General features: G+C 47.7%; 190 protein-coding genes, 3 tRNA genes, 3 rRNA genes, 3 pseudogenes and 2 riboswitches (1 of these 201 only partly in view). Of the genes and pseudogenes, 101 read left to right on the top strand and 98 right to left on the bottom strand.

Annotated elements, in window-relative coordinates; all coding sequences use genetic code 11:
• The 10 genes from NQ565_RS10930 to NQ565_RS10885 form a co-directional block, all read left to right on the top strand.
• On the top strand, positions 1 to 437 hold the 3' portion of the coding sequence (locus NQ565_RS10930) for a glutamate synthase subunit beta (protein ID WP_005656729.1). 904 nt of this gene lie to the left of the window's left edge; 437 of the gene's 1,341 nt are visible here — the last part of the coding sequence; its start codon lies beyond the left edge, outside the window; it ends in the stop codon at positions 435 to 437.
• A 186-nt stretch (positions 438 to 623) separates the two neighbouring features.
• Positions 624 to 2,333 carry an asparagine synthase B gene (gene asnB / locus NQ565_RS10925; protein WP_005656730.1) on the top strand — a complete coding sequence of 570 codons (1,710 nt, stop codon included), beginning with the start codon at positions 624 to 626 and terminating at the stop codon, positions 2,331 to 2,333.
• A 120-nt stretch (positions 2,334 to 2,453) separates the two neighbouring features.
• Positions 2,454 to 3,218: a glycerophosphodiester phosphodiesterase family protein gene (locus tag NQ565_RS10920; RefSeq protein ID WP_005656732.1), complete on the top strand. Its 765-nt coding sequence runs from the start codon at positions 2,454 to 2,456 to the stop codon at positions 3,216 to 3,218.
• Between the two features lie 346 nt (positions 3,219 to 3,564).
• Positions 3,565 to 4,419, top strand: a complete 855-nt coding sequence (gene dapF / locus NQ565_RS10915; protein ID WP_005656734.1) for a diaminopimelate epimerase — start codon at positions 3,565 to 3,567, stop codon at positions 4,417 to 4,419.
• A gap of 78 nt (positions 4,420 to 4,497) precedes the next feature.
• Positions 4,498 to 5,730 (top strand): LL-diaminopimelate aminotransferase, encoded by a 1,233-nt coding sequence (locus NQ565_RS10910; RefSeq protein ID WP_005656736.1) that lies wholly within the window; start codon positions 4,498 to 4,500, stop codon positions 5,728 to 5,730.
• A gap of 107 nt (positions 5,731 to 5,837) precedes the next feature.
• Positions 5,838 to 6,557, top strand: a complete 720-nt coding sequence (locus tag NQ565_RS10905; protein WP_005656739.1) for a hypothetical protein — start codon at positions 5,838 to 5,840, stop codon at positions 6,555 to 6,557.
• A gap of 21 nt (positions 6,558 to 6,578) precedes the next feature.
• Positions 6,579 to 6,935 carry a P-II family nitrogen regulator gene (locus NQ565_RS10900; RefSeq protein WP_005656741.1) on the top strand — a complete coding sequence of 119 codons (357 nt, stop codon included), beginning with the start codon at positions 6,579 to 6,581 and terminating at the stop codon, positions 6,933 to 6,935.
• Between the two features lie 87 nt (positions 6,936 to 7,022).
• Positions 7,023 to 8,417, top strand: a complete 1,395-nt coding sequence (locus NQ565_RS10895; protein ID WP_040316227.1) for an ammonium transporter — start codon at positions 7,023 to 7,025, stop codon at positions 8,415 to 8,417.
• Between the two features lie 59 nt (positions 8,418 to 8,476).
• Positions 8,477 to 10,666, top strand: a complete 2,190-nt coding sequence (locus NQ565_RS10890) for a glutamine synthetase III family protein (RefSeq protein ID WP_005656745.1) — start codon at positions 8,477 to 8,479, stop codon at positions 10,664 to 10,666.
• 181 nt (positions 10,667 to 10,847) lie between these two features.
• Complete coding sequence (locus NQ565_RS10885) at positions 10,848 to 12,143, top strand: S28 family serine protease (RefSeq protein ID WP_016662817.1); 1,296 nt, start codon at positions 10,848 to 10,850, stop codon at positions 12,141 to 12,143.
• A 130-nt stretch (positions 12,144 to 12,273) separates the two neighbouring features.
• Here NQ565_RS10885 and NQ565_RS10880 read toward each other — a convergent pair whose 3' ends face one another.
• Positions 12,274 to 13,929, bottom strand: a complete 1,656-nt coding sequence (locus NQ565_RS10880) for an IS1182 family transposase (RefSeq protein WP_005656266.1) — start codon at positions 13,927 to 13,929, stop codon at positions 12,274 to 12,276.
• 138 nt (positions 13,930 to 14,067) lie between these two features.
• A complete protein-coding gene (locus tag NQ565_RS10875) occupies positions 14,068 to 15,411 on the bottom strand; it encodes a threonine/serine exporter family protein (protein WP_005656749.1) in 1,344 nt (447 codons plus the stop codon).
• A 250-nt stretch (positions 15,412 to 15,661) separates the two neighbouring features.
• Between NQ565_RS10875 and NQ565_RS10870 the strand changes: the two genes are divergently transcribed.
• Positions 15,662 to 16,384, top strand: a complete 723-nt coding sequence (locus tag NQ565_RS10870) for a DUF6064 family protein (protein WP_005656750.1) — start codon at positions 15,662 to 15,664, stop codon at positions 16,382 to 16,384.
• A gap of 150 nt (positions 16,385 to 16,534) precedes the next feature.
• On the opposite strand, the gene NQ565_RS10865 is transcribed toward NQ565_RS10870, so the two are convergent.
• The 15 genes from NQ565_RS10865 to NQ565_RS10795 form a co-directional block, all read right to left on the bottom strand.
• Positions 16,535 to 19,099 carry a glycosyltransferase family 1 protein gene (locus NQ565_RS10865; RefSeq protein WP_005656752.1) on the bottom strand — a complete coding sequence of 855 codons (2,565 nt, stop codon included), beginning with the start codon at positions 19,097 to 19,099 and terminating at the stop codon, positions 16,535 to 16,537.
• A gap of 37 nt (positions 19,100 to 19,136) precedes the next feature.
• Complete coding sequence (locus NQ565_RS10860; RefSeq protein ID WP_005656754.1) at positions 19,137 to 20,801, bottom strand: glycogen/starch synthase; 1,665 nt, start codon at positions 20,799 to 20,801, stop codon at positions 19,137 to 19,139.
• A 420-nt stretch (positions 20,802 to 21,221) separates the two neighbouring features.
• Complete coding sequence (locus NQ565_RS10855) at positions 21,222 to 21,686, bottom strand: V-type ATP synthase subunit K (RefSeq protein WP_005656759.1); 465 nt, start codon at positions 21,684 to 21,686, stop codon at positions 21,222 to 21,224.
• Positions 21,687 to 21,856: 170 nt separating this feature from the next.
• Positions 21,857 to 23,671: a V-type ATP synthase subunit I gene (locus NQ565_RS10850; RefSeq protein ID WP_005656761.1), complete on the bottom strand. Its 1,815-nt coding sequence runs from the start codon at positions 23,669 to 23,671 to the stop codon at positions 21,857 to 21,859.
• On the bottom strand, positions 23,668 to 24,273 hold the full coding sequence (locus NQ565_RS10845) for a V-type ATP synthase subunit D (protein WP_005656763.1): 606 nt from the start codon (positions 24,271 to 24,273) through the stop codon (positions 23,668 to 23,670). Before NQ565_RS10845 ends, NQ565_RS10850 begins: the two co-directional genes overlap by 4 nt.
• A 32-nt stretch (positions 24,274 to 24,305) precedes the next feature.
• Positions 24,306 to 25,634, bottom strand: a complete 1,329-nt coding sequence (locus NQ565_RS10840) for a V-type ATP synthase subunit B (protein WP_005656765.1) — start codon at positions 25,632 to 25,634, stop codon at positions 24,306 to 24,308.
• An 8-nt stretch (positions 25,635 to 25,642) separates the two neighbouring features.
• Positions 25,643 to 27,397, bottom strand: a complete 1,755-nt coding sequence (locus NQ565_RS10835; protein ID WP_005656768.1) for a V-type ATP synthase subunit A — start codon at positions 27,395 to 27,397, stop codon at positions 25,643 to 25,645.
• Positions 27,398 to 27,415: 18 nt separating this feature from the next.
• Positions 27,416 to 28,255 (bottom strand): DUF2764 domain-containing protein, encoded by an 840-nt coding sequence (locus tag NQ565_RS10830; RefSeq protein WP_005656770.1) that lies wholly within the window; start codon positions 28,253 to 28,255, stop codon positions 27,416 to 27,418.
• Between the two features lie 14 nt (positions 28,256 to 28,269).
• Positions 28,270 to 28,860 (bottom strand): hypothetical protein, encoded by a 591-nt coding sequence (locus tag NQ565_RS10825; RefSeq protein ID WP_005656772.1) that lies wholly within the window; start codon positions 28,858 to 28,860, stop codon positions 28,270 to 28,272.
• Positions 28,861 to 29,376: 516 nt separating this feature from the next.
• Positions 29,377 to 29,487: ribosomal RNA gene (rrf, locus tag NQ565_RS10820) — 5S ribosomal RNA — on the bottom strand.
• Positions 29,488 to 29,571: 84 nt separating this feature from the next.
• A 23S ribosomal RNA gene (locus NQ565_RS10815) occupies positions 29,572 to 32,452 on the bottom strand.
• A 112-nt stretch (positions 32,453 to 32,564) separates the two neighbouring features.
• Positions 32,565 to 32,638: transfer RNA gene (locus tag NQ565_RS10810), tRNA-Ala, on the bottom strand.
• Between the two features lie 94 nt (positions 32,639 to 32,732).
• A tRNA-Ile gene (locus NQ565_RS10805) sits at positions 32,733 to 32,806 on the bottom strand.
• A gap of 141 nt (positions 32,807 to 32,947) precedes the next feature.
• Positions 32,948 to 34,474: ribosomal RNA gene (locus NQ565_RS10800) — 16S ribosomal RNA — on the bottom strand.
• The 16S, 23S and 5S rRNA genes sit together here with 2 tRNA genes alongside, the layout of an rRNA operon.
• A gap of 82 nt (positions 34,475 to 34,556) precedes the next feature.
• Complete coding sequence (locus NQ565_RS10795) at positions 34,557 to 34,778, bottom strand: hypothetical protein (protein ID WP_005653013.1); 222 nt, start codon at positions 34,776 to 34,778, stop codon at positions 34,557 to 34,559.
• Positions 34,779 to 35,667: 889 nt separating this feature from the next.
• On the opposite strand from NQ565_RS10795, the gene NQ565_RS10790 reads away from it, so the two are divergent.
• Complete coding sequence (locus tag NQ565_RS10790) at positions 35,668 to 36,642, top strand: DUF5106 domain-containing protein (protein ID WP_005653016.1); 975 nt, start codon at positions 35,668 to 35,670, stop codon at positions 36,640 to 36,642.
• Between the two features lie 109 nt (positions 36,643 to 36,751).
• Here NQ565_RS10790 and NQ565_RS10785 read toward each other — a convergent pair whose 3' ends face one another.
• The gene (locus NQ565_RS10785) at positions 36,752 to 37,327 is read right to left on the bottom strand and encodes an HdeD family acid-resistance protein (RefSeq protein WP_005653018.1); all 576 of its coding nucleotides are present in this window, start codon (positions 37,325 to 37,327) and stop codon (positions 36,752 to 36,754) included.
• Between the two features lie 538 nt (positions 37,328 to 37,865).
• On the opposite strand from NQ565_RS10785, the gene trpB reads away from it, so the two are divergent.
• The 19 genes from trpB (at position 37,866) to NQ565_RS10690 (ending at position 60,238) form a co-directional block, all read left to right on the top strand.
• A complete protein-coding gene (gene trpB, locus NQ565_RS10780; RefSeq protein WP_005653020.1) occupies positions 37,866 to 39,047 on the top strand; it encodes a tryptophan synthase subunit beta in 1,182 nt (393 codons plus the stop codon).
• Between the two features lie 10 nt (positions 39,048 to 39,057).
• Entirely contained in the window at positions 39,058 to 40,458 is a 1,401-nt protein-coding gene (locus NQ565_RS10775) for an anthranilate synthase component I family protein (protein ID WP_005653021.1), read from the top strand.
• Between the two features lie 70 nt (positions 40,459 to 40,528).
• Positions 40,529 to 41,089, top strand: a complete 561-nt coding sequence (locus NQ565_RS10770; protein WP_005653026.1) for an anthranilate synthase component II — start codon at positions 40,529 to 40,531, stop codon at positions 41,087 to 41,089.
• A gap of 28 nt (positions 41,090 to 41,117) precedes the next feature.
• Positions 41,118 to 42,113, top strand: coding sequence for an anthranilate phosphoribosyltransferase (trpD, locus tag NQ565_RS10765; RefSeq protein ID WP_005653032.1), 996 nt, complete (start codon positions 41,118 to 41,120; stop codon positions 42,111 to 42,113).
• Between the two features lie 61 nt (positions 42,114 to 42,174).
• On the top strand, positions 42,175 to 43,035 hold the full coding sequence (trpC, locus tag NQ565_RS10760; RefSeq protein WP_005653034.1) for an indole-3-glycerol phosphate synthase TrpC: 861 nt from the start codon (positions 42,175 to 42,177) through the stop codon (positions 43,033 to 43,035).
• Between the two features lie 34 nt (positions 43,036 to 43,069).
• Positions 43,070 to 43,702 carry a phosphoribosylanthranilate isomerase gene (locus NQ565_RS10755; RefSeq protein WP_005653036.1) on the top strand — a complete coding sequence of 211 codons (633 nt, stop codon included), beginning with the start codon at positions 43,070 to 43,072 and terminating at the stop codon, positions 43,700 to 43,702.
• A 65-nt stretch (positions 43,703 to 43,767) separates the two neighbouring features.
• Positions 43,768 to 44,565: a tryptophan synthase subunit alpha gene (gene trpA, locus NQ565_RS10750; RefSeq protein WP_005653038.1), complete on the top strand. Its 798-nt coding sequence runs from the start codon at positions 43,768 to 43,770 to the stop codon at positions 44,563 to 44,565.
• A gap of 146 nt (positions 44,566 to 44,711) precedes the next feature.
• A complete protein-coding gene (locus tag NQ565_RS10745) occupies positions 44,712 to 45,752 on the top strand; it encodes an asparaginase (RefSeq protein ID WP_016662765.1) in 1,041 nt (346 codons plus the stop codon).
• Between the two features lie 247 nt (positions 45,753 to 45,999).
• Entirely contained in the window at positions 46,000 to 48,627 is a 2,628-nt protein-coding gene (locus tag NQ565_RS10740; protein WP_040315585.1) for an LruC domain-containing protein, read from the top strand.
• A gap of 202 nt (positions 48,628 to 48,829) precedes the next feature.
• Positions 48,830 to 49,189, top strand: coding sequence for a response regulator (locus tag NQ565_RS10735; RefSeq protein WP_005653045.1), 360 nt, complete (start codon positions 48,830 to 48,832; stop codon positions 49,187 to 49,189).
• Between the two features lie 20 nt (positions 49,190 to 49,209).
• The gene (locus NQ565_RS10730; RefSeq protein ID WP_005653047.1) at positions 49,210 to 50,376 is read left to right on the top strand and encodes a sugar transferase; all 1,167 of its coding nucleotides are present in this window, start codon (positions 49,210 to 49,212) and stop codon (positions 50,374 to 50,376) included.
• A gap of 29 nt (positions 50,377 to 50,405) precedes the next feature.
• Positions 50,406 to 51,245 carry a TolC family protein gene (locus NQ565_RS10725; protein ID WP_005653049.1) on the top strand — a complete coding sequence of 280 codons (840 nt, stop codon included), beginning with the start codon at positions 50,406 to 50,408 and terminating at the stop codon, positions 51,243 to 51,245.
• Positions 51,246 to 51,251: 6 nt separating this feature from the next.
• On the top strand, positions 51,252 to 53,411 hold the full coding sequence (locus NQ565_RS10720; protein WP_005653051.1) for a GumC family protein: 2,160 nt from the start codon (positions 51,252 to 51,254) through the stop codon (positions 53,409 to 53,411).
• Complete coding sequence (locus tag NQ565_RS10715) at positions 53,408 to 54,886, top strand: O-antigen ligase family protein (RefSeq protein WP_005653053.1); 1,479 nt, start codon at positions 53,408 to 53,410, stop codon at positions 54,884 to 54,886. The genes NQ565_RS10720 and NQ565_RS10715 overlap by 4 nt, the downstream gene beginning before the upstream one ends.
• Positions 54,883 to 56,073 carry a glycosyltransferase family 2 protein gene (locus tag NQ565_RS10710; protein WP_005653054.1) on the top strand — a complete coding sequence of 397 codons (1,191 nt, stop codon included), beginning with the start codon at positions 54,883 to 54,885 and terminating at the stop codon, positions 56,071 to 56,073. Before NQ565_RS10715 ends, NQ565_RS10710 begins: the two co-directional genes overlap by 4 nt.
• Positions 56,074 to 56,085: 12 nt before the next feature.
• Positions 56,086 to 57,210 carry a glycosyltransferase family 4 protein gene (locus NQ565_RS10705; RefSeq protein ID WP_005653057.1) on the top strand — a complete coding sequence of 375 codons (1,125 nt, stop codon included), beginning with the start codon at positions 56,086 to 56,088 and terminating at the stop codon, positions 57,208 to 57,210.
• 13 nt (positions 57,211 to 57,223) lie between these two features.
• On the top strand, positions 57,224 to 58,351 hold the full coding sequence (locus NQ565_RS10700) for a glycosyltransferase family protein (RefSeq protein WP_005653060.1): 1,128 nt from the start codon (positions 57,224 to 57,226) through the stop codon (positions 58,349 to 58,351).
• A 6-nt stretch (positions 58,352 to 58,357) separates the two neighbouring features.
• Positions 58,358 to 59,275: a glycosyltransferase gene (locus NQ565_RS10695; RefSeq protein ID WP_005653063.1), complete on the top strand. Its 918-nt coding sequence runs from the start codon at positions 58,358 to 58,360 to the stop codon at positions 59,273 to 59,275.
• Positions 59,276 to 59,284: 9 nt separating this feature from the next.
• The gene (locus NQ565_RS10690) at positions 59,285 to 60,238 is read left to right on the top strand and encodes a glycosyltransferase family 2 protein (RefSeq protein WP_005653066.1); all 954 of its coding nucleotides are present in this window, start codon (positions 59,285 to 59,287) and stop codon (positions 60,236 to 60,238) included.
• Between the two features lie 111 nt (positions 60,239 to 60,349).
• On the opposite strand, the gene NQ565_RS10685 is transcribed toward NQ565_RS10690, so the two are convergent.
• From NQ565_RS10685 to NQ565_RS10655, 7 genes are all read right to left on the bottom strand, one after another.
• A complete protein-coding gene (locus NQ565_RS10685) occupies positions 60,350 to 61,879 on the bottom strand; it encodes a lipopolysaccharide biosynthesis protein (RefSeq protein ID WP_040315577.1) in 1,530 nt (509 codons plus the stop codon).
• A 13-nt stretch (positions 61,880 to 61,892) separates the two neighbouring features.
• Positions 61,893 to 62,789, bottom strand: a complete 897-nt coding sequence (locus NQ565_RS10680; protein ID WP_005653073.1) for a glycosyltransferase family 2 protein — start codon at positions 62,787 to 62,789, stop codon at positions 61,893 to 61,895.
• A gap of 33 nt (positions 62,790 to 62,822) precedes the next feature.
• Positions 62,823 to 63,863 (bottom strand): glycosyltransferase family 2 protein, encoded by a 1,041-nt coding sequence (locus NQ565_RS10675; RefSeq protein ID WP_005653075.1) that lies wholly within the window; start codon positions 63,861 to 63,863, stop codon positions 62,823 to 62,825.
• Complete coding sequence (locus NQ565_RS10670; RefSeq protein ID WP_005653077.1) at positions 63,860 to 64,906, bottom strand: glycosyltransferase family 2 protein; 1,047 nt, start codon at positions 64,904 to 64,906, stop codon at positions 63,860 to 63,862. The genes NQ565_RS10675 and NQ565_RS10670 overlap by 4 nt, the downstream gene beginning before the upstream one ends.
• Before the next feature lie 11 nt (positions 64,907 to 64,917).
• Positions 64,918 to 66,090: a glycosyltransferase family 2 protein gene (locus NQ565_RS10665; RefSeq protein ID WP_005653078.1), complete on the bottom strand. Its 1,173-nt coding sequence runs from the start codon at positions 66,088 to 66,090 to the stop codon at positions 64,918 to 64,920.
• Between the two features lie 674 nt (positions 66,091 to 66,764).
• A complete protein-coding gene (locus NQ565_RS10660) occupies positions 66,765 to 67,433 on the bottom strand; it encodes a bifunctional 4-hydroxy-2-oxoglutarate aldolase/2-dehydro-3-deoxy-phosphogluconate aldolase (RefSeq protein WP_016662773.1) in 669 nt (222 codons plus the stop codon).
• A gap of 126 nt (positions 67,434 to 67,559) precedes the next feature.
• Positions 67,560 to 68,585, bottom strand: a complete 1,026-nt coding sequence (locus tag NQ565_RS10655; protein ID WP_005653084.1) for a sugar kinase — start codon at positions 68,583 to 68,585, stop codon at positions 67,560 to 67,562.
• Positions 68,586 to 68,818: 233 nt separating this feature from the next.
• Between NQ565_RS10655 and NQ565_RS10650 the strand changes: the two genes are divergently transcribed.
• From NQ565_RS10650 to NQ565_RS10640, 3 genes are all read left to right on the top strand, one after another.
• Positions 68,819 to 69,895, top strand: a complete 1,077-nt coding sequence (locus NQ565_RS10650) for a LacI family DNA-binding transcriptional regulator (RefSeq protein ID WP_231292977.1) — start codon at positions 68,819 to 68,821, stop codon at positions 69,893 to 69,895.
• Positions 69,896 to 69,965: 70 nt separating this feature from the next.
• Positions 69,966 to 71,456, top strand: a complete 1,491-nt coding sequence (locus NQ565_RS10645) for a UxaA family hydrolase (RefSeq protein WP_005653087.1) — start codon at positions 69,966 to 69,968, stop codon at positions 71,454 to 71,456.
• 246 nt (positions 71,457 to 71,702) lie between these two features.
• Positions 71,703 to 73,049: a Na+/H+ antiporter NhaC family protein gene (locus NQ565_RS10640; RefSeq protein ID WP_040315587.1), complete on the top strand. Its 1,347-nt coding sequence runs from the start codon at positions 71,703 to 71,705 to the stop codon at positions 73,047 to 73,049.
• Between the two features lie 35 nt (positions 73,050 to 73,084).
• On the opposite strand, the gene NQ565_RS10635 is transcribed toward NQ565_RS10640, so the two are convergent.
• Positions 73,085 to 73,963: a DUF6845 domain-containing protein gene (locus NQ565_RS10635; RefSeq protein WP_005653090.1), complete on the bottom strand. Its 879-nt coding sequence runs from the start codon at positions 73,961 to 73,963 to the stop codon at positions 73,085 to 73,087.
• A 405-nt stretch (positions 73,964 to 74,368) separates the two neighbouring features.
• On the opposite strand from NQ565_RS10635, the gene NQ565_RS10630 reads away from it, so the two are divergent.
• Positions 74,369 to 74,923, top strand: a complete 555-nt coding sequence (locus NQ565_RS10630; protein ID WP_005653092.1) for a 30S ribosomal protein S16 — start codon at positions 74,369 to 74,371, stop codon at positions 74,921 to 74,923.
• 120 nt (positions 74,924 to 75,043) lie between these two features.
• Positions 75,044 to 76,144 carry a TlpA disulfide reductase family protein gene (locus tag NQ565_RS10625; protein WP_016662779.1) on the top strand — a complete coding sequence of 367 codons (1,101 nt, stop codon included), beginning with the start codon at positions 75,044 to 75,046 and terminating at the stop codon, positions 76,142 to 76,144.
• Positions 76,145 to 76,438: 294 nt separating this feature from the next.
• Here NQ565_RS10625 and NQ565_RS10620 read toward each other — a convergent pair whose 3' ends face one another.
• Positions 76,439 to 77,407 carry a uroporphyrinogen decarboxylase/cobalamine-independent methonine synthase family protein gene (locus tag NQ565_RS10620; protein ID WP_005653097.1) on the bottom strand — a complete coding sequence of 323 codons (969 nt, stop codon included), beginning with the start codon at positions 77,405 to 77,407 and terminating at the stop codon, positions 76,439 to 76,441.
• A gap of 363 nt (positions 77,408 to 77,770) precedes the next feature.
• On the opposite strand from NQ565_RS10620, the gene NQ565_RS10615 reads away from it, so the two are divergent.
• From NQ565_RS10615 to NQ565_RS10575, 9 genes are all read left to right on the top strand, one after another.
• Positions 77,771 to 79,981 (top strand): anaerobic ribonucleoside triphosphate reductase, encoded by a 2,211-nt coding sequence (locus NQ565_RS10615; protein ID WP_005653099.1) that lies wholly within the window; start codon positions 77,771 to 77,773, stop codon positions 79,979 to 79,981.
• 10 nt (positions 79,982 to 79,991) lie between these two features.
• A complete protein-coding gene (gene nrdG / locus NQ565_RS10610) occupies positions 79,992 to 80,492 on the top strand; it encodes an anaerobic ribonucleoside-triphosphate reductase activating protein (RefSeq protein WP_040315578.1) in 501 nt (166 codons plus the stop codon).
• Between the two features lie 53 nt (positions 80,493 to 80,545).
• Positions 80,546 to 80,701: a hypothetical protein gene (locus NQ565_RS10605; RefSeq protein WP_153881361.1), complete on the top strand. Its 156-nt coding sequence runs from the start codon at positions 80,546 to 80,548 to the stop codon at positions 80,699 to 80,701.
• Positions 80,702 to 81,065: 364 nt separating this feature from the next.
• The gene (bioA, locus tag NQ565_RS10600) at positions 81,066 to 83,327 is read left to right on the top strand and encodes an adenosylmethionine--8-amino-7-oxononanoate transaminase (RefSeq protein ID WP_005653102.1); all 2,262 of its coding nucleotides are present in this window, start codon (positions 81,066 to 81,068) and stop codon (positions 83,325 to 83,327) included.
• A 60-nt stretch (positions 83,328 to 83,387) separates the two neighbouring features.
• The gene (locus NQ565_RS10595; RefSeq protein ID WP_040315579.1) at positions 83,388 to 84,551 is read left to right on the top strand and encodes an 8-amino-7-oxononanoate synthase; all 1,164 of its coding nucleotides are present in this window, start codon (positions 83,388 to 83,390) and stop codon (positions 84,549 to 84,551) included.
• Positions 84,552 to 84,652: 101 nt separating this feature from the next.
• Entirely contained in the window at positions 84,653 to 85,426 is a 774-nt protein-coding gene (locus NQ565_RS10590; RefSeq protein WP_005653105.1) for a pimeloyl-ACP methyl esterase BioG family protein, read from the top strand.
• Between the two features lie 13 nt (positions 85,427 to 85,439).
• The gene (gene bioC / locus NQ565_RS10585) at positions 85,440 to 86,399 is read left to right on the top strand and encodes a malonyl-ACP O-methyltransferase BioC (RefSeq protein ID WP_016662785.1); all 960 of its coding nucleotides are present in this window, start codon (positions 85,440 to 85,442) and stop codon (positions 86,397 to 86,399) included.
• Positions 86,400 to 86,581: 182 nt separating this feature from the next.
• Positions 86,582 to 87,244, top strand: a complete 663-nt coding sequence (gene bioD / locus NQ565_RS10580; protein ID WP_005653109.1) for a dethiobiotin synthase — start codon at positions 86,582 to 86,584, stop codon at positions 87,242 to 87,244.
• Between the two features lie 49 nt (positions 87,245 to 87,293).
• On the top strand, positions 87,294 to 88,466 hold the full coding sequence (locus NQ565_RS10575; RefSeq protein ID WP_016662787.1) for a glycosyltransferase: 1,173 nt from the start codon (positions 87,294 to 87,296) through the stop codon (positions 88,464 to 88,466).
• Positions 88,467 to 88,479: 13 nt separating this feature from the next.
• On the opposite strand, the gene NQ565_RS10570 is transcribed toward NQ565_RS10575, so the two are convergent.
• Together NQ565_RS10570 and NQ565_RS10565 are read right to left on the bottom strand one after the other, a co-directional pair.
• Positions 88,480 to 89,724 carry an ABC transporter permease gene (locus tag NQ565_RS10570; RefSeq protein ID WP_005653115.1) on the bottom strand — a complete coding sequence of 415 codons (1,245 nt, stop codon included), beginning with the start codon at positions 89,722 to 89,724 and terminating at the stop codon, positions 88,480 to 88,482.
• Between the two features lie 19 nt (positions 89,725 to 89,743).
• Positions 89,744 to 90,943, bottom strand: a complete 1,200-nt coding sequence (locus tag NQ565_RS10565) for a pyridoxal phosphate-dependent aminotransferase (protein WP_016662788.1) — start codon at positions 90,941 to 90,943, stop codon at positions 89,744 to 89,746.
• Between the two features lie 209 nt (positions 90,944 to 91,152).
• Between NQ565_RS10565 and NQ565_RS10560 the strand changes: the two genes are divergently transcribed.
• Complete coding sequence (locus tag NQ565_RS10560; RefSeq protein ID WP_022104675.1) at positions 91,153 to 92,388, top strand: hypothetical protein; 1,236 nt, start codon at positions 91,153 to 91,155, stop codon at positions 92,386 to 92,388.
• A 20-nt stretch (positions 92,389 to 92,408) separates the two neighbouring features.
• On the opposite strand, the gene NQ565_RS10555 is transcribed toward NQ565_RS10560, so the two are convergent.
• From NQ565_RS10555 to NQ565_RS10510, 10 genes are all read right to left on the bottom strand, one after another.
• Positions 92,409 to 95,012, bottom strand: a complete 2,604-nt coding sequence (locus NQ565_RS10555) for a sensor histidine kinase (RefSeq protein WP_016662790.1) — start codon at positions 95,010 to 95,012, stop codon at positions 92,409 to 92,411.
• Between the two features lie 92 nt (positions 95,013 to 95,104).
• A complete protein-coding gene (locus NQ565_RS10550) occupies positions 95,105 to 96,367 on the bottom strand; it encodes an ABC transporter permease (RefSeq protein ID WP_016662791.1) in 1,263 nt (420 codons plus the stop codon).
• Positions 96,368 to 96,376: 9 nt separating this feature from the next.
• Positions 96,377 to 97,657: an ABC transporter permease gene (locus NQ565_RS10545; RefSeq protein WP_005653128.1), complete on the bottom strand. Its 1,281-nt coding sequence runs from the start codon at positions 97,655 to 97,657 to the stop codon at positions 96,377 to 96,379.
• Between the two features lie 28 nt (positions 97,658 to 97,685).
• Complete coding sequence (locus tag NQ565_RS10540; RefSeq protein WP_005653130.1) at positions 97,686 to 98,924, bottom strand: ABC transporter permease; 1,239 nt, start codon at positions 98,922 to 98,924, stop codon at positions 97,686 to 97,688.
• 33 nt (positions 98,925 to 98,957) lie between these two features.
• The gene (locus NQ565_RS10535; RefSeq protein ID WP_005653132.1) at positions 98,958 to 100,250 is read right to left on the bottom strand and encodes an ABC transporter permease; all 1,293 of its coding nucleotides are present in this window, start codon (positions 100,248 to 100,250) and stop codon (positions 98,958 to 98,960) included.
• Position 100,251: 1 nt separating this feature from the next.
• Positions 100,252 to 100,875, bottom strand: a complete 624-nt coding sequence (locus NQ565_RS10530; RefSeq protein ID WP_005653134.1) for a GIN domain-containing protein — start codon at positions 100,873 to 100,875, stop codon at positions 100,252 to 100,254.
• Between the two features lie 29 nt (positions 100,876 to 100,904).
• A complete protein-coding gene (locus NQ565_RS10525) occupies positions 100,905 to 102,182 on the bottom strand; it encodes an FtsX-like permease family protein (protein ID WP_005653136.1) in 1,278 nt (425 codons plus the stop codon).
• Positions 102,183 to 102,195: 13 nt separating this feature from the next.
• Positions 102,196 to 103,470, bottom strand: coding sequence for an ABC transporter permease (locus tag NQ565_RS10520; protein ID WP_005653138.1), 1,275 nt, complete (start codon positions 103,468 to 103,470; stop codon positions 102,196 to 102,198).
• A 37-nt stretch (positions 103,471 to 103,507) separates the two neighbouring features.
• Positions 103,508 to 104,173 (bottom strand): ABC transporter ATP-binding protein, encoded by a 666-nt coding sequence (locus tag NQ565_RS10515; RefSeq protein WP_005653140.1) that lies wholly within the window; start codon positions 104,171 to 104,173, stop codon positions 103,508 to 103,510.
• A gap of 19 nt (positions 104,174 to 104,192) precedes the next feature.
• The gene (locus NQ565_RS10510; RefSeq protein WP_005653142.1) at positions 104,193 to 105,440 is read right to left on the bottom strand and encodes an efflux RND transporter periplasmic adaptor subunit; all 1,248 of its coding nucleotides are present in this window, start codon (positions 105,438 to 105,440) and stop codon (positions 104,193 to 104,195) included.
• Between the two features lie 111 nt (positions 105,441 to 105,551).
• Between NQ565_RS10510 and NQ565_RS10505 the strand changes: the two genes are divergently transcribed.
• Positions 105,552 to 105,698: a hypothetical protein gene (locus NQ565_RS10505; protein WP_153881314.1), complete on the top strand. Its 147-nt coding sequence runs from the start codon at positions 105,552 to 105,554 to the stop codon at positions 105,696 to 105,698.
• Positions 105,699 to 105,931: 233 nt separating this feature from the next.
• On the opposite strand, the gene NQ565_RS10500 is transcribed toward NQ565_RS10505, so the two are convergent.
• The gene (locus tag NQ565_RS10500; RefSeq protein WP_005653144.1) at positions 105,932 to 106,852 is read right to left on the bottom strand and encodes a glucosaminidase domain-containing protein; all 921 of its coding nucleotides are present in this window, start codon (positions 106,850 to 106,852) and stop codon (positions 105,932 to 105,934) included.
• Positions 106,853 to 106,951: 99 nt separating this feature from the next.
• On the opposite strand from NQ565_RS10500, the gene NQ565_RS10495 reads away from it, so the two are divergent.
• From NQ565_RS10495 to nudC (NQ565_RS10465), 7 genes and pseudogenes are all read left to right on the top strand, one after another.
• Positions 106,952 to 107,434, top strand: coding sequence for a cytidine deaminase (locus NQ565_RS10495; protein ID WP_005653146.1), 483 nt, complete (start codon positions 106,952 to 106,954; stop codon positions 107,432 to 107,434).
• Between the two features lie 242 nt (positions 107,435 to 107,676).
• A complete protein-coding gene (locus NQ565_RS10490; RefSeq protein WP_005653147.1) occupies positions 107,677 to 109,278 on the top strand; it encodes an ABC-F family ATP-binding cassette domain-containing protein in 1,602 nt (533 codons plus the stop codon).
• Between the two features lie 81 nt (positions 109,279 to 109,359).
• Positions 109,360 to 110,883, top strand: coding sequence for a 4Fe-4S binding protein (locus NQ565_RS10485; RefSeq protein WP_016662795.1), 1,524 nt, complete (start codon positions 109,360 to 109,362; stop codon positions 110,881 to 110,883).
• An 84-nt stretch (positions 110,884 to 110,967) separates the two neighbouring features.
• Positions 110,968 to 112,365, top strand: a complete 1,398-nt coding sequence (locus tag NQ565_RS10480) for an aldo/keto reductase (RefSeq protein WP_005653149.1) — start codon at positions 110,968 to 110,970, stop codon at positions 112,363 to 112,365.
• A gap of 64 nt (positions 112,366 to 112,429) precedes the next feature.
• Positions 112,430 to 114,322, top strand: coding sequence for a TonB-dependent receptor (locus NQ565_RS10475; RefSeq protein WP_040315580.1), 1,893 nt, complete (start codon positions 112,430 to 112,432; stop codon positions 114,320 to 114,322).
• Positions 114,323 to 114,484: 162 nt separating this feature from the next.
• Positions 114,485 to 114,997, top strand: coding sequence for a hypothetical protein (locus NQ565_RS10470; protein ID WP_005653152.1), 513 nt, complete (start codon positions 114,485 to 114,487; stop codon positions 114,995 to 114,997).
• A 69-nt stretch (positions 114,998 to 115,066) separates the two neighbouring features.
• Positions 115,067 to 115,441: pseudogene (gene nudC, locus NQ565_RS10465) on the top strand (NAD(+) diphosphatase); the annotation flags it as partial.
• 177 nt (positions 115,442 to 115,618) lie between these two features.
• Here the strand turns inward: nudC (NQ565_RS10465) and proS are convergent.
• From proS to NQ565_RS10425, 8 genes are all read right to left on the bottom strand, one after another.
• The gene (proS, locus tag NQ565_RS10460; protein ID WP_005653156.1) at positions 115,619 to 117,112 is read right to left on the bottom strand and encodes a proline--tRNA ligase; all 1,494 of its coding nucleotides are present in this window, start codon (positions 117,110 to 117,112) and stop codon (positions 115,619 to 115,621) included.
• Between the two features lie 396 nt (positions 117,113 to 117,508).
• Positions 117,509 to 118,513: an ISAon1 family transposase gene (locus tag NQ565_RS10455; protein ID WP_040315496.1), complete on the bottom strand. Its 1,005-nt coding sequence runs from the start codon at positions 118,511 to 118,513 to the stop codon at positions 117,509 to 117,511.
• 10 nt (positions 118,514 to 118,523) lie between these two features.
• Positions 118,524 to 118,874 carry an ISAon1 family transposase N-terminal region protein gene (locus NQ565_RS10450; protein ID WP_005652161.1) on the bottom strand — a complete coding sequence of 117 codons (351 nt, stop codon included), beginning with the start codon at positions 118,872 to 118,874 and terminating at the stop codon, positions 118,524 to 118,526.
• A gap of 258 nt (positions 118,875 to 119,132) precedes the next feature.
• On the bottom strand, positions 119,133 to 119,429 hold the full coding sequence (locus NQ565_RS10445) for a nucleotidyltransferase domain-containing protein (protein WP_005653159.1): 297 nt from the start codon (positions 119,427 to 119,429) through the stop codon (positions 119,133 to 119,135).
• A complete protein-coding gene (locus NQ565_RS10440; RefSeq protein WP_016662801.1) occupies positions 119,408 to 119,794 on the bottom strand; it encodes a HEPN domain-containing protein in 387 nt (128 codons plus the stop codon). Before NQ565_RS10440 ends, NQ565_RS10445 begins: the two co-directional genes overlap by 22 nt.
• Before the next feature lie 462 nt (positions 119,795 to 120,256).
• Positions 120,257 to 120,490 carry a DUF2442 domain-containing protein gene (locus tag NQ565_RS10435; protein ID WP_040315588.1) on the bottom strand — a complete coding sequence of 78 codons (234 nt, stop codon included), beginning with the start codon at positions 120,488 to 120,490 and terminating at the stop codon, positions 120,257 to 120,259.
• Positions 120,491 to 120,496: 6 nt separating this feature from the next.
• Entirely contained in the window at positions 120,497 to 120,754 is a 258-nt protein-coding gene (locus NQ565_RS10430) for a DUF4160 domain-containing protein (protein WP_005653166.1), read from the bottom strand.
• Positions 120,755 to 120,799: 45 nt separating this feature from the next.
• Entirely contained in the window at positions 120,800 to 121,060 is a 261-nt protein-coding gene (locus tag NQ565_RS10425) for a helix-turn-helix domain-containing protein (protein ID WP_005653168.1), read from the bottom strand.
• Between the two features lie 167 nt (positions 121,061 to 121,227).
• Here NQ565_RS10425 and NQ565_RS10420 point away from each other — a divergent pair, with 167 nt between their 5' ends.
• Together NQ565_RS10420 and NQ565_RS10415 are read left to right on the top strand one after the other, a co-directional pair.
• On the top strand, positions 121,228 to 121,527 hold the full coding sequence (locus NQ565_RS10420) for a hypothetical protein (RefSeq protein WP_005653169.1): 300 nt from the start codon (positions 121,228 to 121,230) through the stop codon (positions 121,525 to 121,527).
• 16 nt (positions 121,528 to 121,543) lie between these two features.
• Positions 121,544 to 121,726, top strand: a complete 183-nt coding sequence (locus tag NQ565_RS10415) for a hypothetical protein (RefSeq protein ID WP_005653170.1) — start codon at positions 121,544 to 121,546, stop codon at positions 121,724 to 121,726.
• A gap of 182 nt (positions 121,727 to 121,908) precedes the next feature.
• Here NQ565_RS10415 and NQ565_RS10410 read toward each other — a convergent pair whose 3' ends face one another.
• Positions 121,909 to 122,559 (bottom strand): hypothetical protein, encoded by a 651-nt coding sequence (locus NQ565_RS10410; protein WP_005653172.1) that lies wholly within the window; start codon positions 122,557 to 122,559, stop codon positions 121,909 to 121,911.
• 53 nt (positions 122,560 to 122,612) lie between these two features.
• Entirely contained in the window at positions 122,613 to 123,065 is a 453-nt protein-coding gene (locus NQ565_RS10405) for a hypothetical protein (RefSeq protein WP_005653174.1), read from the bottom strand.
• Positions 123,066 to 123,250: 185 nt separating this feature from the next.
• Between NQ565_RS10405 and NQ565_RS10400 the strand changes: the two genes are divergently transcribed.
• Together NQ565_RS10400 and NQ565_RS10395 are read left to right on the top strand one after the other, a co-directional pair.
• A complete protein-coding gene (locus NQ565_RS10400) occupies positions 123,251 to 123,541 on the top strand; it encodes a type II toxin-antitoxin system Phd/YefM family antitoxin (protein WP_005653175.1) in 291 nt (96 codons plus the stop codon).
• Positions 123,529 to 123,804: a Txe/YoeB family addiction module toxin gene (locus NQ565_RS10395; protein ID WP_005653177.1), complete on the top strand. Its 276-nt coding sequence runs from the start codon at positions 123,529 to 123,531 to the stop codon at positions 123,802 to 123,804. The genes NQ565_RS10400 and NQ565_RS10395 overlap by 13 nt, the downstream gene beginning before the upstream one ends.
• A gap of 267 nt (positions 123,805 to 124,071) precedes the next feature.
• On the opposite strand, the gene NQ565_RS10390 is transcribed toward NQ565_RS10395, so the two are convergent.
• The 4 genes from NQ565_RS10390 to NQ565_RS10375 form a co-directional block, all read right to left on the bottom strand.
• Complete coding sequence (locus NQ565_RS10390; protein ID WP_040315581.1) at positions 124,072 to 124,764, bottom strand: DUF4468 domain-containing protein; 693 nt, start codon at positions 124,762 to 124,764, stop codon at positions 124,072 to 124,074.
• A gap of 184 nt (positions 124,765 to 124,948) precedes the next feature.
• The gene (locus NQ565_RS10385; protein ID WP_005653183.1) at positions 124,949 to 125,188 is read right to left on the bottom strand and encodes a DUF2442 domain-containing protein; all 240 of its coding nucleotides are present in this window, start codon (positions 125,186 to 125,188) and stop codon (positions 124,949 to 124,951) included.
• A gap of 12 nt (positions 125,189 to 125,200) precedes the next feature.
• Complete coding sequence (locus NQ565_RS10380; protein WP_005653184.1) at positions 125,201 to 125,452, bottom strand: DUF4160 domain-containing protein; 252 nt, start codon at positions 125,450 to 125,452, stop codon at positions 125,201 to 125,203.
• On the bottom strand, positions 125,449 to 125,700 hold the full coding sequence (locus NQ565_RS10375) for a hypothetical protein (RefSeq protein ID WP_005653186.1): 252 nt from the start codon (positions 125,698 to 125,700) through the stop codon (positions 125,449 to 125,451). The genes NQ565_RS10380 and NQ565_RS10375 overlap by 4 nt, the downstream gene beginning before the upstream one ends.
• 322 nt (positions 125,701 to 126,022) lie before the next feature.
• Here NQ565_RS10375 and NQ565_RS10370 point away from each other — a divergent pair, with 322 nt between their 5' ends.
• Together NQ565_RS10370 and NQ565_RS10365 are read left to right on the top strand one after the other, a co-directional pair.
• Complete coding sequence (locus NQ565_RS10370; protein ID WP_005653189.1) at positions 126,023 to 126,787, top strand: Rha family transcriptional regulator; 765 nt, start codon at positions 126,023 to 126,025, stop codon at positions 126,785 to 126,787.
• A 194-nt stretch (positions 126,788 to 126,981) separates the two neighbouring features.
• Positions 126,982 to 127,161, top strand: coding sequence for a hypothetical protein (locus tag NQ565_RS10365; protein WP_005653191.1), 180 nt, complete (start codon positions 126,982 to 126,984; stop codon positions 127,159 to 127,161).
• A 108-nt stretch (positions 127,162 to 127,269) separates the two neighbouring features.
• Here NQ565_RS10365 and NQ565_RS10360 read toward each other — a convergent pair whose 3' ends face one another.
• The 13 genes from NQ565_RS10360 to NQ565_RS10300 all read right to left on the bottom strand — a co-directional run bounded on the left by NQ565_RS10360 (position 127,270) and on the right by NQ565_RS10300 (position 138,547).
• Positions 127,270 to 127,422 (bottom strand): hypothetical protein, encoded by a 153-nt coding sequence (locus NQ565_RS10360; protein ID WP_155817343.1) that lies wholly within the window; start codon positions 127,420 to 127,422, stop codon positions 127,270 to 127,272.
• Between the two features lie 29 nt (positions 127,423 to 127,451).
• Positions 127,452 to 127,976, bottom strand: a complete 525-nt coding sequence (locus NQ565_RS10355) for a hypothetical protein (protein WP_005653195.1) — start codon at positions 127,974 to 127,976, stop codon at positions 127,452 to 127,454.
• Between the two features lie 243 nt (positions 127,977 to 128,219).
• Complete coding sequence (locus tag NQ565_RS10350; RefSeq protein ID WP_005653197.1) at positions 128,220 to 129,056, bottom strand: hypothetical protein; 837 nt, start codon at positions 129,054 to 129,056, stop codon at positions 128,220 to 128,222.
• The gene (locus NQ565_RS10345) at positions 129,040 to 129,561 is read right to left on the bottom strand and encodes a hypothetical protein (RefSeq protein WP_005653198.1); all 522 of its coding nucleotides are present in this window, start codon (positions 129,559 to 129,561) and stop codon (positions 129,040 to 129,042) included. Before NQ565_RS10345 ends, NQ565_RS10350 begins: the two co-directional genes overlap by 17 nt.
• Positions 129,558 to 130,052, bottom strand: coding sequence for a hypothetical protein (locus NQ565_RS10340; protein ID WP_005653199.1), 495 nt, complete (start codon positions 130,050 to 130,052; stop codon positions 129,558 to 129,560). Before NQ565_RS10340 ends, NQ565_RS10345 begins: the two co-directional genes overlap by 4 nt.
• Positions 130,049 to 130,279, bottom strand: a complete 231-nt coding sequence (locus NQ565_RS10335) for a hypothetical protein (protein ID WP_005653202.1) — start codon at positions 130,277 to 130,279, stop codon at positions 130,049 to 130,051. The genes NQ565_RS10340 and NQ565_RS10335 overlap by 4 nt, the downstream gene beginning before the upstream one ends.
• 11 nt (positions 130,280 to 130,290) lie before the next feature.
• Positions 130,291 to 131,628 carry a phage major capsid protein gene (locus NQ565_RS10330; RefSeq protein ID WP_005653204.1) on the bottom strand — a complete coding sequence of 446 codons (1,338 nt, stop codon included), beginning with the start codon at positions 131,626 to 131,628 and terminating at the stop codon, positions 130,291 to 130,293.
• Complete coding sequence (locus NQ565_RS10325) at positions 131,625 to 132,383, bottom strand: HK97 family phage prohead protease (RefSeq protein ID WP_005653206.1); 759 nt, start codon at positions 132,381 to 132,383, stop codon at positions 131,625 to 131,627. Before NQ565_RS10325 ends, NQ565_RS10330 begins: the two co-directional genes overlap by 4 nt.
• Positions 132,364 to 133,677: a phage portal protein gene (locus NQ565_RS10320; protein WP_074713730.1), complete on the bottom strand. Its 1,314-nt coding sequence runs from the start codon at positions 133,675 to 133,677 to the stop codon at positions 132,364 to 132,366. The genes NQ565_RS10325 and NQ565_RS10320 overlap by 20 nt, the downstream gene beginning before the upstream one ends.
• 216 nt (positions 133,678 to 133,893) lie before the next feature.
• Positions 133,894 to 135,774 (bottom strand): phage terminase large subunit, encoded by a 1,881-nt coding sequence (gene terL / locus NQ565_RS10315; RefSeq protein ID WP_005653211.1) that lies wholly within the window; start codon positions 135,772 to 135,774, stop codon positions 133,894 to 133,896.
• The gene (locus NQ565_RS10310; protein ID WP_005653213.1) at positions 135,771 to 136,319 is read right to left on the bottom strand and encodes a terminase small subunit; all 549 of its coding nucleotides are present in this window, start codon (positions 136,317 to 136,319) and stop codon (positions 135,771 to 135,773) included. Before NQ565_RS10310 ends, terL begins: the two co-directional genes overlap by 4 nt.
• Before the next feature lie 789 nt (positions 136,320 to 137,108).
• Complete coding sequence (locus NQ565_RS10305; RefSeq protein WP_005653215.1) at positions 137,109 to 138,314, bottom strand: site-specific integrase; 1,206 nt, start codon at positions 138,312 to 138,314, stop codon at positions 137,109 to 137,111.
• A gap of 160 nt (positions 138,315 to 138,474) precedes the next feature.
• Positions 138,475 to 138,547: transfer RNA gene (locus tag NQ565_RS10300), tRNA-Gly, on the bottom strand.
• A 150-nt stretch (positions 138,548 to 138,697) separates the two neighbouring features.
• Between NQ565_RS10300 and cobU the strand changes: the two genes are divergently transcribed.
• The 4 genes from cobU to cobC all read left to right on the top strand — a co-directional run bounded on the left by cobU (position 138,698) and on the right by cobC (position 141,746).
• On the top strand, positions 138,698 to 139,213 hold the full coding sequence (gene cobU, locus NQ565_RS10295) for a bifunctional adenosylcobinamide kinase/adenosylcobinamide-phosphate guanylyltransferase (RefSeq protein ID WP_005653216.1): 516 nt from the start codon (positions 138,698 to 138,700) through the stop codon (positions 139,211 to 139,213).
• A gap of 37 nt (positions 139,214 to 139,250) precedes the next feature.
• The gene (cobT, locus tag NQ565_RS10290; protein WP_005653218.1) at positions 139,251 to 140,288 is read left to right on the top strand and encodes a nicotinate-nucleotide--dimethylbenzimidazole phosphoribosyltransferase; all 1,038 of its coding nucleotides are present in this window, start codon (positions 139,251 to 139,253) and stop codon (positions 140,286 to 140,288) included.
• Positions 140,289 to 140,395: 107 nt separating this feature from the next.
• Positions 140,396 to 141,196, top strand: a complete 801-nt coding sequence (locus NQ565_RS10285) for an adenosylcobinamide-GDP ribazoletransferase (RefSeq protein ID WP_005653219.1) — start codon at positions 140,396 to 140,398, stop codon at positions 141,194 to 141,196.
• 19 nt (positions 141,197 to 141,215) lie between these two features.
• Positions 141,216 to 141,746, top strand: coding sequence for an alpha-ribazole phosphatase (gene cobC, locus NQ565_RS10280; protein WP_005653220.1), 531 nt, complete (start codon positions 141,216 to 141,218; stop codon positions 141,744 to 141,746).
• Between the two features lie 3 nt (positions 141,747 to 141,749).
• On the opposite strand, the gene cbiB is transcribed toward cobC, so the two are convergent.
• The 10 genes and pseudogenes from cbiB to NQ565_RS10225 form a co-directional block, all read right to left on the bottom strand.
• On the bottom strand, positions 141,750 to 142,724 hold the full coding sequence (cbiB, locus tag NQ565_RS10275; RefSeq protein WP_005653222.1) for an adenosylcobinamide-phosphate synthase CbiB: 975 nt from the start codon (positions 142,722 to 142,724) through the stop codon (positions 141,750 to 141,752).
• A gap of 38 nt (positions 142,725 to 142,762) precedes the next feature.
• Positions 142,763 to 143,794, bottom strand: coding sequence for a threonine-phosphate decarboxylase (locus NQ565_RS10270; RefSeq protein WP_005653224.1), 1,032 nt, complete (start codon positions 143,792 to 143,794; stop codon positions 142,763 to 142,765).
• 13 nt (positions 143,795 to 143,807) lie between these two features.
• Positions 143,808 to 146,441: a cobyric acid synthase gene (locus tag NQ565_RS16975; RefSeq protein WP_005653225.1), complete on the bottom strand. Its 2,634-nt coding sequence runs from the start codon at positions 146,439 to 146,441 to the stop codon at positions 143,808 to 143,810.
• A gap of 9 nt (positions 146,442 to 146,450) precedes the next feature.
• Positions 146,451 to 147,485: an o-succinylbenzoate synthase gene (locus NQ565_RS10255; protein ID WP_005653226.1), complete on the bottom strand. Its 1,035-nt coding sequence runs from the start codon at positions 147,483 to 147,485 to the stop codon at positions 146,451 to 146,453.
• An 8-nt stretch (positions 147,486 to 147,493) separates the two neighbouring features.
• Positions 147,494 to 148,318 (bottom strand): 1,4-dihydroxy-2-naphthoyl-CoA synthase, encoded by an 825-nt coding sequence (menB, locus tag NQ565_RS10250; RefSeq protein ID WP_005653228.1) that lies wholly within the window; start codon positions 148,316 to 148,318, stop codon positions 147,494 to 147,496.
• Between the two features lie 10 nt (positions 148,319 to 148,328).
• Positions 148,329 to 149,990: a 2-succinyl-5-enolpyruvyl-6-hydroxy-3-cyclohexene-1-carboxylic-acid synthase gene (menD, locus tag NQ565_RS10245; RefSeq protein WP_005653230.1), complete on the bottom strand. Its 1,662-nt coding sequence runs from the start codon at positions 149,988 to 149,990 to the stop codon at positions 148,329 to 148,331.
• A gap of 32 nt (positions 149,991 to 150,022) precedes the next feature.
• Complete coding sequence (locus NQ565_RS10240) at positions 150,023 to 151,129, bottom strand: isochorismate synthase (protein WP_040315582.1); 1,107 nt, start codon at positions 151,127 to 151,129, stop codon at positions 150,023 to 150,025.
• A 319-nt stretch (positions 151,130 to 151,448) separates the two neighbouring features.
• The gene (locus tag NQ565_RS10235; protein ID WP_081448459.1) at positions 151,449 to 152,234 is read right to left on the bottom strand and encodes a DNA-binding domain-containing protein; all 786 of its coding nucleotides are present in this window, start codon (positions 152,232 to 152,234) and stop codon (positions 151,449 to 151,451) included.
• Positions 152,235 to 152,319: 85 nt separating this feature from the next.
• A pseudogene (locus NQ565_RS10230) lies at positions 152,320 to 152,880 on the bottom strand (leucine-rich repeat domain-containing protein); the annotation flags it as partial.
• A gap of 236 nt (positions 152,881 to 153,116) precedes the next feature.
• A complete protein-coding gene (locus NQ565_RS10225; protein WP_074713728.1) occupies positions 153,117 to 154,007 on the bottom strand; it encodes an Abi family protein in 891 nt (296 codons plus the stop codon).
• Between the two features lie 76 nt (positions 154,008 to 154,083).
• Here NQ565_RS10225 and NQ565_RS10220 point away from each other — a divergent pair, with 76 nt between their 5' ends.
• From NQ565_RS10220 to NQ565_RS10175, 10 genes are all read left to right on the top strand, one after another.
• Positions 154,084 to 154,425 (top strand): ISAon1 family transposase N-terminal region protein, encoded by a 342-nt coding sequence (locus NQ565_RS10220; RefSeq protein WP_005653242.1) that lies wholly within the window; start codon positions 154,084 to 154,086, stop codon positions 154,423 to 154,425.
• A gap of 10 nt (positions 154,426 to 154,435) precedes the next feature.
• Positions 154,436 to 155,404 carry an ISAon1 family transposase gene (locus tag NQ565_RS10215; protein WP_005654137.1) on the top strand — a complete coding sequence of 323 codons (969 nt, stop codon included), beginning with the start codon at positions 154,436 to 154,438 and terminating at the stop codon, positions 155,402 to 155,404.
• A gap of 384 nt (positions 155,405 to 155,788) precedes the next feature.
• Positions 155,789 to 157,747, top strand: coding sequence for a hypothetical protein (locus NQ565_RS10210; protein ID WP_005653249.1), 1,959 nt, complete (start codon positions 155,789 to 155,791; stop codon positions 157,745 to 157,747).
• Positions 157,748 to 157,760: 13 nt separating this feature from the next.
• Entirely contained in the window at positions 157,761 to 158,690 is a 930-nt protein-coding gene (locus NQ565_RS10205) for a hypothetical protein (protein ID WP_005653251.1), read from the top strand.
• Positions 158,691 to 158,703: 13 nt separating this feature from the next.
• Positions 158,704 to 161,238: an Hsp70 family protein gene (locus tag NQ565_RS10200; RefSeq protein ID WP_005653252.1), complete on the top strand. Its 2,535-nt coding sequence runs from the start codon at positions 158,704 to 158,706 to the stop codon at positions 161,236 to 161,238.
• Positions 161,239 to 161,245: 7 nt separating this feature from the next.
• On the top strand, positions 161,246 to 161,545 hold the full coding sequence (locus NQ565_RS10195) for a hypothetical protein (RefSeq protein ID WP_005653254.1): 300 nt from the start codon (positions 161,246 to 161,248) through the stop codon (positions 161,543 to 161,545).
• Positions 161,529 to 161,975: a hypothetical protein gene (locus NQ565_RS10190; RefSeq protein ID WP_005653256.1), complete on the top strand. Its 447-nt coding sequence runs from the start codon at positions 161,529 to 161,531 to the stop codon at positions 161,973 to 161,975. The genes NQ565_RS10195 and NQ565_RS10190 overlap by 17 nt, the downstream gene beginning before the upstream one ends.
• Before the next feature lie 11 nt (positions 161,976 to 161,986).
• Positions 161,987 to 163,771, top strand: coding sequence for an AAA family ATPase (locus NQ565_RS10185; protein WP_005653258.1), 1,785 nt, complete (start codon positions 161,987 to 161,989; stop codon positions 163,769 to 163,771).
• Between the two features lie 12 nt (positions 163,772 to 163,783).
• Positions 163,784 to 164,260 carry a tellurite resistance TerB family protein gene (locus tag NQ565_RS10180; protein WP_005653259.1) on the top strand — a complete coding sequence of 159 codons (477 nt, stop codon included), beginning with the start codon at positions 163,784 to 163,786 and terminating at the stop codon, positions 164,258 to 164,260.
• Between the two features lie 12 nt (positions 164,261 to 164,272).
• Positions 164,273 to 165,097, top strand: a complete 825-nt coding sequence (locus NQ565_RS10175; protein ID WP_139168194.1) for a hypothetical protein — start codon at positions 164,273 to 164,275, stop codon at positions 165,095 to 165,097.
• A gap of 66 nt (positions 165,098 to 165,163) precedes the next feature.
• Here the strand turns inward: NQ565_RS10175 and mobV are convergent, their stop codons facing one another.
• From mobV to NQ565_RS10130, 9 genes are all read right to left on the bottom strand, one after another.
• Complete coding sequence (gene mobV, locus NQ565_RS10170) at positions 165,164 to 167,197, bottom strand: MobV family relaxase (RefSeq protein WP_005653263.1); 2,034 nt, start codon at positions 167,195 to 167,197, stop codon at positions 165,164 to 165,166.
• Positions 167,198 to 167,386: 189 nt separating this feature from the next.
• Complete coding sequence (locus tag NQ565_RS10165; protein ID WP_005653265.1) at positions 167,387 to 168,409, bottom strand: DUF6371 domain-containing protein; 1,023 nt, start codon at positions 168,407 to 168,409, stop codon at positions 167,387 to 167,389.
• A 122-nt stretch (positions 168,410 to 168,531) separates the two neighbouring features.
• Positions 168,532 to 169,896 (bottom strand): DUF3987 domain-containing protein, encoded by a 1,365-nt coding sequence (locus NQ565_RS10160; protein WP_005653268.1) that lies wholly within the window; start codon positions 169,894 to 169,896, stop codon positions 168,532 to 168,534.
• Positions 169,897 to 169,900: 4 nt separating this feature from the next.
• On the bottom strand, positions 169,901 to 170,272 hold the full coding sequence (locus NQ565_RS10155; protein WP_005653270.1) for a helix-turn-helix domain-containing protein: 372 nt from the start codon (positions 170,270 to 170,272) through the stop codon (positions 169,901 to 169,903).
• A 108-nt stretch (positions 170,273 to 170,380) separates the two neighbouring features.
• A complete protein-coding gene (locus tag NQ565_RS10150) occupies positions 170,381 to 171,148 on the bottom strand; it encodes a hypothetical protein (protein ID WP_005653272.1) in 768 nt (255 codons plus the stop codon).
• A gap of 366 nt (positions 171,149 to 171,514) precedes the next feature.
• Positions 171,515 to 172,636, bottom strand: a complete 1,122-nt coding sequence (locus NQ565_RS10145) for a site-specific integrase (protein WP_005653273.1) — start codon at positions 172,634 to 172,636, stop codon at positions 171,515 to 171,517.
• A 128-nt stretch (positions 172,637 to 172,764) separates the two neighbouring features.
• Positions 172,765 to 173,715: a helix-turn-helix domain-containing protein gene (locus NQ565_RS10140; RefSeq protein ID WP_040315584.1), complete on the bottom strand. Its 951-nt coding sequence runs from the start codon at positions 173,713 to 173,715 to the stop codon at positions 172,765 to 172,767.
• 348 nt (positions 173,716 to 174,063) lie between these two features.
• A complete protein-coding gene (locus NQ565_RS10135) occupies positions 174,064 to 175,554 on the bottom strand; it encodes a leucine-rich repeat domain-containing protein (protein WP_005653278.1) in 1,491 nt (496 codons plus the stop codon).
• A 372-nt stretch (positions 175,555 to 175,926) separates the two neighbouring features.
• Positions 175,927 to 176,925: a tyrosine-type recombinase/integrase gene (locus tag NQ565_RS10130; RefSeq protein ID WP_005653279.1), complete on the bottom strand. Its 999-nt coding sequence runs from the start codon at positions 176,923 to 176,925 to the stop codon at positions 175,927 to 175,929.
• Between the two features lie 101 nt (positions 176,926 to 177,026).
• Between NQ565_RS10130 and NQ565_RS10125 the strand changes: the two genes are divergently transcribed.
• From NQ565_RS10125 to NQ565_RS10115, 3 genes are all read left to right on the top strand, one after another.
• The gene (locus NQ565_RS10125; protein ID WP_005653282.1) at positions 177,027 to 178,436 is read left to right on the top strand and encodes a TolC family protein; all 1,410 of its coding nucleotides are present in this window, start codon (positions 177,027 to 177,029) and stop codon (positions 178,434 to 178,436) included.
• 134 nt (positions 178,437 to 178,570) lie between these two features.
• Positions 178,571 to 179,557: an HlyD family secretion protein gene (locus NQ565_RS10120; protein ID WP_005653284.1), complete on the top strand. Its 987-nt coding sequence runs from the start codon at positions 178,571 to 178,573 to the stop codon at positions 179,555 to 179,557.
• Between the two features lie 312 nt (positions 179,558 to 179,869).
• The gene (locus tag NQ565_RS10115; protein ID WP_005653287.1) at positions 179,870 to 182,230 is read left to right on the top strand and encodes an ABC transporter permease; all 2,361 of its coding nucleotides are present in this window, start codon (positions 179,870 to 179,872) and stop codon (positions 182,228 to 182,230) included.
• 190 nt (positions 182,231 to 182,420) lie between these two features.
• Here NQ565_RS10115 and NQ565_RS10110 read toward each other — a convergent pair whose 3' ends face one another.
• Together NQ565_RS10110 and NQ565_RS10105 are read right to left on the bottom strand one after the other, a co-directional pair.
• Positions 182,421 to 182,990: a cob(I)yrinic acid a,c-diamide adenosyltransferase gene (locus NQ565_RS10110; RefSeq protein WP_005653289.1), complete on the bottom strand. Its 570-nt coding sequence runs from the start codon at positions 182,988 to 182,990 to the stop codon at positions 182,421 to 182,423.
• Positions 182,991 to 183,004: 14 nt separating this feature from the next.
• Positions 183,005 to 184,381, bottom strand: a complete 1,377-nt coding sequence (locus tag NQ565_RS10105) for a cobyrinate a,c-diamide synthase (RefSeq protein ID WP_005653290.1) — start codon at positions 184,379 to 184,381, stop codon at positions 183,005 to 183,007.
• Positions 184,382 to 184,495: 114 nt separating this feature from the next.
• On the opposite strand from NQ565_RS10105, the gene NQ565_RS10100 reads away from it, so the two are divergent.
• The 11 genes from NQ565_RS10100 (at position 184,496) to NQ565_RS10050 (ending at position 201,697) form a co-directional block, all read left to right on the top strand.
• A complete protein-coding gene (locus NQ565_RS10100; RefSeq protein ID WP_005653292.1) occupies positions 184,496 to 185,926 on the top strand; it encodes a RapZ C-terminal domain-containing protein in 1,431 nt (476 codons plus the stop codon).
• 24 nt (positions 185,927 to 185,950) lie between these two features.
• Positions 185,951 to 186,685: a nucleotidyltransferase family protein gene (locus NQ565_RS10095; RefSeq protein ID WP_005653293.1), complete on the top strand. Its 735-nt coding sequence runs from the start codon at positions 185,951 to 185,953 to the stop codon at positions 186,683 to 186,685.
• 67 nt (positions 186,686 to 186,752) lie between these two features.
• A riboswitch (cobalamin riboswitch) is annotated at positions 186,753 to 186,956 on the top strand.
• Positions 186,957 to 187,093: 137 nt separating this feature from the next.
• Positions 187,094 to 189,166, top strand: a complete 2,073-nt coding sequence (locus tag NQ565_RS10090) for a TonB-dependent receptor plug domain-containing protein (RefSeq protein WP_005653295.1) — start codon at positions 187,094 to 187,096, stop codon at positions 189,164 to 189,166.
• Positions 189,167 to 189,206: 40 nt separating this feature from the next.
• The gene (locus tag NQ565_RS10085; RefSeq protein ID WP_005653297.1) at positions 189,207 to 190,406 is read left to right on the top strand and encodes a sirohydrochlorin cobaltochelatase; all 1,200 of its coding nucleotides are present in this window, start codon (positions 189,207 to 189,209) and stop codon (positions 190,404 to 190,406) included.
• Between the two features lie 423 nt (positions 190,407 to 190,829).
• Positions 190,830 to 191,115: riboswitch (cobalamin riboswitch) on the top strand.
• A 52-nt stretch (positions 191,116 to 191,167) separates the two neighbouring features.
• Entirely contained in the window at positions 191,168 to 193,402 is a 2,235-nt protein-coding gene (locus NQ565_RS10080) for a TonB-dependent receptor (RefSeq protein WP_005653300.1), read from the top strand.
• A gap of 42 nt (positions 193,403 to 193,444) precedes the next feature.
• Entirely contained in the window at positions 193,445 to 194,395 is a 951-nt protein-coding gene (locus NQ565_RS10075) for a sirohydrochlorin cobaltochelatase (RefSeq protein WP_005653302.1), read from the top strand.
• A 110-nt stretch (positions 194,396 to 194,505) separates the two neighbouring features.
• Complete coding sequence (gene cobJ, locus NQ565_RS10070) at positions 194,506 to 195,930, top strand: precorrin-3B C(17)-methyltransferase (protein ID WP_005653303.1); 1,425 nt, start codon at positions 194,506 to 194,508, stop codon at positions 195,928 to 195,930.
• A gap of 36 nt (positions 195,931 to 195,966) precedes the next feature.
• Positions 195,967 to 197,205 (top strand): bifunctional cobalt-precorrin-7 (C(5))-methyltransferase/cobalt-precorrin-6B (C(15))-methyltransferase, encoded by a 1,239-nt coding sequence (locus tag NQ565_RS10065; RefSeq protein ID WP_005653305.1) that lies wholly within the window; start codon positions 195,967 to 195,969, stop codon positions 197,203 to 197,205.
• A 65-nt stretch (positions 197,206 to 197,270) separates the two neighbouring features.
• A complete protein-coding gene (gene cobM / locus NQ565_RS10060; RefSeq protein ID WP_040315597.1) occupies positions 197,271 to 199,127 on the top strand; it encodes a precorrin-4 C(11)-methyltransferase in 1,857 nt (618 codons plus the stop codon).
• Positions 199,128 to 199,130: 3 nt separating this feature from the next.
• Complete coding sequence (gene cbiD, locus NQ565_RS10055) at positions 199,131 to 201,026, top strand: cobalt-precorrin-5B (C(1))-methyltransferase CbiD (protein WP_005653308.1); 1,896 nt, start codon at positions 199,131 to 199,133, stop codon at positions 201,024 to 201,026.
• A complete protein-coding gene (locus NQ565_RS10050; RefSeq protein WP_005653310.1) occupies positions 201,023 to 201,697 on the top strand; it encodes an outer membrane beta-barrel protein in 675 nt (224 codons plus the stop codon). The genes cbiD and NQ565_RS10050 overlap by 4 nt, the downstream gene beginning before the upstream one ends.
• A 41-nt stretch (positions 201,698 to 201,738) precedes the next feature.
• Here the strand turns inward: NQ565_RS10050 and NQ565_RS10045 are convergent, their stop codons facing one another.
• From NQ565_RS10045 to NQ565_RS10020, 6 genes and pseudogenes are all read right to left on the bottom strand, one after another.
• A complete protein-coding gene (locus NQ565_RS10045) occupies positions 201,739 to 202,755 on the bottom strand; it encodes an ABC transporter ATP-binding protein (RefSeq protein ID WP_005653311.1) in 1,017 nt (338 codons plus the stop codon).
• 38 nt (positions 202,756 to 202,793) lie between these two features.
• Positions 202,794 to 203,858 carry an iron ABC transporter permease gene (locus NQ565_RS10040; protein WP_005653313.1) on the bottom strand — a complete coding sequence of 355 codons (1,065 nt, stop codon included), beginning with the start codon at positions 203,856 to 203,858 and terminating at the stop codon, positions 202,794 to 202,796.
• On the bottom strand, positions 203,858 to 205,024 hold the full coding sequence (locus NQ565_RS10035; RefSeq protein ID WP_005653314.1) for an ABC transporter substrate-binding protein: 1,167 nt from the start codon (positions 205,022 to 205,024) through the stop codon (positions 203,858 to 203,860). The genes NQ565_RS10040 and NQ565_RS10035 overlap by 1 nt, the downstream gene beginning before the upstream one ends.
• Before the next feature lie 89 nt (positions 205,025 to 205,113).
• A pseudogene (locus NQ565_RS10030) lies at positions 205,114 to 206,469 on the bottom strand (FAD-dependent oxidoreductase).
• Positions 206,470 to 206,473: 4 nt separating this feature from the next.
• Positions 206,474 to 207,064: a DUF417 family protein gene (locus NQ565_RS10025; RefSeq protein ID WP_005653317.1), complete on the bottom strand. Its 591-nt coding sequence runs from the start codon at positions 207,062 to 207,064 to the stop codon at positions 206,474 to 206,476.
• 88 nt (positions 207,065 to 207,152) lie between these two features.
• Positions 207,153 to 208,010, bottom strand: a complete 858-nt coding sequence (locus NQ565_RS10020; RefSeq protein WP_005653318.1) for an AraC family transcriptional regulator — start codon at positions 208,008 to 208,010, stop codon at positions 207,153 to 207,155.
• Positions 208,011 to 208,100: 90 nt separating this feature from the next.
• On the opposite strand from NQ565_RS10020, the gene NQ565_RS10015 reads away from it, so the two are divergent.
• The 9 genes from NQ565_RS10015 to NQ565_RS09975 all read left to right on the top strand — a co-directional run bounded on the left by NQ565_RS10015 (position 208,101) and on the right by NQ565_RS09975 (position 219,150).
• The gene (locus NQ565_RS10015) at positions 208,101 to 208,808 is read left to right on the top strand and encodes a precorrin-2 C(20)-methyltransferase (protein ID WP_016662095.1); all 708 of its coding nucleotides are present in this window, start codon (positions 208,101 to 208,103) and stop codon (positions 208,806 to 208,808) included.
• 91 nt (positions 208,809 to 208,899) lie between these two features.
• Positions 208,900 to 209,295: a DUF1573 domain-containing protein gene (locus NQ565_RS10010; RefSeq protein ID WP_016662096.1), complete on the top strand. Its 396-nt coding sequence runs from the start codon at positions 208,900 to 208,902 to the stop codon at positions 209,293 to 209,295.
• Between the two features lie 117 nt (positions 209,296 to 209,412).
• A complete protein-coding gene (locus NQ565_RS10005) occupies positions 209,413 to 211,404 on the top strand; it encodes an OPT family oligopeptide transporter (RefSeq protein WP_005653321.1) in 1,992 nt (663 codons plus the stop codon).
• 49 nt (positions 211,405 to 211,453) lie between these two features.
• Positions 211,454 to 212,323 carry an alpha/beta hydrolase gene (locus tag NQ565_RS10000; RefSeq protein ID WP_005653322.1) on the top strand — a complete coding sequence of 290 codons (870 nt, stop codon included), beginning with the start codon at positions 211,454 to 211,456 and terminating at the stop codon, positions 212,321 to 212,323.
• Positions 212,324 to 212,388: 65 nt separating this feature from the next.
• Entirely contained in the window at positions 212,389 to 215,604 is a 3,216-nt protein-coding gene (gene lacZ, locus NQ565_RS09995; RefSeq protein ID WP_005653323.1) for a beta-galactosidase, LacZ type, read from the top strand.
• Between the two features lie 12 nt (positions 215,605 to 215,616).
• Complete coding sequence (locus NQ565_RS09990; RefSeq protein ID WP_050759553.1) at positions 215,617 to 216,444, top strand: N-acetylmuramoyl-L-alanine amidase-like domain-containing protein; 828 nt, start codon at positions 215,617 to 215,619, stop codon at positions 216,442 to 216,444.
• A gap of 225 nt (positions 216,445 to 216,669) precedes the next feature.
• On the top strand, positions 216,670 to 217,290 hold the full coding sequence (locus NQ565_RS09985) for an HU family DNA-binding protein (protein ID WP_005653325.1): 621 nt from the start codon (positions 216,670 to 216,672) through the stop codon (positions 217,288 to 217,290).
• A gap of 7 nt (positions 217,291 to 217,297) precedes the next feature.
• A complete protein-coding gene (nudC, locus tag NQ565_RS09980) occupies positions 217,298 to 218,101 on the top strand; it encodes an NAD(+) diphosphatase (RefSeq protein ID WP_005653326.1) in 804 nt (267 codons plus the stop codon).
• Positions 218,102 to 218,529: 428 nt separating this feature from the next.
• On the top strand, positions 218,530 to 219,150 hold the full coding sequence (locus tag NQ565_RS09975; protein WP_016662100.1) for a DUF4858 domain-containing protein: 621 nt from the start codon (positions 218,530 to 218,532) through the stop codon (positions 219,148 to 219,150).
• Positions 219,151 to 219,216: 66 nt separating this feature from the next.
• On the opposite strand, the gene NQ565_RS09970 is transcribed toward NQ565_RS09975, so the two are convergent.
• The 3 genes from NQ565_RS09970 to NQ565_RS09960 form a co-directional block, all read right to left on the bottom strand.
• Complete coding sequence (locus NQ565_RS09970) at positions 219,217 to 220,959, bottom strand: phospho-sugar mutase (protein ID WP_005653330.1); 1,743 nt, start codon at positions 220,957 to 220,959, stop codon at positions 219,217 to 219,219.
• Positions 220,960 to 221,039: 80 nt separating this feature from the next.
• Positions 221,040 to 222,677 (bottom strand): C69 family dipeptidase, encoded by a 1,638-nt coding sequence (locus NQ565_RS09965; protein WP_005653331.1) that lies wholly within the window; start codon positions 222,675 to 222,677, stop codon positions 221,040 to 221,042.
• A gap of 51 nt (positions 222,678 to 222,728) precedes the next feature.
• Entirely contained in the window at positions 222,729 to 224,432 is a 1,704-nt protein-coding gene (locus tag NQ565_RS09960; RefSeq protein WP_005653332.1) for a M23 family metallopeptidase, read from the bottom strand.
• A gap of 187 nt (positions 224,433 to 224,619) precedes the next feature.
• On the opposite strand from NQ565_RS09960, the gene ald reads away from it, so the two are divergent.
• On the top strand, positions 224,620 to 225,726 hold the full coding sequence (gene ald, locus NQ565_RS09955) for an alanine dehydrogenase (protein WP_005653333.1): 1,107 nt from the start codon (positions 224,620 to 224,622) through the stop codon (positions 225,724 to 225,726).
• A 114-nt stretch (positions 225,727 to 225,840) separates the two neighbouring features.
• Here the strand turns inward: ald and NQ565_RS09950 are convergent, their stop codons facing one another.
• Entirely contained in the window at positions 225,841 to 227,055 is a 1,215-nt protein-coding gene (locus NQ565_RS09950) for an MFS transporter (RefSeq protein ID WP_005653334.1), read from the bottom strand.
• A 236-nt stretch (positions 227,056 to 227,291) separates the two neighbouring features.
• Here NQ565_RS09950 and NQ565_RS09945 point away from each other — a divergent pair, with 236 nt between their 5' ends.
• The 3 genes from NQ565_RS09945 to NQ565_RS09935 all read left to right on the top strand — a co-directional run bounded on the left by NQ565_RS09945 (position 227,292) and on the right by NQ565_RS09935 (position 230,679).
• On the top strand, positions 227,292 to 228,728 hold the full coding sequence (locus NQ565_RS09945) for a glutamate decarboxylase (protein ID WP_005653335.1): 1,437 nt from the start codon (positions 227,292 to 227,294) through the stop codon (positions 228,726 to 228,728).
• Between the two features lie 128 nt (positions 228,729 to 228,856).
• A complete protein-coding gene (glsA, locus tag NQ565_RS09940; RefSeq protein WP_005653336.1) occupies positions 228,857 to 229,822 on the top strand; it encodes a glutaminase A in 966 nt (321 codons plus the stop codon).
• A 119-nt stretch (positions 229,823 to 229,941) separates the two neighbouring features.
• Entirely contained in the window at positions 229,942 to 230,679 is a 738-nt protein-coding gene (locus tag NQ565_RS09935) for a potassium channel family protein (RefSeq protein ID WP_005653338.1), read from the top strand.
• Positions 230,680 to 230,686: the final 7 nt, after the last annotated feature.

Here is a 230,686-nt window from a genome sequence, read left to right as displayed (position 1 = left end):
GAGCTACGAGCGTGACACAAATAGAAATCATGCCACAACCACCCGTAGGCCACAATGACGCTACGCCCTGGCCGCAATGGCCCGTTGTCCTGAAAACCACTTCCAGTCACGAAGAAGGATGCACACGCCGCTGGTCACTGGCATCCAACAGATTCATCGGCAAGAACGGAAAGGTTTGCGGCGTGGAAGTGGAAGAAGTGGAATGGCTTCCGGCAAAAGACGGTGGCCGCCCCACCATGAAACCTACGGGTAAGAAAGAAGTCATTGAAGCCGATATGGTGCTGTTGGCTATGGGCTTCCTCAAACCGGAACAGCCGACATTTGCAGAGAATGTATTCGTGGCGGGAGATGCCGCCAATGGTGCAAGTCTCGTAGTACGTGCACTGGCTGACGGTCGCAAAGTAGCCCGGCGGATTGACCAATACTTCAACCGGTAGTTTTGCGGCAACGAAAAAAGTTTCAAAGAGGGATACCAAGAGTTTCAACGCATGAAACTTTCTGTCCCCCGGTGTGAAACGACTCGTTTCAACGCTTGAAACAATCCGTTCCAACGGACGAAACTGCCAGTCTCACCCGATACAACTAACATCATCCCGATATCAACTTCTAAAACAACTACAACCATGTGTGGAATAGCAGGTATTTTCAACATAAAATCCCAGACTCCGGAACTCAGGAGTAAAGCTTTAAAAATGGCACAGAAAATCCGCCATCGCGGACCGGACTGGAGCGGTATTTATGTAGGCGGCTCCGCAATCCTTGCACACGAGCGGCTTTCTATCGTCGACCCTCAATCGGGTGGGCAACCTCTGTACTCGCCCGACCGCAAGCAAATCCTTGCCGTCAACGGTGAGATATACAACCACCGCGATATCCGTGCACATTACGCCGGAAAGTACACCTTTCAGACGGGTTCGGACTGCGAAGTCATCCTCGCCCTCTACAAAGACAAGGGCATCAATTTCCTCGAAGAACTGAACGGTATCTTCGCCTTTGCCCTCTACGATGAAGAGACGGACGATTACCTCATAGCCCGCGACCCCATCGGAGTGATACCTTTATATATAGGCCGCGACAAGGAAGGCCGCATCTACTTCGGCAGCGAACTGAAAGCTCTCGAAGGCTTCTGCGACGAGTACGAGCCTTTCCTGCCCGGACACTATTACCGGGGACGTGAGGGTAAAATGCACCGCTGGTACACTCGCGACTGGATGCAATACCTTGCCGTAAAAGACAACTATCATACTGGTTACCCTGACGTCAATGCCACAACCTACCAAACTCAGGTTTCTGCCGTACATGATGCCCTCGAAGCCGCCGTACAGCGCCAACTTATGTCGGACGTACCTTACGGCGTGTTGTTGTCCGGCGGGCTGGACTCTTCCGTAATCTCGGCCATCGCCAAGAAATACGCCGGAAAACGTATTGAGACGGACAACAAGGCAGATGCGTGGTGGCCTCAACTCCACTCTTTTGCAGTAGGCTTGAAAGGTGCTCCCGACCTCATCAAAGCACGTGAAGTGGCGCAATACATCGGCACTATCCACCATGAAATAAACTACACCATTCAAGAAGGGCTGGACGCCATTCGCGATGTCATCTACTTCATCGAAACCTACGACGTAACCACTGTCCGCGCATCCACGCCCATGTACTTGCTGGCGCGTGTCATCAAGAGCATGGGCATCAAGATGGTACTTAGTGGTGAAGGTGCGGACGAAGTATTCGGCGGCTACCTCTACTTCCACAAAGCGCCCACACCACAAGCCTTCCATGAAGAAACAGTACGTAAGCTCTCCAAACTGTACCTTTACGATTGCCTGCGCGCCAACAAGAGTCTTGCCGCTTGGGGCGTGGAAGGACGTGTCCCGTTTCTCGACAAAGAATTTCTGGATGTAGCCATGCGACTGAATCCTGCCACGAAGATGTGTCCCGGAAAAGAAATTGAAAAGAAAGTGGTTCGCGAAGCCTTTGCGGATATGCTGCCCGAAAGCGTCGCATGGCGTCAGAAAGAACAATTTTCTGATGGTGTGGGTTACAGCTGGATTGATACGCTGAAAGCTGTCACTGCCGCTGCCGTCAGTGATGAACAGATGCGGAAAGCCTCCGAACGCTTCCCCGTAAACACACCGATGAACAAAGAGGAATACTACTACCGCACTATTTTCGAGGAGCACTTCCCCAGCGAGAGTGCCGCCCGCAGTGTACCCAGCGTACCGAGTGTAGCCTGTTCCACCGCCGAAGCATTGGCATGGGACGTCTCATTCCAAGGGAAAAACGACCCTAGCGGACGCGCCGTTGCCGGTGTGCACGAAGAAGCCTACAAGGACTGAACCTTAAAAAAAGTAACCACACGGCAAATGCAACGGATTTTTAATATACTTTCTGTTTCATATTCGTAAGCTTATGCTACCTTTGCGAAAGAACGATGAAAATAATTAATTCTAAAGCCCATGAAACTGAAAAGCCTTATTATCACTTCCGCCCTGCTACTTGCCGCTTGTGGCTATACACAGGCACAGTCCACCCAAGTCATTGCTCACCGCGGCTTCTGGAAAACAGACGGTTCGGCACAGAATTCCATTGCCGCACTGGTGAAAGCCGACTCCATAAATTGTTACGGTTCCGAGTTCGATGTATGGCTCACCGCCGACAACCAACTTGTAGTAAACCACGATAGCACTTTCAAGGGAGTGAATATGCAGAAATCCACCGCACAACAGTGTACCGCCGTCATACTGGACAACGGAGAGCAACTCCCCACCCTGCGGCAATACTTGGAGAAGGCCGGACAACTGAAAACGCGCCTTATTCTGGAACTGAAATCCCACAAGACACCCGAACAGGAAACACGTGCCGTAGAAAGTATCGTGAAGATGGTGAAAGACATGGGATTGGAGAACCGCATGGAATACATCGCTTTCTCGCGACACGCCACCAAAGAATTTATCCGTCTTACCCCCAAAGGAACTCCGGTATATTATCTGGAAGGCGACCTCTCTCCCAAAGAACTGAAAGAATGGGGATGCGCCGGACCCGACTATCACTTCAGCGTATTCAAAAGACATCCCGAATGGATTAAAGAGTCCCACGACTTGGGCATGAAAGTAAATGCTTGGACCATAAACGATGCCAAAGACATGAAGTGGTTGATTGACCACGGTGTGGATTTCATCACTACCAACGTCCCCGTAGAACTGCAAGAAATATTACAGTAAAAGCATCAGCTTACAATACATTTAGAAAGTTATTACAGACAAGCTGCTTCATTATGAAAACAATGAAGCAGCTTTTATATTTCAAAAAGGTAGTAATAAGCGAATAAAACAATCATTTTTATTATTTCCCCGCAAGAGTGCGAGAGCATTATATTACAATCTTTACGAATATAGCATCATATACTTTTAAATTGAAAGGGAAATCATATATATTTGCACTGAATGAAAGCAGGAATAGAAATAAATAGAAAACAGATATCAATATAGATAAAAATCATCCAAAACGTCGTATATTTGCATTGAAATAAGACAAAAGGATATAGTCAACTAACCAAGTAAGTACAAAATGACAAGAAGCATAAAGTTTACCAAGATGCATGGCGCAGGAAACGACTACATATATGTAGACACTACCCGCTATCCTATCGAGAACCCGGAGAAACTCTCGAAGAAATGGAGCGCACCGCATACGGGAATCGGCAGTGACGGTCTGGTACTTATAGGGCGCTCCGACAAAGCCGATTTCAGCATGCGCATTTTCAATGCGGACGGTTCGGAAGCCAAGATGTGCGGCAATGCCAGCCGGTGCATCGGCAAATACCTTTATGACTACAAGCTGACTTCCAAAACAGAAATCACACTCGATACCCTGTCCGGCATCAAGATTCTAAAACTACACGCGACAGGCGATAAAGTAGACACTGTAACCGTTGACATGGGTATTCCGTCTGACGAACCCGTGAACTATGACGGCAAGGGGAGCAAGCCGATGACAGAACATCCCATCGAAATAGACGGCATACGCTATACGGGTACTACCGTATCCATGGGAAACCCGCATCTGGTAATCTTCGTGAACGACATTACGAAGGTAGACCTCTCCTCTATCGGCCCCAAACTGGAGAATCACCCTCTCTTCCCCGACCGCACCAATGTGGAGTTTGCCCAAGTATTGGAAGAGGGAAAGATAAGGATGCGCGTATGGGAACGGGGTTCGGGCGTCACCCGAGCCTGTGGAACAGGAGCCTGTGCCACAGCCGTAGCCGCTTTCCTCACAGGACGTGCCGGAAGAAAATCAATCATCGGCATGGATGGAGGAACACTCACCATTGAATGGGATATAGCCACCAAGCACGTCTTTATGACGGGAGAGGCAACCAAGGTGTTCGAGGGAGAGATGGAGACGGATGAAGAATTATGAATGAATATACGCTTTTGTGCCACATGGCAATTCTTCATTATTAATTCATCATTATTAAATAATTAAACCAACAGAGATATGGCATTAGTTAATGAACATTTTTTGAAACTGCCCGGAAGTTACTTATTTTCGGACATAGCCAAAAAAATTAATACTTTCAGGATAACGCACCCTAAAAAAGAAGTCATCCGTCTGGGTATCGGAGACGTTACCCGTCCGCTGCCGCAAGTTTGCATCGAAGCGATGCACAAGGCAGTGGATGAGATGGCTGATGCCAAGACATTCCGCGGATACGGTCCTGAACAGGGTTATGACTTTCTGATTGATGCCGTTATCAAACACGATTACGCGACACGCGGCGTTCATTTCAGCCCACAAGAAATCTTCATCAACGACGGAGCCAAGAGCGATACGGGAAACATAGGCGACATACTCCGCCATGACAACAGTGTGGGAGTAACCGACCCTATCTACCCCGTCTACATTGACAGCAACGTAATGTGCGGACGCGCCGGCATATTGGAAAAAGACGGCAAATGGAGCAATGTAACCTATATGCCCTGTACGGCCGAAAACAACTTTATCCCCGAAATACCGGACAAACGTATCGACATCGTCTACCTCTGTTACCCCAACAATCCTACGGGTACTACCCTTACCAAACCCGAACTGAAAAAGTGGGTGGACTATGCCCTTGACAACGACACGCTTATCCTATTTGATGCCGCCTACGAGGCTTTCATCCAAGAGGACGATGTGCCCCACTCCATATACGAAATAAAAGGGGCGAAAAAATGCGCCATCGAGTTCCGCAGTTTCTCAAAGACAGCCGGATTTACAGGCGTACGCTGCGGCTACACCGTAGTACCGAAAGAACTGACCGCCGCTACGCTGGAAGGTGAACGTATCTCCCTCAACAAACTGTGGAACCGCCGCCAATGCACCAAGTTTAATGGTACAAGCTACATTACCCAGCGTGCCGCCGAAGCCATCTACACCGCAGAAGGCAGACGGCAGGTAAAAGAAACGATTGACTACTATATGAACAACGCCCGCACCATGAAAGAAGGACTGGAAACATCCGGGCTGGAAGTGTACGGCGGTGTGAACGCTCCATACATCTGGCTGAAAACCCCGAACGACATAAGCTCTTGGCGGTTCTTCGAACAAATGTTGTACGAAGCCAATGTAGTGGGTACTCCGGGTGTAGGCTTCGGGCCAAGCGGTGAGGGATATATCCGCCTGACCGCTTTCGGCAAACACGAAGACTGTGTGGAAGCCATAAAACGCATCCGCAACTGGCTGAAATAAAAGTGAAGAATATAAACATCCTACTATTTAATAGTTCAAGCACAATACTATACTAACAGAACCGGACTGATCATCCGCAATTTTTCTAACTAAAAAGGTAAGAAGGTATGAAAACAAGAAACACAAAATTAGGAGTAATAGCAATAACGTTACTATCAGCTGCAATGCCTTTCACGGCAAAGGCACAGGACAAAGTAAAAGCATCCGTAGGCGCAGACATCGTAAGCGGCTACATCTGGCGCGGACAAGACTTGGGCGGTGTAAGCCTTCAACCCAACGCATCCATCGCCTATAAAGGTTTGTCTTTGGAAGCATGGGGATCGGTAGGTATTGAAAAGACAGATGCCGACGGTTACGATGCTAAAGAGTTCGACCTCACACTGGGCTACTCCACCGGTGGTTTTAGCGTATCAATTACTGATTATTGGTATAATACCGGAGCAGGTTACTTCCACTACGGTGCCCACAATACAACCCACCTGTACGAAGCCCAAGTGGGTTACGACTTCGGACCGGTAGCAGTAAACTGGTACACCAACTTTGCCGGAGACGACGGTGTCAAGGAGAATGGTGACAGAGCCTATTCATCCTATATTTCCATAGCCGCTCCGTTCAAATTGGGCGGACTTGACTGGACAGCCGAAGTAGGCGCCACTCCATGGGAAACGGACTTCTACGGAGCAAGCGGATTTGCCGTATGCGACGTCAGCCTCGGAGCTACAAAGGATATCAGGATAACCAATTCATTCTCCCTGCCACTCTTTGCCAAAGCTACTTGGAATCCCTGTTCGGAAAGAGCATACTTCGTAGTAGGATTAAGTTTTTAAGAACAATAAAACACTTAAGGTATGAAAAAGATTGAAGCTATCATCCGCAAAACCAAATTCGAGGAAGTGAAAGACTCACTCCTCGAAGCAGATATCGAATGGTTCTCTTATTACGATGTAAGAGGTATCGGAAAATCCAGACAAGCCCGTATTTACCGTGGTGTACTGTACGACACCAGTTCCATCGAACGTATCCTCATCTCTATCGTTGTACGCGATAAAAACGCAGAAAAGACAGTACAAGCTATCATCAAAGCCGCACAAACCGGCGAAATCGGCGACGGCCGTATCTTCGTCATCCCCATTGAAGACGCTATCCGCATCCGCACCGGAGAACGGGGTGACATTGCCCTCTATAATGCCGAACAGGAAAGATAACCGGCAGCACTCAACCCACAGGATTTTCATTGAGCGGCGTGCTCAGTGAAAAACAAAATACAAGTACAACTAAAAACCCAAAAGATTATGGACAAATATATGAAACGCAGTTTCACAAAACTGCGTACGGCCCTTGCTATACTCATAGCTTGCTGCCTCACAACAGATATGTATGCACAAACCGCCGTAGCTGCGGATAGTGTGGCAACCGATACCGTCGCCCAGTTGGTTTCCGGTGTCAACACCGTCTGGATGTTACTTGCAGCCATGTTGGTATTCTTTATGCAACCGGGCTTCGCATTGGTGGAAGCCGGTTTCACCCGCACCAAGAACACCGCCAACATACTGATGAAAAACTTTGTGGACTTCATGTTCGGCTCACTTCTTTACTGGCTGGTAGGTTTCGGCATCATGTTCGGTTTAGGCGACTTCTTCGGAACTCCTCACCTCATGAGCCTGTTGTTCGATAGCAATGGCCTGCCCGACCCCGCTTCATTGCCTACCGAAGGTTTCCTCGTATTCCAAACCGTATTCTGCGCCACTTCCGCCACAATTGTTTCGGGAGCTATGGCGGAGCGTACAAAGTTTTCCATGTATCTGGTTTACACAATCTTCATCAGCGTACTGATTTATCCCGTTTCCGGGCACTGGACTTGGGGTGGTGGATGGCTGATGAACGGTGAAGCAGGTTCCTTCATGACGGAAACATTCGGAACTACCTTCCACGATTTCGCAGGTTCTACCATTGTACACTCCGTAGGCGGTTGGATTGCATTGGTAGGTGCAGCTATCCTCGGTCCGCGCATCGGCAAGTACGGCAAAGACGACCGGTCAAAAGCCATCCCCGGACACAACCTCACCATTGCGGCACTGGGCGTGTTCATCCTATGGTTCGGATGGTTCGGTTTCAACCCCGGCTCTCAGTTGGCGGCAGCCACTACCGAGGATCAGGTAACTGTCTCGCTCGTATTCCTCAACACTAACTTGGCAGCTTGCGCTGGTGGTTTCTTTGCCCTGGCCGTCAGTTGGCTGAAATACGGCAAACCGTCCCTGTCACTCACGCTGAACGGTATTTTGGCGGGATTGGTAGGCATTACGGCAGGATGCGACGCCGTTGCTCCGCTGGGTGCGGTCATCATCGGCGCCATCTGTGGCGTACTGATGATATATGCCGTAGAATTCATTGACAAAGTACTGAAAATTGACGACCCCATAGGCGCATCTTCCGTACACGGCGTATGTGGTTTCACGGGAACGGTACTTACCGGACTGTTCTCTACCAGTGAAGGTCTGTTCTACGGTGCGGGTGCGGGCTTCCTCGGAGCACAGATATTCGGTGCGGTAATTGTCGGACTTTGGGCGGCAGGTATGGGCTTCATCATCTTCAAAGTACTCGACAAGATACACGGCTTGCGTGTTCCGGCTCGCGTGGAGGAAGAAGGACTTGACATCTACGAGCACGGAGAGTCCGCTTACAACTAAAACAAGTTTTTTTATTCTATCATATATTTATAAACCAACAATTACAATTCTAAGGTATTATGTCAAAATTGAGATTCAGAGTAGTAGAGACGGCGTTCAAGAAGAAACCCGTTGCAGTGGCAGTCCCGGCGGAACGTCCGTCGGAATACTTCGCCAAGTATGTATTCAACAAGGAAAAGATGTTCAGGTATCTGCCGAGCAAGGTATATGCCAAACTGATTGATGTAATTGACAACGGTGCGCCGCTGGACCGCAGTATTGCTGATGAAGTGGCGGCGGGAATGAAGAAATGGGCGCTTGAGATGGGAGCCACCCACTACACGCACTGGTTTCATCCGCTCACCGAAGGCACTGCCGAAAAACACGACGCTTTTGTGGAACACGACGGCAAGGGCGGCATGATGGAAGAATTCACAGGCAAGTTGCTTGTGCAGCAGGAACCGGACGCATCCAGCTTCCCCAACGGCGGTATCCGCAACACGTTCGAGGCACGCGGATATTCAGCATGGGACCCCTCTTCTCCCGCGTTCATAGTAGATGATACGCTCTGCATTCCTACCATCTTCATTGCCTACACGGGTGAATCTCTTGACTACAAAGCGCCGTTACTCAAAGCACTGCGTGCAGTGGACAAGGCAGCGGTAGACGTATGCCGCTACTTCAACCCGGACGTAAAGAAAGTAGTGGCGTACTTGGGCTGGGAACAGGAATACTTCCTGATTGACGAAGGCCTTTACGCCGCCCGCCCCGACCTGTTGATGACCGGCCGCACACTGACCGGACACGATAGTGCCAAGAACCAACAACTCGAAGACCACTACTTCGGCGCCATCCCTCCGCGTGTGGCAGCCTTTATGAAGGAGTTGGAAATCGAAGCGTTGAAACTCGGAATCCCTGTCAAGACCCGCCACAACGAGGTAGCTCCCAACCAATTCGAGTTGGCTCCTATCTTCGAGGAATGCAACCTTGCAGTAGACCACAATATGCTCATCATGGCTCTGATGCGCAAGGTGGCACGTAATCACGGCTTCCGAGTACTGTTGCACGAAAAGCCATTCAAGGGTGTCAACGGCAGCGGCAAGCACAACAACTGGTCGTTGGGTACGGACACGGGCATCCTGCTCCATGCCCCCGGCAAACTGCCCGAAGACAACCTACGCTTCATCACCTTCGTAGTAAATACCTTAATGGCAGTCTACAAACATAACGGATTACTGAAAGCCAGCATCTCCAGCGCCACAAACGCCCACCGACTGGGAGCGAATGAAGCGCCTCCTGCAATCATATCCAGCTTCCTCGGCAAGCAGTTGAGTCAGGTTCTAGAACATATTGAGGAAAGCACTAAGGATAACCTCATCAGCCTCAGCGGCAAACAGGGCATGAAGCTGGACATTCCGCAGATACCCGAGCTAATGATAGACAACACCGACCGTAACCGTACCAGCCCGTTTGCCTTTACGGGCAACCGCTTCGAGTTTCGTGCCGTAGGTTCGGAAGCCAACTGTGCCAGCGCCATGATTGCCCTGAACTCCGCTCTTGCCGAGCAACTGGTAGAATTCAAGAAGGATGTAGACAAACTTATCGGGAAGGGTGAACCGAAGATTTCGGCTATCCTCGACGTTATCCGCAAATACATCAGGATATGCAAGCCCATTCACTTCGACGGTAACGGCTACAGCGACGAATGGAAAGCCGAGGCCAAAAAACGCGGTCTGGACTGCGAAACCAGTGTACCCCTCATCTTCGACAACTATCTGAAGCCCGAAAGCATCCGTATGTTCGAGTCTGTAGGCGTAATGACGCAAAAGGAACTGGAAGCCCGCAACGAAGTGAAGTGGGAGACCTATACCAAGAAAATTCAGATTGAAGCCCGCGTGCTCGGTGACTTGGCGATGAATCACATCATTCCCGTAGCCACTCAATATCAGACGGATTTGATAGACAATGTCTACAAAATGAAAGACCTCTTCCCGGTAGAGAAAGCTGCAAAACTGTCTGCCAAGAATTTGGAACTCATCGAAGAGATTGCCGACCGTACCACCTTCATCAAGGAACATGTAGATACCATGATAGAAGCCCGCAAGGTTGCCAACAAGATTGAATGTGAACGCGACAAAGCCATCGCTTATCACGACAACATCGTACCGATGATGGAAGAAATCCGCTATCACATCGACAAGTTGGAACTCATCGTTGACAACCAGATGTGGACATTACCGAAATACAGGGAACTGTTGTTTATAAGATAAAGAGCTATTTCAGACATACAAACTCTGAAACCGGAAATTATCTATTTCTTTTGTTGGTTGTTTTAAGTTTGCAGGGGAAAGAAGTGCCGTGATGGTAGTTCTTTCCCCTTTTTTATCCGGCAGACAGCAGCCTGAAGAGGAAAACAGATTATCTTTGTCCCCAATTACAAATAAACACATTATGAAAGACCTGCGTACACGCCATACAGCATTGCTGCTGTTTACATTCTTGCTGGCATCGGTATCCTTATCCGCACAGACCGGCTTACAGCAGAAACTAAGTGAGATTTCCGCCATAACGGAAACCCAACCGTTGGAATCTACCGAGTTTTCGGAGAAGTATGTAACCTATTTCACCCAGCCGCTCGACCACCGGCATCCCAAGAAAGGAAGTTTCCGCCAGCGGGTTATCGTGGCGCATGCGGGCTTCGATCGTCCCACGGTCATTATAACCGAAGGATATGGAGCCGCCTACGCGCTCAAGCCCCAATATCGCGAGGAACTTTCCAGGCTCCTCAATGCCAATATGGTATTTGTGGAATACCGCTATTTCCTGGAATCCACTCCCGAACCCAAAGACTGGCGATACCTTACAGCCGAAAGTTCCGCCGATGATTTGCACGCGGTAACAACCGCATTCAAAAACATATATCCCGGAAAATGGATTGCTACCGGTATCAGCAAAGGCGGACAGACCGCCCTGCTCTACCGCACATTCTATCCGGACGATGTGGATGTATCCGTTCCTTACGTGGCTCCCCTCTGCTACGGAACAGAGGACGGCCGTCACGAACCGTTCCTCAAAAAAGTGTCTACGGATGAAGACCGTAAAAGAATTACCGACTTCCAGCTGGAAATCCTGAAACGCAAAGCGGCCTTACTCCCCCTTTTCGAGAAATACTGCACCGAACAAGAGTATAAGTTCCGTGCTCCTATCGAAGAGATATACGACTATTCGGTACTGGAATATTCATTCGCGCTCTGGCAATGGGGTACTCCCGTCGGCAGCATTCCGCTACCCACAGCCACCGACGCAGAACTCATAGCCCACCTGCTGGCCATCAGCGACCCGTCCTATTTCACAACCGACAGTACCAACGCCTCTTTCTTCGTACAGGCCGCACGCGAATTGGGCTATTACGGCTACGACACCCGTCCTTTCAAAAAGTATCTCTCCATCAAGTCCGGCAAAGGCTACCTGCATCGCCTGATGCTTCCCGAGGAACTGAAAGATATGCCTTTTGACAAGACACTCAGTAGGAAGATTAAGGGATTCTTGCAAAAGAACGACCCGAAAATGATATTCATCTACGGTGAAAACGATCCCTGGACGGCTGCCGGAGTTACCTGGCTCAAAGAGAAAAAGAATATTCACGTATTCATTCAGCCGGGCGGCAGCCATCTGGCACGCATCTCCACACTGCCCGAAAAGGAGAAAGAAGAAGTGATGAAGCTGCTAAACGAATGGTTGCGGTAAACGCACCCGTTCTTTCGCAGCATCCTGTTTCTGCCGCATAAGGGAAAAGACACAAACGGAAAAGAAGGTGTGTCGTAATGCACGATGCACCTCTTTTTTGTTCATCACTATACAAATCTGTTCATTTTCTTTAAGCTGCGATAATTCGAAGATTTCTTTGATTTATGTGTCTCCAGCATCTAAATAAAGCGACAGTAAGTTCATAAAACCATCCAATCAGCCATTTCGTATCTTCTTTTGTCAGTTTTGCACACATTTTTTTTATATTGAAGGCAATGGCTAGGAAGGCAAAGTCCATGAAGACCTTGTCCTTTCCAAAATGTCGGAAACGTTTGTAGTTCATATTGTTTTTAATTTGTCCGAACACGGCCTCCGGTTCTATGCATCTCTGCCCTCTGTGTTTCAGTCCTTTCTCAGAGCAGAGCAGTTCTTTGGCTCTCCGCTTGTATTGTCTAAGCCTATGATTCAGTTCTATCGTCCTGTTTCCTTTTGCTTTAAAACAGCGGCATCGCAGGGGACAACCTTCACACCTGACAGCTCTGTACCGTGCATTTTCGCTGACATATCCGGATGCGGTTTTCACATTCCTGGTGCCTATCCTCCGCATCCTTTGCCCCATAGGGCAGATGCAGAAGTCATGTTCTTCATTGTAGTAGAAGTTTTCGGCCTTGAACGGGGCCGGTTTGAATCTCGGCCGCTGCTCCATGTGGAAATAGTTGTACTTTACGTAGGCTTCCATGCCGTTTTCGGACATGAAGCGGTAATTCTCTTCGGAGCCATAGCCGGAATCAGCAACCACCGTATGGGCCATCCGTTCATACCTGTTTGAAAAAGATTGCAGGAAAGGAATCAGGGTCAGTGTATCCGTAGGGTTCGGGAAGAGTGCAAAATCGGTGATGAACTGATTTTCGGTGCCGATTTGAAGGTTGTAACCGGGCTTCGTCTGTCCGTTGCGCATGGCATCCTCCTTCATTCTCATAAAAGTAGCGTCCTTGTCCGTCTTGGAATAGGAATTCCTCTCTTGCAGTGTTTCCAGATGGCAGTCGTATTCCTGCAGTTTGTCCCTGTGTTCTTCCAGTTCCTTCAGCTGTTTGCGTTTCTTTTTCAGTTCAGTCTTTTCCTCTTTCGCGGATGGCTCGGAAACCTGTTCCAGTGCATGACGCAATTCTCCTGCCATTTCAGTCAGCATGGCCGGAGTGAACTCAACTTCCTCATTGTTCTCTGATGACTTCTCCTGAGCAATGACATCGTCTATCTGCCCTAACAGGACATGTATCTTCTTCATCAGGCGTTCACGGTTCCGCTCAACCGTTTTTCGCCAGACGAAAGTGTACTTGTTGGCTTTGGATTCGAGCTTTGTCCCGTCAATATATTCCACATTCAGGCTGATGAAGCCTTTGGAAGAGAGAAGAAGTACGGTTTGCGTAAACACTTCGTTAATTTCCTTCTTCACCCGGTTGCGGAAACGGTTGATGGTAATGAAATCCGGTTTCTCATATCCGGCCAGCCAGATATAATGGATGTCACGGTGAAGGAGTTTTTCAATTTTCCGGCAGGAGTAGATGTTGTTCATATAGGCATACAGAATGACCTTGAGCATCATCTTGGGGTGGTAAGGGCTGCGACCGCATTCCTTATACAGTTTTCTGAAACTTTCAAGATTCAAGCCCTCAACCAGGGCGTCAACCATGCGCACCGGATCGTTTTCTGCAATATCCTCATCAATTCTTTGAGGAAAAAGAACGGTTTGGTTGGGATTGTAAGGACGAAAATGTATCTTTGTCATAGTAAAGAACTTATGCTTAAAGATACAAAATCTTTAGGTAATAACAAAGCCCCAGCTTGTGAAAGTCGGGGCTTTGTGCGTAAAAAACAGAAGGTGTGCATTTTGACACACCTTCCTTTTATATCAAACATACCACTCTTACCACTCAAGGAACTTTCCCCTCTCCCTGCGCTTCTGCAACTCCTCTTTCAGGAAGCGCTGACGGTCTTTGGCTATATAACGGCGGGCAAAGATGTTGGGAACGGCTACCCCCAGCGCAATGCAAAGGATAATCAACGAAGCGTTGATACCGTTGGACACAGCCACCGTGACCTCGCCCACCACTCCGTGCATATTGATGAGCGCCACCAGCGCACGGTACATCAACACTCCCGGAATCATCGGAATGACGGAAGGAATGGTAAGCACGTGATTAGGCACATGAAACCAGTGGACTGCCTTCACCGCCACCAGACTCACCACCATGGCTCCCATGAAAGAACCGATGACCGGACCGAGCCCCAACTCGAAGTTGACGAAATTACGCGTACACACGGCAAGGATTCCCCCTACCGCAACCACCCACAGCAGACGGCGCTGGATATTGAATATCATGGAGAAGCCCATCGCGGATATGGCTGCCGCAATGGCGTATATATAATAAGGATCGTGCGGAACCATGCTCAGTTCGCTGAACTTCTTGTCAATCACCACATCTTCCATAGCCAGCAGGCGCATGGCCATCACAATGCCGAACGCCATGGCACACACCATGAGTACCGTATTAACGGCACGCACGATGCCCACCTGTATGTAGTTGTCAATCATGTCGTCCACAAAGTTTATAATGGGAACTCCCGGCACAATGAACAGCGCGCACGCCAGTAGCGGATGGTAAGGCGTGCCCGAAAGCCCTGTAAAGGTAGTGATATAAGCCAGACATGTGGACACCAGCGCCGCAATGGTGATGCTCATATACAGATTGATACCGAACTCTATGCAGCGCGCACGGACACGGAAACCTGCAAAAGCGGCGATAGAGGCAAACAGAAAGGCAACCCAGTCGCTGCCGAACAGCTTGCAGAAGCCACCACAGGCAAAACCCGCACCGATGGCAACAAGATAGGGGGTGTAGTTCCGCTTCTTGTTTTTTATCTTCTCCAGCTCTTCCTCGTAGCGGTCGAGCGAATAGTCTTCCTCAATGGCACGCCAGGACAGCTTGCTGATTTCGGATATGGCCGTCATGTTGATACCATGTTTCTCGCACTTCTGAAATTTGGAATAAGAGTGCGATTCGTCACTCAGGTTCACCACCAGCATTGTATAAGTCACGTCGATGTGAAGATTTTCCTCAGGTAGTCCCAAATAAGCCGCCACACGATTCATATTGCGTACAATGCGATTGGTATCGGCAGCACTCTCCACTAATATTTTCCCCGTACGAAGCAATAAATCAAGCTTCCTGCGCAAGATAATCTCTTGCTCGACCATTGTTTTATCCATCAAACTTTCCACTAACTAATATCTGATTTTTACCTATTTTCAAAAAGGAGTACAAAAGTACATAAAAAGCATGAGTTTCCTACACCGGCATAACAAAGAAATCATTTTTTCTTTAGAGGAAAGAAAGGCAAAATAGGGAAAAGAATTTCATATCTCATCGGAAACCGATACCTTTGCACACATTTTCGGACAAAAGAAAACGGGCAGAGCGAATGTTCATCATATCTCCCGGAAACAAAAGCTGACTTATATGGAAACATTTTGGAACACCATCGCACAGTATAATGAAAGCACCTGGTGGGCGCAGATTCTCATTACCGCAGCGGGCATCCTGCTGACTGCATTGCTATACCGTCGTCCCACCGTCTGGACAAAACGCTCAATGAAAATATATATGGTATTCCTCAACGGCTGGATAGCGCTGGTGTACTACGCAATGTACTGCGACACGCGCAACTATCACTACGTTCTCTCCGCATTCTGGGGAACCGTCGCATTGATTTGGCTGTGGGATTTATTTACCGGTTACACTCCGTTCGAGCGTAACCCCAAGTACCCTATGCTGGCAGGAGTGCTCTATGCGATGCCCTTCCTATACCCGCTCCTTTCGTGGGCGCGCGGCATGGAGTTCCCGATGATGACGACCACAGTAATGCCCTGCTCGGTAGCCGCATTTACCATCGGACTTCTGTTGGCGTTCTCGCGCAAAGTCAATCTGCTCGTTATCCTCTTCCTCTGCCACTGGGCGCTCATCGCTTTCTCCAAAGTGTATGTGTACAAGATTCCCGAAGACCTGCTGCTGGCAAGCGCCACCGTACCTGCCATCTACCTGTTCTTCAAGAATTACATAGCCCAAAACCTGCACAAGGAAACGAAACTGAGCGCACGTCTCATGAACTGGTTCCTGATTCTGATGTGCATCGTTATCGGGGTATTCCTGAGCATCACGCTCTTTCAAGAGGTAGGAAAATAAACGGACCGACACACGTATTCATCACCGTTTGCCCATATAATAATACCCTATAAAAAAACAGACCATCCGTTTCGGGTAAACGGATGGTCTGTCTGTATCAAACGGATGATGCGTTTCATACCAACGCACCATCTGTTTTGTTATCTTATCTTAGATGAACCAGCGAACATAGCAGAAGTCCTGACGGTGAGGCAGTTCTGCGTTCTTCGGGAACATACGGTAAGCTACCTTGAAGCTGCCTGCGTTCTCCAGCTTATGTGTTGCCCGGAACGTATAGAGGTCACCCTCTTTCTTCACTACTTCAAACGGTGCTACGGAGTAAACGTGCTGCTTGCCGTCCTGAGCTGTATAAGTAGTAACCAGTTCCAGACCGATAGCATCGTCCAGCCCCTTCTCGTCGATAACGTAGGTAATGGTGTACTCCTTACCGCTTTCGAGAGAGCCTTTCACCAGTTCTTCGGTCTTTTCGCAGGATACGACTTCGATGCTGTCCCACTTGGCCACAACTTCTTCCTTCCATGCTGCGAGTTCCTTGGCTTTGGCATAGTTGTTGGCAGCCAATGCCTTGAAGCGTTTTGCTTCCTTGGTGTAGAACTTGCTATAGTAATCGTCCAACTGACGCTTCATTGTGTAATGAGGCGCAATCTGTGCGATGGAGTTCTTGATGGTTCTGATCCAGCCTTCGGAATATCCCTTCTTGTTGCGTGCATAGTACAACGGCAGGATTTCCTGTTCGAGGATGCTGTAAATGGTAGCGGCATCCAACTGGTCTTGGTATTCCTGATTCTGGTAAGTACGTTTTTCGGTCAACGCCCAGCCTGCACCTTCACGATAGCCTTCCAGCCACCATCCGTCGAGCACGGAGAAGTTTACCACACCGTTCATCAACGCTTTCTCACCGGAAGTACCGGATGCTTCGAGCGGACGTGTCGGAGTGTTCAGCCAGATATCCACACCCGATACAAGACGGCGTGCCAACTGCATGTCGTAGTTCTCGAGGAAGATAATCTTACCCAGGAATTCGGGACGGCGGGAGATTTCGATGATTCTCTTAATCAATCCCTGACCTGCACCGTCGTGCGGGTGGGCCTTACCCGTAAAGAGGAACTGTACCGGATAGTCGGGGTTGTTCACAATCTTGGACAGACGGTCCAGGTCGGTGAACAGCAGGTGTGCACGCTTGTAAGTGGCGAAACGGCGTCCGAAACCTATCAGCAGTGCATTCGGGTTAATCTTGTCCAGCAGAGACACAACACGTGAGGGGTCTCCCTGGTTGTTCAGCCATGTCTTGCGGTATTCCTTACGGACGTAGTCAATCAGTTTGTTCTTCATGGCCATGCGCGTCTTCCAGATCTCTTCGTCGGGTACGCTGTAGATAGCTTCCCAAATCTTAGGATTGGACTGGTCGTACCAGAAGTTTTCATCGAAGTGCTTGGCATAGAGCTGCTTCCACTCCGTTGCGCTCCATGTGGGGAAGTGTACACCATTGGTGACGTAGCCCACGTGCATTTCTTCCGGGAAGTAACCTTTCCAGATGGGAGCAAACATCTCCTGGGAAACCTTTCCGTGCAACCAGCTTACACCGTTCACTTCCTGAGAAGTGTTGCAGGCAAATACGGACATGCAGAAACGCTCGCCCTTGTCGCCGGGGTTGTTGCGGCCGAGGTCCATGAGGTCGTCCCAAGTGATACCCATACGGGCAGGATAACCGCCCATGTACTTGCCGAAGAGACCTTCGTCGAAGTAGTCGTGGCCGGCAGGAACCGGAGTGTGTACGGTGTACAGAGAAGAGGCGCGTACCAGCTCGATAGCCTGGTCGTAGGTCAGACCTTCGGCTACGTAGTCGCAGATGCGCTGTACGTTAATCAACGCTGCGTGGCCTTCGTTGCAGTGATATACGTCTTTCTTGATACCCAGCTTCTTCAAGGTAAGGATACCGCCGATACCGAGCAGGATTTCCTGCTTCAAACGGTTCTCCCAGTCGCCGCCGTAAAGCTGGTGAGTGATGGAACGGTCGAACTCGCTGTTCATCTCGTTGTCCGTATCGAGCAGATAAAGGGAGATACGGCCTACGTTCACTCTCCAAAGATAAGCATGTACGTAGTAATCCAGGTAAGGAACATCGACTACAACCTGCTTTCCGTTTTCGTCCAATACGCGGTCGAGAGGCAACTGGCCGAAGTTCTGGGCTTCGTAGTTGGCAATCTGCTGTCCGTCCATAGACAAGGTTTGGGTGAAATAACCGTAACGGTACAGGAAACCTACGGCACACAAGTCTACGTTGCTGTCGGAAGCCTCTTTCAAATAGTCGCCGGCAAGTACGCCCAGACCACCGGAATATATCTTAAGTACATGATTCAAACCGTATTCCATACTGAAATATGCAACGGAAGGACGATTGCTGTCGGGTTTTACATCCATGTAATTGCGGAACTTGGAATATACATCTTCCATTCTGCGCAAAATAACCTTATCTTCAGCAAGCGCCTCAAGCTTGGCATAGCTCATACGTTCCAACAGCAGAACAGGGTTCTGTCCTACTTCTTTCCAAAGAGCAGGGTCAAGGTCTCTAAACAGTTCGGTGGCTTCAAAGTTCCATGACCACCAAATGTTACGTGCAAGTTCGGATAACTTCTCCAATTCAGCGGGGATGTGAGATTTAACGTTCACATCTTTCCAGTTCGGAGTGTTTACATTACTAACTTTAATCTTCATTGTATGATTACTTGATTGATTAATATAATTCTTTTTATCAGCCCAACTGACGCTTCATCGCATTGCGCAACGCAAGGTCGTAGGCTTCATAATAATATTGTATGAAATGCTTCCATAAGGCCTGCTCTGCCACTTGGGCGGCACGCTTACGGATTTCTTTGATTTCCGCATCTGTCTTTGTAGAGAACAAAGTTATGGTATCCTTGATACCGTCCGCCACTTCGGAATAGTTATAGTCCGAACGGTGCAGCACCTCTACTCCATCGTTGATACCGTGCTGGTTCTTCAGGCTGTTCACCCAAAGTCCGAAGCCGGCAAGGTCGGTCGTAATGGTGGGCACGCGGAAAGCCACGCTCTCCAACGGGGTATATCCCCACGGCTCATAGTAAGAGGGATAAACGCTGAGGTCCTCTCCCAGTATCAGGTCGTAATAATGCTTGTTGAGAATGCCGTCCTTACCGTCCAGATAGCAGGGAACGAAGATTACCTTCACCTTGTCTTCGGGACGGTTGCCCATACCGAGGTACTTCAGCATGTCCAGCACCTGGTCGTGCGTCATGTTGTGCAGCCAGTGCGTGATGAAAGGTACTTCCAAAGGAGTGGTATAATGCTCGTCTTTCTTTTTCAGACGCTGCTGCAGGTCTTCGCGGGGGTCACCCACCCAACCGGGTACGTTGACGAAAGCCAGCACTTTCTTATTCAGATTCTTATCACGGTTCAAACGGTTCAATGATTCCAGGAACACATCGATGCCCTTGTTCTTGAACTCGTAACGGCCGCTGGTTCCGATGATAAGCGTATCATCATCAAATTCCTGTCCCAACAGACTGTTTGCCACACGCAACATAGTGGAACGCGCCCGCTTGCGCTTACCGGTAAATGTAGAGCCTTTCGGAACGAAATCGTCCTCAAAGCCGTTCATCAGGACTACATCGGCAGGCTTGTCGAGCAGTTCCTTGCACTCGTTGTTGGTGATTTCGCTTACGGTAGTGAAACAGTCTACGTAATGGGCGGTCTGCTTTTCGATGGAATGTTTGGACTCCATATTCAGCTCCTGCGCCATTTGGTCGCCGTTGTAGGCAAAAAGATAATCGTATAGCGGTTTGTTGTTGCCCGCAATAGAACGGCCTATCGAAGTGGCATGGGTGGTGAATATCGTAGCGATTTCAGGAACGGCAGTCTGCAAGTAAAGCGCAGCCATACCGGTCATCCACTCATGTGCCTGAAATACAACCTTGTCCGTTTCCGTCAGGTTATACCGGTAGAAACTCTCCACCACCTTTCCGGTGGCGTATGCAAACATCGAGGCTTCATCGTAGTCACCGTATGCGTGCAGTGAATCCACCTGATAGTGTTCCCACATCTCCGCATAAATTTCATTCTTTTGTGCAAAGAAAGGTTGGAAGTCAACCAATATGACAATAGGTTCGCCCGGAATGTTCCAGCGGCCTACGCGGACAGAGAGGTTGTCTTTTTCAATAGCATATTTCTTCCATGCGGCACAAAGGTTATCGGACTCGATAAATAAAGGGTTCTCTTTACCTTGCCAGAAGTCCGGGCCTACAAAAAATACTTTATCGCGGAATTTTGTCTGCAAAGTGTTTGCTCTGGTAGACAAAACTGTATAGATACCGCCTACTTTATTACATACTTCCCAGCTCGCTTCGAAGATGTAATCGGGGGTAAGTAGTTCTTTAACCATATATGTTATAATCTCTTTATCGTAATTGTGGCTGCAAAAGTACGCATTATTCTTTGAAAAATAGCCTTTTAATCGAAAAAACTGATTAAATGTGCATAAACAATCGTTTGCATAAATACTACCGGCAAACGCTAAAAGCCCACCAATACAGAGAAGAGCGAAGATTACCGATGAAAAGAGAAAAAACAGAAGTTTGTACGGAATAGAAGGAAAAGACAGAGAAGAAGATATGAAAAAGAGGGTATATCAAAACTTAAACTCGCTTGCTGTCTGTTTCTTTTTAGGCACGGATTACACGGAAAACACAGATTTTCTTTGTTCTTTTTCCGTATAATTCCGTGACTAAAAGAAATCAGCAAGTATATTTTGACACCCTCTTCTTTTATTTCAACTGCTATTTGTGCAGTCGGTAATTGCTGTTTATGCGGTCAGCGCACTGCCAATCAAGAAAGTGGCAGCCAAAGCTACAATCGCATAAAGTTCGGGGAATACGGCAAGAATCAGCGTGTTGCTGAATACGTCGTGTCCCTGACCGATAGCGGCGATACCGTTGGCGCAAACCTGTCCCTGACGGATAGCGGAGAACAAGGCAACCAATCCCAAAGCAATACCTGCACCCAGAATGGCAGCAGCCTGAATGGCAGTCATGCCCGGAGTAAGGATGCCGAAAATAGTCTGGAACATAAAGTAGCCTGCAAAACCGTACAAGCCCTGAGTACCGGGAAGAGCGGTCAGCACAAGGAAGTTACCGAAAGCACCGTCGTTCTTCTTCAGCGCACCGATAGCCGCATTACCGGCAATTGTCACACCGTAGGCACTACCGATACCCGACAAACCAATCATCACTGCAATGCCAATATAGGCAATCAATAAATTCATTTCCATAATCTTATTCGTTTTTTATTGTTTATATTTTATTTGTTTCTCTTAAAGATTTCTTTTGAAGAATTCTCCTGAAGACTCTCGGAGAAAAGATCACACTATCTCCGCGCAGCTCCTATCTTCCTCTTTTATCAATCCTTTATTCTCTATTTCTCAATTTAAATTCTCAACTCTCAATTCTTAAACGGCTTGTATTCCTTGCCTCCGCCTTCGTATCCGGAGTTCTTGAAGAATTCCACAAAGGTCAGACGCATGGGGTGAACCATTGCACCGAGCACGTTCATAAAGATATTGATGGCATGGCCGATAACGAATATCAGTACCATTACGATGGGACCTGCAATGACATTGTCAGGACTCATGCCCACCGCCAAGCTGTTGAACACCCCTGCAAGGATACCACCCGACAGTCCGAGGGCAAACAGACGTACATACGACAACACATCGCCCAGCAATCCGGTAGCCATATTGTAGGAATCCCAAAGCCCAAGCCCGATATTGAGGAATATGTTCTTTCCCGGACTGTTGTAGAGGAATATCATGGCTGCCGCCACACCGAGGATGCACAGATGCACCGTACCGCCCAATGGCATGACTTCCGGCAGCAAGGCTCCTACTCCGCAGGAAACCAGCAATATAATCCAGCCAATCGTAGCCACGGCATACTTGAACCCGAACTGAATACCCTGGTTCACCGCTTTCAGCACCATACCGAACAATATCTGCACCACACCGAGTATCAACGACAACTGGAACATATCGTTATTGTCCATGAACAAGGCCGCTTTCATTTTTTGGAAGAAAGGCAGGTCGATATCGTAAATGTTCGCTCCGAAGAACGTGCCGGTCAGCAATCCGCAGAAGAAAGTGGATGCCGCCAATACCTGCACCAATGAGAGGACAGGTCTCATCGCAGCGCTGATGTTCTTGGCAAACAGACGGTACAGGGTTGCTCCGAGAAACAGGAACAGCCCGTAACCGGAGTCTCCCAGACACAAGCCGAAGAACACCATAAAGAAAGGTGCAAAGAACGGCGTCAGGTCCAGCTCGTTATACTTGGGCAGCATATAGAGCTTGCATATAGGCTCGAACCAGGCAAAGAAACCTTTGTTGTTCAACTGTATAGGCACGTTGTCGCCCGGTACGGGAGAGGTTACCTCGTAGTACACGTGCTGCGCATCGAGCCATTCGGAGATTTCTCCGACTCTGGACGCCGGCGCCCAGCCTTGCAGCAGCATCAGCTTCTCTCCTGCCGTAGCTTCCGTATTCAGCATTACTTTGGAGAATTCCATGTCGGTGTTCACCTCTTTCAAGGCTGCACGCAACGAAGGGATTTCTCTCTCGGCAAGCACTTTCATTTTTTCCTCGTTATCCGCCAGAGCCTGTTCCGTCTCGTTACAAAGCACTTGTACGCGCTCCAATGAGTAAGGCGGCAACTTGGCCTGCTCTGCATCCAAATCTGTTTCTTCCGAATTCCTGGTCACGGTAACGAAATAAACGCGAGAGGACTGACGGCTGATAACCATCGCATTATAGGTATCTTCCCAGGTTGCGTCGTAATTGCCTTCCGAGCAACTGTAAAAGCCTACTTCCAGTCCGGCATCGTGCAGACGCGACAGGCTTGCGGGTTCAAAGTTACCCCATGGCTCCAGCGCAGCTTTTTCCTTCTGATAGGTCTGCAACTGCTGTTGCAACTTATTCTTTTCGGCTTGCAACTCGTCCACTTCGCTCAGCACTTCCAGCCCGCGGGCTGCCGAGGCGGGTGTTTCCTCCACCGCCGGCCTGGCGGGCTTAAACGCCTGCAACAGCTTTTCCGTAGCCTGCAGGCGGGCAGACAGACGGATACTGTCCTGTAACTCCGTATTGTCGGCAACGCCTTGCTGCTTTTCGGCCACATGCACCACACCGAGGTCGCGCACACCGTTCAGGAATGCTTCGTACTCCTTATAATATACAAGGAACGTGAGCTTCTTCATTTTCGTAATCATGCTTCTGCCTCCTTCCTTTTCTCTTGGTGGGACTTCATGATTTTCTGCGACGACTTGGAGAGGTTCTCCTCGTCTTCCATAAACCGCTTGATTTTGCGCAGTGCATCCTGATAGCCCGGAATCTGTACTTTCTCAAAAAGATTCACCTTTTGGGTGGTCTTTTTACGCGCATGTTCCAGCAAGTTCAGCTTGGCCACGGTAAACTCCCGTTCAATGGCCGTGTGTGCCAGTTCCTTGAGCAGATGCAACCCGTCTGCATACCATTTGGGCGCATTGAACAAGCTGTAAGGGCGTATCTCGAAATCTACATTCTCGAGCAACGGCACTCTTACGCCGGCAATCTTCTTCACACCAAGATGAACATCGCTGACCTTTATCAATGAGGCATCAAACTCATTCCAAAGGGCGAACATGGCTTCATAAGCTTGGATTTCCTTTTCCAACCTCGCGTCCAGCGCGGCAGCATCGGCCTTGCAGCGCTTCACTTCCATACGCAGGGCGCTCTCCTTGTTCTTAATGATGGGGAGCGTGCGCACACGTACTTTCAGTTGCTTTTCCAACTGCTGGAGCGACGTTTTATTATATTGAAACTTAATAGCCACTTCGTTAGTGATTAATGGTTAATTATAAGTGATTAGTTTTCTGTTTTGGGCCAGAATTCGTCCACAAGTTCTTTCTTGATGTTCACCTCTTCCGGACGGAAATACTTGCCGAACAAGCTCCAGGCTACGTCGAGCATCTCCGTGGTGTCGAGGTTTACGTCGATAGCCAGCAACTGGTTGGAGTAGTCCTTGGCAAAGGCAAGCGTACGCTCGTCGTAGTTCGTCAGGTCGAAACCGTTCTCCAGCTTCGTCTTGGCATTGGCGGCATCGGCATACAGACGTACGGCGGCATTCATCACCTGCGGATGGTCCTTACGGGTCTTCTTACCGGTAACGAGCTGTTTCAGACGAGACAATGAACGGAACGGGTCGACGATAACCTTACCGATGTCACTGTCACGGCGAAGGAACAACTGCCCCTCGGTGATATACCCCGTATTATCGGGCACAGCATGCGTAATATCGCCGCCGGACAAGGTAGTCACGGCGATAATCGTAATAGAACCGCCGCTGGGGAACTGCACCGCCTTCTCGTAAATCTTCGCCAAATCCGAATAAAGCGAACCCGGCATGGAGTCTTTGGACGGAATCTGATCCATACGGTTGGACACGATGGCCAGCGCATCGGCATAGGACGTCATGTCTGTAAGCAATACCAATACCTTTTCATTGTTGTTCACCGCAAAGTATTCGGCAGCGGTCAGCGCCATATCCGGAATCAGCAGACGTTCCACGGGGGGATTCTCGGTAGTATTCATGAAGCTGACGATACGGTCGAGCGCACCGGCATTGGAGAATACATTCTTGAAGTACAGGTAGTCGTCGTTCGTCATACCCATACCGCCGAGGATAATCTTATCAGTTTCCGCACGCAGGGCTACGTTGGCCATCACCTGATTGAAAGGCTGGTCGGGGTCCGCGAAGAACGGAATCTTCTGTCCGGACACCAACGTATTGTTCAGGTCGATACCTGCGATACCGGTTGCAATCAGTTCGGACGGTTGCTTACGGCGTACCGGGTTCACGGACGGACCGCCGATTTCCACTTCCTGACCTTCGATGGACGGACCGCCGTCGATAGGATCGCCGAAAGCGTTGAAGAAACGTCCGGCAAGCTGGTCGCTCACTTTAATGGTAGGAGCCTTGCCCAGAAACACCACCTCTGCATTGGTGGGGATACCTTCAGTACCCTCGAAAACCTGCAAAGTCACATCGTCACCGGCAATCTTCACCACCTGGGCCAGCTTGCCGTTTACGGTTGCCAACTCATCATACCCTACCCCCGTGGCTTTCAGCGAGCACGTGGCTTTCGTAATCTGAGTAATCTTAGTATATATTTTTTGAAATGCTTTTGTTGCCATCTTATTATTTATGCTTTACGTTCTTCAATCAATTCCTGCAACTGTTTGTAGAAATTGTCATACTCTTCCGATTTGAATTTCGAGTAGTTCATCTGCTTGCAGATGTTAATCATTTTCTTGAAGTAATCCATTACCTCGTTGAAGTTGTCGAACTCAAATTCCGTATGGCAGATGTCGATAACCATGTTCAGGATTTCTTCCTGACGTTCCATGGGAGTTACGGCGTCAATCTCGTCGAAAGCATCCTGTTGCAGGATAACGAAGTCAATCAGTTCCGATTTCCAGAAGGTTACGTGATATTCCACGGGTACACCGTCATCGCCGAGAATGTTGATTTGCTCCGCAATTTCCTTACCGCGTTGCAGACGGGTCTTGACTTCGTTTACCTTGCCAATCCATTCGCCGTTGATACGCTTGGTTATATAATCCTCGAATTCGGGATACTCGATATATTTGGAATATGAGTCGATAGGGTTTACGGCAGGATAACGCTTCTTATCCGCACGGTCTTGTTCGAGGGCGTAGAAGCAGCGGGCCACCTTCTTGGTATTTTCGGTTACGGGTTCTTTCAAGTTACCGCCGGCAGGCGATACAGTACCAATGAAGGTAATGGAACCCGTTTCGCCGTTGTTCAGCTTCACGTATCCGGCACGGCCGTAGAAGTTGGAAATGATAGAAGACAAGTCCATCGGGAACGCGTCCGGACCGGGCAACTCTTCCATACGGTTGGACATTTCGCGCAATGCCTGTGCCCAACGGGAAGTAGAGTCGGCCATCAGCAACACCTTCAATCCCATGCTGCGATAATATTCCGCAATGGTCATGGCCGTGTACACAGATGCTTCACGGGCTGCCACCGGCATGTTGGACGTATTGGCGATGATAATGGTACGCTCCATCAGCTTACGGCCTGTATGCGGGTCGACCAGTTCGGGGAATTCCGTAAAGATTTCCACAACCTCGTTGGCGCGTTCACCGCAGGCGGCGATGATTACGATATCGGCTTCCGCCTGTTTGGAAATGGCGTGCTGGAGCACTGTCTTACCCGTACCGAACGGGCCGGGGATAAATCCCGTACCACCCTCCACAATCGGATTGACGGTATCGATTACACGCACACCCGTTTCCAACAATTTGAAAGGACGCGGCTTCTCTTTATAGTTCGTCATGGCTCGCTTCACGGGCCATTTCTGAATCATATTCACTTTTACATCGTTACCTTCTTCGTCGGTCAGAACAGCAATGGTATCCTCGATACCGTAATCGCCTTCCTTTACGATGGACTTCACGGTACATACACCTTTCTGCCCGAAAGGAACCATGATTTTCAACGGCTGGAAGTTTTCATCCACCTGCCCCAGCCATGCAGCGGCTTCCACTTGGTCGCCTGCCTTTGCCAAAGGCACAAAATGCCATTTGCTTTCCTTATCCAACGGATACGTATATTGTCCGCGCTTCAGGAAAACGCCATCCATTTTATCGAGGTCGTTTTGCAGACCGTCATAGTTTTTAGAAAGCATACCGGGACCCAATGTCACTTCGAGCATGTGTCCGGTAAACTCAGCTTCGGCTCCCACCTTCAGTCCACGGGTGCTTTCAAACACCTGTACATAGACCTGAGTGCCTACCACTTTAATAACCTCCGCCATCAATCGGTCTCCGCCGGTCGAGATATAACAAATCTCGTTCTGTGCCACGGGGCCGTCAACTACGAGGGTCACCATATTGGCTATTACGCCACTAACAGTTCCTTTTGTTGCCATATAATTATGTAATTTATTTTATCTGAATTCTGCGGGTATCCGTACTTCATCCTTCAACGCAGCAATTATGCTGCGGAACAGTTGGCTACCCTTTTCTTTATCCAACGAAATCCAACGTTCTATCATTTCGAGCTGTAACAGGAACACAAACAGACGTTCCACTGTGAAATAGTCGAAGAAAGTAGTCTCTTCCATCCAGTTCCACCGCAACCGGTCTATCTTTTTCTCCCGCTCCACCAGTTCTTCCGTCTCGCTGATTTTCACCAGTTGCTCCAGCCATTCTACTTCACCGCCCAGTCCGAAGTCCCTGGCCCCGGATGTGCGCAAAGCCTCACAAACTTCCGTATCTCCCACTATCAGAGGAGCCACGTCCATTTTAAACTTTCGCGCCGTCAGTGCAACCAGCACATTGTTAATCACAAGATTAAAACCGAACCAAGCAGATACAAACTTGTTTTTGCACTTCATGGCATAGGTATAATAAAGCGCAGCCAAACGGTCTTCATGCAAGAAGCCATCTTCTGCGGACAAGTTGACATATTCGGAGATAAAGACAGAAAGGTAAGAGGGAAACACGCGATCCGATACCTCGCCGCCTTCTTTCAGCAACGAGATATACTCGGTCAGTTCTTCCGCCGAGTAGTTTCCCCGCGGATCAATCGCAGCGTCCTTGTTTTTCAATAATTTCAAGACATTCGCATTGTCGAACTGAAGATAAAACAAGTCTATCAGCCTTTTATCATCCTCAGACAAAGCCGGATACAATTCCGTCTTGAAATCAGCTACCGTATAGCTCAGTTTGCTATCCTCTAAAGTGAGTTCCGGCAAACCGGCTACCAAGTAATAGTATTTACTCATAATCCTGTGGGGAATTAAAACAGCATTTCCACTAATTGCGGACGCAGGAATTCTTTGAAATAGTTCATAAATTCCTCTTCGCCGAAGTTCACTTTGTAAGAGCCGTCGGCCGGTGAAACAGAAAAGAGTGTCTTGTTTCCATTCACCTGCTCAATCTTCACGCCCTTATCCAATAATTCTTTTGCCTGAGCGGTGAAATACTTTTTCAAGCCTTCCGCATCCGATGTGGAAATCACGATAGGTTCGTCCACACTCCATTTGGATGCCAGCGCTACGATGAAAGCGTTAAGGAAATCTTTGTTTGCGGCAAAAGCTTTCACATCGGCGTTTACGATTTTATCCGTTACCAAAGTGGCAATTTCAGATTTCAGGGCGTTCACAGCCTGACCGGCAAACAGTTTCAACTCTGATTTGGTATTCTCCGCCAGCTCATCGGCTGATTTACGAGCAGCAGCCACAATAGAGTCTGCCTCTTTCTGTGCATTCTCTACTATTTTTTGGGCTTCTTCCTGAGCTTTTACGATAAGTTTTTGGGCTTCTTCATTACCTTTTTCCACCCCTTCACGGTAAATCTTATCGGTTAGCTCTTGAATCTTGTTTTCCATATTTTACAGGAGTTATTATATGATTTATTACAATATTAATTGCATGATTTTTTTCAGTCCTTATTAGATTCACGCCAAAATTACGAAAAACCATTTGATATTAAACAAGAAGAATGGAATAAAAGTAACCCATTTTCATAAAAAATATCGTTTTTCACCAGTTTTGTTCCGTAAAGATAACAATAAGATAACAAGGAAAAAAGAAATAAAGAGTAAAACCGGAAAATAGACAGATGAAAGGGGCAAATAAACGGATGCATAGCATTCTTTTAGACGATACGATATAATATCCTAAAAACTAAGAAAGAAAAAACACTTCACAAGTATAAGAATAATCCGCACTAAAAATCTGCTGACCCCAAGAAAACAAGCAAAACAAAGAAAAGAAAAGAAAAGAAAAGCAAAGCAAGCAAAACAAGGCAAGGCAGACAAATGAACTTAACTTCTCTGTTCGGAATGATAGCCCCAAAACAAGAAAGCCCCTGCATCTTCCGATACAGGGGCTTCTCTCTCTAAAAACGGCGACTACCTACTCTCCCACTGTTACGCAGTACCATCGGCGTGACTGAGCTTAACTTCTCTGTTCGGAATGGGAAGAGGTGGAACCTCAGTGCTATAGTCACCTGAATAAGGCAGACATGATGTAAAAAGTAAAGACTAACCGGTAATGAAACCGGTAAACTGAACGTATATACCACCCATACACGGCAAAACTAAAAGTGAACGGGCAATTAGTAATGCTCGGCTATGACATCGCTGCCTGTACACCTGCATCCTATCAACGTCATCGTCTGTGACGACCCTAAGAAATCTAATCTTGTGGCTGGCTTCGTACTTAGATGCTTTCAGCACTTATCCAATCCCGACTTAGATACCCGGCAATGCACCTGGCGGCACAACCGGTAAACCAGAGGTCAGTCCAACACGGTCCTCTCGTACTAGTGTCAGAGCCACGCAAATTTCATACGCCCACGATAGATAGAGACCGAACTGTCTCACGACGTTCTGAACCCAGCTCGCGTGCCACTTTAATGGGCGAACAGCCCAACCCTTGGGACCTTCTCCAGCCCCAGGATGTGACGAGCCGACATCGAGGTGCCAAACCCCTCCGTCGATATGAGCTCTTGGGAGGGATCAGCCTGTTATCCCCGGAGTACCTTTTATCCTTTGAGCGATGTCCTTTCCATACAGAAACACCGGATCACTATGCTCTAGTTTCCTACCTGATCGACTTGTTAGTCTCCCAGTCAAGCGCCCTTATGCCATTACACTCTGCCGACGGTTACCAATCGTCGTGAGGGCACCTTTAGAAGCCTCCGTTACGCTTTTGGAGGCGACCACCCCAGTCAAACTACCCACCAAACAGTGTCCCCGCAACCGCGGGTTAGAACTCAAATAATCAAAGGGCCGTATTTCAACAGCGGCTCCACAAATACTGGCGTACCTGCTTCGAAGCCTCCGGCCTATCCTACACATCAATTACCCAAATTCAATGTTAAGCTATAGTAAAGGTTCACGGGGTCTTTTCGTCCCATCGCGGGTAATCGGCATCTTCACCGATACTACAATTTCACTGAGCTCACGGTTGAGACAGCGTCCAGATCATTACACCATTCGTGCAGGTCGGAACTTACCCGACAAGGAATTTCGCTACCTTAGGACCGTTATAGTTACGGCCGCCGTTTACTGGGGCTTCAATTCAATGCTTCTCTTGCGATGACATCTCCTCTTAACCTTCCAGCACCGGGCAGGTGTCAGGCTGTATACTTCATATTTCTATTTTGCACAGCCCTGTGTTTTTGTTAAACAGTTGCCTGGACCGATTCTCTGCGCCTCAAGTCACCCTGAGGACCCTTTATCCCGAAGTTACAGGGTCAGTTTGCCTAGTTCCTTAACCGTGAATCACTCAAGCGCCTTAGTATATTCAACCCGACTACGTGTGTCCGTTTGCGGTACGGGTACCACAAGGATTAAGTTTAGCGGATTTTCTCGGGAGTATGCTTACATGCACTATTGGATTGTCCCGAAGGACGCTCCATACTATCAGGTTCGACTCTTCCTGCGGATTTGCCTGCAGGAATCAACATCTACACCCTTTAACGGACTATTCCGTCAGTCCGCGGCACTGTCACTGCTCCGTCTCCACGTCACTCCTTGAGGTAGTACCGGAATATTAACCGGTTCTGCCATCGGCCTCGCCGTTCGGCTGAGCCTTAGGACCCGACTAACCCTGATCCGATTAGCGTTGATCAGGAAACCTTAGTCTTTCGGCGAGGGGGTTTCTCACCCCCTTTATCGTTACTTATACCTACATTTGCTTTTCCACACGCTCCAGCAAGGCTCACGCCTCACCTTCAACGCTGAGTGGAATGCTCCCCTACCGATGTTTAAACATCCCAAAGCTTCGGTAGAATACTTAATGCCCGATTATTATCCACGCCAAACTCCTCGACTAGTGAGCTGTTACGCACTCTTTAAATGAATGGCTGCTTCCAAGCCAACATCCTAGCTGTCTTAGCAATCTGACTTCGTTAGTTCAACTTAGTATTCATTTAGGGACCTTAGCTGTTGGTCCGGATTGTTCTCCTTTAGGACATGGACCTTAGCACCCATGCCCTCACTCCTGACATAGAACTGACACGCATTCGGAGTTTGTCAAGACTTGATAGGCGGTGAAGCCCTCGCATCTTATCAGTCGCTCTACCTCATGCCAGTATAAGTCAAGGCTGCACCTAAATGCATTTCGGGGAGTACGAGCTATCTCCAAGTTTGATTAGCCTTTCACCCCCACCCTCAGGTCATCCAGAAGCTTTTCAACGCTTATTGGTTCGGTCCTCCAGATGGTGTTACCCATCCTTCAACCTGCCCAAGGGTAGATCACTTGGTTTCGCGTCTACTCCTTCCGACTGAACGCCCTGTTAAGACTCGCTTTCGCTTCGGCTGCAGGTCTCAAGACCCTTAACCTTGCCGGAAAAAGTAACTCGTAGGTTCATTATGCAAAAGGCACGCCGTCACTCGTAAGAGCTCCGACCGCTTGTAGGCGCATGGTTTCAGGAACTATTTCACTCTTCTGTTCGAAGTGCTTTTCACCTTTCCTTCACAGTACTGGTTCACTATCGGTCTCTCGGGAGTATTTAGCCTTACCGGATGGTCCCGGCTGATTCACGCAGAATTCCTCGTGCTCCGCGCTACTCAGGATACCACTAGGCTTCGACTGGCTTCGTATACGCAACTATCATGCTCTATGGTTGAACTTTCCAGAACATTCTACTCACCAGTTTTCTTGCCACAACGTGGTCCTACAACCCCACATATGCCGTAACATAGGTGGTTTGGGCTGGTCCCCGTTCGCTCGCCACTACTAGGGGAATCATTATTTATTTTCTTTTCCTGCAGGTACTAAGATGTTTCAGTTCCCTGCGTTAGCCTCCAACTTGGTTGGATGATTGGTCTTCAACCAATCGGGTTGTCCCATTCGGAAATCTCCGGATCAAAGGTTATTTGCACCTACCCGAAGCTTATCGCAGCTTATCACGTCCTTCATCGCCTCCGAGAGCCAAGGCATCCGCCATGCGCCCTTGCTTACTTTTAGTCTTACCGACAACGTATGGTCGATATATACTTTCAGCTTTAACTTTACTTTTTTCTGTTACATCATGTCAAAGATCGTTTGAGAATATTCCGATTTAACGGAATCTCAAGAGTGGAGAATAACGGATTCGAACCGTTGACCCCCTGCGTGCAAAGCAGGTGCTCTAGCCAGCTGAGCTAATCCCCCGAGATAGTGGTTAGTAATAGACGGTCAGTGATTGGTAATTAGTAATTAGAATTAGTAATTAAAATCGTCCGTGTCTCTCACCAAGACTATGTCGTAGTCCCAGGCAGAGTTGAACTGCCGACCTCTACATTATCAGTGTAGCGCTCTAACCAACTGAGCTATAGGACTGTCAGTCAAACCCTAGCCCGAAGGCTCGGCTTCTACTTTCTCTTTATATTATTAATAAACAATCTTCGCAGTACAAGAGGTTCTTATGGAGGTAATCTCTTTAGAACCTACTTTTCGTCTTTTTTCTGAGCGTCGCTCCAGAAAGGAGGTGTTCCAGCCGCACCTTCCGGTACGGCTACCTTGTTACGACTTAGCCCCAATCACCAGTTTTACCCTAGGACGCTCCTCGCGGTTACGTACTTCAGGTACCCCCGGCTTTCATGGCTTGACGGGCGGTGTGTACAAGGCCCGGGAACGTATTCACCGCGCCGTGGCTGATGCGCGATTACTAGCGAATCCAGCTTCATGGAGTCGGGTTGCAGACTCCAATCCGAACTGAGAGAGGCTTTCGGGATTAGCACCACGTCGCCGTGTAGCTGCCTTCTGTACCCCCCATTGTAACACGTGTGTAGCCCCGGACGTAAGGGCCGTGCTGATTTGACGTCATCCCCACCTTCCTCACATCTTACGACGGCAGTCCGGGTAGAGTCCCCAGCATAACCTGATGGTAACTACCCGTAAGGGTTGCGCTCGTTATGGCACTTAAGCCGACACCTCACGGCACGAGCTGACGACAACCATGCAGCACCTTCACAACTGTCCGAAGAAAGAACCGTTTCCGATTCAGTCAGTTGCAATTTAAGCCCGGGTAAGGTTCCTCGCGTATCATCGAATTAAACCACATGTTCCTCCGCTTGTGCGGGCCCCCGTCAATTCCTTTGAGTTTCACCGTTGCCGGCGTACTCCCCAGGTGGAATACTTAATGCTTTCGCTTGGCCGCTGACTGTATATCGCCAACAGCGAGTATTCATCGTTTACTGTGTGGACTACCAGGGTATCTAATCCTGTTTGATACCCACACTTTCGAGCATCAGCGTCAGTTACAATCCAGTAAGCTGCCTTCGCAATCGGAGTTCTTCGTGATATCTAAGCATTTCACCGCTACACCACGAATTCCGCCTACCTCTGTTGCACTCAAGGTCGCCAGTATCAACTGCAATTTTACGGTTGAGCCGCAAACTTTCACAACTGACTTAACAACCCGCCTACGCTCCCTTTAAACCCAATAAATCCGGATAACGCTCGGATCCTCCGTATTACCGCGGCTGCTGGCACGGAGTTAGCCGATCCTTATTCATACGGTACATACAAAAAGCCACACGTGGCTCACTTTATTCCCGTATAAAAGAAGTTTACAACCCATAGGGCAGTCATCCTTCACGCTACTTGGCTGGTTCAGACTCTCGTCCATTGACCAATATTCCTCACTGCTGCCTCCCGTAGGAGTTTGGACCGTGTCTCAGTTCCAATGTGGGGGACCTTCCTCTCAGAACCCCTATCCATCGTAGGTTTGGTGGGCCGTTACCCCGCCAACTGCCTAATGGAACGCATCCCCATCGACAACCGAAATTCTTTAATAATCATCCCATGCGGGAAGACTATGCCATCCGGTATTAATCTTTCTTTCGAAAGGCTATCCCAGTGTTGTCGGCAGGTTGGATACGTGTTACTCACCCGTGCGCCGGTCGCCATCCATCAAAGCAAGCTTTGATGATGCTGCCCCTCGACTTGCATGTGTTAAGCCTGTAGCTAGCGTTCATCCTGAGCCAGGATCAAACTCTTCATTGTAAAAGTATTGTTAATCATTCCATAAAGGAACGGTTGTTGCTCTGTTCAGGACGCTCGAATTTAAAAAGTATCTATTACCTATTTAATAAGTAATGACGGTTCTTTTTATTTTACCCAAGACCGTTTCTTTTTCAGAAACAAGTCTTGCTCTTGTACTACTTGTATTGTTTATGTAAATCTCTTCAAAGATCGCTTCTTTTATGTCGGCTTTCTTTTCAGGAAAGCGGATGCAAAGGTAAAAACTTTTAAGTATATCTTCCAAATATTTTCGGAAGTTTTTTTCATCTTTCCTTTTTCCCGTCATCTCTCTTGCGAAAGGGAGAACAAAAGAAAGATTGTTTTACCGACCCGGATTCAAGAAAAAGTGTGTCAACCAACGCTGCTTACTTTTTGAAAGCGGGTGCAAAGGTAAGAACTTTATTTCATATCTTCCAAATGTTTTCGGAAGTTTTTTTTCATTCTGCTTTTTCAAAAGGAAATATTCAGAAAGAAACAAGCCCCAAGCAGAAGAAATAGGTAAGAGTTCCTACGCCGTTCCTGTCAGAATGTCAAAACATCGCTGCTCCCGTTCTCGAAAGCGGGTGCAAAAGTAGGACTTTATAACATACAAGCCAAATATATCAGGGGATTTTTTCGCGTTTCTCTTGAACATTTTTATAAAACGCTGATTGACAAATGTGTTGAAGAACATATTTTTTAAGGAGGATGGAAAGTCTGGCAAAAGGGATACATTATAATATATGCGCATGCGCGCGGAAAGAAAGCAACGGAAGGCTGAAAGAAAACACGGAGATACGGAAGGGCATTGTATGACACCCGGGTCTTGGCATGTCTGACATCCGGGTCTCGGCATGTTCGACATCCGGGTCTCGGCACGTTCGACACCCGGGTGTCGGACACAAGAAAAAGGCTAACAGGACAGAACAGAAAAGTAGAAACTGACAATGTGCAGTAAGCATAGGAAAAGTGAATAACTAACAAAAGACTTAATTTTCAAATCAGAATTTAGTCTTCTTTCTTGCAAGTGCAAGATTTTCTTGATAACTTGCACCATATTTCTTTTAATTTTACGTAATACGTTATTACTTGAAACTCAAATTCTAAAAATAATTTATTGGATAGAGAAAAATGCCCCTTTTCTTTTCGAGTAAAAAAATGAAACAGTACCTAATTTTACATCTATTTTAGATAATATGAAATACAAAAAGATCATAGAATTGTTGCCAGCTTACACATTATTTATTTTCCTATTAAGTTCAAGCAGCGCATGTAGTAATGGGCAAGCAAATAATAAGCAGACGGAAGACGCTGTAACAGATACTATTACAACTTTCGTATACCCCGAAGTACCCACAATGTTGAACACTCCCGAATTACGCGCCGACTATCTGGCACGTCACTATTGGGAGCATGTAAACTTTGCCGATACCAACTACATACATCACCCCGAAGTGACGGAGCAGGCTTGGGTGAATTTTATTGATATATTACAACTGGTACCTGCTCAAACGAGGGATGTTGCTTTGAAAACTTTATTTACACAAGCTGAAAAAGAGAAAAAGTGCTATACATATCTGACTTCTCTTGCAGACAAGTACCTGTACGATCCCAACTCACCGATGCGTAATGAAGAACTATACATATCTGTTTTAGATGCCATGTTGCAATCTCCTGTTATGGATAATACAGAAAAAATACGTCCCAAAGCCCGACGCGAGCTGGCACAAAAAAATAGAATAGGAACTAAAGCATTGGATTTTGTCTATACGCTTGCCAATGGCAAACAAGGCAATTTGTATAGCATAAAGGCTCCCTATACCCTATTATTCATCAATAATCCCGGCTGCCATGCCTGCAGCGAAACGATAGAAACATTGAAACAAAGCCCTTCCATCTGCCAAGCTATCGTACAGAACCAGATGAAAGTCCTTTCCATTTACCCCGATATTGATTTAGAAGAATGGCGGAGACACCTCTCCGATTTTCCTGCAGAATGGATTAATGCTTACGACAAAGAACAAGCAATCGAACTAAAAAGCCTTTACGACTTAAAAGCTATCCCAACTTTATATCTATTGAATAAAAACAAAACTGTATTGTTGAAAGATGTTACAGCTCAAGAAATAGAGGAATACTTACGGAAAATTTCTAAAAACATTTCAGAGTGACAAGCTACCCGGTATTGTCATACAAAACGCAACAAAGCATCTTTCATCAGGGAATAGATGCTTTGCTGCGTTTTATGTAACAGAGAGTATATTGTCTAAAACATATACATCATTCTATTATCTTTGCATCTTCGATGTCATCATCACTCTTGCTGCCGGTAACAGGTGCTTTAGGACGAAGACGGGTAAATTTGAACCAGTTTATCAATTCCGAAACCGCATAGACCAGACTGGTGATTCCGATAATGATAAACGCCGTAGAACGCACGCCCGTAGGATTGAACAGCGCAACCAGCCCGGCCAGCAATATAGCCACCGGAACAACGTAGAATCCGCCCGGCACAGGCGTCCATCTGCGGGCAGCCGACAGCGAGGCTATCTGCTGCACACCACCCATCACGAGGATAAAGCCCAGCACGAACGTCAGCAAATCGGCAAAAAAGCCCGGCATAATAACCAGCCATAGTCCAAATAACAGGCTTCCTATCCCCTCGATAGGGAATCGGCGGCGCACTTCTGCATTTTGAGCATAATATCCTATAATACTAATAAGCGAAGGCACAAGGAAAATGACGCCAATCGTTATCACAAAATAATCACCGGCCTGATTGGGAAACATCACCAGCACCAAACCGATTACCAGCGCACACACAGCGCGCAAAAACGAATAACTTAATCCTTTCATGAGTTTTTGATTTTTTGCGAAGATACATTATTTATCCGAACAACCTCGCATGATAATACTGAAAAATCAATTTACATTGAGCCAGGCATTCAAGTCTTCGGCTATAAAAAGCCAATACAATAATAAAACAATGGCAATAATCACACCTATAGTAATCAGATGTTTCCGTTTCATAGTCCGTTCCTTTCTTTTTTATAGTAAATAATAGTATCCGCCATAAACAACAAAACTTTAAGAAAAAAGTTCTCATAAGAAAAAAAGAAAGATTTGCTTTGATTATTAAAACAATGTGCTTATATTTGCCTCGGTCAAAAATAAAAAAGATAATGAAAACAATGTTCGTAAATACATATTGGTGGTGGCATCCGTTACAACTCCGGCAGTCGTAAGGGAGCAGTGCTCGTATGTATATATGTACAATATAGATATAAAAAGAGCCCTGTCGCACCAAGCGACGGGGCTCTTTTATTTAAACGATGTATATAGCTAACAGTTCGCAACCGGTAACTGGCAGCCAACAATTAAATAATAAAACAATATGGTTAGTTTCTTAGTTGACAAAGAAGGTTATTACGGAGAATTCGGCGGAGCATACGTTCCCGAAATACTCCACAGGTGTGTAGAGGAATTGCAGAAAACCTATCTCGCAGTCCTGCAAAGTAAAGATTTCAAGCAGGAATACGACCGGTTGCTGCGCGACTACGTAGGACGTCCCTCACCGCTCTACCAGGCACGGCGTCTGTCGGAAAAGTACGGTTGCCGGATTTACCTGAAACGGGAAGACCTGAATCATACCGGCGCACACAAAATCAACAATACCATCGGGCAGATTCTGCTGGCACGCCGTATGGGCAAACGCCGCATCATAGCCGAAACAGGTGCCGGACAGCACGGCGTTGCCACAGCCACCGTATGTGCATTGATGAATATGGAGTGCATCGTATATATGGGCAAGACCGATGCGGAACGCCAGCACGTCAACGTAGAGAAGATGAAGATGCTGGGTGCAACCGTAGTGCCCGTGACCAGCGGAAACATGACCTTAAAGGATGCCACCAACGAAGCCATACGCGACTGGTGCTGCCACCCCGCTGACACCTACTACATCATCGGCTCCACCGTAGGTCCGCACCCCTACCCCGATATGGTGGCACGCCTGCAATCGGTTATCAGCGAGGAAATCAAAAAACAACTCATGGAAAAAGAAGGACGCGAGTCTCCGGACTATCTCATAGCCTGCATAGGCGGTGGAAGCAATGCTGCCGGAACCATTTACCACTATGTGGACGACCGCCAGGTACAGATTGTCCTTGCCGAAGCCGGAGGCAAAGGGATAGAAACAGGAATGACTGCCGCTACCATTGCCTTAGGCAAATTGGGCATTATCCATGGAGCACGCACCTACGTTATCCAAAACGAGGATGGGCAGATTGAAGAGCCTTACTCCATCTCCGCCGGACTGGATTATCCGGGCATCGGCCCCATGCATGCCAACCTTGCCGCACAAAAGCGCGCCATCGTTCTCTCCGTAAATGACGACGAGGCCATCCGCGCCGCCTACGAACTGACTAAGCTCGAAGGCATCATCCCCGCATTGGAAAGTGCCCACGCCCTCGGTGCATTGAAGAAGCTGAACTTCAAAACTGATGATGTGGTGGTACTGACCGTTTCGGGACGGGGGGATAAGGATGTAGAAACGTATTTGATGTATAAAGAATAAAATACAAAATATGAAGTATGATTATCAGACAGTGAGCCGCACGATGCTCGGCGACTTACATACACCCGTAAGCACGTATCTGAAGGTGCGCGACATTTTTCCTCAAAGCGCACTCATGGAGAGTTCCGACTATCATGGCAGTGAAAACAACCGCTCATTCATCGGACTTTGCCCGGTAGCAAGCGTCAGTATAGACCACGCTGTTGCCGTATTCTGTCTGCCCGACGGCACACGTGAGGAACATCCCGTTACCGAAGAATACCATGCGGAAAATGCGTTACGCGATTTCCTCAACCGCTTTCACGTGGAAGGAGAATACAGCGACTATTGCGGTCTGTACGGTTACACATCTTTCAATGCTGTACGCTATTTTGAGAACATCGCCGTAAAAGACAGTCGCGAAGCCACCAACGATGCACCGGATATACTATACATCTTATATAAGTATCTTATTGTCTTTAATGACTTCAAAAATGAAATGCTGTTACTGGAGATGCTTGCTCCCGATGAGAAGAGCGAACTGGACAAGGTGCAGAAAGCCATTCACAACCGCAACTACACAGCCTATGACTTCCGTGCTGTTGGCGAAACCACTTCTTCACTGACCGATGAGGAACACAAAGCCAATATCCGCCGAGGAATAGCCCACTGCATGCGGGGAGATGTTTTCCAAATAGTCCTCTCCCGCCGTTTCGAACAGCGTTTCGTAGGCGACGACTTCAAACTTTACCGTGCTTTGCGCAGCATCAACCCATCTCCATATCTGTTTTACTTTGATTTCGGCGGCTTCCGTATCTTCGGCTCTTCTCCCGAAACGCACTGCCGCATTGAAGGCCGCCATGCCTATATAGATCCCATCGCCGGCACTGCCAAACGTACCGGAAATCCGGAACAGGATGCTGTAAATGCCCGGTACCTTCAAGACGATCCCAAGGAAAATGCAGAGCACGTGATGCTGGTAGACCTTGCCCGCAATGACCTCAGCCGCAACTGCCATGACGTAAAAGTGGACTTTTACAAAGAGATGCAATATTACAGTCACGTTATTCACCTCGTGAGCCGCGTCAGCGGTACGCTGAACAATGATACAGACTCTATCAGGACATTTATCGATACCTTCCCGGCCGGAACCTTGAGCGGCGCACCGAAAGTTCGCGCCATGCAGCTTATCAGCGAACTGGAGCCGCATAACCGTGGCGCATACGGTGGCTGTATCGGATTCATCGGCCTGAACGGCAGCCTGAACCAGGCTATCACCATCCGTACATTCGTCAGCCGCAACGGGATGTTATGGTTTCAGGCAGGCGGCGGCATTGTAGCCAAAAGTAATGCCGAATACGAGCTGCAAGAGGTGAACAACAAACTGGGAGCATTGAAGAAGGCAATTGCCATGGCGGAAAATTCCCTGTAAAACAGAAAATCGGCCAATTGTATAAATCAACAAGAGTATCAAAAGTAAATTAATCAAACAGTTAATAACAATGGTAGTAATCATAGACAATTATGACTCTTTCACCTATAACCTTGCGCACTTGGTGAAAGAACTCGGCGTAGCGGTAGATGTACTGCGCAATGACCAATTCAGCATAGAAGAATTGGAACAATATGATAAAATCATCCTTTCACCGGGTCCCGGTGTGCCCGAAGAAGCAGGATTACTGCTGGATGTAATACGCACCTACGCAGGCAAGAAACCAATACTGGGCGTATGCCTGGGAGAACAAGCCATCGGACAGGCATTCGGTGGGAAGTTAGTCAACCTCAGCACAGTGTTTCATGGTGTACAGACCATTATACGGCTGACAGAACCGGATTACATTTTCCGGGGATTACCCGAAGAAATAGCCGTAGGACGCTATCACTCCTGGGTAGTAGATACTGAAAAACTGCCCGAAACGCTTGCCGTCACAGCTGTCAGTCCCGAAGGGCAGATTATGGCGTTGAAACATCGGGAATATGATGTCCGAGGCATACAGTTTCATCCGGAATCCGTGCTTACCCCGGACGGGAAGCAGATTATGAAGAACTGGCTGGAAGAATAACCTATTTTTTAACCACAAACTTAATCAGATGAAAACAATATTAACCCGGCTCTTCAACCATGAAGAACTCACTGTAGAAGAAAGCAAACAAATCCTGCTCAACATCAGCCGGGAGATGTATTCCGAAGCACAGATTGCCGCACTGCTCACGGTCTTTCAGATGCGCAGCATCACAGTAGACGAGCTGGCAGGCTTCCGCGAAGCACTTATGGAGACACGAATTCCGATAGACTTTGCGCCTTACCGCCCCATTGATATCGTAGGTACAGGCGGTGACGGGAAGAACACCTTCAACATCTCCACCTGCGCCAGTTTCGTTGTGGCAGGAGCAGGTTATAAAGTAGCCAAACATGGAAACTACGGCGCTACTTCCGTCAGTGGAGCAAGCAACGTAATAGAACAGCATGGCGTGCGCTTCACCAACAATCCCGACATATTGAAGCGAAGCATGGAAGAGTGTAACATAGCCTACCTGCACGCCCAACTGTTCAATCCAGCCATGAAATTCGTAGGTCCTGTCCGCAAAGCCTTGGGAGTACGCACACTGTTCAACTTGCTGGGACCGCTGGTAAACCCGTGTCAGCCCGCCTATCAGCTATTGGGCGTAGCCGACCTCGCACAAATGCGTCTCTATACGAACGTTTTCTACAGACTCGGCATCGACTTTGCCGTAGTCAATAGTCTGGACAATTACGATGAAATCTCACTGACCGATGAATTCAAAGTGATGACACGTCATTATGAACGCATCTATCGCCCACAAACTCTCGGTTTCAGCGCAGTACGTCCCGAAGAACTTTCCGGCGGAGCCTGCAAGGAAGATGCGGCACGTATCTTCGACAATATCCTGAACAACCGCGCAGAAGCCGCCCAGACTCAATGTGTCATTGTCAATGCCGCCTTCGCCATTCAGGTCATGGAACCGGAAAAAGAGATTGAAGAGTGCATTGCCATAGCCCGCGAATCGCTGGAAAGCGGACGGGCACTGAAAACATTGAAAAAGTTTATAGAAATTAACCAGTAAGGGATGAGGTGCGAAAAGGTATCTATAGCCGCATATCCCGTAACTCTTCACTAAAACAGCCATGAAAGATATTTTATCGGAAATCATCGCTCATAAACGAATTGAAATAGAACTGCAAAAGCAAGCCGTCTCCCTCGAAAAGTTACAGGAAGAGGTTGCCGCCATGATGCAGAAAGACGCCACTACCGGAACTTCCGTCACCATACCCGTCCGCAGCATGAAACAGGCGCTTGCCTCTTCCCCCACGGGAATCATTGCCGAATTCAAACGCCGTTCTCCTTCGAAAGGATGGATACACGAGACTGCCCGTGCCGAAGAAATACCCGCTGCATACGAAACAGTCGGTGCTTCCGCAGTCTCTATCCTTACGGACGAAAAATTCTTTGGCGGTTCGCTGCAGGATATACGCATGGCACGCCCACTGATCGGCATTCCTATCTTGCGAAAGGATTTCATCATCGACGAATACCAATTGCTCCAGGCACGTATCGTAGGAGCTGATGCAGTATTGCTTATCGCCGCTTGCCTGACACAAGAAGAATGTGCCACCCTCACCGCCCGGGCACATGCCCTGGGATTGGAAGTGTTACTCGAAATCCACACTTTTTCCGAACTCGCTTATGTAAACGCGGATGTGGATATGGTAGGCGTCAACAACCGTAATCTCGGCACATTCGTCACCGATGTGAAAAACTCTTTCCATATAGCCGAAAAACTCCGGCAGATACCGGCCACAGCCCTGGATTCTTCCGACAGCCCAAGCCTGCCGCTACTTGTTTCGGAAAGCGGAATTTCACATCCCGAAACCATTTGCCGGCTGCGCGCTGCAGGCTTCCGCGGCTTCCTTATCGGAGAAACCTTTATGAAAACCCGCCGGCCGGGAGATGCATTAAAAGATTTCATTTCTCCACTCCGTTCCTGAAAATGAAGTATTAATTACATAAATCATTAAAAAAATGGCTTCTCTTATCATAAAAGTATGTGGCATGACCGAAGCGGAAAATATCCGCAATGTAGAGCAACTGGATGTAGATATGATAGGCTTTATCTTCTATCCCAAGTCTCCCCGTTGCCTGTGCGAGATACCGGCATATCTTCCGGTTCGCGCAAAGCGCGTGGGAGTCTTCGTCAATGAAAGCAAGGAAACTATCCTGATGTATGCCGACCGTTTTGCGCTGGACTACATCCAGCTTCATGGCAACGAATCGCCCGGATATTGCCGTTCCTTACGCAGCAGCGGTCTGCACCTTATCAAGGCTTTTTCCATTTCACAGTCAAAAGACCTGGCAACCGTTTCCGACTACAAGGGATTATGCGATTATTACCTCTTTGATGCCAAGACATCACTGTATGGCGGCTCCGGCAACCAGTTCGATTGGAACCTACTGCACCGTTACAGCGGAATGACGCCTTTTCTGCTCAGCGGCGGAATCAACCCTTACAGCGTTAAAGCCATCAGGGAGTTTCATCACCCCAAACTAGCTGGCATCGACATCAACAGCCGCTTTGAGATGGCTCCGGGAAACAAAGATGTAGAACGCATCGGAAAATTCCTCCAGGCAATAAGAACCGGTGAAACTGCCGGCTGACAGCATAACCGCCGACCGGCAGATAACGTAACTGTCATCAATAAATCTGTAATAACAAACTCACTATGAATCGTATCAACCAACTCTTCCAAGACAGCCCCAAAAACCTGCTGTCTGTCTACTTTTGTGCCGGCTTCCCCACGCTCAACAGCACAGCCGATGTAATCCGTACACTCGAAAAGAACGGAGTGAATATGGTAGAAATCGGAATTCCCTTCAGCGATCCGATGGCAGACGGCATCGTCATTCAAGATGCCGCCACCCGCGCCCTGCGCAACGGAATGTCTCTCCGCATCCTCTTTGAGCAGCTGCAGGACATCCGCCGGGATGTCCGTATCCCGTTGATATTAATGGGCTATCTCAACCCGATTATGCACTTCGGCTTTGAGGCTTTCTGCCGGAAATGTACGGAATGCGGCATTGACGGCGTAATCATCCCCGACCTGCCTTTCAGGGAATACGAAGAAAATTATAAGACCGTCGCACAGAAATACGACATCCGGGTCATCATGCTCATCACCCCCGAAACCAGCGAGAAACGCATCCGCGAAATAGATGCTCATACCGACGGATTCATCTATATGGTATCATCAGCAGCCACCACTGGCGCGCAGAAAGATTTCGACGTCCGGAAACAAGTCTATTTCAAGAAGATTCAAGATATGAACCTGCGCAATCCACGCATGGCAGGTTTCGGCATCAGTAACCGGCAGACGTTCGATACAGCCTGCTCCCATGCGTCCGGAGCCATTATCGGAAGCCGCTTCGTTACCCTGCTCGACAAATATAAAGGAAACGCACAAAAAGCCATCTCACATCTGAAAGAAGATTTAGGTAAAAGCGGTAAAGCGGCAGGACAGTAAGACAACTTAAATTCCATTTTTTTACGTATCTCTGTGAATAATACGAAGATAAGCTACATTTCAACATAAAAAATGGACAAGTTCATTTTATTCTGTTATCGGTTTACATTATCTTTGTGCCCGAAAAAAAGAAAAAAGAGATATTTATGAAAGCAGATTATCCTTCCGTTCTCTTGATTTACACGGGCGGAACTATCGGAATGATAGAAAATCCGGAAACAGGTGCACTGGAAAATTTCAATTTCGCCCACCTGCTCAAGCATGTTCCCGAATTGAAGCGCTTCAACTATCACATCTCGTCCTATCAGTTCGATCCGCCTATCGACTCCTCTGACATGGAACCTTCCCTGTGGGCCAAAATTGTCGCAATTATAAATGACAACTACGAAAACTTTGACGGCTTTGTCATCCTGCACGGAACCGACACTATGGCATATACGGCATCGGCACTCAGCTTCATGCTCGAAAACCTTGCGAAACCGGTTATCCTTACCGGTTCGCAGCTACCCATCGGGACATTGCGTACGGACGGAAAAGAAAATCTGATTACTTCCATCGAAATAGCTGCCGCCAAACGTCCGGACGGTACAGCCCTTGTCCCCGAAGTGTGCATCTTCTTTGAAAATGAGCTGATGCGCGGCAACCGGACTACCAAAATCAATGCCGAAAATTTCAACGCTTTCCGCTCTTTCAATTACCCCGCTCTGGCAAAAGCAGGAATCCATATCCGTTACAACGAACACATCATCCGTCGCCCCGACCCTGCACGACCGATGAAGCCGCATTATCTTTTCGACACCAATGTCGTAGTCCTCACCCTGTTTCCGGGTATTCAGGAAAGCATCATCGATTCTGTACTTCACGTTCCGGGATTGAAAGCAGTGGTTCTCAAGACATTCGGTTCCGGCAATGCACCGCAAAAGGACTGGTTCATCCGGCAACTGAAGGACGCAACAGAACGAGGCATCGTCATTGTCAACATTACCCAATGCCAAAGCGGCGGTGTTGAGATGGGACGCTACGAAACCGGACTGCATCTGCTCGAAGCTGGCGTTATCAGCGGCTACGACAGTACGCCCGAATGCGCTGTTACCAAACTCATGTTCCTGCTCGGGCACGGACTGAGCCAGGCGGAAATCCGTCGCCGGATGAATTCGGATTTGGCAGGGGAAATTACCAAAGAGTAATTTCCTCTTTTTTTTCTCTTTACTCCCTTTCAGACTTCTCCTTTTTATTCGCTCCGGACAATATTTACAAGTTTTCAAAACGGGCAAATGGTCGGATTCAGCAAAATATTCGCCTTGCATTATCAAAAAAGACAATATTTACAAGTAACAATCCGAATATTATGGCTATCTTTGCGGCATATTCAATTAAAAGTTGATTATTTTATTCAACAAGCAAACAAAACATAAAAACATTATAAATCAGCCTATGGAATTATTCTACCGTTTTTCAGTTGTGGTAGCCATTGTCAGCACTTTGGCACTTTCCAGTTGTACGGATGATGTGTACGATCCTGAAAGGGGCATTCAGACAAAACCGAAAGAAAATCCCTTAGGAGAAGACTTTACCGCCCCCGATGGTTTTGACTGGTCCATGGTCAACACCGTAAATCTGAATGTTGAGATAAACGATGAATTTGACGGGCGATATAAGTATCTTATTGAAATCTTTACCGCCAACCCGATATCCGACATAAGCGCTGTCCCCATTGCGGTGGGTACTGCCAACAAGAACGGAAATTACAACGCGGAAATCAACGTCTCCAAAGCCGCAACAAGACTGTTTATCCGTCAAACCGATCCCAAGCAACGCAAAGAAATATACGAATACAGTATCCCTGAAAACGGAGGTATATTGGAATGCAAACTGTACAATGTTTCAACCGGTACAAGAACAAGAGCCACAAACAAGACTGCCGGTAATTCCCACTCGGCATTCGAAGCGGCACAGGCAGCCGGCATAACGGAAATCGCCGATAAAGAATATAAGGAAGCGGAAGTGATACCAGCCGTTCCAAGTGTATCGGATGGTTACATTGACCCTTGGAATACAGGCACACTTGCCAACGGAGCGAAGTATATCATAGGAAAAGAATACACATCGGATTCTCCTTATACCATCCAGCTAAAAACAAACAGCGGCAGAGCAACTGTATTCGTACAGGGCGTCTGGAAATTAAGCGGTTGGAGCAGCCTTAATTCAAACCTCGATATATATGTAATGGGTGGAGGCAGAATCATTGCAAATAATCTCACCATCGGTAATGAAAACACGCTTACCCTGCAACATGACGGCAGCCTCGAATGCACTTCTCTCAGTTTAGGATGTCCTACCAAGAATTTCGGTACAATTTCAACCAATGGAAGCCTGACAATGAATCTTGGCAAGCAACCGGAACTATTCAACGCAGGAAAAATCGAAGTCGCCGACAAAATCACCATCAACGGCAGCAACGTCATCAATCACGGCACATTAAACGCTCATGAACTCAACTTCATCGATGCCAGGATTTTGAATAAGGCCGACTTAAACAGTGCTACGAATATAAAACTCAATGGCGGCAGGCTATTCAATTACGGCAGTGTCAGATTCGATGAAACTGACGGTAAGACAAGAACCAACAACTCCACCGCAACCGTCATCATCAACCATTATGAGGCCCGGATAAGCGGCTATGAAATAGAGGGTGGCCTGTCTGTGTACAACGATGGCTTCATCGAAACGTCCAAATTTACAAACTCATCGTCCGATGTCCTATACAACAGTTGCACCGTTATTGTGAAAAAGGAATTCAAGTTCAGAAACGTAACATTAAACAAGGGGGCCATTACCGCCGGCCGTGCCAACGAAACTGACACAGAGTGGCTGCCTGTACCCGAAATAGAAAGCCTGACCGACTCCAAATTCACGCTGATAGACGGCTCCATGATTAAAGCCAGAGAGTTCGAAGTAAAACGCGGTGACGTCATTTTCCAGGCAGTGAATGTCACCAACAATGACAAGTCAATGATTAAGGCCGAAAAAATTAAATTCGAAGAGCCCACCAACGTCCAATTATTAAGCAACAATCTGGTCATAGAAGGAAAAATAGAGGGTCTGAGCCAGTATCACCCGTTTAAGAAGAACGAAAGCGTCAATACCGGTTATGATGAATCCAAATACACCATCGAGACTTGCGGCGGAATCTATGACGAAGGCAATAAGGGTGAAGAAGAGAAAGACCCCGACTTCCCCATCGAAATCAAAGACAGCGACGTGTATACGTTTGCTTTTGAGGACAATTGGCCTGCATATGGCGATTTTGACATGAACGACCTTGTAATCGTAATGTCCGGAAAAAAACTGCAAGTAGATAAAAACGGTATAGTGACACGCCTCAGAATGACTCTTGAACTGCGAGCCGCAGGTGCAGCCAAGACATTGGGGGCCGGTATCCGCTTCACTAAACTCTCTCAAGCTATGAAGCCCGACAAGTTCAGAACCAATGGAAAAGACGTATCATTCGAGAATAAGCAAAGCATCCCCACTTATCTCCTCTTCAGTGATGCATGCACCGAATTGTGGGGAAGTCAGTATACCGATACCGAAAAGCGTATCAACACCCTTGAAAACGGTCCGTTCAAAAAAGATACCAAGGAATATAACATCATCATGGAATTTCCCGTCTCCGCCAATGTAAAGCCGGAAGACCTGAACATCAACAATATTGATATTTTCGCCATCACAGCTCCCGCCACAACCCAAAGGAGGCGTACGGAAGTACACGTAGCGGGCTTTGCTCCGACAGACTTGGGCGGTACTCATTACTTCAATAGCGGTAATGACGACTCATCCGTTGCCGAAAACAGATACTATCTCAGCAAAGAAAACCTTGCCTGGGCTGTTGTAATCCCTCAAGAATTTGCATGGCCTTTTGAGAACAGAAACGTCACTATGGTATATGACAAGTTCCGGTCGTGGATTACCACCGGCGGACAACAAGACAACAACTGGTATCAGTCACACAACAAAGACGTATATCCTATTGAAAATTTGACTCCGCTCAATAGAGACTGAAATATGGCCAATCTATACGGCAACCCGAAAAACGTGAAGAAATACACCGGCAAACATATTCTCACGTTTTTTCTCATTTTGCGTTAAAGCAGGTTAGCAAATATTCATTGTCGTCAGTAATCGGACGAGTTCAATAAAACAACAGTTTTTTTATTACTGCATAGTAAACAAACAAAGCAACAACGCTATAATAAACAGAACAATGAAAAAAATCTTACTGGTTGATGACAAAGCCACCATAGGCCGCGTACTTAAGATTTATTTAGGGACAGAATACGACCTGGAATATTTTGAAAGCCCTCTAAAGGCTCTTGAGTGGCTTAATGAAGGCAATGTCCCCGACCTTATCATCTCCGACATTCACATGCCCCACATGCGCGGCAATGAATTCCTGTACTATCTGAAAGGGAACGAGCTGTTCAAACATATCCCCGTAGTGATGCTCTCCAGTGAGGAAAGTACCGTCGAACGCATCCAGTTGCTCGAAGCCGGAGCAGCAGATTACATACTCAAGCCATTCAACCCGTTGGAACTCAGGGCACGCATCAAGAAATACATCTGAAAAAGAACTGAAAGGAAGATATGCTATATTATATCTACATAGGAAACAGCCAGACTGCCATCGACCACCTGAGCAAGGTTACCAATGGCATGTTCGTTACTGTCTCCGGTGCCCGTAAAGCTGCCAAAATCATAGACGGCATCCGCGAACGGTATAACACATCCATCCTTTACGAGCAAACCGACACAGAAAAAGATTGCCTTGACATCACCTGCCTCCACAAGAGGTTTCCACGCGTATACATAATACTTATCACCGAAGGATTGCCGGCAGAAGCCCGCAAAGCCTATCTGCAGGCAGGCGTCAATAATACACTGCCGCCACAAGCTGATGAAACGAGCATCCACCGAATGACCCAGTTCCTGCAAGTGCGTCAAAAGCATAAAATGCAGGAGTTCAGCCAAAGCCACCGAAAGATGCTTAACACATTTCATCTGCCCGCATGGAAACGTGCGTTCGACATTTTGTTTGCCATATGCGCCCTGATAATACTATCTCCGTTACTTATCGGCACTGCCATTGCCATCCGTCTCGAAAGTAAGGGTAAAGTCATCTATAAGTCGCAACGTGTAGGCAGTAACTACCGGATATTCAACTTCCTGAAGTTCCGCTCCATGTACACCAATGCGGACAAGAAGCTGAAGGAACTCAATGCCCTCAACCAGTACAAAATGGAAGAAGAAGCGGCAGACGATACCCCCGACATCCGGTTCGACGACCTCACAGGCTCTTCCGATGAAGAAGCAAACTTACTGATTTCTGATGACTTCATCATACCGGAAAAAGATTTTTTCCGGCAAAAGGCCCAATCCAAAGAAAGCCCGTTTGTCAAGATAGAAAACGATCCGCGCGTCACACGCATCGGCCGTTTCATCCGTAAATACAGCATTGACGAACTTCCGCAGCTATTCAACGTCCTGAAAGGCGATATGAGCATCGTAGGCAACCGTCCGCTTCCGCTCTATGAGGCCGAACTGCTGACCAGCGACGCATACATAGACCGCTTCATGGCTCCTTCCGGACTGACCGGGCTCTGGCAAGTGGAAAAGCGTGGCGGAGCCGGTAAGATGTCGGCGGAAGAACGAAAGCAACTGGATATTAAATATGCACAAGAATTCTGTTTCCGGCTGGACATGAAGATACTTCTAAAAACGTTCACCGCTTTTGTACAGAAAGAGAACGTGTAAGTATTAAAACTAAAAAAACAAACAGACAAATGATAAAAGCCCATACACATCCCCTATCATATCTCTGTACAGCTACATTTATTCTGTTCCTGTTGTCCCAGTCCATCCATGCCCAGACGGACATGACCCGTGAAGAGCGTATCAAAATTCTGGAGGCACTGAAAGAAAGCGATGCCATTCTGGAGAAGAGTATCTCAGGAAGCCAGCTACCGGAAACGCAACACTATATCGAAGGTTTTGATCTGCCGCCCCTTTCCGTATTTATGGATGCCGTCATAGAAAACGCCACTGTAAAGCGGGCACACTCCCAGGTAGAGCAGGTAAAGAACCAATACCGCATAGAAAAAAGAAACTGGTGGAACTACTTCCGGCTGAACGGAAATTATGCATACGGGCGTTACAACGTATTGAACGACAACAGCGATTCCTACAACGACTGGTATCAGTCCACCACAGCCAGTTCCCGGTACACCTTCAACGTAGGAGCCAGTTTCAGTGTAGGTCTCGGCGATTTATTCAACCGTCCGCTCCGGCTGAAGAACTATCGTTACAACATCGAGCAGCTTCAATACACGCAGGAAGAAGTAATGGAAGAACGGCGGCTCAAAGTGCTGGAAGCATATAACAATGTGACGGCGCAACTGGCAACCATCAAAGCCAAAGCGGAGAATGCCGCCCTCTACAACGCTCAGATGAAAATCTCGGAGAACAATTTTATACAAGGTAAAATAGACATCATCTCTCTTTCACTGGAGCGGGCGCGCCGTTCCGGAGCGGTGACTTCCTATGCCGAAGCACGCGTTTCGCTGCATAACGCCATCATTTTACTTGAGATGCTGACAAATGTAAAAATAATCAAAGGGAAATAAAATCTTATGGATATAATACAGTTTATAGCACAATTCTTCTACCGCATCCGTTACTGGCTGTTGTGGGGTGGATTTATTGTCACAGCACTGGTGGCGTACTTCACCCAGTTCCTGCCGTTCAGCTATACTGTAAACAGTAATATCTATGCCGGTGTAACCAATGTTACCAATATTGACGGCAGTAAGATTGAAAACATCAGCAGCACTTTCGACAATCTCATCAACATAGCCAAGTCCAAAAGCACATTGGAGAAGGTCTCTCTCCGCTTGCTTGCCACGAACCTTGTATATGGCGAGGAGTGGCAGGATAATATGTACATCCAGGCAAAGCACTACCGCCAACTCCTGCAGCATACACCCAAAGAAGTGCTGGCTTTGGTAGACCGTTCCTCGTTGGACAAAACCGTCGGGAACCTGCAAGCATACCGTCAGGAAAGTGCCGCCAACTTTGTATACTCCATGTTCAGCCGTCCTACGGAGTTTTACAGTTTCCACGCACTCGAGCAGATAACCGTGAAACGTCTGGGCACAAGTGACCTGATAAGTTTCACCTACACAAGTCCCGACCCGGGTATCACCCAAAACACCATCAAGATTTTAGAGGACGAACTTATCAAAGCATACGAAATACTCCGTTTCAGCGCCACGAACAGTGCCATCGCTTACTTTGAGGAGCAAGTAAGACTTGCCAAAACCAACCTCAACAAAGAAGAAGACAACCTGATGCACTATAATGTAGAGCATTCGGTAATCAACTACGACAATCAGAGTAAAGAGCTGGCGGTAACCAAATACAATTTGGACGACCGTGAGGAACTTGCCCAACGAACCTACAAAAGTGCCGTGGCTCTCCGTCGGATGCTGGAAGATAAAATGGACATCCGCGCCAAGATTATACGCGATAACACGAAGCTGCTCAAAGAACTTGAAAAAGTTACGGAACTGAACCAGAATATCCTGGAGCAGGAAATCTTTTCAACGGATACGGAACTAAAAGACAACGAACAGTTGCGACAGAACAGGACCGATTTGCGAAACTCGGAAAATAGAATCAGCCAGATTTCAGACAACCTCAACGAATACAATTTCACCAAAGAGGGTGTCGGTATCGATAATATGGTAACAGAATGGCTGATGGCATGTATCAACGAGGCAAAGACAAAGGCCGAACTGAAAGTCCTTCAGGAACGCCGGAACGACATCCTGAACCAATATCGGGAATTTGCTCCAGTGGGTACTCAAGTAAAACGTAAGGAGCGTGCCATCGGCATAGCCGAAGACACCTACCGTGAACAGCTCCGCGGACTGTCCGAAGCGCGGCTCCGCCTGCAGAACATAAAAATGACCACTGCCAACCTGCAAATCATCGCTCCACCCGAGTTCCCGCTTACCGACAACGGCCGTAAGCGCCTGCTCTACGTCGTGGCTGCTCTGATTGGCAGTTTGATATTCATTACTTTCTACTTCCTCATCATTGAACTGACAGACCGCACGCTACGGGATGCCGAACGCAGTCACCGCCTTAGCGGCCTGCCCGTCATCGCCGCATTCAACGGTATCAGCAACCTGAAGTTCCGAGGATTCCTGAAAGTATGCAACCGCCGTGCCGCCGCCTATTCCTGCCATCAGCTCGACAGGTATCTGGCAACAGGACGCCCTACCGTCATCAACCTGCTCAGTATGGAAGAGCGGGAAGGTAAAAGTTTTCTGGCCAAATATTTTGCCGACCATTGGGCTTCCGTGGGACTTCGCACCCGTATCGTAAAACACGATGTCGATTTTGAGACCAACGACAAGAAATATGTCCGGGCACAACAACTATCCGATTTCTGGCAACTGAACTCCGCCGAGCAGATACCGGACATCATTCTTGTGGAATACCCGTCCATAAGCACTGCCAGCCTGCCTTTGACCGTACTGAAACAAGCCGATGTCAACCTGCTCATAGCCAACGCCTGCCGTTTATGGGGCAAAAACGATGATATCAACCTGAAATCCATCAAAGAAATGCTGGGTGACACTCCGTTATCGCTTTATCTCAACAATGCCGACCGTGAAGTCGTGGAATCGTTCACCGGCGAATTACCGCCCAAGACACCTCTCCACAGCTTCGTCAGCCGATTGTCCCAACTGGGACTGACCGCTAAAAAAGCTGCTGTAAAATGAGTATCAAGCGAAGTTACATATCATCTCCCGCCTTAACCTTTGCCATACTCTGCATCGGTTTAGGATGTATCGTCGCAGCTACTTTAAAGCAAAATTTAGCGATAGCAGGACTGGTGGCGGCACTGCCCGCCCTCTTGTGTATTCTGATTTTTCATCTTCGCAAACCGGAACGCTTCCTATTCCTGCTATTCATTTTCAATTATTTCTTCACCCCATTGGCGCGTTACAGCCGGCAGGACGGACTCAGCATACTGTCGGACATCATCTGGTGGAGCGTGCTTCTCATCGTCATCGTCCAGACGGCGCTGCACTACCGTTTTCCCTGGAAACAGGCCGTCAACATTCTCACCATAGGGGGTGCCGTACTGGCGGTGTACTGCCTTATGGAAGTCGTCAACCCCACCGCATCCCTGGAAGCATGGATTTATTCCAGGGGATTCATTTACAATACGTTTCTCGTGTCTCTAATCACGGTGCTGCTGGCAACATCCTATAAACAAATCAGCCGGCTGATATTCCTGTTCTCCATACTTACGCTCATCGCCATACTGAAAGGCCTCTGCCAGAAATTCATCGGTTTCGACGCCGTCGAATACAATGCCATGATGGAAAGCGGCATGTACAAGACGCACTTGCTGCCCCAGATCACCCGCTACTTCTCCATCTTTACCGATGCGGGGAATTACGGTTCCAACATGGGATTCACCTGCGCGCTGTTCGGTATTGCCGGCTTGTTCAGCAAGAAGTCCAGCCTGAAAGTATATTACTTTTCCATCTCCGCACTCTCATTATACTCGATGTTCATTACAGGTACCCGAGGAGCTATCGTAGTGCCCCTGGGCAGTCTGTTGCTTTTTGCGCTTATCAGCAAGAACATCAAACTGATGAGCGCTGCCGCAGTGGGAGGAATTTGCATCTATGTTTTCTTCGCATTTACATACGTGGGAGAAAGCAACTACATGATACGGCGCATGCGCACGGCATTCCGTCCCAATAAAGACGCGTCCTATCTGGTAAGAAAGCAGAACCAGAAAAAGCTGGCGGAGTATCTCAGGAACAGACCGTTCGGCGAGGGGATCGGCCTGGGCGGTGTGGAAGCCCGGAGATTCGGAAGCAGGCTGACAACCACCATTCCCAATGACTCCACCTACGTCAAGATATGGACGGAAACGGGCGTTGTGGGCATTCTCCTTTACCTGCTGATTTATGCGGGCAGCCTGCTATGGGGATGCTACTGCATCATGTTCAAAATAAGGAATGACGAGCTGCGCCACCTGCTCACCGCACTTGCCTGCGGCATATTCGGCATGATGCTCAGCGCCTACGGGAACGCATTCTTCACCCAGTTCCCCACCGGCATTATGATGATTATGTTCCTGGGCATACTGATGAACGGAAAATATATAGACGAACGTCTGACGATTGAAAAACAGCAGGCATTATTAACCACAACTAAAAAAGATTCGATGCTATGATGTCCAACATTTTTAACATATTCAGCATAGACTGGTGGATGGATGAGAGCAACAATGCGCTACAAATGACAGATTCCGTCCTATTCCTGCTGCTGGCTATTCCGGTAGCCTACCTGTTTCTCTGCGCACTCTTCTCGCTCGGAAAGTACAAGAACCCTTATCCGGCGGCAGCCGTACAGCACCGTTTCTTAGTGCTTTTTACCGTATTGCGCAACGGGAAAGAAGTAATTGAATCCGTCAACCGCTTTCTGGACACCCAGCAATACCCGCGCGACAAATACGACGTTGCCGTAGCAGCCACCCAACTGCCCGAAGAGGACCTTGTCACCCTGCTGCAAATGCCCGTAAACATCGTAGTGCCCGACAAGGAATACTGCACCAAAGTCTACGCCATCCAGCAGGTTATGGAACGCTACGCTCCCGACGAATACGACCTGATTGTCATCTTCAATTCCGATAACCATATCGTGCCGAACGCCCTCAGCATGTTCAACAACGCCTACTACTCCGGTTGCGATTCCATCCAGGCACACCGCATAGCGGAGAACCTGAATACCAGCATCGCTGTTCTCAATGCCACCAGCGAAGAAATCAACAACAATCTTTTCCGTCTGGCACATACCCGCATGGGCTTTTCCTCGGCTCTCATAGGTTCGGCAATGGCATTCGATTTCGCCATGTTCCATGAACGTGCTCCCAAGCTGAAAGGCTCCGATATAAGCAAGGCGATGGAAACCGTACTGCTGGAACAGAACATCTACACCGAATATCTGGCGGAAGTGGTATGTTACAGCAAGAAAGAAGATAATGCAGACGGCTACCAGACGCAACGCATCAGTTGGATCCGTTCGCAATATACCAGCACATTCTTTGCATTGAAGTATCTCCCGCTGGTATTGCTGAAAGGTGAATGGGACTATGCCCTCAAACTTTTTCAGTGGCTGATGCCTTCCCGTTTCCTGCTTATCGCACTAATTCTGCTATGCACGGCAGGCATCACCCTGCTGAACTGGACCTGGGCTCCCAAGTGGTACGTACTGCTTGCAACGCTTATCCTCACCTTCCTCATGGCACTGCCCGAAGGAGAAGTAAGCCGCCGTCTCCGCAAAGCCATCTGGGCGCTCCCGGTACTTATGTTTACAGCCGTATTCAGCCATATAAAACGGTTCTTCTATAAAAAGAAATAAGGAGTACACAGCATGAAGATAGCCATAGAAGCCCAACGGATTTTCCGTCCCGACAAGCACGGCATGGATTTCGTAGCACTGGAAACCATCCGCGAATTGCAGAAACGGAACGACGGCAATGAATACTACATTATCGTGGCTCCGGGCAAAGACCATTGCCTGGAAGAATCTGCCAACCTCTCCATTGTGGAAGTGGCGTGTCCCACCTACCCGCTTTGGGAACAGATAGCCCTGCCGCTGGCGGTGAAACGTTTAGGGGCGGACCTGCTGCATTGCACGTCCAACACAGCCCCGCTCTGCTGTCCGGTTCCGCTGGTGCTGACACTCCACGACATCATCTATCTGGAACCCCGCCAACAGCGCAGTCCCTCGCTTTATCAGGAAATGGGCCGGCACTACCGCCGCCTCACCGTACCACGGATTCTGAAGAAATGCCGGAAAATCATTACCGTTTCGCACTTCGAACGCAACCGCATCCGCGAAGCCCTGAACATTCCCGCCGACCGTATCACAACCATTTACAACGGCTACAACAGACATTTCCGTCCGATGGACGACATAGACATGCAGACAGTAAACCGCTACATCCCCCAAAAAGACTTCCTGTTCTTCCTGGGAAACACGGACCCTAAAAAGAATACGGCGCGGGTGCTGAAAGCCTACAGCCTTTATCTGGAAAAATCGTCCGTAAGGCGTCCGCTGCTCATCGCAGACCTCAACGAAACCTATATAGACAGGCTGCTGCAACAGGAAAACATCAGTAACCGCCTGAAACGGCACCTATTCTATCCCGGCTATATCCACAACGCCGACCTCGCCACGCTGTACAATGCAGCATTCGCTTTCCTCTACCCCTCGCTGCGCGAGAGTTTCGGCATCCCTCTGGTGGAAGCTATGGCTTGCGGCACTCCCATCATTACGGGAAACACCTCTTCCATGCCCGAAATAGGCGGTCCGGACATACTTGCCGCAGATCCCCGCCAACCGGAAGAAATAGCCGGTGCAGTGCTGCGTCTCGAAAATGAAGACGCGCTCTATCGGCAGCAACGGGAATACGGACTGCTGCGCGCCCGGCAATTCTCGTGGAAAAAGACAGCCGATGAGCTGATTCAGGTATATCAATCACTCGACATATAAATGACCTCCGCCCATGAAAACCCTTTTTCTTGTCTTTTACGGATTTCAGGAATACAACGGTATCAGTAAGAAAATCAGATACCAGGCGGACGCCCTCAGGCTATGCGGGACAGATGTACGCACCTGCCACTACGAGGTTGGCAACGACGGCAGCCGGAAGTGGATGATAGACGAAGATGTGCTTGCCGATTTGGGCAAAGGAATACCCGCCAAAATAAAAAAACGGCTGTCGTTCGCCCCTATCCTGCAATACGTTCGCCGGGAAGGCATACAATGCGTATATATCCGCTCCTATCACAACGCCAACCCCTTTACCATACACTTCGTGAGGATGCTGAAAAAGCAGGGTGTAAGAGTGCTGCTGGAGATACCCACATATCCCTATGACCACGAATATTCTTCCGGCATGGAGAAAGTACAGTTGTACACGGACAAGCTGTTCCGCCATGCGTTCTGCAGGTACGTCGATTTCATTGTAACCTTCTCCAGCGATGACCGGATATTCGGTCGCCCCACCATCCGCATATCCAACGGAATAGATTTCGCCCGCATCCCCCTGCGCTCTCCCCGGCACGGCACGAGCAAGGAACTCCACCTGATAGGAGCTGCCGAAATCCACTTCTGGCATGGTTTCGACCGGTTGCTGAAAGGCCTGGGAGCATATTACGGCAACAACCCCGAATATAAAGTCTATTTCCATCTGATAGGCAAACCGAGCGGCAGGCGGGAAGAGAAAGACATTGCAACACTCATCCGCCGGTACTGCTTGCAGCCGTTCGTCACCCTGTACGGAGCAAAGCATGGCGAGGAGTTGGACGCGCTTTTCAACCGGGCAGACTTTGCCATAGGCAGTCTGGCACGGCATCGCAGCGGCATATACAACATCAAGACCCTGAAAAACAGGGAATATGCGGCGCGTGGGTTCGGCTTCGTCTACTCCGAAACGGACGATGATTTCGACCGCATGCCCTACACGCTGAAAGTGCCCGCCGACGAAAGTCCCGTCAGCATCCCCGCCCTGATAGAGTTCTTCCAGCACATGACCGTGACGCCTCGGGAAATAAGAGATTCCATCCGACACCTTTCTTGGGAAGAACAGATGAAAAAAGTGTATGAACAGATTGTCCGAATAAAAAAGTAAAATACCATGCCCGAAGTTTCCGTTATCATCCCCATATACAACACGGCTGCCTACCTGCGCAAGGCGCTGGACAGCATTTGCGGCCAGACCCTGAAAGAACTGGAGATAATCCTTATCGACGACGGCTCTACCGACGGAAGCCGCGGCATCATCGAAGAATACGCGAAACGCGACGCAAGAATCCGGTGGTACGCGCAGCCCAACCAGGGATTATCCGTTGCACGCAACCGAGGATTGCTGCATGCTACCGGCAAGTACATATATTTTATGGACAGTGACGACATATTGGATACGCAAGCCCTCCGGCGCTGCCATGATTTGTGCGAGAAAAGAGAACTGGACTTCATCTTCTTCGATGCAAAACCGCTGACGGAGTCGGCTGACAGCCAGAATATTCCCAATTATGACAGAAAAGGGAAAATAGACGAATCCGTACATTCCGGCATGGAAATGCTGGATTATGAGCTGAGCAACCGCCTGTTCCTCACTCCCGTTTACCTGTGCATGGTCAATCGCCTGTTCCTGAAAAAATGCTTCACTTGCTTTCATCCCGGCATTATCCACGAAGACCATTCTTTCACTATGATGATTTATCTGAATGCACAAAGAACGTGCTACGTTCCCGAGGCTTTCTTCGGGCGAAGGATACGTCCCCACTCCATTATGACCAGTCGCTTCGGAATGCGCAACATCGAGGGATACACCACCGTATGTACCCAAATGCAGGCACTCGGGCAAGAACATCCCGAATGGAAAACGCTCATCCGCAAATACCTGTCCTACACCCTGAACGATGTAATCTGGGCGGGACACCGGATGTCGCTGCTTGAAAAAACAGAAACCGCCTGCCGCTTCAGACGCCTGCGGCTCGGAAAATATGTAAGCTTCAGAAACTGGGCTGTATTCTGGCTGAAGAAAAAATAGGAAAAGACCATGAAAGCGCTTGTTTCCATCATCACCGTCAACTATAACGGGTTGCGCGATACCTGCGAAATGATAGACTCTTTCCGCAACCACGAAACCTATCCGCACTACGAAATCATCGTTGTGGACAATGGTTCGCGCCTGCCCGAAGCGGAAGAAATACAGGAACGATACAGGAGTAACCTCGTACCGGACGGCTCCTTATCAGGCAGCCCTGCATCGGACAACCCCGCCTCCTTTCCTCCGGTCAAAGTGGTGCGGAACATCAACAACGGATTTGCCGGCGGCAACAATGCCGGACTGAAAGCCGCCGGAGGAGATTATCTCTTTTTCATCAACAACGACACCCTCATCAAAGAACCGGTACTGGATGCGTTGGTACGACGCATGGAGTGCGACCCGCAACGTAACGGCGGCGTATCGCCCATGTTGAAATTCGCTGCTTGTCCGGACATCCTGCAATATGCAGGCTTCACTCCTCTAAGTTCCCTTACACTGCGCAACACATCCATCGGATTCATGCAACAGGACGGCCCGCGCTTCCGTACTCCCTGCGAAACCGCCTCATTGCACGGAGCCGCCATGATGGTAAGCCGGCAGGCGCTACAGGATGCAGGCCCCATGAGCGAAATATATTTCCTTTTTTACGAAGAGCTGGACTGGTCTGCACAGCTTAGGAAAGCCGGTTACCGCCTATGGTACGAACCTACTGCCGTAGTCTACCACAAAGAGAGCATGACGGCGAAGCGAGGCAGTCCGATGCGGGAGTTCTACCTGTCGCGCGCCCGCGTGCTCTTCGCCCGCCGGAATCTGCAAGGCATCAGGAAATACCTGTCTTGCACCTACCTCTGCATCCTCGCCGCTCCTAAAAAAGCGGCCGTATATCTGCTGCACGGACAAGGCACACTTGCCAAGGCAACGCTATGCGGCACTTATCGGGGAATGTTCGTTCAGTACCGATAAAAGTTTATCCCCATTAAACTCATAGTTTATTAGGAATAAACTTCCGGTTCAATAGGAATAAACTTTCAGTTTAATGGGGATAAACTATAATAAACTCCACATGTATGCATTCTATTTACGCCGCAAACGCTTCACCAGCGAACGCATCCCTGCCGAACAGCAATAGAAGCTGCTGCACAATATCAGCAGAAATACCAGAGAGGAGACCAGCGCATATACAATCCACATGCCATATCCCCGGGACGGCTCCGCCAACGGAAGGAAACAAAGTACCGCATCCGTCAGCCCCCATGCAAGAACGGCAAGCAGCAGATACCGGAATATATTTTTCCAATATGACTTCACGGACATTTTAAACCCCTCTTTGTAAAGGAAGTAAGGCTTCCAGATACTGATAACGGTTATCGAACTGGCTATATCTCCCAGCAATACTCCCGGAAGTCCCCACAAATAGCCGCCTGCCAATGCCACCGCTACTGTTATCGCCAGTGTGGCAACCGGCGCCCATGTGTCGTGAAACAGTCCGTAACCGAAAATGAACTGGTCGTTCGTACCCCTGAACTGACTGATAAAGAAGTTGGTAAGAATCACAATCAAGACGGAACGGGGCAGTATGTACTCCTCGCCCAGCCACACCGTAATGAACGGGTCCATCAGATGATACAACGCGAACGTCAGAAACGAGGCTATCAAAAAGCGCAATGAGCTTAACTCCCAAAATACCTGCTGGATACGCTTCATATCCCCCTCGGCTATCAGACTGCCCACCCCTGCGCCGGTACTGCCCAGAAAGTTATCGACAAACTGATTCAGCTTGGTGAGCAGCAGCATATAGTTACCGTAATACGCCACCAGTTTCAATGAAGTAAATGCGTAGACCAGAAAAGGCAAAAGCTGCGTTCTGCCCATTCCCGCCAGCTTATGCACAAACATCTGACGGGCTTTACGCACAATAATCCTATTCTCCGGATATTTCAGTCTGCCTTCCGACACACTGCACTTCAGCCACGGATATACCCGGTTTATCTTCCAGTTCAGTATGAACGAATACAAAATGCCGAATGTCAGTTCAATGGCTATCCACAGATAAAGACTGCCCACGTAGCATACCAATGCTATTTGCAGGAGAATCTTGACGATATTGGCCGTTTGAAAATAAACAGTGACTACATAGTTGCGCTGGTCGGCGCCCAGCAGGGTTTGCCGATAATTAACAAAATAACTGATGAGAGCGGAAGTCAAAAATGCAAAATAAGCAAAATAGATTACTCCAAGGCGAATGCCGGCATCGGCGAATATATAGGGCAGGAAGCAGGCCAAAAGCAGTCCCGCACCCAAAATCAGCAGTCCTACGTTACGATAGAGATAAGCCAGTACCGAGACAATCTCCTTTATCCTGTCCCGATTTCCGTCGAAAATCGGTTTGTAAAGCACATAGCCGATGGAAGCTCCGATGCCCAGCTCCGCCAGATTGAGAAATCCAAGCAGGTTCTGCATCGTACTCGTCAGCCCGACAAAGTCCGCCCCCAGTTTCTCAAGAAATATCTTCCTGGAGAAAAAGGAGATGAAAAGGGTGACAAGGTAAAAGAATACATTGACACGCGCATTCAGATAGCTTTTATGGAGGCGGGATTCTGACATTGTAAAACATTATTTATAAAACCTTGGTTATGGAAGTACAATGAAACTTACTTTTCAACAGTTCTGCAAAAGTCCTGTATATGTTTTTCCAACTTTCAAACCGAAGATAAATACACAAAGCTCTACAATATCCTTTACTGCCGAAGTGCTTGCGGCAATCCGTCACACGGGAATAACTGTAAAGTACCTTATCGCTACGCCCTATATCCAGCAAAAAGCGGTTGTAACGGCAAGCAACCTTTACACGGGCAAGAAGAGTGTCTGACCGCACTCCATACTGCAATGAATCTTTTCTGACTGTGACACAATAAACATACCCGGAACATGCCGCTACTTTACGGGCATGGTAATCCACATAAGCGGCAAACATGGCATCGTTGGCGGCAACCGTTTCATCAAAGCAAATACGGTATCTGCGCACCAATTCTGCGGAAACCATCTTAGCCCAGGGTACGTCGTTACGGTATTTCAGAATTTCAAGGTCCATGTCCTCCGCTATTTTCCCATTATGGACCTGGCGTGACGGAACCGGAGCCAGTGTATCCGAATCGACTGTTTCCGCACGGAACGTAATCAAGTCATAGTCCGTATTCCGGTAAGTATCCAATACGTTCAGGAAGCCGGGCAGAAAGAAATCATCGGCATCCGCAAATACCAGCCATCTGCCTTTGGCTCTGGCAAGTCCGCAATTACGGGCATAACCGGCTCCTCTGCCCTCTTTGGTAAAGAGAATCTCCACATCCGCCCTGTCACTGCCCGGAAAATGAGCAAAGTCCACAACATCCGGGGAACTGTCATCATCTGCCACGATAATCTGCACATCGTCCCTGGGCGGAATGGAATCGAGACACCGTTGCAACAGGCAAGGTATGTCCTTATGGGGAATAATGATTGAATATAGAATTTCCATTTCTTCTTATCGTAAAATGAAACCAGACCTGCCCTATGCCTTTTCGGAATAACCGAATACGTACCTGAACAGGCAACTGCAAAGTATGGACATATAGAGATTATAACAAAAGCAGAAACCATGCAACAGGAACTGCCTGCCCCACTTGTCCGCTTTATATCCGGGATGATAAAACTCTTTCATAAAAGAGCGCTGTTCCGCTGCCAACCGGCGCAAATGTTGTGTCCGTAATGAGAAAGGAACTTTCCCGGCAGAGCGATAGTCGGCAATCAATGCACGCTGGAAAAACAGCACGACAAAGGAGAAAGCTGTTCTCATATCCGCCACATTCAAGTCTAACTTTCCGGCAAGCCGTACAGTAATCGATTTATATAATTTGAAAGTTGCATACTCCGATGCAAAATCATTCAGACGCTTTGTCAAAGAACCGGGTACGTCGCAATAGACATAATCTACATGGCTGCCTACAACCACCTGCCGGCAATGAAACAAATATTGAAAATTGAATATCGTATCTTCACCGAAAGAAATCTCTGCTGGAAAGCGTAACCCCAACCGCTCAATGAGAACCCGGCTGAAAAGTTTGGCAACCGGTCCCCGCATATCCCGCATCTCATCATTGAGAAACAGCTCCCTGACATCTCTACCGGTATAGACCGACGGAATAAAAGAGGTTGTATATTGCCTGTCTGCCTGCTCCGACACAATTGTAAATCCCTGTACAACAATGGAGTCCAGATTCAAAGGCCTTTCCTCATAGAGATGTTTCAGATAGTCCGTACCTACATAATCGTCCGAATCGACAAAAACGATATACTCTCCTTTCGCTTCATCCAGCCCCTTGTTGCGGGCCGTACTGACACCTGCATTCGTTTGATGCAGCACACGGATGCGGCAGTCTCTTTCAGCCCAGTCATGGCATATCTTGCCGCTGTTGTCAGGACTGCCGTCATCGATTAACAACAATTCAAAAGCTGTAAAAGACTGGGCAAGCAGACTTGCGATACAACGGGAAAGGTATTTTTCTGCCTTATAGACCGGTATTATTACAGATATGACACATTGTTCCATCATCTTTCCGCTCCAAACATATACCTGAACTTAATTCCCCACAGGCAGCGCATCCACACATCAAAAGCAACCGCACCGACATTGACCAGCAAAAACCTTGAGAACTTATCCACCTTATACCGGGGAGAGAAGCATTCTTCTATCCACCTCCTGTGGGATGAAAGCAACTGACGCAAAAAAACAATCCGCTCTTTTCGGCTATAATGATTCTCTTTCTTATAGATTGCCAACAGGATTTTATGAAAAAACACCGTTAATGAATCCCATACCCCGACCAAAGAGGAATCCTCCAACCGATAGGTTTCCTTATATCGGCATACTCTTTCCAGATAGTTGGAAAAAGCGGCGTATTCGCTGCGGAAATCTTTTATGCAAGTGGATAATGTAGCCATAGAATATCCCACCCTATATATATAGGTGGAAGTATCGCGGATAAGCAGATAATCCGAATAAGGAAGATAGTCGAGCATAAAGAGCATATCTTCCAATCCCGACACAGCAGGAACAAACCGGATACCGTGTTCCTTTATCAGCCTGTTGTCATACAGCTTTGCCCAGGCATACATTACGTACTTTCCAACCAGTTCTGCAAGCACACGCGAACAGTCCATCGGCAAGATGGTTTGTTGCGGAACATGAACGGTATGCAAAGAACCGTCGGGAAACAGTTTATCGAACCCGCAGATTACCGTTCCTCTTTGAGACTTATCGGCAGGCAATGATGCGTAAAGCTCCTGCAAATAGGTGGAAGTGACGTAATCGTCCGAATCGACAAATGCAATATAAGTCCCCGATGCGTGCTCCAGCCCTTTGTTCCGGGCGCAACTCAACCCTGCATTCTCCTGATGGAAAACTCTTACTCTCTTATCCTTACCCGCATATTCATCACAGATTTCCCCGCAACGGTCCGGGCTGCCGTCATCTACCAACAGCAACTCGAAATCAGTAAACGTTTGCGATAAAATGCTGCTTATACATTCGGCCAAGTATTGCTCGACGTTATATACAGGCACTATCACTGATATTTCGGGGATGTTCCGTTCCATGGCATAATTTTTCAATCGACTCCGTGCGTGGTATGAATAAACCGCCTGTTCGCTTCCTTCAGCCGGAACAGGTTCAAAAGCATCAGCAGGAAAGAGTAAGGAACCCAACAAACCGCTTTCAGCAAACGCCATTTCCAATATTTGCGGGGAATGGCGAGAGCCAGCGCCAACAGCAACAGTATGAATATCCCCCACCATTTACAGGCCGACGGAGACGCGAACAGGGAATGTGCGAGGGAAATTATGAACACAAAGCCCAGCAGCAACACTCTGGAAAGAGAGATTTGCTGATAAAGCTTATCGCAGAAGTCCCACTTCCCGCTGCGAATGGCAGGTAGCAGGTGATTGGCAAACTCAAAGAAACTGTAATACTGGGCGGACAGCCAACGGCGACGCTGCTTGTAAAAGCTGTTCGCTTTCTGTATCTTCTCGTCCCTGACGATAGTATCGGGCAGATAATGAATGTGTATGCTCTTATAAAGAAGCTTCATTTCCAGCACGCGGTCAAAACCGCCCACAGAAGTGTTATCCATCATCGCATCGTAAAACAAGGGATATTCAAAGGCCATCCCCGAACCTATCAGAGCCGCCGACATTCCCAAATTGACATGTCCCAAACGGAATATGGAATTGTTTATCTCCTCGCTGATTGCATCCAGATAGGCCATACCGGTATTCAGATTCTTGGCCACGCGATGTGTCTGTACCACCCGGACGCCGGACACGGAGAAAGCATCGTTCAGCTCGGACAGGTAGGAAGGAGCAATAATGTTATCCGCATCTATTACCAATGCTATGTCGTAAGCGGCTTTGTCCAAATATCCGAGGGCTGCTTGCAGGGATTTGGTATTGGTGCTCTTCTCAAAATCGACTTGAAGCAGCTTTATGGGAAGTGAAGACAAAACTGCATTGGTTTCGGGCCGCATGTGGTCCGAAATAACCACAACATCATATCTGTCATCCGGATAATCCTGCGCCAGACAGGCATGCACGGTAGGCAATATAACCGCATCTTCGCGATAAGCGGCAATGAACACAGCAAAACGCTTGCTTGTCCGGGCCGGTGCGGTAACGAACGGCTTGTAACGGCACAGCGATGCCAGACTGCACACCAGCAGATATGCCACATTTATCGCGAATAAAATGTATAGCAACCAATCAAGAGTATATAACAAGTGTTCCAAAATCCATGCAATTTAAGCCTGTTGTTCTATGTTCCGGAAAGCCTGCCTGCCGGACATTCGTTACAAAGATACAAAAAACGGGAAGAGTTTGGACAGAATATACAAAAAAGTGAGCATAAAATACAGAAATAAAAAAACGAGCAAGCTCTTCCGAACCCCTCGCCTCGTGTAAGAAAAGCCCAAAGGCTTTTCTTTTTTTACTTGCATCAAATTTTTGTTACCTGAAAATCAATCTTTCTTTTTACCTCTAAAAAACAAACTTCAATTACCTATTAAATAACACTTAATGTTTAACTTTTACCTTTTTCTAATTACCTACTTTAATCTAAAACTTTTACCTATGAATTAATTCAATCTTTTTACCTCTTAACTAATTACCTATACTGAAAACTTTATCTTTTTATTCTTTTATAAGAGCAATTTCCCAACTGCATTGCAAAGGTAATACTTTTTTCCGTGTGCGCAAACAGGAGGGGAAAGAAGTGTGTGTTTTATAACATTGTTTTAGAGATTAAGCGTCTCTTTTACACTTGTAAACAGTTAAAATGCTACCAATGTGACACACTATCCGCCGAAAGCATTACACCGGGTATAAAAAAACAAACCACCGAAGTGCCGTAGCACCTCGATGGTTGTCCCCTTTAAACACCTTTAAACAAAATGAAATATAATAATTACTTTCTTGCTTCTGCAATGTAAGCCAAAGCTTCCTTACATTTCTCCGTAACGTAAGTCCAGTCCTCGGCAGCAACCTTATCGCTCGGGAAGAGCTTGGAACCCATACCTACGCAGAATACGCCGGCTTTAATCCAAGAAGTCAGGTTTTCCTGTGTCGGTTCCACACCGCCGGTAACCATCAGCTTAGACCACGGCATCGGAGCCAACAGACCTTTTACAAGTTTAGTGCCCAGTACATCACCCGGGAATATCTTGCAAAGGTCGCAACCTACTTCCTGTGCGAAACCAACTTCTGAAACGCTTCCGCATCCCGGAGTGTAAGCTACCAAACGGCGGTTGCAAATCTTAGCGATTTCGGGGTTGAACAACGGGCCTACAATGAAGTTTGCACCCAATTGCAGGTACAGTGCCGCAGTAGCAGGGTCTACGATAGAACCTACACCCATAGCCATTTCAGGGCATTCTTTTGCTGCGAACTTCACAACTTCTGCAAATACTTCGTGAGCAAAGTCACCGCGGTTGGTAAACTCGAATGCACGAACACCACCATCGTAACAAGCTTTCACTACTTTCTTTGCCACTTCTGCATCTTTGTGGTAGAATACAGGAACCATACCGGTTGAACCAATTTTGTTCAATACGGCTATTTTATCAAATTTTGCCATTGTATTAATCAGTAATTTAATGTATGGAAATAACTCTTTTTCTGTTCTTTCAGACACGGATTAGTAGCGTGTTCTTTGCGTGATTATTACACCGGAATCCGTGGAATCCGTGCCTGAAAAAAATCATTAGCGTTGTACACGACCGCTTGCGTCACCGCCTGCCAGCGCTTCTACCTCCTCAACTGAAACGAGGTTGAAGTCACCGTTGATAGTGTGCTTCAAAGCGGAAGCAGCCACTGCGAATTCGAGGGCAGCGCCCTGGTTGGGCTTAGTCAGCAAACCGTGGATGATACCGCCTGAGAAAGAGTCACCGCCACCTACGCGGTCGATGATCGGATTGATATCGTAACGTTTTGATTCGTAGAATTCCTCACCGTTGTAAATCATTGCTTTCCAACCGTTGTGCGTTGCCGAGAATGATTCACGCAATGTAGAAATAACGTATTTGAAACCGAATTCCTTAGCCATAGCCTTGAAGATGCCTTTGTAGCCTTCTGCATCTGTCTTACCGCCTTCTACATCGGCATCGGGTTTGAAACCGAGGCAGAGTTCGGCGTCTTCTTCGTTACCGATGCAAACGTCTACGTATTGCATCAACGGTTTCATGATGGACTGAGCTTTTTCCTTTGTCCAAAGTTTCTTACGGAAGTTAAGGTCTACCGATACCGTAACGCCGTGGCGCTTGGCAGCTTCGCAAGCCAGACGGGTAAGTTCGGCAGCCTTGTCGGAGATAGCGGGAGTGATACCTGACCAGTGGAACCAATCTGCACCTTCCATGATAGCGTCGAAATCGAAATCCGCTGCATCGGCTTCAGCAATTGCAGAATGGGCACGGTCGTAAATCACTTTGCTGGGACGCATAGATGCACCGGTTTCCAGATAATAGATACCTACGCGGTCGCCACCACGTGCGATGAAGTCTGTCTTTACACCATATTTGCGCAAAGCGTTCACTGCCGACTGACCGATTTCGTGTTTCGGCAATTTTGTTACAAAGTAAGCATCATGACCGTAGTTAGCACAGCTGACAGCAACGTTAGCCTCACCGCCGCCATATACTACATCAAAAGAATCGGACTGTACGAAACGAGTGTTGCCCGGAGTGGACAGTCTCAACATAATCTCACCTAATGTAACGACTTTCTTTCCCATAATTCTATGTTTTTATTAAATACTATGATTAAATTGTTTCTTTCAAATTATCACATCAGCTCCTATTAAAAAGCTAAACACCTGATACCATGCAGAGTAAACTAAAAGACAGCTCGTTCTTCATAGCTTTCGTGTGCGGGCACAAATATACAACAATTTTCGTAATTACAAAAATTGTTATATATTTGTATCGAAAATATTTAGATTATTATTGTGCACGGGCACAAAAAGCCATGAGTAAAACCATGAATACGCCGGAAAGAATAAGAATCAAAGACATCGCCAAGATGGCCGATGTGTCGGTAGGAACCGTAGACCGCGTCATCCACGGACGTAGCGGAGTGTCGGAAGCCAGCCGCAAACGCGTGGAAGAAATTCTGGAGAAACTGAACTACCAGCCCAATATGTACGCCAGCGCATTGGCTTCCAACAAGAAGTACGCCTTTGCTTGCCTGCTACCCCAGCACGAAACCGGAGAATATTGGACCGAAGTGGAAAGCGGCATACACGAAGCGCTGACCACCTACTCGGATTTCAACATCACTGTGAAGCTGAGGTACTACGACCCGTACGATTACCGCTCCTTCGCCCGGGAAGCCCGCAGTATCGTGGAAATGACGCCCGACGGTGTGTTGTTTGCCCCCACTGCCCCGCAGTACACCACTCCCTTTACCGATGAACTTGAAAAGCTGGATATACCTTATATATATATAGACTCGAATATCAAGGAAGCTCCCGCCCTCTCTTTCTTCGGACAGAATTCACACCAAAGCGGGTATTTTGCCGCACGTATGCTGATGCTGCTTGCCGGTGAGGATGCACAGGAAATCGTTATCTTCCGCAAGATAAACGAAGGCATTGTAGGTTCGAACCAACAGGAACGGCGGGAAATCGGTTTCCGAGAATATATGCGCGAGCATCATCCCGGCTGTCGCATCTGGGAACTGGACTTGCACGCCAAACGCGACGGTGAAGATGCACAGATGCTGGATGATTTCTTCCGCGCCCATCCCACCGTAAAAAACGGCATCACATTCAACTCCAAAGCATACATCATCGGAGAGTACCTGCAAAGACACCGGAAAACGGATTTCAACCTCATGGGGTACGACCTGCTGAAACGCAATGTGGACTGCCTGAAAGAAGGAAGCATTTTCTTCCTTATTGCCCAACAGCCTACCCTGCAGGGCTTCGACGGCATCAAAGCGCTGTGCGACCACCTGATTCTGAAAAAAGAAATCGCAAGGGAGAACTTCATGCCGATTGACTTGCTGACAAAAGAAAATATAGAATTCTATTATAACAGATAAGAGTGCCGGGCAATCAGGCAATGGAACTGTAATACGACACTATCAAACGAAACCAATTAAAACATAGTATATGGAAACAAAGTACCTGAAAATCAACTCGGCCGACAACGTTGCGGTGGCTATCACAGCACTTCCGGCCGGTGAAAAACTCATAGTAGACGGCAAGGAAATCATCCTGAACGAGGATATCCCCGCCGGACATAAATTCGCGCTGAAAGATTTTGCGGAAGGCGAGAATGTAATTAAATACGGTTATCCCATAGGACACGCCCGCACCGCACGGAAACAAGGCGACTGGATGAACGAAAACAACATCAGGACCAATCTTGCCGGACTGCTGGAATATACGTACAACCCCACCGAAGTGAAACTGGACATTCCGCACAAGGACCTGACATTTAAAGGATACCGCCGCAAAAACGGCGATGTGGGAGTACGCAACGAAATATGGATTATCCCCACGGTGGGTTGCGTAAACGGCATTGTCAACCAACTGGCAGAAGGCCTGCGCCGCGAGACAGACGGCAAAGGCGTGGATGCAATCATGGCATTCCCGCACAACTACGGCTGTTCGCAACTGGGCGATGACCACGAAAACACCAAGAAAATACTGCGCGACATGGTGCTGCACCCCAATGCAGGCGCCGTGCTTGTGGTAGGTTTGGGATGCGAAAACAACCAGCCGGATGTATTCCGCGAGTTTTTGGGTGAATACGATTCCGACCGTGTAAAGTTCATGGTGACGCAAAAAGTGGGCGACGAATACGAAGAAGGCATGAAACTGCTGCGCGAACTCTACGCGAAAGCCAGCAAGGACGAACGTGTGGACGTGCCTCTGAGCGAATTGCGTGTAGGTTTGAAATGCGGCGGTTCCGACGGATTCTCCGGCATTACGGCTAATCCGCTGCTGGGCATGTTCTCCGACTTCCTCATTGCACAAGGCGGTACGAGTGTATTGACGGAAGTGCCCGAAATGTTCGGTGCGGAAACAATCCTGATGAACCGTTGCCGCAACAAAGAACTGTTTGAAGAAACCGTAAAGCTGATTAACGACTTCAAGGAATACTTCCTCTCGCATGGCGAACCGGTAGGTGAGAATCCGTCGCCGGGCAACAAGGCAGGTGGTATCTCCACACTGGAAGACAAGGCTTTGGGATGCACCCAGAAGTGCGGCAAGAGCTATGTGGAAGGTGTACTTCCTTATGGCGAACGCCTGAAAGTAAAAGGCCTGAACCTGCTTTCCGCTCCGGGAAACGACCTGGTTGCCGCCACCGCCCTGGCTTCGTGCGGATGCCACATGGTATTGTTTACAACAGGCCGCGGAACGCCGTTCGGAACGTACGTACCGACCATGAAGATTTCCACCAACTCCACCCTCGCCAAGAACAAACCGGGCTGGATTGACTTCAACGCCGGCGTTATCCTTGAAAACGAACCGATGGAAAAGACTTGCGAACGTTTCGTCGACTACGTTATCCGCGTAGCAAGCGGCGAGTTTGTGAACAATGAAAAGAAAGGTTATAAAGAAATCGCCATTTTCAAGACAGGGGTGACACTGTAACGGCAAGCGCTCATAGCCCGAGTGCACGGAATTACCGTCTGATGTTGACGGGTATTCCACAATGATTCGGACAGAAGAACAAAAGAATAAAAATAGGTAATGTTACCAGAAAAATAAAATTTTTCCTTTTTTGTTCTTTTGTTCTTCTGTCCGAATATTTAGATATGACCAGAATTCCATCCGTTTTTGTATCTTTGCAGCCGATTTACTCAAAACAATCGTTCTTATAAACTCATGATAGAAAGTATGTCCGCAGATACAAATACCTCTCCCAAGCAAAAGGGCGGCTGGTGGTCGCTGAGTCCGTTGGCTGTATTTCTTTGTTTATACCTCATCACATCACTGCTTATAAATGATTTCTATAAAGTGCCGATAACGGTAGCTTTTCTGCTGTCGTCCTGCTACGCCATTGCCATTACGCGGGGACTGAAGCTGGAACAACGCATCTATCAGTTCTCCGTCGGCGCCGGTAACAAGAACATATTGCTGATGATATGGATATTTGTCCTTGCCGGAGCGTTTGCACAAAGCGCCAAACAGATGGGAGCTATCGACGCCACTGTAAACCTGACCCTGCATATCCTGCCGGACAACCTGCTGCTGGCGGGTATTTTCATCGCTGCCTGTTTCATCTCCCTATCCATCGGTACAAGCGTGGGAACAATCGTTGCCCTGACTCCGGTAGCGGTGGGACTGGCAGAGAAAACCGGTATCGACCTGCCTTATATGACAGCCATTGTAGTGGGCGGTTCGTTCTTCGGAGACAATCTTTCCTTCATATCAGACACCACCATTGCATCCACCAAAACGCAGGATTGTGTGATGAGGGACAAGTTCAAAATAAATTTCATGATTGTAGTGCCGGCTGCACTGGTGGTACTGGGCATCTATGTAATTCAGGGACTTTCCTTATCCGCCGTTCCGCAGATATACGAGATTGAATGGATAAAGGTAATCCCCTACCTTATCGTACTGGGTACGGCAATAACCGGAGTCAATGTGATGGTGGTTTTGCTACTTGGCATCGTCTCTACGGGAATCATCGGCATTTGCACGGCAACGGGCGTCTTCGGCGTCACTCCTGCCGAAAACATGAATGCAAGCACCGCTTTCTTTGATTGGTTCGGCGCTATGGGAACAGGTATCACCGGTATGGGCGAACTTATCATCATCACCCTGCTGGCAGGCGGAATGCTGGAAACAATCCGCTACAACGGCGGTATCGACTTTATCATCACCCGCCTCACCCGCCACGTCACAGGCAAGCGGGGTGCGGAATTCAGTATAGCCGCACTGGTGAGTGTAGCCAATCTTTGCACCGCCAACAACACCATTGCCATCATCACCACCGGTCCCATCGCCAAAGACATAGCCAAACGCTTTCACCTGGACCGCCGGAAAACAGCAAGCATACTGGATACATTTTCCTGTCTCATTCAGGGCATTATCCCTTACGGCGCACAAATGCTGATAGCCGCAGGACTGGCGGGCATCTCGCCGCTCAGCATCATAGGCAATCTGTACTACCCGTTCTGCATGGGAGCCTGCGCCGTACTCGCCATATTAATAAGGTATCCGAGAAGATACTCATAGTTCTTCCCGGACACCGGCTGTATTCCGAACGCCGATCAGTTTATAAAACTATTGTAACGGCTGATTACGTCATTATATTCGGATACTAAATCATTATAACCATCCTCGGTGAACTTTCCGTCGCGCAGTTGCTTGCGGAGTTCTCCCAGGAACTTGTCCACATACTTCAGCAAATTATCGTAGTTCGACATCTCACTCTGGAAATCCGCTTTCTTCTCCAACTTCGAAGCTGCCTCTTTCTTGGCGTTGACAGCATTGTAAGCAGCCTGCAAATCTTCCTTCTTGGCTTCGGGCGAATAGAGTTCCAAAGTCTTCTCTATCTCAAAAATCAAAGCCTTTCCGGCAAGGATATGGTCCTTCAGCGGATTATCCATCAGTGTGGCCTCTTCGGCTTTATCGGCATAGGGAGTAAGCAGGGCATAGATTTGGGAACGAAGTCCGGGAATCTGTTCTGCCAACTCTTTCTCTTCCTTACAGATTTCATTACCTTTGGCATAGTTGTCGTCCTTATAGTCTTCGGCCTTGATGTAGGCGCGGTAAGCATCATAATTGGCATACAGACGCTTGGACACATCGAAGAAACGACGGTAGTACATCTTCAGACTGTCGGCAGCCGAGGACGGGAAGCAATCGCCGGGGTTCAATAAAGCAGTCGTGTCTGTTGCGGAAACCGGCGTGCGGATAACAACGGGCGCTACAAGAGTCTTACCGTTTTTCTGCATATAATCGATAATCTTGGAGATCTCTCCCATGTCCACCATTTTCTTGGTGATGTCGATGCTTGTGTTGTAATAGGATATTACCTCGTTTGCTTCTTCCAATCCATAATCCATGGAAGCGGCATCCTTTCCCTTGCCGCCGCAGGAAGCGAGTAAAAGCAGGGAAACAACTGAAATTGCTGTAATTTTCTTCATTGTTACAAATCTGTTTTTAGTGTTAGTATTAAAAGTTTTCGTCTGCCGGCAAAGACAACATAGGTCCGTTTGTTCCTGATATGTTATCGTTTGTCGGATAAGGCAAAATTACGTGGAAACAATGAAATCGGGAAAAATGAGAGGGGGACAAATAAGAGGATAATACCTATAGGGTTAATTTGTTGAAAAAGTGAAATTTAAGCAGATTACAGCCGGGCACGGCAGGGAGACATTTTAAAGAACAGGACACAATCACATCCGTCTTTCACACAGAAACGCATTTATGGCACGATAATGAAAATATCAGGCAAACTCTTTGTCAATCAAAAGAAAAAGCGTATCTTTGCGCCCGCTGTTACGAGATAGCAGCATAATTCAAATCATTAACTAAAAACATTTATTTAAATGGCAACAAAAATCAGATTGCAGAGACATGGACGTAAAAGCTATGCTTTCTACTCTATCGTAATTGCAGACGTAAGAGCACCACGTGATGGTAAATTTATTGAGAAGATTGGTACTTACAACCCTAACACCAATCCTGCCACAGTAGATTTGAAGTTCGACCGCGCACTTGACTGGGTATTGAAAGGTGCACAACCTACCGACACTGTTCGCAACATCCTCTCTCGCGAAGGCGTTTACATGAAGAAACACCTTCTTGGCGGTGTAGCAAAAGGCGCATTCGGCGAAGCAGAAGCAGAAGCTAAATTCGAAGCTTGGAAGAACAACAAACAAAGCGGTTTGGCTGCTCTGAAAGCTAAGGAAGAAGAAGCTAAGAAAGCTGAAGCCAAAGCACGTCTGGAAGCTGAAAAGAAAGTAAATGAAGTGAAAGCTAAGGCACTGGCCGAAAAGAAAGCTGCTGAAGAAGCTGCTAAGGCTGCCGCTGAAGCACCTGCAGAAGAAGCAACCGAAGCTCCGGCTGAAGAAGCTCCCGCAGCAGAAGCTGCTGCTGAATAAAAAGCAGAGCTATCCTTGTAAAAAAGGGACAAAAAACATAAAATCCTCATTGGTTATGCCGGTGAGGATTTTTTATTATTATCTTTGCTGCAACTATTTATTTATTAAATGAACAAAGCAATGAAAAAATTAACTTACCTGCTCGCTGCCGCTGCCGTATTCGCAGCTTGTAACAGCGGAAACAAAGGTTACACCGTAACCGGAACAGTAGAAGGCGCTGCCGATGGCGATACCGTTTATCTGCAAACCGCAGAAGGCCGCCAGCTCGTAAAACTCGATTCTGCAGTCATCACCAACGGAACCTTCACCTTCAAAGGAACGCAGGACAGTGCTGTGAACCGCTATATCACGTGCCAACCCTCCGGGAAAGAAGGTGTGCTGATGGACTTCTTCCTCGAAAACGGAGCAATCAACATCAAACTGACTTCCGGCGAAGGCGACTCTGCCACCGGTACAGCCAACAATGATATTTACCAACGCATCCGGGACAAGCAAAACGAACTGAACCAACAGATGAACGCTATCTACCAGTCCATGTCCGACACAGCCCTGACAGACGAACAGCGCGAAGCCAAAGCCAAGCAGATGAATGATCTGGAAGAGCAATATATCGCCACCGCCAAAGAGGGAATCAAACAAAACATCAATAACGCAGTGGGAGTATTCCTGCTCAAGAAGAACCATTATTACATGGATGTGGAAGAACTCGATCCGCTGATGTCGCAAATCCCCGCAGCATACAACAACGACGAAACCATCATCCGCATCAAGGAGAACGTAGAAAAGATGAAAGCCACTGCCGTAGGTCAAAAGTTTACGGACTTTGAAATGCAGACCCCCGAAGGAAAAACGGTAAAACTGTCCGACTATGTGGGCAAGGGCAAAACAGTGCTCGTTGACTTCTGGGCAAGCTGGTGTGGCCCGTGCCGTCGCGAAATGCCCAATCTGGTAGAGGCATACGCCAAATACAAGAACAAGAATTTCGAGATTGTAGGCGTTTCCTTAGACCAGAGCGGTGATTCCTGGAAAGAGGCTATCAAGAAACTGAATATCACCTGGCCGCAGATGTCCGACCTGAAATACTGGAACTGCGAAGGCGCCAAGTTGTATGCCGTAAGCAGCATTCCTCACACTGTACTGATTGACGGTGACGGAATCATCCTTGCACGCGGCTTGCACGGAGAAGAATTGCAAGAGAAATTGGCTGAGGTTCTTAAATAAGCAAAGAAAGCCGGCAGAATATAAGACCAACGGAGATGTGTCAAAATACACTTGACGATTTCTTTTAGACACGGATTACGCGGAAAACACGGATTTCACAGAAAAAGAATAAAGAAAATTTGTGAAATCCGTGTTTTCCGCGTAATCCGTGCCTAAAAAAGAAACAAATAATAAACGGATTTTAGTTTTGACACACATTCGTTGATTTTATAGAATTGACTTGCGGCCACGCAGACCGGCAGACTGAAATACGTAACCGGCATAATAACATGCTCAGATGAACAGCGTGTGCATTCAGACTGAGAATATACGGTTTGCCATATCCTTAGCCAACCTCACAGTCTTCCACTGTTTCACCTCATCCTCTTCCGAAGGATTGAGAAGGTTATCCGCATCGGGCAGACAGAGCGTCAAATGCTTCATCGGTATATAATTCAACACTTCTTCCATCTTGGCCTGCAATTCATCCAGTTCTTCCTCATCGGGGTAATAAGAAAGCACGAAGCCAAACACAGCTTCCCGTTCATGCACAAACCACAGCAGACGGCTACGGTCGCAAATTCCACAATCGTAATTCAAGAAGTAAGCATCCGCCCCGTGCAACCGTATCAACATATCCGTTGCGGCATGAAACGCTACAAACAATCCTTCGGGACGCTCGCGCAGTACCCGGTTGTTAAGACGGGCAGCTTCATCGGTCAGCATGGATTTGACTCCCTCGAACTGTACATAACGGCAACCCGCCTCATACAACCCTTCCAACAACTTCTTATAAGCGACAGCCAAATCATCCAACAGTATGTTCAAATCCGGATAAACCGACTTCAAGCACCCGGCTTCCGTTTCACGAAGAATCCTCATCAACATTTTGCCGGGCGACGGTATATGCTGCTTTGGCAATACATTTTCCGCGGTATTCTTTAGCAGAAAAACAAAATCTTCAAGGATAGGGTGATGAAGCAAACCGATTCTGCCGGTCACTTCCAGCTTCTTTTCCAATGAAGAATCAGCATTGTCTCTGCAACGGATACCTTCCCAGCCTTCCAAAAAGTCATAACTCCGAAATCCGCCATCTGTCACAACCTCTATACCTTCCAGCTTCAATCGCTCCATTAATTTGCATATTTCCTTATTTTCAATGGCACGCAATGCCGACAGGCTGATTTGCCCGTGCTGATATCGGTTTCTTGCATCCCGCAACGTAAAAGGTACACATAATGCTCCCGCAATATCGACCTTAAAAGGTGGAAACAGTTTTCCCATATTCACTTTTCTTTTAACTGATAATAGTTAGAAATTCAAGTCTTTACCCTATTCATACAAAGAACAAAGAGAAGCAAATATAACCAAAGTATTTAAGAAAACAACAAATAAAATCCCTATTTCTCATCTGTCATTTTGAAATAGATTGACAGATATATTATCTCATAATTATCAATAAGATACAATTGTAAAAGCATCAAATTCTATAAAGTTTTCCATTTTACAACAAAGCATATTTGATTATCAATACATTAACCATTTTTAATCCAACAAAAGTTTTCCAAAACAGAAAACTTACAGAAAACTATCATACCTTTGTTTCGCAATTAACTCCTATTTGTAAAATCTAAAAATACAATCAACATGATACAAACGGTACTCAAGCGTGACGGGCGCATCGTCGGCTTCAATGAAGAGAAAATAGTAACTGCCATCCGCAAGGCCATGCTCCATACGGACAAGGGAGAAGACATGCAACTGATACGCCAGATCACCGACCACATCTCCTTTAAGGGCGATGCCCAGATGACGGTGGAAGCCATTCAGGACCTGGTGGAAATGGAACTGATGAAGAGCAGCCGTAAAGATGTAGCACAGAAATACATTGCCTACCGCAACCAGCGTAGCATTGCCCGCAAGGCGAAAACACGCGATATGTTTCTGGAAATCATCAACATCAAATCCAACGACATCACCCGCGAGAATGCCAATATGAACGCCGACACCCCGGCGGGCATGATGATGAAGTTTGCCAGCGAAACCACCAAACCTTTCGTTGACGACTATCTACTGAGCGAAGAAGTGCTGGATGCCGTCAGCCAAAACTATCTGCACATCCACGATAAGGATTATTACCCCACCAAAAGCCTGACATGCGTACAGCACCCGCTGGACCGCATCCTTACATACGGCTTCTCTGCCGGACACGGAGAGTCGCGCCCTGCGAAACGCATTGAGACCGCCAGCATACTGGGCTGCATCTCATTGGAAACCGCCCAGAACGAAATGCACGGCGGACAGGCGATTCCCGCGTTCGACTTCTACCTTGCTCCCTACGTGCGCAACAGCTTCATCGAGGAAGTAAAGAACCTGGAAGAGCTGAACGGTGAGGATTACTCACATCTCTACCGGAAAGAGCTCACCGATTACCTGCAACAGCCGCTGGACGGCCTCACCGGCGAGCAGCGCATCATCCAGCATGCCGTGAACAAGACCGTAGCCCGCGTGCATCAGTCCATGGAAGCGTTCATCCACAACATGAACACGATACACTCGCGCGGCGGCAACCAGGTGGTATTCAGCTCCATCAACTACGGTACGGATACTTCCGCCGAGGGACGCTGCATCATCCGCGAACTGCTGAAAAGCACGTACCAGGGCGTGGGCAACGGCGAAACGGCCATCTTCCCCATTCAGATATGGAAAAAGAAACGCGGCGTAAGCTATCTGCCCGAAGACCGCAACTACGACCTCTACCAACTTGCCTGCAAGGTCACCGCACGCCGTTTCTTCCCGAACTTCCTGAACCTGGACGCCACCTTCAACCAAAGTGACGACTGGAAAGCCGACGACCCGAAACGCTACGAGCACGAAGTAGCCACCATGGGATGCCGTACACGCGTATTCGAGAACCGTTTCGGCCCCAAGACATCCATCGGACGCGGCAACCTGTCTTTCTCCACAATCAACATTGTGCGCCTTGCCATAGAGTGCATGGGCATTACGGATAAGGAACAGCGCATCGCCCGTTTCTTCGCCAAGCTGGATGCCATGCTCGACATCACCGCACGCCAACTGCATGAACGCATGGAGTTCCAGAAAACAGCGTTCGCCAAGCAGTTCCCTCTGCTGATGTCCGCTTTGTGGATAGGCTGCGACAAGCTCAAACCGAACGACGACATCTCGTCCGTAATCAATCAGGGTACGCTGGGCATCGGGTTCATCGGTCTGGCGGAATGTCTTGTGGCGCTTTTGGGCAAGCATCACGGAGAGTCGGAAGAGGCTCAGGAACTGGGACTCAGAATCGTGACTTACATGCGCGACCGTGCCAACCAGTTCTCCGACCAATACCAGCATAATTACAGCGTACTGGCCACGCCTGCCGAAGGGCTGTCGGGCAAGTTCACACGTGTAGACCGCAAGAAGTTCGGCTGCCTGCCGGGCATTACGGACCGTGATTATTACACCAACTCCAACCACGTGCCCGTGTACTACAAGTGCAGCGCCCGCCATAAAGCCGAAATCGAGGCCCCCTACCACGACCTGACCCGTGGCGGACACATCTTCTACGTAGAAATTGACGGCGACGCCACCCACAACCCCGAAGTCATTATGCGTGTGGTGGACATGATGGACCGGTACAACATCGGTTACGGCTCGGTAAATCACAACCGCAACCGCTGCCTGGACTGCGGATACGAAAACTCTACCGTCAACCTGGAAGCCTGTCCCAAGTGCGGCAGCACCCACATCGACAAGCTACAGCGCATCACCGGCTATCTGGTAGGTACTACCGACCGCTGGAATCAAGCCAAGCTCGCCGAGCTGAACGACAGAGTAATCCATGAAAATTAAAAGTTGAATAGTGCTTTCCATTCTTGATATAATAGAAGATACTACGGTGGACGGTCCGGGATTCCGTACCGCCATCTACGCAGCCGGATGTCCCAACGGATGTCCGGGCTGTCATAATCCGGAATCGTGGGACATCAACCGCGGACGCTGGATGAGCACCGATGAAATACTGCAAAAGGTGCTTGCCGACAGCTTTGCCGATGTGACATTCAGCGGTGGCGACCCTATGTACCAGCCCGAAGGCTTCACCGAACTGGCACATGCCATCAAGCGGCAGAGCCGGAAGAACATCTGGTGCTATACGGGGTATACATTTGAAACGTTACTGCACAATCCCCGCCAGGCAAAACTGTTGGAGTACATCGACGTGCTGGTGGACGGCAAATTCAAAGAAGAACTGCGCGACGAAGATCTCTACTTCCGTGGCAGCAGCAACCAACGGCTGATAGACGTACAAGCGTCGCTGAAAGCCAAAAAAGCGGTGGATTACGTTTACAACCCGAAGTTATAACTCCTTTCACTGTATTATATCTTTCTCTACATAGACATAAACCTATACCTCCGTTGGGTACAATGAATATCACCGTGGGATACCGACAATACCAACGGTTGGTATTCATCGTACCCTATGTTGGTAGCCGTTGTACCAAACGTTGGTATCCGACGTACCAAACATTGGTACTTCCCATACCAGCCTTTGGTACTTTCCGTACCCCATAGAGGTATCCGCCGTTCTCCCCTATAAACCATAAAGGATTGCTTACGCTGGCAAAAAGGAAGCAAGCGTTTCTCCAACCGCCCTGCCTACTTTTCTTTATATATTTTCAGCCATATAAAATTCTTTCTCGTTTTTATTTCCTACATTTGCCACCGTCAAAAGAATCTATAACAAAATACCGAACCCGTGAAACGCAATCAATCCCCTGCACAGACGATACGCTTCCGCCGCTGGAGCCGGAAGTCGTACGCCGCATTCGCCAGCATAGGCAGATGCGTCACAATCGGTTGTCTGCGCAAGAACGTGGCCGACAGTTCGCTACGGAAGCAGGACACGGTTCGGACTATCCCCTATTCTATTCACACCATGACTATCGACGAACTGAAAGCCCGGGTGCTGGCAGGCATAGACATATCGCCCGACCAAGCCGCCTGGCTGGCGAATACCGCCGACCGTGAAGCGCTTTACGCCGCTGCACACGAGATTACCGTACAATGCTCGCAGCATGAGTTTGACATGTGCTCCATCATCAACGCCAAGTCGGGACGCTGCCCCGAAAACTGCAAATGGTGCGCACAATCTTCCCACTATCACACCCAAGCCGACGTTTACAACCTACTCTCCGCTGAAGAATGCCTCAAACAGGCACAATACAATGAACGGCAGGATGTCAACCGCTTCTCCCTCGTTACGAGCGGACGGAAACCCTCTCCCAAACAATTGGAACAACTCTGTAATACAGTGCGCTACATGCGCCGCCACTCATCCATACAATTATGCGCATCCTTAGGCCTGCTGGCCGAAGAAGAGCTACGCGCCCTGCACAATGCCGGCGTCACCCGCTACCACTGCAACCTGGAAACAGCCCCCTCTTTCTTCCCCACCCTGTGCAGCACGCACACGCAGGAAGACAAGCTGCGCACCTTGCAGGCAGCCCGCAACGCAGGCATGGACATTTGCAGCGGCGGCATCATCGGTATGGGCGAGACGATGGAACAGCGCATTGAGTTTGCTTTCACCCTGAAAGAGCTGGGGGTACAATCCATTCCCATCAACCTGCTCAGCCCCATTCCGGGCACTCCGCTGGAGAACCGCCCGCCGCTGACGGAAGAAGAGGTATTGGTGACCGTCGCCCTGTTCCGCTTCATCAACCCCACCGCCTACCTGCGCTTTGCCGGCGGACGCTCGCAACTGAGCAAGGATGCGGTGAAGAAGTCCTTATATATAGGTATCAACTCGGCTATCGTGGGCGACCTGCTGACGACGCTCGGCTCCAAAGTTTCCGATGACAAGAAACTGATAGAAGAAGCCGGATACGAGTTCTGCGGTTCGCAATTCGACCGCGAGCACCTGTGGCATCCATACACCTCGACCACCCATCCGCTGCCTGTATATAAGGTGAAGCAGGCGGACGGGGCAACGATTACACTGGAAAGCGGGCAGACCCTGATAGAGGGAATGTCCTCCTGGTGGTGCGCCGTGCACGGTTACAATCATCCGGTACTGAACCGGGCGGCCACAGAGCAGCTCGGCAAGATGTCGCACGTCATGTTCGGCGGACTGACGCACGACCCTGCCATCGAGCTGGGCAAACTGCTGCTGCCGCTGGTTCCGCCGTCCATGCAGAAGATATTCTATGCCGACTCCGGCTCGGTGGCCATGGAAGTGGCCCTGAAAATGGCCGTGCAGTACTGGTATGCCAAAGGGCAAGGGGCTTCGTCGCAGAGTACCTCCGTCAAGAAGCAGAACTTCGTCACCATCCGCAGCGGCTATCACGGAGATACGTGGAATGCTATGTCGGTGTGCGATCCGGTGACGGGGATGCACTCGCTGTTCGGCTCGGCACTGCCCGTGCGGTATTTCGTTCCGCAGCCCCGCTCGCGTTTCGACGGCGAATGGAATCCAGAAGATATCCGCCCGCTACAGGAAACCATCGAACAGCATGCCGACGAGCTGGCCGCCCTGATACTGGAACCCGTGGTACAGGGTGCAGGCGGCATGTGGTTCTATCATCCGCAGTATCTGCGCGAAGCGGCAAAGCTATGCCGCGAACACGGTCTGCTGCTTATCTTCGATGAAATAGCGACGGGCTTCGGACGCACCGGAAAGCTGTTTGCCTGGGAACATGCCGGAGTAGAACCGGACATCATGTGCATAGGTAAGGCGTTGACCGGCGGCTACATGACGCTTTCCGCCGTACTGGCCACCAACGAAGTGGCGGACACCATCTCCAACCACGCCCCGGGTGCATTCATGCACGGGCCCACGTTTATGGGAAACCCGCTGGCATGCGCCGTGGCATGTGCATCGGTACGCCTGCTCACGTCTCCCGAATACAACTGGCAGGAGAAGGTGGCGCGCATCGAAGCGCAGTTGAAGCAAGAGCTGGAACCCGCGCGCCAACTGCCGCAAGTGGCGGATGTGCGCGTACTCGGAGCCATCGGCGTGATAGAGACCAAACGTCCGGTGGATATGGCATGGATGCAACGGCGCTTCGTCGAGGAAGGTATCTGGGTGCGTCCGTTCGGCAAGCTGGTGTATCTGATGCCGCCCTTTATCATCAAACCGGAACAGCTCGGCACACTGACGAAGGGACTGATTAAGATTATAAAAGAAATAAGAAATTAAGGTTACAAAAGAAATAAGGGAACAATAAACTTCCTTATATTTCAAAAACAAGCATAGCCAATGAGCACTATATCGCACATGCAGCAAGAGCTGCAACTTCTTGAAGAGCACAGCAACCTGCGCCGCCTGCCCCGGATGGTACACGACGGCAGGGATGTCATCGTGAACGGCAAACGCATGCTGAACCTCTCGTCCAACGACTACCTAGGGCTGGCATCCGACCGGGCCTTGCGCGAGGAATTCCTGCGCACACTCACCCCCGACACGTTCCTGCCCACCTCTTCTTCTTCCCGGTTGCTGACGGGCAACTTCACCGTTTACGAAGAGCTGGAAGCCGAACTGGCACACCTTTTCGGCACGGAAGCCGCACTGGTGTTCAACAGCGGGTATCATGCCAACACGGGCATCCTGCCCGCCGTAAGCGATGCACAGACGCTGATACTTGCCGACAAGCTCGTCCATGCCAGCCTGATTGACGGCATCCGCCTGTCTGCCGCCAAATGCATCCGCTACCGCCACAACGATTTGGCACAACTGGAACGGCTGCTCAAAGAGCACCACTCCGCCTTTCGCCAAATCATCATCGTCACCGAAAGCATCTTCAGCATGGACGGCGACCAAGCCGACCTGCCCGCCCTGGCAGAACTGAAACGCCGGTACGGCAATGTGCTGCTCTACGTGGACGAGGCCCACGCTTTCGGCGTGCGCGGCAGGCAGGGACTCGGTTGCGCCGAGGAGTCCGGCTGCACCGGAGACATCGACTTCCTTGTCGGCACGTTCGGCAAGGCGGCAGCATCCGCAGGCGCTTACATCGTATGCCGGAAGGTGATACGGGAATACCTCGTCAACCGCATGCGCACACTTATCTTCACCACCGGACTGCCCCCCGTAAACATCGCTTGGACACTGTTTGTCGTGCGCCGGCTGGCAGACATGCGGGAACGGCGCGAGCATCTGGCACACATCAGTCGTTCGCTTCGCGAAGCCCTGCAGGCACAAGGATACACCTGCCCCGGCGCCAGCCACATCGTCCCGATGATTATCGGGCAGAGTGCGGATACCGTGCTGAAAGCAGAGGCCTTGCAACGGCATGGCTTTTACGCCCTGCCCGTGCGCCCGCCTACAGTGCCGGAAGGAACGTCGCGCATCCGTTTTTCGCTGACAGCCGATATCAGACAAGAGGAAATAGAAGAACTGAAGAAAAGAACGGAGAACTTGAAATAACCCGAAAATACTTTAAGCAATGCCTGTAACAGACGGCATTGGAATATTAACCGAAATGCATCTTCATACAGAAGGGCATCTTCATCTAACAAAAAAGAACAATGAAACAAGTGTACATTATCAACGAGAACCATCCCCAGTTACTCCTTTTCTTTGCCGGTTGGGCAGCGGACGAAACTCCCTTCAAGCAGTACCGTCCCAAAAACATGGACTACATGATTTGCTACGACTACCGCACGCTGGACTTCGACTATTCCATCTTCGACCGTTACCGGCAAGTAAACGTGGTAGCCTGGTCCATGGGTGTGTGGATGGGCTCTCTCATACTGAGCCAAGTCTCCCGGGACAAGGTGTTCAGCCTGGCGTTCAACGGAACTACATACCCCATCGACAATCTGGAAGGTATCCCCGTGAACACCTTTCAGGCTACTCTCAACGGGCTTACCCCCGCAACGCTCCAGAAGTTCCTGCGCCGCATGTGCAAGGACAGCAACGCCTACAAGGCATTCATGGAAGTGACTCCCCGACGGGACTTCGACGAAATAAAGGAAGAACTGAGGCTCATTCTGGAGCGGTACTTCGATATGTTCGGAGACGCTAATAACAAAAGTTACGACGAGGAAAAGGAAGATAAGTATGAGGCAAACATCGAAAAGTATAACTACGAATACAACTACGCCTTCATCGGCAAGAACGACCGGATTTTCCCGCCCGAAAACATGGAGATGAACTTTTGCGACCTGATAGACTGCCATCCGGTCCTGACGGACAACGCACACTATGACGAGTCCATGTTCCGCTTTCTGCTGCAAGATATGTGGGAGATGACTGCCAGTGAATTCAGATATCATGTCAAAACCATAAATATTGAATGAAACGAAACAGAAAATGATTTGCAGTACCATTCAATCCATCGACAAAGCCCTCGTTGCAAGACGCTTTGCCCATGCACGGAATACGTACGGCCGAGAAGCTCTTGTGCAGCAGCAGGTGGCGGAGAAAATGCTGCGCCTGCTCACGAAACATGCCTGCCCGTCTGCTGCGGCACACAACGGCGAGGGCAATACGCGAAGTTTGTCAGGCAACGCCTCCCCCTTCCGCCATATCGTAGAGTTCGGATGCGGAACCGGGTGCTACTCCCGTTTGCTGCTGCACGCATTGCAACCGGAAACTCTGCTGCTCAACGACTTGTGTCCCGAAATGAGGGAGTGTATCTGCGATTTGTTGCCGGCCGGTGAACCTCTGCCTCATAAACCTCTACTTTACGATGATAAAGTAGAACTCTACGGCGCTAAAGTGCCACTTGAGAAAGCTAAAGTGCCACTTTACGGAAACCCGCTTATATCCCCTGCCGTCAGCTTTTTGCCGTGTGATGCGGAAACTCTTGATTTCCCGCAAGGGACAGACCTGATAACGTCCTGCTCCACCCTGCAATGGTTTGCCGATACGGAACGGTTCTTCACCCGCTGCCACCACTTCCTATCGGACGGTGGCATTCTCGCATTCAGCACTTTCGGCAAGAGGAATATGCAGGAGATACATACCCTGACCGGACACGGACTGGAGTACTTCTCGCTCGAAGAACTAAAAGCCTTGCTGTCTTCCCGCTTCGAGGTTCTTTATGCCGAAGAAGAGATTGTCTCCCTGCCATTCGACACTCCGCTCGAAGTGTTGCAACACCTCAGACAAACCGGCGTTACCGGGACGGAAAAGAGAGTCTGGACGCGCGGACGCCTGCAAAGTTTCTGCGAGGAATATATCCGGATGTACGGCAAGGACGACCGTAGTGTTTCGCTGACTTATCACCCGATTTATGTAATAGCGAGAAAAAGAGGAAGGACAAAGTAAGAAGCATAAGGGATGAAGTACAAAATACGAAGCATAAGGTACGAAATGTAAAGTATAAGGTATGAAGTATGAGGTATAAGAGATTTTAAAATAAAGGATGAGGAATACGGTAAACACATAGGTGATAAGAGGTATGAGCACCGATGTTTAATCAGTTAATTTACATAAAGATATAAAGAATTATGAAACCAAATATTTATTTCATCAGCGGCATTGATACGGATGCCGGAAAAAGCTATTGCACTGCCTGGTATGCCAAGCAGCTATCCCGGAACGGACAGCGCGTCATCACCCAGAAATTCATTCAAACCGGCAATACCGGACACTCCGAGGACATCGACCTGCACCGCCGCATCATGGGCACCGGCTATCTGCCTGAGGATAACGAGGGGCTTACAATGCCCGAAATCTTCTCCTATCCCTGCTCTCCCCATCTTGCGGCACGCATCGACAACCGTCCTATCGACTTCGACAAAATAGAGAACGCCACACAGGAGCTTGCCCGCCGCTACGACACCGTACTCGTGGAAGGAGCCGGCGGACTGATGGTTCCCCTGACCGGAGAATATCTCACCATAGACTACATTGCCGATAAGAACTATCCCCTTATCTTCGTGACATCCGGCAAGCTGGGCAGTATCAATCACACCCTGCTAAGCCTTGAAGCCATCGGGCACCGGGGAATCACACTCGACACCGTATTGTACAACCTTTATCCCACGGTAGAGGACAAGACCATACAGAACGATACGATGCAATACATACGGGAGTATCTTTCCAGGCATTTCCCCGGAACGAAGTTTGAGGTTGTGCCGGAAATAAATAATCTGCATCAGACCATGTAATCTGTGACGAATTTCGTACCTTTGCACGTTATAAAACGTCATAGGACACATGGAAGCATTTACATTCGATACAACCGAGCAGATATTACTCGCAGCGACGGGAACTCTTTTTATCATTCAAGCCCTTTATTACCTTTGCCTGTACAACCGCATCCACCTGCGCAGCCGTGCCGTGAAGCGCGGCAATGTACACTTCTCGCAGGAGCTCCCGCCGGTGTCGGTCATCATCTGCGCACGTGAAGAATGCGAAAACCTGCGGCGTAACCTGAAAGCTGTGCTGGAGCAGGATTATCCGCAATTTGAGGTTATCGTCATCAATGACGGAAACACGGACGAAAGCGAAGATTACCTCACCTTGCTGGAAGAGAAATACCCGCACCTCTACCACAGTTTTGTCCCCGACTCTTCCCGCTACATCAGCCGGAAGAAGCTTGCCGCCACCCTCGGCGTGAAAGCCAGCAAATACGACTGGCTCGTCTTCACCGAAGCCAACTGCTGCCCGCAAAGCAACCAATGGCTGCGGCTGCTGGCACGCAACTTCACCTCGCGTACGCAAGTTGTCTTGGGATATAGCGGCTATGAACGCGGTAAAGGCTGGCTGCACAAGCGCGTAGCTTTCGACAATCTGTTCACTTCCATGCGCTACCTCGGCTTTGCGCTTGCCGGAAGCCCGTATATGGGCATCGGGCGTAACCTTGCCTACCGCAAGGAGTTGTTTTACGAACACAAAGGGTTCTCTGCACATCTCAACCTTCAGCGCGGCGATGACGACCTGTTCGTCAATCATGTAGCCACTGCCGAAAATACCCGCGTGGAAACCGATGCGGATGCCACCGTACGCATGCAACCCGTATTCCGCGCAAAAGACTGGCGGGAAGAGAAAATCGGTTACGCATCTACCGCCCGCCTCTATCACGGCATGCAACGCTGGCTTGCCGGACTGGAAACCACTACCCGCCTCGCGTTCCATGCCGCATGGATGGCTACGCTCACAACAGCCATACTGCATTTCCACTGGCTGGCGGCAGGCATTGCATTCCTCGTCTGGATACTCCGGTTTATCCTGCAAGCCATCATCGTCAACAAGACTGCCAAGGATTTGAACGACCGGCGCAGATACTACTGGTCGCTGCCCGTGTTCGATGTACTCCAGCCGCTGCAATCTCTCCGCTGGAAGCTCTACTGTCTGTTTAGAAAGAAAAGCGAATTCCTGAGAAAATAAATGAGAAATTACCCTACTCGTAGCGCATGGAATTTGCCGGATGAATCCGTGTAATGAGGTAGGACGGTCCTAACAGCATAGCGATTGAAGCCAGCAGCGTGCCGACATTCAGCAACAAGAAAAGCCAAAGATTGAAAGATACGGGAACGGTGTCCATATAATAGGTTTCCGGGTCGAGACGGAACAAGCCGAACCACTTCTGGATAAAATAGAAAGCCAATCCTATTACATTGCCCCACAGCATTCCTTTTCCGATGAGGAATACCGCCAGCCAAAGAAACAGTTTGCGGATAGTGAGGTTGTTCGCTCCCAAAGATTTCAGAACGCCAATCATGGAGGTGCGCTCTATGATGATTATCAGCAGTCCCGAAACCATGGTAAACCCGGCAACGCCAATCATCAGGATAAGGATAACCCATATATTGACATCCAAGATGCCGAGCCATGCAAAAATCTGCGGGTTCAACTGCTCTACGTTGAGTACACAGTATTCTGCCCCGTAAGGGTCGGGATGCCGGGCCACTTCATCGGCTATCCGGTAGGTGGTTTCTTCCAGTTTATCGTAGTCGTACAGCTCCAGCTCCACTCCGCTCACCTGGTCGGGATGCCACTTGTTCAGACGGTTCACCAGGCACAGGTCTGTAAGCAGGAACAGGTTGTCGTATTCGGAAAAGTTGGTCTGGTAAATGCCGACGATTGTCAGGCGGCGGGCACGCACATCGTCCTGTATGTAGTAGGTGTCTATCTTGTCGCCGAGCTTCAGCTTCAGTTTGTCGGCTATCGCCTTTGAAACGACCACCCGGTTGGTAGAAGCCGAGTCGCTGAACTGCGGAAACTCTCCCTCTATCAGGTGACGGCGGAAGAAGGAACTGCCATACTCCGGCCCTATACCTTTCAATACCATGCCTTGAAAGGCATCGGACGTCTTTATCATACCCGGCTTGGTGGAATAGCGTTGCACGTGTTTCACACCGGAATTATCCGCAAGAGCAGCAAGCATACTGTCCGTCACGGCTATGGGGCGGGTTTCAAAAGAACGCGCCGCATCCGAATTGCTAATCTGGATATGCGAGCCGAAACCGATTATCTTATCGCGTACCTCGCTCTTGAAACCGATTATCACCGACACGGCAATAATCATCACCGCCAACCCGATAGCAACACCGATAGTTGCTATCAGCACGGCAGGACGGGAAACTTGCTTTCCGACATCGGAACTGCGGTAAATACGCAGCGCTATGAAACGGGATAAATTCATCAGTAGTATTATATATCTTCTATTCCGTACGTCCCGGATAAGCTTCGAGCGCTTTGGAAAGCACAAACAGTGCACGGATTAAATCTTCCTTCTTCAAGACGTAAGCGATGCGCACTTCGTTGCGGCCGGAACCCGGAGTGGTATAAAAGCCGGAAGCCGGAGCCATGAAAACGGTCTGCCCTTCGTACTGGAATTCGGAAAGACACCATGCGCAGAACTTGTCCGAATCGTCTACGGGCAGCTTGGCCACGGTATAGAACGCTCCCATCGGAATGGGCGAATATACGCCGGGGATACGGTTCAGACCGTCAATCAGGCATTTACGGCGTTCTACATACTCGTCGTAGGTATCGCGCAGATAGTCTTCACCGGCATCCAAAGACGCTTCGGCGGCAATCTGACCTATCAACGGTGGACTCAAACGCGCCTGGCAGAACTTCATAACGGCATCGCGTATCTCTTTGTTCTTCGTTATCAGCGCACCTATACGGATACCGCATTCGGAATAACGCTTGGAAACGGAATCAATCAGGACTACATTGTTCTCGATGCCTTCCAGATGGCAGGCGGAGATGTATGGAGAACCCGTATAGATGAACTCGCGATACACCTCGTCGGAGAAGAGGAAGAGGTCGTACTTCTTCACAAGGTCGCGTATTTGATTCATTTCACGGCGGGTATAAAGGTAGCCGGTAGGGTTGTTGGGGTTACAAATCAGGATGGCACGCGTACGTTCGTTTATCAGCTCCTCGAACTTCTCCACCTTAGGCAGCGAGAATCCCTCTTCGATGGTCGTTGCAATCGTACGTATCCTGGCTCCGGCAGAGATGGCAAATGCCATGTAATTGGCATAAGCCGGTTCGGGCACGATAATCTCGTCACCCGGATTGAGGCATGCCATGAAAGAGAACAGCACCGCTTCCGAACCGCCGGATGTAATGATTATGTCATCCGCAGTGAGCTTGATGTTGTACTTATCGTAATACCCCACCAACTTCTCGCGATAGCTGCGATAACCGGCACTGGGACTGTACTCCAATACCTTACGGTCAATATTACGGATGGCGTCAATCGCGACTTGCGGCGTAGGCAGGTCGGGCTGTCCGATATTGAGGTGGAATACATGGATGCCCCGTTGCTTGGCTGCATCTGCCAAGGGAGCCAGCTTTCTGATAGGAGATGCGGGCATCTCCATCCCGCGAATAGAAATTGTTGGCATGAGTTTTTATATCATTTTATCATTTAAGTTGCAAATGTAGTGATTTATTTGATACCAAAGGGAAGCAAAGACATAAAAACTTTAAAAACCTTATCTATATTAAAAACACTATGCTATTTAAAAAGAATCTTGTACCTTTGAAATAGTAAACAAATGAGCAACCACAACCGTTTTATCTTAAACCAACTTTTAAAATAGTAAGTAACGCTATGGTCATCAACCTAATAACTTTTGCTTCACTGCTACATAAGCAAGCATCAGTCCGCAGTTCCCATGAAATAATCCTGAACGAACTGGAAAAATATTTCACCGTCAATTTCATAGATTACCAAGATATCAACAAACTGTCTCCCGACGATTTCAGCATCCTGTTCATCGCCACCGGCGGAGTGGAACGGCTGGTTATCCAGCATTTCGAGGCTCTTCCCCGCCCTGCCATCATCCTGGCAGACGGTATGCAGAACTCGCTTGCCGCCGCCCTCGAAATATCTTCCTGGCTGCGCAGCCGGGGAATGAAAAGCGAAATCCTGCATGGCGAACTGTCCGAAATTATCAAACGCATTTTTGTACTGCACAGCAATTTCATGGCACAACGCGGCCTCTACGGAATGCGTATCGGCGTGATAGGCACTCCGTCGAGCTGGCTCATTGCCAGCAACGTGGATTATCTGCTTGCCAAACGACGCTGGGGAGTGGAATACACAGACATCGCACTGGAACGCGTGTACGAATATTACAACCAAATCACGGATGATGAAGTAGGCGAAGCATGTGCCGGCCTTGCCGGAAAAGCGCTTGCCTGCCGGGAAGCGTCGCCCGAAGATATGATAAAGGCAATGCGCCTGTACCGCGCCATCCGGAAGATTGTGGACGAAGACCGTTTAAGCGCACTCACCCTGAGTTGTTTCCGCCTGATAGAACAGACGGGCACTACCGGCTGCCTGGCGCTTTCCCTGCTGAATGACGAGGGCATCATTGCCGGATGCGAAGGCGATTTGCAGTCCGTCTTCACCATGCTCGCTGCCAAAGTGCTTACAGGCAAACCTGCTTTCATGGCCAATCCTTCCATGATTAATGCACGCACCAACGAAATCATACTGGCGCATTGCACCATCGGCATCGCACAGACAGAGCAGTTCATCATCCGCAACCACTTTGAAACGGAAAGCGGCATCGGCATACAGGGAATACTGCCTACCGGAGACGTAACAATCGTGAAATGCGGCGGAGAATGTCTGGACGAATATTACCTCGGCACAGGTACACTGACCGAAAACACCAACTACATCAATATGTGCCGCACACAGGTACGTATCAAGATGAACGCCCCGGCGGAATATTTCCTGAGAAATCCGTTGGGCAACCATCACATCATGCTGCATGGCAACTACGAACTGATGCTCGACGAGTTCCTGCAATCCAACGGATGCAAAAGGATAGAATAAACTCTAAAACCGACCGGCAATCATATTACATCATCACTCATGCGGACTTCAAAGCGGGTTCCTCTGCCCGGCTTTGAAGTCACCGTAATGGTTCCGTGTATACGTTCCACAATTGTCTGGCAGATACTCAACCCTAAACCGGCCCCTTGCGTAAAGCTGTCCGCCTTATAGAAACGCTCGAAGATATGCTTCTGGTCTTCATCGGATATACCCGCTCCGGTATCTTCCACAAAGACGGTGGTATATCCGGATTCATCCACTCTATATCCTAAAGTGATGCTCCCTTGCACGGTAAACTTCTTGGCATTGTTAATCAGATTATTCAAAACCTGCTTCAAGCGTACGGCATCGGTAGTGATATACTTGTCGGCCCCTTCCGGAAAATCGGTGCATAATTCCACTCCCTGCGGCATGCTCAGCCTCTGGGAGTCGTAAACTTCCTGCATGATAAACGTAAGATTGTAAGAAGAGAACTGAAAATCCATTGTGCCCGATTCGATGCGCGAGAGGTCCAGAATATCATTAATCAGAGCCAGCAACAACGTGCAGTTTATATTGATAGTCTCGACAAACTGCTGTACTTCTTCCGAAGAAAAGGCTTGCAGGTCTTTCAACAAATCGGAGAAACCGACTATCGCATTCAACGGAGTACGTATCTCATGGCTCATGTTGGCAAGGAACGCCGATTTCAGTCTGTCAGCCTGCAAGGCACGGTCACGGGCCGCGATAAGTTCCTCTTCGGTGTCTTTATAACGCTGGATACTCTGGCATACACCCAATACCCTATAAGGTATATCTACCGTAAGCCCCTCATAAGCGGTACTCCGGAACTCCCACCACTCATATCCGCCATCTGCGTTTTGCAGCCGGAAACTCATGCGCGAGTTCGGCTCATGCCCCAGCATGATATTGTCGAAATGCCTGCATGTGCGGGAAAGGTCTTCCGGATGGACAATCCGATCCAGTTCTTCCCTCGAGATATAGTCCGTATTGTCGTAGCAATTGAAACGTTGCAGCAGTCCGTCGGGAAAATGGAAGCATTTCAACCGTGTGTTGTACTGCCACGGATAAATGGAACTTTCCTCAATAGCCATATTGAAAAAACGCTTCTGCATCTCTTCTTCGGATATATTACGGCAGACAATTGCCATACCCGTCAGTTTGTCTTTCGCAAAGATAGGAACCACCTCGCCCGAAACAGGGAAATAAATACCTTTGGTATTCTCTTGCATGAATGCCTTTTCCGGTATAATGACAGGCTTCCTATCCTGTATCACCTGTTTCAACAGAGCCTGCAGGATGTTCTCGCCATTCATGTAAATATGGAGAATGGAACCGGCAACCTGTCCTTCGTACGGACGTGTCGTATACATTTCTGCAGGTAATCCCAGCATCTCCACTAAAGCCCGGTTCACAAAATGGATTCTCAAATCCATATCATACGTAACCAGTCCGTCGCGAATAGAACAGAATATCTTATCGAATTCATCCCGCTGTTCCACCAGACGGTGTTGTATCAGCAGACGGGTCTGCGCATGTATCCGCTTGCGCGATTCACGCCGGTTGCTCCGATAGAGCCAGACTACAAGAAATGCCAACGCACCCACTATCACCGAATAGAACAGAATAAACCAGGCCTGATAGCGGTCCATCAGAGGAATGTTCAAAACGATTCCCCGTTTTTCAACACTATCCACATCTACATGGAAGAAGTCCAACTGTTTGTAGTCGAACAATAACTTGCCACCCAGGTCTCCTATTCCGAATGAAGCAGGCGACCGCCCCTTCAGAATACTTGCCGCCTGTATGCCCGCAGCATAAGTATCTGCCGCCGGTTCTACATCATAAACACATAAAACACCACTTGTCATTGCCAGGTTTTGATTGGCAAATACAGGAGCTTTCAATTTCAGGGAAAGAAAAGGAATCCACTTAGGGGCGATAACAATGTACTTATGGGCATGATAATCGTAACAAATAGACGTTATGAGAGAGTTGAGGGACTTTCTCTGCACATTCAGTTCCTTAAAACTGTATTCGGGATGTTTCTTATGAAAAGACTCCCAGGCTTCTTCTACCGCTTCCACTCCCTTAGCACTCAAAAAACTGCTGTCCGACAGGCAGACAATCTCCTTACGTGCAGGAAACAAACGTATGGCTTCCTCAAGCAACACATTAAAATCCGTTACTGAAGTGAAGCCCGAGACATTCGGCATACGGTCGAACAACTTCCTGTCAGGATATTTAATGCCCGAAACAACTACCGGTATCTGATACGGCAAAGAATCGCCGCAGTGAGTCAAGGTAAAGAAAGCCTCATCACTGGACGTCACAATCAAATCCGTTTTCCGCTGTCTGGCACGTTCGCATATGCGGCGCATGATGACACACTCCGAAGCAAACGTCCAAAAATCGGCATTCAGATACTCTATAACCACGTTTGCTTTTACACCGCCCTCTTCCAAGCCGTCCTGCAAACCGGCAATAAGGTTATTATGCCAGGAAGAACTGTTTGTGTATGATTGTATGAAAAGTACATTATAATTGGTTTCCGCAGCCGAAAGCGTCCCCGATATCATGCATAAGAAAGCTAATGAACATGTTAAGAAAAAGTGTTTTCCCATTCCGTTTGTTTTGATTTGTCTGCGTAAACTTCTTTATAACTACGCAAATATACAAGCTTATATCGAGAATATACATCTTTTCTTAAAAAACTTTATTCATCATGCAATGCTTCTGCCGGGTGTACTTTCATCGCTCCATAAGCAGGATACCAGATTCCGGCAACAATCATCAGCGCCATAAGCAGCCATGTCAAGGCAAGAGCCGGCAGAAAGCGTCCGGCATCGAAAGGCATCTTGCCCACATCCACCAGTTCGGCATAACCGATGTTGAAAGCGATGACAGCCGCCGGTACGGCCGCCAGCGTAAGCAGCAACACCCCTTCGTACATGAGACAGGAGAAAATCCCCCGGCGCGAACTGCCCAGCGCCATCCGCAGCGCAACCTCTTTACGGCGTTGCTGCGTACGGAACCAGAATGTGCCGATAACGCCCAAGAAGATATTCAACAGCAGGAAACCGAGCACGCAAAGCTGCGTCTTCCATTCGTTCATGTCTTCCAGCTCACAGATTTCGCGCAAATGGCTGAAAGGTGTAATGTCCAGCAGATACAGATTACCTACCTGATAAAGGCGGTCGGCATCATTCATCAGCTTTTCGGCAAAGTTCTTATCGGCATCTTCGGAAACGCGCAGGCTGACTGTGACATAACGGGGATCGCCGAAATTCCGTAACCTCTTCGCATTGAGCGGAAGGGCTGCAAAAGCCCCGCCCCACTGCGACGGAGTATGGAAATGCGACCAACGCACGGGCGTGCCCACCGCACCGATGCGACGGCGAACGTCCTTACCGTAGTTCAACAGCAAGACTTCCCGCCCCGGCAAGGACGCACTGCCTCCCAATTCCGGATGTCCTTCGGTGAGATTGGAAGATACCACCGGCTCGTCATTGCGGAATGCAGCCTCTACCTTGGCAAACTCCGCTTCCTCCGTAAAGGCATAACGGAACACGCGGAAAAAGTCCGCCTCCACCCAAAGAAGACGAACATTGACAGCCACAGAGTCAATACCCAAATCAATACCGTTACTGCCCTCATTGTACGGAAAGCAGTTTTGCGAAATGGCAACGGCCTCTACGCCGGGGCAGTGGCGCAGCCTGTCCGTAAGCCGGAGCAAGTCGTCCATATCATCATCAGCGGTCAGCTCCGGATTATAAAGAGGCGAGTCCTCTCCCAGCTTGCTTACGGTGATGTTGTAGCAGTGCTCCGTATCGAATCCCATCGGAGCGTGATAGACCCGTGCGGTGACAAGCGTCCAGTCCACAATATACCACAGCACGACAAAGACCAGCAGCAGCTCCACAAAGAGAAAAAGATTGCTGTTCCACTCGTTCTTTATTTGTTTCAATATCGTTTTCATAACCATCGTTTACCTTTGATTGATCGCATCCGTTATATTCATTCTCGAAGCCCTCCATGCCGGTATGCCTGCCGAAAGGATGTTCATCAGCAAACAGAAACCGAAAGCTGCAAGGAATGCCCAGGGCGAAAGCAGCATGCCCGGTGTCAGGGCGGTTTCCCCGCTGAGGTAGGCATTGGTGCTGTTGTTGAAAAGGAAACCGTTCAGCAGGAAGGTGGCGGCGTAACTCAGCGCAAGTCCCAACACGCCGGCAAACAATGTCAGCAACAGGTTCTCAAAGAATATCTGGCGTATCAGTTCGCCACCCGTAGCCCCGAAAGCCTTGCGCACACCTATCTCCGCCATACGTCTGCGCATACGGGAGAGCGTCATGCTGCTCAGGTTGATGGCAGGCACAAGCAACAGGATGGCGATAACGAGCATATAGCGCAGGATAATGGCTTTGGTATCGGGCGTTTCGCTCCACTTGCGGTAAAGGTTGGCAAACTGTTCATCGGGTTGCCCGCGATAGAACACTTCCGAGTCGCGCAGACTGTCGTTATACTTACGGCGAAGTTGCTCCGCCTCCTCACGGATAGCCGGAAAATCGGCTGCGGAACGCGCAAGGATAACCGCCCTCATCTGTCCTACGGTCTCCTCCCACCACGCCAACCGGGCAATGTCTGTGGACGTATAAGGAATCCACACCTGCGCATAGGCGGAAGTGGCCAGTACGGACACATCCGCCACTACACCGGATATACGGTACTCTACATAGTTCAACTGCACCGTCTTTCCCGCAACGTCCGTTGTGCCGAACAGGCGGCGCGCCACCGCAGCGCTCAACACGGCGCATAGCACTCCGGCATCGCTGTCGGCCTTGGTAAACGCCTTGCCGCTGAGAAAGCGAAACCGGAAGATATGCCAAAAGGCGTCGTCCGTCTGCACCATGTCGGCCGTGACCTTGTTGCCTGCCGGCAGGGACACACGTACCTTTTCGGGCAAGGAAACCAACGTTACTGCCTCCGCCGTAGTGAGATTCTTAAAGCACTCGCGCCCCGTATGCACCGACATGCGGGCGTTGGATGAATCGCCGTCGCTCCCGCCCTTGTTCTTGACGGACATGGCAGACACATACAGCGAACGGCTGCGGTTCACCTCAGGCTCGCAGTCCACAAGCCGCACCTGAAAAGTGATGACAAGTACCATAATCATACAGATGGCCAATGCCGTACCCAGTACGGAAACCCATGTTATGATAGGATTCTCGCGCAAGTGATATAGCGCTTGCTGAAAGTAAAGACGTATCATATTCCGTTATCTGTTTAACTTCCTAAAATCATTCATCATGCAGCGCCTCTGCCGGTTGTACCTTCATCGCCCTGCGTGCCGGAATGCCTATACCAATCGCAATCATCAATCCTATCAGCAGGAAGCTGATGGCAGCGCAAAGCAATAGGCGCTCCCACTCCAAGGTCGTACCGTTGCGCCAGGAGTTCAGTTCCATGCTTGCCAGATTATAGTCTATGAGCAAAGCAACAGGCGTGACAAGCAACAGCAAAAGCAGCCCCTCGCTTATCAGACGGGTGAAAATACTCATGTCCGATGCTCCATGCACCTTATGCAGGGCAATCTCCGAACGGCGTTGCTGGGTACGGAACCAGAAAGTGCCGAGCAGTCCCAAAAATATATTCAGCAACAGAAATCCCATACCCATTACGTAATTGCGCAGGTCATTGCTCCATGTCTGCTGGAAATTACGGCGGATGTCCTTAAAGGAACGTATTTCGGAGATAAAGATATTGCCGATGCGGAACTGTTTCTCACTGTCCGTTTTCAGGCGTTGGATGAAATCATGGTCCTGATTTTCGCGGACACGGACACAGAGTTCCAATCCCGTATCATACCAATCGAGTTTATAAAGAAAGGTATACGAATCGCGGGCCTGCTCGAAATCATTGTAACGTACATCCTTCAAGGCCGCTCCCAGCCGGTAGGTTTGTATTGTGTCGCCGAAAAGCCGGAAGCTCTTGCCTACGAACTCCGTCAGCGGATGGCCGTACTTCCGGTAAAGGTTGTCGGAAGCAAGGAACTCTCCCTTTTCCAACATCCCGGCAAGCTGCTCGGGCGTCTCGCCACGTGTGCCCTGATAACGGAACACACGCACAAAATCGGGAGTCACCAAACGGCGTATCGTCCAATTACCGGAGACCAGCGTATCGTACTGCACCAGATCTGTGGAGTTACTGCCATTATATGGATATGAGTTTTGCGAAAGACTCACCGCCTCTATCTCCGGACGACGGCACAGACGGTCCACAAGTTCAAGAATATCGGCATCTTCCTGCTCATCGGTCTGGTTCGGGATATAATCGGGACTCTTATCGGTAAGCTTTCCCATTTCGATAAGGTAGCAATGGCTGATGTCGAAGCCCCGCGGCTCCAGATAAGTTGCCATACGCGTATAAAGATAGTCCACCACAAACCACATCACAACACTTACAACCAGCAATTCCAACGCCAGCCACAGGTTATTGCGCCATTCATTCTTTATCTGTACCAAAAGTTTCTTAGTCATTTCTTTCCGTAATTAATAGTTAGCGACAAGCGTTTAATGCAACCGTCCTCCCAATGCGTTCACTATCCCGATGCGGGAAGCCTTCCATGCCGGGAAACCGCTGCTCATCAGATTCAGCACAAAGCAGAACAGCAACGCCCACCCAAAGGTGGAAGCATGAAGCAGAATGGAAGCATCCACTTCCGGCGGGTTCAAAGTCTGACTGAATTCCTGCGCAAAAAGCAACGTGTTGCCCACGTATGCAAAGGCCACGCTCAACAGCAAACCGACAACACCCGCCAATAAAGTCATTACCAGATTCTCCGCCACAATCTGCCCAATCAGCTCCATCCGTGTACTGCCGAAAGCACGGCGCACTCCGATTTCCGATACCCGCTGACGCAAGCGGCTCTGTGTCATGCTCGAAAGATTGATGGCAGGCACTATCAGCAGAATGACGAAGATGATAATCCGCTGACGGCGCGCCGCATTCACATCCGGTTCGATATTGGCGCCGAAAGCAATGGCATTCTTTTCCTGGTCGTAAGGGCGGTTACGGTAAATCAGCTTCCAGCCGTTCTCTCCGATAAGCGTATTATACTCTGATTTACGGCGTTCCGCTTCCTGGCGTATAGCGGGGAAATCATCCCGGCTGCGCGCCAGCATCGTACAACTCATCATTCCCATGTGCCGGTCGTTCCAAGCCTCCTTATCCATTCCCGTAGAAGTATACGGGACCCATACCTGTCCGTAAGCGCAGTCGGCCAGCGTAGACACATCTTTCACGACACCGGCAACGCGGTAAGGCGCATGATTGAGAAGAAACTCGCGCCCCACGGCATCCGTCGTGCCGAAAAGGCTGCGCACCACACTCTCCGTAAGTACAGCCACCGGTTGACCTGCATCGAATGTTGCTTTATCATAAGGCTTTCCACCAATAAAGGAGAAGTCAAATACGCGCCAAAAGATGTCGTCCGTTTGTCGCAAGTCCACACTGATCGCCGGACTGCCCGGCAGAGATACAGGAGTGGATATAGGAAAAACAGTATAAATAGTAACGGCTTCCGGTGTCTTCAACAACTGGAAACATTCGCGGGCAGTCTGTGCGCTCATCGGTCCGTTACTTGTGCCGTCTCCCCAATTTGAGTTGGAGATACTCATCCACTTGACGTGCAGGAAGCGGTCACGGTTACTTTCGGGTGCAAAAGGGACAACCTTTACCTGCTGCATCATCACCACCAGCATAATGAGGAAGATGGCAAGCGCAGTACCGGCTATACTGACCGCACTAATCAGCGGTTGCTGGCGAAGTTGCGCCCATGCTTGTATGAAATATTGCTTTATCATCTCAACGGCCTATTTTTAAATTATCTGTATTTACGCCTCCTATGCCTCCTTTGGAAATATCAGCGCGTCCGGCGCTTCCGCTCAAAGTGACACTGCCCACACCACCCATTTTGGCGGACAAATAGTCGCAGGTTACATGAATATCGGCGCTGACTACTCCGCGCAAGGCAACTTTCAGCTCGTTGCACGTCAAGTCGGAGACATTCACTTCACCCACACCTTTTATCTCGAATGACACGGCATCGAGCTTCAAGGGCTTCTCACATTTGAATTCGCCTACACCGGTAAACTCCACCTCCTTCAAGTCGGGAGCCGAAATCCAGATAGTCACGCCATCCTTCTGATTGCTCCTGCGCTTGTTTTTCCCGTCCTTGAAACCTATCAGCAGACGGCCGTCCTTCACTGTGGTCTGCGTATTCTTCACGTACCTCTCCCTGCCTTCAATCCTGAAAGAATAAGTATCACTCTGTGTAAAATGAATTGTCCCCACAGAGGTTATCTCAATGGACGAGAAAGCATCCACCTTACGTACTTCACTTACTTTTGCATCTTGTGCACAAACACTTAGCATACCTGCAAAGGCCAATACCAATGCAATGATAACACCCGCTATATCAGTTCTCATATTTCTTCTTTTTTATTTTGTTTCACATTCTATTCTTCGTGCAACGCCTCTGCCGGCTGTATCTTGATAGCCTGCCGTGCCGGGAACCATATTCCAATCACCACCATCAGCGCTATCAGCAGCCATGCACCCAACGAGCCCAGCAGAAAACGCAGGAAGCTCCATTTCACCGGCCAGGTGGTAATCAGTTCCGTATGTCCCATTGTAAATTCGGCAATGCCCACGTTATAACAGACAATCATGGCGGGCAGCGTAACAAGAGTCAGCAACAGCAATCCCTCCCCCATGAGCAGGCAGAATATCTGCTTCTTCGTGCTGCCCATGGCAAGCCGCAAAGCTATTTCATTGCGGCGCCTACGGGTGCGGAACCAGAAAGTGCCTATCAGCCCCAGGAACACATTCACCAACAGGAATACCACCACAACCGTTTGCGTATTCACCTTATCCACATCGCCTTTCATCACTTCAAACTGATATTGCTGCTCCGTATAAGGCACAACGTCGGCTATGAACATATTGTCGGTGTCCAGATGCGGGGCTATCTCTTTCAGAAACTTGCTCCGGTAATCGGGAGAGTCCATGTTTTCCTTCACGCGGAAAACAATCTGCGCTCCATCATCCCGCAATTCGGTCCGTATCACATTCTCGTCAATTCTCCGGAAAGCCCACTCTGCATCTGCCCCATAGCGATAGGAACGGAAACTGCCGATCATGCCGCACTGTGTTACCACGTTCGCGGAATCTCCGTACCAGCTCAAGGGAGTATCCAAAGAGAAGCCGGGTACTCTTTCCTTATAATAGTCGGCCGCACCCTCGCTCAGCATCACATAATTGCCGGATGTGACATCACCCCTCACAGGCATTGCCGCAAACGGACGTTTGGCATCTTCCTTCATGCGGAATACCCGCGTATATCCCCCGGTAGCGTTTATTATGCGCACTGCACAGCCGATGGTATCCTGCACAGCCAGCGAGTTATAGGAATTATTGCCACTCATCGGCAGGCTCCAATACGACAGGGCGGCCACTTCAACCGCAGGCTCCCTTTCGAGCTTCTGCAGGATGCCCAGGTATTTGTCCGCACTCGTCATGCTGCTGTCCCGGCTTTCACCGCCCTTAATCATTGAAAGCTGGTACACATGGTCTATGTTATAGCCCAACGGGCGATAGAACGTATACTTCAGGCATCCCAGCGAATCGCAGAGAAACCACATCACGATAAATACCAGAAACAATTCTGCAAGCACCCATCCGTTACTGCGGAGACGCGCCCGAATCATACGTAAGTTATGTACTATGAATTTCATAATCAATCTCGCTTTATTTATCGTTCAAAGAATCCACAATTGTGTGCCGTGCGGCAAGCCATGTAGGCAGGCCTGCGCTCAGCAGGTTGATGACCAGACAGAAAAGGAATGCCAGACAGAACACCGTAGGGCTGAACAGTACCGACATGCTCAGGTCGAACTCGCCGGAAGTGCCGGTGTTCTGATTATTGGTGAACAGCCACGTACGCATGCCGTACACGGCCAGATAGCTGAACACCAGCCCCACCGCTCCGCCAATCAGAGTCAGTACGAGGTTTTCATTCAAGATCTGCCTTATGAGTACGCCGCGCGTCGCTCCGAATGCCTTACGCACGCCCAGTTCGCTGATGCGCTGCTGCATACGGCTGTTGCTCAGGCCGCACAGATTGAGCGACGGCACTAAAAGAACAATGAGCAATGCCAGAGCGTACTGTATGTACAACATCCGCAAATCCGGCCCCACGTTGGCCCACACATGGTTGACATGCGCCACGATTTCATCGGGCTGTTCCATAATGTCCATCAGCGTTTCGGCCTGTACGGCATTGATGTCCTTCACCCGCTTCGCTATTCCCTGCCTGATGGCCGGAATATCTTCGGAAGAACGTGCCAGCGCCACCACCGTATGCGATTGGGCATAACTCCAGATGGAAGTGGCATCCTGCAACTTGGCGGGATACATGCGCCACACTTGCGCATAAGCATCCTTCGCAATGACCGAAACATCCTTTACCACCCCGCAGATACGCGCTTCGTTACGGTTCAGCAGCACCGTCTTGCCTACTGCATCCGTAGTGCCGAACAGTTTCCGCGCCACAGAAGCAGCCACGACAATGGCGGACACATCACCGCCCCGGTCGGAATCATCGAATCCCCGTCCTGCGACAAACTGCATCCGGAACACTTTCCAGAATCCCGGGTCGGTTTCCATAGCATCCACTTTCACCGCATTAGTGCCGTCGGGCATGGAAACCAGGGCGACCGTTGCCGGAACAAATGCCGTACAGGCCTCTACTTCGGGCAACGGCTGCACACAGTTCTTCATGAAAGCCGGCGAACAGGCTGTATAATTATTCCAGTTCTTGTTCTCCTTGCCCTGCAAATGCATCTTGCTTATGTAGAGAGAGCGGTTACGGTTCACTTCCGGCTCGATGTCGGCATATTTCATCTGCCAGGTAATCACAATCGCCATAATCATGGTAATGGCAAATGCCGTACCTAATATGAATATGGTACTCAGCAACGGGTTCTGCCGTAAAAGTATAAAAGCTTGGCGAATGGTCTGCATTTTTGAGTTATGAGTTATAAGTTATGGATTATGGGGGTTATTCTACTTGACGGCCGTCGAAGAAGCGGATTGTCCTTGAGGTCTGTCTGGCTTGCTCTTCATTGTGGGTTACCATTACGATGGTGCGCCCGTCTTCCTTGTTCAGTCGATGCAGCAGCTCCATCACTTCCGCTCCCATTTTGGAGTCCAGGTTACCGGTAGGCTCATCGGCGAGGATTATCTCCGGATTGCCGATAATGGCGCGTGCGATGGCAACACGCTGGCACTGACCGCCGGAGAGCTGTGTAGGCATGTGGCGCATGCGGTGGCTCAGGCCTACTTTCTGCAACACTTCCTCTGCCAGGCGGCGACGTTCTTTGGACGATACCTTTCTGTACAGCAAAGGCAGCTCCACGTTGTCCAGCACATTCAGCGAGTTAATCAAATGGAAAGACTGGAACACAAAGCCCAGCTTCCGGTTACGGAAAGCCGCCAGTTCCTTGTCCTTCATGCCGTCCACCTTGGTACCGGCTATTTCAATCGTGCCACCGGTAGGCGCATCTAGCAAACCCATAATATTCAGCAAAGTAGATTTACCGCAACCGGAAGGTCCCATGATACTGAGGAATTCCCCCTTGTTCACTTCGAGGTTCACATTCTCCAACGCTACGGTTTCAATCTCGTTGGTACGATAAATCTTGTTGATGCCAGTTAACTTAATCATAATGATAGGTATTTAATTGTTATTTCAGTTTCAGCTTATTCTTGTTCTTATATTGGCTCATGTCGCTCACCACCACCTCATCGCCCGGTTGCAAGCCGCCAATAACTTCCACAAACTCAAAGTTGGAATCGCCCAACTGCACTTTGCGTTTCACAATCTCCTTGTCGGAATTGCGTACAAACAGTTCGTACTCCCCGCGACCCACGTAGTAAGAGGCGTTGGCTATGCGCATCACGTCCTCTTTCACAGCGTTCATCACATATACGTCCGTCTTCAGGCCGGAGCGCAGACGGCGGTTGTTGTCCTCATTCAACTGTACGGTGAAGGAAATAACACCATTCTTGGACAACGGAGTGACGCTGCTCACCGTACCTTCCAGCTTCTCGCTGCCTATCTTGACTATCGCCTTGCCGCCGGCGGCAATACGGTCGCCGTACGTGTCGGCTATCTCGCCCTCTACCTTGAAGTGGCTCAAATCGGAGATGACGGCAATCTGCGAACCTTCCGCCACCTGCGCACCGATCTGGTTGTTTATGTAAGTGAGGATTGCCTTGCGGGGCGAGCGGACCTGCGCATCGTCCAGCGTGCGTTTCGTTTCGGCAAGCGTTTTTCTGAAGATGCTGAAGTCCAGCTCCTGTACCTGATATTCGGCATCCAGCACTTCCTTCTCGTTGGCGTACTGCTGCTTCAACTGTTCGTATTCCAGCTCCGCCACGTTATAACTCAACTCTGCCTGACGCACTTTGTCGGTAGTACCCGAACCGAGGCTGTCGAGGTATTGCTCGTTGCGCAACTCCACCTTTTTGCGGTTCAGTTGCATGGCGGAGACTTTTATCTTCATCTCCAGGTCGTTCAGCTTGGTCATATTCTCAAGCTTGAGCTGCTTCAGCTTGTAGCTGCGCATCTGCTCCTCGTCGAGTTTCTGCTTGTAGTCGGTTTCGGCGCTCTGTAAGTCCAGCTTCAGGATGGGCGTGCCTATATCCACGCTGTCGCCGCCTTTCTTATATACTTCCAGAATACGGGTGTTGATGGGCGAGTTGATAATCTCCTCAAAGGCAGGAACCACCTTGCCGGAAGCGCTTACGCTGACTTCAATCGTGCCTGTACTTACCTGGGAGAATACGATGTCCTTCTCCTTCACCCCCGTGCGCATCAATGAGATGAGCACACTGATAACGACGATACCCGCAGCGCCCATGCCGCCATAACGAATGATTTTCTTGTTACGCTCTTTGTTACGAACTTCTTTCGGAATCTCTCTATCCATATTTTCTGTCTTTATTTACCGTTTTACGTTGCTGCCGTCCTGTTGCGTAAACGGACAGCCTGCGATTCTTCGCCCTTATACTTGCCAAATCCGTGCCAAAAACATAAATCATTGAAAACAAGCGTTAAGGCAAAAAGAAGAGTGTCCGTTTTCGGACACTCTGTACATTTTCGGATAGCTGCACTGTACGAAAAGAAGAAACAGACGGAAGAGAAAGCACAATGGTACGGCGGAAGAAATATAAACGACAGGGGATAACAGGGAAAACTCCTCACCTCAGCGTCCGTTTCCCCCTTTGGTATTTGTCATGCCACGCGTTGGTACTTGTCATACCACTCTTTGGTACGGCATGTACCACACTGTGGTACTACGAATACCGCACTGTGGTACGAGAGATACCAACGGTTGGTACTCCGCGTACCAAGCCGAGGTATTTCCCGGTACATACTTTCTTATGAGCATCAAGCACTTACGATAATCTTTCCGGAACGTTATCTCAGGCGCAGTCTGTCCCCTACTTCGGGCACATATTCCGCATCCTTGCGGTTCATCTTATACAGATTCTTCAGACGGATGCCGTACTTCTGCGAAATGGAATGCATGGAATCGCCGTCTTTTACAATATAAACGGTATGAGGTTTGGCGGCTTTCTTACGCTTGTCTTTCAGATAGATGATGTCGCCTGCCTCTAAGGTGTACTCTTTATGCAGGTCGTTATACTTCACCAGTTTGCGCCAACTGATGTCGAACTCTTTGCCCAGGAACTGGAAAGTATCGCCGTCGCGGGCCACAACGTAGGCAATGTCGTTGGCAATATACACCTGATGCGGGTTGGCAAGCCAGGGTTTCTTCTTCAGTTCTTTCTCCCACTTGCGGGCCTCGCGCTTGCTCATACCGCGGCTATCGTACTTATACAGGTCGTAGTCCTCGATAATGGTTATCAGGCGGTTGGCATAGGAAGGGTCTGTGGCGTATCCCGCTTTTTTCAGGCCGCGCGCCCAGCCTTTGTAGTCGGTAATCTTCAACTTAAACAGGAAAGCATAGCGTGCGCCACGTTTCAGGAAGAGCGAGTGATCCTCGTAGGAGTCCTTCGGGTGGCGATAGGCGCGGAAGCACTCTCCTTTGGCATCGTCGTCGTGGTACACTCTCCGCCCGCGCCAGTCGCTATGGCACTTTATGCCGAAGTGGTTGTTGCTCTTGCGTGCCAGTGCGCTTTGTCCCGCACCGCTCTCCAGCAGGCCTTGTGCCAGTGTGATGCTGGCGGGTATCTTATGTTCCTTCATCTGCTCCACGGCAAGCGGGGCATATTGTTTGATATATTCGTTGTAACGGGAATTTCTGCGTTGTGCCTGCACAGCCACGCAAATAAGGAGAAGTGCTATGATAGCAGTCAGTCTGAATATAGGTTTCATGCTTCGGGTGTTGAATTTGACACAAAAGTCTGCAAAAGAATTGAAAAAACCAATCTCTTTCCTATCTTTGTAACATTAATTACAATAAACCATTATTCTATGAAGGACCTGAACATACAGATTGCCATCAAGATATACGAATACGAAGAGTTGAATGCCGCCGACCGCGAGCTCCTGGATGCCGCCCGGCAGGCAACTTACCGCAGTTATGCCCCCTACTCGCACTTCTCGGTAGGCGCAGCCGCCCGGTTGGCAAACAATATCATCGTTACCGGAACCAATCAGGAGAATGCAGCCTATCCGTCGGGGCTTTGCGCGGAACGCACCACTTTGTTCTATGCCAACTCCCAATATCCCGACCAGGCTGTGGAGACACTTGCCATAGCCGCCCGCAACGAACGCGGCGAGTTCCTGGAAGAACCGATTCCCCCGTGCGGCGCCTGCCGGCAGGTAATGCTCGAAACGGAAAAACGTTTCAAACGTCCCATGCGCATACTGCTGTCCGGCGAAAAAGGCATTTATGAATTGAGAAGTGTGGGCGCATTGCTGCCGCTTTCGTTCGATGCGTCTTCCATGTTATAAAACAAATACCTACCTTTGCAACCGCTAACCAACAAATACCACCACCAATGAGAATATCCAAATAAAGACAGCACATTTCGGTAAACATCACTTTATATATGCTTTTCATATCAGAACGCTGAGCATCACTCAAAAAGGATATGTTTAGCCTTTACTGTGTTTGTCTGTTCCCCACAGCCTTACAAGAGTTGAAAGTGTGTCGTACAGACACCTATGTTATCTACCCTAAACACAGTAAATTTATGAGTATCATTATTAAAGACCTTAGCTATACCCATACTGATAAGGAAGTTTTGTTTTCCAACCTCAATCTGATTATCAATTCCGGAGAAAAGACCGCGCTGACAGGCAATAACGGTTGCGGAAAGTCCACCCTGATGCGTATCCTTGCGGGAGAAGCATCGCCGGGCACCGGTAGTGTGCATTGTTCCGGACATCTTTACTATGTGCCCCAGCATTTCGGACAATATGACGACCGGACGGTTGCGCAGGTATTAGGCATAGACCGCAAGCTAACTGCACTCCATGCCATTCTGAACGGTGATGCAGCGGAAGAACACTTTGCCCGGCTCGACGACGACTGGAATATCGAAGAGCGCACCCAAGCCGTTCTCCACGCCTGGCATTTGGACGGTATCTCTCTTTTACGCCCGTTAGAGGGGCTTAGCGGCGGAGAGAAAACACGCCTGTTCCTTGCCGGCATGGAACTGAAAGAACCGGACACCCTACTGCTGGACGAACCGACCAATCACCTGGATACTGCCGGGCGGAAACGTCTGTATGATTTCGTACACCGCACTTCGGCTACGGTGCTCGTTATCAGTCACGACCGTACTCTGCTAAATCTGTTACCCGCCATTTGCGAACTCTCCCGCAACGGACTGGCTTGCTACGGCGGCAATTACGACTTTTACAAAGAACAGAAGGAAGTGCACCGCAATGCCCTGCAACAGCAGTTGGAAGAAAAAGAAAAGGCCTTGCGCCTCGCCCGCAAGACCGCCCGTGAAATGGAAGAACGGAAAGCCAGACAAAACACACGAGGCGAAAAGGCTTCCATAAAGAAAGGTATTCCACGTATCCTGTTGGGCGGCCTGAAGAATCATGCCGAAAACAGCAGTAGCAAACTCAGCAATGTCCATGCCGAAAAAACGGACAAGATTCAACAGGAAATAACAAACCTGAAAGGCTCCCTGCCGCAAACAAACAAGCTGAAAACCGACTTCAATGCTTCGGCATTGCATATAGGCAAAATACTCGTCACGGCACAGAATATCAACTTTCATTATCCGGACAGCAACACAAACCTTTGGACGGTTCCGCTCAGCTTTCAGCTACGCAGCGGCAACCGGTTCTGCATTAAAGGTGATAACGGCAGCGGCAAAACAACCCTGCTGAAACTGATTACCGGCGAACTGACACCGACCGGCGGAACGATAGAGCGTGCAGACTTTACCTATATTTATCTGGATCAGGAGTACTCCCTTATCCAAAATGAATATACCCTTTCGGAACAAGCGGAAGCCTTCAATCTGCGGCATCTGCCGGAGCATGAAACAAAGACCATCTTAAACCGTTACCTTTTCCCGCAGGACGTCTGGAACAAGCCTTGCAGCAAATTAAGCGGCGGTGAGAAAATGCGTCTTGCCTTCTGCTGTCTGATGATTGCCGATAACACTCCCGACCTGTTTATTCTGGACGAGCCCACCAATAATCTGGACATCGAAAGTATTGAAATCATCACAGCTACGATACGTAACTATCAAGGTACCGTACTTGCAGTCTCACACGACCGGGATTTTCTGAAAGAAACAGGAATTGAACAAGAAATAAGCTTTTTTCTGTAAAATCGGTAAAAACAAACGTAATCCATATACACAAACTAATTATAAACTCCTTATTTTTGCAATGATAAAACTATTATGACTATGTTACGTACTATCAGACTGACACTTGCAATTGTATTCTTTGCACTCGTCACGCTCCTGTTCCTCGATTTCACCGGAACGCTGCACGGCTGGATGGGCTGGATGGCGAAAATACAGTTCCTCCCCGCACTGCTCGCACTGAATGCAGGCGTGGTACTGCTGCTTGTTGCATTGACCCTGCTGTTCGGACGCGTCTATTGCTCCGTTATCTGCCCGCTCGGCGTATTTCAGGATGTCATTTCCCGGTTTGCAGGCAAGCGGAAGAAAAACCGTTTCCGCTATTCTCCCGCCAGGAAATGGCTGCGCTACGCAATGTTGGCAGTGTTTGCCATGGCCCTCGTTGCGGGCGTGCGCTTTCATGCAGTCGCCTCACTGCTCGAACCGTACAGCTCTTACGGACGCATCGCTTCCAGTCTCTTCGCTCCCGTCTATCAGTGGGGCAATAACCTGCTGGCATATCTGGCGGAACGGGCGGACAGCTACGCTTTTTATGAAACGGAGGTGTGGATGAAAAGCCTGCCCACCTTCATCATTGCGACCCTTACTTTTGTCGTGCTCATCATATTGGCATGGCGAGGCGGACGTACGTACTGCAACACGATTTGTCCGGTAGGTACGGTGCTCGGTTTCCTGTCCGGGTATTCTCTTTTCAAACCGGTCATAGATACCGAGAAGTGCAACGGCTGCGGACTTTGCGCACGCAACTGCAAGGCATCGTGCATCAACTCCAAAACCCACGAAATTGATTACAGCCGTTGCGTGGCATGCATGGACTGCCTGGATAAATGCAGACAAGGAGCCATCACCTACACCCGCCGCCGTCATAAAGCGGATGCTGCGAAAATATCCGCCCGGAATCAGACTCAATGTACAACAACTTCTACCGGACCGGCAGATGATACCCGGCGCGCATTCCTCTCGGCAACGGCAGTATTGGCCACTACCGCCGCTCTAAAGGCGCAAGAGAAGAAAGTAGACGGTGGACTGGCCGCCATCGAAGACAAGAAGATACCCGCACGTGCCGCCGCCATTACTCCTCCGGGGTCGTTGAGCGCACGCAACTTTGCACAACACTGTACGGCTTGCCAGCTATGCGTTGCGGTGTGTCCCAACCAGGTGCTGCGCCCCTCTTCCGACCTGACACGGCTGATGCAGCCGGAAATGTCCTACGAGCGCGGCTACTGCCGTCCCGAATGTACCAAGTGTTCGGAAGTTTGTCCGGCAGGTGCTATCCGGCCGATAACGAAAGCCGACAAATCGGCCATCCAGATAGGTCATGCCGTATGGATAAAGGAGAATTGCATCTGCATCACCGATAAGGTGGAGTGCGGCAACTGCGCTCGCCACTGCCCGGTCGGCGCCATACAAATGGTGGCTTCGGACTCCGGAAATCCGCAATCCCCCAAAATACCCGTTGTCAATACCGAACGCTGCATCGGCTGCGGCGCATGTGAGAACCTGTGTCCGGCACGCCCGTTCAGCGCAATCTATGTGGAAGGACATATCATGCACAGAACGGTGTGAGAATCAGATGACAAAACGATAAAGGAAAATCTTCGATACGTTCTGGACAACAGACAGCATCGAGAAGAATAAATACGAGTAACTATGGAAGAAAAGAATAATAAGAATAACAGCAAGATAAACCGCCGGGACTTCTTCAAGCTTGCCGGCGCAGGGACGTTTGCATCGGCAGCCGCACTGTATGGCTGCTCCGGCAAGAACAACCGTTCGGACAGCGAATCGGCCGCTTTGGGTGAAATTCCTATCGATAAGATGGTGTACCGTACCAATCCCACCACGGGCGACCGGGTATCCTTATTGGGCTACGGCTGCATGCGCTGGCCTACCCGGAAGCGGGCTGACGGAAACGGAGATGAGGTAGACCAGGAAGCGGTCAACGAACTGATTGACTATGCCATCGCCCACGGCGTGAACTATTTCGACACATCGCCCGTGTATGTGCAGGGTTGGTCGGAGAAGTCAACGGGAATAGCACTGAAACGCCATCCGCGTGAAAAGTTCCTGATAGCCACCAAACTGTCCAACTTTTCCAATTACACCCGCGAGAATTCAATTGCCATGTATCGGAAATCGTTCGAGGACCTGCAAGTGGACTACATCGATTATTATCTGTTGCACTCCGTCGGCAATGGCGGCATCAAGACATTCCGGGCACGGTACATCGACAACGGTATGATTGATTTTCTGATGGAAGAACACAAGGCCGGGCGTATCCGGAACCTGGGGTTTTCGTTTCACGGAACAACGGACGTGTTCGATGAAATACTGGCCATGCACGACCGCATACACTGGGATTTCGTGCAAATCCAACTCAACTATGCCGACTGGCGGCATGCTTCGGGCAATAATGTCAATGCCGAATATCTGTATGGCGAACTCGTTAAACGCGACATTCCCGCCATTATCATGGAACCGCTGCTGGGAGGACGGCTATCCAGACTGAACGACCACTTGGTGGCACGCCTGAAACAACATCGCCCGCAAGAGAGTGTGGCTTCCTGGGCATTCCGCTTTGCCGGGAGCTTCCCCAAGGTACTGACGGTACTGAGCGGCATGACGTATATGGAACATCTGCAGGACAATCTCCGCACCTATTCCCCCCTCGACCCTTGCACGGAAGAAGAACTGGCTCTGCTGGAAGATACGGCGCAGGTAATGCTTACCTATCCTATCATCCCGTGCAACGACTGCAAGTATTGCATGCCTTGTCCCTACGGACTGGACATTCCCGCCATTCTGCTGCATTACAACCGTTGCGTCAACGAAGGCAATATACCCAAAAGCAGCCGGGATGAGAACTATCGCGAAGCCCGCCGCGCCTTCCTCATCGGTTATGACCGCAGCGTACCGAAGCTCCGCCAGGCAAGCCATTGTACAGGATGCGACCAATGCAACCCGCACTGTCCTCAAAGCATCGATATACCCAAAAAGTTACAGGAAATAGACCGGTTTGTAGAAAATCTCAAACAAGAGAGATTATAATACAAACGGAAAAAGAAAATACGCCCTATCTTTGGCGGAGCAAATAATGAGGAAAGCGATACGAATGAAGAAAAAAAACATATTACTCCTTTCGATAGCCGGCCTTTGGACAATGACGGGATTTGCGCAGGCTGCAAAGGACAGCGCGCGCATTGCCCGGAACCTGACTATAGATGAAGTGGTAGTAACCGGAACAAGAAACGAAACGGATATACGGCATCTGCCGATGACCATCTCCGTAGTGAACCGCAAGGTGTTGGAGCAACGTTTCCAACCATCCGTACTGCCCGCACTGACAGAGCAAGTGCCCGGACTGTTCGCTACAAGCCGTGGCATCATGGGATACGGCGTGTCCACGGGAGCGGCAGGCGGAATGAACCTGCGCGGCATCGGCGGCAGTCCTACGGCTGGTTTGCTGGTGCTGATTGACGGCCATCCCCAATATATGGGATTAATGGGACATCCCATTGCCGATGCCTATCAGACCATGCTAACCGACCGGGTGGAAGTGCTTCGCGGCCCTGCCTCGGTGCTGTATGGTTCCAACGCCATGGGTGGCGTTATCAATATCGTAACCCGCAAGATGCAGGAAGACGGGGTTAAGACCCATGCGCAAATCGGCTACGGCTCCTACAACACATTGCAGACGGAAGTTTCCAACCGCATCAGGAAAGGGCGTTTCAGCAGTGTTGTCACCGGCTCTTACAACCGTACCGACGGGCATCGCGACAATATGGAGTTTGAGCAATACGGCGGGTATGCCAAGCTGGGATATGACTTCAACGATTCCTGGAAACTGTGGGGCGATGTAAACATCACGCAGTTCAAGGCCTCTAATCCGGGCGAGGCCGGTAATCCGTACATAGACAATGACTCCCGCATCACGCGCGGCATGACTTCGCTCGCTCTCGAAAACCATTATGAAAAGAGCTCCGGCGCCTTGAGTTTCTTCTATAACTGGGGACGCCATAAAATCAATGACGGCTATCATCCCGGCGGTACGCCGCAGGAATCCCACTTCAACTCCAAAGACCGCATGCAGGGCGTGTCGTGGTATCAGAGCGCAACGCTTTTCACCGGTAACCGTCTGACCACGGGTTTCGACTATCAGCACTTCGGCGGCGAATCATGGAACCGGATGGTGTCTACCGGCGAACGTGTTCCGGGTGTAGACAAGCAAATGGATGAATTTGCCGGATATGTAGACTTCCGTCAAGACCTCGGCGAATGGCTCTCTCTGGATGCGGGCATCCGTGTAGACCACCATTCGCATGTAGGCACGGAATGGATTCCGCAGGGCGGCCTTTCGTTCCACTTGCCCCGACAGATGGAAGTGAAAGCAATGGTGAGCAAGGGATTCCGTAACCCCACCATCCGTGAGATGTACATGTTTCCGCCACAGAATCCGGATTTAATGGCGGAAAGCCTGATGAGCTACGAGTTGTCTTTCTCGCAACGGGTGTTGGACGGCGCTTTGTATTACGGCATAAACCTCTACTACATTGACGGCGACAATATGATTATGACCGTTCCTACGGACGGCAAGCCCAAGAACGTAAATACCGGCAAGATTGAAAACCGGGGCATTGAAGCCAATATCGGTTACCGCATTACCCCGCACTGGCAGGCAAATGCCAATTACAGTTGGCTGCACATGGAGAATCCGGTGATTGCCGCTCCCGGACATAAATTCTATGCAGGCGTTGACTTTACGCGAGACCGCTGGGGAGTGTCAACCGGGGTGCAATATATAAAAGACCTCTATACCAACGTAAGCAAAGGCAAGGAGAAGAAAGAAAGTTTTGTTCTCTGGAACCTGCGTGCCAATTATCGTGTATGCCGCTATGCCGATGTCTTTGTACGAGGGGAAAACCTGCTGGCGCAACGCTACGAAATAAACGACGGCTTTCCGATGCCTAAGGCAACCGTTATGGGCGGAGTGAATATCAATTTCTGACAAAATCAGGCATTACTGTTGTCAAGACCGTATTGGTTTGAAATAATAGTTATAACTTTGTGAGTATAAAACAGATTGTTTGATTAGCCGATAAAGATTATCCGACAGACCAATACAATTTACCCGATAAATGAATAAGATTATTTTATAAACAATAAGAACATGGAAACAAAAACTGTAAAACTCTATTCGCTGGATTACAGCAATGCAAGAACTTACTTAATGGCCGCATTGTTCATTGCAGGCAATATGGCACTGCCCCAGCTTTTCCACCTTATACCGCAAGGCGGTATCACATGGTTGCCCATCTATTTCTTCACCTTAATCGGTGCATACAAATTCGGCTGGAAGGTAGGATTGCTGACTGCGATCCTTTCTCCGATAATCAATTCACTGCTGTTCGGGATGCCTCTTCCGGCAGTGCTTCCCGCCATTCTGTTGAAGTCCGTATTACTGGCAGCAGCAGCCGGCTGGGCAGCACATCGTTTCAACCGTATCTCTCTACCTATCCTATTGGCCGTTGTACTGTTCTATCAGGTAGCAGGTACTTTGGGCGAATGGGCTATGGTGGGCAGCTTCTTCCAAGCCGTACAGGATTTCCGTATCGGGCTGCCGGGAATGGCAATGCAGGTAGTAGGCGGCTATGCGCTGATAAAGTATAGCGCATCGCTGTAATAACCTTGTAGAAATATTAAAAAAGGTTCGGAACTGTTTCGGTATACAGTTTTACGAAAAGCATAGAAGTATCCTCCCGTTTCTACGGCTATCATTCGTGCTGATACGGAAAGGCAAAGAAATATTGCCGGTGCATACACGCAACTTCCGCAGCACGTTCCACGGGTTGGTAGCCGGCTTTCTCGAAACGGGCAAAACGTTGGAACAATGCGTAGAACGGGAAGTTATGGAAGAAACGAGACTGAAGGTAAAAAACATCACTTATTTCGGCAGCCAGCCCTGGCCTTATCCCAACGGATTAATGGTAGGATTCATAGCCGACTATGAAAGCGGGAAAATCAAACTGCAGGCCGATGAACTCAGTTCCGGCGCATTCTATTCCAAAGACGACCTACCGAAATACCCCGGAAACTAAGCATTGCAAGAAAACTGATTGACTGGTGATGCACTTTCTTTGTGCATAAAAATGGAGGTATGCTAAATTGAACTGCACGAACGTGTGTTTAATTTAGCATACCTCCATTTTTTAAAACATCTGCCGAATACTCCTGAAAAGGAAAGAAACTTCGTCACAGGTTACTATGAAAAAAGCTTCATCCAACAAAGTGAAAAATATCCTTATTAATAGGAACGTGCAAATATCACACGGCAAGCAGACGGCTTGCCCGTAACCATACATTTGCCCGGCTCCTTGTCGCCCGGTACGAAAGAATCGAACGGAATACAGCGGATAGTGGCTTTGGTCTCTTCCTTAATCTTCTCCTCGGTTTCGGTCGTTCCGTCCCAATGAGCCAAAATAAAGCCGCCTTCTTCAATTTTTTCCTTGAACTCGTCATAGCTGTCCACCGTAGTGATACGGCTGTTGCGATAATCCAATGCTTTCTTATAAATATTCGCCTGGATTTCCTCAAGCAGGTCTTTTACGTATTCCTCGATACCGTCGCAAGAGCGGGTTTCTTTCTCCAGCGTATCGCGGCGCATCACTTCCATTGTATTGTTCTCCAAGTCGCGGCCACCCATAACCAGACGGACAGGTACACCTTTCACCTCGTAATCGGCAAACTTGAAGCCCGGACGTTTGTTGTCGGCATTGTCGTACTTCACAGAAATACCCATCGCTTTCAGTTTGGCTACGATGCCTGCCACCTTCTCGTCAATCTTGGCAAGCATTTCGGCATTCTTGTAGATAGGTACGATAACCACCTGTATCGGAGCCAAGTGCGGCGGAAGCACCAGACCGTTGTCATCGGAATGTGTCATGATAAGCGCACCCATCAAGCGGGTAGATACTCCCCAAGAAGTGGCCCATACGTATTCCAGTTTGTTTTCCTTGTTTACGAACTGCACGTCGAAAGCTTTGGCGAAATTCTGTCCCAAGAAGTGTGAAGTACCACTCTGCAAAGCTTTGCCATCCTGCATCATCGCTTCAATGGTATAGGTGTTGAGAGCGCCGGCGAAGCGTTCGTTGGCCGACTTTACACCTTTGACAACGGGCACTGCCATGTATTTCTCGGCAAATTCGCTGTACACGTTCAGCATACGCACTGCTTCCTCTTCGGCTTCTTCGCGAGTGGCGTGAGCCGTGTGGCCTTCCTGCCACAAGAACTCTGCGGTACGCAAGAACAGACGGGTACGCATTTCCCAACGGAATACGTTTGCCCATTGGTTGCACAGGATAGGCAGGTCGCGGTAAGAGTTAATCCAGTTCTTATAGGTATTCCAAATAATAGTTTCCGAAGTAGGGCGAATGATAAGTTCCTCTTCCAGCTTTGCAGTGGGGTCTACCACTACGCCGCCGCCATTCGGGTCGTTCTTCAAACGATAGTGCGTCACTACGGCACACTCTTTGGCAAAGCCTTCCACATGTTCTGCTTCACGACTGAGGAATGATTTCGGAATAAGTAAGGGGAAATAAGCGTTTACGTGTCCTGTTTCCTTGAACATATCGTCCAACTGACGCTGCATCTTCTCCCAGATTGCGTATCCGTAAGGCTTGATTACCATACATCCGCGCACAGCCGACTGCTCTGCCAAATCGGCCTTCACCACCAACTCGTTGTACCACTGAGAATAATTCTCACTACGTTTGGTAAGGTCTTTCAATTCTACTGCCATTCTATTTCGTTTTTAAAGTTTTCTATTCGGGTTCATTAAACGGAGTGCAAAAGTACAAATTTCTGTGCGAAAAGTGTTTATTGTGTAAACACTATTTTTTGCATACTTTATAAATGAGAACTTTTTTTCCTATTGCGAGTTATCATAATCAGTCGTTTACAAAAACAGGGGTTCACCCGCTATACTGCATGAGCAGGGAGTTGTGAAAGGTGAAGGGGTGGCTTGACATATTCCTATAAAACAAAAATCAGATAGAAATCTTGTGATGACTATCTGATTTTCTGTATGAACGGTAAGCGAGGTTCGAGCTTGTGAGGGTGTCAAAAAAACATTTGATGATTTCTTTTAGGCATGGAATTACGGGTCAGCGGATTTCCCCGGTTGGCAAGCTTTCTTTTAAGCGTATAGCCTAGCCAGTCTGAACATGAAGAATTTCAGATCAGCCACCCCTCTTAACTGGCTTCGAAAAGCTTTGATTTTAGCATTGAACGACTCCGCTGAAGCATTTGTCAATCGTTCTTCAAAATAATTTATGATGGTCGTACTATGGTTTGAAAACGTATCAAGTACCTTGTTGAACTCCATATAGTCAAACTTTTCCACTTCATTGTACCATCTTGCGAGATTTAGCCTTGCTTCATCGAGACCTGACTTCTTGTTGAAGATGTCTGTCAGTTTCATGCTAAGGCTGTATCCTTCCAGAAGCTTGGGGAATTTATCAAAGAGAATGGCAGCCCTGGTCTTTTGCTGTTCATTCCATTTGCTCCAGTGTTTCAGTATAATGTGCTTGCTTCTGCTTACTATCTGTGACAGGGTTTCTCCGTTCTCCATTCTTTCAGGTTCCCATTTCCCTATTCTTTCCCTTTCCGCCTTACTCTTTGTTTCTTTCTTCTTTTGGCGATGCTCCCTGATAGCCTGATTTTCCGCATCAAGTACTTTCCACCGATAGCGTATTCTTAACTGGTCAACAGCTTCAGACATGAGCTGCTGTACATGAAAACGGTCATTGATCAGCTTTGCGGCAGGAAACACCTTTCTGACTGTCAGCATCATGGCTGAAGATAAATCTGTAGTGACAGTCTTGACAGACAGCCGTTTCCGGTGCGGAAGCCTGCGCAAGATTCCGCTTACCGCATCTGTGGCCACTCCACGAACTATTGCAACTAAAGCACCCTTACGACCTTTAGCTGCTTTATTGGTCAGAATCGTATAAACATCTCCATTGCTCAGGCAAGTTTCATCCAAAGAAAGCTTTTCTCCAATATTTTCAGGATAAAGGAGATAGTCATGCGCATGTTCGAGCTGATCCCAGTTCCGGTAATCACTGATTTTCTCCTTGTATTGTTTACGAAGAGTCTGCCCTTTTACGCCATAACGTTCCGCAAGCACACTGATGCTCACAGGAGTAGATTCAATCTCCTTCTTTTAAAAAAGAGACGAACTCAGAATTGAGCCGTGTACCGTCAAATTCGGATAAATCCCAGTCATAACTGAAGATTTCATTGGAAGATTTGTCAAGCCATTTACGTTTACGAACATGGAGATAAGTGGCGCGACCACGAATAGGATAGTCTTGGATTGTACGATACTCACCAAAACCATAGGATATGATATCCGGATTGATCTTATCTTCTTTTAGTTGAACTTTTTTTTCATCAAGATAAATATCAAAACGGTCAGCACTCTTGTCGAAATTGACAATATCAAAGTTGTCTATAAGCACATCCGGAAGGATGGCACGAAGGAGTTGTGCGGGTTTCATAAAACAAAGGTAAGCAAAGATAGCTAATTTTAAAACTTACCAACCAGATATTTCCGCTGAGCCGGAATTACACGGATTTCACGGAAAAAGAACAAAGAAAATCTATGTTTTCTGTGTAATCCCGTGCCTAAAAAGAAACAAATGGCAAGCGAATTTTAGTTTAGACATATCCTCTTTCTGAGATTTAACTTTAGGATGATACCAAGAATTAAAAATAATCAACTTCAAATACAGCTTTTCTTATTATGTATCATTTATTTAGATAAGAATGCCCGTTCTTGCGATGTCGCAGTAAAGAGGATTACTCATATCCTCTATAAGCAAGACGGGTTCTATAAGGTTACTTATCTTACGTCTAAGTTTCCATAATAGAGGGGTATCTTCAAAATAGTTATCATCCAAATGCTCTACTACCACTGCAATGTCTATATCGCTATCCTCTCTGTAATTCCCCTTGCTATACGAGCCATAGAGATAGAGAGCCTTTAATGGTAATCTTTCTGCTACCATTTCTTTATATCGCTTAGCGAGGACTATAGCTTGTTCTTTATCCATGACTGTAATTCTTTAGTTTGGCTTAAAAGTCCTATACAATATTCCTTAGTCAGACTTTTCATCAATCTCTCTTTATAAGAGGGATAACGGGCTTCAATATTAAGTGGCTCAAGTGTATCAATGAAATCCAACTGTTCTTCTGATAGTTCTTTATCTAATTCTGTTCTCTCTGCTAATCTGGATAGCGAATGTATCTTTAAAGGTACTTCCACCAAACGATTAGCCCAATATGCCTTGAGTATTTTTTCTATCGTTTGGTGGCACATGAAGCCCACATAGAGATAACGGCCTGTAAGCAACATCGCATCTGCTGTTTCCAAGTCATAATCTGACATTTCAATCCAATAAGTTACTTTACCATCCATAATACAAAGGTAATTATTCCCTTTTAAATCACAATGATTTAGCTGTAACATTTAAAAAAAACAGCAAATGATTCGTTGCTGTAACTCTGTTTGCTTATCAAGAAGATTTTCTGAATATACTCTTTATTGGGACAGATAATGTCTTTGATTTGTAGCATACCATTAAAATTGCAACACTCATACAGATGGGTATTCACCATTTGCTAAGGTTTTCCACTTGTAGCATACTACATTAACTGCGAGTTCAACTGCCATTGCCTAAAAACAAAAATCAGATAGAAACCTTGCGATAACTATCTGATTTTCAAGAGAGCGGCAAGCGAGGCTCGAACTCGTGACCCTCAGCTTGGGAAGCTCTTTTTTAGTGCATCTAAAATACTATATATCAAATATTTATTTTACACACAAAAATAATTTGCATATAATTTGCACAACAAGATTACTGCGTGTTATATTACAAACTTATGCAGCCGTTCCAATCTCATGCAAAAACTCCGGAGCTAAATCTGCCCCATTTGCCCATTCTATAGTTGTGTGCGTCAATCCGTATTGGATGAACTTATCCTTATCCAACAATTCCCCAAACACTTCTCCTGTAAGGTATGGTTTTAAATCAACCTTTTTTTTGCTTCCGTCACTGAACGTTACAAGAAGCTCATAATCTTTGATATAATCTACATCTACTACTCGTAACATAAGCATCTATTTTAAAGGTTCTATTTTATTCAGTTTATCCCCTTTTTGAGCCTTTTCCCACAAAGTAAGGATTTCCGTTTCATGCAAATCCATCCATTGGTTAACTTTGGCAATTACCTTTGCCGGTGCTTGTCCGTCTACAATTCTGTCCAAGACGCTAATGGAGCATTCATAATTACCATAAGTAAAGTGAATATGAGGGGGATTGTGGTCTCTCCAATAAAGGCTTACGATAATTCCAAAAAATCTACATATTTCAGGCATAAATTATATTTTATACAAAGGTAAGCAAATATTCCAAACGGTCAATCAATCCACCTTTATTTTTATACTCTTTCCACAGTTCGGGCACGTGATAGAGGCTCCATCGCTTTGGGGCTGAATTTCTTTCGGGGATGCGAAGAGTTGCCACATGGGGACGTTTAGGGCGGTGGCTATCTTTTCGTAAGATACTATGTTTGCAGTACCATTTATTTGGGTAGATAATGTAACCCTACTTATTCCCAATTTATCAGCAAGTTCATTTATAGTAACACCTTGCTCTTTTAATATTTCCTTTATTCTATTCATAACTCAACGTTTTTAAGACTGTGCAAATATACATTAAAATTAAAATCGTAAAACGAAGTGCTTACAAAACATTGTTAATGAAAGTATCTTATTTATTATTTTATTTTGCAATGTAATATAAACTACTTACATTTGCATCATCAAAGTTAAACAAAAAGCTATAAGATATGAAACGCTACAATTTAAGCAAGATAATGAAAGAAGCCCATCAGATTAAGAAGTACATGAAACTGTATTCACTCACTCATGGAGTAAAGAATTGGGCGGACTGCCTTAAACTTGCCTGGGTTAACGAAAAGAAGCGTGCGTCTGATGAGGACACGAAAAACGCAGAAAAAGAAGCGATGAAAGTTTCTTTAGCCGAACCCGCAAGACGCAGCGCTTATGATGATTTATCAATCTCGGCATCCGCCTACTACAATCCGTACAGCTACGGGCGTTTCGGTTCTCATTACGTAGGTGATTAACTTAATACATTATATCATGGAAGAAAACAAACAACTTGTAGGCAATATTTGCGCCTCTATTGAAGAACTTGGTAATGTGATAGTAAATAACGTAGCTGCATCGCACAAAGATTATGAAATAATGATTGCTTCTTTGGATAATTCGATAGCTGAAATGAAGAAGAGATTAGGAAATGTATTGCCACATAAACAAGCATAGACGCACGTTGAGGTTCGACCAGCGAAATCACGTTATGATGCCCCACCGTCAATACGGGCGGTGGGTAGGATAAATTATTTGTTTATTGTATATTTTCCCCAAAAATAAGTCAATGGGAAATATAACAACAAAAATTGAAATCATATTATCAATGAATAATTCTAATAATATAGTTTGTTAAACTATAAATCCGACATAGTTTGTTTGGATTTTTTTGCTTTTTGTTTTGCTTCAAATATTTTTTTTGCTCTTTCAACAGGAGCGTTTGTGTAAGACATTCTACCAAGAGGAGAAAATTCAACAATTAAATTATCTTTGACAAAACAAAACATCCATCCTATTCCATTTAGATTATATTGATATGATGAGTATTTATCTTTAGTTGTATTTACTTTATGAGCAAATGCCGACCTTGCCGGTTGTATTAAATATTTCCCATCCATTGGAATAAACACAGAGGTCCCTCCCGCCGTCATTTCATAAAAATTTAAACTTACCTCATACAGTTTATCTTGAAAATAAGACAAGCTAATTCTCGCTCTTGCACTTTTGTCGCCAAAAGTCAAGGTATATGTCAAGCTACCAAAACTATCTTCCAATTTACCTTCCTTGAGCAGTTTGCGCAAATGAGACATAGCTTGTTTTTCCGACATACCAAAAGTTAACCCCATAAATACAGTATCCACTGTTTGAGGGGAAAGTGCAGCTTTTTTACAAGCATTGTCATATTTTTCTTCCATAGTTTCCGTTTTTGTAGCCTCTTTGGGCTTACTATTGTTTTGACATGAAAGAATGATTACTGACAAAATAATAAAAAATAAGATTTTCTTCATAATATATTTATTTGACTGTATGATTTTTATTGTTTTCTAATTTGGAGATAAATTTACTGACACGTATTCTTGTTTGCACGTTTTTCCTCTTGCTTTTTCTCATATTCTTTCGCTTCTTTCCTTTTTTGGGCTAATATTTTATAGCACTTATCAATAGATTTCGATTTAAATCTTATTTTATCAATTTCTAATTTTGTTTTATCAATCAATTGAATATTATTCTCAAAAAGAGCCTCATAATATTCTATAATTTCTAAGAAGCATGCAGCCTTTTCTTCTGTAAAGTTTAGATTTAAAGCCGCCACACAAGTCTTTATTGCTGGAGAGAAAGCTCCCATATCACCTTTGCCATTACTGTATCCTCTATAAAACATATCCTCGGCAATGGCCTCCCGGCTACTGTGCGACATCATAGCTATTGTCTTATCAACATCAATTGTTTTATAGATTTGCCATGCAACTAAGAAACCAACTAAAAGAGCTAAAACCCCAACTATCACTCCCATATAATCAAAACCTAAATTACATTCTTCGTAGGATCCTAATATTGGGTGTCATGCAACATCACATGATAACGCAAAGATATAAAATTATTTAGAATTAGTCTAAATTAAATTCATATATTCACCATTTCTTGTAAGTACAAAAATAAGTACCTATTTTTGTGCAAAACAATAAAAACAAGTAAATTATGAGAACAGCCAACTATTCAGAACTAAGAAACAACCTTAAACACTATCTCGATGGTGTGATAAATGACAGTGAGCCATTGCTGGTGCACCGTGCCGGCAATGAAAGCGTTGTTGTCATATCTTTAGATGAATATAACTCTATTAAAGAAACTGAATATATAATGAAATCTCCGGCAACGATGGAAGCTATCAGAAAAGGGGAAGAAGATATTAAGAATGGAAATTGCGTTTCTCAACATGAGGGAGAAAGTATGTCAGACTTTTTAAATCGGGTTGTATGTACAAAATAACACTTTCCGCACAAGCAAAAGAAGAATACCAATATTTTGTACGAAGCGGTAATAAGGCTATAATAAATAAAATATTGTCACTGCTTGAAGATATTGCCAAACACCCTTATACCGGAATAGGCAAACCGGAATCTCTGAAATATGATTTGTCCGGCAAATGGTCTCGGCGTATAAATTCGGAACATCGCATTATCTATTCAGTTAATGATGAAATAATCACGGTTTATGTACTCTCTATGAGGTATCACTATGGTAAAAAATAAAGTATCAAAAAGTAGCCATTGGTGGCCAGTTACCTTTGGCTACTTTCTTTTTTATGCAAGTTCTTTTATACTTTACTAACTTTTCCATCTTTTTTCTTTGCCATATCGAAATTATTGAATTATTTAGAATTTTCTAAATAAGAAAGGCAAAAATGAAAATCAGAAAAGGGAAGAGAAAAAGAAAAAGCCAGACATTACATCTGGCTTTATTATTTGGTAATAACCTAAGTAAGGCGATAAAACGGAATTATATATAGATATTTTTATTTACCAATCGTCATTTTCATTTCCCACCAGTCCGTTTTTAACCACTTCCTCAATCTTATCCATAATAACGTTTGAGTAGGCATGAGCCATAACCAATGCCTTGGAGGATGTTTTTTTTGCTTTATGCTTATCTTTTTCTGCGAATGGATAACACGTATCAATAGGCCATTTTTCTATATTTGTTTGCGGTCTTTGAGTTCCATCTGAAAATGCAGATATTATTCCACCTCCTATAACTTTTATAATATTATAATATTGAAGGGTATAAGTAATACGTATCTTAGTATCTTTTATGTCAACTTTTATAATAGGAGTAATACTCACCTTGTATCGGCTCATTCCTCCTAAGTGTTCGGATATACTATCCACAAACCCTTCTCCAATTATAGTTCCTAATTCCTTATCATTTAATTTTATTACAGAATTTGCGTCATTAAATGTTGCAGTAAACCAATAATTCAGAATTACATATAATTGTTCTTTTGTGGCTTTTCCACAATCTACTATTTGTGTATAGGTTAAAGAATTGTTTTTATCAAGAGTTAATTGAGATGAGAGCGTTTCTGCTGCTTCAACCCAACTATCCCCATATTTCTCCTTTGCATATTTTTCCAATTCCTCAGCCCTCATAACTTGGGAACTCATAGATATACAATAACACAACACAGTTAATAGCAATAAAATCTTTTTCATACAAATATCTATTTTTTAAGTTTTGTTTGCAAAGTAATTCCTAATAAATCATTTTGACAATATTTTTAACGGAAATCTTTGTAATTTAGACTGATTATAAATAGCTTATCACTTCTTTTTCCCAAATAGTTCAGAGTGGCTTCCAAGTTTAAGAAGCTCAATCTCCGTCTGTATCAAAAGATAATTATGCTTTATATGGTGTCCCATTTTCATAAAGAAATTCAGGGGCAATGTCCGCACCGTTTGCCCAAAATACTGTACCGTCAACCCCGTAACGCTCAAACTCGCTTTCATCTTTCAGTTCCTCGAAAGCCGGATATTTCAGGAGTGGCGTTAAATCTACTTTTCTTCTTTCTCCATTGTTGAACGTACACAAAAGAGTGTATTTACCCATATATTCAGCGGATTCTACTAATAGTATCATATCATTGTCTTTTTATCGTTTAACCTTTTCTATCTTCTCACCGTTTTGCGCCTTTTCCCAAATTTCAAGTAATTGCGCTTCGTGGGTGTCTATGTATTCATTTATCAGTCGGATAGTCTTTGCTGTTCCCTTACCTTCTACCATCCTATCTTTGATAGTGATAGTAAACCAGTTGCCACCGTCTTTAATGTGCAGGTGTGGTGGGTTGTGGTCTTGCCCGTACATGTATATCAGAATACCCCGGATAATGTCTATTGCGCTCATGCCTTTTCTGTTGTTGTTTTGAATGAGCCAAAATCTGTCGTATCAATAACCCCGGCATATTTACCGGAACGCGCCTCGTTTATGGCTGCAACCGTCTCTTCATTAGGTTCTGAATACATTGCATCCATCAAGGTGCTTTCTACAAAATTATTAAGGCTTCTGTTTGCCTTCTTAGCATGTTCCTGCAAGATTTGCAATAAATCCTCACGCAAGCGGAACGAAGTTTGTTTTCTTACTACTGCTTCCATATTATTATTTGCATTACATTGTATTATATTGTACAGCAAATATAATACAATATTTTGGGCGACCAATCAAAAATAAGAAAAAAGTAATCCAAATAATTAATTTTCTAATAAGAGGTTTGCTATTTCAAAGATAAGGGCTATCTTTGCGGTGCTTGATACAACATAATAACTCTTGGGCAAAATAAAGCGAACAAATTTTGTACAAGATATTGGGAAACCCTCTAAGGTGGCAGAAAGGAAACAATCTGCGACTTCTATGCCCTGCGTATGTTGTGTCAAGCACACCTACGGAGGGTTTCTTTTTATCATAATTCGTTATAATATGCTTGACACAACGAATGAGTTAATTCCAAATCAGAAAGGTATGACCTCTCTTCAAATAGCAGAGGTCACGGGTAAAAGGCATGATGCTATCTTACGAGACATCAGGAACTTACTCAAACAAGGAGTAGCTGCCCACAATTTTGTGGAGACCTCTTACACTGACAAGTCTAATAGGCAAAGTCCTTGTTTTAATCTCACCCCTAAAGGCTGTCTTATTCTTGCATCAGGTTATGATGCGGTTCTGCGTGAAAGAATAATCAACCGTTTAGAATACCTCGAAAATGAGAAAAAAGTTATCAAGACTCCACAAACTTATCTTGAGGCATTGGAAGCGTTAGTAGCTTCTGAAAAGGAAAAGGAACAACTCCGTATTGAAACAGAGCAGCAACAAAAGCAAATCGAGCAGAAAGATGCAAAGATTACCAAACTCCAGCCTAAAGCCGACTTCGCCGAAGCTGCCTTCAAAGCAGAGGGCAAAGTAGACATAGGTCAAGCCGCAAAGATACTCAATCTCGGTTTTGGTAGGAACACCCTTTTCGGGAAGCTAAGGGATGCGGGCATATTCTTCAAAGACAGGAACGAGCCGAAACAAAAGTATATTGACGCAGGCTACTTTGAAATGACGCTGTTGCCGCCAATACGCAGAGACAACCACCCTGACATATTATGCCAAAAGGTGTTTTGCAAACCAAAAGGTCTTGCTTATATTAACCATCTATTTGGCGGAAAGCCTTCTGATGGGAAAATAGCAAAAATCAAATAGCATTGAAGCATAAACATTTACAGGTACGGAGTAATGACGTACAGCTATAACTATACCCAAAAACATATTGCCACGTAAACAAGCATAGATGCACGTTGAGGTTCGACCAGCGAAATCACGTTATGATACCCCGCCAGTAATACGGCTGGCGGGCAGATGGCAGAAATAACGACTAAAACAAATATTCATCTATTATGGAAATCAGCACAGCAATGATGCAACACATCCTCCGATTGACGGAAGGATATACGGATTTATTGAACGAACTTAAGGAAGTCAAGGCGGAACTTGCAGAACTCAAAGGAGAAAAGCCCAAGAAGCCGACAATTCATGAAACCAAATACCCACACATGAGTATAATAACCAGGAAATGATTGTATAAGGCGGGAGTTATCCCGCCTTTGTTCTGTTTTTAATATTTTTCAATTTAAAGGCAGAAAAATTACGGGGGTTATACAAAAAACAGTGTTCTTTTTTTAATATCAGAACCAAACATATTCAATCAGTTTCCCGTTGAACATTTCGCCTCTTGGGCAAAAATTGAAAACCCCGTCTTTCTCATAAAGGATATATACTTTCCCCTCCATCTTTGCGGCTTTTCTTGCAAGCGAACGCATCTTAGCTATATCTGCCATTCTCTTTTTGTTTTCACACGCACATCCCATTATAAACCGAATTTTCTAAAATAATCCGCAATGCCTTGCTTTATATGCCTTTCCATGAATGCCTTTCTCGCATAAGAACCGACCTTGTAAATCGCCTGTCCGTATTTCTTTTCTATATCACCGCTAAAGCTTATCCCCACACTTTCAATCCTTAGCCCCTTATCTATCGGTACGGCTGTAATAGAATCGTGAAATTCACCCGTAATTATCAGGTTTGGCGTCCCTTTTGAACTTACAGGAGCGTTTATCAGCGAAGAATACATAAGCGGGGCTACCCTTTGCTTGAAAGCAGCATAGCCTTTGGCGTTCTTATACCAATACCCCGCTTCTTTGGTATTGAAATACGGGTCATTAAAGTAAGTAGGGCGTAACGGTTTGTCATTTCCGTTAATACCTGACCATAGTTGTTCTACAATATATTGGGAAACTTCTTCTCTGTTTTTTACCATAATATCCCGTATCATCGGTTCAAATCCGGTAGCAAACCGTCTGAAATTTTCTTCTGCTTCAATAATGTTAGCCATAGTCAAGACAATTTAGGGGCGAATGAACGCCCCCAATTAAACGATACCACCATCATAATATACAATCATCTTTTTTCTGTCTTGCCGCACCGGAAGATGCTATATCATCGTAGATGGACGAAAGGGTTTTCTCCCTTTCTTCGGGCGGTCGGTCAAGAAAAAACACATTCTTATGTGTGTTTATGAAGTCTCTCTTCTTCATATTTCTCACCCTCTCCTCATTGAATGTTACACCTTCTACTATCATGTCCAAGCCTCAATACCCGTAATTCCAGCTTCTTGCAATACAGAGGGAGATGCAAGGGTAACGGAGTCCTCGCCAACGGTAGTAATGACCCCGTTAGCATAAGAAGCACTTGTCGCCCCGTCCAACACTTTTTCTGCATTCTTTGCCAGTAATTCACCGTAATACTCCGTAATATCCAAATTTCCGAAGTGCTCAATCAATTTATACTTGTTTGATTCTGTTGATACCAAATCAACATATACCAATCCTTTCAATGCGTCAACGACATCAAAATCATAAGCTCTCACATCCGCGTTCTTAATATACTTTTCGTAATCCTTGAACATGGTTGCGATAGTCAAGTTGGCTTCTGTGCCAGAAGAATCCCAGTCCTGACCGCCCGGATAAACGCCGGACAGTGGAATGCCCGCCAAATCTTTCGTACCGTCATTCATTCCGTAAATGACGTTGTTCTCATCTACAAAATAAGCATCAAATGCCACATTCTTTGCCACCATGATGTTTGCTTTCAAGCTGGCATCGTAGTCCTGCAAAGTCCATACATCATTTTTAGCTGAATAGCTTGTGATTTTAGCAGGGCCGTATCCCGTAGCGGAAGTTTGCGCCTCTCCACCGGAAGGTGCATATTCCACAATCGTTTTGATAGGGAATATTCTTCCCGGACGGTCTGCATGGCAAGCCTTTTCAAAGGCTTCCGCTGTTTTCTCTGTAGGTATCTTATGACCGTGAATAGTCAGTATGATAGCTTTTATTTTACCGGGGTCAAGCACACACACGGAGCTACCCGTATTAAAAGTTGCAACGCCCGGACACTTTCTATAATCTGTTGCCATAACATTTTACTTCTTTAATGGTTAAATTTACATTTTTCATCTCGATAGCATCAATAAAATCACTGAATGGTTTCCCGTCTTCTCCTATTACCCCAACCCTGCCATATCTGTAGTTTTCAATGTAGGAATGTGGAACCACATCATTGTAACTACGGACAATGTTTATGTCTTTCTTGATTTCATCCAAGAAAATATTGTATATAGGTCGCAATACCTGCTCAAAGGAAGTCTTTTGCCGGTCTTCATTCGAATACCTTTTCAAAGTGTTTACCATAATAATAAACTCCAGGCTAACCTCAGTCTCGGCAGAACTTCTATCTTCCGTGAACGGAGAATAAAGACATATTATAGGAAACTTCAATTTACTTGTCTTGGGACTTTTACCCCATAAAGTTAATTGATTGCTTATGTAGGCCCAGTCTCCGAATAAAAACGACACATTGCTTCCGTATCTTTTCGATACCTTTTTTACAATGTCCGCAAATATATCATTTACCGGCTTCATATTCCCATACAGTTTATTTTACGCAACATACATGGATTGAAACATACACCAGCATATTCCTTTCCTTGCAAAAGTTTATAAACACGCTTGTTCATATTTACCATATCATTCCATGCCCTAATTTGCAAAACTTGTGGAGAAACAGCATCTCCATTGGCAGAGGTTACTGTTCCAACATTTGTTACGCTGTAATTACCGTCCGCTATATACTTGAAAAATATATAGCAAGCAATAGGGCTGTATTTTTCTGATAAAATAGCAAGCAGCCTATCCCATTTATCATCAACGCTATCTTCTTTTGAGTTAAGATAATCGGTAAAAGCCTTACACATATCCTCACCAAGTATACGAATCAAATATTCCTGTTCATATACGGAAATATATGATTCTATTTTGCCCAACTCCGCATCTCTTGTTATAGAGGGAGCGCCAGTGTCAGGATTTATCCCGACACTCAGCAACCCGGTGAAAGATTCGTAGTCAATTATCATACCGTATCTTTTTTCGCAGATTTACGTTTAGTGAACAACTCCTCGCAACCCAACGCTCTGGCATCATTAATCAGTTCGTTTGTCGCTTCAATTTTACCCTCGGCATAAAACTTGCTCGCAAGAGCCATTCCGACTGAAACTTCATCGCCTGTTTTATACTTCACACCATCCTTGACAAATGTTACGTTATAACGCTTAGTCAGGTTTATTCTATATTCTTTTCCCATAATTATTCTCCTTATGCTTCTTGAGTGATACCTTCTATTACAGTAGAGAATGTGTCCTTTACAAATGCGGTCTTATATTGCGACTTGATATAACACATCAGCCTCTTCTCTGCGATTACAGTCACGATATTCTTGCGGAAATCGTCATTCTCCCATCCTAAGGTAATAGACAATTCCCACAAGTCACGAATGTTCAAGTATGAGAAATCACCCATGATGAAATCTCCTTGTTTTACTGCTGTGGTCGTTTCTACACGCAATCCCTGAATCAATTCATCTCCATATCGGAATGGGCGGAGATATTGACCGTTAGCATCCTTAGCCAACTGCATGGACGCGTAATCCAATGGGTTCATCAGTACAAGGTTCGGACGATAAGCCATTTCGCTGGTGGATACAATTTGCGAATATCCAGCCACAAGAGCATCAAACATATTTGGCTTCTCAACATAGAAAGTAGAGAGAGAGAATGCCGGCATATCCGATGCAACGCCTTTTATTTCTCCACCAGAGCCATTGCCTGACAAAATTCCCTGCTCTTCTTTGATTCCAAGTTTATTTACCATTTCCGTTTCAACTTCATTGACGAAGCTGGGAAAATCCGACAGCGTTTCCTCTGTAAATTTAGCAGCAATAGCCACTTTGGCAGCGGTTATTGTTTTTTCTGTCAATGTCGCATCCATCAAAGGCTTTAGCCCACCTTCAGGAACCCATGCAGCATCTCCGTCCTTGCTTGTATATTCCGCATAAACCAAAGCCCTATTATTTGTGCTTGATACATTTGCATATTTTCTAATGACGGTTTGCGCTCTCGGATTGACTGATAAATTTGGGTCAACCTCAAGTCCGTAATGCGGAGCAAGGGACCCGGAAGTAATAGTTGCAGCGTCTTTCTTTTCCAGCACAAGATTTAATCCCAACTTATTGCCGGGAGCCGACTGACAAGCCGATTTCAAATCAAGAGACATAACGCCCTTCTTGTCCGCAGCAATATACTCCTTGAGCTGTTCGTGTAGCTGCTCATAAACAGATTTAATCTTTACCTCCCCGTTTTTACCTACTTCGGTAGAAGCCTTTACACGTAAAATGGCATTCTCCAATTCATTAACCTTCTCCTCAAAAGTCTTTTTGTCAATGCCGGCAAAATCCTTTTCCTTGATGTCATTTATGGAATCAGCGGCATCCTTTATGGATTTACGCAAATCTTCCAATTTCACTTCATCCGCAAGATAGCCTTTCACTTGTTTTTCAAAGGCTTCTCCCATTTTTTCGTCCAAAGATTCAAAAAACTTCTTGTTTTCTTCGGACAAGCCGGATGTGTCCATAAGTTCTAAAAATCCTAATTTCATACCGATTTTAGTTTTAATAAATTACATAATGATTTTTCTTCCGTTTTGCCATTACTGCCGGCTTCCATCCCTTTGGGTGGAGCAGGTATAACACCGTCCGGCCTAAAAGATGCAAGTGACATTGCTTTGGCTATAATTTTTTGCAAACGCTGTTGCTTGGTTGTACTCATATTTTTACATAACAAGGAAATTTCACCGCTTAAATCCTTATAAGCGTTTTCGTAGTCTTCAATTGACTTCAACCCCAAATACTCAGTTTCTCCATTACAGCCAATTGATACTACCGATATTTCATACAGCTTAACCTCTCTAACAATCAGAGCTTGTTTTTCGTAATCCCATTCGCAATTCTCCCATACATATTCATAGCCAATAGAGAATTGATTAAGCGTGCCTGACTCAAGTTGTTTTATGGCCCTATCTCCAAGTTCAATCTCATCTATGCGCGCCTCAAAATAAAGCCCTCTATCATCTTCTTTCAATTCTGTAATAAATCCCAAAGGCTCTGACATGTCGTGCATCCAAAGGAGTATAATTTTGTCATTTGCCTGGCTTTGCGGCCCTCTTTCATTGATACTTTTTGAAAAGCAACCTTTCAATAGAATATCATGAGCCTTATCCACGTTTCCGAATACAGCAGCGTATCCGCTGATAGTCCGGCTTTCGGGGCTGTATTGGACATCCTTTGAGTTTATGGAGAACAATTTATACTGCATCCCCATCTTATCTTTGTATTTATTTGTCATTGTTTCCATTTTCCTTACTGTTATTGACGTTATTTTCAACAGATGCACTGCTTGCTGCATTGCTATCAAAATCTCCTTTTGGATTATCCGGGTCAATATCTATGTATCTTGCAACTTCTATACGTGCCTCATCATGTGTTATCAAAGACTTATCTATCAATCTCTGTAAGGCATCAGCAACTTTAACCAATGTATTGGCTTCTGTCTCCTTATTGGTTTGAAGGCATTCAACATCTGTAAAATCAATCTTAATAAAAACACCTTCCGGACATATGGCTTTTGAAAGACATTCTGCTATCTTTCGGCTATCTGGAATGATTACGTCCTGATAAGCCTTTTTCCCGGCACTTTCAAGGTTGTCGTATTTGGCATCCGTAAAAAGATTGGCATTTATGCCCATTGCATTGGCAATCTTATCTGTACACCTCTTATCCTCTTCATGAAGTTTTAATTCATCAGCATTAAAATCAAGAGGAAGCCATCCTAATTTGTAACGTGTCACCAAAATGGGATATTCCTTGTTTACTAAGCCATAATCACGTTTAAATCTGTCCTTTATATCCTTTTCATCTTCCGAGGAAAGGGCAACATTTCCCATCTGGTCAGTATAATCATTATAGAGCACGCCTTTAGGACCACCATTTACAAGCAATGTATGGCTTGCAGACATAGAAGCTACCCAGTTTGATATAGGCTGGGAAAGGCTATCTGAAACGGACTCAAATTTGACATCAGCAGTCGCACCGCTATTTATTACTATATTGCTGTCATATATTACAAGATATTCATAGTCCTCCAACTCTAATCGAGTTCCGTTACAGTCTATATATACACTTGATATAATATTTTTCAGTTCGTATTGGCGAAACACCTTACCGGTTCCTTCCATATGGAAAATCTCAGGTGGAATTATCCACATTGCCTTAGGAGTGCTTGTTTTTGTCGCTCTAACAAGAACAATTGGACAATAGCCGAATACCTTAAGACATATTTCAATTTGCTTTACAAATGAAGAGAATGTTTGCAGCGGATTGGGAGCGTTGAGTATATTACGTATATCGGCAAATGTCCTTTTTTCATTTCCATCCTTATCTACCACATAAGGAATACCACGGGACATCATAGAACCGATTTTATCAACTACAGTGAAGAAAGGCGTACAGGAAACAAGCGCTCCGGCTTTATCCAAATTGTCAGTCATGTCATAATATACTTTCCATTTGGAACGCCTTCCAAACAAATCGGACAAAAACCAGTAGTTTCCTGCTGCATCTCTTTCTACCCGATTTACATTATCATACATCGGAATAGACTTTTTATTCTCTGGCTTCCAAAATTTAGTAAATATGCCCATATACAAAGCAGGAGTGACAGCAAATAAATGCGGCCACTCCCATATATTTAGTGTTTTAGTCCATTAATACGGTTGCGTGCAACTTCACACGCTTGTAGTGACCCTACGTGTGCAAATATATATATTATTTAGACTAATTCCAAATAACAAACAGCATTTTTATGATTATTTTTTTGATTTTCTTTTTACTCTATCCGCTATACAGCACAATACATACATTGCTTCATAGACATCTTTGCCGTCATAGTCCATTAGATTACGCATAAATAAGGACATTTTATTATCTCTCTTGAATTTAAAATCTCGAATTAGCCCCTTAAATGCTTCAATATAAGAAAGTTTCCCTGTATTTTCTTGCCTTGCCCACACATCACCTATTTCAGCCCTATAATCGCGTATATAATGAAGCATCGCCTGCGAAGTCTCAATGTTTACATCGGCACCAGCGACCAGCGCGGCGATTTCTTTGATGGGAATCAATTCTCCTATATACGCATCGTCCACATATATTGTATCATGTACAACATACGCTTTCGCATACAGAAAACGCCCATTAAGCAGTGGATGTATTTCTACAATTGGAATGCCGGAAAATGCGACTGTCGCCGCCTCATAGCTGTCATATTCAAAATCTCCGCGTTTTTCTACGGTTCCGGTAAGAGCATCTGCCCCATCATCATGTGCGTTTTTTCCGAACTTCCTAAAAGATTTTATCTCTGCATAAAATTCAGGAAAGAGCACTTCCCAACCTTCCGGCATATATGTAAGATTCATAACCTCAGCGGAGCGGGTAAATATTCGAACTTCCTTATTCCCCGACTGATGAAACCATTTTATTTCTGTTTCATTATTGCCCATTATCCGTGATTGCCGCTCTACGTTTCGGGCAAAACCACGTCCACCGTTATTGCTTTCAATGTTAGCTATGGTTACTCTATCTTTGGCAAGCAAAGCTGCAACTTGCGGTTCCGTAACCTCCATAGGAGCGTCCGTATATAGTATGCTTAAAATAAAGTTGCCTATTTCTGTATCCACATAATCTATGGAACATAATCTGTCACTGCCCGTATCTGCGGTATCGGTATAATTTTTCCGAATGGCACGGTTGGTATATGGTATTTCCCTATAAGTCTTGAATGTACCGTACATGAGACCTTCTATAGGTGTAGGGTTCTGCATATATTGTGTTTCAAAGACGAATGGATTTATTCTATTGAGATTATGCAATTCATCCAATGTGTGTTTAAATTCCCACAAAGGAAATTCTTTCCCGTCCGCTTCTTTTTCTATGACCGGCAATGAAAGAACAGTCCATTGCCCTGGCTCTGTTTTCATAAGATAGCCGCACAAATCATTCTCATGCAGGCGCTGCATGATTATTACAATCGGGGTGTTTCGGCTGTTCACTCGGTTACGGATAGTAGTTTCAAAGCGTTGGTTAACCTTTTCCCTTTTCACGTCAGACAAAGCGTCCTCCGGCTTAATAGGGTCGTCTATGACAATGGCGCCGGAAAACCTTGCCCCCTTTAATATGCTATCTATTTCTTTTTCTGTTTCTTTATCATCTATATCGTCCACCTCTCCAGCGCCAAATCCCGTTATCTGTCCACCTGTTGATACCGCATATACACCACCGCCAGCAGTGGTACTCCACTTCTTTTTGCTGTCTGTGCCTCTCTTTATCTGGACATACGGGAACAGCTGTTGATACTCTTCTGATTTAACTATGTCTCTAATCTCTTCTGAATTATCGTGAGCCAAATCGTCAGAATATGAGAGATGGACAAACTTTGAGGAAGGGTTGAGTGCCAATCCGTATGATATAAAGTTCTTTACGGCTAATTCGGTCTTTCCATATCGTGGTGCAATATTGATTATCAGTTTTTGAATTTTTCCGGAAATAACATCATCCAACGCATTACATATGCGTTCATGGTGTCTGCTCACCACAAATTTGCGCCCTGTTTTACTTTTAAAGAAAAATTTTGTGTAATTGAGAACGCCCGACATACAAAATGCTTGTAGATACCGTACACCGTCCATCATAGCCTTTCTATCAGTTTCTTTGCTTCCTCGACACTTATGGGTTTGCTGGTATTCATCTCTATTTCGGTAGGCTCATCAAACCCAAGCATTTTACATATACGCTCAATAGCCTTTATCTTATCATAAAGTTCTATCTTCACATATTCAACATCTACAATTTCCGGAGCATCACTTGTTCCGATATTTTTTTTCAATATCTTGGTAGATATACTTTTTATTGCTGATTTCTCTTTGTCAGAGAGTTCATCAAATTCTTTACGCTCTATCCATGTGTTGTGCATGCTGGCAATGGATGAGAAAGCTATACCGGACAATTCTTGTAGAATGCGTTCTTTAGTTATATCCGATTTGTTTTTTTGTTCCTCCTGCAACTCTTTGACCCTTTGGGCTACCTTTGGGTTGGACAACAACTTGCAAGATTCTTCCCACACTTGTTTGTCTTTCATCTTCTTGGACGAATAGGCACGACGATAAGCATCAGAAGCATTGCCACTTTCGATGTAGTAGTTGCAAAAATTCTCTTGTTTGATTGTAAGTCCTTTCATGTCTTTTCGTTAGTATGGGAAGCATGCCACTTGACATGCTTTTGCAAAGATAATAAAAATATATTGCAATCATAGCGCATATTTTAATGTTCTTAATCATGGCTTATTGGTTATACACTCAACCCAAATTCTCGGCAACACCAGCCACGTGGGTATAGAGTGTCCTTTAGGCGATTTGGCAGTCCGATTTCACCTGGACGTATTGAGCCAAACGGCCAACGGACTTTCCTCTTGAATGGTTCCAAACTCCCGTATAACGACCGAGCCTTTCAAGGGGCGAATGACATCAACCTGCATCCGCTTCGAGGTTTTAGGTGGGGTGACACCCGTACAAGCATCCTCTAAGTGCTTCCTTGCATCGTACTTCCTGCGGTTTCCCGCCCCGTTTTCACAGCCCTCTACAAGGTTCCTTCATCGGTCAGAGGTGCACACACAGCGTCATGACCGATTGTATACTGGCTTTAAATAGAAAGCCCCGTAATAGGTACGAGCTACTACGAGGCAATCATATATAAACTCCATAAGGAGAATGTTTAATCAATGTCTAGTAACATCCCGTACTTGTTACACGGGTAAAAGTAGGAATGTTTTTTTGCACAATCGGAGAAAAGGAACAATCTTTAATATTTACTTTTCATACTGTCGTTAAAAGGAACTAAAAGGTGACAAAAGCACCTAAAAGGATGATATAATAAAAATAACATGCACATTACCAACTAATAATCAACATATTATAGATATAGAAGGGTATCTTTATATTAACATTTTATTGTATTTATAATGATATGTTTACACATTGATATTGTTCACGAAATCAATGACCTTTCTATTCGCTTCATCAACTTTTTTCATATCGAAACGGATATAGATGTCGGTTGTTGTACTGTTCGCCCAACTATGCCCAAGCGCGTGGGCGATTACCTCTTTGGGGACATCGAGTTCTGCCGCTACCGTGGCCCATGTGTGTCTTGCCCAATATGAGGACAAATCAGGGAATAAAGGATTTCTACTCTTTTTCCCTCCCAATCCCTTCCTTTCTGTCTCTCCAATCTGTTTTAACCCTATTCCCATACGATGTAGGAAATCCTTGTAATTTCCGTATTCGTCCATTATATTAAGAAGATAATCCTTCCCTTTGTATTTCTCAATTATAGCCTGCGCTTCCGGTTCTACTTTAATACTGTATAATTTCCCCGTCTTAGCTCTTTTATATTCAAAACGACCATTTACCAATGCAGAATGTTTTGCGTTGAACAAATCGGCTGCATTTACCCCTATGAGATAGAACATGAGCATGAACATATCCCTATATCTAATCTGGTATTCCTCACATGGATAATCTCTCAATAACCTAAGTTGTTCTGCTGTAAGGCTGCGTTTTCGGGTTTCCTCTTTCTTTATTGAAAATCTTCTGAATGGATACAATGTTGTGTACTCCTCATCAATGGCGTAGTTGAATACACTACGTATGTTCCGTAAATGAATAGCGTAGGCATTAACCTTCATCGTCTTTGCCATCCACGCTTCAAAGTTTTCCAGCCATGACTTATCCATGCTCTCAAAAGTACAATGACTATCGTATTCCTCAATCTTGTTTCTTGTGGTTGTATATATAGACTTAGTCCCCTGATTGGTTTTCTTGGAAACGAATTCATCAAGATAATAGAGAAACGTCTTTTGATTTTCAACCTTGCTACTTATAGCGTCCTCTATCAACTTCTTCAAAGCTTTGTCTGTAGTTGATTTCAACTTTTCTTGTTGCTCTAAAGTAAATATTACTGTTTCCGCCTTGTTTATTATTCCACGGGCAACTATATTCCTCGGCTTGTAATTTTGTGCACGCACAGAATATTCATTCCCATTCCATTCTTTTTCCGATGCACTTAGCTGCGTAGCTATCATTATTTGTTTGTTGTGGAATACATTCAACTTTATCGGATAAGTGCCATCTTTTTTTTGCCTTCTTTTATCAAGGTAGAATTTAACCGTTGCCATATATCTATGTTTTTAGTTTATGCAAATCTGAAAATTTGCATAGAATTTGCATACAAAGATAAGATTAAAAGGGTTTAAAAGGGTCTAAAAGCGGAATGTTATTCAGCATATATAAAAAAATAAGCAGCTACTTTATTTGTAACTGCTTGATTTTCAAGAGAGCGGCAAGCGAGGCTCGAACTCGTGACCCTCAGCTTGGGAAGCTGATGCTCTACCAACTGAGCTATTGCCGCAGGTTTCGTTTCCCTTTATTCTGAAAACATCGGCAAAGGTAATGAAATCTTTTAAAAAAGAAAAAACGAAACCGCTAAAAAAATACTCTATTCTTGCCACTGCCGCAGAAATCATGTACATTTGCTTTCATAAAAACTTCAAGCAAACCAATGAGACGAATCATACTTATTACCGGTGGAGCACGCTCGGGCAAAAGTACCTATGCGGAAAAGCTGGCGCTCAGCCTCTCGCCCACCCCTGTCTACCTCGCTACGGCACGTATATGGGATGAAGAATTCCGCAAACGGGTGATACACCATCAGGAAAGGCGCGGACCGGAATGGACAAACATAGAAGAAGATAAAAAGCTGAGCCGCCACTCGCTGTCCGGACGCACCGTACTGATAGACTGCATAACGTTGTGGTGTACCAATTTCTTTTTCGACCTGGATGCCGATACAGACCGTTCCCTTGCCGCAGCCAAAGCCGAATTCGACCGCTTTACAGCACAGGATGCCACATTTATATTTGTCACCAACGAGATAGGTATGGGCGGCACATCCGAAAACGAAATACAACGGAAGTTTACGGATATGCAAGGCTGGATGAACCAGTATGTGGCTTCACGGGCAGATGAAGTGATTTTAATGGTGTCGGGGATTGCAACAAAAATTAAATGTGAATAAGTACGGAATATAAGAATGAAGTATAAGATATAAAATTATGAAGACATTTGATATAATAGGACCGGATGAAGCTATACGACCGGCACTGGTTGAGAAAATCAATAACCTGACCAAGCCGAAAGGGTCTTTGGGAATGCTGGAAAGCCTTGCGCTTCAGGTAGGGCTCATCCAGCAAAACCTGACTCCCATTCTGCAACATCCTCAGAATATCATCTTTGCTGCCGATCATGGTATTGTAGAGGAAGGTGTCAGCCTCTCACCCAAAGAAATTACCTGGCAACAAATCAGTAATTTCCTTCATGGAGGTGCCGGCGTCAATTTTCTGTGCCGCCAGCACGGATTTGCATTAAAGATAGTGGATGCGGGAGTTGATTATGACCTGCCTTATGAAAAAGGAATCATCAATATGAAAGTGCGCAAAGGCACACGCAACTATCTGCACGAAGCTGCAATGACCGAAACGGAAATGGAACTTTGCCTGGAACGGGGTGCGGAAGTGGTGCTCCGTTGCCGCGAAGAAGGCAGTAACATACTCAGTTTCGGGGAAATGGGGATAGGCAACACATCCTCTTCTTCCCTATGGATGAGTTGCTTCACCGGCATTCCGCTAAAAGAATGCGTCGGTGCGGGAAGCGGGCTGGACGATGCAGGCATCCGCCATAAGTACGAAGTCTTGAAACAGTCGTTGGACAACTACAAAGGAGACGGTTCGCCGCGTGACATCATCCGCTACTTCGGCGGGTTGGAAATGGTTATGGCAGTAGGCGCCATGCTGCAAGCCGCCGAGCTGAAAATGATTATTCTGGTAGACGGCTTCATCATGACAAACTGTATCCTTGCCGCTGCCAAGCTGTATCCCGAAGTGCTGCATTATGCCGTATTCGGACATTGCGGAGATGAATGCGGGCATAAACTTGTACTTGACTCATTAAATGCCAAACCATTGCTACACTTAGGATTAAGACTCGGAGAAGGCACGGGAGCTATCTGTGCATATCCCATTATAGAATCGGCTGTCCGCATGATTAATGAAATGGATAACTTCGCACACGCTTCCATCACCAAATACTTTTAAGAAGCCCCTCAAACGGCATCTCTAAGCAGAGAACCATTTTATAGATAACATATATAACTTTGTTGATAGTACCCATATTTTAATTTTATAGACAATACCTATATATAATGAACATACTGGCTGCATTTATCTTCTTCACCCGACTGCCCTTTTGGAAAATCAGGGAAGTACCCGCCGCATGTTTCAAGCATGTAGTACCCTACTGGCCGCTAACCGGCTGGCTGACGGGCGGCATCATGGCAGGCACTCTCTGGCTGACCGGACAGATACTGCCCGTATCCCTTGCCTGGATTATAGCCATCATCGCCCGCCTGTTTGTTACGGGATGCCTGCACGAAGACGGGTTAGCGGACTTTCTGGACGGGTTCGGCGGCGGCACCACCCGCGAGCGTACGCTTGCCATCATGAAAGATTCCCATATAGGAAGCTACGGAGTTATCGGACTGATATTCTATTTCCTATTGCTGTTACAGATGCGCAATCTGCCTCTGAATTTCCTTTGTATCCTTGTTTTCTGCGGCGACTGCTGGTGCAAGTTCTGCGCATCCCAACTCATTAACTGCCTGCCATACGCCCGAAAAGAAGAAGACAGCAAGGCTAAAGTCGTGTACAACCGCATGAGTCGCCAGGAATTGATATCCGCCTTCATCTGCGGATTGCTTCCTTTCGTCTTACTCCTGCCGGTAAAGATGTGGCCTGCCACCCTCTTCCCGCTGCTCGCATTCGTACTGCTGTGCCGCCTTATGAAACGCCGCCTGCAAGGATATACGGGTGATTGCTGCGGAGCGGCTTTCCTGCTTTGCGAACTGGCATTCTACATAGGCAGCCTTGTATTGGTATATGTCTATGCAGGTTTTGGAATCGATTTCCTTACGGACTTTGTCTCGGTTCCCTTTTATTTTCACTAAACATTTAATCTGAAAAATTATGGAAGTTATACTTATTCGTCACACATCCGTCGATGTACCGCCCGGCGTATGCTACGGACAAACGGATGTTCCCCTGAAACCGACATTCGAACAGGAAGCGGCCGTTACCCAAGAGAACCTGAAAGCCTTTCTGCCTTTCGACCATGTATATACCAGTCCGCTTACGCGCTGCGTACGCCTTGCCACCTATTGCGGCTATCCGGATGCAGAACGTGACAAACGGATTATGGAAATAAACTTCGGCAGTTGGGAAATGAAACCTTTCGACCGCAACGACGACCCGCGCCTACAGGAGTGGTATGCCGACTATTTGAATGTAGCAGCTACGGGCGGAGAGTCGTTCGCCATGCAGTACCGGCGTGTCAGCGACTTTCTCGATGAGCTGAAAGGAAAGCCCTACCAGCGGGTGGCCGTTTTTGCCCACGGCGGCGTCCTGATTTGCGCACAGATATATGCCGGCATCATCAAACCCGAAGAGGCATTCAGCGCACTGACACCCTATGGCGGTATCGTCAGGATTACCCTTTAGCACTCAGAAGAATGAGGGAATAACGTACATACAGGTAGCGGTAGCAACAACGATGATTACCATTATCCATTCCACACTGCGGTTGATGCGCACGGCAATCCTCATGTCTTCGGTTGTCAAAGGCCGTTTATTGTCGCCGATATAAGGTTTCCACACTTCCTCGCCAAAATAGTTGTGAGGACCACCGAAGCGGCAGTCCAATATTCCGGCAAGCGCCGCTTCCGGATAGCCGGAATTGGGACTGGCATGCTTGCTGCCGTATTTCCCCACAAAAAGCAGCAACGGGAATCTGCCGGAAACCGCCACCATGAGAAAAGCCGTCAGACGGGCGGGGATATAGTTGGCTACATCGTCCAGACGTGCCGCGAAACAGCCGAACCGACGATAGCGTTCATTCCTATACCCTATCATGGAGTCGAGTGTATTTATCATCTTATAGGCAAGCATACCCGGCACACCCAGCAACATATACCAGAACAGCGGAGCGATTACGCCGTCGCTCAGGTTCTCTGCCAACGTCTCTAATGCCGCCGTACGTACTTCCTGCGCCGAAAGTCCGGAAGTGTCGCGCCCCACAATACGGGCTACCTGCTTCCTTCCTTCTTCCAACGAACGGTCTACAGCCTTAAACACCCCGCAGACTTCTCGCACCAGCGTAGTACCCGCAAGGCAATAAAAGATGAGCAGCACCTGCAAAGTCAAAAGCAGACCGGGAGAATAATGCGCTGCCCAACGCAGCAGGAACAATGTAAGCAGATAAACGCCTGCCACCAGTACCAACGACATGACAGCCCCTTTCAGAAAACGGGCATTCCCCTTATTCAGACGATGCTCACAGAACGAAATGGCCTTTCCGAAAGCCACCACAGGATGCGGCAGCCAGACAGGATCGCCCAACCAGTGGTCGAGCAGCCATGCCGTAAGCAGCGGCAGGTTCAGATTGAAAGCAATGCCTAAAAATATGATTATATCTTCCATAAAATGTTTATCACTCAGGTTCTACTATTACGCCGGCTCTACCCCGCCATAAATTCCTCTATCGCCGCCACCAGTCTGTCGTTCTCTTCCGGTGTCTGTGTGGCTATGCGGAAAAAGTGCTCGTCCAGTCCCGCAAAGTTGGACGCATCCCGAATGAGTATGCCATGCTCCCCGGCAAGATACTCTTTCAAGGCAGACGCCTTGCCCATGCGAAGCTGCACCAGCATAAAATGCGTCTGCGTATCCCAAACGTCCAATCCGCCTACGGCTTTAAGCGCCTTGCCCAGACGCGCCGTCTCCTGCAAATAAGCAGCCACATCCAACGGTTCGGGCACATCGTTCTCCAACAGGAAAAGTCCTGCTTCAATGGCAAGCCGGTTGACCGACCACGGCATACGGTTGGTGCGCAGCCGCTCCAGCAAACCGGAACTGCCCGTTACATATCCAAGCCGCAAACCGGGAATCGCATACCTTTTCGTCATGGAATGCAGCAGGAGTACATTCGGATACTCCGCCGCCTCTGCCGGAGAGAAAAGCGGACACAGCGTAAAGAACTCATAAGACTGGTCTATAATAAAACAAACCTGCGGATTATGTTCAATCAATCCGCGCATATATTCTTTACCGGCCACCGTTCCCGTGGGATTGTTGGGATTGCAGAGCCACAGCATCCGCACATCGTCCGGCAGGCGATACCCGTCCTGCTCCTTCGGCAGTTGATAAAGCGAACTCACCCGGTGTCCGTGCATACGGCAGGCATCCGCATATTCGCTGAAAGTGGGTTGCAGGATAGCTGTATTCGTACCCCGGAAAGTCTGTGCAATAAGGTATATGGCCTCCGTTGCGCCATTCGTTACGCAAACAGCTCCGGACGGCAGCTGACAGCGGGAAGCTATACGGGCTTCCAACGTATAGGGTTCGGGTTCGGGGTAATTGCCTATCTCCCCGATACATTCGCAAAGATGAGCTTTCAAACGGGAAAGATTCACTTTGCTGTACACGTTGGAACTGAAATTTGCCGTTATCGGGCGGCTGTATTTATAGGAATCGTCTCCGTGTCCGTCGATCATATTCTATCCGATTTTAATTGTTGTCCGTCAATATCTTGTAAATAAGCGGCAGGTTGACATGCTGCCGCACATGGTCGGCGAGTTTGTCATACTGCTCTTCCTTAAACTGCCGGTAGTTGAACGTTTCCGCCTCTTCCGACAATTTACCGGCAAACGGTTCGAGCAGGAAGTCGATAAATTCCGGATTGTCGAGAATGCCGTGAATGTAAGTCCCCATGCACGTACGGTCCACGATATACCCGTCACATTGCCCGCTTTCCAACCGATTTAGCGGAGAAGCGGACGCTCCCTCCACCGGTACGGTACTACCCATGTGAATCTCGTAACCTTTTAGCTGAAAGTGGGGCGCTGAAGGTTGGTTGTTGAAAATTGAAGGGGAAAAATTACCTTGCGGAACAGCGGCACGGCAGTTTTCAAGAAGTTGGAAGTTCACCTGCCGCGTCACCTTTTCTCCCGTCATTCGTGTACTTACGGGCAGTAGTCCAAGACCGGGCAACCGTTCTATCTCCCCTTCCACGTGATCGGGGTCGAGTACTTCCTGCCCCATCAACTGATAGCCGCCGCAGATGCCCAACACGGCAGTTCCCTCACGATGGGCACGGATGACGGCTTGCGCCACTCCGTTGCGGCGCAATTCATAGAGGTCGGCAAGGGTACTCTTGCTGCCGGGCAGGATGATGATATCCGCCTTCGCCAGTTCGTCGGTGTTGTTGGTATAGAAAAGATGCACGCGCGGGTCACGTTCCAGCACATTGAAATCCGTGAAGTTGCTGAGGTGGCGCAGCAGAACCACAGCTATATTCACCTTACCCTGCTCCGCCTGCAATGATTTGGTGGCAAGGGCAAGCGAATCCTCTTCCTCGATATAGATATCCTTATAATAAGGAACCACCCCGACCACCGGAATTCCGCAAAGCTCTTCCAGCATTTTGACGCCGGACTCGAAGAGACGTATATCTCCCCGGAATTTATTGATAAGAATACCTTTTACATGCTTGCGTTCTTCGGGAGTAAGCAGCATTACCGAACCGTACACACTGGCAAAGACCCCGCCACGGTCTATATCCGCTACCAGAATCACGTCCGCACCGGCATACATTGCCATCGGCAGATTCACGAGGTCTACCTCGCGCAGGTTGATTTCGGAGATGCTGCCCGCACCTTCCAATACGATGGGATTATATTTCTGCGCAAGGCGGTCATACGCCGCACATACTTCCCTGCGCAACTCCTCGCGTCCTTCCTTGCGGAAATAGTCGTATGCACCACGACTGCCGATAGGCTTACCGTTCAATACCACTTGCGAAGTCCGGTCCGACTGGGGTTTCAGCAGTAACGGATTCATGTCTGTATGGCACGGCACTCCGGCGGCTTCCGCCTGCACGGCCTGTGCACGTCCTATCTCCAGTCCTTCGGGAGTGGCATACGAGTTAAGCGCCATATTCTGCGCTTTGAAGGGAGCAGGCCGGTATCCGTCCTGCCTGAAAATGCGGCAAAAGGCAGCGGCTATAATGCTCTTGCCCACATCGCTGCCGGTTCCGGCAAACATTAAAGGGTGAAGTTTTTTCATTTGTCGAGCTAATATACGGCATCCGGCACGGTCTGTTTTACCATTCTCCGTTTGCGGTATCGATTCTGTCATAAAAATATGTCTGGGACGATGATAGGCGTCCAGCACCGTCTGCAACTTACTCTCCAGTTCTCTTACATCCACCTGTCCGGCAATCAGCAAGGTAAGCGCCTGCCCCAAACGCGGATCGGGAACAGAAGTAACTACAAACGGTACAGGGATAAACGGCCGTAGTCTTTTCTCCATTTCCTCCGCCTGTATCTTGATTCCACCGCTATTGATAACGTTATCTTTCCGGCCTGCAATGGTAAAACTTCCATCGGGATAGAGGCAGGCAATGTCATTGGTCTGCAAGACCTCCCCGCAAATCAGCGGAGCTTTAATAACCAGCGTACTTTCAGCAGATAAGGACAGTTCGACCGAGGGAAAAGGATAATAATGCTTGGAAGCGGTATCTCCGTTCAGACGGCGCAATGCGATATGGGACAACGTTTCCGTCATGCCGTACGTAGAATAGACCGCCGTGGGAAGAGCGCTCATTTTCGCCTCCAGACTGTCGTCCACCGCTCCGCCGCCGATAATCAGAATATCCGTCTGCTCCAGCCGCGCCTTTTCTTCGGGAACACGGAGCGTGTTATAAACCTGCAAAGGAACCATCGCCGCAAATCTCAGCGGTTCTTCTATATCCGAAAGAGGATGGCCGGAAGCAGGACGCACTATCAGATTCAGCCCCGCAACCAAAGAACGCACCACCACCATCATAGCCCCTATATAACGAAGGTTCATACACAGCAAAGCGGTATCTCCTGCTTGCAGGTTCAGAAACTCGCAAGTGAGACGGGCGCTCTGCATCATCCGGTCCTTGCGCACCACCAGCCCTTTCGGCGTGCCTGTGGAGCCCGACGTATGGACGGTGATAACTGGAGAGGCATCGAACCACTTCTCCAGAAAAAGATACAAATCCCACAAGGCGGGCGGGCAGTTTTCCGCTCCCTCCGCCACCAACCGAGATATATCCCCGGCCGTATACTCCTTTCCTTGCAGCAGCAAACGCTGTCGTTGTCGGTCGAATATCATCGGATACCTTTAAATATCATCATTACAAAACCATAAACAATCTTTCCTCACCTCAAGAGGCATTTCCACGTTGTCCGTAAAAAGCAGTCCTGTACCCAGCCCCTGAGGCAGCAGATTATCGAAGGTGGCACACCATTGGGCTATTGCATTCAGGCCGATATTCGACTCCAGAGCCGAAGTAATCCACCAGCCGATATGCCGTTTTTCCGCTTCGGCAATCCACTCGTTACCACCGCATATCCCGCCGTGCAGGGAAGGTTTGAGAACAATATACTGCGGATTGATTGCCGAAAGCAGCTTCCGCTTCCCTTCCGGCGTATTGCAGCCTATCAGTTCTTCATCCAAGGCTATCGGCAGCGGAGAGTCGGCAGCAAGACGCGCCATTTCCTCCCACTGCCCCGCACGGATGGGCTGTTCAATGGAGTGCAGCTCCAGTTCGGACAGGCGTTTCAGTTTCTCCATCGCATCAGCCGGAGAGAAAGCGCCGTTGGCATCCACACGCAATTCTATCTCCCTGGAAGAGAAATGTGCACGGATATGGCGAAGCAGAGCCAACTCATCCTCAAAGCCGATAGCGCCGATTTTCAGTTTGATACAACGGAAACCGGCTGCCATTTTCTCCTCTATCCGGGAGAGCATCGTGTCAAAGTTGCCCATCCAGATAAGCCCGTTTATCGGAATCCCCGCCTTTCCTTGCGAGAAGTCCGTATCGTACAATGCCCAACTGCCCGTCAGGAGATGACGGAGCGCAGTTTCCAATCCGAACAGGATGGACGGATAGTCGCGCAAGGCATCCGCATCCAGTTCTCCCCCGCACTGTTCCAGCCGGCGGCAAGCCCCGGCAAGTATATCCTCGTAATCGGGAAGGTCGTCACAGCTCAATGCAGGCAGCGGGGCGCACTCTCCTATTCCCGTCCTGCCCGGATAGTCGGGAGAGGTCAGATGAAGATACCACACTTTCCGGGTCGTATACACCCCGCGGGAAGTCCCCGCCGGCTGCTTGAAATGCAGCAACCGGGGGATAATCTCTATCTTACAGTCCATTACGGGTGTCAGGGGAATTTGGGATACAGCTTGAAGTTAGGCTTGCGTTTCTCCAGAAATGCGTTCTTGCCTTCCTGGGCTTCATCCGTCAGATAATAGAGCAAGGTAGCGTCACCTGCCAGTTCCTGAATGCCCGACTGTCCGTCCAGCTCCGCATTCAGCCCCGCCTTAATCATGCGCAAAGCCAGCGGACTGAGCTGCATCATCTCTTCCGCCCACTGCACATACTCGTCTTCCAGTTGCTCCAAAGGCACTACCTTGTTGACCAAGCCCATTTCCAACGCTTCCTGCGCATTGTATTTCCGGCAAAGGAACCAGATTTCACGCGCTTTCTTCTGACCTACCACACGAGCCAGGTAAGATGCGCCGAATCCGGCATCGAAACTTCCCACACGGGGACCTGTCTGACCAAAGATAGCATTCTCGGAAGCGATGGACAAGTCGCACACCACATGCAGCACGTGTCCGCCACCGATGGCAAAACCGTTTACGGCGGCAATCACGGGTTTCGGGATGCTGCGGATTTGCTTCTGCACGTCCAATACGCTCAAGCGGGGAACGCCATCCTTACCGATATACCCGCCGCGTCCTTTCACATTCTGGTCGCCTCCGGAGCAGAAAGCCTTGTCGCCCGCTCCGGTAATGACAATCACATCAATATCCGCTTCCTCACGGCAGATGCGCAAGGCATCGCTCATTTCGGCGGTAGTGGTCGGAGTAAACGCATTGCGGTAGCGTTCGCGGTTGATGGTGATACGGGCAATTCCGTTATAGTATTCAAAAAGAATATCTTCATATTCCCGGATGGTTGTCCATTCTCTTTTTGTCTGCATAATCTGTATTCTATTTTAATTGATGATAATAATTCTTCAACATACGGGTGTCTTCGTCCTTGTCGGTAAACACTTCCAGCAAGACAGGCCGCTCCGCCGCCTCCGGACTGGTGAAGGGCTTCATGGCCTCAGCCAACTGTCCGCCGTTCTCCGCACACAGGTAAAGGAATCCCCGCTCTTCCGCCCAGCCTTTGGCCGAAGTCTTGTGAACCGCTGTGATAAACTTATGCGAAGACTCCGACATGTCGAGCCCCGGCAATGTATGAAAGATTTCTCCGCCGCCGTTATTCAGTAAAAGGATGCGCAGGTTGGGACCGATATTGGCATTCCACAACGCATTCATATCGTAAAAGAAGCTCAAATCTCCGATAGCAACGAAGTTCAGCTTGTCAGACGCCGCCGCATACCCCACAGCCGTGGAAAGCGAACCTTCGATGCCGCTGGTTCCCCGGTTGCAGCAAACCTCTACGGTGGGCGAAACGGCATACAACTGGGCATAACGCACCACCGAACTGTTTGCCAGATGCAGTACCGATGCTTCCGGCAAGGACTTTATCAACGCCCCCACTGCCGCCATCTCCGAATAAGCGAACTCCGGTTCGGGAACAGCCTTGCAGTAGTCTTCCCAGATGCGGGGATATTCGGGAGTCCGGGTTTCAAGCAGGGCCGCTATCTTTTCCAGAAACTCAAACGGGTCCATTTCTATAACGGTGGTCAAGGAGCCGTAAAGGTCGGTCACCTCGCCATCCGGCGACACATGCCAATGCTCTTTGGGCGGATGCCGGCGAAGGTACTTTTTCAACCGTTTGGATACGATATGCCCTCCGTAAGTAATCAGCAGTTCGGGAGCCATCTGGTCCATTTTCTCTTCGGGCATGGCATAGAGCGCCGCATCGAAATTCTTCACGGGAATGCCCGGAACCGTCCGGTTGCCGATATGCTCCGTCAGCCATGCAAAATGTTTATACAGCAGTTTGGTATACCGCTTTTCAAACAGATAGATAAGATTCATCTGCCCCACCACAATCATACGCTTCCGGTATTTGTTCATGCGGTCGATGAGTTCGTTATAATCGCGGTCGTAGACGTTCAGCCCCTGATAGCGGGTGATGACGCGTACTTGGGGCAATGCCTCCGTCGTGAAATTGAACAAAGGTTCGGAAACGGGCACATTGATATGTACCGGTCCTTTTCCGTGATGGTTGGTTTCCAGCAGGGCTTCGTTTATCAGTCGGTTGCAGAACCACTCATCCTCGTCCGTATGAATTTCGGGAAGGTTGACGGATTTCTTGACCAGCGACCGGAACACCTCCGGCTGCGGAAGCGTCTGTCCGTCCATCTGCCCTATCCAAGCAGCCGGGCGGTCGGCGGAGATGACTATCAGGGGAACTTTCTGATAAAAGGCCTCCGCCACGGCAGGGTGGAGATTCAGCAAAGCGGTTCCCGAAGTACAGCACACCGCAACAGGCTTGCCGCTATTCAAAGCCAGGCCGAGGGCAAAATACCCCGCACTCCGCTCATCCGTCATTGCATGGCAAACAAAGCCCGGGTGATTAGACAAAGTATGCACGATGGGGGCATTGCGGCTGCCCGGGCACAACACGACCCTGGTAATTCCGTACGCCTCGAGAAGCGCTGCCAGTTGGAGTATATTCTTTTTGTCTGTATACATGGTTCAATAATTAAAGATTAGCGATTTATGGATTATAGGGACATGCTTACCAACCGTTTCATGGTCTGCAACTTCTTTTCCGTTTCCAGCCATTCGTCATTCAGTTCCGAAGAAGCCAGCAGTCCGCCGCCGGCATAGAAAGACAACTGCCCGTTTTCGATGTGCATGCACCGCAGGTTCACGTATAAATCCGTCTTGCCGTCAGGGTCGAGCCACCCGATGAAACCGGAATAATAACGACGGTCATACCCTTCGTTGTCCAGTATAAAACGGTATGCCTCCTCTTTCGGCAGACCGCACACGGCAGGGGTCGGATGCAGAAGCTCCAGAAGGCTTCCCAAACGGTTGTTATCTTTCAAGGTGAAACGGAAACTCGTTTTCAGGTGCGACAGTGCTCCGGCATAAGCGGGATACGGACCGCTCTCCGTGGGATGAATGCCCGATGACAGAAGCTGCCGACGGATATAAGACACCACATAGTCCTGCTCCTGCCGGTTCTTCTCGCCCCATTCCTGCGGCAGTCTGCCATCCTGCAAAGGTTGGGTTCCCGCCAATGCCACGGTGCTCCACTCGTTTTTCTCCCCGGATAAGATAATCTCAGGGGTACTACCCATCCAGACACCTGTCCGGGGCGTATAGCATAAGTATATATAAGAATGAATATAATGCTTGCATGCCGCACGGAACACTGCCGAGGGAGAGAAACCCGGGCACTGCCCGATGACGGATTTGCGGGAAAGGACCAATTTGTCAAACTGCTTGCTGCGCAAGGCTTCTATAAATGTCCGGAAGCATGCTTCGTACTCTTCCGTGCAAGCTTCTGAAAATGTTTCCCTGCCTTGACGCAACCGGAAAGCTTCCAGCTCCTCTTCCGCGTACTCGCCAAGCGGCAAAGGCTGTCCCCACTGCTCCGGCTGTATCAGCACAATCGGGCACGACTCGCTTGCACGGAACGGTGCAATGACGAAACCGCGTGCCCCGTCCAAGTCTTTAAGGTCATACAACAGACGGACGCTTCCCGACGCTTGTGTCAGCAAACGGGGAGTGTCCTCACCGGGAATACGATAAACGGCAAAAGGCTGTTCCTGCCGGATCAAGGTATCAATAGCTTTCAGATTACTTATTTCTTTGTCAATCATCTTCTTTTGTAAAAGCATAAAACCACTTGCAGAGTTCAGGTACGCTGCATGGTTTTAATTCGGATGACAAAGATACAAAATCCTTTTTATAGAGATAGAAAGCGAAAGTATCTTTCCTTATGTATTTTCATTGAGTTACAAAAAGTGTCGTCCATAAGATTCTATGAACAGCACTTTCTATATGTTTCCCACCATAATCGGGAGTAATGACAGATGGCATTATGCAGCCATCCCGAACAGTTCTATGCAGCTACCCTGCACAAGGCTATGCAGTCATACTGCACAGTACTGTGCAGCGTGGCTGCATACCAACTCTTGTTTATCCGAGAGGATTTTCTTCTTCACCGCCGGACGAACCGCCTCCGCCTTCGGGCGCTTTGCCGATATAAATGGTTTTGGCGGCGCTATGCGGGGTTTTCAGTAATTTAGAACCGGAACCGGAGAATTGCGTCGTCACTTTCAGTTCATACGTACCGTCGGCAAGGCCTGCGGGGATGATGAACGTCAGTCGGGACGGGGCGTTCACGACATAGAGGTCTTCCGTTATTTTTGTTTCCGCACCGGAGGAATCGGTCAGAGTGATGCCTACTGAGGGGTCCGTACCGGCTATTTTCAGTTTACCGCCTGTGAGGGTGAAAGCTCGTCCTGCGGTGGCGCTGGCATCCTGTGCACAGGTGGCGGCATCCTGTACGCCTGTAACGAACATAGCCGCCCCCTTCTCGCCAATGATGCCTACGGTAGTATTCTTTATTGCCTGGCGCAAATCCGCTCCTACATTGAAATTCACCACGATAGAGTTCTTTGCGGGATTCCATTGCGAGTTCTCTATGACACCGCGAAAGCTGACGCTGGCGTAGTAAAGACCCGTATTCACGTTGTAGCCGCTCATGAGCAGGCGTTTGATAACACGTTTCTCCAATTCGAATACGTGCTTGATGGTCTCCTCGCGCAGACCTGAGTCCTCGGCTTTCATCTCGGCGATGATACGTGCCTCGTTTGCACTGCCGATGCTGACGGGGACAAGAATCATGTCTTCCTTGTTATCCACCGTAACGGTATTGTCGGCCAATTGGCCATTGATCTGATATTTGATATTTTCTGCCATAATTTTGATTTGTTTTATGGAATTAATAAAAAGCACTTTTTCTCCGAATGATGTCGACCGGGAAAGGCAAACCGGAAAACGATTATTATTGTACAGTCAAGTCCGCAACCAGTGATTTAAAATAATTTTTCCAGCTATCGTATGCCGATGATGCAGTAGGAAGAACAAACAACCGGCACTGCTCTTTGATAGTGCCCTTATCATGGCTGAAAGTAGTGGCGGTAATAGTCGGTGCGGTTGTCGGATAGCTCTGCACACCTATCAGTTCCGAGCAGTTGTGGAATACATTGTCTCCTAAAGAGGTGACCGTTGCCGGGAGGGAGATTCCAGTCAGTGCCGTACCCGCAAAAGCCCAATCTTCTATCGTTACAGTCTGTTTGGAAAGTACAACGCCATTTAATTTGGTACATCCGTTAAAGGCATATCTCGGTACGACGGTAACACCTTCCGGCAAACACACACGTGTAATGCCGGTACAATTCTGAAAAGCACATTCTCCAAGCGTAGTCAGGCTGACAGGCAGATTATAGGGGTTATCCTGATTTGTTTCTTCCAAGGTCAAAGCGTAACATTTATCAAACGCATTGACACCTATACGGGTTATATTATCGTGGAAGCCTACGGAATGAAGTGAAGTGCAACCATAGAATGTATTATTAGTTGATTATCAGTATTATACGCTATAAACGGTAGAAAAGTGGCAATGTGGATTCTGTGTAGATACGAAAAGTGTGAGATTTAACGTATTTAACTTTCGATTACATCAAAATTACATAGATATGGATTGGATGGAGTCGTTTGAACCGACTCCATAATATGATAAAACCGAAACAAAGAAGACCGTGTAAGAAAGTGAATTATCAGTAGCCATTCCACATGTTATTACCTCCATAATGGTTCCGTTTCCCATCCCTGTGGAAAGCCGAGAGCTTTTAAGTCAATTTCGGGAAACCGAATGAACAACCATGTTAGTTTGGACTGCATATCATTATTGGGGGATATAACATTAAGAAAGTACTTGATGATGCAAAGATCAAAGTAAGCACGCATGGAATCTGTTGGCAGTGTTATCCATTCTCCTTCTGGATTATTGGGAATTGCTGGCTGAATAGCATTCTGTTTGTTCCATACTCTTGAATGATGGCCACAGGCATTTCGAGTAACAGCAATAACCGTAAGCCATGACTCAAACACATTTATAGGTAAACCAAAACGTTTTGCTATGCGTTTGCGTATACGATTTTGTTTAATGTTGCGATAAATGGCATTGACATTTCCAATAGTAAGCAGCTCTCCTAAAATCCACGATGGTGGGTATGGTTCTGAGTAAGTTCGTTTGAAATGGAGAATGAACTCCTCCTTAGATTTGCTATATTCCTTGGATATAGCTCGCATTGTTTCATTGAACTTTGAACTATCCAAGAAATAAGAAGAGTCAGTAAGCCAGAAAGGATTGCCAGTCATATCTGCTGTTATTTGCATCACCGCACGTCTGATAGCAATTTCAATCTTTTCTATTTCATTGAACATGAGCAGTCTCAGTTTCTTGTCAAAGCGATAAAGCATCATCACCTTTTCGAATGTAGAACCTTCCTTGTACAAATGTGCTGTCTTGGGCATCTTCAATAAAGGATACATATAAGCAGACAATCTGTAATAACCAATATTGTCAAGGTACTGTATGGCTTTGTTTCTATCACAAATAAGTAAACCTCGTGATTCAAGCAGATTTACGAGATTTTCTGAAGATTCAAACCGTTTTGTAAAGGGAATAAGGGGTCAATGTAAAAACCTGAGGGGTAATATTTGTAAAAATCCTATCTTTGCATAAAACTAACTCAGAAATCTTATGGACAACAACGGCTACCGTCTCCTTCTTCCTGAAGGGACATTGGATTATTTCATCATCTCGGACGTAAAGGAAAGCGCATCGGAAATAGTGATTTATTTAGAAGAAAAGAATGAAGTTCCTAAAGAATACGCAGGAATGAAAGTTGAGAGCAAGGGTTTTTACGAACCTGTTGTGGTTCAGGATTTCCCCATACGCGGCAAGAAGCTTTTTCTGAACGTGCGCCGGCGCAGGTGGGTTGTCAAGGATGAGAACCGTTACGTGAGCCGTGACTGGAAACTGGTTGCCGGTGGTAGCCGTATGACGCATGAATTTGCGTCTTTTTTAAAAGAATTATATTGATAAGCTGCCGGTGGGCTGCAGGCTGTTGGGAACGCTGTTCGGGGTCGACGGGGAACTGCTCGAGCGGCAATACCGGAATCACCTGAGCGGTTATCTCTGTTGGGAGCAGCTTCCTCATGCCGAAGAATGGCTTCTTTTCGAGAAGAACATCGGTGTTTATGTGGGACTGGATGAAGTCTGCCTTTCCCGCGGAGAATTATATACCGTGTTGATAAACAAGGAGAGAAAAGGCCGTTCGGGCAGTCTTATCGCCGTTGTGAAAGGAACAGATGTAAAGACCGTGACCTCCGTACTGCTCCGTCTTTCCCGCCGCAGACGCTTTCAGGTCAGGGAGATAACCATGGATATGGCTCCGAACATGGAGCAGATCGCCCGCCTCTGTTTTCCCGCCGCACGCCGCGTCACAGACCGTTTCCATGTGCAGAAACTCGCTTATGAGGCGGTTCAGGATATGCGCGTTAAAGCACGTTGGGAGGCTTTGGACGAAGAATCTGTTCAGATCGCCCATGCCAAAGCCTGCGGGAAGATATATCATGCGCCGGTCTTTGAAAACGGTGATTCACGCAAACAGCTTCTTTCGAGAAGCATTTACCTGTTATATAAGAAGGAATCCTTGTGGACGGAATCACAGCGCGTACGCGCCGGCATCCTGTTCCGGGAGTATCCCGATATTAAGAAAGCATACTACCTCTCCATGAGGCTCGGACTGATATACCACCAATGCAGGTACAAGGATGCGGCATTGACGCATCTTGCCCGCTGGTATGACGAGGTGGAAAAATCAGGGTTTCTTGCTTTCGGAAGAGTGGCACGTTCCGTACAGATGCATTACCGGGAAATAATCAACTTCTTTGACAGACGTTCAACAAACGCTGCTTCCGAATCGTTCAATGCAAAAATAAAGGAGTTCCGCACACAATTCAGAGGAGTAAAGGACAGAGCTTTCTTCCTGTTCAGACTGGCGAAAATTTATGCATAAGCTATGAATCCCTCAGGTTTTTACGTTGACCCGGAATAAGACTCGCCATATTCAAATGTGTATAAACAAAAAACGCCTCGCACGATTTGAGCATTGTTAAGAGGCTTGGCGAGGACTGACGCTGCAAAGATACGAATAATCATTGATGATACAAACTTTTTAGCAAGAAAAATCACGGAGAAGTGGATTTCTTTGACATATTTATATTTAATAATGTTAAATCGAACTTTGAAATCATACTTTGCCAACCAAACAAAGTGGTTTTCAAGGTAAAAGTATTACCTTTGTAACGTCTATACCCATACCGAAAGCCCCGATGGGCAGAGGTTGGGCAGACATACATATGGTAAAAGGCGTTTTTGTACGCTTTGGTTTTGACGATCGATGAACTTCGCAAATTCAACTGTAAGTCAAAAACAAAGCAATGCAGAACGCCTCATGAGGTGTATTATATACAGCTCTCATTGGCTTCGGACGATTCTATTGTTCGTTGTCAAGAGTGCTTTCTATATACTTACACTGGCGTGGGGCTTTCGGCGTTGCTCGTTTCGACTTACAGGGCAATGCGAAGGCCTATCGATCGTGGAACGAGTGACAGAACAGGCTCCGCGCTTTTTCATATGTATCAGTGAGTGGATTTCGTCAACAAGGGAGTCGGTTGACTTTATTGTTTACGGAATTAGAATGAATATACTACAAAACAATCCATATCGTCAGTTAGGAGTCTATTCAAACTCTCCTACAAAGGAAAGACTGGCTAATCACAATCGCATGAAAGCGTTTTTGAAGGTGGGCAAGTCTGTTTCTTTTCCTTTAGATGTGCCACAATATCTTTCATCCATTAATCGTACAGAAGCTTCAGCGGCAGATGCCGAAGCTAAACTTACCTTGCCCAAAGACCAAATTTTGCATGCTCAATTTTGGTTTATAAAAACGACTCCATTAGATGAAGTGGCTTTTAATCATCTTTTCGCAGGAGAAATAGATAAAGCTGAGGAAATATGGCAAAAAAGAGAATGTTTATCGGCTTTACAAAATCGTATCGTGTGTGCTTTAATACGCAATAGATATGACTCTGCCATAATGTGTGCCGAAGTTCTGTATGGGAATACACAATACCTTAACCAATTTGTATCTACAATAATTGGAACAGGAGGAAATTTTGATGTATCAAACTTGGCTTTTTCATTTATTGATATACTTTGTGATGAAATAGGCGCAAGCAAACTTTTGCCTTTCATTACCAATAGCTCATGGAAAGAACACATAGGAGAAAAAGCTGTTAAGCCTCTTGTTGATAGCATACAAGAGGCAATCAACATTGCTCAAAAAACCAAAGGAAAAGGTTCAAACGCAAGGCTAAATGCAGGAGAGACATTAAGGAGAAATACAAGGAATGCCATCTTGCAATTAAAAGGTTTCCTCTCCACGAAAGATTTGCAATATCAAATGATTGCAGATAAGTTGGGACTTGAAATTCTGCAATGCGGAATTGACTACTTTAATGATTCTGAAGAGCCTGATGCTGCGCACAAAGCCATGAGCTTGCAGAAATATGCAAAAAGCATTGCTGTAGGACAAATGGCAAAAGATAGATGTAAAGAGAATGTTGATATTCTTCAAAGGATTATTGACAATTTACCACCATCTGAAGTTTTTGTGGAAGATAGAGCTATTCATGAGGAATTGCGTAAATACTGCTTGTTACCAGATAAAATCTGCCATGCTGTTACGTTGCTAAATAATACGAAGCCGCATATTCAGTCTATAAAGCGCAAACTTGGCGTATCTAATTCCTATTATCTTAAAATTTCAACACAAGTAGTAGGTAACGCTCTAAGTAATGTTATCGCTGAGGTTAATGAGGCTCAATCCATATTTAGCGTAGACAAGGATGACCCAAATGCAGCGTTAGCGGCTATACTTGGAATAACCCATGTAAAATCAGTATTGGAAGAAGCATGGAAAGCCACGAAAATAATGGATGGCTTCGATATGGAGGCTGATTATAAGAGTGGTAGATACTGCGAGAATCGTTCTATACTAAAAGGGTTATGTGAACAATTGGGTGTCTCTACATCTACTTACACACCAAGAACATCAACACCAAGAACAACTCAGAGTAAACCAACTTCAACAGCACGTTCTTATTCTTCTACAACAAATAGAACATCAAACAGACAACAAAGTTCTACTACCTCTAATAGCTCAGACAACGGATGCATTTTAGGACTTATTTTGGGGGGACTTGGCTTAGTCATAGGAGCTGCCGTTGGCGGAGTTGGTGGAGCCATTGTTGGTGCTATTATCGGTTTTGGAATATGGGGTAAAATATCAGATTAAATAAGCAAACAATATGAAATATTATTTTTTAAGCACAATTTTCCTTTTAGGATTTGGTTTTAGTACATTAAAAGCTGAGGATATTTCAAAAAAAGTTGAGTCTTTGAGAATAGAGGTCAACAGTTTAAAGGTTCAAAAAGAATACCTTCGCCAGGAATTTAATGTCTTGTCGTCAAAGAATGCTAAGACGGAAAGGCAAATATCGGAATTTCAGTCAGCAAATAAGAAGTTGGTCTCTACTATAGATAGCCTACGAAATGAATGCAGTACACTTGTAGCTAATCAAAAAACAGACAAGTCGGAACTCGTCAATAGTATTGACAAAACAAACGAATTGATTCAAGCGACAGAAAATGTACTTTCTTCACGCACAGTGTGGGGGGCTTGTGGCTTAGCCATACTACTTATGGCAATAATAGCCACTGTTTTCGCATTTTTTAAGAAGATTAAATTGGGTACGACATCTATAGGTGATGTTCGTAAAGCACAAGAGGCTTTACAAGCAGCTCAAACTAAAATGCAAGAAGAATCGGTAAAGTTAGACAACCAACTCCTTGCTATTGTTCAAAAACAACTTGATGCTTCTGTATCACAATCAAACAAAGCTACAGGAGAACCAGATCATTCACTTGTGGTAAAGCTTGCAGATGAAATTGCAAGAATAGAAACGAACCTTTCAAAGATGGATAAATCTGTAAGAGGTTATAAGCAACTTGTTCAAGCAAAAGACCGCATGATAAACAATGTACGTGCAAACGGATACGAAATCATTAGTTTGCTTGGACAGGAATATAACGATGGCATGCAATTCCAAACGAGATTTGTTCCTGACGAAAGCTTACCAGAAGGCAAGCGTATAATCACAGGAATGATTAAGATGCAGGTTAATTATAATGGTAAGATGATACAACCTGCTGAAATCGTAGTAAGTCAAAACATTTAAAAATACTATAACTATGGCAAGAATCAAAATAGACTATGGCATAGACCTTGGTACGACAAACTCGGCTATAGCCAGAATGGAGAATGGTGAGTCTGTTATCAAACAGACTAAAAACCTTATGGACACATTGCCTTCTTGTGTCTATTTCTCAAAGAACAAGAAGGGGGAACGTGCCTTGCGTATTGGCATGAAAGCAAAAGATTCTGTATATTCAGATGCTATCACGGCTTTGAGCAAGAATGAGCCTCCAAAAGAGTGTGGATATTTGGAGTTTAAGCGTGAAATGGGTTCTGATAAGAAGTATTCCAATGAGAATATGCCCAAGGAAAGCTATTCCCCAGAAGAACTTTCTGCAGAAGTCTTGAAAGAACTGAAAAGCCTTATCAATGATGAAACGGTCAATTCGGTGGTTATTACAGTGCCAGCCATGTTTACCGCAATACAAAAAGATGCCACAATGAAGGCGGCACGTATTGCAGGCTTCAAGCAATGTGAATTGTTACAGGAGCCTATAGCTGCTTGTATGGCATATGGTTTGTCAAGTGAGAAGAAAGATGGCAAATGGTTGGTTTTTGACTTTGGAGGTGGAACTTTTGATGCGGCTTTGGTTAAGGTCGAAGATGGCATTTTGACGGTGTTCGATACAGAAGGTGACAACTACCTTGGTGGCAAGAATCTTGATGAAGCTGTTGTCAACAAAATTCTTATGCCAAGTTTGAAAGAAGATTATGCCCTATCTTCATACGAGACTACGGAATGGAAGAAGAAAGCCTTAATGGATGCTCTTAAAGGTCCAGCCGAGGAACTGAGAATAGCATTGTCATTTGCTGACAGCGCAGATTATTCCACTTATGATCGCAACTTAAACCTGGGACAAGATGACAATGGCGAGGATATTGACCTTGAAATTTCAATTACAAAAGACCAGCTTATTGACGCTATTGGCGAACAGTACCAAAAAGCTGTCAATATTTGTAAGAATCTTTTGAAACGAAATGGACTTACTGGAAAAGACTTGTCTTCCCTCATACTTGTTGGTGGACCAACCTATTCGCCAATAATTCGTGATATGTTGAAAGAAGAAGTTACGCAAAATGTTGATACCAGTATTAACCCAATGACCGCAGTTGCACGTGGTGCTGCTCTTTATGCTTCTACAATAGACGCAAATATTAATGAGGCTGAAATTAAAAAGGAAGCAAAGGCGGATATTGTGTTCCTGCAAGTTGGCTATGAATCAACATCGGTCGAATCATCAGAATGGGTAAGCATCAGCATTGACAAGGAAAAGACAGGGAACAATAGTCCTAACGAGTTATCTATCGAATTGCAACGTGCAGATGGCGCATGGAGAAGTGACCGAATTTCTGTAGATACAAATGGCAATGTTATTGAGGCATTCTTGCTTGAAGGTAAGCCAAACACATTTAAAGTAAAGGCTTACAATCAGCAAGGCAATGCTGTTGAGATTTTCCCTTCTGAATTTACCATTATCCAAGGTGTCAAAGTAGGTGCTGCACCTCTTCCTTATAATATAGGTATAGCAGTTTACAATGACATCAAGAAGCGTGGTGTATTCTTACCAGCCAAAGGGTTAGAAAAGAACAAGCCTCTGCCTGCCGTAGGTGTTGTGCCTGATAGAAAAACAACACAGGCATTGCGCCCAGGAGTTTCTACTGACGTGTTGTCTATACCTGTTTATCAAGTATCAGGCTTAGAAGCCGAAGGAAAAACAGCTGCATTAAATACGCAAATATCTAATGTGGTTGTTACTGGTGATGACGTTGAACAGCTCATCCCAGAAGATTCCAATGTGGAAATCACTCTGCATGTTGATTCCTCAGAAATGATGACAATGGAGGTGTATTTCCCATCTGTAGACTTCACGGTAAAAAAAGAACTTGACTTAAGCAAACGTGAGTCTTCTGAGGATGCTATTTCGTGGGTAAACAAAGAATTGGGTTCTGCTCAAAGAAGTATAGAGGCATTGCTTTCTTCTGGTATCTCTGTCGAAGAGTTGAATAAAGAACTTGATGCCGTAAAAGAATTAGCTTCAAGTGGTAACGACCCTATGCGTACTCAATCTAATTTAAAGGAAGTTCTACGAAAAATTGAGGAGCTTGACGATAGTACAGAATGGCAACGTGTAGAAAGAGAACTTCGAGAAGAATTTGACAGACTGGAGAAAGCACAAAACGACTTAGGTAATGACAAGTCAGCTCAATTGGTCAATCAAATCCGTAGTCAAGTAGATAATGTCATTCGAGTGAAGGATGCTAAACTTGGTCGTGAAATCCTTGATCAAATCAGCAGTTTGTTTGTTCATTTAACTTTGGTATATCAGTGCATGGGACTTATCCGTGATTGCCATAATCGTTTTGGAACAATTCGTTGGAAAGACGCGTCAAGAGCTCGCCAACTTATCAACAGAGGTTTGGAAGATATTAACAATCAGCCGTCTGTTGACAAACTTCACCCAATAGCATGTGGTCTTATTGATCTTATGCCGAATGAAGAAGCAGCTAACGCTGGAGGACTTTTAAAATAGAACACAAATGAGAATAGAAGATGCTTCGAAAAAGCTCAAATTTCATAACGATTTGTTAGGAAGAAGCCTAAGTGGTGCGAGTATAGATGAATTAATAATTGCACCTACCGATATGGATTTGAGACAACAATTTGAAAAAATGTATGTTAGCAGTTTAGATGCACAAATGGCAATAAAGCCTTTTGTCGCTGAGGATGTTGACGTTTGGGTGGTATTTGATAAGAAGCGTATCCATGAACAGGGAGTGCTTATTTCCACATCATTAGACAAAACATTAAAAATGTTATCAAATGGAAACTACATTTAGTTCCTTATTGGAACATATAGAAACATTTCCTGTTAATGCGGAAGTCAATAAAAAGGAAGAAGAACTGTATTGCGCAACTGCTTTTATAACGCTTTTGCAGTCTGGACTTCTTACTCAAGAAGTTGATGAAAGTGGAGATGGATTGACTAAAAAACAAGATGTTTTAGATTTTAAAGATTTCGAATCTCAAAGTGCTTTAAAATGTCTTGCAAAAATTATGCAGTATGATTTACCTGAAGGTATTAGGGATAAACTTCTATACCTAAAGCCAAAAGTTGAGGAACTATCAAGATTAAATCATTATATTGCTATCAACAATCGTCAGATGCAGGAAACGCTTTTAACAGCATTGAAAAGAAACAATTCAAATTCGGGTTGTATGGTAACAATGCTTATACTTGTGGGCATAGCATTATTGAATCTTCTATAATACATTAACATATGTACTTCAAAAAGAACGACAAAATTGGCATATACACAGTAGCGTTTCCGCATAAGCAAGGGTCTTATGCGGAAACCTATCGTGTAAAAGATACAAGTGGCAAGACACGCTTCTTGAAACTTATCAATTACTCAAAACTCAATCGTAATCAGATCGATGATAATGGTAGAGTGATAGAGGTTGAAATTGCCAAACTATTGAATCACCATAATCTTTGTCAGTTTATAGACTCTGGCAATATGATGATGAACGGAAGTCAATATGCTTGGTTCGTCACCGAATTTGTAAGCGGAGAAACTTTGTCACAGAGAATTATCCGTGATGATGAAATCAGCGTTTATGAGATAAAAACAATAGCAAAGGCGGTATTGTCAGCATTGTCATTTCTGCATTCACAGCCAATTCCTGTTATCCATAATGAGGTGACGACACAAAACGTATTCCTTAATCTCGTTGGAGAATTACAGGATTTGAAACTTATAGATTTTGGATATGCAAGATTCTTGAACCAGTCACCAGCCAAGCCTGACTTGGATGAATTAAATCCATTCTATCTTGCGCCAGAACGTTTTTCTGGAGTCTGTTCTATTCAGACAGACCTCTATTCTGTTGGAGTGATGATGTACCATCTCCTTTATGGAGAGTTGCCTTGGTTTTTAGATTTTTCAAGAAAGCGTGGGCAAGATGTTATTGATTCCATCTTGGCAGAACGAGACAAAGAACTTGTACTCACAAAAGAGGATAAGTATGAACTTGACGACCAACTGCTGAATGTGATAGCAAAATCTTTAAGCTATGATAGCGAAGATAGATTTCAAAGTGCAGATGAGTTTATAAAGGCTATTGACGGAGATGTAAAGATAGAACGCCAATCTACGAAACGTAAGATTTTATCACAACAGCAATCCGACAATACGCCAGTTTCTTCCGCTATCAAAAAGAAAGGTGAAGGTTTTGCCGCAGTTGCCGGAATGGAAGAGTTGAAACAACAAATGCGTGAAGAAGTTATCGAACCTCTCCACAATCCCGAAGAATACCATCGCTATGGTGTAACTATTCCAAATGGGATGTTGCTGTATGGTCCTCCTGGTTGTGGAAAGACATTTTTTGCAAAACACTTTGCAGAAGAGGTCGGATTCAACTTTATGTGCATCACGCCAGCTACTCTAAAGAGCCGTTATGTTAATGCTACGCAAGAGAATATTGCCAAGATGTTTAAAGAGGCTGAGGAGAACGCACCAACCGTGATTTTCATTGACGAGATGAATGAACTTGTTCCTAATCGAGATGATGGGAACGTGCATGAAATGTCAAGAAGTGCAGTGAATGAGATGTTGGCTCAAATGGATAGAACTGGAGAAAAAGGCATATTCATTATTGGGGCAACCAACTATCCAAATATGATTGACCCTGCGATTTTGCGCGCGGGTCGTTTGGATAAAAAGTATTACATTGGTGTGCCTGACATAGAAGCTCGAATAGCATTGTTCAGGTTGTACTTGAAAAAACGCCCTTACGATTTTGGATTAGACTATCATCAATTAGCTGATATGACCCAAGGTTATGTCTCAGCTGATATACAACTGATAGTCAATGATGCGTCACGAAATGCACTTCGCCAACATAGCAAAATAACAATGGAGCTATTGAAAGTTGCAATTACAAACACTGCTCCTTCACTTAGCAACAATGAATTACGCAAATACGAGCGCATTCGAGCTATGATGAATGGTGAAGAAATGAAGAAGTCCGATGATAGACCTCGTATAGGTTTTAACGTTTAAATAATTACTGTTATGACAAAAGAAGAATTATACTTGAAAACCATTTTCTGTTGCATCGCTTGTGATGGAGATATTGCTACAGAGGAAGTAGATATGGTTAAAGATTTGTGCGCAAAAGACAACATCTTTCACGATGTTGATTCAGAGAAGTACCTCAACTCATGGATTACAGAAATCAATGAGCAAGGTGGAATGTTCTTGCAATCTTATCTTAAAGAACTAAATTCTGTGGATTTGAATGAAACAGAACAGTTACTAATAGTGTCACTTGCCATCAAAGCAATTGAAGCAGACAATCGCATAGAATATGCCGAAGTAAAATTCTTCAAAAAGATACGTTCAAGACTTACGATAAGTGACGAGGCTATATTGGCTGAACATCCTAACAAAGAGGATTTTCTCTTACCTGATATTAACATAACTGAGATTCCTCAATGGGATGATAGTACACATTTTTCGCAAATATCTATTCCTGTCCAAAGCAACTAAACGATAATGACTATGTGGAATCCTTTTAAGAAAAAAGACCCATTAGAGGGACAAAGGGCTAACTATGCTTTAGCATTTGACATTGTTCCAAAAGTTCTGAATGCATTCAACACTGGAAATATGCCATTGACAGAATTGGAAAACGTCTCAACTTTCATGAACTTTGCCGATGACAGCAAGAATATCATAAAATGGAAAAAGATGACGATTTCTGGTACTGATTTCAAAAGCTATCAAGATAAGCATATGATAATAATTCGGTTCCCAGAGCCGTTTACCTTATCAAGTGCAAAGGCTGGAATAATTGTTGTTGATAAAAAATATCATCAAACAAGATACTTTACACTGGAAGCTTCTTTTGGTGGGTGTATGATAGTTGAAATCTCAGGACAAAAGCGCAACAATACAGGTGTTACTGTTGCAGATAAAGAAGACCTTACAGAATTTGCATCTATCGTTTTCAGTTTAGCCATAAAGCAAGACAATAATAATTTTGCATCAACAGAACCTGTCACAAATAAGCCAGAACATGCTGGAACTGGTGAAAGAGTCATAGCATTATCGCTTAATACTCTAATAGAACAAATGTCAGCAAGATACTCTGAATGGAAAGGTCTGTTTACAGTAACTCCTATGGCTGACCATGTTTTGGTTAAATGCCATAAAGGGTTTGATGATACAAATACTCGCAAAGCTATACCATGTTTATGGAGAAGAAAATCCTTTGTTGATAATTGCAAAATGTTTGATGTCAAAAGAATCGTATTTTTAGATTCTGTGAATCGCACTTTCGATGAATTAAAGCCATTGGAAATAGATGCTTCTACACTTCCTTGATTAGAGTATAAGAACTTGCTTTGTCTAATTTCAAACAAAGCAAGTTCTTATGCTCATTATTTTAACTTATAGTGAGAAGCCTCTTGGCTTTTTTCTTAGAACCGCACCCAATCCCACTTTTTGTGTTCCGTCCCAATTCGTAAGTTGGTCAGCGCACCCATTAGAACCGCCAAGTGAAACGTATGTGTCTGCACTACATGACATATGGTCAACAAAAGCGAGAAAGTTGTCAATGGTGTTGTCTGTGAATTGGACTTCATTCGTGGCGAAGAGTTTTGTCCAATTAGTGACGCATTCTTGCTTGAAGTCTGTAAAACCTTTCCACGACATACCAGATAAGAAACTTTTTGCTGCCGAATCTATACTGGCTTTAGAGTCCAATCCAATATTATGCTTTACAGCAGATGCCATAATGCCATAGTATATGGAAGCCGATTCTTTCTCGTTGAAGTTGACTCTGTCTGTTTTTGCAAAGGATGATAAAGCTTCATGTCCCTCATGGATGAACTTGTCAAGCACTCCTATGTATCTATTTTGCCGAGCCATGCTTTCACGTTTGGCTTCGGCTTCTTGCCGAGCCTTTTCTTTTGTTTCTTTCTCCTTACGTGCTTCCACTCGTCTCCATGCGTCTGTCATTTCAGGCTCTTGCCAAATGGCATTCCAGCGAGCCTTCAAATCATTGTACATTTCCATAAGTGTAGTATTATAACTTTTGACACTGGCGAGTTCTTCCTTCGCATAGACAAGTTGAGTAGCCACTCGCTCCACAGCCTTCTCGTCAAGTTGAGAGATGCGTTGTTTGACTTTGTTGTTTTCAGTCTTTAGCGCATCATTCTCGGCACGAAGCGACTTGTTCTCCTCTATCTGCTTATTGAGATTCTGCATATAGTAAGTGTATGTCTTGTTGACAGCCTTGCGTACACCTTCATTCTGCTTGTCACGTTCTGAATTGATGGCTACGACAAGAGCTTTGATAACAGCGTTGATGTTGTTTACACGCTCCTCACGCCACACCTTTTGTCCTATAAGTGCAGGAATAGGGATGGCAAGTTCTTTCTTTACGGCATTCATCGCTTCTTGAACTGGAGCCTTGATGTTGAGAAAAGGAATGGTCAACTCCTTCTTGTCGATTGTGGCAAGTACTGCATATTTCTCCACTTTGTCAAGAGCGACTTTCGCCTGACGTTCAGCTTCAAGCACCACCTTGTTCTTATGCTTGCGTCCTCGCTTCTCTTCCTCTGAAAGTTCATCATAGGAGAAGCCTCTTGCCAAGCCATACTTATGCCCTACCTTGTTGTAATAGTCAGTATGCAGTTGGGAAAGGTATTGTGATTTGTCCTTTGCACGCTCTCCCCACACTTTGGCATAAGAAACCCTTTCAACAACACCCTTTGCCGCTTCCGATTTTGTGTAGTTGTCACGTTCTTCTTTTGGAAGTGCTCTCCATTCCTTTGTTGAAAGAACCTTTTCTGGATTATCCTTGTGAATGTACTTGCTTCCGATGCGCCCACGTTTCTTTACTTGTTCAACAGGCACGGTCTGCACATGGGCATGGATGCTTGTCTCGTCACAATGCACATCAAAGCCGATGACATTCTCTTCTCCCCATTTCTCACATGCAAAACGGTAGGTGTCCAATGCCCAGTCATAGATGCCTTTTTGCAATACAACCTTGCTGTGGTCAGCATTTGGATCTGACGTGTTGAGTTTCTGTTCACCAAAGGCAAGCCTGTTAAGCACATCATGGTCACCACTGAAGATGATGCCGACAGTGCAGTTCGGACTGTTCCTTGAAACTTGGTCGGGACGCTTGGCATCCATATACGGCTTGAAGCCAAGTTCATCAAGTCTGTGCTGCAAGCGTTCATGCAACGGCACAGACTGGGAACCAAGAGGCACAATCTTTCCACCCTTGACTATCTCAAAGTTGAGTCTCTTGCGTGAGTAGTTATAATGGTTGTTCTTGTCTATGTCCGCGTTTTTGAGTTGGTAACGTTTCTCGTCCCAACCTCTGCGTTCCGCCTCGTTGCCCACTTGGGACGAGAACGATTTCTTGTCTGTGCCTACATGGATGGCGGCACGTGGTATGTTTCTTTCCATAAGAATTTCATTTGAGCTTGTAACGTAGTTATTGTATAATTGGAGACAGGTCTCGGGCGGAGCCTGAGCATAATAGAAGGACTTTTTAAGTGAACAGCGTCAGCAGGTGAATCTAAAAGTCCCTATTATGTTTAGGACTTTTTTGAAAGTCCGTCACGCAAGCGTGCTCGCAGATCCTTACCCACTCTGCTATGGTTCTTCCACCAACACCAACCCAAGACTTTCTATCAGATGTTGGAGTGACGGATGTTGCTTTATCAGTCGTTGTAGCGCCATCTGCGGTGTTTCCGTCATCAGAAGGAAGTCTGCAATGTCAAGACCTTTGGTCTTTTGTTCATCGGTGGCATTGTCTTCCAAGATGTTGCTTATGACAACCCTTTTGCAAACAGATTGCAGCAATGGAATTTTTGATTTCCATTTGTCCGTTGCCCCAAGGTCTGGAACCAAAACAACCTCCCGACCGCTTAGGACTTCGACAGCATCTTTATTGAAACATCCGTTCATGCCTCCAGTAGCCAACCATACGAAATCAGATATGAAGTGGGTGGCAATGATGGCTGTCTTTTCGCTCTCCACGATGGCTATTGTCTTGGTCGTGGTTTTATCTGTCAACAGATGTTCGCCAAAGAAGCACTGCCGAAGTGTAAAGTCTGGCAGTTTCAGTTCCGAGTGTACCCAAGTCACCAGGCTGTGGGGTTCCTTGATGCGGTGTCCTGTCTTGTCATCATACTTCATTATCTTGCCAGTGCGCACATTCCCATTGACATCTATCTGCCAAAAGATAGTTGAACCGTCCCATTTCTTTGAAGTGCCGACCTTGTACAAGGCAAACAGCCGTTCTGTCTCCTTTTTGCCAAAGACCGTTGAAATGTATCGGTACAAAGGATTGACAGAATAGCCATGCAGTGTTTGCTCCATCAACTTATTCTCAATGAAAGTTGGAAGAGTTTTCTCTTTCCTGCACTCTTTGATTGGTGTTTTATATCTCCAATCATCATTGCAGTTGGTATCGGGATTGTCCTTGAAATAATCAGACGGAGAATAATGGTAGCCACAACTCTGTTCATGGTCACAACGCCCCACATTGTCAGGGAATACAATCTGTCCTTGCTCGTCAATATATCTTGCAAAGCAACGCTTACGCCCACATTGAGGGCAAGCATATCGGTTGCCCAGCTTGTATTTCTGTAGATGGAATCTATACTCACTCATAAGGCTCTGCACTTGTTGCACCTTGCACTTTCTGCACTTTTGCACTTGTTTGGCACAAAATGCAGCATCTGTTGTGCAAGAGTGCAAGAAGTGCAAAGTGCAAACGGTGCAAGGTGGTGGTTCTACTTCTGTACTTTCTCATAATTGCCTTGCTTGTCTTTGATGATAAAGTTTCTCTGACAGAAGTCTTTGAGCATATACATGACAGTACGTCTTGCAAAACCGAAATCCGCTCCAGCCTTTACTGCTTCAGCAGTTACGAACTTGTTTCCCAACGAGTCAAGTACCTGTTTCTTCACAGGGTCGGTAGCCTCGGTTAAAACGAGGTCATCCATCCTTTTGTATGACTTCTCAAAGTAATCGCTCATCCGTATGGCTGCATTCACGGACTCCGCATCAACAAAATCCTTGTGAGACTCATCACAAGCCCAACGGAACAGTTGGAATATCAAGGCAAGCCGAGCCGTGTTCAAAGGAACTTTTGCAGCACGTGAGTCTATCATTTTTTCATCCGTAATGGCATTCTGCCGTTCTATATCCTCATTCTGCCAATCATAGAATAAATCAATGGCTTCATCAGAGAAGTCAAGAACATTGAAGATGCCTTCCGTAAAAGGAAGAGCCACAGCCTTGTCTATGATCTCTTTCCATACACGGAATGGTCTTTCAATGATTGCAGCATCTTGTTTTGGAACCTTAACCCAAGGAGCAATCTTCAAACTTTTTGGGCATGTGATCAGAAAACGGTCAAGAAAACCATTCTTCTTGAATCCCATATCATAAAGTTCATGCACAATACCAGTCTGGATAGTTCCTACAATCTGTATGCAAGGATAGTCAATGCGTAAAGGACAATCAAGATTACAACGAGATACATCTACTGGCAAGCCATTGTGAGCCGACAGCATCTGTTGTACAAAAGAACTGTTGTTGTATCGGTTGATGGTGTTGAACAGCCCCATTATCTCATCCACCACAACTGCCACACCTCTGAGGTTGGCATCGTGATTGCGCATAAGAATCTCTGGCGTGAAGTCATTCATGATATTCTTATGCAGGACTGGTACAGGAGGTAACGATTCCCATTCCGTCCGTTTTTTGCCCTTGTTTCTCTCCACAATGGCTGCATACTCATTCTTTAGAGCCTTGAACTTATGGTGCTCCTCAGTATCAATGTCGTGCAACGGCTTGTAGGCAAAGTTCAAAGGTGGAGTCTTGCCGACTCCTGGTCTGCCAACAAGAATGACATATAGGATAGGTGAAGTAATCCAATTGCCTTTAATCCGGATATAGCAGGAGTTGCCGACGGCTGCTGCCATAGCGGATATTAGGGAAGTAGCGGTAAACTCAATGGAATAGTTCTCCGTCCTTGCCAAATCAAGAATCATCTGCTGCATCTTCTGGGGGAATACGTCAAGCGGAATTCCAGAAGTGGCTACGCCCGAAGCCTCCGAGCGTAGCTTGTTACAAATTTCAAGCGCATCCATAGCATTACCAGTTTAAGGATTTCGGCTTGCGCTTGTTTCCTGCAAGAATGGCTGCATTCTCCTCCTCTGCCGTGAGAGGTACAGGATTCTTGCGGTTAGTCTCCAGCCACTTGTCAAGTTCATCTTGATAAAGGCAGTAACGCTTGCCTGGCTTGGTGGCAGGAATGCTGCCGTTTCCAAGTTTCATGTAGAGAGTTGCCATCGGCATTTTCAGGTATGCCGATGCTTCCTCCACACTCATAGGTATGTGCGTGTTCGCCTTGTGTGGCTTGTTCTGTGATTGCAGACCGATGATCATCTGCTTCATGCCCACCACTTCATCCCGAAGCTGGGCAACGACCATTGGAAGGTCGTTGAAAGTTAATTCCTTATTCATTCTGATACTTTGTTAATAACTGGTGCAAAGGAACAGAATGATGCTTCCGTTACTGAGGTTCGTGACAGTCATTTGTCATTCACGAAGGAATAACTCTAACAATGGGGATTATTCGGAAGTTTTCTCTGTAACATCATGGAAATCATGTCTACCATTGTCTGGTTCATCAATCGGAATGACATCATTGGAACATGGTGCTTTCAGGTTCTTCAATGTGCTGTAGTCCAAGCCTTCAAACGGCTTTGGAAACAGTGCCTTGACAAAGGCTATTCGCATAGCCATTGTGTAATCACGTTTACCCAAACGCTCTGCGATATTCCACACGAAGTGCCTTAAAGGGATATTCTCAACATTTTCCTTGAAACGGTTTATTGCTGTCGGGGTATAGTTGGGGTCGTTGCTCCATTCCTTGACAGCCTCAATTACCTTATTCAAATCATCCTCATACAGAAACCTTGACATGGTACGGTGCACATAGTCAAGTACGGTTCTTGTTCGCTTATCCTTTTCCTCCTGTGCTTCTTTTTCTTGTGCCTCTACACACTTGGCATAGTCCTCATGACTGTATTTTACAGACTCTGTTTGTGGTAAGGTTTGCTTTGGCTGTTCTTGTTCTGTTGCTGGCTCTGCTTCTACAACGTTTTTATTTGTCTTGCTGTTGCTACCAATGGTCATCAGTTCATAGGGATAATTCACCATAGAAATGAATATCGCCCAAAGCAGGATGTTGCTCCCTACAAAGATGATTGATTCGACAAACAGACTTTGGTGAAAGTCATTGCCTACATACATCGCCACGACAAGAGAGATGGCGAGAATTGCTGTACCAACAAAAGCGTAGATGGTACAATCTGAAGTTGTCTTGTTTTCTATCATTATTGTATTCGTTTTATTGTTATTCGTTCAAAAACTTCCACAAAGTTAGACGCAGAAGCATGTAAAAACCGCATTTACGTTCTCTGGCACTCTTTCTTTTACGCTTTATTAGCGTTCTAATATGATTTCATACTCTGAATCATACTTGAAACTGCTCGTTAGTGCCAGTTGCTGCTTATTGCTGACTACAAAGGTAAGGGCAAAGAAAAGGGATATTTGCAGTTCCTCTTCAATATCTATAGAAATTAGGATGTATTTGTCGAATTGGTTCTATCCACAACCACAAATAGAACCAACAAAATGAGAAAAGGACTATTGGAACACTATCATTCCAACAGTCCTTTTCTGTGTGTTATTGTCAAATGGTTACTTCTTCAAGGTGATGCAGCCAACCGAAGCACGCTTCTGAGCATCGGAAATCTTGGCATACACCTCTGTCGTTGCCACATTCTTGTGACCGAGATAACGCTGCACTACGGCAATACTGGTTCCTGCGTCCAACTGGAGACAGGCAAAGCTGTGGCGTGAGCAATGATAGGAGATATGCTTGGTAATCCCTGCATCTTTCAACCAATTCTTCAGCGGTGCCTGTGTCATGGAGTCTTTGAAATCAGGAAACACCTTGCCACGTTTATCTGGTGAATAGCCTATCAGTTCCAGGGCTTCCTCACTGATGGGGTTATGCACAATGTCCTTTGTCTTCTGCATTCGAGTGGTGACATACATCACACCATCGCTGCCGTATGGCTGTATCTCCTCCCAAGTAAGTTTCTTGATGTCGCTCTTTCTCAATGCAGTAAGACAGGAGAACAGGAAGGCTCGCTTCAATGCAGGGGCGGAGCATGGAGTGGATGCCAAGCGGATAACCTCGTCTTGTGAAAGATGCTCCTTGTCAGTCGGGATTGTCTCGATACGCTCCAAGAAACCGTTCGGGTTCTCCTTTATCTTGCGGTCACGATAGGTTATGTGGATTGAAGCACGGAAAGTTGACCAGTAGTTGGCTGCCGAGTTGATATGCAGCTTTCTGTTCTTATGCAATCCCTGTGGTGCTGTCAGCAAATACTCACGAAATCTGTTGCACAAATCCACGTTTATCTCCCCGAAGGTACACTTGCCTTGCGTGAAGGTACGGAAGTGCATATAGACGTGCTGCCACTTGGAGTTCTTCTTGTCTGCCAGTTTCTTGAAGTAGGCGAGGAAATCTCCTTTCATCTTCTCCTTGTCGAAGAAATCATAACGCTCGTTGACGATAGCCTCAAAGCGACGGCAGCGTATCGCCTCGGCTCTTGTCGTAAGGTTGAGGTTGTACTTCTGTTCCGTCTGGTTCTTCGGCTTGGCATAGATGTAGATGCCAAGCGACTCATGGCGGATGACTTTCATCGTGCTCTCGTCACGATAGCCTGGATAATAGTCAAGATAATAGGACAGCATGTGTCCGTCCTTGATTTTGCGTGTACGCAATGATACGGTCTTGCAAATGTTACTCATAACTGATATGTATTATTGATGATTATTCGTGGTGAAGTGTCTCTTCACGGCTGCAAAATAACTGAATGATACTTCCGTGACTCCCATTATTTGCAGTCATTGATGGATAATGATGAAATCACTTGAAATCACAGTCCTTTTGCTGCCCTTTCTGCCATTGCACGCTCCACATCCGTCTTCAAAAGCAGGTTCTTTACACCCACTTTTACCTTGCTGATATGGTGAACTCTCACGATATGGCAGATGTTGGCACTTGTCAGACCATACAACTGTTGCACCTGTTCGGTGGTATAATAGCTGTCATCGTTCATGAGGTCAGTCCTGCGCAGTTCTTCAAGATGTTCCTTGGAATAATAGGTACGACCATACTCACGTTTGGTGGGTATCTTATGGCGGTAGGTGTATGCCCTGAGTGCCGACTTGCTCATGCTGAAAGCATCCTCTACATCATCAGCAGTCACCCATTCCGTGATACTGTTGAGATCAACGGCAGTACCGAAGAATTCATCAATATGTCGTTTGCTGTAATAGTTCTTGCCAGCGATACGGCACATCGGTATCTGGTTGCGCTTGGCGGATGTATAGAGCCAAGACTTCTTGACCTTATAAATGGACATCACTTCCTCACCCGAATAATAGTCAAGCACCTCATTCTCCTCTTTCCCTTTTATTGGTTCCTGGTTTTGTGTTGGCTTTTCTGTTTTTGCCTTTTTACAGAGCTTGCTCTTGCTGGCAGGAACCACACGCTTGTAGGGATGACCCTCAAACATCTTCTCTATATCAGCCTTTCTAACGAATGCCATTCTGCTGCTCAATCTTGATGCCTTCAACTTGCCGTTAGCCACAAGTTTGTAGATATACTGTCGGGTGCATCCCATCAGAATGGCTGCCTTTGAGAAAGTAAGATACTCCTGATGTTGCAGATCCATGATTGGCTCAATACCGTTAATCAAGTCCTGCTGTCTTTTCTTCCTAAGACGTTTTGCCTCTGCCTGGCATTCCTCGGAACAGTATTTCTGCATACCGCTTCTTGGCACGAATGTCTTGCCACAAAATTCACATTTTCTTGTCGGTCTCATACTCTTTGATATTGCTATGTTCTACATACTTTGAGTATTCCATCGATGGAGTAAACGGAAGTGAACCATTGACAACCTTTGTCAACCCAGTCCACGATATAACGCTTTTTGCCTATCAGCTTCAATTTTGTCCTTCATCGTAACCACTCGTAAACCCTTGTCAACTACGTTCACGATATGACAAAATAAAAGCTCCGCAAATTCTCCACGGTAGAAATACGCTGCAAAAATATGTGGAAAATCGGGAACTGCCAAAAAGCACTCAGAAAGTGTTAAAAATCAAAGAGTATTGAAAATCAAGGTTTTATGTTTAGTTAGTCGTAGTAAGTTATGGTTAGTTATAAGGCTCTAAATACTAATCTTGAACACATCATCTGCTATGGAGGTTACTCCGGCAGGAATCCTTATGTTCCGGAGCGAAGTACAACGGTTAAAAGCCGCCTCACCTATTGAGGTAATGCCGTCGTGCCAGTTCACATGCTCCAGATACTTGCAGTCTTGAAAAGTCCAATTGGGGATGGCAGTCACGGTAGAGGGGATGCTGACAGAACGGATGCCGCATCCGTAGAAAGTGCTTTCAGACAAGGATTGTACACCTTCGTGCAAGACAACACTCTGCAGGTTTCCGCAGTTCTCGAACACCCAACGGCCCAGTGTTTCCACACTTCCCGGAATATCAATCAACGACAAGGAAACACAATTTCTAAAAGCACAATTACCTACCGTTTTCAGTTTTTCGGACAGGATGACCTCACGCAGGTTACTACATCCTTCAAAGGCATATTCGGTGATTGTTTCAGCATTGCCGGTATCGACATAATCCAATGCCCGGCAATTGAGGAATGCAGATTTACCGATGGTAACAAGGCTTGCGGGAAGCATCACTTCTTTCAATGTTGTATTAGGCTGATAACCGTCATCCGGATGAAAGCCCAATCCCCAACCGGGAAGGGTAACCATATCCGTCATGGAGAGGTCGAGCACTTCGAGTTTGGTAAGGGTATTGCGGATATAGGCAAGGTCGGTAGCATCCACACTACCTTTTATGACAAGCACAGCCAGCTCCACGTCGGTAGCTACACTGCTCAGATTTCCGGCAGTAGAGGTTACAGCAGCAACAGTGGAATACTTAATGGGACGTGTAACGGTTGTCTCCATACCTTTCTTATCTACCAACGTCACTTTCAGAATAGCGGTATCGGAAAGCTTTACATGTTTTGGCGGAGTAAGCGTAACTTTGGAGCTGTTGGGAATAATCATTCCGTCATCACCAAAAGCCGGTTGGGTTATGTCCACCTTCCAAACACCGTTCGTACCGGCAGAAGCACGGGTTTGTATATCCGTCCCCGTACCGTTATCGTTGGTGACGGTAGCTGCAATGGATGTATAATCACCGGATTTCAAGGTAGAGGGAAACAGCAATGGGATATCCAAGCTGGAAGCGGTACAATATAATACATCGTAACCGTCGAGTCCGATGGTGACGGCATTGCTTCGGGGCAGTGTAATGGTCGTTGTTCCGTCGGCAAGCGTAAAGACCACGCAATCACCATGTGAAGTATCCACCGCAGCAATTACGGAAGTTCCGCAAAGAATGGTTACCGGCTCTGCCTGGGCAAAAGTGATGAGGTAACCGGGTACTCCTTCCACGGTAGTGGGTACTACCGAAAGGATGTAATCACGGTTTTGCAAAGCTTCGGTCAAGGTCTGCAAGGCTTTCACCTGATCTGTGACTTCGGCAATCTGTGTACGGATACCGGTGTCATCGTACTCGTTATCACATCCGGACATTGCTACTGTCAGAAAGAACAACAGTGCATAAATTTTAGTCTTCATCATGTTGATTGTCTTTTAATTAATAAATATGGGAATTGATTGTAGATTACTTATCAAGTAACGGCCGGCAAACGAAAAGAAGACTGTGTAGTTCATGGAATCCACACATGAACCAACCGTTGCCACCGCTATAATTCCTGTCTTTCAACCATCGAAGTTCCGGCTCCGCTTTTACATCCGAAGCGGGGAAAGGGGGTCGTATACCTTATACGGAATACGAACGGGGCAATATATATATTATAAGGTGGGATTTACGGGTTTCGGGACTAAATACAAGATTTAATTAAACTTTCTCTAACAATTGATTGGCATTTGGTAAAAATAAGCATATATTTACGACGTAAACGATACCGTTACTTGATAAGTAATTCCGGCTTATAATCCTGCCCTATACCCTGTTTCATTTTTCCATTTACATTTTCTAACGGAAGCTATCAGTTGCCTGTTTGCCTTATCGACCAGCTCATTGCCGAAAGGCTTGAGATAGGTTTCCGTCACCCGCAGGGACGAATGCCCCAAAGCCTGACTGATAATCCCCACCGGCTGTCCGCTATGGAAAGCAAGTGTAGCCCATGTGTGCCGGGCCGTGTATGAGCTGACCCGTACACCGGGCAGCAAGCGGCTCATCACCTGCCCCAACTTGCAATTGAAATGCCGAAGGGCATCCTGATAATTGCGGTACGACTGCCAGCCGTCCCGTATCCTCGCATCGAGTATGGGGAAAAGGTAGGGCGATGCAGAATGCCTGTCGGCGTACTTCGCTATCAGCACAAGAGCCTCACGGGGAATGCGTACCGTTATCGGCTTATCCGTCTTATGACGGCTGTAGGTTATCCTGCCATCCTGCATATCGCGCTTGCGCAAATGGGCAAGGTCTATGAAAGGCATGCCGCGGAGCAAGAACATCAGCAGAAAATAAGCAAGTACCGCCTGCTGCTGTGGAGAAAGACTGGAAAGGTCGGCTTCCAGCAACTGTTCCATCTGGCGGGCAGTGAGCGCACGCTTGGTCTGCGACACCACACCGGTATAGACATCGTCGAAGAGTCGCGGATTGTGCTCCGCCGTGCCGGGCGGCATCCAACGGTTGTAAACGGCACGCAAAGTACGCATGTAGGTGGATATGGTGTTCTGCGTCAGTTTACGGAGCAGCATCCACTGTTCGTACTCTTTCAGGCGACCGGGTGTGAAGACTTCCTGCATCGGCATGGAGCACTCCTCCTCCCCGCTGCAGGAGAAGCGGATGAAGGAGCGGAGCGTACAGGCATAGATATGTACTGCCGGCGGCTTCCTGTCACGCCTTAGTTCTTCAATCACTTTCATCATGTAGGCAGACAAATCCGTTGTGCCCACATCTTTTGTTTCTACTTCATTCATAAATCTGCTTTATTAGTTTTTTATGCAATATACGAACGAACAATCTTTCGCAAAGAGTGTTTGAAAGACTATTATTCCAACCTAAACGAAAAACTTAATATATGAAACAAATCTTACTCATCATCTTCTTGGGAGCAAGTGTTTCCGCAACGGCGCAAATCCTCTCCCTGAGCTTCGATGATGCCCTTCGGCAGATGCAGCAGGGAAACCGCAGCCTGAAGATAGCCGACAAGGACATCGAAGCCGCACGAACGGAACGTGACAAGCTAAACGCCCTTTGGTATCCGAGCCTGCAAGGTGCGGGCACATTCGTACACCTGTCCGAAAAGATAGAAGTGAAGCAACCGTTGTCGCAATTTACCGACCCTGCCAAAGACTTTGTCCACAACCTCGTACCGGACGACCAATTTATCAGCAGTATCCTCGACCAGATAGGCAGCCACACCCTCGCCTTTCCGCTCGCACCCCGTAACCTCAGTACGGTAGGCCTGACCGCCGAATGGATCGTGTTTTCCGGTGGAAAGCGCATCCGTGCCGGCAAGATAGGAAACGCAATGATTGACATCGCCCGCGAGAACCGCGAACAGACAGACGCCACGCAGCGTGTCCTCTTGGCGGAAAGTTATTTCGGACTGCGTCTGGCACAAGAAGTGGTGCGTGTACGCCAAGATACCTACAACAGTCTGAAACGTCATTACGAAAATGCCTTGAAACTGGAAGCCGCCGGAATGATAGACAAGGCCGGACGCCTCTTTGCGCAAGTGAACATGGACGAAGCGCAACGCTCGCTGGAAGCCTCACAAAAGGAAGCAGCCGTTCTGCAAAACGCTTTGCGTACATTGCTCAACATAAGGGATACTTGCAGCATACAACCCGTTTCCCCGCTTTTCATAAACGCCGTGCTACCTGCAAAAGAGGAGTTCCTGCAAACCATGCAAACCGAGAACTATACCGTTAACCAATTGCAGTTGCAATCGCATATAGCCAAACAACAGCTCCGTATCGAACAGAGCGGCTACCTGCCGGACATCGCCGTATTCGGCAAGCAGACGCTATATGCCCACGGTATCCAAAGCAACCTCATCCCCCGCACCATGATAGGAGTAGGATTCACCTGGAATCTCTTTGACGGTCTGGCACGGGAAAAACGGATACGCCAATCCAAGATAACCCAACAGACCCTCTCCATAGGGCAGGAAAAAGCCAAAGACGATTTAAGTGTGGGTATCGACAAACTCTATACGCAGATGCAGAAAGCACAGGATAACGTTCGTGCCCTGAACACAACCATAGAACTGAGCGAAGAGTTAGTGCGCATCCGCAAGAAATCGTTCACTGAAGGCATGGCAACAAGCACCGAAGTAATAGATTCAGAAACGATGCTGGCAACCGTATGCGTGGCCCGACTGGCAGCCTATTACGAGTATGACGTGGCGTTGATGAATCTGCTGGCGCTTTGCGGCACGCCGGAAGAATTCGGGAAACTTAGTAATTTGAGAGTTGAGAATTAAAAATTGAGAAACAGGCTGTGCAATGAGGATTACACTGAAAACACAGATTTTCCTTATTCCGTATAATCCGTACCTAAAAAGAAACAACAAGTGTATTTGGATACACCGTACTTTATAGTTTATACTTAAATTAAATGAATATCAGCAACAAAACCATCAGCATCGCATTCATCGTCGTATTAATCGTTACCGTAGGAGTATCGGTTATCGGAATGTCACTTATGAGCCGGCAGCCAATGGTGCTGCAAGGGCAGGTAGAAGCCACGGAGATACGCATCAGCGGAAAACTGCCGGGGCGTGTAGATTCTTTCCTCGTACAAGAGGGAGATTGGGTAAAAGCGGGTGACACGCTCGTTGTCATCAACAGTCCCACTATCGAAGCCAAATACCGTCAGGTAAATGCTTTGGAACAGGTGGCGCAGGAACAGAACAAAAAGATTGATGCCGGAACGCGCAGGCAGATTATCGCTACAGCCTTGCAGCTTTGGAATAAGACGCAAAGCGACCTGACGCTTGCCCAAACCACCTATCAGCGCATCCTCACCCTTTATAAAGACAGTGTGGTTACTTCGCAACGAAAGGACGAAGTAGAAGCCATGTACAAAGCCGCACAAGCTGCCGAACGCGCGGCATACCAGCAATATCAAATGGCTGTGGACGGCGCGCAAAGCGAAGACCGCGCTGCCGCACGTAGCCTTGTAGATGCCGCACGCAGCACGGTGGATGAAGTTTCCGCCCTTCTTGTAGACTCCAGGCTCACTGCTCCCGAAGACGGACAGATAGCCACTATCTTTCCCAAGCGCGGCGAGCTGGTGGCTCCGGGCACGCCTATCATGAGCCTGGTGGTGATGAGCGATGCACACGTAGTCCTGAACATCCGGGAAGACCTGATGCCACAGTTCAAAATGGGCGGCACTTTCAAAGCGGACATTCCTGCCCTCGACAAGAAAGACATAGAGTTCCGCATCTATTACATCAGTCCGCTGGGAAGTTTCGCCACTTGGAAATCGACCAAGCAGACAGGCAGTTACGATATGCAGACGTTCGAGATACATGCACGACCTGTACAAGCGGTGGAAGGGCTTAGACCGGGAATGTCAGCAATCGTAAATAAAGTATAAAAAGGAAAGAAGGGAAACCGGACAATCTTTTTTTAGGCATAAGAACAAAAGAACATATTCATGATTATAACATATGCTAATGTTTTCTTATTTGTTCTTATGTCTAAAAAATCCGTCATCACCCTATTTGAAAAAAGTCTGTCATCACCCAAATAGATACCGTTCAGAGTTGAAACGCCAATCATCTCACCATACAAATTTCCTATTATGAACTTATTATATAATGTCCTCTTCCGCGAATGTCACCGTATCACCTCACGCCGTCTCTATTTCAGCGTGTGCATCCTCCTGCCCTTGTTCTGCCTGTTCTTTATGGCTACCATTTTCGGAAACGGACAGATGGAGAATATTCCTATCGGCATTGTAGACCAAGATAATACGGCAGCCTCACGTACCATAGCACGGCGCATTGCCGCCACACCTACTTTCCGGGTTACGGAGCACTTTACGGACGAAGCCTCTGCACGACAGGCATTGCAACGGAAGGAGATATACGGCTACTTGTCCATCCCGCCGCAGTTTGAGCAGAAAACAGTCAGCGGGACGGGTGCAACGCTGACTTACTATTACCATTACGCCCTTCTTTCGGTAGGAAGCGAACTGATGGCAGCATTTGAAACCACACTCGCCCCCGTAGCACTGTCGCCCATCGTTGTACAGGCTGAAGCATTGGGTGTGGGGCAGGAACAGATACAGACGTTCCTTCTTCCGGTAGAAGCCAATACGCATCCGCTTTATAATCCGGATATGGATTACTCTATCTATCTGAGCCAGCCGTTTTTCTTCGTTCTATTCCAGATACTGATTCTACTTGTAACGGTGTATGCCATAGGCAGCGAATTCAAGTTCGGGACAACGCAAGAATGGATGGGGGCTGCCACACCCGCAGGAAAAGACCCGGCTAATCTGCGGAATGCCGATATGCTGACTGCCGTCGCAGGAAAGCTGTTGCCCTACACCGTTATGTTCTCCGTTATAGGCATACTGGCAAACTACGTGTTGTTCGGACTGATGAACATACCGTTTCAAGGCAGCTTGTGGCTGATGAACATCGTAACGGTACTGTTTATCATGGCTACGCAGGCATTGGCGGTGCTGATATTCTCTATCTTTCCCAAGATAGCCTATATCATCAGCGTGGTGTCAATGGTAGGCTCTTTGGGAGCTACACTGTCGGGAGTGACATTTCCGGTAACGGCAATGTATGCACCGGTGCATGCGGCGTCCTACCTGTTTCCGGTACGGCACTTCACCGAAGCGGCACAGGCTATGATTTATTTCGGTGCGGGGTTTGCTTATTTCTGGCAATCGGTGGCTGTACTACTGGTATTCCTGCTGCTGGCCATACTGATTCTGCCTTTATTGAAGTGGTGGATACTGAGGAGGAAGGAAAGCGAAGAAACTCTCCATATCGGAGACAAAGCATTGTCCGGCATTGCAGCGACCGATATACAGTCCGGTATATCATCCGGTGCATCGCCCGGCACGGAAGCATCCCTGAGCAATGTCATCCGCCACGAATGGAAAGCCATTGCCACCAATCCCGCCATCCTGCTGGTGCTGGCAGGGGGAATCTTCCTTTATGGCTTACTCTACAACTATATGTATGCTCCCAATCTGGTACGCAAAGCACCGGTTGCCGTAGTAGACCTCTCCCACTCCGCACTCAGCCGGGAGTACGTACGATGGCTGGATGCCGCCCCGCAGACTTCGGTCTATGCCCAAACGCCCAATATCCTCGAAGCCCGCAAGTGGATGAAAAAAGGCGAGGTTACCGGTATACTCTACATTCCTTCCGACTTCGAGACGCATGTAGCGCGCGGCGAGACTTCCGTATTCACCCTGTATGCCGCCACGGACGCATTCCTCAACTTCAAGGGATTGCAAGAAGCAAGCTCGCGCGTGATGCTTGCCGTAAACGATACCCACCGGCGTACCGGAACAGTATTCCTGCCGCCGCAAGGTCTGTTGGCCGTTGCGTCGTCCACTCCCGTCAGCGTATCGGGAACGGCCCTTTACAATTACACCGAAGGATACGGTTCTTACCTGATTCCCGCCGTAATGATTGTCATCATCTTCCAGACAATGCTGATGGTGATTGCCATGCTTACCGGCGAAGAAGCAGAACAGCAGCGGGAAGGCGTTTACAGCATGAAAGCCCGTTCCCTGAAAGATATGCTGTGCATCGTATCGGGAAGAACCTTCGTATATGTAATGCTGTATGTTGTGTTCTCCATGTTCCTGTTGGGACTGCTGCCGCATATTTTCAGCATTCCCAATATAGGAAGCGGTTGGGACATTGTCACTATGATGATTCCTTTCCTGCTTGCCACGAGTTTCTTTGCGCTTGCCGTGTCCCGCTGGTTTACCGACTCCGAAGCCCCACTGCTGATGATAGCCTTCTTTTCTGTGGGTTACATCTTCCTTTCCGGCGTGTCTTACCCGCTGGAACTGATGCCCTGGTACTGGCAAGCGGCGCATTACGTCTTCCCTGTGGCCCCCGCAGTACTCGCTTTCGTAAAATTAAATTCAATGGGCGGCAGCCTTGCCGACATCTGGCCTCAGATGCTGACGCTGTGGATACAAGTAATCATATACGGTGCGTGGGCGGTGTACACTACAAGGAGAGTCTATAAACGAAGTAACATAAAGACAGGTGATATAGAGGCATAAAAAAAGGCTATCTATCCCAGACAGCCAATCTTTTTGTTAACCTTAAATCTAATACTATGAAAAACACATTGCAAATATACGGACATTTCGGGAATCTCCAAATTATCGGAGGACTGTGGTCCTACTTATAACATGGTTTAATAGGAATACGCTGTTGTTAACAAATCAGCACCCGGAAATTAAGAAAAACTTACAGTCTTTTCCTCTTATAAGCAAATTCCTGCCATTTCTCTTCCGGCCAATCCTGCCGCTGCATCTCCGTACGCGCCATGACAAAGAAGAGATCTGACAGACGGTTCACAAAACGCAAAATATCCTCATTCAGCGGAGCTTGGCGATGCAGTGTCCATAAGCGTCGCTCGGCACGCCTTGCCACTGTGCGGGCAAAATGCAGGTGCGCAGAAACAGGCGTACCGCCCGGCAGAAGAAAATAGCCGTTCTCCTTCAGTCCGGCAGTCATGGCATCCATTTCCTGTTCGCAGCGTACGGTCAGTTCGGCGGCAGAAAGAAAATTGGGGTTCAACACGCCATCGGGCGTAGCTACATGGCTCATCACTACCATCAGTTCTCTTTGAATGGTATGCAGCAGTTCCTGCCAATTGTCTTCGGCAGGAAGCATGGAACGTACAATTCCTATTACGGCATTCAGTTCGTCCAAACAGCCGTTTGCCTCGATGCGAATATCATCTTTGGGAACACGCGCTCCGCCATGAATGCCGGTGGTTCCTTTGTCTCCCGTACGGGTATATACTTTTTTCATCTTTCAGCGTATGCTTATTCAAATAAACTCATTATATCCGTTTCACCCCAATAAAGATGCGTGTAACTTGCTATCGTATTCTTGTAGCGGAATACGGGCGTGTTCACCGGTTGCCCTTTGGCATTATACACCTGCACGACGGTAGGCGGCATATACAGCTCTTTCTTACTGTCATCGGGAGCCGTCCCCGACTTGCCGAACTGCGTATAATGAAACTCGTGCCCCCGCAAACGCTGCCCCTTATAGTCGAAGCTACGATACCCCAATGTCAATTTTCGATATTCACTCTCATTGGAGATATAAAAAGGAAACACACCCGCCATTCTGTCGAACCCGCTGCCGCCACTCTCATGCTCCCGTTTGTCATAACCTATGGCATACGAAAGGTAAATCATTCCGCCACACTCTGCCAGCGTCTTTCCGCCGCGCTCTATATACTCCCGAACGGATTCTTTCACCTGACGGGCTCCGGCAAGCGTCACGGAATGTTTTTCTGGATACCCGCCCGGCAAGTACAACAAATCGGTGTCCTGCGCTATGGGGACATCCTTTTCCGGATCGAAGAAAGAGATACGACCCATTCCGCGCAACATCTCCAAATGTTCTTCATAAATGAAAGAGAAAGACTCCTCGTTACGTGCCACCAAGATACGCAGGTTGCCCGGTTTCCTACCGCCGACAAACTCCCTATCCCTTTCCCGCGTTTCCCGCAACGGAACCGCCGTCTTCGCCAGCAGCAGTTTCCAATCCACGCATTGCTCCAATAACCTTGTCAGAATACCTATGGCATCCGTGCCTTTGGATCGACTGAAATCAAGTCCCAAATAACGTGATTCCTGCTCCAGCACTTTCTCCTTTGGAAGATACCCCAAACAGGTTATGCCTATCTCGGCACACACTTCCCTGAGCATTTCATAATGGCGGGGCGACCCTACACGATTGAATATCACCCCCGCAATCCGTATATCCGGACGAAAATGGATGAATCCCGACAGCAAAGGAGCCATTGAATAAGCGGCAGACTTGGCATCCACCACCAGCACGACTGGAAGTTGCAACAACTGAGCTATCTCCGCCGAAGAGCCCCGGTCGCGATCATATCCGTCAAACATTCCCATCATCCCTTCCACAATGCAAATATCCGCAGAAACGGCATGACGTGCATAGAGTTCGCACACATGTTCACCGGAAGCCATAAACGTATCCAGATTAATGGATGCACGTCCGCATACAGCCGCATGATATTTGGTATCGATATAATCCGGACCGCATTTAAAAGGCTGTACCGCCAATCCTTTTTGTGTCAGCAAAGCCATTAGTCCGCGGCTTACGGTGGTCTTTCCGCTACCCGATGTGGGGGCTGCTATGAGAAACTGAGAAACGTGACGCATGTTATTTAGGGTATAAGATATGAAGTATAAAAGGGTTGTTATGGATTTTGTCGGACAAAGGTAATAATATATCCGGTAAAAGTCTTATCTTAGCTGCCAAATATAAAAAACGCTATGATAACCGAAGAACTTAAAAAACTCTACATCACACATACCGGGCACGAACCCGAAGCCATCGACGAACTTCCCTCTTCCGGCTCAAACCGCCGCTATTTCCGCCTCAAAGGTACGCCTACATTGATAGGGGTAAGCGGCGAATCCGTTGAGGAAAACCGTGCCTTTCTCTATATGGCAGAGCATTTCCGCGGAAAAGGATTGCCCGTGCCCGAAGTGTTTATCCGTTCCGAAGACGATATTTACTATTTGCAGGAAGATTTGGGAGATACGCTTCTGTTCAACGCCATCGAAAAAGGACGCAAGACAAGCGTATTCGATGAAGAGGAGAAGCAATTGCTTCGTAAGACCATGCGCCTGCTACCCGCCGTGCAATTTGCCGGAGCCGACGGCATGGACTTCTCCTACTGCTACCCGCAGGCTGAGTTCAACAGTCGTAGCATTCTGTGGGACTTGAACTACTTCAAGTATTGTTTCCTCAAGGCAACGGGCATGGATTTTCAGGAAGACCGCCTGGAAGATGATTTCCAGAAAATGGCAGACGTGCTTCTCCGCAGCAGTTCCGCTACTTTCATGTATCGCGACTTCCAAAGCCGCAACGTAATGATTAAGGATGGCGAACCCTGGCTTATCGACTTTCAGGGCGGACGCAAAGGACCTGTCTACTACGACGTGGCCTCATTCCTGTGGCAAGCCAAGGCCAATTATCCCGACAGCCTGCGCCAAGAACTTCTGAAAGAATACATCGAAGCCCTGCGCAAATACCAGCCGGTAGATGAAAGCTATTTCTATGCCCAACTCCGTCATTTCGTACTGTTCCGCACCATGCAGGTATTGGGCGCATACGGCTTCCGCGGTTACTTCGAGAAGAAGCCCCACTTCATCCAAAGCGTGCCTTTCGCCATTGAAAACCTGCGCCAGCTGTTGCAGGAGCCTTACCCCGAATATCCGTATCTCTGTAAAGTCCTGCACAGGCTGACCGAACTGAAACAATTCACCGACGACCTGCAAAAGCGTCGCCTAGTAGTAAAAGTCACCAGTTTCGCCTATAAAAAAGGTATCCCCGAAGATTCTTCCGGCAACGGCGGCGGTTTCGTATTCGACTGCCGTGCCGTAAACAACCCTGGCAAATACGAACGTTACAAGCCTTTCACCGGCCTCGACGAGCCCGTTGTCCGCTTCCTTGAAGAGGATGGGGAAATCGCCGTATTCCTCGAACACGTATATGGTCTGGTAGATGCATCCGTGAAACGGTATATGGAACGGGGATTTACCAACCTGTCCGTATGTTTCGGCTGTACAGGCGGCCAACACCGCTCCGTATATTCGGCCCAACACCTTGCCGAACACCTCAACAAGAAGTTCGGCGTACAAGTGAACCTGATACACAGAGAACAGAACATAGAACAGAATTTTAGCGCGAAACAGTAATACCGCCCGTCATCCTATTATTTTATGAAAGCAATGATATTTGCCGCCGGACTGGGAACCCGCCTTCGTCCGCTGACAGACCACACCCCAAAAGCACTCATCTCCGTAGCCGGAAAACCGATGCTGGAACGGGTGATTTTACGGCTGAAAGAAGCCGGATTCAATGACATTACGGTCAATATCCACCACTTTGGAGAACAGATTATCGAGTTTCTCCGCGCCAATAACGATTTCGGCATCACTATCCACCTCAGTGACGAACGGGATATGCTGCTCGACACCGGTGGCGGGATAAAGAAAGCGCGTCCGTTCCTGGACGACAACGAACCGTTCCTGGTGCACAATGCCGACATCCTTTCCGACATCAATCTTGCAGAGCTTTACCGGCATCATCGGGAAAGCAATGCAGAGGCTACACTGCTCGTCAGTCAACGACAGACATCACGCTACCTGCTGCTGGACGATGCCAACCGCCTGCACGGCTGGATAAACAAATCCACCGGTGAAACCAAGCCCGAAGGATTCTCTTTCCAAGAAAGGCAATACAAGGAAATGGCTTTCGGTGGCATTCACGTCATATCCCCTTCCCTTTTCCGCTATATGGAAAGCAGACAATGGGAAGGGAAGTTCTCCATTATTCCTTTTTATCTATCCGTGTGCGAAACAGCCTGCATACAGGGTTATCCGCTTCAGGACCGCCGTTGGTTCGACATCGGCAAGCCGGAAACACTTGCAAAAGCAGAGGAATACTACCGATAGAAAGACAAAATGAAGAAAAAAGAAAATAATCAGGAAGAAAAAGCTGAATAATATATAAAAAGTCTTTATCTTTACCCCCGGAATTGGCAATCGGGAAGGCATATCCGCCTGCCGATGCAAGGGAATCCGGTGTAAAACCGGAGCTGTACCTGCAGCTGTAATCCTCAATAAAAGATGTTTGTATCCGCAAAAGCCACTGTCGCGGCAACGCGATGGGAAGGTAATACAAGCAGAGGAGAGCCAGAATACCTACCAACTTCCGTAACTTGAGCACTGAGCTTCCAGGATTAGAAGCGATGTCCCCTATACTGATACGATAGGATTCCTATTTTACTCTTTCGGGCCATTACCTTTCGCACACAGAAGCGAAGTGCCGTTTTGTTTTATCAACGAAAAAATCGGTAGACGATGAAGCACAAGTATTGGCTTGAAGCGGTACTGCTGTGCGGTGTGATGCAATCCGCCCCGGCACAAAGTATCCTTAAAAACAAAGATGAGAAAGAACTCTCGTTACTGCTCAACGAAGTAGTGGTAACAGGTACGGGAACCGAGCACTACCTGAAAGACGCCCCCGTGCAGACAGAGGTGCTCACGGGAAAAGCGCTGGAGCAATATCAGGCGCGCAGCATAGACGACCTTCTCAGCGGGCTCAGCCCTTCCCTCACCTTCCATGACGGCGACATGGGCAGCCATATCCAGCTCAACGGGCTGAACAACGACTATATCCTCATCATGATAAACGGCAAGCGCATGAACGGGGACATCGGCGGACAAAACGACCTCAACCAACTGAATCCCGCCAACATAGAGCGCATCGAAATCGTGAAAGGCGCCGCTTCTTCACTTTACGGCAGCGATGCCATTGCCGGAGTCATCAATATCATTACCAAACGGAGCAGAGAGAAAATGGAACTCACCAGCACCACCCGTGTGGGCGAGCATGGCGATGTACGGCAAAGCGCCAGCTTCGGCTTCAACTACGGCAAACTGAAATCGGTGACCGGTATCAACTTCCGGCACACCGACGGCTGGCGCAATACGGATATGCAATGGGATCAGAACCAACTGAAGCCCGGTTCCACCATGCTTACCGTAAACCGTTCCAGCAACTATACTCTTTCCGAGAATCTGGAATGGCAGGTAAACAGAAAACTGAACCTCACCGCCGAAGGAACGTACTACGAACGTTGGGTGATGCGTACGCACGGCCCGTGGAAGTACCTGCCCAACGACTTCTACTACCGCAACTATACTTTTGCCGCCGGAAGCAGGTACAAGCTGAACGGGCGCAACTACCTCACCGCCGACCTCTCTTACGGTCGCTACGGTTACTTCTACGACTATAAGCTGAAAGACATCACCGACTACTTCAAAGACGGCGACCGCATCACCTACTACCCCGGCCAGCGTATCAAGCAGAGCATACAGCAACAAGTGCTGGCGCAGGTAAAAGGTATCTTTTACTTCGGCGACCGGCACATCCTCAATACTGGCATAGAGTACCAGTACAACCGTCTGGAATCGCCTCACCACATAGCAGGCGACATCGCTTCCGTCTATACGCTCGCCGCCTATGCGCAGGAAGAGTGGACTGCCACAAGCAACCTTATACTGACTGCCGGCGTACGCGGCACGCAACACAAGGAAACCGGACTGAACCTCAGCCCCAAAGTATCCGCACTCCACAAAGCCGGTAACTTCAACCTGCGCGCTTCCTATGCCATGGGCTTCAAGGCGCCTACCATCAAAGAGCTTTATTATGAACACACAGGCAGCATCGGCGGCAGCTCCCTCACCGCCTATCATGGCAATACAGACCTCAAGGCGCAAACCTCACAATACACTTCCATCAGCGTGGAGTATGCAGGAAGCAAGTTCCAAGCGAGCCTGACCGGATATGCCAACTTCATCCGCAACATGATAGAGCTGGTAGAGATAAAAGTCACCCCCGAAGAAAAGCTCCTCGAAATAGAGAAAAGCAAGAAATACACCAACCTCACGAAAGCCCGTATCTATGGCATGGACTTCACCTTCAACTACCGCCCCACGAAAGACATCATGCTGGGCGGTGGGTACAGCTATGCCGATCCGAAAGCGCAGTATGCCGCCGATACGGGCGATAACTACATGAAGTACCTCTACATCGACGCCACATCCAACCATAATGCCACGCTCAACACCACCTGGCAGTACACTTGGCACTGTTACCGCTTCGGCTTGGGAGTGTACGGCCGATACCAGTCGACCCGCCACTACGTTAACGACAACGATGCCGACGGCTTCCAGACATGGCGCATCAACACCGCCCATACCCTAATGAAGATGCGGCACTGGACGCTGACAATGAACATAGGTGTAGACAACCTCTTCAACTACGTAGACCGCACTCCTTTCGGACGTAACCGGGCTACCAGCACGCCGGGAAGGAATTTCTACGCATCGGCGCTTATAAAGTTCAAGAACGGGGGCGGGGCAAAATAGAGAAAAACATCTTTTTTATTAATCAATTTACAAACAAAGTATGAAAAATTTCAAGTTTTATCTGATGGCGGCTCTCGTAGCAGCCACAACTTGCACAGGATTCACCTCCTGTAGCGATGACGACGATGCGGAAAGTACCGTAAACCCTGCAACCAGGGTAGTAGCCGAAACCAAGAAGTATGACACCGCCATCCTACTCTGTACTTTCGGAAGCACTTATAATGAGTCATTGGACGTTTACAACGAAATCATCGCCGACTTCCGGAAGCAGTTCCCTCAAACAGACATCTATATGTCTTTCACCTCACGTACCTGCATCGGCCGTGCAGAGGCTTCTACCGGCGAAGCGCGCTACAAACTGGACCAATGGCTGAAAGCCATCGGCGATGCAGGATATACACACGTAGCCGTACAGTCGCTTCACGTCATTCCCGGCGAGGAATACCTTTCTCTAATGAATACCGATATCAAGAAAAACTTTATGATTGACTGGTATCCGCACATCGACGTGCTGAAAGGCGCCAACCTGCTCTCTACCGATGATGATACGGACGAAGTGGCACAGGTCCTTTACAACCACTACAAGAACAAACTGGCTGAAAAGAAGAACATCGTTCTCCTGATGGGGCACGGTAACCCTGATGTGAACTACAATGCCAACACCAAATACTCCGAAGTCCAAACCGCCTTGCATACTCTTGCCACAAACAAGAATATCTTCGTAGGTACTGTAGACTATGGAGAAATGCTTTTCTGGCCGAAAGAAGAGGAAGAGAAAGCGGTAGACCGTATCCCGGTAGTACCTGCCGCCCAAATGATAGCCGACTATCCCGGCTGCATCTATTCGCAAGTGATGAAGTACTGCCAGGACAATAACCTGGAGCCGAATGAAGTAAACGTATACCTCGCTCCTTTCATGTCCATCGCCGGTGACCATGCCCACAACGACCTATGGGGCATCGAAGCGATAGCCGAGAACAAAGGCTTGGATAAAGTGGAACTCAATACCAACGAGTACAGTTGGCGCGAACGTCTGGAGAAAGCAGGTTTCAAGGTAGACAGAACATTTGAAGCCCATCCCGTAGGCCAAGCCGATGCCGATCACGGTATCAAAGACGGCTGCGGTATCAAGGCTCTGGGCAGCTATCCCGAAATCCGCGCAATCTGGGTGAATCACCTGAAAGAGCAATGGGATGCCGATGCCTGGGAAAACGGTGAAGGATATCAGCCGGAAGTATAACATTTGTCCTCCATTTTCTTAATTCAATAAGGGAAAAAGGAGAGGAAAAGCTGAGACAGAAAAAATATGCGGGTATTTCTCATTTTCAGGAAAATGTCGCATATTACACTAACAATCAAAGAATTAAATTAAAGACATAAAGAACACCCAAACATTTTAAGGTTCATTTTAGGGGTCACTTCCTTATTGGCCCCTAAAATGAACCTTTCACCTAAAGACAGTCAGGTAAAATAACCGACAACCCCCTTTTTGTTATCCGTCTTATAAGTTGAAAATATTCATCCCATGAGACCGGGAAAATCGTTCCGAGAGATGAAAAAATCCATCCTGCAAAACAAAGCAAATCCGTAATGCAAAGCAAATCACTCCGTAAGACCGGTTGCATTATCCCGCCCTTTCCTTTATCAATTAAAAATAAACCGCTATATTTGTCACCGCTTAGGTGATACACTCCGTTATTCCAACGAGTTGTATAAAAGGGAATCCGGTGCGAAACCGGAACAGTGCCCGCTACTGTAAAGCCACTTTGCTCCGCCTGCTTGTTGCAGCAACGGAGCATACGGAAAACATTCTTCAAAACAATGCCACTGTCTTACAGACGGCTGTTGGTGAGAGCGAACATCAGTTTGAGCCATCGCAGACCGGAGACGGGAAGGTGTGGTTTTCCGTAGGGCTGAGTCAGGAAACCTGCCTGGGCAATTACACAGTCAACGCCTTCCCGGGGTCAGGAAGACAAGTATTAATCTTACATTTTTCAATAAATGAAAACCAACTATTTATTGGCAGCCATACTGTGCTGCCTGACACCCCTGCTCCATGCCCAAACCGCATTGAGCGGAAAGGTGGTGAGCGCCGACACGAACGAGCCTCTTGCAGGGGTAAATATCCGCGTAGACAACAGTCTGACGGGATGCACCACCAACAGAAAAGGAGAATTTACCATCGACAATCTGCCCGACGGACAACACACGCTGCGCTTCTCCTACATTGGCTTCACCCCCAAAAAATACACCGCGGACGGACAAGAAGAAAACATCCTTGTAAAGCTGGAGGAGAGTTACAGCAACCTCAGCCAGGTGGTAGTGACCGGAACCGGTACGCACCGCCGCATGACAGACAGCCCCGTTCCCGTATCCGTAATCACAGCCAAAGAAATAGGCAGCGCCAACATATCTACGCTGGAAGAAGCGCTGGTGAAGCTGACGCCCAATATCTCTTCCTACACCAACGGCATGGGCACTACCATGAGCCTGAACGGCATCAACGAGGACTACATACTGATATTGGAAAACGGCAGACGTCTGGCTGGTGAAGACCGCTACACGCGCATCAACGTGGCCAACATCAAGCGCATCGAGATACTGAACGGCGCAGCATCCGCCCTGTACGGAAGCGATGCCATAGGCGGTGTTATCAACATCATCACGGACGATGCCCGGAACACCGTGAACGTATCCAGCTATACTCACTACTCCGGCGAGGGACGCCTGACGGAAAGCGTCAATGCCGATGTCAATGCGGGCAAGTTCTCCTCTTACACTTCCTACCAGCGCCGTCAGGCAGGAAGCTGGCAGAACAACAACATCGACGAGAACGGCTACGAAACCGGACGTCCTACTTCCGTAGGCTTCTACTCCAACACCGTAAACCAGCGTTTCGTATTCAATGCCACAGATAAACTGTCGTTCTACGCGCGCGGTACTTATTATGATAACAAAACCCGCCGTCCGCAGGACGCCACCTACTATGCCAAAAGCAAAGGCCAGTTCGTGCAGAAAGACGCCTATACCTACAATCTGAAACACGAGACCTATACTTATGGCGCCGGCATGAAGTACATGATAAACCGTTCGGCTTACATCGATGCAGAGTTCTACTCGGACAATTACTCGTCGGACTATATGTACTTCAAGAAGTCGGGCAGCTATCTGCCGGGCGACCGGGTGACCCGCAAACAAGTGCGATATTACAACGGAAACATCAAAGGTATCTTCCGCCTGGGCAGCCGCAACAAACTGTCTGCCGGCGTAGAATACGTAAACGAGGGGCTGGAGAGCGAATCGGACAACATCGACTCCCGCCACATGTACACCCTCGCTTTCTACGCACAGGATGAAATAAAGCTGCCCCTAAACCTGCAAGCCGTACTGGGCATACGCTACATCTACAACGAGAACTTCAAGAACTACGCCACCCCAAATGTGTCGCTGATGTACAAACTCGGCGGACTGAACCTGCGCGCCGCCTACGCGGCAGGCTTCCGCACGCCTACCTTGTCGCAACTTTACGCCACCGACGAATCCAAGACCAGCAACCGCTACACCACGGGCAACGCCGACTTGAAGCCTGAAAAGAACAACTTCTACTCACTGAATGCGGAATACAACTACCGCCGGATTTCCGTGTCCGTCACCGGATTCATCAACGACATCCACGACATGATAAACTATCGCACCCTCTCTGACCAAGAGATACACGACATGGGGCTGGACGACAAGCACGCCGCTTTCGACGAGATACGCCAGCGCGACAACGTGGACAAAGCCAAGACCAAAGGCCTCAGTCTGAATGCGAGCCTGAATCTGGGTGCAGGCTTCAGGGCAGGCGGCGGATACACGTACATGAACACCGAAGCCAAGCAGTTGCAAGCCGACGGCAGCTACAAAGTGTCGCCCATAGACAAAAGCGTCAGGCACATGGGAAATATCAACGGCCAGTGGGAACATACCTGGAGCTTCTACCGCCTGAACGTAAACGTACATGGACACCTGCAAGGCGAACGCTACTCACAAACATATGGCTACGCCCCCAAATTCCAGCAATGGGATTTGAATACCCGCCACACCTTCAACCTGCAATCCGTGGTTCTGGAACCGGGCGTAGGTATCGAGAATATCTTCGACAAGAAAGATGACCGCCCCTGGAACAATAACTTCTCCACGCTCAGCCCGGGACGCTCGGTATACGTGAGTTTGTCGGTACGGTTTAAGAAATAAAAAAACAGCAATCATTTTACAAAACAGTAATTACTTTTATTTATGAAAACATCTCTCCTTTCCCTGCTCCTTGCCATTTCTCTCTTCTGCTCCGCTCACGAAGGGGGAAACTTCGTGTCGAGCGATATGCTTGCAAGCATGAAACCTGGCGAAAAGGCCGCATTGCTTATGGTACACTTCGGCACGACGCACGATGATACACGTACGCAGACGATTGATGCTATCAATGCCCAAGCACGCAAGGCTTTTCCCGACCTGGAGTTTCGCGAAGCCTATACTTCGCGCATCATCATACGCCGCCTCAAGACACGCGGCGTTGTCAAAAATACCCCGCTGGATGCGCTACTCCAACTGCGTGGAGAGGGCTACACACACATTATTGTGCAAAGTACCAATATCATTGACGGTGTGGAAATGGAGTCGCTCCGCCGTGATGTGGAAAGCGTGCTGCCTTTCTTCAAGGAGATACGCGTAGGCACTCCCCTACTCTATTCGGTGGAAGATGCGAAAAAAGTAACTGATATTTTAGGACAACGCCTCAATGCTTCGGTGCAGCAGAGTGCAAAGAAAAAGGGTAAAGAACACTTTGTATTGGTAGGGCATGGCACTTATACGCCCGGCACTGCTACATACAGTCAGATGGACTATATGCTGAAAGTAGCCGGATTCGGTAACTTCCATGTGGGGACCATCGAAGGCTATCCCACCTTTGAAACCATGTTGGCACAACTGAAAGCGGCCAAAGCAAAGAGTGTGACACTCGTTCCTTTTATGTTTGTAGCCGGCGACCACGCCAAAAACGATATTGCCGGAGAATGGCGGGAGATGCTTGAAAAAGAAGGTTATACCGTTCATGTGCGCATGGAAGGTTTAGGGCAAATCCCTGAAATACAAAAGATATTCGTAGACCATATCCGTTTCGGACTGAAGCACCGCACACAGGGCATCATGGAAAAGAAAGCGGCATATGCGGCAGGGGAAAAAAACGAGTGAGAAAGTCACCTTTTCATGCCATAATGTGATAAATAGAATGTATCTTTGTGAACTGCAGGCGTAACACTTACCATGCTCTGCAGAACAGACAGCAATAAGTCAGATAGCAAATGAAACAACCCAAAATAATCATCGCCGGCATCGGTCCGGGCAATAAGCAAGACATAACACCCGCTGTTGTTGCCGCTTTACAGGAAGCGGATGCAGTGGTGGGCTATAAATACTATTTCCGCTTTGTCACTCCGTACCTGCGCCCCGATACGGAATGTATAGATACAGGAATGAAACGCGAACGTATCCGCGCCGAGCAAGCTTTCGAGCTGGCGGAGCAGGGAAAAACGGTGTGCGTCATCAGTTCGGGCGATGCAGGGATTTACGGTATGACGCCGCTTGTGTATGAAATGAAGCGGGAACGGAACAGTAACGCAGAGATTATTTCCCTGCCCGGTATCAGCGCATTCCAGAAAGCGGCTTCCCTGCTGGGAGCTCCTGTGGGACATGACTTCTGCGTTATCTCCCTCTCAGACCTGATGACCCCATGGGAACGCATCGAGAAACGTATCATTGCCGCTGCCGCAGCCGATTTCGTGACAGCCGTCTACAATCCCAAAAGTGAAGGCCGTTATTGGCAACTTTACCGGCTGAAAGAGTTATTCCTGCAAGAAGGACGTTCACCACAGACCCCCGTAGGCTATGTACGCCAGGCAGGGCGTCCCGAACAGGAAGTGCACATAACGACGCTGGAAGCGTTCGACCCCGAAAAGACGGATATGTTTACCGTAGTACTGATAGGCAACTCGCAATCGTACGAATGGAACGGTACGATGATTACTCCGCGGGGATATTACCGGGAGGAGGTTGCGACCGGGAATACCCAGTATGGAGCTAGTAAAGGGCAGGAGATCATGATACGGAGCTTCCGTACCATCGAGAAAGAGCTCAGGAACCGGGACATTCCCCTCGACCATAAATGGGCGTTGCTACACGCCATCCACACCACCGCAGATTTTGAAATGGAAAAGCTGTTGCACACAGACGAAAAAGCAGTGGAAACACTATATCAAGGTATCATCGGGAAACGCATACGGACCATCGTTACAGACGTGACAATGGCTGCCAGCGGCATTCGTAAAGGAGCTTTGGAACGTTTGGGTGTAAAGGTGAAATGCTATCTCGGCGATCCCCGTACCGCAGCAATGGCAACGGAGAAAGGCATCACCCGCACACAAGCGGGCACACGCCTTGCCGTTGAAGACCATCCAGACGCCCTTTTTGTATTCGGCAACGCTCCGACAGCGTTAATGGAACTATGCGATCTTATACGCAAAGGGAAAGCGCATCCGGCTGGGATTATCGCCGCTCCGGTGGGCTTCGTACACGTACAGGAGTCCAAGCACATGACAAAGCCTTTCACCGCCATCCCTAAAATAATTGTAGAAGGACGCAAAGGCGGAAGCAACCTTGCTGCAACATTAGTAAACGCCGTTTTGTGCTACAATGATGCGGAACAGTTACGACCGGGACGAGACGTGTGAAACAACGATTAAGAATTAACGATTAGTGGTAAGCGAATGGTTATACAACGAAAATTTATCATTATAGGAACGGACGATAACCGGACGCCTTTCTTTCCGCCGGAAGTATTGGAACACATACGGCACGGGAAAGTATTTTCGGGGGGAGTGCGGCACAAAGAAATTGTCGGAAACTTGTTGCCGGATGATGCGGAATGGATTTCCATTACCGTACCATTGGACAACGTATTCTCACAATATGAGAAAGTGTTCAGCAGTAACGGATACGGACAAACGGATGCCGTCCCCCGGCAAATTATCGTTTTCGCTTCGGGCGACCCGCTGTTCTTCGGCTTTGCCAATACGGTGAAACGGAAATTGCCGGATGCTGAAATCAAGCTATACCCCTCTTTCAATTCTCTCCAAACATTAGCACACCGCCTCGTAATGCCTTATGACGATATGCGAACCGTTTCGCTGACGGGACGTCCCTGGAATGAATTCGACCGCGCCCTGATTGAACGCGCTCCCAAGATAGGCATCCTTACCGACCGGGAACATACGCCCGCCACAATCGCAGCCCGCATGCTGGAATACGGATACGACCGTTACACCATGTATGTAGGCGAGCATCTTGGCAACCCCGAAAAAGAACGCATCCGCCACATGACACTACAGGAAGCAACGCAAGGCGGATTCGAGCATCCCAACAACCTGTTGCTTTGCGCCACCTCTTTTCCCGAAGCCCGCCCTTTTGGTATCCCCGACGAACAATTCGCACATTTGGACGGACGTACCCGTATGATAACCAAAGCACCTATCCGCCTGCTTACGTTACAAGCGCTGGAACTGAACCACCGCCGTGTATTCTGGGATATCGGTTTCTGCACCGGGTCGGTTTCCATTGAAGCCCGGCTGCAATTCCCTCACCTCACGGTCGTTTCCTTTGAGGTACGTGCCGAGGGCGAAGAACTGATGAATATCAACAGCCGCCGCTTCGGTACGCCGGGCATTACGGCAATCACAGGCGATTTCCTGCAAACGGCGACCGATACTCTCCCCCGTCCCGATGCCGTCTTCATAGGCGGGCACGGCGGACATCTGCCGGAAATGCTGATGAAGATAAAGGAAGCGTTACAGCCCGACGGTTGTATCGTTTTTAACTCCGTATCGGCAGACAGTAAAAAAGTATTCATGGAAGGAGCCGGAGCCGCCGGGCTGATACTGCATCCGTCAGCACGCATCGCACTGAATGATTATAACCCTATTGAAATCATGAAAGCAACACTTTCATAAAATAACAAGACAAGCTATATTCATTATAAAAACAAATAACCTGTATGAAAACAGAAACATCCCACATAAAGACGGCCATCATGCTCGTTTCGGAAACCGGAATGGCTTCCGCCCGGCTGTTGCTCAAAGAATTTCCCGAAGCGGAGATTTTCACTCCCCGCTATGAAAGCGGATGTACGCACATCGAATCGACCGGCAGTTTCACTGTCAAGAATTTCAATCGTTACGACGCGTTTATCTTTATCGGAGCCTTAGGCATCTGCGTACGTTCCATCGCCCCTTGCGTGAAGGACAAGTACACAGACCCTGCCGTAATTTGCGTGGACAGCACAGGTAAACATGCCATTTCCGTCCTTTCCGGACATATCGGCGGAGCCAACGAACTGACCGAGGCAGTGGCCGGTGCATTGGGAGCCGAACCCGTGATAACCACTCAAAGCGACCTTACCGGACTGTGGGCATTGGACAAACTGCCCCAACGCTTCGGCTGGTCTCCGACCATCTGTGTGAGCCCTTCCACCCACCTGCTGGCAGGGCTTACCCAAACTCCCGACGACCAGATGAAGGCGTGCATGAACGAGGCTATCAGTCTTTTTGTAACCGGACAGCCTACCGCATTGCTGTTGGAAATCCGCGACAAAGGAACCGACTGGATGGAAGCGAACCTTCCCCCTCATGTAGAGGTGTTCTATCAGATGAAAGACATCAAATTATCCCGCTTCAAGCTGGTACTGATCGTCTCTCCGCGAATACATTACAACATAAAGGACATACCGTCCATCTGCTATGTGCCGCGCGTGGTGCACGTCGGCATCGGACTTGCCCGGCAGGCAAGCCCCACGAGAAAAGTTGTGAAAGGCATTATAGAAAAGCTGGAAGAGTACAACATCTCCCCGCAATCCATCATAACCATATCTACGATTAACGTCAAGCGTGACGAACCGGTAGTGAAATCGCTCCAAAAGGAATACGAAGTCTTCTTCTATACGGCCGAGGAACTGGCGACAATGGACGTGCCCCACCCCAGCAAAACAGTGATGAAGCACATGGGTACACCCAGTGTAAGCGAGGCAGCCGCATTGCTGTCCTCCGGAAATAGCCAACTGATAATGCCGAAACGCAAAGGCGAGAACTATACGGTAGCCGCCACCCTGGACATCTGCGCCCAGCGCCGGGGACACATCGAGATTGTAGGTGCAGGTCCCGGAGACCCTGACCTTATCTCCGTGCGAGGACGGGCGATGCTGGAAAAGGCAGACCTCATCCTCTATGCAGGCAGCCTCGTGCCCCGCGAACTGACACTTTGCGCCAAACCGGGCGCAACAGTCCGCAGCTCCGCTTCCATGGATTTGGAAGAACAGTTTGCACTGATGAAAGAGTTCTACGACCAAGGAAAGTTCATCGTGCGCCTGCATACGGGTGACCCCTGCATCTATGGTGCGATACAGGAACAGATGAACTACTTCGACCGATACGGCATGAGTTATCATATCACTCCGGGCATATCTTCTTTCCAGGCAGCAGCGGCGGCTTTAAAGTCGCAGTTCACCATCCCGGAGAAAGTACAGAGCATCATACTGACCCGCGGCGAAGGACGGACACCCATGCCCGAACGGGAAAAACTACATCTCATGGCACGCTCGCAAAGCACCATGTGCATCTTCCTTAGCGCAAGCATTGCAGAACAAGTGCAGGCGGAACTGCTGCAGGAGTATCCCGAAACAACCCCCGTAGCCGTATGCTATCACCTCACCTGGCCGGACGAACGCATCTTCCGGGGAGAGCTGAAAGACCTTGCACGGATAGTAAAAGAAAATAACCTGACCCTGACAACCATGATTGTCGTAGGCGAGGCTATCGGCAATCGCAAAGGACTGTCGCGACTGTATGCACACGAATTCAAACACTTATTCAGAAAATAAAAAATGATATTAGTATTAGGCGGTACAACCGAAGGACGCATAGCCGTCCAAACACTTGAGGAAGCTGGAAAGCCCTTCTATTATTCAACCAAGGGCAATGAACAAGAAGTTCCTCTGCATAACGGCATCCGCCTGCAAGGTGGCATGGATAAAGATAGTCTGGAGTCTTTCTGCCGTAAAGAGAACATCTCGCTGCTGATAGACGCAGCACACCCTTTTGCCGAAGAGCTGCACAGGAACGTCAGTGAAACTGCTGACATACTTCAGATTCCGGTCATCCGTTATGAACGCATTTACCCCCGTATAGAGAATAATGAAGGCATTGTATGGTGCGACAATTATGAAGACGCTGTCCGCCAAATAAAAAAGGAAGAAGTCTATATAATACTGGCACTGACGGGAGTAAACAGCATAAGCAAACTGAAAGCTCTATGGATGGAAAGCAGCCGTTGCTATTTCCGTATTCTCGACCGTGAAAGTTCGCGCGAATCAGCGAGAAACCAGGGATTCCCCGAAGAATATTTACGTTACTACCATACCGGAGAAGACGAACGCTTATTGATGCAACAAATACGCCCCGAAGCTGTCATCCTCAAAGAGAGCGGTGCTTCCGGCGGATTTTCCGAAAAACTAAAAGCAGCTCAGGAACTGGGCATTCGCATCTTTGTAATAAAGCGCCCGCCGCTTCACCCCAACTTCTTGTCCGTAAACGGGAAATACGGCCTACGTAGAACGGTAGAGCAATACTATCCCGGCTTCTACCCCCTGCGCAGCGGACTCACTACGGGAACATGCGCAGCAGCCGCAGCTGCGGCTGCGATATGGGATATATTCAACATTCAGGGAACTCCCCGTCCCCCGGAGTTTGCAGTAATCCTACCCAACGGAGAATTGATAGATGTTCCTGTAGAGCCGCAGCAGAGATATCCCCGTTCCAGTTCCATAAACAACAATTGGATAGTGGAGTCGGAAGCCAGCGTCATAAAAGACGCCGGAGATGACCCCGACATTACCAATGGAATGCGGATAAAGGCGGATATCATTCTTCCGATCGATATAGATGAAAACAACGATGAAACATCGCAAAAAGATTTTAATATCATCATTGCCGGCGGAGAAGGAATAGGCATCGTCACCATGCCGGGATTAGGATTGGAATTGGGAGCGCCTGCCATTAACCCCACGCCACGCAAGATGATAGAAGACAATGTAAGGATGTACCTCGACTACGTCGGCATGCCTAAAATGAGCGATCCCATTGTTGTGACCATCTCCGTACCCGGCGGAGAGGAAATAGCCAAGCGTACTTTCAATCCGCGTCTGGGCATAGAAGGGGGGATATCCATCATCGGCACATCAGGCATTGTGAAGCCGTTCTCCAGCGAAGCTTTTATAAGCTCCATCCGAAAGTCGATGGAAGTGGCATGCGCCACAGGCAGCCCGCGTGTAGTTATCAGCTCCGGAGCAAAGAGCGAACGGTACATCAAGGCTTATTATCCCGAACTGCCGGCACAGGCCTTTGTCCATTACGGCAACTTCATCGGCGAGACGCTGAAGATTGCCGATAAGCTGAAACTACCCCGTGTCACGCTGGGAGTAATGATAGGCAAAGCCGTGAAACTGGCGGAAGGTCACCTCGATACCCATAGCAAGAAAGTGACGATGAACAAGGAGTTCATTCAGGACATAGCGCACCGGACAGGATGCAACGAAGATGTATTGACCGCTATCCGGAATATGAATCTGGCACGGGAACTATGGGATATTATCCCTGCGGAAAAACTGGAGACATTCTCCAAACTGCTGACAGAGCATTGCAAACAATGCTGCGCTCCCCTGCTGCCCGATGGAGAACTTACGATTTTATTAATCAGCGAAGACGGAAAAATATATGTATGAAAAAGGCATTGATGATAATGTACATGGCGGTTGCCGCATCGACCGCACAGGCACAATCTCCTCTCTCCTTTTATGCAGAGGCGGGAATCGGAACTTCCCGCCTCTACGGAAAGCACTCTTGCTGTGATACGCGAATAGCCTGCAAAGCGGGAATAGGCGCGAAATACACACTGAACAAGACCTGGGTCTTGCAATCTGCTTTGGAGTTTGTATCCATAGGCGGCAAGGATGATATGGACTATGTAAAGAACGCCAAGATGAACGAGCTATACTTGCAGATACCTGTCAGAATAGCTGCAAGGTTGCCGTTGGGAAAAGATTACTATGCCTCGCTGAATGCCGGTCCGTACATTGCCTGCGGCGTGGGCGGAAAGACATCCGGCAGCATCCCGTATTATCACGACGCCGGTTCTTCCGACGGGAACCGGCTTTTCAAGATAGATACTTTCGGCAACATATTGGAGAATAATGCCGGAAACAGGCGGCTGGACGGCGGTATCATCGTGGGAATCGCATTTGAATACCGCAGGCTCATTATCGGTGCAGAGGCACAAGTGGGATTGGTAAAGATCAACCAGCAACTAAGGCAGGTAATAGACACGGAAGAATTCCATAATTACCTGCCACGAAACTTTGCTTCATTCTTCACCGTAGGATATAAGTTCCGATAAAGGAATGCTGCCCGTAGGGTTCGTGCCCGACACTTTCTTACTCAAAATGAGATTTCGTGGAGCTTCGCCAATAAATCCCCGATGCTGGTGAGACATATCGGTTCTTCACCGGGACGATGCAGGACAAAAGCGCCGCCGCCTTTCAAATCGCCCGTTTCGATGTAGGTTTCCGACTCCACGTTGCGGTTGGCAAGGATGCCGTTACGCTGCAATGCCTTACGCACCATGGCGTATCTCTGCCCATGCCCTGACAAACGTATCTGCGTGGTATATTCATTATCTACACGGAACAATCCGGTTTCCAAATCAAACACGATACCTTTACGGGCGAAAAAGCTGCTAAGGCTGCCGTTCAGAGCAAGGTCCTCGGGAGTACCGATGGTGACGCCGTTCGCCTTGTCCATAAGCCAGATTTTGTCGGCTATCTGCAAAGCCAGTTCGAGGTCGTGCGTAGAGAGGAAAATGGTCTTGTCCGTCTGGCGGCTGAGGTGGTGCAGCAGTTGCATCATTTCCACTTTGCTGGGAAAATCGAGAAAGGCTGTAGGTTCATCCAGATAAATCACGGGAGTTTCCTGGGCAAGCGCTTTGGCTATCATGACTTTCTGGCGCTCACCGTCACTTAACGTATGTACCATCCGATGCGCAAGGTGAGGAATACCTACCAAAGCAACGGCTCGCTCCACCACCTGCCTGTCCTCTTTGGTAAGCGTACCCCAAAAGCCCGTATAGGGACTGCGTCCCAATCCTATCAATTCCGTAACGGACATATTGCGGATGTCGCATTTCTCTGTCAGCACTACGCTGATAACGCGCGACAGTTGCTTGTCGGTATAGGACTCAATCTCTTTGCCTTGAATACGTATCTCTCCGCCCAGTTTGGGCTGGAAAGCGGACAGGGTGCGGAGCAGTGTGGACTTACCCACTCCGTTAGCACCCAGCAGGCAGGTCAGCTCGCCACTGTTGATGCCTGCACAGATGCCGTCCGCCACTACCTTCACATCACTCTTACCGGGATAGCCGATAGAAAGATTCTCGATATGTATAGTCTCGTTCTTCAATGTTATATGTAATATTAGAGTTCAATATACTTGATATTTTATTCGTTCAACTCCCCTTTTCTCTTTCTGAAAAGCACGGATGCAACCACCGGCGCACCTACCAGCGCAGTCACCGAATTGACGGGCAACGCTCCCTCGAATCCCGGCATGCGGGCTATCAGGTTACACACCAACGCCAAGGCTGCACCTACCAGCAAGGTAGCGGGCATCAATATGCGATGGTCGGACGTGTGAAAAATGGCGCGGCATAAATGAGGCACTGCCAACCCGATAAACATAATAGGACCGCAGTAGGCGGTGACAATGGCCACCAGCACTCCGGAACAGGATATGACGAACAGGCGCGCCCGTTTGATATTCAATCCTAAGTTACGTGCATAACCGTCGCCCAACAACAACAGGTTCATGGTCTTTATCAGCAGGAACGACAAGGGCAGCAACACCGCCATGATACAGACAAACAGCAGCATCTGGTCGCCGGAGACACGTGCAAAACTGCCCAGCCCCCAGATAACGTACGCCCGTATATCCTCTTCCACACTGAAATATTTCAATACACCGATAACGGCACTTGCCACATAACCTATCATCACACCGATAATGAGCAGCGTTACATTCCCCTTTACTTTTTGGGAGACGTAGACAATCAGCGCCATGACCGACAATGCCCCGATAATGGCAGCCACGGACAACGCCACCTCTCCCATATACCCCAAACGGCTCAGTGCCACACCGCCCATAGCACCGGACAGCAGTACCACACAAGCCACTCCCAGGCTCGCTCCCGAACTGATGCCCAGCACCGAAGGTCCTGCCAGCGGATTACGGAACACCGTCTGCATCTGCAAACCGCTGACCGAAAGCCCCGCTCCCGCCACCAATGCCGTCAAGGCCTGCGGCACACGACTTTTCCAAAGAATATTGCTCCAGATAACTTCCTGGTTGCTCATCGTATCGGGATTGGAAGCCGCTCCTGTCCCCCACAGCAATTCCCATATCTTGCCAAACGGGATATGGACGGACCCCAACAGCAGGTTCAGCAAAAAGAGCAGGAAGATGGATGCCAGTATAAGGAGCATCAACGGCAATGCTGGTCTTTTCATTAATTCAGTCGCTCGTAATAAGTGGGTTTATAATCGGGCAGCAGGTCGGGATGAAAAGCATGAATCAAATCTTCCAATACTACCTCAGGCTGCATGGGCATACTCTCATAGAAGGGTTTCTCACGCATATTGCAATAGATTACTCCTTTCTCGCGAAAAGCGCGAAAGTCGGCATAACGAGGGTCCAAAGACTTCAAGGCATCGTAAGAGAATATTCCGTCGTAACTGTTGACGATGCGCCAATAGTCGGCACTCTCCGCCCTACTGTACACCGTCTCGAAATCCAGTGTCACACCGCCCGAACGCGGATCGTCTTTCAGGAAATAGTCTGCACCGGCATCCCGGAACAGTTCGGCAAGGAAACTCTTTCCGCCTACCGCATACCAGTTGCCGCCACGCATTTCACCGCTGAACACCACAGGACGCTTTTTTACACCGGCAGCCAGTTCTTTCAGCTCGTTATACCGCTTCTCTATCCCGGCAAAACGGGCATTCGCCTCTGCTTCCCGACCAATGAACATACCGATGAACTTTATCCATTCAGCCTGCCCCAACGGAGTCATTTCCTTATATCCCAAGTGCGGCACCAGCGGAATGCCTGTTTCGCGCATGGCGTCATATCCGCCCCGTTTGAAAGGAGAGATAAAGATAACATCGGGATTAATGCTCATAATCACCTCGTTATCGAAGTTCCCCTCAATCCCGATTTTGGATGTCTTGCCCGCCTTCAGACGCCCGTTCATCTCCTTATTGAAAAGATGGCGGGTACTGGTAATGCCCACCACATAATCGCAGGCATCCAACCGGATGAAGTTGGACAGTTGCAGGGAAGTCATGCAGATAACATGCTTCACCGGAGTTTCTATCACGGTATAATCGGCAGGAATACCGGCAGGCTTCGTACCCCTCGGAACCAAAGCATACCGAAAGGTATTCCCCTCTTCTTTTTGAGGGTCGTGTATGTCCACCAGGCGCACATTCCCCGGCAGATGTTTCACCGCATAGCCTTTGGCGTAGACGGGAACAACGGCTGTTGCGGTATCCGCAACGGAAACCGCAACAGCCGCAGTATCGGAATTGCCGGATGCTTGCCGGGACTTTGTACCGCACGAAGTCATAGACACTGCACACGCAAATACAAGACCCATGAGAGGTAATCTGATCATGATTGTTCGGTTTTATATTTCAGGGCACAATATTCGGCAATTTTGGGGAGATACGCAAACACTTCCCGAACAAATCGTTATAAAAGAAACTACAAGTTCATCAAATCGTTCAATGCCTCGCTCATGCTAGGATGCGTGAAGATGAAATCACGCAGGAAAGTATACTCCTGCCTCATCTTCATAGCCATCGCCACCAGATTGATTACTTCACTCGACTCCGGGCCAAACAGAGTGCAACCCACTATTTTATCGGTATCGGCATCCACTATCACCTTGAACAATCCGTCCGTATTGCCCAATGTACGGGCACGGGGAATGGCGGAGACGGGGAGTTTGTTTACCTTAATGTTCAAACCTTTCTCACGTGCTTCGGTCTCACTCATACCGATACGTGAAAGCGGCGGATCTATAAACACCGAATAGCTCACTGGCTCACGGTCGGACACCTTACGCTCTCCCGCTCCAAACAGGTCTTCGCGGAGAATACGGTAATCGTCCAACGAAATATAAGTAAATTGCAGTCCGCCTTTCACATCGCCGATAGCACGGATATTGGGATTGGTAGTCTGCAAATGCTCGTTCACGATAATAGCACCACGTTCGTTCACCTCTACTCCTGCCTCAGGCAGATTCAATCCCGCAGTATTGGGACGACGTCCGGTAGCCAAAAGAATAGCATCCGCGTCCAATTGCAGAATCTTGCCTGTCACGGCATCCTGATAGACAACCACCGTACCTTCCACGGACTGCACACGGGCATTCAGGCAGAAAGTGATGCCTTTCTTTTCCAACACTTCCTGCACGCTGGCAGCAATGTCACGGTCTTCACGGGCTATCAGTTCGGAATAGCTTTCCAACACTGTCACCTGCGATCCGAAAGAAGCGTACATCGAAGCGAACTCCAAGCCGATATACCCGCCGCCTACGATAACAAGATGCTTAGGAAGCTCCGCCAGTTCCATAATGGAAGTGCTAGTGTATACTTTCGGATTGTCCTTTACTCCCCCGATAGGCGGAATGATAGTTTCAGCTCCCGTATTGACAAATATCTGCTGGGCTTGAAGCTGAATCGTTTCTTCCGCCATACGTACTTCCACCACATCAGGACCGACAAAAGAACCTGTACCCGTATATACCGTTATATTAGGATTGTCTGACAGATTGCGGTAATTCTTCTGACGCAGGAAAGAAGTAACTTCCTCTTTCCGTGCAACAGACTGGCGGTAGTATGCCCGTTTCTGTTCCTAGGACGCACTCGTATCTGCCAACTTTGCCGAATGTATCAGTGTCTTGGTCGGAATACATCCGATATTGATACACGTACCGCCGTACATCTTATCCGAACGTTCTATCATAGCAACAGTAAAGTTCCGTTCAGCCAGCCCGGCAGCGAGTGTCTTGCCTCCTTTTCCAAAGCCGATAATAATAGCATCATACTTTTTCATAGTCTTATTTTTCCAATTGGTTCAATACCCTTTTTGCACTGTCCGCCAGCACCACGATAGCTCCGGCAAGGATGGCGGTATCCTTTATCACCAGTCGTCCGGCCCCTGTCAGCAAAGGGAAGCCATGCTCTCCGCTTCCCAAATCGGGAACCCACACTTCAGGAGTAGTGACAAGGAACGAAAGCGTGCCGACAGTCATTATGACGGCCAGCGCAGCCCCTGCCAATCCGATTTTCGGAAAGAATATCCCCAGAAAAGTAAGGATACCGATTGCCATAATCAGTATGCCAAGACCGCGGGAGAAGCCGTAGGTATTGTTCTCTACATGCCACCGGTGCTTGGCTTCGTCAAACTCTCCCTCTTTCAGCTTGTATTCCTTGTATTCCGGTGCAGGCTTATCGTAGAAGAAACTCATAAAAGGACTGTTTGCCACGAACGGAACGATTCCTTCGGCTTCGTAGTTCCAGAATTTCAAGCCGCCTATCCATACAAATATCACAAGAATGGCCACGCGGATGAGGTTGATACCCAACTTTTGGGAAGAAGCGGCCAGCGTCAGTGCCGCAAGGAACAGTTTTTGCAATTTCGTTTTCATATTTTTGTTGTTTTAGATTCACCACAGAGACACTCGGGTGAAATGTTTTTGCAAAGATCCCTGTTTCCTGCCGGTTGTGGAATGGCAATTATTCCGTAACAGTTGGCAATTCTTCCCGATGTGCTTGTTTCCGATACTCCGACACACTCTCTCCCGTCACTTTCTTGAAGAAGCGGCTGAATGCAGCCAAGTCCTCAAAGCCCAGAATGGCGCTGATTTCCTTAGCGCTCTTCCGTGTGTACAGCAACAGGCGTCTGGCTTCCGCATCTATCCGTTCGTGAATGATGCGAAGCGGAGAAGGCAGTCCGCAGGCAGAAAACAAGTTGGAGAGCGTCTTAGGCGAACGGCAAAGCATATCGGCATAGTCCTGCACCTGTTTCTTTTCACGGAAATACTGGTCTACCAGCACATAGAACCGACGGGCAACATCGAAAGTCCTCTCATTCTCCTGCCCCACACCAAACCTTGCACGTGCTATGCGCGTACAGGTGATGATGAAACGTTTCAGTACAATCCGCAACATCTCTTCCTGAAGATTGTCATTAATGGCGGACTCCTGACGGAAGATGCGGACTATATCATGCAGGTTGGACGATTGCTCCTCGGACAGCTTCAGCCGCATCACCCGGGACGAACCGTAGAACAGAAAGCCGTTGCAGGACACCTCATTGTCATGTCCGTAGATGCAGTAGAAGTTACTGTTGAAAACAAAGGTCAGAAACTCACCTGCCACCTCTTTGATAGTCAGATGATGCAGCGGGGTAAGCGTGACAATCTCGTCTTTCGCCAGCTTCATGGGTATATGGTCTACCTCGATGGCGAGCGTGCCGCTCTGTACCCAGAGAAACTTATACAGAGTCTTGTCGCGTTGCAGCGGCTTGTTTTCGTGAAAGCGGGATGTCATTGCGATATTGCCGTTCAAACGCGTATTCAGTTGGTAGTCCATAGGCTTCCATTATTTGTAAGGGTAACAAAGATAGCGAATATCTTGCTTACTATTGATTATTTCCCGATTTTTGCACATAAAAAAAACAGAATGTCCCCTATTCAATTCGTATCCCTCGGCCCCGGTGAAGCCGAACTCATCACTCTGAAAGGACTGAAAGCCCTGCAAAATGCCGACTGTATCTTCTGTCCCGAAACACCCGTCCGCGACGGTCATTCCCTGTCACGCGCCGCCGACATCATGCTCCGGCTCGACATACCCGCCAACCGTATCCGCCGCTTCTCCCTGCCCATGAGCAAGCAACGGACCGATGCCCTCAACGCCTACGACCAAGTGTATGCCGCCGCCCTTTCCCTGCATCACGCCGGCAAGAAAGTGGCTATCGTGGCAGAGGGCGATGCAGGCTTCTACTCCTCTGTACATTATATATATGAGAAACTGCAAGCCGCCGGCATCCCCGTAGAACAGATTGCCGGCATCCCCGCTTTCATCGCTGCCGGAGCACGAGGCGGATTGCACATCGCCAGCCGGGAAGAGAGGCTGACCGTAATTCCCGGTATCACCACCGCCGAAGAGATAGAGCGGCTGATACAATCTCAGAACACGGTAGTCATCATGAAACTGTCACAATGCACCGATGAAGTGCACCGTTGCATCCGCCTTCATCCCGAATACGATTACCGCTATTTCGAGAACGTAGGCACTCCGCAGGAGAAATACATCAGTGACGGGCAGCAGCTTGAAACACTCCGTTTCCCTTATTTCTCCCTGCTTATCATCCGTCACAATGGCTTCTGACGCTGATTTAATACAATTTCGCACAGAGTACGAGTGATTTTTGCAGAAATGGCTTACCTTTGCACCTTGTGTAATTAAAAAAGATAAAGACATGAAGAAACTTGCTTTTTATATGTTGATGCTGGTTATGAGCATCGGTTATGCCTATGCACAAGGCGGGGCAGACATTAAATTCGACAAGACCACCCATAACTTCGGAACATTCTCCGAAAATAATCCGGTGGTAAGCTGCACGTTTACATTCACCAACGTGGGAGATGCTCCGCTGGTAATCCATCAGGCAGTGGCATCTTGCGGATGCACAGTGCCCGAATACACGCAAGAGCCGGTGATGCCCGGAAAGACCGGAACCATCAAGATTACTTACAACGGTACAGGCAAATACCCCGGACATTTCAAGAAGTCCATTACGCTGCGCACCAACGCCAAGACCGAAATGATGCGCCTGTTCGTTGAAGGCGACATGACTGCCAAAGACGCCAAATAAACGTTTTTATGATACAGAAAAAAGGAGAATTTTTCAATTCTCCTTTTTTTTTGCTTTCTTTGAAGTCTATAATGGAATACATATCGCAATCATAACAATAAAAATAAAACAGCTATTATGAAACAAGAAGAAGAGAAAGCAATCGGCGTACCGGAAAACGCGTTCCGCGAGCTGAAGCCGGGAGAGGTCTACAATCCCCTGATGAGTCCCGACAAGAAATATCCCGAAGTAAACCTGTGGTCGGTACTGTGGGGCATCGCCATGGCGGTACTGTTTTCGGCAGCGGCAGCCTATCTGGGGCTGAAAGTGGGACAGGTATTCGAAGCCGCCATCCCCATCGCCATTATCGCTGTCGGCGTGTCCGGTGCAGCCAAGCGTAAGAACGCACTGGGCGAAAACGTCATCATCCAGTCCATCGGAGCCAGCTCCGGAGTAATTGTGGCAGGCGCAATCTTTACCCTGCCCGCACTGTATATCCTACAGGAAAGCTATCCGCAGGAAATTACCGTAACGTTTGCACAAGTATTCATCAGTTCGCTGCTGGGCGGCGTACTGGGTATCCTTTTCCTTATCCCGTTCCGTAAATATTTCGTAAGCGACATGCACGGCAAATATCCTTTCCCCGAGGCCACCGCAACGACGCAGGTGCTTGTATCGGGAGAAAAAGGCGGCAGTCAGGCAAAACCGTTGCTGACGGCGGGTATTATCGGCGGTCTGTACGACTTCATCGTTGCCACTTTCGGTTGGTGGAACGAGAACTTCACCACCCGTGTATGCGGCTTCGGCGAAATGCTGGCAGAGAAAGCCAAGCTGGTGTTCAAGGTAAACACCGGAGCTGCCGTACTGGGTCTGGGCTATATCGTCGGACTGAAATACGCCTCTATCATCTGCGCCGGCTCGCTTGCCGTATGGTGGATTATCATCCCCGGCATGTCCCTTATCTGGGGCGACAGCGTGCTGAACCAATGGAATCCGGAGATTACCGCCACCGTAGGTGCCATGTCTCCCGAAGAAATCTTCAAGTACTATGCCAAGAGCATCGGTATCGGCGGCATTGCAATGGCGGGTATCATCGGTATCATCAAGTCATGGGGCATCATCAAGAGTGCCGTAGGGCTGGCTGCCAAGGAAATGGGTGGCAAGGCTGATGCGGAAACCAACGTGAAGCGTACGCAACGCGACCTTTCCATGAAGATTATCGCTATCGGTTCTATCGTGATGCTGATACTGGTTACGCTGTTCTTCTACTTCGATGTGATGCAGGGCAACCTGATGCACACGGTAGTGGCTATCCTGCTCGTTGCGGGCATCTCGTTCCTCTTCACCACCGTAGCAGCCAATGCCATTGCCATTGTGGGAACCAATCCGGTATCGGGCATGACGCTGATGACGCTTATCCTTGCATCGGTAGTAATGGTGGCGGTAGGCCTGAAAGGTCCCGGCGGAATGGTGGCAGCGCTGGTTATGGGCGGTGTGGTTTGTACGGCACTGTCCATGGCGGGCGGTTTCATCACCGACCTTAAGATTGGCTACTGGCTGGGAAGCACTCCCGTGAAACAGGAGACGTGGAAGTTCCTCGGAACAATCGTTTCGGCAGCTACCGTAGGCGGTGTGATGATTATCCTGAACAAAACATACGGATTTACCAGCGGACAACTGGCTGCTCCGCAGGCCAACGCAATGGCGGCGGTTATCGAACCGTTGATGAACGGTGTAGGTGCACCGTGGCTGCTTTACGGCATCGGTGCGGTGCTGGCTATCGTGCTGAATGCCTGCAAGATTCCTGCACTGGCTTTTGCACTGGGCATGTTCATCCCGTTGGAGCTGAACGTTCCGCTGGTAGTGGGCGGTGCCGTAAACTGGTACGTAACCAGCCGCAGCAAGGATGCAGCTCTCAATGCCGAACGTGGCGAGAAAGGTACACTGCTGGCGTCCGGTTTCATTGCCGGCGGTGCGCTGATGGGTGTGGTAAGCGCGGCAATGCGCTTCGGCGGTGTCAATATGGTGAACGACGCATGGCTCAGCAATACATGGTCTGAAGTGCTGGCGCTGGGTGCTTATGCCATCCTGATATTCTACCTCGTAAAGGCTTCGATGAAAACGAAATAAGCTGCGGGGACACTGAAACAAATTCAGATAATACAAAACAATATTCACCATGAGAAAGAATCTATTTCTATCCCTTCTGTTTGCCGCAACGATGTTGTCCGCACAGAGTCCCGTCGAACTGCCGTTGTGGCCCGACGGAGCTCCCAATACAAACGGGCTGACCGGTGAACAGGAAGATTTGAAAGGCGGCCGCGTTGCCAACGTGACCCATCCTTCCATAACCGTTTACCGTCCGGCAAAGCCCAACGGTATGGCCGTCATTATGTGCCCCGGCGGCGGATACGCCCGTCTTGCCATGAACCACGAAGGGCACGACATGGCGACCTGGTTCACGACGCAAGGCATCACGTATGCGGTACTGAAGTACCGCATGCCGAACGGGCACAACGAGGTTCCCCTGTCGGATGCCGAGCAAGCCATCCACCTGGTACGCAAACATGCCGGGGAATGGGGTGTCAACCCCAACCGTATCGGTATCATGGGAGCATCCGCAGGCGGACATCTGGCAGCTTCCCTTGCCACGTTATACGGCAGCGACGCTACCCGTCCCGACTTCCAGATACTGTTCTATCCCGTCATCTCCATGCTGAAAGGCGTGACCCACAGCGGTTCCCGCCAAAACCTTATCGGAGAGACTCCTTCGGCCGAACTGGAACAGAAATACTCGCTCGAAAGGCAGGTATCTCCCAAAACGCCGCAGGCCTTCATCATGCTGTCGGCAGATGACGCAACCGTACTGCCTATCAACGGCATCGGTTACTTCCTCGCCCTGCGCGAACAGAAAGTGCCTGCCACACTGCACGTCTATCCCACCGGCGGTCACGGATGGGGCTTCCGCGACAGCTTCACCTACAAGCGCCAATGGACCGGCGAGCTGGAAAAATGGCTGAGAGAAGGACTGACCTTCCCGGATAAGTAACGCTTCCGTAACAGCCGTTTACGCCAATCATCATTAACCTGTTCAATCCTTAAAACTTACTTACCATGAAAATACACGGACTATTGCTTGCCGCAGCCTTTCTTCCTGTCGCCCTTGCGGCGCAGGAAGACCGGTATGCGCAAATTACCAATCCCAAGCTCACAAGTATCAACAAAGAGCCGCCCCGCAGCACCTTCACCTCTTACACGAACGAGGCGGATGCCGTTGTCAACGACCGCAAGAGCGGAACATTCCGCATCTCCCTCAACGGCAAGTGGAAATTCAACTATGTGGAGAACTTCGCCGACCGTCCTACCGACTTTATGGATGCCCGTACGGACGTAAGCAAATGGCCGGACATCAACGTTCCCGGCAATTGGGAGCTGCAAGGTTTCGGCACGCCTATCTACGTCAACCAGCCGTACGAGTTCTGCTCTCCCGGCTATGCCCCCTATTGGGACAAGCCCAACCCGCCCTACGTTCCCAAAGAGTGGAATCCTACGGGAACCTACCGCCGTACCTTCACCCTGCCTGCCGACTGGGACAACAAAGAAGTCTTCCTGAGCGCCGACGGAGTGCGCGGAGCGGCATTCTACTACCTCAACGGCAAGTTTGCAGGCATGAGCAAAGACTCCAAGACTCCCGCACGCTTCAACGTCACTTCCCTTGCCCGCAGAGGCGAGAACGTGATTGCCATACAGGTACACCGCTTCTCCGACGGCAATTATCTGGAGTGCCAGGACTTCTGGCGCATCAGTGGCATCGAACGGGACATCTACATGTATGCCCAGCCGCAAATACACCTGACGGACTTCAAGGCGGAGACTCCCCTGGACGGAGATTACCGCAACGGAATCCTGAAGCTGAAAGTGAAGTTTGCCAACGAAACCGGCAAAGAGACTCCGTTCCTCGTAAGCTATCGTTTGCTGGACAGCAAAGACAAGCTGATTGCCCAATCCTCAACCCGTGTAAGTTACGGTCAGACGGAAGTGGAGTTCACCCCAAAGACAATCAAAGAACCGTTGCAGTGGACAGCCGAGACGCCTAACCTCTACACGCTTGTCATCAGTCTGAAACATACCAACGGTGACGTTATCGAGGCCACCGGTTGCAAAGTAGGGTTCCGCACCGTAGAGATAAAAGACAAGCAACTGATGGTAAACGGCAGACCTATCCTCGTAAAAGGCGTCAACTATCACGAGCATAATGAATACACCGGCCATTACGTTCCCGAAGAGCTTATGCTGAAAGATTTCGAACTTTGGAAGCGGTACAACATAAACACGATCCGTACCTGCCATTACCCGCAGCAGGAACGTTTCTATGAGCTGTGCGACCAATATGGCTTCTACGTCATAGACGAAGCCAATATCGAGAGCCACGGAATGGGCTACAATCTGAACGTAGGCGGCACGCTGGGTAATAACCCGCTGTTTACAAAAGCGCATATAGACCGCACCATGAACATGTACGAGCGCGACAAGAACCATCCCTGCATCATCACCTGGTCGCTTGGCAACGAAGCGGGAAACGGCCTGAACTTCTACGTCACCTACAATACGCTGAAAGCATTGGACAGCCGTCCCGTGCAATACGAACGCGCCCTGCTGGAATGGAACACGGACATCTTCTGCCCCATGTACCACAGTCCCGCCCATATCGAGAAATACGCACAGAACCCCGAAATGACCCGCCCGCTCATCCTCTGCGAATATGCCCATGCCATGGGCAACAGCCTCGGCAATTTCCAGGATTACTGGAACATCATCGAGAAATACCCCATCCTGCAAGGCGGCTGTATTTGGGACTGGGTAGACCAGGGACTTGCCGCCAAGACCGCTGACGGCCGTAAATACTGGGCATACGGCGGCGACTACGGCGAGTACGGCACCCCGTCCGACGGCGACTTCTGTATCAACGGCATAGTATATCCCGACCGTAGCGTCAAGCCGCAGACCGAGGAAATGGGAAAGGTGTATCAGAACATCAAGTTCTTCGACTTCGACCCGGCAGCCTCTGTCGTAAAGATACGCAATGATTTCTCCTTCACCAATCTCGACAAATACGACTTCCATTACATCGTCCGCCATCATGGCAAAGAGATTTACAAAGGCCGAATCAAAGACATCAAGGCCGAACCGGGACAAACCGTCACCAGTCCGTTCCTCAACGGCATTCCCGCCACCAACAGCTCGACCGGAGACGTACGCATAGAGTTCTATGCCGCTATCCGTACTCCCGAACCGTTCCTTCCGGCGGGTACGGTCATTGCCCGTGAACAGACCTATGCGCATACTTTCCATAAGGAAGATGCCCCGAAACAGGCATTCGCCGGTTCGGAAGAAGACGACCGGCAAGTTGTTTTCTCCGGTCCGCACTTCAAGGCAACCTTCGACAAGCAAAGCGGCCTGCTGGTATCTTACCGATACAAGAAGCAAGAGTACATCCATAACGGGCAAGGTCCCCGCCCCTTCTTCTGGCGCGCCCCTACCGACAATGACTACGGAGCCAAACTTCCCGTACGTTTGAAAGCATGGAAAGAGGCCAGCTATCAGGAGCCGAAAGCCGAAAGCTTCAACGTAGTGCGCGACAAAGATACTACGGCGGTAAAAGTGACCTACCGCTTCCCGCAGACCGATGCCCGCTGGGATATAACGTATAAGGTATACGGCAACGGCGTTATCAAGGTAGACAACCATTTCGTTGCAGAGAATGCCCAAACACCGATGATACCGCGTGTGGGACTGCGTATGCAGCTACCCGCCCGCATCACCTCGCTGACCTACTACGGCCGTGGTCCGGAAGAAAATTACCGCGACCGCCGCACCTCACAGTTCATCGGCGAATACACATCGGGTATCCAAGATATGTACGAGCCTTATGTCCGTCCGCAAGAAAACAACCACCGCACGGACATCTATTGGTGCACCCTCACCAGTAAAGCAAAAGAAGGTCTGCTGTTTGTTGCCGACCGCACTTTCGAAATGAACGTATCCAACTATCCGCTGGAAAGCCTGGATAGCGGTGAGTCTATCGAGAACGGCTCTCCCCGCACCGAAAAGACCAATCACCGCCATCTCACCGACCCGCAACCGGAACCCTCCGTAGACCTCTTCATAGACTACCGCATGATGGGCGTAGGCGGTGACGACAGTTGGGGAGCTTTGGCGCACGAACCTTATCTGATACGTCCCGGCAGGCAGAATGCCATCAGCTACGGTTTCGCGATTGTACCGTTCGACAAGGGAACGGATTTCAAGAGTTTGATATATAGATATTAAAGCTGTCCAGCTATGAAAACGTTATCCGGCATATCCCAGATTTTATTTAACAGGTTCTACTGTATATTCCGTACCTTGCCTTGCGTTTTCTGTACTTTGGCAATAGCATCGTCCGTTTCCGCACAGGAAACGGACAATGCCATGCTGAAATACGGTTTGAATTTCCTCAAGACTCCCTACGTGGCACATACGCTGGAAGTAAATGAAGAAGAAAAACTTGTAGTCAACTTCGACGAAGTGGATTGCACCACTTTTGTGGAGTATGTGCTCGCCCTGGCACTTTCTCCCGTCAAGAATGGCACGATAGACAATGCCGACTACGCACGCACCCTGCAAAGCATCCGCTATCGCGACGGCAAAATCGACGGTTACACTTCCCGCCTGCACTACATTGCCGATTGGGTGAACAACGGCGTCAGACATGGTTTCATGGAAGACATAACCGCTGCCAACAGCCCCGATACGGTAAGGCTGTCCCTCAACTTCATGTCTGCGCATTCCAAAGCATACAAACACCTGGAGTCTTCTCCCGAAAACATCAGCAAGATTGAAGAAATAGAAAAGTCGCTCTCCGGACAACTGTTCCATTATATCCCCAAAAACAAACTGCCCGATGAAGGACTCGGGTGGATAAAGGATGGCGATATCATAGCCATTACCACCAACATTCCCGGGCTGGATGTTGTCCATCTGGGACTTGCCTGCTATGAAAAGGGAGTATTGAAACTGCTCCATGCCTCCTCTACGCAGAAAATGGTAGTCGTCTCCCAAGAGCCATTGGCACAGATGCTGAAAAGGAATAAGAAGTTTACAGGAATCAGAGTGTTAAGAATAAAATAATACTCTCCCAATAACTGTTATCCTATCATTAAAAACTATATCTTTGCATAGTAAGGACTTTCCGTCCGACAGGTGTGTAATTTTCGTCCGACAGATGTCGGACGAAAATTACACACCTGTCGGACGAAAGAGAAACTGCTATCGGACGATTACTTCTTAGTAAGAAAAAAAACAACTCATTGCAGGGATGGAAATTATTCATTGCAGTGGCAAAACAATTTATTCATGAGTGCATACTATGACCTTTACGAAACTCCCTCTCCTAACGGAAGCGAGGAAAAAAAATCTCTCCATGCCCGTATATGTCCTAAAGAAACTTATACCCAAAAAGAGTTTGTAGAACACGTTGCTATGTTTCAGCATCTGCCCAAAAACATTATAGGGGCGGCACTGGACGCTTGCATCGACGAACTGTGCGACCTGCTTGCCAGCGGCAACATTGTAGAACTCGGAGAGTTGGGATTTTTCAGCACTTCATTGAAGTGCACTCAGGATACCGATGATGAGAAAAAGAAAATCAGGTCCGAATCTGTCCGTTTTCAAAACGTGCATTTGCGTATCAGCAACACATTCCGCAAGAAAATCAGACAGAGAATGAAACTGGAAAGGACACATTCTCCGACTAAGAAATCGAAGAAAACGGAAACGACAGAAGAAACAAGGAAAGAAAGGCTGATGCTGTTCCTGCAGGAGAATGTTTGCATCACCAAAAACGAATATATTCACCTGACCGGGCTGACAAGGCATGCAGCCATCGATGAACTGAACAAATTCATCCGGCAAGGTATCCTGCGGCGTCGGGGCATAAGCCGCTCCACAGTTTATATAAATAATATTCAGCATTAACAGAAGAATGGAAACTACGGAAATGGAACAATCCATGCAGTGGTTCGTCTTTTTCAAAGACCAGCTGCTGCTGAAGAAAGAGTACACAACAAACGGAGAGAACAAATACGGTATACCTTATGGAGTAACCCCTCCTGTAACACCCGCAGCGGGATGCAAAATACACGAGGTAACTCTGACCGGCGGAAAGAAAGTAAAGGCTTGCGCACTCGGACAGCCCGTACCCGAAACCGAAGAATGGGTAATGACAGGCTTGCGCGCTTCTTACGACTACCTGCCATTGGCAGATTACCAGGCAGCGGGAAAAGCATTCCAGATACTCTATTGGGACAGCCACAGCCGTTTCTGTCCCGTATGCGGCACTCCTATGGAACAGCAGACTCCTATCATGAAGAAATGCCCGGAGTGCGGCAATGAGATGTATCCTCCCGTTTCTACGGCTATCATCGTGCTGATACGGAAGGGCAAAGAAATATTGCTGGTACATGCACGCAACTTCCGCGGCACGTTCCACGGGTTGGTAGCCGGCTTCCTCGAAACGGGCGAAACGTTGGAACAATGCGTAGAGCGGGAAGTTATGGAAGAAACGGGGCTAAGGGTGAAAAACATCACTTATTTCGGCAGCCAGCCCTGGCCTTATCCCAGCGGATTAATGGTAGGATTCATAGCCGACTATGAAAGCGGGGAAATCAAACTGCAAGCCGATGAACTCAGTTCCGGCGCATTCTATTCCAAAGACAACCTGCCGGAAATACCCCGGAAACTAAGCATTGCAAGAAAACTGATTGACTGGTGGCTGGAGAATAATTGAAAGGACGGATTAATAATTAAAGGAAAAGACAAAAAAAACAGATTGCGGAAAACACGCACTCGCAAACGAACAACTACGAATGAAACGACTCTCATTCACATCAACCAATCGGCGTGCAACCGCAATCTGTAGTACTATCTGTTAACTGTAGGCTGCTGTTGCATATAAGAACAGCATTTAATGGGAATTGATTTGCCAACCGGTATAAAGAATATAAAAGAAACTTAATTGAGGCACTTCAAAAGATACATGATGACTCCTCTTAGGCACGGAATTCCGTGCCTAAAGAACAAGCAGCAAGCAAGTTTTTGTACAGACGCTCTCTTAACCTTTTTTACAGCCGTTTCTTGCAGCATTCTGTAATATGTTGCGTCTAACTCACAACCAAGCACCAGCAACGAACAGAAATGATTAAAAAAGGATATATAGTGTTGGCAGTATTATCTGCCGGTTTCTCCTTTCCTATGCAAGGACAAACTATATGGACGAAACAAGACTCCATCAAACTGAAAAAGATACTGGACGAAGAAACGGATATATCCATTAATCCTACTATCAAGCAAGAAATTGACTTATTATTTTCCACACCTGCGTACATACACAATATTCCCATTTTACCTATTGAGGAACTTTTGCCCCAGCCGAAAAATCTCCGACAGACATACCCGATACCCCGATTCCGGCTGAACAATGCACACATATATTACAAGACTCCATTACAGGATAAATATATCTTGAACGCTCAACGATTCGGTATCTCAGCCGCTAAGGAATATGACAAAAGAGCAGGAATGCTTTTACAGCAAAAGACAGATTTCAAGTTTGACATAACTCAAAAACTCGGCTATCATCTTTATGCAGGCTATAGCCGCAGCAGCAGCAAATCCGCCATACTGCCGGGAACAGTAAACCCACTGTATTTCGGAAGCGGGTTCTCTTATGACATCAATAGACGAATGCAGGTAAAAACAAGTATCAGACACCAATTCAATATAATCCACAGACGTTGGGAATGGGTGTGGGAAACAAATATGGGAATATCTTTTTAGGTATGAAAAAAGGTGCAAGCAGCTTCCTGCCACTTGCACCTTTCCATATATGAAAATCAAACAGTCTTAGATACCGAGTGATTTGCGCACTGCCTCCACTTTCTTTTCAGCCTCGGCATTTGCGCTGGCATAACACTTAGGACATCCCATTTCGCCTTTCACCTCGATATAGAACTTAATCTTAGGTTCCGTACCCGAGGGACGAACGGAAATCTTCGTACCGTCTTCCGTAAAGTACTGAAGCACGTTGGATGTTTCGGGCATATCCAAAGCGGTTACAGTGCCTTTGGCATCGGTAGCCTTCAGCGTCTTGTAGTCCTTAGTCAAAGAAACGGCAGAGCCACCGATTTCTTTCGGCGGGTTGGCGCGGAAGTTATCCATCATAGCCTTGATTTCATCGGCGCCACTCTTACCCGGCTTCACTACGTTGACGGTAGTTTCTTTGGAGAAACCGTACTCTACGTAGATGTCCATCAGGATGTCATACAGCGTCTTGCCCTGGTCTTTGGCCCATGCACAGATTTCCGCCAACAATGAACAAGCGGAAACGGCATCTTTATCGCGAACGAAGTCTTCGGCAAGGAAGCCGTAGCTTTCTTCACCGCCGCCGATGTATTGCTGCTTGCCTTCGCGCAGACGGATTTCACGTGCAATCCATTTGAAACCTGTATAGCAGTCGAGCATCTCAATCTTGTTCTTATCGGCAACGGCCTTGATAAGTTCGGTAGTCACAATGGTCTTTACGATAAAGTCCGTAGGCTGCATCTTGCCGGTTGCGATACGGTTCTTGATAATATAGTACAGGAAGAGCAGGCAGGTCTGGTTACCGTTAATCAGCACCCATTCGCCCTTGTCGTCCTTGCAAGCCATACCTACGCGGTCGGCATCCGGGTCGCTTGCCATCACGATGTCGGCGTCTATCTTCTTGGCAAGTTCAATTGCCATGGAAAGCGCTTCCGCGTTTTCGGGATTCGGAGAAACCACTGTCGGGAAGTCACCGCTCTTCACCATCTGTTCGGGCACGCAGTGTACATTCTCAAAGCCCCATTCTTTCAGAGAAGCGGGAATGAGCGTTCTGCCCGCGCCGTGAAGCGGAGTATAAACGATGCTGAGGTCTTTCTGACGCTTGATTACTTCCGGATCGATAGAAAGGGTATGAACCTTGTCCAGATATACCTTGTCTACATCTTCACCGATAATCTGAATCAAATCTTTGTTGCCTTTGAACTTGATATCCTCAACGGTTACCTTGTTTACTTCATCGATAATGGCTGTGTCGTGCGGAGCAAGTACCTGTGCACCGTCATCCCAATAAGCCTTGTAGCCGTTGTATTCTTTCGGGTTGTGGCTTGCAGTCAGATTGATACCGCTTTGGCAACCGAGGTGGCGGATAGCGAAGGAAACTTCCGGAGTAGGACGCAAATCCTCGAAGAGATAAACCTTGATACCGTTTGCCGAGAAAATATCGGCAGAGATTTCGGCGAACTTGCGGCTGTTGTTACGGCAGTCGTGACCCACCACAACGGAGATTTGCCCTTTGTCCTTGAAGCATTTGTTCAGATAGTTTGCCAATCCCTGGGTAGCCGCACCTACCGTATAGATATTCATGCGGTTGCTGCCTGCACCCATGATGCCGCGCAAACCGCCCGTTCCGAATTCCAGGTCTTTATAAAAGCACTCTATCAGTTCGGTTTTATCTGGATTTTCCAACATTCGTTTCACTTCAGCCTGAGTTTCGGCATCGTATGCCGGGGTAAGCCACTTTTCGGCTTTCTCAGTCACCTGTTTAATCAACTCTTGATTTTCCATAAGACTTTTTTTATATTAAAGGTTAATACTTCATTTTCTGTTCTGTCACAAATGTAAAAGAATAAGTTTGAATATCCTAATCAATTGGGCATTTTATAGCGGTCGCCCGTTTGTTTTACATATTCTTCCAGAAATTCCTTCGGATAACCCGGACGTTCCACGCCGGCAGGCTGGCCTATGGCATTGCGCTCAAACTTTCCGTCTTTCATCTTGCGGACAACTCCGTCGTTGTATTTCACGATGATGAACTCGCCCAAACGTTTCCAGGTGTCGAAAGTACTCTGCGCCGTCATATTGGTATAGTTTGTCAGGAATGCTTTCGCTTTGGCAGGGTCTTTCTCCAAAAGTTTGGCGGCGGCAGACTCGATACCTTCCTGCGCATCGTTGAAAGTGTTTTCGAGTTCGGCCTGCGTGGCACGCACATCGCCGATCATAAGGTCGTAACGGGGATATACCATGTTGGCAACCCAGTTGAAAATCCAGAAAGAAGAGTTCCAGGAGAATGTGATGTAGTCCGCACCGTCTGCACGCGAATAGCATACAGGAACCTTATCCGTACAGCAGTATACGGGAGTGAACACGGTCATGTTGGCATCGTCCGTACCGAACCACAGTACGCCGCCTATGGCATCGGGCAAGGTGGAGCGCATCTGCGCCACGAACACGAAACCGCTCTGCTGGGTGGAAATGGGGCGTTCGTTGAAATATTCCTTGTCGCCTACCTTGAAGGAAAGGGGTGAAAGGCGGTAAGGGGTGTGATACGGTCCGGCGCCGAAATCTTTGCTGATGTCGAGAGGAGTACCTTCGTAATGGTCGCGCATGGCATTCTTTACATCCTGTACGGAGATTTTACGGTCGGGCTTCACGAAAAGCGGCATCGGTGTATCGGTATCGCCTAATATATAAGGTAAGAACTCGTTGCCTCGGGCGGTAAACATATTGAAATAGCTCCATACGCGGGCTTCACAATAACGGCGAGCGCCAAAATCGAGCGGCGCATAGGCCTTAGCGAAGCTGAAGTCCTTGTTTACTCCATCGAAATAACCTTTCTCGCGGGCAAAGGAAATGACATCGGGAGAATACATGCAGTTGTTCTTGTCGTTCATATCGAACTGGTGGATACGGCTTTGGTTGGCATGCGCGGAGATGCAATCATCGGGCACGCGGACAGCCACCCACACAGCGCCACGCACACCGGGACCCTTGCCTATCATCTCCATAATCCAGATTTCGTTGGGATCGGCAATCGTGAAAGACTCGCCGCTGCTGTAATAACCGTATTCCTGTACGAGTTCCGTCATTACCTTGATGGCTTCGCGGGCGGTACGGGAACGTTGCAGACCGAGATAAATCAGACTTCCGTAATCGATGATACCGGTAGTATCCACCAGTTCGGGACGGCCGCCGAAGGTTGTCTCGCCGATAGTAAGCTGGAATTCATTCATATTACCGATGACGTTGTAGGTCTGGCGCGCCTGTTCTATCCGGCCGAGGTACTTGCCGGTGTCCCACTCGTGCACATCAATCCATGTACCCTTCTTGTGCATGCCTGCGGGATAATGGTATAACTCGCCGAACAATCCATAGGAGTCGGCAGAATAGGAAACAATTGTAGAACCGTCTGCAGAGGCGTTCTTACCCACAATGAGGTTGGTACAGGCAAATGCGTTTACCACAGTTGCCACCGCTAATGCGACGGAGAGAGTTAATTTTTTCATACTTCTGTTATTATATGGTTTGTTTGATAATGCAATGTCACAGGTGAAAAGTTACCATACAAAATGAAACTCTTCGGTAGTCCGGTTGCCACGGCCGTCGGTTACGGTCATTTCCACAGTGTGCCTGCCACCTTTCTTTACATGCTTCGGGTCGAGTTCGCAGACCAGATTACCGCTGATGGAATTGGGCTTGCCGAACAGAGCGTATTTCCCGTCTATCGTTCCGCGGTAACTGTTTATTCCGGTTTCTTTATCCTTGGCCTTGAGGGTGATGCGCCCCATACGCCCCCACTGTCCGGGGTTGAGCGGAATTATCTCCGGCGGCACGGTATCTACCGCTACCGTATAAGTGCCCAGGTCGCGGATACGGACTTTCATGAAACCGTCCTCGTAAGTACCGCCTATACTGTATTTTCCGCCCCGTGCCGTAACGCCGGCTACGTAATATTTCGATTTATCTTCCAGACGGTCGCGCCGCAAGCCGATGCGCATCTCGCACGCTCCGTGCAGAGGGACACGCTTATTGTGCAACTGATAAGTAAAAGCCACGTCCCCGCTATCGGCACGTACGGAATAGTCCAGCCAAACGTCATCGTATAACATTCCACGCGGCACAACCAATTCCAGGCCGGGTTCCTGCAGATAGTTAGTCCTGTCCCACTTGAAAGCATACTTCTCGCGATGTTCCACAGGGTGAATTTCGGTGTTCTTTCCTTGTACGGTGAAACGGACTTTCGAGGTGTTGCCTAACGCATCGCTTAGCGTATATACAAATCGGTAAGGACGCTCTTCGTTGATTTCCACCAGTCCCCGATTGCCGTTGGAAGCATGCAGCATGCGCAGACGGTTGCCGGGTTCGATGAACGACTTCATGTACTGTCCGTGCGTCCATGAATTGATATAGCGATTTTCTTCGTAAGCAAAGCGGTCTACCACACTGCGGAACACCTCTTCACCGTCCACTTCGAGAATAACGGTATGCACGCCGTAGCGGTTGCCCACTCCGTCCATATGGTCATAGGCACGGATTCCTGCACCTATCAGTCCCCAGGCAGTAATAGGCTGGGTAGGATTTACAGGGAAAGTCCGGTGTATCTGCTTTCCGTTCACCACGCCTTTGCCCGGTTGGGGAAATAAAATGATGCCTTCGGCACGGGGAGCGATATTGTCCTTCACCTTCTCCATAAAAAAAGGCAGCGGGTCGACATAATCTCCTGTTGCCGACTCAATCATATCCAGATGCAGGTGAGGGCCGAAAGAGTAACCCGTGTTGCCGCTAAGGGCTATCACCTGCCCCGCCTTTACCGGATATTCCCCCGGTTCGGGGGTAATCTCCACTTCCCAGCTTTCCTGTTCATACTGCAAGTCTTTCACCCTTCGGGCTATATCGCCCACAAATGCGCTGAGGTGTCGGTTGATAGTGGAATAACCGTTATCGTAGTCCACATCGAGCACATATCCCGAACCGTGCGTCACACGGATGCGCGAGATATGCCCGTCTGCCAAAGCATGTACAGGCTTGCCTATGGCTCCGCCGGTCTTGAAGTCCAACCCACCGTGAAAGTGATTGGAGCGTATCTCGCCGAAGTTACCGGAAAAGACAATCGGAAAATCGAAAGGGAGCGTGAAAGATGCCTGCTCTATGTCCGGTCCGGTTTCCACCTCGGACGCTTCTTGCGCATATCCACCTTGTATGCTGCCTGCAAAAAACAAAAAAGAGAAAAGTATCGGGTATTTTATATTCTTACAGTTCATATCCTATTTTTTAATGCATGCAAATATAAAAAGAATAGTTCTCTCCGCCTAACCAAAAAAGAATAATCCTGCCGTCACACACGAGAAAAAAGCAGGCGTTTTCTGTTGTAAAACACGCTGTGCAAAATGACAATGAGAAAGATAAATCACTATCTTGCAACATGTTTAACCATTAACAGATGACATTATGATTATCGGAGTACCCAAAGAAATCAAAAACAACGAGAACCGTGTAGGAATGACCCCTGCCGGAGTAGCCGAGTTGGTGAAGAAAGGTCATACGGTGTATGTGCAGGCAACGGCCGGCGCAAACAGCGGGTTCTCTGACGATGATTACATCGCCGTAGGTGCGCAAATCCTACCTGCCATTGAAGACGTTTATGCCATAGCCGACATGATTGTCAAAGTGAAGGAACCTATTGCACCTGAGTACAAACTGATTAAAAAGGGACAAGTGGTATTTACCTATTTCCACTTTGCAGCCGATAAATTACTGACCGAAGCCATGATTGAGAGCGGTGCCGTATGTATCGCCTATGAAACCGTAGAGAAGGATGACCATTCCTTGCCACTGCTTACTCCCATGAGTGAAGTGGCAGGACGTATGGCTACCCAGGTGGGAGCCCGCTTTCTGGAAAAGCCGCAAGGCGGAAAGGGCAAGCTAATGGGTGGCGTACCGGGTGTCCGCCCTGCGCGTGTGCTTATTTTAGGAGGTGGCGTAGTCGGTACCAATGCCGCACAAATGGCTGCGGGAATGGGTGCGGAAGTGATGATTACGGATGTCAACCTGACGCGTCTGCGTTATCTCAGCGAAGTATTGCCCAAGAATGTAAAAACACTCTATTCCTCGCTTCACAATATTAAAATGGAACTGCCTACCGTGGATTTGGTGATAGGTTCGGTACTTATCCCCGGCGATAAAGCACCGCATCTGATTACGAGGGAGATGCTGAAAATGATGAAGCCCGGAACCGTACTTGTGGATGTCGCCATCGACCAGGGCGGTTGTTTTGAAACGTCCCATCCCACTACCCACAGCGAACCAACGTATGTCGTGGATGGCATTGTGCACTATGCGGTGGCCAATATCCCCGGTGCCGTACCGTTTACTTCCACTATGGCATTGACAAATGCAACGCTGCCTTATACCGTGGCATTAGCTTGCAAAGGTTGGAAACAGGCTTGTAAAGATGATCCGGCATTGGCATTGGGACTGAATGTGGTAGAAGGGAAAGTGACGTATAAGGCAGTGGCAGATGTGTTCGGAATGAGGTATGAGGAGATAGAACTATAAGTGGTTAGGAGTTAGGGGTTAGTGATAAGCGATTAGTGATTAGGGGTAATGATGAATTACGATTCAGCATAACTTATAGCTCATCGCTAATCACTTATCACTAATCACTAATCGCTAATCGCTAAACAGGAATTCTTCTTTCTTTGCATACGCCCAATACATAATCAATATTGTTATGCACAGATTGAAGATAAACGGAAATTCTTGCGAACCGGTATGGAATATCCATTGGAAAAAGTCTGTGATGAAGGGAGAAAGCAGTATGGCAAGGTAATTCATCACCATTACAAAGGCAAGGGCAAGCGTTGTCTTCTGAGGGATAGCAGTATCAACTGTCTTATCGTAAATCAGAGGCTGGATGATGCCATAGCCCAAACCTACTAAAATACATCCCGGCACAATGAGCCATTCCGTAGGCGAAATCCATATCAACAGTAATCCGATGGCAATAGCCAAAAGGCTGTAAAGTTTTGTTTTATTCCCCAAAAGCTTCACCAAACTATCCAACATAAATCCGGGAGCCATAATGGCAAGGAAAAACAGAGAAATCATCAGCCCGGAATTACCGCTTGAAAAGTGATGCGCTTCCATCAAGAAAGGCAAGTTAAAAGTAACCGCAAGAACTACGTAAGTAACCAACCCGTAGAATAACATTAACTGAACAAGATGGCGTATGTGTATGCCATATTTACCGGAGATTACAGGCGTAGATTGAATGGGAGGAATGATAGCCGCCGCCTGCTTGATTGTTACCGAAGCCGCATCCTTCTTTAAATAAGCCGAAAGAACTAAAGAAATCAACGGCAACAGATAAACGGCAAAAGGCAAACGCCAGTGCACCTCTGCCAGATAACCCGTTACAGCCGTAGCCACCACCAGCGTCATATTGGTTATGGCAGAGCTATAGCCAAACTGCCTGACGCGATACTCTCCCGTAAAATACCGTGAAATCAATCCCGTAGAAAGCGGAATAATCAATCCTGCCCCGATACCGAGCAAAGCGCTGACAGCCATTAGCTGCCACATCCTGGAAGAAAACAAATAAAGTACACCGCTCGCTGCAAACAGCCAAAGCCCCACCCGCAGCAAACGGATAAAATCGCGTTTCTCCGCCAGTTTACCTGCCAATAGTACAAAAGGGATAATCAGCAAGGAAGGCAAAGAAGTCAACATCTGTATATCCAACTCCGTGGCATGGGGAAAAATCGTAGAAAGTTCTCCCAAAATAGGCGAAACAGCCAAGCCCGGCAATGAGGTCAGTGCAGAAACAGACCAGATACCTATAAGCGTAATAAGAGGAATGGTTCCTTGTCCGGTATTAATCTTCATAATTCAAAAGCGGATTAGTTAGTGGAAGGACAACAAGCGATGCAACAGAATGTTCGGATAGGATAAGCGATAATTAAAAAAGCAACAGCCGGTAGAGCGCCAGGATTTCCGCCCCGCCCTTTTAATAAACGCCAAATAATGTAAAACGGCGGAACTTTCTTTCGTGGGGGTCGTTGTTGTGGAAAATTCGACGGGGAAAGTCCCCGCCGCCTAAACCTTTAAAAACTTACAGTTATATGGAAGATTTGAATTTCAGAAAAGGAGATGCCAAGACAGATGTATTCGGCTCAAACCGTATGTTGCAACCCTCACCGGTAGAAAAAATACCAGACGGACCTACTACTCCCGAAATCGCTTACCAGATGGTGAAGGATGAGACCTTCGCCCAAACACAGCCCCGTCTGAACCTGGCTACATTCGTCACCACCTATATGGACGAATACGCAACCAAGCTGATGAACGAAGCCATCAACATCAACTACATCGACGAAACCGAGTATCCCCGCATCGCCGTAATGAACGGTAAATGTATCAACATCGTCGCCAACTTGTGGAACTCTCCGGAAAAAGATACCTGGAAAACAGGCGCGCTCGCCATCGGTTCTTCCGAAGCGTGTATGTTGGGCGGTGTAGCTGCATGGCTGCGCTGGCGCAAGAAACGTCAGGCGCAAGGCAAACCGTTCGATAAGCCGAACTTCGTTATCTCCACCGGTTTTCAGGTGGTATGGGAAAAGTTTGCCCAACTGTGGCAGATTGAAATGCGCGAAGTGCCCCTGACTCTTGACAAAACCACACTCGACCCCGAAGAAGCCCTGAAAATGTGCGATGAGAACACCATCTGTATCGTACCTATCCAGGGGGTTACATGGACAGGACTGAATGACGATGTTGAAGCTCTCGACAAAGCGCTCGACGCATACAATGCCAAGACCGGCTACGACATTCCCATCCACGTAGACGCTGCCAGCGGCGGTTTCATCCTCCCGTTCCTGTATCCGGAGAAAAAGTGGGACTTCCGTTTGAAATGGGTGCTTTCTATCAGTGTCAGCGGTCACAAGTTCGGCTTGGTCTATCCGGGTCTGGGCTGGGTTTGCTGGAAAGGTAAAGAGTATCTGCCCGAAGAGATGTCATTCAGCGTAAATTATCTCGGCGCCAATATCACGCAAGTCGGTTTGAACTTCTCCCGTCCTGCCGCACAGATTTTAGGACAGTATTACCAGTTTATCCGCTTAGGATTCCAGGGTTACAAAGAAGTACAGTACAATTCGCTCACAATCGCCAAGTATATCCACGACGAAATCGGAAAAATGGCTCCGTTCGTGAATTATTCCGATGAAGTAGTGAACCCGTTGTTCATCTGGTACTTGAAACCGGAGTATGCAAAGACCGCCAAATGGACTCTGTATGACTTGCAGGATAAACTCTCGCAACAAGGCTGGATGGTTCCCGCCTATACACTGCCTTCCAAACTGGAAGATTACGTAGTAATGCGTGTCGTTGTCCGCCAGGGATTCAGCCGCGACATGGCAGATATGCTGCTGGGCGACATCAAAAACGCCATTGTCGAACTGGAGAAACTGGATTACCCCACTCCCACCCGCATGGCACAGGATAAGAATCTGCCGGTAGAAAGCAAAATCTTCAATCACGGCGGAAGACACCACAAAAAATAATAAAGCAAGAATCAGCTTACCGCTTTATTGCTTTCATACATTAAACCATGTATCGGATAAGGCTTTAGGAGATTGAAACTCCAGTCTCCTATTCCTTATTCCATATAAACTCTCTCTATATATAGATTATGGAAAAGAAAATATCAATCTCTCAAATCAAAGAAGTTGCCCTGGAAGCCTACAATGAGGTGAAAGAACAAACCGGCGGCAAGAATGCGGATTATATTCCGTACCTTGCCAACATAGACTCCAAGCTGTTCGGCCTCAGCATCTGCCTGATGAACGGACAGACCATCAATATCGGAGATACGGACTACCGCTTCGGCATAGAATCCGTTTCAAAAGTACATACCGCCATACTTATCCTGCGCCAATACGGTGCACAGAAAGTGCTGGATATGATTGGCGCCGATGCAACAGGACTGCCGTTCAACTCTATCATTGCCATTTTGCTGGAGAACGACCATCCCTCTACACCGTTGGTAAATGCAGGCGCTATCTCCGCTTGCTCCATGGTACAGCCGGTGGGCAATCCGGACAAGAAGTGGGATGCCATTGTACAGAATATCACAGAACTGTGCGGCTCCGCTCCGCAACTCATCGACGAACTGTACAAATCGGAAACGGCTACGAACTTCAACAACCGCTCCATTGCCTGGTTATTGAAGAATTACAACCGTATCTACGACGATCCGGATGTGGCGCTCGACCTTTATACCCGCCAATGCTCGCTGGGCATCACAGCCGAACAATTGGGCATTGCAGCCGGAACGATTGCCAACAACGGCGTCAATCCCGTTACCAGACAAAGCGTATTCGATGCGGGGCTCGCACCGAAAATCACTTCAATGATTTCTACCGTGGGCTTCTACGAGCATTCGGGCGACTGGATGTACACTGCCGGCATACCTGCCAAGAGCGGCGTAGGCGGTGGCGTAATGGCCGTATTGCCCGGTGTGATGGGCGTTTCCGCTTTCGCTCCACCGTTGGACGAAGCCGGTAACTCCGTCAAGGCGCAACTGGCCGTCAAGTTCATCATGAACAAGCTCGGCCTGGGCGTATTCAACGGCGACAATGTGACAATTACAGAATAATCTCTCGTACTCTTTTTTCCAAGGTTGCTCCGAAAGCGTTACGGACGCTGAGGGGCAACCTCTTTAATGATGAATTACGGGTTGCCAACGGCAATTCCGTAACCAAACAGATCTTCATTATGAAAATGGCTCTATCGGAATTCGTTTTGCGAAAGAAAGGGATATACGGCATATTGCATGTCATCATCCTGCTGCTTTCGCTGTTCCTGGTTATCAGCATCTCCATTGATACGTTCAAAGGCATCCCCTTCTACGAGCAATCGGTGTACATGGAAGTACAGCTATGGATTTGCGCATTGTTCCTGGCGGACTTTGTACTAGAATGGTTCCTGGCAACAGACAAGATGCGTTATGTAGCCACTCATTTCATCTTTCTGCTGGTAGCTATTCCTTATCAGAATATCATTGCCTATATGGGCTGGACTTTCTCACCCGAAGTCACCTATATGCTGCGTTTCATCCCATTGGTACGGGGCGGCTATGCCATGGCCATCGTGGTGGGATGGCTGACGTACAACCGCGCATCGGGCTTGTTCGTATCTTACCTGACAATGCTGCTGGCTACCGTCTATTTCTCAAGCCTTGCATTCTACGTCATGGAGCATGGGAGCAACCCTCTGGTAAAGGGGTATGGCGACGCCTTGTGGTGGGCGTTCATGGATGTGACTACGGTAGGCTCCAATATAATAGCGGTCACCGTCACAGGGCGGGTACTGTCCGTGCTGCTGGCAGCGCTGGGCATGATGATGTTCCCCATTTTCACAGTATACGTAACGAGCCTGGTAGAGCGGCGCAACAAGGAAAAGCAAGACTATTACAAAAAGATAGAACAGGAACCGGCAAAGAGCGCTCCTTAATTGTTAA

The sequence above is a fragment of the Bacteroides stercoris ATCC 43183 genome (genome assembly GCF_025147325.1).
Taxonomy (GTDB): domain Bacteria; phylum Bacteroidota; class Bacteroidia; order Bacteroidales; family Bacteroidaceae; genus Bacteroides; species Bacteroides stercoris.
The sequence above is the reverse complement of the archived record's forward strand: the minus strand, read 5'-3'. Positions and strand labels throughout refer to the sequence as shown.

Bases quoted from the DNA above. Each gene is read 5' to 3' on its own strand.
- asnB (WP_005656730.1), top strand. From the start codon at position 624: ATGTGTGGAATAGCAGGTATTTTCAACATAAAATCCCAGACTCCGGAA.
- NQ565_RS10920 (WP_005656732.1), top strand. From the start codon at position 2,454: ATGAAACTGAAAAGCCTTATTATCACTTCCGCCCTGCTACTTGCCGCT.
- dapF (WP_005656734.1), top strand. From the start codon at position 3,565: ATGACAAGAAGCATAAAGTTTACCAAGATGCATGGCGCAGGAAACGAC.
- NQ565_RS10910 (WP_005656736.1), top strand. From the start codon at position 4,498: ATGGCATTAGTTAATGAACATTTTTTGAAACTGCCCGGAAGTTACTTA.
- NQ565_RS10905 (WP_005656739.1), top strand. From the start codon at position 5,838: ATGAAAACAAGAAACACAAAATTAGGAGTAATAGCAATAACGTTACTA.
- NQ565_RS10900 (WP_005656741.1), top strand. From the start codon at position 6,579: ATGAAAAAGATTGAAGCTATCATCCGCAAAACCAAATTCGAGGAAGTG.
- NQ565_RS10895 (WP_040316227.1), top strand. From the start codon at position 7,023: ATGGACAAATATATGAAACGCAGTTTCACAAAACTGCGTACGGCCCTT.
- NQ565_RS10890 (WP_005656745.1), top strand. From the start codon at position 8,477: ATGTCAAAATTGAGATTCAGAGTAGTAGAGACGGCGTTCAAGAAGAAA.
- NQ565_RS10885 (WP_016662817.1), top strand. From the start codon at position 10,848: ATGAAAGACCTGCGTACACGCCATACAGCATTGCTGCTGTTTACATTC.
- NQ565_RS10880 (WP_005656266.1), bottom strand. From the start codon at position 13,929: ATGACAAAGATACATTTTCGTCCTTACAATCCCAACCAAACCGTTCTT.
- NQ565_RS10875 (WP_005656749.1), bottom strand. From the start codon at position 15,411: ATGGATAAAACAATGGTCGAGCAAGAGATTATCTTGCGCAGGAAGCTT.
- NQ565_RS10870 (WP_005656750.1), top strand. From the start codon at position 15,662: ATGGAAACATTTTGGAACACCATCGCACAGTATAATGAAAGCACCTGG.
- NQ565_RS10865 (WP_005656752.1), bottom strand. From the start codon at position 19,099: ATGAAGATTAAAGTTAGTAATGTAAACACTCCGAACTGGAAAGATGTG.
- NQ565_RS10860 (WP_005656754.1), bottom strand. From the start codon at position 20,801: ATGGTTAAAGAACTACTTACCCCCGATTACATCTTCGAAGCGAGCTGG.
- NQ565_RS10855 (WP_005656759.1), bottom strand. From the start codon at position 21,686: ATGGAAATGAATTTATTGATTGCCTATATTGGCATTGCAGTGATGATT.
- NQ565_RS10850 (WP_005656761.1), bottom strand. From the start codon at position 23,671: ATGATTACGAAAATGAAGAAGCTCACGTTCCTTGTATATTATAAGGAG.
- NQ565_RS10840 (WP_005656765.1), bottom strand. From the start codon at position 25,634: ATGGCAACAAAAGCATTTCAAAAAATATATACTAAGATTACTCAGATT.
- NQ565_RS10835 (WP_005656768.1), bottom strand. From the start codon at position 27,397: ATGGCAACAAAAGGAACTGTTAGTGGCGTAATAGCCAATATGGTGACC.
- NQ565_RS10830 (WP_005656770.1), bottom strand. From the start codon at position 28,255: ATGAGTAAATACTATTACTTGGTAGCCGGTTTGCCGGAACTCACTTTA.
- NQ565_RS10825 (WP_005656772.1), bottom strand. From the start codon at position 28,860: ATGGAAAACAAGATTCAAGAGCTAACCGATAAGATTTACCGTGAAGGG.
- NQ565_RS10795 (WP_005653013.1), bottom strand. From the start codon at position 34,778: ATGACGGGAAAAAGGAAAGATGAAAAAAACTTCCGAAAATATTTGGAA.
- NQ565_RS10790 (WP_005653016.1), top strand. From the start codon at position 35,668: ATGAAATACAAAAAGATCATAGAATTGTTGCCAGCTTACACATTATTT.
- NQ565_RS10785 (WP_005653018.1), bottom strand. From the start codon at position 37,327: ATGAAAGGATTAAGTTATTCGTTTTTGCGCGCTGTGTGTGCGCTGGTA.
- trpB (WP_005653020.1), top strand. From the start codon at position 37,866: ATGGTTAGTTTCTTAGTTGACAAAGAAGGTTATTACGGAGAATTCGGC.
- NQ565_RS10775 (WP_005653021.1), top strand. From the start codon at position 39,058: ATGAAGTATGATTATCAGACAGTGAGCCGCACGATGCTCGGCGACTTA.
- NQ565_RS10770 (WP_005653026.1), top strand. From the start codon at position 40,529: ATGGTAGTAATCATAGACAATTATGACTCTTTCACCTATAACCTTGCG.
- trpD (WP_005653032.1), top strand. From the start codon at position 41,118: ATGAAAACAATATTAACCCGGCTCTTCAACCATGAAGAACTCACTGTA.
- trpC (WP_005653034.1), top strand. From the start codon at position 42,175: ATGAAAGATATTTTATCGGAAATCATCGCTCATAAACGAATTGAAATA.
- NQ565_RS10755 (WP_005653036.1), top strand. From the start codon at position 43,070: ATGGCTTCTCTTATCATAAAAGTATGTGGCATGACCGAAGCGGAAAAT.
- trpA (WP_005653038.1), top strand. From the start codon at position 43,768: ATGAATCGTATCAACCAACTCTTCCAAGACAGCCCCAAAAACCTGCTG.
- NQ565_RS10745 (WP_016662765.1), top strand. From the start codon at position 44,712: ATGAAAGCAGATTATCCTTCCGTTCTCTTGATTTACACGGGCGGAACT.
- NQ565_RS10740 (WP_040315585.1), top strand. From the start codon at position 46,000: ATGGAATTATTCTACCGTTTTTCAGTTGTGGTAGCCATTGTCAGCACT.
- NQ565_RS10735 (WP_005653045.1), top strand. From the start codon at position 48,830: ATGAAAAAAATCTTACTGGTTGATGACAAAGCCACCATAGGCCGCGTA.
- NQ565_RS10730 (WP_005653047.1), top strand. From the start codon at position 49,210: ATGCTATATTATATCTACATAGGAAACAGCCAGACTGCCATCGACCAC.
- NQ565_RS10725 (WP_005653049.1), top strand. From the start codon at position 50,406: ATGATAAAAGCCCATACACATCCCCTATCATATCTCTGTACAGCTACA.
- NQ565_RS10720 (WP_005653051.1), top strand. From the start codon at position 51,252: ATGGATATAATACAGTTTATAGCACAATTCTTCTACCGCATCCGTTAC.
- NQ565_RS10715 (WP_005653053.1), top strand. From the start codon at position 53,408: ATGAGTATCAAGCGAAGTTACATATCATCTCCCGCCTTAACCTTTGCC.
- NQ565_RS10710 (WP_005653054.1), top strand. From the start codon at position 54,883: ATGATGTCCAACATTTTTAACATATTCAGCATAGACTGGTGGATGGAT.
- NQ565_RS10705 (WP_005653057.1), top strand. From the start codon at position 56,086: ATGAAGATAGCCATAGAAGCCCAACGGATTTTCCGTCCCGACAAGCAC.
- NQ565_RS10700 (WP_005653060.1), top strand. From the start codon at position 57,224: ATGAAAACCCTTTTTCTTGTCTTTTACGGATTTCAGGAATACAACGGT.
- NQ565_RS10695 (WP_005653063.1), top strand. From the start codon at position 58,358: ATGCCCGAAGTTTCCGTTATCATCCCCATATACAACACGGCTGCCTAC.
- NQ565_RS10690 (WP_005653066.1), top strand. From the start codon at position 59,285: ATGAAAGCGCTTGTTTCCATCATCACCGTCAACTATAACGGGTTGCGC.
- NQ565_RS10685 (WP_040315577.1), bottom strand. From the start codon at position 61,879: ATGTCAGAATCCCGCCTCCATAAAAGCTATCTGAATGCGCGTGTCAAT.
- NQ565_RS10680 (WP_005653073.1), bottom strand. From the start codon at position 62,789: ATGGAAATTCTATATTCAATCATTATTCCCCATAAGGACATACCTTGC.
- NQ565_RS10675 (WP_005653075.1), bottom strand. From the start codon at position 63,863: ATGATGGAACAATGTGTCATATCTGTAATAATACCGGTCTATAAGGCA.
- NQ565_RS10670 (WP_005653077.1), bottom strand. From the start codon at position 64,906: ATGGAACGGAACATCCCCGAAATATCAGTGATAGTGCCTGTATATAAC.
- NQ565_RS10660 (WP_016662773.1), bottom strand. From the start codon at position 67,433: ATGGCAAAATTTGATAAAATAGCCGTATTGAACAAAATTGGTTCAACC.
- NQ565_RS10655 (WP_005653084.1), bottom strand. From the start codon at position 68,585: ATGGGAAAGAAAGTCGTTACATTAGGTGAGATTATGTTGAGACTGTCC.
- NQ565_RS10650 (WP_231292977.1), top strand. From the start codon at position 68,819: ATGAGTAAAACCATGAATACGCCGGAAAGAATAAGAATCAAAGACATC.
- NQ565_RS10645 (WP_005653087.1), top strand. From the start codon at position 69,966: ATGGAAACAAAGTACCTGAAAATCAACTCGGCCGACAACGTTGCGGTG.
- NQ565_RS10640 (WP_040315587.1), top strand. From the start codon at position 71,703: ATGTCCGCAGATACAAATACCTCTCCCAAGCAAAAGGGCGGCTGGTGG.
- NQ565_RS10635 (WP_005653090.1), bottom strand. From the start codon at position 73,963: ATGAAGAAAATTACAGCAATTTCAGTTGTTTCCCTGCTTTTACTCGCT.
- NQ565_RS10630 (WP_005653092.1), top strand. From the start codon at position 74,369: ATGGCAACAAAAATCAGATTGCAGAGACATGGACGTAAAAGCTATGCT.
- NQ565_RS10625 (WP_016662779.1), top strand. From the start codon at position 75,044: ATGAAAAAATTAACTTACCTGCTCGCTGCCGCTGCCGTATTCGCAGCT.
- NQ565_RS10620 (WP_005653097.1), bottom strand. From the start codon at position 77,407: ATGGGAAAACTGTTTCCACCTTTTAAGGTCGATATTGCGGGAGCATTA.
- NQ565_RS10615 (WP_005653099.1), top strand. From the start codon at position 77,771: ATGATACAAACGGTACTCAAGCGTGACGGGCGCATCGTCGGCTTCAAT.
- bioA (WP_005653102.1), top strand. From the start codon at position 81,066: ATGACTATCGACGAACTGAAAGCCCGGGTGCTGGCAGGCATAGACATA.
- NQ565_RS10595 (WP_040315579.1), top strand. From the start codon at position 83,388: ATGAGCACTATATCGCACATGCAGCAAGAGCTGCAACTTCTTGAAGAG.
- NQ565_RS10590 (WP_005653105.1), top strand. From the start codon at position 84,653: ATGAAACAAGTGTACATTATCAACGAGAACCATCCCCAGTTACTCCTT.
- bioC (WP_016662785.1), top strand. From the start codon at position 85,440: ATGATTTGCAGTACCATTCAATCCATCGACAAAGCCCTCGTTGCAAGA.
- bioD (WP_005653109.1), top strand. From the start codon at position 86,582: ATGAAACCAAATATTTATTTCATCAGCGGCATTGATACGGATGCCGGA.
- NQ565_RS10575 (WP_016662787.1), top strand. From the start codon at position 87,294: ATGGAAGCATTTACATTCGATACAACCGAGCAGATATTACTCGCAGCG.
- NQ565_RS10570 (WP_005653115.1), bottom strand. From the start codon at position 89,724: ATGAATTTATCCCGTTTCATAGCGCTGCGTATTTACCGCAGTTCCGAT.
- NQ565_RS10565 (WP_016662788.1), bottom strand. From the start codon at position 90,943: ATGCCAACAATTTCTATTCGCGGGATGGAGATGCCCGCATCTCCTATC.
- NQ565_RS10560 (WP_022104675.1), top strand. From the start codon at position 91,153: ATGGTCATCAACCTAATAACTTTTGCTTCACTGCTACATAAGCAAGCA.
- NQ565_RS10555 (WP_016662790.1), bottom strand. From the start codon at position 95,012: ATGGGAAAACACTTTTTCTTAACATGTTCATTAGCTTTCTTATGCATG.
- NQ565_RS10550 (WP_016662791.1), bottom strand. From the start codon at position 96,367: ATGAAAACGATATTGAAACAAATAAAGAACGAGTGGAACAGCAATCTT.
- NQ565_RS10545 (WP_005653128.1), bottom strand. From the start codon at position 97,657: ATGATACGTCTTTACTTTCAGCAAGCGCTATATCACTTGCGCGAGAAT.
- NQ565_RS10540 (WP_005653130.1), bottom strand. From the start codon at position 98,924: ATGACTAAGAAACTTTTGGTACAGATAAAGAATGAATGGCGCAATAAC.
- NQ565_RS10535 (WP_005653132.1), bottom strand. From the start codon at position 100,250: ATGATAAAGCAATATTTCATACAAGCATGGGCGCAACTTCGCCAGCAA.
- NQ565_RS10530 (WP_005653134.1), bottom strand. From the start codon at position 100,875: ATGAGAACTGATATAGCGGGTGTTATCATTGCATTGGTATTGGCCTTT.
- NQ565_RS10525 (WP_005653136.1), bottom strand. From the start codon at position 102,182: ATGAAATTCATAGTACATAACTTACGTATGATTCGGGCGCGTCTCCGC.
- NQ565_RS10520 (WP_005653138.1), bottom strand. From the start codon at position 103,470: ATGCAGACCATTCGCCAAGCTTTTATACTTTTACGGCAGAACCCGTTG.
- NQ565_RS10515 (WP_005653140.1), bottom strand. From the start codon at position 104,173: ATGATTAAGTTAACTGGCATCAACAAGATTTATCGTACCAACGAGATT.
- NQ565_RS10510 (WP_005653142.1), bottom strand. From the start codon at position 105,440: ATGGATAGAGAGATTCCGAAAGAAGTTCGTAACAAAGAGCGTAACAAG.
- NQ565_RS10500 (WP_005653144.1), bottom strand. From the start codon at position 106,852: ATGAAACCTATATTCAGACTGACTGCTATCATAGCACTTCTCCTTATT.
- NQ565_RS10495 (WP_005653146.1), top strand. From the start codon at position 106,952: ATGAAGGACCTGAACATACAGATTGCCATCAAGATATACGAATACGAA.
- NQ565_RS10490 (WP_005653147.1), top strand. From the start codon at position 107,677: ATGAGTATCATTATTAAAGACCTTAGCTATACCCATACTGATAAGGAA.
- NQ565_RS10485 (WP_016662795.1), top strand. From the start codon at position 109,360: ATGTTACGTACTATCAGACTGACACTTGCAATTGTATTCTTTGCACTC.
- NQ565_RS10480 (WP_005653149.1), top strand. From the start codon at position 110,968: ATGGAAGAAAAGAATAATAAGAATAACAGCAAGATAAACCGCCGGGAC.
- NQ565_RS10475 (WP_040315580.1), top strand. From the start codon at position 112,430: ATGAAGAAAAAAAACATATTACTCCTTTCGATAGCCGGCCTTTGGACA.
- NQ565_RS10470 (WP_005653152.1), top strand. From the start codon at position 114,485: ATGGAAACAAAAACTGTAAAACTCTATTCGCTGGATTACAGCAATGCA.
- proS (WP_005653156.1), bottom strand. From the start codon at position 117,112: ATGGCAGTAGAATTGAAAGACCTTACCAAACGTAGTGAGAATTATTCT.
- NQ565_RS10450 (WP_005652161.1), bottom strand. From the start codon at position 118,874: ATGAAACCCGCACAACTCCTTCGTGCCATCCTTCCGGATGTGCTTATA.
- NQ565_RS10445 (WP_005653159.1), bottom strand. From the start codon at position 119,429: ATGGATAAAGAACAAGCTATAGTCCTCGCTAAGCGATATAAAGAAATG.
- NQ565_RS10440 (WP_016662801.1), bottom strand. From the start codon at position 119,794: ATGGATGGTAAAGTAACTTATTGGATTGAAATGTCAGATTATGACTTG.
- NQ565_RS10435 (WP_040315588.1), bottom strand. From the start codon at position 120,490: ATGTTACGAGTAGTAGATGTAGATTATATCAAAGATTATGAGCTTCTT.
- NQ565_RS10430 (WP_005653166.1), bottom strand. From the start codon at position 120,754: ATGCCTGAAATATGTAGATTTTTTGGAATTATCGTAAGCCTTTATTGG.
- NQ565_RS10425 (WP_005653168.1), bottom strand. From the start codon at position 121,060: ATGAATAGAATAAAGGAAATATTAAAAGAGCAAGGTGTTACTATAAAT.
- NQ565_RS10420 (WP_005653169.1), top strand. From the start codon at position 121,228: ATGAAACGCTACAATTTAAGCAAGATAATGAAAGAAGCCCATCAGATT.
- NQ565_RS10415 (WP_005653170.1), top strand. From the start codon at position 121,544: ATGGAAGAAAACAAACAACTTGTAGGCAATATTTGCGCCTCTATTGAA.
- NQ565_RS10410 (WP_005653172.1), bottom strand. From the start codon at position 122,559: ATGAAGAAAATCTTATTTTTTATTATTTTGTCAGTAATCATTCTTTCA.
- NQ565_RS10405 (WP_005653174.1), bottom strand. From the start codon at position 123,065: ATGGGAGTGATAGTTGGGGTTTTAGCTCTTTTAGTTGGTTTCTTAGTT.
- NQ565_RS10400 (WP_005653175.1), top strand. From the start codon at position 123,251: ATGAGAACAGCCAACTATTCAGAACTAAGAAACAACCTTAAACACTAT.
- NQ565_RS10395 (WP_005653177.1), top strand. From the start codon at position 123,529: ATGTACAAAATAACACTTTCCGCACAAGCAAAAGAAGAATACCAATAT.
- NQ565_RS10390 (WP_040315581.1), bottom strand. From the start codon at position 124,764: ATGAAAAAGATTTTATTGCTATTAACTGTGTTGTGTTATTGTATATCT.
- NQ565_RS10385 (WP_005653183.1), bottom strand. From the start codon at position 125,188: ATGATACTATTAGTAGAATCCGCTGAATATATGGGTAAATACACTCTT.
- NQ565_RS10380 (WP_005653184.1), bottom strand. From the start codon at position 125,452: ATGAGCGCAATAGACATTATCCGGGGTATTCTGATATACATGTACGGG.
- NQ565_RS10375 (WP_005653186.1), bottom strand. From the start codon at position 125,700: ATGGAAGCAGTAGTAAGAAAACAAACTTCGTTCCGCTTGCGTGAGGAT.
- NQ565_RS10370 (WP_005653189.1), top strand. From the start codon at position 126,023: ATGCTTGACACAACGAATGAGTTAATTCCAAATCAGAAAGGTATGACC.
- NQ565_RS10365 (WP_005653191.1), top strand. From the start codon at position 126,982: ATGGAAATCAGCACAGCAATGATGCAACACATCCTCCGATTGACGGAA.
- NQ565_RS10360 (WP_155817343.1), bottom strand. From the start codon at position 127,422: ATGGCAGATATAGCTAAGATGCGTTCGCTTGCAAGAAAAGCCGCAAAG.
- NQ565_RS10355 (WP_005653195.1), bottom strand. From the start codon at position 127,976: ATGGCTAACATTATTGAAGCAGAAGAAAATTTCAGACGGTTTGCTACC.
- NQ565_RS10350 (WP_005653197.1), bottom strand. From the start codon at position 129,056: ATGGCAACAGATTATAGAAAGTGTCCGGGCGTTGCAACTTTTAATACG.
- NQ565_RS10345 (WP_005653198.1), bottom strand. From the start codon at position 129,561: ATGAAGCCGGTAAATGATATATTTGCGGACATTGTAAAAAAGGTATCG.
- NQ565_RS10340 (WP_005653199.1), bottom strand. From the start codon at position 130,052: ATGATAATTGACTACGAATCTTTCACCGGGTTGCTGAGTGTCGGGATA.
- NQ565_RS10335 (WP_005653202.1), bottom strand. From the start codon at position 130,279: ATGGGAAAAGAATATAGAATAAACCTGACTAAGCGTTATAACGTAACA.
- NQ565_RS10330 (WP_005653204.1), bottom strand. From the start codon at position 131,628: ATGAAATTAGGATTTTTAGAACTTATGGACACATCCGGCTTGTCCGAA.
- NQ565_RS10325 (WP_005653206.1), bottom strand. From the start codon at position 132,383: ATGGAAACAATGACAAATAAATACAAAGATAAGATGGGGATGCAGTAT.
- NQ565_RS10320 (WP_074713730.1), bottom strand. From the start codon at position 133,677: ATGTATGATAATGTAAATCGGGTAGAAAGAGATGCAGCAGGAAACTAC.
- terL (WP_005653211.1), bottom strand. From the start codon at position 135,774: ATGATGGACGGTGTACGGTATCTACAAGCATTTTGTATGTCGGGCGTT.
- NQ565_RS10310 (WP_005653213.1), bottom strand. From the start codon at position 136,319: ATGAAAGGACTTACAATCAAACAAGAGAATTTTTGCAACTACTACATC.
- NQ565_RS10305 (WP_005653215.1), bottom strand. From the start codon at position 138,314: ATGGCAACGGTTAAATTCTACCTTGATAAAAGAAGGCAAAAAAAAGAT.
- cobU (WP_005653216.1), top strand. From the start codon at position 138,698: ATGAGACGAATCATACTTATTACCGGTGGAGCACGCTCGGGCAAAAGT.
- cobT (WP_005653218.1), top strand. From the start codon at position 139,251: ATGAAGACATTTGATATAATAGGACCGGATGAAGCTATACGACCGGCA.
- NQ565_RS10285 (WP_005653219.1), top strand. From the start codon at position 140,396: ATGAACATACTGGCTGCATTTATCTTCTTCACCCGACTGCCCTTTTGG.
- cobC (WP_005653220.1), top strand. From the start codon at position 141,216: ATGGAAGTTATACTTATTCGTCACACATCCGTCGATGTACCGCCCGGC.
- cbiB (WP_005653222.1), bottom strand. From the start codon at position 142,724: ATGGAAGATATAATCATATTTTTAGGCATTGCTTTCAATCTGAACCTG.
- NQ565_RS10270 (WP_005653224.1), bottom strand. From the start codon at position 143,794: ATGATCGACGGACACGGAGACGATTCCTATAAATACAGCCGCCCGATA.
- NQ565_RS16975 (WP_005653225.1), bottom strand. From the start codon at position 146,441: ATGATATTCGACCGACAACGACAGCGTTTGCTGCTGCAAGGAAAGGAG.
- NQ565_RS10255 (WP_005653226.1), bottom strand. From the start codon at position 147,485: ATGGACTGTAAGATAGAGATTATCCCCCGGTTGCTGCATTTCAAGCAG.
- menB (WP_005653228.1), bottom strand. From the start codon at position 148,318: ATGCAGACAAAAAGAGAATGGACAACCATCCGGGAATATGAAGATATT.
- menD (WP_005653230.1), bottom strand. From the start codon at position 149,990: ATGTATACAGACAAAAAGAATATACTCCAACTGGCAGCGCTTCTCGAG.
- NQ565_RS10240 (WP_040315582.1), bottom strand. From the start codon at position 151,129: ATGATTGACAAAGAAATAAGTAATCTGAAAGCTATTGATACCTTGATC.
- NQ565_RS10235 (WP_081448459.1), bottom strand. From the start codon at position 152,234: ATGGCAGAAAATATCAAATATCAGATCAATGGCCAATTGGCCGACAAT.
- NQ565_RS10220 (WP_005653242.1), top strand. From the start codon at position 154,084: ATGGACAACAACGGCTACCGTCTCCTTCTTCCTGAAGGGACATTGGAT.
- NQ565_RS10210 (WP_005653249.1), top strand. From the start codon at position 155,789: ATGAACTTCGCAAATTCAACTGTAAGTCAAAAACAAAGCAATGCAGAA.
- NQ565_RS10205 (WP_005653251.1), top strand. From the start codon at position 157,761: ATGAAATATTATTTTTTAAGCACAATTTTCCTTTTAGGATTTGGTTTT.
- NQ565_RS10200 (WP_005653252.1), top strand. From the start codon at position 158,704: ATGGCAAGAATCAAAATAGACTATGGCATAGACCTTGGTACGACAAAC.
- NQ565_RS10195 (WP_005653254.1), top strand. From the start codon at position 161,246: ATGAGAATAGAAGATGCTTCGAAAAAGCTCAAATTTCATAACGATTTG.
- NQ565_RS10190 (WP_005653256.1), top strand. From the start codon at position 161,529: ATGGAAACTACATTTAGTTCCTTATTGGAACATATAGAAACATTTCCT.
- NQ565_RS10185 (WP_005653258.1), top strand. From the start codon at position 161,987: ATGTACTTCAAAAAGAACGACAAAATTGGCATATACACAGTAGCGTTT.
- NQ565_RS10180 (WP_005653259.1), top strand. From the start codon at position 163,784: ATGACAAAAGAAGAATTATACTTGAAAACCATTTTCTGTTGCATCGCT.
- NQ565_RS10175 (WP_139168194.1), top strand. From the start codon at position 164,273: ATGTGGAATCCTTTTAAGAAAAAAGACCCATTAGAGGGACAAAGGGCT.
- mobV (WP_005653263.1), bottom strand. From the start codon at position 167,197: ATGGAAAGAAACATACCACGTGCCGCCATCCATGTAGGCACAGACAAG.
- NQ565_RS10165 (WP_005653265.1), bottom strand. From the start codon at position 168,409: ATGAGTGAGTATAGATTCCATCTACAGAAATACAAGCTGGGCAACCGA.
- NQ565_RS10160 (WP_005653268.1), bottom strand. From the start codon at position 169,896: ATGGATGCGCTTGAAATTTGTAACAAGCTACGCTCGGAGGCTTCGGGC.
- NQ565_RS10155 (WP_005653270.1), bottom strand. From the start codon at position 170,272: ATGAATAAGGAATTAACTTTCAACGACCTTCCAATGGTCGTTGCCCAG.
- NQ565_RS10150 (WP_005653272.1), bottom strand. From the start codon at position 171,148: ATGATAGAAAACAAGACAACTTCAGATTGTACCATCTACGCTTTTGTT.
- NQ565_RS10145 (WP_005653273.1), bottom strand. From the start codon at position 172,636: ATGAGTAACATTTGCAAGACCGTATCATTGCGTACACGCAAAATCAAG.
- NQ565_RS10140 (WP_040315584.1), bottom strand. From the start codon at position 173,715: ATGAGACCGACAAGAAAATGTGAATTTTGTGGCAAGACATTCGTGCCA.
- NQ565_RS10135 (WP_005653278.1), bottom strand. From the start codon at position 175,554: ATGATGAAGACTAAAATTTATGCACTGTTGTTCTTTCTGACAGTAGCA.
- NQ565_RS10130 (WP_005653279.1), bottom strand. From the start codon at position 176,925: ATGAATGAAGTAGAAACAAAAGATGTGGGCACAACGGATTTGTCTGCC.
- NQ565_RS10125 (WP_005653282.1), top strand. From the start codon at position 177,027: ATGAAACAAATCTTACTCATCATCTTCTTGGGAGCAAGTGTTTCCGCA.
- NQ565_RS10120 (WP_005653284.1), top strand. From the start codon at position 178,571: ATGAATATCAGCAACAAAACCATCAGCATCGCATTCATCGTCGTATTA.
- NQ565_RS10115 (WP_005653287.1), top strand. From the start codon at position 179,870: ATGGCTACCATTTTCGGAAACGGACAGATGGAGAATATTCCTATCGGC.
- NQ565_RS10110 (WP_005653289.1), bottom strand. From the start codon at position 182,990: ATGAAAAAAGTATATACCCGTACGGGAGACAAAGGAACCACCGGCATT.
- NQ565_RS10105 (WP_005653290.1), bottom strand. From the start codon at position 184,381: ATGCGTCACGTTTCTCAGTTTCTCATAGCAGCCCCCACATCGGGTAGC.
- NQ565_RS10100 (WP_005653292.1), top strand. From the start codon at position 184,496: ATGATAACCGAAGAACTTAAAAAACTCTACATCACACATACCGGGCAC.
- NQ565_RS10095 (WP_005653293.1), top strand. From the start codon at position 185,951: ATGAAAGCAATGATATTTGCCGCCGGACTGGGAACCCGCCTTCGTCCG.
- NQ565_RS10090 (WP_005653295.1), top strand. From the start codon at position 187,094: ATGAAGCACAAGTATTGGCTTGAAGCGGTACTGCTGTGCGGTGTGATG.
- NQ565_RS10085 (WP_005653297.1), top strand. From the start codon at position 189,207: ATGAAAAATTTCAAGTTTTATCTGATGGCGGCTCTCGTAGCAGCCACA.
- NQ565_RS10080 (WP_005653300.1), top strand. From the start codon at position 191,168: ATGAAAACCAACTATTTATTGGCAGCCATACTGTGCTGCCTGACACCC.
- NQ565_RS10075 (WP_005653302.1), top strand. From the start codon at position 193,445: ATGAAAACATCTCTCCTTTCCCTGCTCCTTGCCATTTCTCTCTTCTGC.
- cobJ (WP_005653303.1), top strand. From the start codon at position 194,506: ATGAAACAACCCAAAATAATCATCGCCGGCATCGGTCCGGGCAATAAG.
- NQ565_RS10065 (WP_005653305.1), top strand. From the start codon at position 195,967: ATGGTTATACAACGAAAATTTATCATTATAGGAACGGACGATAACCGG.
- cbiD (WP_005653308.1), top strand. From the start codon at position 199,131: ATGATATTAGTATTAGGCGGTACAACCGAAGGACGCATAGCCGTCCAA.
- NQ565_RS10050 (WP_005653310.1), top strand. From the start codon at position 201,023: ATGAAAAAGGCATTGATGATAATGTACATGGCGGTTGCCGCATCGACC.
- NQ565_RS10040 (WP_005653313.1), bottom strand. From the start codon at position 203,858: ATGAAAAGACCAGCATTGCCGTTGATGCTCCTTATACTGGCATCCATC.
- NQ565_RS10035 (WP_005653314.1), bottom strand. From the start codon at position 205,024: ATGATCAGATTACCTCTCATGGGTCTTGTATTTGCGTGTGCAGTGTCT.
- NQ565_RS10025 (WP_005653317.1), bottom strand. From the start codon at position 207,064: ATGAAAACGAAATTGCAAAAACTGTTCCTTGCGGCACTGACGCTGGCC.
- NQ565_RS10020 (WP_005653318.1), bottom strand. From the start codon at position 208,010: ATGGACTACCAACTGAATACGCGTTTGAACGGCAATATCGCAATGACA.
- NQ565_RS10015 (WP_016662095.1), top strand. From the start codon at position 208,101: ATGTCCCCTATTCAATTCGTATCCCTCGGCCCCGGTGAAGCCGAACTC.
- NQ565_RS10010 (WP_016662096.1), top strand. From the start codon at position 208,900: ATGAAGAAACTTGCTTTTTATATGTTGATGCTGGTTATGAGCATCGGT.
- NQ565_RS10005 (WP_005653321.1), top strand. From the start codon at position 209,413: ATGAAACAAGAAGAAGAGAAAGCAATCGGCGTACCGGAAAACGCGTTC.
- NQ565_RS10000 (WP_005653322.1), top strand. From the start codon at position 211,454: ATGAGAAAGAATCTATTTCTATCCCTTCTGTTTGCCGCAACGATGTTG.
- lacZ (WP_005653323.1), top strand. From the start codon at position 212,389: ATGAAAATACACGGACTATTGCTTGCCGCAGCCTTTCTTCCTGTCGCC.
- NQ565_RS09990 (WP_050759553.1), top strand. From the start codon at position 215,617: ATGAAAACGTTATCCGGCATATCCCAGATTTTATTTAACAGGTTCTAC.
- NQ565_RS09985 (WP_005653325.1), top strand. From the start codon at position 216,670: ATGAGTGCATACTATGACCTTTACGAAACTCCCTCTCCTAACGGAAGC.
- nudC (WP_005653326.1), top strand. From the start codon at position 217,298: ATGGAAACTACGGAAATGGAACAATCCATGCAGTGGTTCGTCTTTTTC.
- NQ565_RS09970 (WP_005653330.1), bottom strand. From the start codon at position 220,959: ATGGAAAATCAAGAGTTGATTAAACAGGTGACTGAGAAAGCCGAAAAG.
- NQ565_RS09965 (WP_005653331.1), bottom strand. From the start codon at position 222,677: ATGAAAAAATTAACTCTCTCCGTCGCATTAGCGGTGGCAACTGTGGTA.
- NQ565_RS09960 (WP_005653332.1), bottom strand. From the start codon at position 224,432: ATGAACTGTAAGAATATAAAATACCCGATACTTTTCTCTTTTTTGTTT.
- ald (WP_005653333.1), top strand. From the start codon at position 224,620: ATGATTATCGGAGTACCCAAAGAAATCAAAAACAACGAGAACCGTGTA.
- NQ565_RS09950 (WP_005653334.1), bottom strand. From the start codon at position 227,055: ATGAAGATTAATACCGGACAAGGAACCATTCCTCTTATTACGCTTATA.
- NQ565_RS09945 (WP_005653335.1), top strand. From the start codon at position 227,292: ATGGAAGATTTGAATTTCAGAAAAGGAGATGCCAAGACAGATGTATTC.
- glsA (WP_005653336.1), top strand. From the start codon at position 228,857: ATGGAAAAGAAAATATCAATCTCTCAAATCAAAGAAGTTGCCCTGGAA.
- NQ565_RS09935 (WP_005653338.1), top strand. From the start codon at position 229,942: ATGAAAATGGCTCTATCGGAATTCGTTTTGCGAAAGAAAGGGATATAC.